Raw genomic sequence first — 215,317 nt, forward strand, 5'->3', positions numbered from 1 at the left:
ACACCCAGACAGGGCTTGCAGATGAACCCGATCTGGCTGCCTGCGCCAGAGACCGTTGTCGCGCGGTTCTTTGAGATTTCCCGCGAGGGCTACCAGAACTTCTCGCTCTGGCAGCATCTGGGCTGGTCGCTACTGCGGGTGATTGTCGGCTTCGTTGCCGGGGCTCTGGTGGGTATTCCGCTGGGCTATGCCATGGGTCTGTCGGGTTGGTTCCGCGGTTGGTTTGATCCGATTGTCGAGTTCATGCGTCCGGTACCGCCATTGGCGCTGATCCCTCTGGTCATCATCTGGTTTGGCATCTGGGAGACCGGCAAGATTGTTCTGCTGTTCCTTGCGGCCTTGTGGATCATGACCATCGCCGCGCGTGCGGGCGTGTCCGGGGTGAATATCTCGAAGATTCATGCGGCCTACTCGCTTGGGGCGTCGAAATGGCAGATCATGCGGCACGTCATCGTTCCGAACTCGCTGCCTGAGATCTTCACCGGAGCGCGGGTTGCGATGGGGGTCTGCTGGGGCACGGTTGTTGCGGCGGAACTGGTCGCGGCGCAAAAAGGCGCCGGGATGATGATCATCGCCGCGTCCAAGTTCCAACTGACGGATATCGTGATCATGGGGATCGTGATGATCGGCGTCATCGGCTATGGCATCGACATCCTCATGCGAAAGGCCGAGAACTGGCTGGTCCCCTGGAAAGGGCGCAGCTGATCCAGAGCAGCAATCCCAGCCCAAAACACACAAAACAATCGGCCCCAAACTCAACCCAGGGGCCGGTTTTTTGGTCACTGGAGGTGTTTACGATGAAATGCGAATGCGTCGATCGGAAGTGCCTGTTCAACCAAAGAGGAACTTCAGCCCATTGGAGCCGCCTTCAGGATATACCTGACGTCAGAGCTCCTGCGACCAAGGCGGATTTGCCCCGGCTCGTGATACGGTAACTGCTGCAACCTTTGCCCCGAATTCCAACGCATCGTGTAGACTGCCTGCCGACAGGGCGCGCAATGCGGATTTGTTCAGATGATCGGCTTGGTGTAGCGCGGCCAGGACGCCCGCATTAAAGGTATCACCGGCCCCGACAGTGTCGACAACCTCAACCTGTTTGACGGGCACGGAAACCTCTGCCCCATCGGAAAGATAGCCTGTCGCGCCGTCGCCACCTTTGGTCACGACAACGACAGATGGTCCGGCCTGCAACATCAGTGGGATTTTCTCAGCATGACTTTCGGGGCCGGGGATGATCCAATCCAGATCCTCGTCAGACACCTTGACTATGTCCGCCTGCGCAATCATGTGGTTCAGGCGCGTGCGATACCGGGTCTGATCCTTGATGAACCCGGGGCGAATATTGGGGTCCAACATCACGGCGCGATCCGCGCTATGACGATCAAGCAAGGCAGCGTAGGCATCGGCGCAGGGTTCGCAAGCCAGGCTGATCCCGCCGAAATACAACGCTGATACGCCTGGTAGCTGATCCGGCATGTCTTCGGGCCGGAGCATTCGTCCTGCCGAGTTCTCATCCATGAAGCTGTATGTGGCGTTCCCGTCTTTCAGTTGCACGAAAGCAAGCGTGGTTGGGCGGTCCGAGCGGATAACGTGGGTGGTCGCCACATGGCTAATCTGCAAAGCAGAGATCAGCTGTTCCCCGAACATATCTGTAGACACACCTGACAACAGCCCTGTCTGTATGCCAAGTCGCCCCAATGCAATCGCGGTGTTGAAGATTGCACCGCCTGAGTGCGGAACAAACCCTTTCCCGCCAGAAACCGTTGGTTCGGCGATCATGTCGATCAAAGCTTCTCCGCAGCACAGGATCATCCTGCTTTCCTTTTGTCTGTCAGAAAACGCATGGTGAGCCTACCGTGCGAGCGCATTCTTGCAGAAATTGTTAGCGCCAACAATGCCAAATTCATCCTGTTCCGAGACATACAGATTAAAGTCTCGCCGCAAATCATCGAACCGCCCGCCAGCATTGAAGGCGCGCAAGAAATCTTGCCCAAATAGCCAGCGGTTCTTCTCTGCTACGCCACCAACGAGAAATACCCCTCCGGTAGGCACAAGTGCGACTGCAAGATCACCCATGATGGCCCCAAGATGTTCGGTAAACATGCGCGCAGCTTTGACAGCGCATGCGTCCGAGCCGTCTTGTGCGGCCTGAAGAATGTCTTTGGCTGAGCGGGTTGAGGTGTTGGTTTGACCCTCGGTCATTCCAATGGCTTGATAGAGGATCGGAAGCCCGGTCCCGCTTACAAACATCTCGGCCTCAATTACAAGAGTATCATCAAAAAAACACTCAGGAGCGATCCGACGCGCTGCATTGAAAACTTCGACCTCATCGAAGTGACGCGGCGACAATCCCATATGGCCACCCTCGCCAGAGACCGTATGAAAGTGGCCTTCGGAATAGAGCAGGGCGCCAACACCCAGTCCAGTCCCCGGTCCCACAACCAGCCGCGTTCCGAGGGGAGGGGATGCCTCGCCTTGCAGCACTTCAACATTGCCCTCGGTGATCTCGGCCACGGACCAAGCGGCAGCTGTAAAATCGTTGATTACAAAGGTATGGTGCGCCCCGGTGGCTCGGGCCAGTTCGGTCTCGGACAGGTCCAGATTGGCGTTAGTCAGGCGAATGGTGCCATTCTGAACTGGACCAGCGCCAGCCGCAACGACTGCGCGCGGCTCGGTACCGATTTCGTCGCACAGGCTATGTAGCGCATCCTGCAGATCAGTCGGGGTGCCTGTAGGGTGTTTGCGAAGATCGGTCAGTTCCCCATCGGTCACGACACCCAACCGGGTATTGGTGCCACCGATATCGGCCACCAGGTTCCAATGCGCATGCAGCCCCTCTTTGGATCGAACCCATGGGGAGGGCTGATTGCCGCGTTTCAAGGTCACCTGGAGCACTTCAACTGCAGCTGTATTCTCTGATTGTATGAATGCCCCTCGGAGAGGAAAGTCGCGAGCGAGAGTTTTTTGAACGGTGTCCAAATAATGGGCTGGGTCTAAATCTGTACCCGTGGCCAAGGTCATGAAAAACGGCAGAGCCTCGGTGTCTTCAAGCGCTATGTGCATCAGCGGGTCAAGATCATCGCTCTTTCCGATGGTTACACCGCACCAATCGATCGGTTCAGCGATTGTGGCAAAATCATCCTGCCAATTCCCGGGTAGATGAATTTCCAATCGATCCAGCAACAGCTCGGGGTATCGCTTGTTAAAGGTCACTTCAGTCATCACAGGGTCTGGCAGCATAATCTCGGCACCCAGATTGGTCATCCCATAGCTCCGCATTGCTTGGCGTGCAGAGCCTTGGGCAAGAGTTTGATGATGCAGGCTGCGCGCTTCGGTACGTGGATCACCGGGTTGCTCGGTGGACAGGCCTGATGTTGAGATGTTGAATATGCGATCCCCGGCTCGGGCGACGATCGCTTCGGCAAATTGCGCAAAATAATCGGCCATCTCCCGATTGCGCCAACCCCCGATGTCGCTCAGCGCCGGGGGAAGCTCGGCGTGATCTAGCAAAACGCACGGTCGTAGATCATGCGCCAGAACTTGATCAATCCGTTTCTCGAAGCGATCCAAGGCATCCGCATCGGTCGCGCGCCCGTCGGGCAGGATATCAATCCAACGGACCGAAAAACGAGACATGTCTAACCCGGTTGCCAAATCGGTGGGGCCTACCGCACCAAAAAGGAACCCCTTGGGAAAGTCTGAACGGGTGTATTTCATTGTAGCAACCTGTTGGAGCTATGACCTGCGTCACGCCATCTATCAGGTTATGTTAGCGGTATCTAGATTTACGATTGCTCAGGGTTGCGCTTTCTAAATTGAACGTCACAGCCTTCAATCTGCAGGTCATCCCAGGCTATTGGATGTGCATTGTAATTTATAAACACCTCATGTGACCTTGTTTCGCGCCGCCGTAGTCCTGTAGGCATCGGGTGGAGTGTCAGGCCAGTTTTCTGAGCGGCCATGGCAATGACTCGATCCCAAAGAACCTCATCCGGGAAACCCGGCAGATACCAAAGTCGTTCTTCGCCTTGCAACGCCGGCGTACCATCGGCGAATGACAGCAAGCTTCGGGCTGTGCCTGACATGCGTTCGACCCAGTGTTCCACACTGCCGCCTCCGTCGACTGTACGGGCCACGCCGGGTGGAAGGGTTTCGATCAGGTCAACATGGCAGCTCAACCCTCCAAGACCGGGGCGCCCCTGTTGAGGGATCTGAAAGTCTTCAGTGATCGCACCACAGCGCGGCCCCAGCAATGCCAGATCACAGCCGTGCAACAGCCGCTGCTCAAGATCACCCAATACAGCCACGCCCGGCGTCAGAATCAGGTTGTAGTGATCCTCGCCGACTCTGGTAGGTGGAACAAAATCCACTGATAACCCGGCACGTCGCAGCGCGCGATAGGCTGAGAATACGAGCTTGAAGTAATCGAACCCTGCGCCCTGAGGCTGCGCTGCCCACGCCCAATCTGACGCATAGTCGAATACTATCGCTACGGGCGCACGCGCGGCTTGAATCTCACCCAACGCCGCCAGGTCATCGGCGGTCTGGCGCGCCTCGGCCAAGCCGGGTGCGTCATGACCATCAGGGGTCAATAGCCCGGCATGCATTTGTTCTTGCCCGAAAGGTGCCTGCCGCCAGCGGAAATAGCTGACCACTTCGGCCCCATGCGCCACGGCTTCAAGCGACCAAAGGCGCACCATTCCGGGCAGGGGGGCTGGATTGTAGGGTGCCCAGTTCACCGGGCCGGGCTGCTGTTCCATCACCCACCAGCGACCGTGGCCGACAGCGCGGTACAGATCATGATGAAAGGCCTGCATGTCAGGATCACCCTGCTGCAGATACGCGGTTTTGTGCGCCTCATCCGCCTCCAGCCGATCTGACAGGAAACCGATCGGGTAGCTGTCCCACGTGGCGATATCCAGATCATCTCCAACATCAAAATGATCGAAATCCAGTACGCGGCCCATGTAGTTGTGCAGCAAAGGGACATCCGTCAGGGGCCGCAACACATCGACCTGAGCTTTGTTGAACGCCACCACCTGATCCGAGCTGAATCGTCGAAACGCCAGGACATGCGCCGGGTTGGGTTCGGTCACGGTCAGGTTCGGAAACTCTATCTGATCGAAGCTGTTGTACTCCATCGACCAGAACACATTACCCCACGCGGCGTTCAGTGCCTCAATCGATCCGTAGCGATCCGAAAGCCAGCGACGAAACGCCTTTAGAGCTGCATCGCTATAGCTGAGCGTCGTGTCATGACATCCATATTCATTGTCGATCTGCCATGCGGCGATATGCGGGTTGTGGCCATAGCGTCGACCCATAAGCTGTGCGATGCGCTTGCATTCGTCGACATAGCCGGGATGGCTAAAACAATAATGTCGGCGCGAGCCAAATTTACGTGGATTACCATAGGCATCAACAGCCAGCATCTCGGGAAGCTTGTCCAACATCCAACGCGGTGGCGTTGCGGTCGGGGTGCCCAACACAATCTTCAAGCCAGCAGAGCCTAAGGCCTCAATCGCGCGATCCAACCAGTCAAATTGCAGATCGCCCGGCGTGGGCTCCATCCAGCTCCAGGCAAACTCTCCGATCCGCACCCATGTCAGGCCGGTCTCGATCATGCGCGCTGCGTCCTTGGCCCAATTCTCTTCGGGCCAGTGTTCGGGGTAATAACAGACGCCAAGTTCTGCCTTCATAGGATAACTCTGTGCTCCGCCTGACCTTGCCCGACATCTGACGCGGCGAAGGTCATACCGTTTGTTGGGGTTTGTATTAACGCGTCCGTCTCCAGCCCCTGTCGGGCGGTGGTGCAGAACAGTGTGGTCAGATCATTACCGCCAAAGCTTGGACAAGAGGTGTGTTCTGCGTCGAAACCGACGGTTTTCAGGAATTGACCGCCCGGGGAATAAGCAGCAACCCGGCTGGCCCCCCATTGGGCGATCCAGATATTACCGCCGCGATCAACAACCGCTCCGTCCGGGTTCAGACCTTCATTCTTTAGATCGAGGAATACAGCAGCGTCCCCAATGGGCCAGCCTGTTTCGGCGTCTAGCTCCCAGCGCATGACCTGTCCGGTGACGGTATCACTGTAGTAGGCACAGGAGCTATCTGGTGCAAAGCAGATCGCGTTTGTGATGGTTACGTCTCGTACCAATGGCCGCAGTTCGCCTTTCCAAAAGCGATAGATTGATCCGGCCCCAGCTTCCGCCTGTTTGCCCATGGTGCCAATCCAGAACCCGCCCCACGGATCGGCGCGGCCATCGTTGGATCGGGTCACAGGATTGTCGGCCTCAAGCGGGACAATCAGGTCTATGGTGTGGCTTGTCAGCCCAAAGCGCCAAAGGCCGGTCTCTGATGCGATCATCAGCGTGTCGTGGTCAACCCATCCGGCGGTGGAGACATGTTCTTTGAATTCCCACACCTGTGGTTTATCTTTTTTTCGGGACATCAGGCGTTTGCCGATGATGTCGAACCAGAAAAGCTGCTTTCGCTCAGGGTGCCACAATGGCCCCTCGCCAAGTTCGCAGGGGCGGTCATCGTAAACGTGACTCATCTGACAGCCTCGTCGAAAGCAGCCACAATCTGTTGGGCGCGATCCGATATTTCAGCAACCGACATTCCCGGCTTAAAAATCGCTGATCCGATCCCGAAGCCATCAGCGCTTGCCCTGATCCATTGATCGAAATTCTCAGGGCCTGCACCACCTACCGCATAGACCTGAGTGCCCGGTGGCAGAATGGCGCGCATCGCAGCCAGCCCTGCGGTTCCGGCCATCGATCCGGGGAACAGTTTCAGCCCTGTGGCCCCGGCCTGTAATGCGCTGAAGGCTTCGGTTGGGGTGAAAACACCGGGCCAGGTTTGCACCTCAAGCGCAACGGATCGCCGGATTACGGACACATCGCAGTTTGGCGAAACGATCAGTTTTCCACCTACATTTGCAACCGCTTCAACCTGATCGGTGGTCAGCACAGTACCAGCTCCGACAAGAGCCCGATCCCCGATCTCTGAGACGAGGATACGGATGCTTTCCAACGGATCAGGAGAGTTCAGTGGTACTTCGATCCGGTCTATGCCCGCTTGCACCAGAGCGTGCCCGACCGGCTTTGCCTCATCGGGTGTCAACCCGCGCAGGATGGCGATAATGGGACGGCTCATGCTGTTTGCCTCGTCAATGTTCTGGCTTGTGCCAGCCCCGCAATAGTTGTGGCGGTGGCGTCTGCAGTCTCAACCAGCGCACCCTGCTGCTGCAGAGCGGTCGCGTATGCGTTGGTTAAACCCTCTGAGCCGATGACAGCCAATTGCTGACCCAACCAATAGGGCCGCGATGCGGAAAGTTCTGCACCGATCAAGAGCCCTGAAAGCCGGGCGCGCGCGATGCTTTTGTTCTGACCATGTAGCAAATCTGCGGCACGCAACCCAAAGAGTCGTGCTGCAAGTTGTTCAGGCTTCGACAGCGTATCGGATACGGCATCGGCAAAACTCGCGTCATCCCATCCGTCGTCGATGGAATGACGCAGAACGGATTGCCCCCGCAGCAGGTCAAACAATTCACCGGTCATAAAGGTGCGGAAACTAACGACCTCACCTGCACTGATCTGCGCCCATTTCGTATGAGTGCCGGGCAGACAAATGACACCATCCCAATTCTGATGCGTACTGAGAAAACCCGCGATCTGCGTTTCTTCACCGCGCATTACATCGGGCGGGTTATTCTGCTTGAGCCCCGGCACCACGAAGGCCCGAATGCGTGGATCAGTATTTGGAACACGGAACGGCACAACTGGGATTGGCTCGGACGGCACTGCGGAATACGGGGCCTCGACCCAACCCTGCCGTGCACCAACCATTCCGCAGGCGATCACGTCTACCGGTTTCCCGGGCAGCCAATCTTCGATTAGAGCCAGCAGCGCGGCCTGGAAATCGCCACCCGCTGTGCGCGACATGCCATCCTGCGACGCGGTCTGGGTCAGAACGCTTTCGCCTTGCATGGCCCAGGCCCGCAAATGAGATGTTCCCCAATCGACAGCGATCCACTCGACATTCATAGCGTCACCCCGTTGTCACCACGCCACCATCGACGACCATACATTGACCCGTCATTGCGCGGCTGGCATCCGAAGCCAAAAATAGGGTTGGTGCGATCATGTCTTCGGGTATCAAATGCTCTTTCAGGCATTGGCGGTCCAGATGCGCGGCCAAATCTTCTGACGTGGCCCACATATCCAGCTGTTTCTGCGTCAGTACCCATCCCGGCGCCAACGCGTTGACGCGGATTCTTTGTGGCCCAAGCTCGCGCGCCAAAGAGCGTGTCATACCGGTGATCGCCGCATTCGAACTGGTGTAGATCGGATAACCGGCATTCCCCATCAAGTAGCTGATCGAACTGAAATTGATGATCGAACCACCTTTGTCCTTCATCTGGCGCGCAGCTTCCTGGCAGGTGAAGTAGTAGGCTTTGAGGTTCACCTCGATCATCCAGTCCCAAAAGTCGGGCGTGGTTTCTTCCAGCGAGTGGCGTTTGTCATTGGCGGCATTGTTGACCAGCACATTCAGCGGGCCGTGGACTTCGGCTGCTTTTGCCATGGTGGCATGCAACAGCTCGGTGTCCGTCATGTCACCCTGCAAAAACAAGGGAGCGCGGCCATGTTTATCGCGCATCTGATCGACAAAAGCGCTGGCATCGGAGCGGCCGATAAAGGCGACATTGGCGCCTTGTCCCATGAAGCCGTCGGTCAGAGCTGCGCCAACTCCTGATCCGCCGCCTGTAATATATACTGACGCGCCGCGCAGGTCGTGAAATGAAGCAAGTTGATCCATCAGTGGCTCTCTCTCGTCACAAGGCGCGTGTCTTTACCGACAAGGAAATCAAGATCAGCACCGCGATCAGCCTGCAACACATGGTCGATATATAGTTTTGCATAACCGCGCGTATAATGCGGATCGTCCGGTTGCCATAGGGCGCGGCGGGCGTCCAGTTCCTTTTCGTCGACAAGCAGTTCCAGTTCGCCATTGCTGGCAGATACACGGATGCGGTCGCCGGTCTTAACCAAGGCCAACGTGCCACCGGCCTGAGCCTCGGGGCTGACATGCAGAACGACCGTTCCGAAGGCGGTTCCAGACATACGCGCGTCTGAGATTCGGATCATATCGCGCACACCCTCCTTCACCAGCTTGGCGGGGATAGGCATGTTGCCAACCTCGGGCATGCCCGGATATCCCTTGGGGCCACAGCCTTTGAGGACCAGTATCGTGTTAGGTGTCACCGGCAGATCGTCGCGGTCGATATTGGCTTTCAGGTCTTCGATGCTTTCGAAAACGTAAGCTTCGGCTTCGGTCTCTAACAACGCGTCGGTAGCGGCCGAGGGCTTAACGATGGCCCCGTTGGGCGCAAGGTTCCCGCGCAAGACACGCAGGCCCGCGGCAGGTTTTACCGGGTCATCAAAGGGTCGGATTACATCCGGATTGTAGCATTCAGCGCCTTCGTAATGGGCTGAGATGTCCTTGTTCAATACCGTTTTTGCTGGACGCAGAAAGGGTTTTAGTTCGGACAGAACCACGGGTACACCGCCTGCATAACAGAAATCCTCCATCAGGTATTTGCCCGAAGGCATGCAGTTCACAAGCAGGGGAATCTCGGACCCGATTTCAAAATCTTTCAACGTCAGATCAATGCCCAAACGACCCGCGAGTGCGAGAAGATGGATGACCGCATTGGTCGACCCACCAACGGCGGCGTTTGCGAGGATGGCATTTTCGAACGCTTGTTTTGTCAGAATGTCCGATGGCTTAAGGTCCTCATCCACCATCTCGACAATTCGTTTGCCGGTCAGATGTGCCAGCGCCATGCGGCGTGCGTCAACGGCGGGCAGGGCGGCGTTGGTGGGCAAGCTCATTCCCATCGCTTCAACCAGCGAGGCCATGGTGCTGGCGGTACCCATCGTCATGCAAACCCCTGCGCTGCGCGACATACCGGATTCCGCATTCATGAAATCCTGCAAGGTCATTTCCCCTGCTCGGACAGCTTCTGAAAATTTCCAGACGTCAGTGCCCGAACCGATATCCTGCCCCCGGTATTTACCATTCAGCATCGGGCCCGAGCTGACGACGATTGATGGAAGATCAACTGAAGCTGCGCCCATCAACTGACCCGGAGTTGTCTTGTCACATCCGCCCAGAAGGACGACGCCGTCAATGCCATAAGCGCGAATGGACTCTTCAACATCCATTGCCAAAAGGTTGCGGAACAGCATGGCGGTGGGCTTCATTTGTGTCTCACCCAGGCTCATCACCGGGAATTCAACCGGGAAGCCGCCAGCCTCCCAAACGCCACGCTTGACGCCTTCGGCCAGATCACGAAGACCCGAATTGCAGGGCGTCAGTTCTGACCATGTATTGCAGATGCCAATGACGGGCCGCCCGTCAAAAGCGTGGTCTGGAAAGCCCTGATTTTTCATCCAGGATCGGTGGATGAACCCGTCTTTATCGAGTTTCCCGTACCAATGTTGTGAACGGCGTTTCTTTGTCATTTTGGCTCTGCGTTTCTGGCTGGTGTTGGAATTGAGTTCTTTTGAACAGATTAAGACTAGGCCGCCCGGGCGGGTTGGCACCAGTCAGGTAGCCAGTCACCATGGGCGGATAGCAAATCGGTCACAAGGTTTCGAATTTGCCGAAGATCAAGCTCGGCTGCGGTATGCGGATCCATCATGGCGGCGTGATAGATGTATTCAGAGTTTTCTTCGGTCAGCGCGCGAACCGTCAGCTCTTGCACATTGATCTGCGTTCGCATCAAGGCAATCAGTTGAGGTGGGATTTCCGTGACCACCGAGGGTTGGACACCGTTTGCATCGATCAAGCAAGGGGTTTCAACCGCAGCGCCCAAAGGTAGCTGGGGAATCTGACCTGTATTTGGCAGATTGCCATAAGCGGTATAAGGCGTATCTGTGACGATTGCGTTCATCAGATCGGCAGCAAATTCGTGGCTGCGGCTTACCTCAATGTTACGGCCATCGGTCAGAGTTTTGGCTTGCTCCTTCCAGTTGGCAACCTGTTCCACACAGCGACTTGGATATTCGTCCAGCGGGATGCTGAACTGTTCGATCAGATCGTGGCGCCCCGCTTTGATAAACCAAGGAACATATTCCGCAAAATGTTCAGAACTTTCAGTGCAGAAGAACCCAAGATGATCCATCACTTCGTACCGAACCTTGTTCGGACACCGCGGCATCAGCAGCGGTGGCTTCGGGAGGTATCCTGCGCGGTAACCTTGACGCAATGCGGGATATAGATCGCGGCCCTCGTATTCGAGCTTAAGGAAAAAGGCGACGTGGTTTATTCCGGCGACTTTATAGCGAATGTTGCCCTTGGACAGGTCAAGATCATGCGCCAGTTCTTCAACCGTGTTCTGGACGGAATGGCATAGACCCACGTGTTTTAACGTGGGAAAGCGCTCGGCCAGGGCCCAGGTGTTGATGGCCATGGGATTTACATATTGCAAAAGCGTCGCATTGTGGCACAGCTGCATCATGTCTTGCGCGACACCCCACAGGACCGGCACGGTGCGCAAGCCCCGCATGATGCCGCCGACACCCAGCGTATCTGCGATTGTCTGGCGCAGGCCGTATTGCTTTGGAATTTCAAAATCCGTCACTGTGCAAGGTTCGTACCCACCAACCTGAAAGGCAGTGATCACGAAATCCGCTCCGTCGAGCGCAGCGCGACGATCAGTGTGGGTTGATACAGTCGCGCCCGTACCTACAGAGCGGATCATGGCTTTGGCCACGGCCTCACTTTCGGCCAAGCGTACCGGATCAATATCCATCAGTGCAAAGTGACTATCCGCCAAGGCGGGGGTGAGCAGGGCATCGCCCACGATATTTTGCATGAAAATCGTGGAACCCGCACCAACAAAGGTGATCTTGGTCATGAGACAAACCTCTGGTTTGACGTTATTTCACGGCACCGAGGGTCAGGCCCGCGATGAAGTGTTTTTGCATCAGGAAGAACATAGCCACGGGTGGTAGTGCTGCCACGATGGAGCCGGCACTCATCAGCTGGTAGGCGGCGCGGAACTGCGCGTTGAAGCTGGTGATACCGGCCGTCACTGGCTGGCTCTCGGCCCCTTGGGTCAGGACAACGGCCCAGAAATAATCGTTCCAGATGAAAGTGAAGATCAATACGCTGAGTGCTGCAATCGCAGGCTTCATCAGCGGTAAGACGACGTACCAGAAGATGCGCCATTCGCTGATGCCCTCCACCCGCGCTGCTTCGATCAACTCGAATGGCAGGGCGCGGATGAAGTTGCGCATGAACAGCGTGCAGAAACCCGTTTGAAACGCAATGTGGAACAAGACCAGCCCGGTTTTGGTATTGTAGAGACCCAATTGCAGCGTCAGGTCGCGTACCGGAACCATCAGGATCTGGAAGGGCACGAAGTTGCCCGCTACAAACATGAAGAAAATCCAAAGGTTCGATTTGAACTTGTAGATTCCCAACGCGAACCCGGTCATGCAGCTGAGCGCCACGGCTCCGATCACGGTTGGAACTGTAATCAGGAACGAATTCAACAGATAGCGCGGCATGTCCGAGTTAAAAAAGACTTGCCCGTAGTTGAACGCGCCCTCAAAGCTGGATGGCATTCCCCAGTAATTCGCATTGGTGAAGTCGGCAGCAGGTTTGACCGAAAACAGCGCAACTGCCAGCAAGGGGCCAAGCCATAAAAGCAAGGCCAGTGGCAGCATCGCCTGATAGGTAATCTGGGCAGCGCGGGGTTGTTTTTCGATGGGTTTGGGAAACATCTTAGTGCCCCTTCTCTTCGCGGTACATCGACCAGAGGAAATAGGCGATGAAGCAGAGCATGATGAGGAACAGGATCACCGCAATGGCTGCTCCGTAACCCATGCGGAAACCGTATTCGGACAAGGCGACCTCGAACATGTAATAGGCCAGCACGCGGGATGATCCAAACGGTCCACCTTGTGTCATGATCGAAATAAGGTCGAAGCTACGTAGCGCGCCAATGATGGTCACGACGAAGGCGATGAACGTTGCAGGGCGCAGTTGCGGCAGAATGATGTGCCACAGCATCCGCCAGCTTTTAGCCCCGTCCAGACGTCCGGCCTCGATCTGTTCGGGGTCCACAGCGTTCAGGCCAGTCAGATACAGGATCATGCAATAAGCGGTTTGTGGCCAGAGGCCAGCGAAGATGATGCCATAGGTTACGAACCGTTCGTCGCCCAGCACGTTCAGCGGGCCGAGGCCAAAGAACCCGAGGAATTCGTTCAGTAGGCCGAAAGTTGGATCGTAAAACCACGTAAAGACAAGGCCAACGACGACCTGAGAGATGACGAATGGAAAGAAGAACAAAGACTTATACAGGCGGATGCCCCAAACCGTCTGGTTCAGGAATAGCGCGATGAACAGTCCCGCAGGGATCGCGGCCAGATATAGGATCAGCCAGATCAGGTTGTTTTTCAGCGAAATATAGAACGCATCCCGGTCGTACAATTCCCAATAGAGGTCCTCGTAGTTGCGAAAGCCAACATATTCTGCCGCTCCCAAGCCGTCCCATTCATAGAGGGACAGGTTGAAGGACTGAAATACGGGGATGATCACATAGACCATGAAAAAGAGCAGGCCGGGGGCCAGGAACAACCACGGCGCGATGCGCTGTTGATTTCTATGGAACCAGCTTTCTTGTTCTGGGGCGTCAACGGCTGCGGTCATGGAACATCTCGGGTCTGGTGGGGGGTAAGGCGGGTTGATGCCCACCCTACAATTGCGGGTGACGTAGGCCGGGCTAAAGCCCGGCCCATGCCAAATCAGTTGTCGTAGATGCGTTGGCGCGCACGCTCCAGCTTGGCCAGAATACGGTCAGCGTTGTCCGGCTTGACCATGAATTCTTGGAAGCCTTCCATTGAAGCCTTGGCCATTTCTGCCGGCGCGTCACGGTCCCAGAACTGAGCAACACCGCCGGGGCTGTTGGACGACAGCATGGCAAAGCCCTGCTGCAGGAACTTGTCCTCATCCACCGCAGACTGCGCATTCACAGGCAATTGGCCGAGGTTGGCACCGTTGTTGATCTCGGTCTGTTCGTCTGCGGATACTGCGAAACGCAGGAACTCACGAGCGGCTTCCTTGTTCGAGGCATTGGCAGGGATGTGGAACGTATCCGTCGGCGCGTCTTCTGCCAATTCGACATCAGGGTTGATGGCAACGAACTGGTAGAAGTCGATTTGGTCATCGCTCAGACCGGCTTCGCGCAGCGGTGCCACGGCGAAGTTGCCCATCAGATAGGCCGCCGCTTCACCGTTGACCATAAAGGGCAGCGCTTCTTGCCAGCTATAGGTCTGGTGGTTGTCGATGAACGCGCCCATGTCGATCAACTGCTTCCAGTTGGCGAACGTCTGCTTAACCCGGTCGTCCTCCCAGCTGATTTCGCCATTGGCGAGCTGGTTGTGGAAATCGAACCCATTTGTGCGCATGTTCAGGTAGTCAAACCAGCCACCTGCAGTCCACAGGAACTTGGTGCCGATGGTATAGCACGCGCGGCCTGAATCGACGATTTTCTGGCAGTTGGCCAGCTCTTCTTCCCAAGTGGTGGGCTCGGTCAGGTCCAGCTCGTCAAAGATGTCTTTGCGGTAGTAAACGCCCCACTGGTAGTAGGTGTAGGGTACACCCCATTGCTTGCCGTCTATGGTCATCGCGCCTTTGGTGGATGCCAGATTATCGGCGATTTCGGGCTCGGCCCATAGGTCCGACACGTCTTCGAACAGACCCGCCTCGACATACGGCTTCATCCGGTTGGCGGCGTACCATGTCGCAACGTCCGGTGTGTCCGCCGTCAGAAAGTTGCGGATCTGGGTCTTATAGGCCTCACGGTCGATCACCGTGGTTTCGATTTCCAACCCGGGGTGCTCGGCCGCGAACCGCTCGATCATCGCTTCCATCGTCGCGCGCGGCGCCGGGTTGGATGTATCGAGGAAGATTCGCAGCTCGCCGGTCAGCTCAGCCGCAACTGGCGCAGCAAGTGCAACACTGGCGGCCAACGCGACCGCGGTGCGCTTGAACATGGAATGCATAGTTTCCTCCCTTAAGCTTCCATATCGGTTCCATTTATTGAAACCTAGTTTTATATATTGAAAACTACACATCGACTCGGCTAGTCTTGTCAAGACCCTCGTGCCCAAGGCCGGGGGAAAGTGGAGGAGAACAGGCACCCGTGGCAGGTGACGGAACAATAGGAAAAGCATGTGACGTGCTGGAACAGGTCGCAGCGTTCGAGCGGCCGGTGCGGTTTGGGGAGTTGTTGGAAAGCAGCGCGTTCCCCAAGGCGACGCTGTACCGATTTCTGCAATCGCTGACCAATCAAGGCATGCTGCATTATGAACCGGAACGGCAAACGTATTCGCCGGGGATGCGATTGGTGCGGCTGGCGCATTCCGCATGGACGCAAAGCTCACTAGCGCCGATCGCGCGCCCGTATCTGGACGCGCTCAGCCAAGAGACCGGCGAAACCGTTCATCTGGCGCAGCTTGATTCCGGACAGGTGCTTTACGTGGACAAACGCAATGCGCAACGACCGATCGAGATGTACTCAGAGGCCGGCAAGGTCGGCCCGGCCTATTGTACCGGTGTCGGCAAGGCGATGATGGCCTATCTGGACGAAGCGCAGCTGGAAAAGACGATCTCACAACAGAGTTTCCATCGGTTCACCGACAAGACGCTGACCTCGGCCAAGGCGTTACGGGCTGATATCGAACTGATCCGCAACCGGGGGTATGCGGTGGATGATGAAGAGCATGAGCCCGGCATCATCTGCATCGCCTGTCCGATTCTGACCACTGGGGGCCGCATGTTGGGTGCACTTTCGGTGACAGGATCGACCGGACGAATGGATTTCGAGCAGTTGGAAACCTGGGTGCCCCGCGTTCGGCGAGTCGCTGAACAAATCGGCACAAAAGCACAGGCATGGCGGTTCCCTGAGGACCAACAAAATAGGATGCAAGCAACATGACAGGTGTAACCCTGAAAGGCGCGATCAAACGGTATGGCCAAACTCAGGTCATTCATGGAATTGATCTGCAGATCGAAGATGGTGAGTTCTGTGTGTTCGTCGGACCATCAGGCTGTGGCAAGTCCACGCTGTTGCGGATGATTGCGGGACTGGAAGAGACCTCGGATGGGGAAATTCATATCGGTTCGCGCGAAGTCACGCATGTGGACCCTGCCAAGCGTGGTGTGGCGATGGTGTTCCAGACCTACGCGCTGTACCCGCACATGACAGTGGCCGAGAATATGGGTTTTGGTCTGCGCATGAACGGGGTTCCCAAAGCCGAGATTGACCGCAAGGTACAAGAGGCGTCGAATATCCTGAAACTCGACCAGTACCTGAAACGCAAACCAAAGGCGCTGTCTGGCGGTCAGCGTCAGCGGGTAGCCATCGGGCGTGCCATCGTGCGCGGCCCCGAGGTATTCCTGTTTGACGAGCCCCTTTCGAACCTTGATGCTGAACTACGTGTTGAAATGCGGGTTGAGATTGCGCGGCTTCATCAGGAAATCGGCGCGACGATGATCTATGTTACCCATGATCAGGTCGAGGCGATGACCATGGCCGACAAGATCGTGGTTTTACGCGACGGTCGGATCGAACAGGTGGGTGCGCCCATGGACCTGTATCGTAACCCTGACAATAAGTTTGTGGCTGGTTTCATCGGCTCCCCTGCCATGAACTTCCTGGACTGCGATATCGTGGATGGCACCGTGCGACATCCCGCGCTGACCGATTCCATTCCTGTGACCGAAAGTGTGCCCAGTGGTGCCACGAAGGTGACGCTGGGCATTCGCCCCGAGCATGTTTATGTGGATCGAAACGGTGATACCTGCACGGTCGATCTGACCGAAGCGCTTGGTGGCGTGTCCTATTCATATCTGCTGACACCCAATGGCGATAAGTTGATTGTGGAAGAGCGGGACGACCAGCGCAGCACAACTGGCGAGCGTATCGGGATATCCGTCCGCCCCGAGCGGGCGATGTTATTCGATCCCGAAACAGGTCTGCGGCTGCGTTAGGTCTTGCCAGTCGCCGTCTGATTTGAATGACTGCGCTTAGACCGTTTCCTAGGAGGCCCAATGCGCAGTTCCAAAACCATTCATGTGATCTCGGCCCATGCAGAGGGCGAGGTGGGAGATGTCATCGTCGGGGGCGTTGCCCCGCCGCCGGGGGAAACCCTATGGGATCAGAGGACCTTTATCGCCGAAGACCAGACATTACGGGATTTTATGTTGAATGAACCTCGCGGGGGTGTCTTTCGTCATGTAAATCTGCTGGTGCCACCCAAAAACCCCGAGGCTGATGCGGCTTTCATCATCATGGAGCCGGAAGATACGCCGCCGATGTCCGGCTCCAACTCAATCTGCGTTTCGACGGTTTTACTGGACAGTGGCATTCTTCCGGTGGTCGAGCCTGAAACTCATCTGACGCTTGAGGCGCCCGGAGGGCTCGTCCGTGTCCGCGCCGAATGCCGCAATGGCAAAGCAGAACGTATCTTTGTGCAAAACGTGCCAAGTTTCGTCGGTAAGCTAGATGCCCGGATCGAAGTTGAGGGGATCGGAACCCTTCGGGTGGATACCGCGTTTGGTGGCGATAGTTTCGTAATCGTTGACGCGGTTGATCTGGGCTTTGGATTGGCCCCAGATGAAGGCGCTGATCTGGCACGGATGGGGGCGCACATCACCGATGCCGCCAATGAACAGCTTGGGTTCAATCACCCCACCAAGGACTGGAATCATATTTCATTCTGCCAGATCGCAGGTCCGCTTGACCGTGATGGCGATATACTGACAGGTCGAAATACCGTCGCCATCAAACCGGGTAAGCTGGACCGTTCCCCCTGCGGCACCGGGGCTTCAGCCCGAATGGCAGTTTTACTGGCGAAGGGGCAGATGGCGATGACCGACCGCTATCATGCGCGCTCGGTCATCGATAGTGAGTTTCGCTGCCGTATCGTGGATCAGCATGATCTGAACGGGCGCGTGGCGATCACACCTGAGATCTCGGGGCGGGGGTGGATCACTGGCATTCACCAGCACATGTTGGACCCTGACGACCCTTGGCCGGGTGGCTATCGGTTGCGCGATACATGGGGTGCATAGGTTGGACCCGAATTGGGCCGATACCCAAAGCACCCAATTTGTATCATCGGGTTTAGCTGTCCTGAGTGAACATCAACCGTGCGGTCACTGGCACCGTACGGGTGATGTTGGGAAGCTGCGCAAGTTCCATCAGCTTGTCGACACCCGTTGAAACGTCCGCGTCCTCGGTGCTGATGAATACCATGTCGTTGGTTGAAACCATGACCGAACTTTCCGACAGGCGCAGGATGAACATGTCGGTGTAGAAGTTCACATCTGTCCCGACCAGCGAAAGCGTGGCATCAACTTCGATAGTGGTGCTTGCACCCACTTCCAGCTTGGACACCTCATCCATATCGATTTCGGCGGTCAGAGTCGCTGTCGCCGCCTTGCGGAACACATATTCGATCATCCGCTCGTTACGAATGTCGATATTCGTCTCGACCGAGGACAGATCGATATCGATCTCGACCTTGCCGTCATCGCTGACATGGCCCGAAAGACTGGTGAAGGAATTGACCTCGCCCACATCGTCGATCTTGACGGTGCCATAGGCCAGATGAGACGTGTCCGGGTTCAAGGTCCAATCTGCGGCCAACACCGGACTTGCAACAAATGCCGACGCAATCGTGAATGCTTTGAATAGAAGTTTCATTTATTTCCTCCAGATTCTATGTCAATTCAGACCAAGCGGGTCCGGCCCCCTGTCAAAGCAAACACACACAGGTCACGATTTATTCGATGAGTGTTGAGATGAGTACTGAACAAGCCGTACGCAGCGCGATCCAGACCCATTCAAAACGGGTCTGGCGGTTTGCGCTGGCTTTGTCAGGCGCGTCGGATGTAGCGGACGATCTGCTGCAGGCAACGGCCTTGCGGGCATTGGAGAAGCACCATCAGGTCACGTCCTTTGAGCGGTTGGACAGTTGGCTGATGACAATCTGCCGTTCGATCTGGCTGAATGAGATACGGGCGCGGTCCGTGCGCAAGGCACAAGCTTTATCGGTCACGCCCGAGGCGGAGCTGATCGCGCACAATACCGATTCAGAAACGAATATTTTCGCGACTCAGGTGTTTACAGAAGTGATGCAACTGCCAGAGGCGCAACGTGAGACCGTGATGCTTGTATTTGTTGAAGGGTATAGCTACCGCGAAGCCGCGGCTATGCTGGATGTTCCTATCGGCACAATCATGAGCCGGTTGTCCAATGCCCGGCAAAAACTGAAAACCGCTATGCAGCACGATGTGGCTGACTGCGTTCGACGGGGTGGCAAATGAATTTCTCCGACGAAACACTTCTGGCCTATCTGGAGGGCAACCTCGATGAGGCCGAAGCCCGCGCCATCGAAGACGCGGTGGCCGATGATCCGGCTGTTGAATCTCGCCTTATGGCGCTAGACCCGTTTGCCCCTGTCGTGCAGCAGGTTTTTGAGGGCATTCCGGTTGAGGCCCCATCGATTGACCTACCCACGCCGACCGCTCCGCAGTCCAATGCCGGAGCATTCCGTTTGCTCGCCGTCGCAGCTTCGGTTGCTGTCATCGCGATTTCTGCCACCTTCTGGGCGACACGACCAAAGGCTTTGGGCTGGGCAGAGCAGGCTGCGATCTATCAGTCGCTTTATTCACCTGATACCATTGCTGATCTGGACAATTCTCCGCAAAAGCTGGACACGCAGTTTGCACAGGCCGAGGCCCAGCTGGGTCGATCTCTGAACCGCGATGTGCTGGAAAACCTGCCTGGACTGGACCTGAAACGCGCTCAGGTGCTTATGTTCAAAGGCAAACCTTTAATACAGATCGTCTTTGCCGACGCGCAGGGCGCGCCCGTTGCGTTTTGTGTGATCCGGCAGGGTTCGGGTGCCCCGGCGAAGGATGTAAATCTTGCGGTTCTAAGCGGCCTTGCAACCGCGACATGGGCGAATGATGGCTATGGTTTCATGCTGTTGGGTAGCGATGCCCAGACAGACTTTGGCAGCGAACTGAGTGTTCTGACCGACGCGTTTACGGGCTGACCTACAGGAAACGGGAAAACCACTTGTGAACTGCGGCAAATGCCCGAAGAATAGCTGACATGAAGCCGAATCCTCTGATACCGGACCAGGATGTTGAGGCCTTGGACGAAGGGCCGCGAAGCATCTATGATACCGATCCACCGGAAGATGATGATTTATGGTTCCTCCCTCCCACGGACGATGAAGATCCAGAAGAATTCCTGCCATCCGTCCCAAGATCTGATCAAAGCCTGCTGTTCGATCCAAGGGACTGGCGTGCAGCCCAATCTGAGTTGTCTGCCGAGCTTGCCGATCTGGCAGTAACTTTCGGTGCATTGGATGAGCGTTTACGCGCCGGTCCCAAGGGCTGGGGCCACCGTTTGGCACTGATGGAAGTATCGGATCTGGGCTGGTGGACCGGCGACCGAATCAGCGTTGACCGCCTTGCGCTCTGGATTGGGTTGCGGATTGGGGCCACTAATGACGATGTGCAGGCGCTGTACCGGGCAGGTTGGGCTGTGCGGCGCCTATCTTCGGGTGCGGGACCATCAGAGGGCGGGTGGAACGCAGGGCTGACCACCTTTCTCGACCGTCAGGCCCAGGGGATCGAGGACGTCCCCGAGGCGGTGATGGATCTGTCCGAGGTGATGCAGAATGTGGCCGGTTTGCACCCCGTGACCCAGGCTGCAATCGGGTTTCATGCGTGGCGTGCGCTTTCTCCGGGCATCGGACAGGATACAGAAGCCGCCATCGTCGCGGCGCGCCATGCGGCGGCTATAGGGCGAGGTGGCGCTTTGTTCATGCCGCTTTCGTTGTCCGGCCCGGGCGCATTACGGGGCGCGGGAACCCAAGATGAAAAACTCTCAGCCTGGATCATGGGGGCAGGGCAAGCCTCACTTGCGGCTCTGCTGCATCTGGATCGGATCAGTGCGTGGGAAGTGCGTGCCCGCGAAGCCGTTTCGGACCTGAGCGGCCGAACCCCGCCTGTGTTGATTGATGCGTTGACGGCTTGGCCGATGGTCTCTGCACCATTGGCAGAAGATCTGACCCAGGCCTCTCGCGCGGCGGTGCAACGGAATCTGGACAAGTTTAGCGATCGGGGGCTTATCCGTGAAGTGACAGGGCAGGGCCGGTATCGCGTTTGGACCGCAGCCTTGTAACTGATCTTACCCTGAACGGGTATAGACCGCGTTGTCTTGCATTCGAACGGGTCTTGCTGTTTCTGGAAGAACAAGCAGGCGAATTCAAACCATCGGGGCGTAATCATGAGCAAATCGGCATTGATAACCGGTATAACAGGCCAAGATGGCTCTTACCTGGCCGAGCTGTTGCTTGCCAAAGGCTATGAGGTCCATGGCATCAAACGCCGCGCATCTTCTTTCAATACGCAGCGGATCGATCACATTTATCAGGACCCGCATGAACCTGATCCCAGGTTGCATCTGCATTATGGTGATCTGAGCGATACGTCGAACCTGACCAGAATCATTCAGGAGGTGCAGCCGGATGAGGTGTATAACCTCGGTGCGCAATCCCACGTCGCTGTAAGCTTTGAATCGCCCGAATACACGGCGGATGTGGATGGTCTTGGCACGCTCCGACTGCTCGAAGCGATCCGGTTTCTGGGGCTTGAGGACAAGACCCGGTTCTATCAGGCCTCCACATCAGAGCTTTACGGTTTGGTGCAGGAAACTCCGCAGCGTGAAACGACGCCGTTTCATCCGCGCTCTCCCTATGGGGTGGCCAAGCTGTATTCCTATTGGATAACCGTCAATTATCGCGAAGCATATGGGATGTACGCCTGCAATGGCATTCTGTTCAATCACGAAAGCCCCCGGCGGGGCGAGACATTTGTGACGCGCAAGATCACTCGGGGCCTTGCCAATATCGCACAGGGATTGGATGACTGCTTGCACATGGGCAATATCGACAGTCTACGTGATTGGGGGCACGCACGGGATTACGTGAAGATGCAGTGGCTGATGCTGCAGCAGGACACACCCGAGGACTATGTGATCGCCACCGGCAAGCAGTATTCCGTGCGCCAGTTCATCGAATGGTCCGCCGGTGAGTTAGGTCTTATGTTGGAATTTTCGGGTGAGGGCGTCGACGAAGTTGCAATTGTCCGAGAAGTGATTGGTGACAAGGCACCAGCGCTTAAAGCCGGTGATATCGTGATGCGTATCAACCCCCGTTATTTTCGCCCGGCAGAGGTGGATTCACTGCTGGGTGATCCTTCCAAGGCCAAGCAAAAACTTGGATGGGAACCCGTGACATCTGTGCAGGACCTGTGTGCTGAAATGATAGCCGAGGATTTGGAGATTGCGCGGCGCAATGCTCTGCTCAGGGAACACGGGCTTGCGGAGCCCGTAGCTCGGGAAAACGGCTGAGATGGTCAACGCACGCAGAATTTATGTGGCGGGCCACGGCGGTATGGTTGGCAGCGCGATCCTGCGGAAGCTGCAACAGCGCCGGCAGGTGGGCGATGAAATTGAGTTGATCACGCGTACGAGCGCCGAGTTGGACCTGACTGATCAGGCGCAGGTTCAGGCTTTTATGCGATCAGAGCGTCCCGATATTGTGGTTCTCGCAGCGGCTCGGGTGGGTGGTATTCATGCGAACAACACCTATCCGGCGGATTTCATCTATGAAAACCTGATGATCGAATGCAACGTGATTCATCAGGCTTTTGCGGCAGGGGTGAAACGCCTCCTGCAACTTGGCAGTTCTTGCATATACCCGCGCGAAACCGGCCAACCGATGCGCGAAGACGCGTTGTTGACAGGGCCGCTGGAACCAACGAATGAACCCTACGCCATCGCCAAGATCGCCGGGATTAAGCTGTGTGAGAGTTATAATCGACAACACGGTGTCGATTATCGTTCTGTGATGCCAACCAACCTCTACGGTCCGGGGGATAACTTTCATCCAGAGAACAGCCATGTTTTGCCAGCCCTAATTCGCCGCATTCACGAAGCACTAAGTGAAGGGCTTGATGAGGTCATGATCTGGGGAACAGGAAAACCCCGGCGCGAGTTTCTGCATGTTGATGACATGGCCGAAGCGTCTTTGTTTGTGCTAGACCTTCCGCGCGATGTTTATGAAGCGAATACGCACCCGATGCAAAGTCACATCAACGTGGGCACGGGTAGGGATGTCTCGATCGCTGAGCTGGCAGCGACTGTTGCACGCGTCATCGGGTTCGATGGCCGGATCGTCTGTGATCCGAGCAAACCGGATGGCACGATGCAAAAGTTGATGGATATATCTCGGCTCACCGATATGGGTTGGCGCGCGCGCATTGGCCTCGAAGATGGAATACGGCAGACCTATGAGTGGTTTCTGGATCAGCCAGAATCCGGATTGCGCGAAAGGTAACCGCCCGAGCAAAGGCCCGGGCGGTCTGGAGTATCAGAACCAACGCCCAATTGCGATGATCGCCGGAGCGATAGTTGTAGCATCGGAGGATGCCGCCATCACCTGATATGTGACTTGAGTATCCGACGGAGAACCAAACCCCATAAACCGCCCGATCCCGCCCCCGTTTCCGCTGAGAACCGGCGTGCTGCCCGCCGCAAAAGCGCTGGGAAAATCCCAATTGGCGGCCCCGCCGGTGAACAACGCGCCGATCGCTGTTGTGCATCCCACCGCAGACAAGGTCGCCGTACAAATCTGGGTGCCATCAGCAAAGCGCGTGTAATCACCATTTGAATTGCTGCTCCGCTCAATCACTGCGCCGGATGGCATGCCGTTGTTTTCCGACACCGTGCCCAGTACATTACCCGGCCCGTACCCATAATCCGCCCGCATAAGGCGACCCGCGGTGGTATCATCGGCGCTGCTTTGAACAGCCGCCCCACTGGTGGTACCGGTGGCTGCGTCAAACCGCAGGGCCTCGACCCAGTTTCCTCCATCGTGCGAGACCTTGATTGAGAAATCGGTATCGCCTGACAGGCCCATCTCGGCGTGGCCGGTCCAGTTTGATTGATACAAAAGCGACGCGGTATCGCCCGCACCGGCCTTGTTGATCTTCAACTGATGACCACTGCCTTCGTGGGTTAGCAGCGTGGCGGCGCTGCGCACCGCCAGACGGTTTGTGCTGTCCGATCCGGTTGCGATGCCAACCCCGGTCAGGTTCTGCATATTGACCGGAGGGGCGATCCATGCCGAGCCATCCCAGACTTTCAACTGACCAGCGCTTTGGTCCCACGCCCGCCATCCCGGTTCGGGTGTAAAAAAATGCCACCCGTTGTCCAGCCATGCTGCCAATTTACCATCATGCCCAGCCCAAGCCCCGGTAGGGGCTGCGCCGAGCGCATGTGTTTCACCCTGATCAGGTGCAGCAGGTGGGATTGTCGCATCTGCAGAGGCGACACTTAATTGCACCACCAGATCCAGTGCCCGCAGCGCCTCGTTATGGGTCACATGTTTTTGGGCTTGCGCAGGTTGCAGGTAGGGGAGATTCAAACGGGGCGAGTTTTGTGGCACGGGCATCCTCCTGTGGTGTCGGTCCGACGATGATTGCGCGCCACCCTGCCGTGATGGGCGTAAATCTCGCCTGACCGAACCGAACGCCCGGGTTTCGAATTGTTAGGATTTGCACGCAACAAATAAAAAACACCTGCCTTGCAGGTGCCTGTATCTTTGATCAATTCGCGAACTCAGATTTGGGTCTGAACGCGGGCCTCAATCCCGGGCATAAACATCTTGGTAGCGAATGATGTCATCTTCACCCAGGTAGGTACCGGTTTGCACTTCGATAAGGACCATCGGCACCTTGCCGGGGTTTACCATACGGTGCTTTGCACCCAACGGAATATAGACCGATTGGTTTTCAGACACGAGCTGTACGTTGTCATCAATTGTCACCTCAGCGGTGCCTTCCACCACTATCCAATGCTCGGACCTGTGATGGTGTGATTGCAGGCTCAGCGACGCGCCGGGATGGACATGGATACGCTTGACCTGAAACCGATCACCGATGATTAGGCTTTCGAACCACCCCCAAGGGCGGTGATCGACAGGCAAGGATTCGGCCTGTTTGGCCCCCTTTGCTTTTAGGGCCGAGACTGCCTGTTTGACGTCCTGCGCCCGATCCATGCTGGCAACAAGAACCGCGTCGGGCATCGCGACCGCGATCACATTCTCCAGCCCCATCGCCACAACCTCTTGCGCGGGCGATTCCGAGCGTACAAGCACATTGTGGCAATCAATGGCTGTAACTTCACCAGACGTGGCAACTCCATCCGCGTCAGGGTTGCTTAGCTCCTGTACTGCAGACCAGCTGCCCACGTCAGACCACCCGGCGGCATATGGCACAACACTGAGGTTATCGGCCTTTTCCATTACTGCGTAGTCGATTGAAATATCCTGGGCCGTTCTCCAAGCGTCCGGATCAAGCCGCAGAAAACCCAGATCAGACTGGGCATTCTCAACCGCTTTTTGAACGGGTTCCACGAGATCCGGCGCGTATTGGTTGAAGGCGGCAAGGATATCGCGGACTGCAAACAGGAAGATACCGGAATTCCAAAGATAACTGCCTTCGGCCACCATCGCTTTGGCGCTGTCCATATCAGGCTTTTCAACAAACCGATCCAATGGAACTGAGACGCCTGACGCGTCGGGCACCTGGCGGAGTTTCAGATAACCATATCCCGTCTCGGGTCGATCAGGTGTAATGCCGAATGTCACCAGATCACCACGATCGGTGATGGTGCGAACACCTTCTGCGACGGCAACGTGAAAGGCGGGGGTGTCTGGAATGACATGATCCGACGCGGCCACCAACATCGTTGCGTCGGGATCGCTGGAAGAAAGATGCAGAGCCGCCGCCAGAACAGCCGGAGCGGTGTTGCGCCCTTCGGGCTCAATCAGGATCGGGCCGGGATTGACTCCGACGGCCATCAATTGCTCGGGCACCACAAAGCGGAAGGCTTCGTTGGTCAGGATCATAGGCTCGGCGTAGGGCGCGCCCGCTGGCCCCCGCAACCGGTCTGCACATTGTTGCAGAAGACTGGTTTCACCGATCAGTGGAACGAACTGTTTAGGATAGCTTTTCCGCGAAAGTGGCCATAGCCGTGTTCCGGACCCGCCACATAGAATTACAGGATAGATCGTGCTCATGATGCCTGCTCCTTCAGTACCTCTGGGCGCGAACTATCGTATTGCATGCTGAATAGGTGAAGCATTTTACCTATTGCGCTGCCCGACCTGACGAAACGATGTCGTGAAGGTAATGGCTCAGATCATCGCGAAGGTCGTCGCGAGCTAGCGCAAAGGAAACTGTGGCCTGCAAGAACCCAGCTTTTGAACCACAATCAAACCGCTGGCCATCGAATTTGTAGCCGAATACCGGGACACCGTTTCCGATATCTTCGGCAATTGCGTCGGTCAGCTGGATCTCTCCGCCACTGCCCTTTTTCTTCTGGTTCAGATTGTACAAGACGGAAGGACCCAGAATATAACGACCAATTACGGCGAGGTTTGACGGTGCCTCTTCGGGCTTTGGCTTTTCAACCATACCCTTGGCCCGAATAACGGTACCTACGTTTTGGCCAGTGTCCAGAATCCCGTAAGAACTTGTCTTTTCGTTAGGAACTTCCATCGTGGCGACCATATTGCCGCCGGTGTCCTCATAGGCCTCGACCATTTGCTGCAGGCAGGGTTTGTCAGCAGCAATCACATCATCTGGCAGCATTACCGCAAAGGGTTCATCCCCGATCAGTCGCCGCGCACACCAAACGGCATGTCCAAGCCCCAGCGCCTTATGTTGGCGGATATATGCAATTGCACCGCTTTCCATATTGGTCGCGTTCAATATCTCAAGCAGGTCGTCCTTGCCTTTGGATTTGAGGTCCTGCTCCAGCACGAGGTTGTGATCAAAGTAATCCTCAAGCGCTGATTTCCCACGCGATGTTACGAAGATGAATTCGGTGATCCCGGCAGCACGGGCTTCATCAATGGCATATTGAACCAGCGGGCGGTCGACGAGTGTCATGATCTCTTTCGGCACAGATTTTGTTGCCGGAAGAAAGCGCGTGCCCATACCTGCGACTGGAAATATGGCCTTGGTGACTTTGCGTACCATGTTACCTCATGAGTTCTAAATATTGCCGACACCAGGGGATGATGCTGGAGCCCTCACATAAGACTTAAATTCGTATCAATCAATCTCACCCGACAGCACAGTGATCGGTTCGTTGGAATCTGCCACCAACCTGAGCACAGAGTCAAAACGAAACATGAGGGATTGCGGCTTTTGAAGTGTCCCCTCACCAATCTGGCGTCTCAAAATGCGAGAATCGCGCCCCCGAATCCACTATGGATCGGGGCGCGAAACTTCAGGCATTGGCCATAATTGCATCTAGCGGATCATGCTCTGCAACGAAGTGGTCTGGCGCGATTTCGCTGAGTTGGGGGACATAGTCCGTTTCGCCCGCAGACAACTTGCTGGGCAAGAAGCGCAACGCTGCCTTTGGGTCCATGGGCGACGGCAATTCCCCCGGCAATTTAAGCCTTTGGCGGCTACGTTCAACATCAGGATCAGGGATCGGAACTGCAGAGATCAGGGATTTGGTGTAGGGATGTATTGGTTCGGAGCAAATTACCTCTCCATCGCCAAGCTCGACGATGCGACCCAAGTATAACACCATGATCCGGTTCGAAACTGCACGCACAACTGACAGGTCGTGGCTGATAAAGATCATCGACAGCCCGAACTCTTGTTGCAATTCTCGCAACAATTCCACGATTTGGGCTTGAATGGACACGTCCAGTGCTGAAACGGCTTCATCGCAAATGATCAGCTTTGGCTTGTTAATCATTGCGCGCGCGATTCCCACACGTTGATTTTGCCCCCCAGACAGTTCGTGCGGATAACGGTTGATCATGTTGGCTGGCAAACCAACACGCTCCATCATCTTAGCGACCATGTCCTTACGCTCCCGTTCCGTCAGATCGGGGCGATAGGTTTTCAGCGGTTCGGCGATTGAGGCCGAGATTGTCATTCGTGGATCAAGGCTCGCCAGCGGGTCCTGGAAAACGATCTGCAAATCCTTGCGATATTTGTTCAACTCAGACCGCCTCAGTCCAACAATGGGATGGCCCAGCCAACTTACGTTTCCGCCGCTGGGTTCGATCAACTGCAGCACCGCACGCGCCAGTGTCGATTTTCCGCAACCGGATTCACCGACAACACCCAGAGTTTCGCCTTTCCGAATGTCGAAACTGACACCATCAACTGCCTTCAATGGCACTTTGTGCCCGAACAGCCCGCCAGACACATGGATCGGGAAGTGAACCTTGACGTCATCGACCTCGAGCAAAGGCTCTTCCGTCTGCGGCAACGCTTTTGGCGCATCGCCAGCATCGATGCGTGGCATCGCCTCAAGAAGAGTGCGGGTATAGTCGTGCTGTGGTGCGCGGAAGATTTCGCGGGTGTCACCAGCCTCGACAAATTCACCCATACGCATGACCTGAATACGGTCGCACATACGCGCGACGACCCCCATGTCGTGGGTGATCAGGGCGATGGCAGTGCCTTCGTCTTTTTGTAATCGCACCATCAGGTCCAGAATATCGGCCTGTACGGTGACATCGAGCGCAGTGGTAGGCTCATCCGCGATCAGCAACTTGGGACTGCACAGCATCGACATGGCGATCATCACACGCTGGCGCATACCACCGGACAACTCGTGCGGATACTGATCGAGACGTCGGGCCGCTTCGGGGATGCGCACACGATTGAGCCACTCAAGGCATCGCTCGCGCGCAGCAGACCCTTGCAAGCCCTCATGTACCTGCAATACCTCACGCATTTGCTGACCAACCCGCAAATGCGGGGTTAGCGCCGTCAACGGGTCCTGAAAGATCATGCCAACATCCGAGCCGCGTATTTTGTTCAGCTTGTTCACAGGCAGGTTCAGGATTTCCGTACCATTCAGCAAGGCGGAACCGGACGCACGACCAGCAGGAGGCAACAATCCCATCGCCGCCATGAAAGTCTGGCTTTTGCCCGATCCACTTTCGCCTACGATGCCCAGACACTCACCAGGATTGATATCAAAGCTGATGCCTTTGACCGCCTCAACAACGCCATCGGGGGTATCGAACTGGACGCTCAGGTCCTTTATGGAAAACAGACTCATATCAGCGATCCTTCGGGTCCAATGCGTCACGCAGGCCATCTCCAATGAAGAACATGGTGATGATAATCGCGACATAGAATGTCAGGGGGTAAATCAGTTGCCACAAGGTACCATAGCTCATGGTGCCTGCACCTTCGGCAATCAGACGGCCCAAAGATGTATAAGGTTCCGAAATTCCGAGCCCCAGGAATGAAATGAAGCTTTCAGTCAGGATCATTTCAGGCACCAACAGCGAAGCATATACGATTACGACACCCAACAGGTTTGGCAGGATATGCCGATACATGATGGTGAATTCGCTGACACCTGCGGCACGCGCCGCTTCGATGAACTCGCGATTCTTAAGGGTCAGGGTCTGCCCCCGAACGATCCGGGCCATGGTCAGCCAACCGACTGCGCCCAAAGCGATGAACAGCATAAAGAAGGACCGCCCCGCCACAACAAGCAGAAGAATGATGATGAGTGTTGCTGGGATTGCCAGAAGGATATCTACGAAACGCATCATGGCATTGTCGGTACGCCCTCCGATGTAACCGGCTGCGATGCCATAACAGGTGCCGACAATCAGTGCTGTTGCGGCCCCGATCAGACCGACCAACAGCGAAGTGGTGGTCGCCTGAATGACGCGGCTGTAAAGGTCACGCCCCAGATCATCGACACCGAAAAAATGCCCGGTTTCGATCGACGGCATTCCCATGCCGCGCACATCACCCATGACATTCCAGTCGATCTCTTCATTACTCCAGACTGCGAAAAATGGACCAATAATCGTGAACAACACGATCAGACCCAATATGAAAATGCTGGCCATCGCGGCCTTGTTTCGGACAAAACGCATCCGTGCGTCCTGCCAGAGCGATCGCCCCTGAATGACCGTGTAATCTGTTATTTCTTCGGCCAGATGGGCGGCTTTTTGTGATTTTCCTAACATTGCCTGCCCCTCAGTAGCGGATTTTGGGATCGAACCAGGCATACGCCAGGTCGGTCAAAAGGTTCACAACTACGGTTAGCGCGCCATAGAGGATGGTGACCCCTAGCAGCACCGCATAGTCGCGGGATAAGGCAGAACCGACATAGGCCTGCCCCAGACCACCGGTCGAGAAGTAGATGTCGACAAAGACCGAACCGGTCAGGACATAAACAAACACCGGCCCCAGATATGAGACAACCGGCAGCAACGTGGGCTTCAGGGCATGACGCCAGATCACGGTTCTTGTGGGCAAACCCTTGGCCCGCGCGGTGCGGATGAAGTTCGAATTCAGAACCTCCAGCATCGACGATCGCGTTATCCGTGCAATTGAGCCCATGTAAGACGTTGCCAATGCGATCACCGGCATAATCAGATATTGCCATTGGCCACCGTTCCAACCGCCGCCCGGCAACCAGCCCAGCCAGAGTGTGAAGGTCAGGATCAGGATCGGGCCCATGATGAAGTTCGGCAGCGCCTGCGCCGCAATACCAAGACCAACTGCGAAGTAGTCGATCCAGCTATTGTGTTTGATCGCAGCGGCGATTCCGAGGCTCACACCTACAGACGTCGCAAGAAGAAATGAGAGCGTGCCATAGGTCAGAGAGATCGGAAAACCTTGTGCGATGATGTCGTTGACGTCCCGGTCCTTGAACTTGAAGGACGGGCCGAAATCGAAATGTACGACGATGTTGTACAGGTAGTCCCAGAGCTGTTTCCACAGCGGTTGGTCCAGCCCGTAACGCGCCTCGATATTGGCCAGAACCTGCGGCGGCAATGGCCGTTCCGAGGTGAAGGGCCCGCCGGGCGCAAAGTGCATCAGGAAGAAACAGGCGACGATCAGCAGCAGGATCGTCGGGATGGCAACAAGCAGTCGCCGCAGGCTATAGGCAAGCATTTCATGCCCCCATAATTATTGGCCCTGCCCCAAACAGAGACATCCGGGACAGGGCGTGGTTCAATGACGATTATTCGGCGATCTTATAAAGATTCTTCGAATACCAGTTCTGCTCGACGTTATTGACGGGCCAATTCCCCACATCGCTGTCCATCATGTAGACGCCAGCATAGTGATAGATCGGGATCACAGGAGTTTCCTGTGCGATGATCCGCTCCACCTCGGTATAGAGCGGTGCTGGATCGTCCGAGGTTTTGGCTTCGGTCAGCAGTTCATCAACGCGCGCGTTGTTGTATTTACCGTCGTTGTACCCGGAATCCGACTGCAGCAGATCAAGGAAGGTTGAGGCTTCGTTGTAGTCGCCACACCATGCACCGCGTGCCAGCTCAAAGTTCTGGTTGCCGCGCTCTTCCAGGAAGACTTTCCACTCCATGTTCGCCAGCTCGGCATTGACGCCCAGCTTCTGCTTCCACATCTGGCTCAGAGCAACCGCGACTTTTTTGTGGTTCTCTGCAGTGTTGTATACCATCTGGAAACTCAGAGGGTTATCAGGACCATAGCCTGCTTCTGCCAGAAGCTCTTTGGCAAGTTCATCGCGTTCGGCCTGAGACATTGATGCCATCTCAACAGCCGGTACGGTGAAGTTTGCGGTTGCTTCGGGCGCGAATGTGTAGGCCTCAGGCTGACCGCCTGCCAGAACCTTCTCGGTAATGATCGCACGATCCACAGCCAGCGACAGAGCTTGGCGAACATTGGGATCTTTGAAGGCTTCAGGGCCGCTGTCAGAGACATTGAAGGTATAATAGTAGTTGCACAGGCGTGGGAAGCTGATGGCTTCTTCTGGGTGCTCTTCCTTCAGGCGAGGATACTGACCAGCGGGAATTTCGGTCCGGTCCAGCTCACCCGCCAGATAACGAGTCAGGGCAACATTCTCGTCGTTGATGACCAAAGCAACGACCTTGTCGATGATTGTATTGTCGTTATCCCAGTACATCTCGTTGCGCTCACGTACGGAGCGTTCTTGCGGAAGGTGTTCTGTCAGAACATAGGCGCCGTTCGAGACGATGTTTTCAGGCTTGGTCCAAGCGTCACCAAACTCTTCGATCACTTTCTGCGGCGCTGGGAAGGTGGTCGAGTGGGTGGTCATCTGCGGGAAATAGGGCAGGGGAGCACTCAGGCGGACTTCCAGCGTTTGGTCGTCAATGGCTTTGACGCCCAGCTCATCCACTGATTTGTCGCCCGCAATGATGTCGGCTGCGTTTTCAATCGACATCAGCTCCATGAACCACGCATAGGGCGATGACAGTTCAGGATCGACAGCGCGTTTCCAGGCAAAAACGAAATCACCTGCAGTTACGGGGTCTCCGTTTGACCATTTCGCATCACCGCGGAGCTTGAAGGTGTAGACATCTTTGGTGTCATTGACGGTGTACTCGGTGGCAGCGCCAGGGACCAGATTACCCTCTTCGTCCTGGTTCATCAGACCTTCGAATAGGTCGCGCACGATTTCGGCGCCGGACACATCTTCGACCACTTGCGGATCGACCGAGCTGTGCTCATCCAAAATGCGATAGATAAATGTTTGATCATCCGCCAGCGCCTCGCCGGTTTGCGGATGTGTGCCAGCTGCGATTGCTGCGCCGGCAATAATGGTCGAGGACAACAGCCCCGCCAGTGAAGTACGGACTAATTTTTGCATAGTGATTACTCCCATTTTTTTGTGGTGCCGGATGCCCCGGTTGCTTTGCAGCGGGCACCCGTCTACCAATGTGTTTCCGGCAATTGCGGTGCGTTCACCTTGATCTAGATCGCGGCAGAGTCCAAATTTTAGACCTTTTGCTCCGGGCAGTGTCGGATGTTTGATTGCGAAAGTTGTCTTTCACTGTCGCAAAAATCTGCTGGTTTTTAGGCAAAGGTAAAGGGTTTTGCACTCAAATGGGATTGCAAAGATCGAATGAAACCGGATCAGGCAGGGGTGTGGAAATATTATTCTGATACGCTTTGTCTGAATGACATTTTCGTGAAGCCCTACATATTGCAAAGGGCGAATAGATTTCCCTCGGCACTCGAATATGGCGAATCAGGTATAGCTTCAGGGCTTCAAAACAGCTTTAAGGCTATCGTTCGGAAAGCACGTTGGTTGATCCCCCGATGCCTCCTGCCAGCGCCCGATCGAGCGACGGGTCTTGTATCCGGGCAAGCCATCGACACCGCCTACATCATGCCCCTGATCAACAAGCGCCTGCTGCATTCTGGCGACGTCTGATCGGTAAAGGGTACCAACATTCCCCCAGCGGCCGCGAAAGTCGCCGACACCATATTGAATGCGGTCGCCGACATGGCCCACAAACAAGGCGTACAGATCGCTGGTGTTGTAGTCTTTGAGAACATAAAAGTTGGGTGTGACGATAAAGGCCGGACCGCTGCGCCCGGCAGGCATCATCAGATACCCTTCTGCAGACAGCTCGTGTGCCGGAAATGGCTTGCCTGAAACGCGACTGACACCCATCGTGGCCCAATCCTGGATCTGACGTCCCTGATCAGGCCCCTCAAGTGCGCAAGAGACTGCAGTGGGCACGTTGACCTCGAACCCCCAATCTCGGCCGCTAACCCAGCCGTGTTTCTCAAGATAGGCGCCGATCGAAGCAATCGTATCTGCGGGTGACCCCCAGATATCAGCCCGATTGTCCCCATCGCCGTCGCGCGCGTAGGTCAGAAAATTTGTGGGCATAAACTGTGGTTGCCCCAATGCACCGGCCCAACTGCTTTTAAGGGTGCGGCCCTGCGCATGGCCGGCTTCAGCGATTTGCAGCGCGGCGATCAACTCGGTGGTGAAATAGTCGGCCCGCGTACTCATGAAACCCTTCGTACCAAGAACTTGAAAGGCATTATGGCGGATCGGGACCTGGCCATAACCGCTTTCGCGTCCCCAAATGGCCAGTATTATACGGGCAGGGACACCGGTTTCAGCCTCAACGCGCGTCAGAGTTTGAGCGTGGCGTCTGGCCATCTTTTGTCCAACCGAAGTAGCCCCCTGTACCGATCCGGCATTGAAATACCGGCCGGGCGAGCCAAACTCGGCCTGACGCTGTGCCTTAGGGGTCTTTTTAGGGCTGCCCGGAGGCACTAGATCCGGCAAGTCCCAGTTTAGCGTCACCCCATCAAAGGCTTGCTGGAACGTGCGTCGCGATACGCCTTTGGCCTTCGCTTGTGGCCAGATGGTCTGTTGCAGCCAATTCTGGAACTGACGTTCAACTGCAGCGCGATCCTGCGCGTTCAAGGGCGCTGTCAACATAACAAGGGTGAGGATAGCAAAAACTATACGCATACAACTGATCTCGCGCGCGAAAGATCGCATGTCAACAGGGGGATGTTGGGGTAAATTTGTAAAAGTCCTTGAGAAAAGTTCTGACTCTGCCAATAGTTGCCGGGAACCCCCAGCCGCAAGAGGATCATCAGGCGTGAGCTTTTTCCGGATGTCCCCTGTCTCCATATCCGCCCTCGTAACGCTTGTTGCGCTGTTGGTGTCGGTCCAGGCCGCGGGGGCAAGCGACAGTTTCATGGACCCTCAGGGCCCGATTGCGGCGGTACAAAAGAGGCACCTTTTGCGTGCGACCGCGCTGATCCTGATCGCGGTGATCCCGGTACTGGTCTTGGTTCCGTTGATTGCGCTGCGATATCGTCGGCGCAGGGGTGGAAACGCGGCCTATAAACCGCATTGGGACTTCTCGGCGAAGCTTGAGTTTCTGATGTGGGGCGTACCGATGGTGATTGTGGCAATCCTGTCCTTCTACCTATGGAAGGCCACCCATCGTCTTGATCCCTACGCAGCCCCGTTCGGAGAGGAACCCGCCTTACGCGTGCAGGTGGTTGGTCTCGATTGGAAATGGTTGTTCATCTATCCTGACCTCGGCATCGCCAGCGTAGGAGAGCTGGGTATCCCGATAAAACAACAGGTGGCGATGACCTTGACGACAGATACGGTGATGCAGTCTTTCATGATCCCGGCGTTGGCAGGCCAGATCTACGCCATGCCCGGCATGACGACGCAGCTGCATGTGGTGGCGGACGCGCCCGAGACGATGCAGGGAGAGAACACGCAGTACAATGGCCGCGGCTTCACCAAGCAGAAATTCATGACGCAGGCAATGAAACCCGAGGATTTCAACGCTTGGGTGACAAGCGTTCGTGCCCACGGAATACCATTGACCGAAGACACTTACAGGACACTGGCCATGCGCACGGATCGTGATGAGGTTCAGGCGGCTTTGGGGACCCCACTTATGCCGCTCAATGCGCTGTACTTTACACTGGAAGAGGGCGATCTGTTCCATTCGATCCTGCATCGGTATCACAGCGGAGAACCTCTGCCGCTAGACAAGCAACCCGGAACCGCCGAATTCGGGCAGGAGGCGAGCCAATGAACTCCTCCGACACCGGTTTTTTTGGTCGCCTGACTTGGGACGCATTCCCCATTGCCGGGCTAATCCAGAACCCCAGCGCGAATGAGATCATCGCGAATGCCGCCGCTGCCATTGTGATCATAGGTGTCGTGGCTGTGGTCGGCCTACTGACATGGTTCCGTCTGTGGGGGCCGCTTTGGCGGGATTGGCTGACCAGTGCAGATCACAAGAAGATCGGCATAATGTATATCGTCTTCGCCATCGTCATGTTGGCACGCGGTGTGCTTGAAGGCGTGGTAATGCGCGCGCAGCAGGCAGCAGGGCCGGGGGACGGGTTCCTCGCGCCAGAACATTTTGCCGAACTGTTCAGCACGCATGGGACCATAATGATTTTCTTTGTGGCCGTGCCTTTTGTTTTCGGCTTGGCAAATTTTCTGGTGCCGCTGATGATCGGCGCAAGGGACGTTGCTTTTCCGGTCATGAACCAGATCGGCCTTGGTCTTACCGTCTCGGCCGGAATGATGCTGATGGTATCGCTGGTGGTTGGAGAGTTCTCGACCGGAGGTTGGACCGCCTATCCGCCCTATACCGGGGCCGCTTTCAATCCTGGTGTGGGGCCGGACTACTGGATATGGGCTATCGTTGTTTCGGGTGTTGGTACCACGCTGACCGGTATCAACTTTGCCGTCACGATCTACAAGCTACGCGCGCCGGGGATGAAATTCATGCGGCTGCCGATGTATTGCTGGACGATCATCTGCAGCTCGATCCTGATTGTCTTTGCCATGCCGCCGCTTGGTGTCGCCGCACTGCTTTTGGCTGCCGACCGATATCTGGATTTTCATTTCTTCACCAATGATCTGGGCGGCAACATGATGAACTATGCCAACCTGTTCTGGTTGTTCGGCCACCCCGAGGTCTATCTGCTGGTCTTGCCCGCCTATGGGATCTATTCCGAAGTTTTTGCCACCTTTTCTGCAAAGCGCCTGTATGGCTATAACTCACTTGTCATCGCGACAATGTCGATTGCAATCATGTCGTTTACGGTTTGGCTGCATCACTTCTTCACCATGGGTCAAAGCGCGCTGATCAACGCGGTGTTTGGCATTGCGACGATGTTGATCGCTATCCCGACCGGCGTGAAGGTCTATGATTGGATGGCAACGCTTTATCGCGGGCGCATTCGGTTTTCTGTCCCGATGCTCTATAGTCTCTCTTTCTTGATGCTGTTCGTTATTGGCGGCCTCAGTGGCGTGGTCCTCGCCAATCCCACAGTTGACTATCAGGTCCACAACACGCTGTTCCTTGTGGCACATTTCCACAACGTGCTGCTTCCGGGCGTGCTGTTTGGCCTGCTCGCTGCATATAACTACTGGTTCCCCAAGGCATTCGGGTTTCGCCTGAATGAGTTTTGGGGCCGTGTCTCAGTCTTCTGTTGGACCGTCGGCTTCCTGCTAACATTCATGCCGCTGTATTTCGTGGGCCTGATGGGAATGCCCCGTCGGTCATTCAGTTGGGAGGATCCCAGTTTTCACCCCTACATGATCACCGCAGTCATTGGTGCGTTGGTAATCACTTGCGGGTTGTTCTCGATCCTGATTCAGCTGTGGGTCAGCATACGTGATCGGGATAAATCCTGTGCACCCATAGGCGACCCGTGGGATGGGCGCACACTGGAATGGTCGATCCCATCGCCCCCGCCGCCCTACAACTTTGCCATTATTCCCATCGTCACCGACCGAGATGACTTTGCCGCCACGAAAGAGCGCGGCGCGGCCTATCCCACGCCGGAGGTCTATGAAGATATTGAGATGCCGCGCAACACGGGCATTGGGTTCGCCTTTTGCGTGCTTAGCGGCGTCTGGATGTTTGCGCTTGTCTGGTGGATTTGGTGGCTGGCGGCTTTGATGACGATCGCAATGATCCTTGCCTTCATCATCTGGAGTTTCGACACCAGCACCGAAATCATCATCCCGGCCGAAGAAGTCCGCAAGGAACACGAAGCCTGGCTGGAGCTGGCCCACAGCACCAAAGCTGTGGATCGTGACCACGAAAGCACCCCTGAAAACCTAGGCCTCGCCCGCCCGGATATGGAGGCGGTGACATGAAGCGCGCACCCAGACACAGTTATCCAGGGATCAACCTCGGCGAGGATCACGCCAGCGCCCATAAGGCGACCGAGGTTGTCACTTTCGGCTTCTGGGTCTTCTTGATGAGCGACCTTGTCTATTTCGGCCTGATGTTCGCGATCTACATCACGATGATCGATGCACAGGCCGGTGGGCCGGGGCCGCATGAATTGTTTGATCTGAAAAGCATCTTTGCCCAGACCCTGATCCTGCTGACCAGCAGTCTGACCGTGGGTTTGGCAATGCTGGCGCTGAAATACAACCTGCCCCGGGCTCGGGTCGTGTTCTGGTTCGGAGTGACCTTGGCCCTTGGGCTCAGCTTTCTGGCACTAGAGATCCGTGATTTCATGAATATGGCAGAGCAGGGCGGTGTCCCACAGCGCAGCGGCTTCCTTTCGGCCTTTTACGGTCTGGTCCCGCTGCATGGTCTACATGTCGCATCTGGCTGTCTGTGGCTGATTGTACTGGGCATCCAGCTAAAGGTGTTCGGCCTGACCGATCTGCTGATGTCGCGCATGGTGCGGCTGGCCCTGTTCTGGCACTTCCTTGACTTGATCTGGATCGGCATCATTACAATCGTGTATTTCGGAGGGCTGGCTTATGGATAGACGCGCCGACATGCATAAGCGCGAGCGCCGCCGCTATGTCATCGGGTATGGTGGATCGCTTCTGCTAACTTTGGTGGTGTTCGCTGTCGCCTATCAGTTCGGGATTGAGACCAGAGGGGTCTATCTAACCATTGGCCTTTTGGGATTGGCCCAACTGGTTCTGCAGTTGGTCTATTTCTTGCATATCGACCGCCGCCGTAGCAGCCGGGAAGATCTGGACCTGATCCTTTTCTCTACACTGGTTTTGCTGATAATCATCGGCGGGACGGTCTGGGTTCTGGGCAATCTGGCCATACGAATGCACATGATGTGATCTGCGTCGAAGTCGCAAGAATGTCCCCCTTTAAGGTTAAAATATCGGTATCGGCACCGGAATGAGCTTTGCCGACAGGTCGAAATGTCAGGCCATCAGGACAAGCCCCAGCCAAAGCGCAAACCAGCACAGAAACAGACTGAGCAGTATGTTCCCAGCCGCCAATGCGATGGTTCTTTCACGATGCAACTGCAGGGACTGATAGGCAAAGCTGGAAAACGTTGTAAACCCGCCGCAAAATCCAAACACCAATCTGTTTTGGTATTCACTCATTTCGGCGGCACCACCCAGGTAGCCGATCCACAGACCTAAAAAAAGGCTGCCCAGAACATTCACGATCAGTGTCGAGAAAGGCAGATCATGCGTCACACGCAGCGCCAGCCAGTGCCGCAATACAGCGCCCGCTCCGCCACCCAATGCAAATATGGCGTGCAATTGCAGCTCGTTCATTCTGAGTGTTCCTGCGGGAAATGCTTACGCCCCAACGTTTCGCCCAAAACTGCCGCAGCAAGACCAACTGCGATTTCAGCCGCGAATGCCACAAGGACGGACCATCCACTGGCTTCGGCCAAGCGTTCCAACTCTGCCACAAATGACGAAAAGGTTGAAAGACCACCACAAAACCCGACGGCCCCAAGATGCAGCACATGGGTGTGAACCTTGTGGCGAATGGCGTAGAGCCAGCCAAGGATGAAACAGGCAACGACATTAATCCCGAATGTCGTCGTCAGGAACGGAGCCCCTGGAACCGTCACCGAAAACAGCTCGCGTAACAACGACCCTGCGGCACCACCGACGAAGACGGCCGTGTACATCAGGGCGCGATGTCTGACTGCAGATGCAGTTTGCGACACTTTGGTTGATCTCGCTCTTACCCGGGTTTTATTCCGCATACAGTTTGCGCCGGGGGTGATCAACTGAACTCGCTTACTCGGACCAAACCATGACCATGATAGCAAGGTCTTGCACATTCAGTTGAATCTGGTTCAGGGTCAGGGTCAACTGCTGGGCTTCACGTCCACGATCCAGCCGAGGCTATGCTCATATAACGCCACCCAGGGAGGTCAGGGATGATTGTTCGCAGGCTATATTATATACTCAGCTATGTGGGTTTACCGCTGACCTTGCTGTGGGGTTACTTTTGGTCCCCAGCCTATTGGTTGTTGGTTATTTTGATCCCATACGCCGTCGTCGGTTTGTACGATATGCTAACGACCAAGCATAACGTGTTGAACAATTACCCCGTGCTGGGCCACTTCCGTTACATGCTGGAATTTGTGAGCCCCGAAATCCGACAATATTTCGTAGAAACCAACGAAAGCGGCCGGCCATTTAACCGAATTATCCGCAGCTTGGTCTATTCCAGGGCGAAGGGGCAGGTCGATACGCAGGCATTTGGCACACAGTACGATATCCTGAGTGTTGGTTATCATCGTGCAAATCACTCACTCTCGCCAAAGGATGTCGCTGAAAGCGAAGAACGGATTATTCTTGGTGGGCCTCAGTGTGACAAACCCTATAGCGCCTCGCGCCTGAACGTGTCGGCGATGAGCTTTGGCGCGCTGAGCGCCAATGCGATCCGCGCATTAAATGGTGGCGCCAAGGATGGTGGATTTGCGCACAATACCGGCGAAGGTGGGTTGTCTCCGCATCATCTGGCCGAGGGTGGCGACATTATCTGGCAGATCGGCACCGGGTATTTTGGTTGCCGAACACCAGAGGGTGGTTTCGACAAGGACATGTTTGCCGAAAAAGCCAAGAATGGTGTCGTCAAAGCAATCGAGATCAAACTTTCGCAAGGCGCAAAGCCGTCTCATGGAGGCGTGCTGCCTGCCGCAAAGGTGGACGAAGAGATCGCGAAAATTCGTGGTGTTCCAGTTCATCAGGATGTTATTTCACCCCCCACACATTCGGCCTTTGATGGCCCAACCGAACTGATGCAATTTGTGCAGCATCTGCGCGACATGTCGGGTGGAAAGCCGGTTGGCTTCAAACTGTGTATCGGTAAGCCCTCAGAATTCATGGCGATCTGCAAAGCCATGCTTGAGACAGAGATTTTGCCCGATTTCATCACTGTGGACGGTGCCGAGGGGGGCACCGGTGCAGCACCTGTCGAATTTACCAATCGTCTGGGTATGCCACTGAACGAGGCATTGATCTTTGTGAACAACTGCCTGCGCGGGATTGGTGTGCGCGATAAGGTGCGCGTCATCTGTTCAGGCAAGGTCGCGACCGGCTTCGATATGGTCGAAAAAATGGCCCTGGGTGCAGATATGTGCAACGCGGCGCGGGCGATGATGTTTGCGGTTGGATGCATTCAGGCGTTGCATTGCAATACCAATCGCTGCCCCTCGGGCGTGGCGACGCAGGATCCGATCCGTGGGCGGGCCGTGAACGTGCCGCAGAAACGCCAGCGCGTACACACGTTCCACGACGCGACCTTGGAAAGCTTCCGCGAGATTTTGGGGGCGATGGGAAAAGCAAAGGTGTCTGACCTGCGGCCTTCCGATATTCACCGCCGCACAGCAGATGAGCGAGAGCGGTCTTATGCTGAGCTTTACAGCATTCTGGAGGACGGTGCATTGCTGGCTGAACCCCTCCCAGAGGAATACGCGGCCGAATGGCAGGTTGCTTCGGCCAACCAGTTCTGACCCTGTTTAGCTTGGGTTCGTCCGCGGATTGTTTTGCGCGTGGCTATTGATTTTGCGGATGCTCCATTCGACGGCGTCTCGCATGGTTCTGCCTAAGGCCACATCGAAGGCTTCGACCAGATCTGGGGTCTGGTCGCTGGCTGCCATCACATTTTCCTGGAATGAGCTGGATGCGATAATCTTGTCCTCGTATTCATCGATAATCTTAATATTGATGCGGACTTCTACGCGAACTGTTTTGGAGTTCTCGGTTTCGCTGATAACGATGCCCTGAAACTCGCGTAAATCCGGCGCAATCACATAATCTGCACGCAAACCAACAGTCGATCGTCCCACCGCAGCAACCTTGCCGGAATTCTCATAGCTTTCGACCATCAGCGCCTGAACGATCAGCGGCGCGCGATCAACCCAGCGCGCCCTTGGCAGATACTGAACCTGCAGCAAGGTGGGCTGCACAGCGATTTGATCCGTGTTTACTGCCGCCGTCGCCGTGGGTTCCTCGACAACAATCTGTGTCTGGATACGTGGCAGCGATGAGGAGAACGTGCTTTTGGGTGTTAGCAGATACAGGTCGTTGGGTTTGGAGGCTTGGCTCAATGTCCCCAAACCAGCACAACCTGTTAACGCGACCAAGGCCAGCGACAGTGTTAAGGGCCGTATCATTGACGAAACTCCGATGCTTGGGTGCCTAACAAAAAGCGGGCAGGGTCGCGTTCGACTTTATCAACCAGCCGGTCAAGACTGATGACCAAACGCTGGGATTCCTCGATAAACCGAATGAACTGAGGTAATCCGACGCGCAAAAAGTCGGAGACCTGTCGACGGTTATCCTGAACAATTCCATCGATGGTACTCAACAAATCAGACGCCGATTGCGAAGCGCTGAGAACATCGTCGGAAATCTGATCAACCTTTTGGGTTATGTTCGTGACGGTTTCAGCAACCTGTTTGGCGGCCTTGCTTACGTCAGCTGCGACCGGCGAGATATCTTCATCCATCACGCGATTGGCCGAGTCAAACGCGCGTTCGGCAGAATCCAACGTACTTTTGGCCGAATCCATGGTCGAAGTAACCGAATCCAGAGTTTTGTTTGCGTTCAATACCGTTTCGCTGATCACGCCAAGTGTCACGCTGCCCTCATCCGATAGTCTTGTCAGTCTTTCAGCCAGGATCGAGCCCCGCTCGATAAAGGGTTGAATATCCTGCTGCAGCACGCGATCGGCATTGGCGATTGTGGTATTCGCAGTTTCAAGAGTCTGCTTGGCGGCATCTGAAGTGTTTTTAATGCTATTAAGCGTTTCAGTTCCCGTGCTGAACGTCGTTTCTGCGGTGTCCGCCAGTGTCTCAAGCCGCTTGGTGAACGCCCCTACATCCTTTGCCGCGCCGCCCAGATCAGAGGATAATGACTGGAAATCCGACAGGGTCTTGTCGAGTTTGCCAGAAGCATCTGCAAGATTGGTCAAAATGTCTGACACGGCTTTGCGGTTTTTATCATCGACGACAGAGTTGAGGTTTTCCAGCAGCGTGACAGCCTGGTCCAAAACTTTTGGAGCGCCTTCCAGAAGTGATTGGATCGAGCTGCGCTTGCTTGTGATTATGCTGTTCTGAGGCAATCTCTGCGCCGTTGGTGACCCGCCTGACAGTTCAACATACGCAACACCGGTCACACCCAGAGACTGCAATTGCGCGATGGTTTCCTTGGTGACCGGAATGTCCGCGTCAACTTCCAGTCGGACCCGCACCTTTGAAGGATCATCCTTATCCAGATTCAAAGATATAACCTGCCCGACGGGCAGGCCGTTATAGTTCACGCCTCCAGCCGCTGACAGACCTGAGACATTGTCAAACAGAACATCATAGTAGGCGTATTGCCGGGTCACTTCGAACTTGGCGAGCCAAAGAAAGAAGCCGAATGCACCCAGTATCCCTGCCAAGGTGAATGCGCCGATCAGGATATAATTCGCTCGGGTTTCCATCGCCTCTACCTGTCCTGCCCCTTCTGTTGTGCCGCGCGGGCGCGGGGGCCTGTGAAATATTCCTGAACCCAAGGGTGATCGACCTTGGTCATGTCTTCTATCGGACCTTCAACCAGCACACGCTTTTCCGCAAGTACCGCAACGCGATCACATATGGCGTAAAGACTGTCCAGATCATGCGTCACCATGAATACAGTCAGTCCCAGCGCGTGCTGAAGCTCTCGGATCAGGTCATCATAGGCGGCGGCTCCGATCGGGTCCAACCCGGCAGTTGGTTCGTCCAGAAACACGATCTGAGGATCCAATGACAAGGCGCGGGCCAGTGCTGCGCGTTTGCGCATCCCGCCCGACAGTTCCGAAGGGAACTTGCTGCAACTCAGCTGAGGCAGCCCAACCAAACTGATCTTGAGCCCACCAAGTGCAGCCATCAGGTTTTCGCTGATACCGGTATGTTCGCGCAGGGGTGCCATCACGTTTTGCAGTACGGTTAGCGAAGAAAACAAGGCTCCATCCTGAAAAGCGACACCCCAGCTTTTCTCGATGCGCTGACGATCTTCCTCGGGGCCGTTCAGAACATCGACGCCCAGCACCTCGATGCTTCCAGATTTTGGTCTATTCAGACCCACGATGGTGCGCAACAGCACAGATTTACCGGTGCCCGAACCACCGACAACACCCAGCACCTCACCACGCCAAACATCGAGATTAAGGTCGTGATGCACGACTTGTTCACCAAACTGGTTGGTCAGATTTCGCACACGGATAACGGCTTCGCGTTTTGTATCGGTTTGGGGTTTGCCCGGCAGCGCTGACGCGTCCATATCAAACCCCCAACTTTGAGAAGAAGATCGAAAACAGGGCGTCAATGGCGATCACCATGAAGATCGACTGCACAACCGAGGCCGTCGTACGTTGACCAACGCTTTCGGATGATCCTTTGACCTGCATGGCCTGCCAACAGGCAATGACCCCGATCACAAGTGCAAAAAACGGCGCTTTGATCATCCCAACAGCAAGTTGCGAAACGCCGGTGTTTTCCTTCAACCGGGTCAGGAACATCCCTGGACTGACGCCCAGATCGATCCAACTCATCAACGCACCGCCGATCAAACCAGCCATGTCAGCCACAAAGCCCAGAATGGGCAGCATGATCAAAAGGGCCAACACACGCGGGATGACCAGAACCTCGATCGGGTCCAGCCCCAGCGTACGCATCGCATCAATTTCTTCCTGTACCTTCATCGAGCCGATCGAGGCCGTAAAGGCCGAGCCGGAGCGGCCGGCGACGATGATCGCGGTCAACAGGATACCCAACTCGCGCAGGATCGAGATTGAAATCAACTCGACCACAAATATTTCGGCACCGAATTGCTTCAATTGGGTCGCGCCTTGAAAAGCCAGAACGACACCAATGAGGAAACCCATCAGCGAAACGATGGGAAGCGCCTTGAAGCCGACCTGTTCCATCTGTGAGAACAAGGCGGCCCGACGAAGCCTCCAGGGCATGATCAATGTCCGAACCAGCCGGTGAAGGGTTAGCCCCAGAAACCCTACGATCGACAGCGTATCCTGCCACGCACTAAAGGTCCGTTCACCAATTCGGGCAACCCAGTTAATAAAGCCGCGGGGTGGCAGCTCTTCTCCGGTTGCTTCGGGGATGTTGTGTGACACCGTTTCGATCAACGAAGAATGTGCGGGGGTCAAACCTACAAACCGGACCTGAACGCCTGCAGACGTCATCCGCTGCGCAAGATTGGCAACAAGCCAGGCCCCACCGGTATCCAGCGCTTGCAACTGCGTCATGTCCAGAACGACGTCTTGTCCATTGGGTCTGAGCGCTGCGAAATCTCTTTCGACACAATCCAGCGCTTGCGTTCGCAAATCCCCTGCAATCCGAATGCAAACTTCGGTTGCGCGGGTCTCGGAAGTAATCGTTGGCCGTGTCATGGCGGTATGTGATGTCAAACACCGGTTGGCTGCAATGGAATTGTTCAAACAAGCCAAGAATTTGCGTCGATACATGGCGATGGTGTGACAGTTAATTCCGCTGCCCCGCGACTTGTAGAAACGGTGCGATAGCTGGCAACCCGCTAGACGTATGGGAGGGTCCGATCTGCTTTGGTTGGAGCCACCCAACAGGGAACCGATGCTCAGAACCGCTAATATTCAGATAATCATAGACAAACGTCCGTCTTGAGGTATCGTAAATCCAGAATTTTTCGAGTTTGGTTGAGTTTTTCGAACAGGCGGCTTGGTCGGTAATTAAATTGGCTTGTTGGGCGCATCTTCGCCTTGTTACCGGCATCTGCCTCGTATGCTTGTCGGGCGAGGATTGAGAGGTGGATAATGGTCGATTGGCTAGTGAATGTTCTTCAAAACTATCCAGAGCTGGCGGTGTTTCTGTCCATTGGTATCGGTTTTCTTGTCGGCCCTTGGAAGGTGATGGGTTTCAGCCTGGGTACGGTCACCGCAACGTTGCTGGCGGCGGTCGTGATTGGACAGGCCCATATCGACATCGACTCGGCGGTTAAATCGACCTTCTTCATCATGTTCATTTTCGCTGTGGGCTACGGTGTTGGACCGCAATTCATGCGCGGCCTGAAAGTAGACGGTGCGCGCGAGGTGTTTTTTGCACTCAGCGTGCTGGCCTTATGCCTCGTGATCCCCATCATCGCCGCAAAGGTGGCGGGGCTAGAGCTTGGCTATGCCGCTGGTCTCTATGCCGGGTCGCAGACGATTTCAGCTGCAATTGGCGTTGCAACCGACCAGATCGGCCATCTGGGGCTGTCGGCGGAACAAGCCAAGACCTATGCCAACCAAATCCCGGTGGCTTACGCGGTGACCTATATCTACGGCACGATTGGTTCGGCAATCATTCTAGCCAAGATCGGGCCGCGATTGATCGGTGTCGATCTGGTCGCGGCTTGCAAGGAATATGAGGCTAAGCTCGGCGGTGGCCTAGCGGTGGAATCCGGTGACGGCATCGTCTCGGCGTATCGGGCGATCGAAGCCCGCGCTTTTGAAATACCTCAGGGAAGCGATTTTCTGGGGCAACCGGTCAAAGACCTGATGCCCGGCGTGCGCATTTATGCTGAACGCCTAAGGCGCGACGGCAAGATCATCGAGGTTGACGACAACACGATATTGCAAGTCGGGGATGTCGTGATGTTTTCGGGTCGTCGCGCCGATCTGGTGGGCTTGCTTGAAACCAGCCTGACTGAGGCCGACGCACCCGACTTGCTGAGTATTCCATCCGAGAAGATGGACGTTCTGATCACCAGCAAGGATGTGCATAACAAAACGCTTGAAGAGCTAAGCAAACTGTCGATTTCACGGGGCATCTATGTCTCAAAACTGATGCGGAACATGCAGGACTTACCGCTGTTGCCGGGTACGGTCGTCCACCGAGGTGACATCATCACCATTCAGGGTAGTAAACGGCATGTTGAGGCCGCGATTGCCAAGATCGGTTATGCAGATCGCCCAGTCGACACCACGGATCTGGCCTTTGTTGGATGGGGGATTTTCATTGGCGGGATCATCGGAACGCTGTCGGTTATGATGGGAGGCTTCCCTATCAGCCTTTCGACGACCGGTGGCGCACTATTGGCAGGGCTACTCCTTGGCTGGTTGCGTACCGTGCATCCGACCTTTGGTCGAATACCCGGGCCGGCCCTTTGGTTGATGAACACGCTGGGCCTGAATGTCTTTATCGCGGTGATCGGGATCACCGCTGGGCCGGGTTTTGTCGCCGGGTTGCAACAGGCAGGTATCGCGTTGCTGCTATGGGGGATTGTCGCCACTTCGCTGCCCATGATCTTTTCCGTTTATGTTGGGCATTACGTGTTCAAATTCCACCCGGCAATTCTGTTTGGTGCCTGCGCGGGTGCACGGACCACCACGGCCGCATTGGGCATGATTCAAGAAGCCGCGCAAAGCCGTATCCCGGCACTTGGCTATGGGATGCCCTATGCAATCGGCAACACCTTACTGACCATCTTCGGGATGGTCGTAGTTTTGATCCTAAGCTGATTTGGAGAGGTTTGAACGATGGATAGAGTAACGCTGCACGACTACGAAGCGCTCAGCCCGTTTCAGATCAAGGATGAGCTGATCAAACTGGCCTCAGCCGAAGCACACAAGGCCAACAGTGCCTTTCTGAACGCAGGTCGCGGAAATCCCAATTGGGTCGCCACCCGCCCGCGTGAAGCATTCTTTGCCCTCGGACAATTTGCCATAACCGAATCCAAGCGTGTGATGAACCACCCTGCCGGGTTGGGTGGTATGCCTGCGCAGAAAGGTTGTCATGAGCGGTTTCAGGACTGGGCGTCTGAGCACGCAAAGACGCCGGGGGTAGACACGCTGCTTGAGGTCGTGACGCATGCCATTGCTGCGTTTGACTTCGAAGCGGATGAGTTTGTGCATGAACTGACGGATTCAATTATCGGCGACAATTATCCGGTTCCCGACCGCATCCTGAAACACAACGCGACGATTGCACATGAATACTTGATGTGGTCCATGTGCCGGGGCCACCGGCCAGATGCCCAGTTTGATCTGTTCGCGGTTGAAGGCGGCACGGCGGCGATGTGCTATATTTTCAAAACACTCAAGGCCAATCGCCTGCTGAACCCTGGCGATACGATCGCGCTGTGTACGCCAATCTTCACACCCTATCTGGAAATGCCCGAGTTGGAGGACTACAGCCTAGAATCCGTCCATGTTGAGACTGACGAGGATGACGGTTTCCAATTGACTGATGCTGCAGTCGACAAACTGAAAGACCCCAAAGTAAAAGCGTTCTTCCTGGTCAACCCTGGCAATCCGTCCTCTGTTGCGCTCAGCACTGCCTCCTTGCGGAAACTGGCGGATTTGGTGGAAAATCACCGGCCCGATCTGATCGTACTGACGGATGATGTCTACGGCACCTTCGTACATGACTTTACGTCGGTCATGGGACATCTGCCCCGCAATACGATCGGGGTGTATTCTTATTCAAAATACTTCGGCTGCACTGGCTGGCGGCTTGGTGTGATCGCTGTGGCGCAGGACAACATCTTCGACCTCAAGCTTGCTGATCACCCGGACGACATTAAACAGGCCTTGGACAAGCGCTATGGAACCCTCAGCCTAACGCCGCGTGATATCCGCTTTGTCGACCGGCTGGTGGCAGATAGCCGAGATGTGGCTTTGAACCACACAGCGGGTCTATCGCTGCCGCAGCAGGTCATGATGACACTGTTTTCACTCTGTGAATTGGTGGACAGTAAGAAAATCTATCAGGCCGCCTGTATGGAATTGGTTCATCGCCGCTTCAAGCTACTGACAGAGGCGATGGGGGTCGAGGTACAGGCAGGTGAACATTATGATGCCTATTACGGCATCATCGATTTCGAATACTGGTTGCGGAAATATGTCGGCGAAGACGTTGTGACATGGATAAAGCAGAATGTTCAGCCATTGGATATCGCGTTCAAACTGGCCGAAGATTACGGCATCGTCTTGTTGAATGGCAGCGGTTTTGATGCACCCGGTTGGTCGGCGCGGGTGTCCTTCGCCAACCTGCCTGATGAGGCTTACTCGCAGATCGGAACGGCCGTTCGATCTGTCGCGCGTGGCTATGTACAAGCATACCGCGCCGCGAACAATTTGCCGCTGCATGGATAGCCAAAACTGCCTACACCTGCGCTTGAACTGGTGATACCTATGGGCGCAGTGGAGGATGGGTTTGGAATTATCCGAAAGACACATCAAGGCGATGACAACCGCTGGCCTGAATCTGATCGGGCAAGCCCTGTCGATCTATGACAGTCAGCTACGCCTTGTGGTCAGCAATCTGAGGTTTCAGGAAATGTTCGGCCTGCCAGACAAGCTTGTCGAACCGGGTGCTTTGTTTCACGACACCATCTATTTTCTTGCCAGCCGGGGCGAGTATGGCTCGGACGGTGACGTTGACGAAATGGTTGAAACCCGCGTTGCGCAAGCTTTGGCTTTCGAACCGCATTACATGGAACGTACCCGGCCCAATGGTCAGGTTATCTCGGTGGAAGGTGCGCCTTTGCCCAATGGGGGGTGGGTCGCCGTCTATACCGATATTACGCGAACCAGACAGGTCGAGGATTTGCTGCGTGCCCGCTCGGAAGAGCTGTCAGATCAACTTTTGGGCCACGCCGAAGAGCTTTCCGCAACGAACCGCAAACTAGCAGCGACGATTACGGCGCTGGAAGAGGCCAAACGACAGCTGACCGAGATCGAGGCGCGCACGCGGATGACGACCGAGATGATGCCCGCCCATATCGCTCATCTGGATGAAGATGGTCGATATGATTATTCAAATCGGCGCCTCAGTTCAGTCATGCCCGGTCGACCCTCGGAAATCCTGGGCCTTCATATTTCTCAGGCACTTGGATCGTCCGCTTATAACCGAGTGAAACCGCAACTGGAGCAAGCATATTGCGGACAACCTTCAGTTTTTGAGTTTACCGAAGATCAGGATTCACGACGCATTCGCGTGTCATTCACGCCGGACAAAGCAGGTGGTGTTTATGTCATGTCGGTGGATATCACTGAGGAAACTCAGGCCCGCGTCGCCCTGCAGCAAACGCGGCGCAGAGCAATGGCAGCCCAGATGACAAGCGGGCTTGCCCACGATTTTTCGAATTTGCTCACTATTATTCTGGGTATGCAGGCCCGGCTGGAAAAGATGGATTTACCCAAAGAAGCCAGCCAACTTGTCACCGCCACACAGCAGACCGCGCGTCGCGGTGGACAATTGCTGAATCGCATCGCCGACATGACTGGTAATCGTACACCACACCCTCAGGCCACGGATATGCGCGGGTTGCTCGAAGATTTACGCGTACTAGCCACGCCTTCGCTGCCGCGCGGTATGGGATTATCTGTGGTGAACACGCTGCCCGACAGGGCGCTGATGCTCGACCCCGGTATGCTTCAGGATGCCTTGCTAAATCTTGTGCTGAATGCACGAGACGCTTGTGGCACGTCAGGCCAGATTACGATCAGCGCCCACGCAATTGGGAACATTTGGGTCGAGATTACTGTATCGGACACGGGTTCTGGGTTCACCCCTGACGCATTGGAACAAGCGCTGAACCCATTTTTCACCACCAAAGGCAGCGATGGATCGGGGCTGGGGCTTCCTATGGTCTACGACACCGTTAAGCTGGCTGGCGGGGATTTGAACTTGCGGAACACACCCTCTGGGGCTTCTGTTGTATTGCGCCTGCCCTTCCGAGCAGCACCACCAGCCCAAGCGGGGCTTGTATTGCTGGTTGAGGATAATGATGAGCTGCGCAGTCAGTTTCGAGAAATTTTAATTGGCTTGGGCTGTTCGGTGATCGAGGCGAGCTCGGTTGGGGAAGCACTGGCTTTGACGTCAGACATAGATGACATCGCGCTGGTGCTGTCAGATATCCGGTTGGAAGGAGAGGGCACCGGTATTGATATCGTCGATCATCTGAAGGGCGCACTGCCCTGTATATTGATGACGTCCCTGCCGATTTCCGATCCTCTGCATACCAAAGCGCTGACTCGTGCACCTGTTCTGAGCAAACCGTTCACTCCCGAACAACTCTCCGCCCTACTTCGAACCGAGGCCGCATAGATGACCCAACCATTGGTGACCATTCTTGATGATGAGCCAGAGATACGTCGGATCCTGACAGACGCCTTGGAGGACGCCGGATTTCGTACTCAGAGCTTTGCCCGCGCGCGCGAGTTCGAAGCCTCGCTGAAACGGGTCACACCGGATGTTTGTCTTGTGGATTTGTCGCTGCCCGATACTGACGGGCTGGCGTTGGTGCATCGATTGGCGCTGGAGCAGGGGGCCGCCGTCATCATCATTTCGGGCCGGGCACAGGTTCAAGATCGGGTAACCGGGCTGGAGCTTGGCGCAGATGATTATATCACCAAGCCATTCGACCCTGCAGAGGTTATTGCGCGTGTCCGCGCACGCCTGCGTTCAACCGGCCCTGCAGTACAAAGTTCTGATGCCGCCGAATTCAACGGATGGATTGCTCATTTTGACCGATATGTTCTGATTGCTGACGATGGTGCCGAGACACCGTTCAGTCACGCCGAGGGCGAAGTCCTACGCCTCTTCCTCGAAAGCCCCAAACGCTTGATAAGCCGGGCACGAATGCAAGAGATGTTGGGTGGGGGTGCCGGTGACAGCTTTGATCGAGCGATGGATGTGCGCATCTCGCGGTTGCGGACAAAACTGGGAGAGGACCCCAAAAATCCACGCCTGATCAAAACAATATACGGGGCAGGGTACATCTTTCTGGGCGATGTAAAGTGGCGGTAAGTATCAGGTTCATAATTTTAACGGCTAGCCAATAACGCTGGCCGATAATCGTTCGAACCCCAGTGCGCTGGCCTCCTCAGTCACGCAAAGCCCGGTTCTTGATTTTTAGAACCGGTTGGAGCAGGTAATCCAGCACCGTTTTTCGGCCTGCAAGGATATCAACTTCGGCAATCATCCCGGGAATTATCTCGACCGCTATCCCAGACCCATCCAGCATGGTATCCGAGGTCTGAATTTCGACTGCAAAGACCTCTTCTTCGCTCCGTTCAGTACGCGTGATCGCATCGGCCCCAATGCGAATAATCTCACCGTCCAAGCTGCCGTATCGGGAGAAATCATAGGCTGTGATCATTATCTTAACCTGTTGACCTGCATGCAGGAATGCGATGTCCTTGGGGCGAACATAGGCCTCAACCAACAACCGGTCATCTAGAGGGACGATTTCAATCAGTTTTTCACCACTACGTGCCAATCCGCCGATTGTTGTTCGGTGAATTCGGTTCACAATACCCCTAACCGGTGCACGAATTTGCGCGCGTGAAACCCGATCCCGCAATGCAGGCAGGGCAGGTTGCAACGCCGACAGCTCAGCCGTGACCAATGCCAGATCCGTAAGGGCGGCACTTCGAAATCTGCTGCGCGTGGCACTAACCCTGTCATCAATTTCATCAAGACCGGCCTTCAGGCGGCTGATCACGGCCTCGGCCCTGGTTTTTCGGCCAGTCCACTCGGCCTCAGTACGACGCAATGCCAGCAATGTAGTTACGGGTTCCATGCGTTGTTCGACCAAGGGCACCATCATCGCACGTTCTTCAGCGAGAACATTTAGTGTCTCAGTTGTTGTCACCTGATCAACCAAACCTTCTTCGTATTCGCGTTGCCTTTGCTCGCGCTGCCGGTTCAGAATGGTAATTTCGGATGCAAGCTCCGCTTGCCGGCCCCGATAAAGCGCGGTTTCCGATTGCACGACGCTGGGGGCCTCACTCAACAAGCTATTGTCAAACTGCAAAGCCGTCTCATCGATTTCCGCTTGCAGCCGCTGTGCGCGAGCCATCAGAGCATAGGCGCGCTGTTGTTCCTGGTTTAATTCGCGTTCGATCTGATTGCTGTCGAGCTCCATCAGCAAAGTTTCGGCTTCGACAACCATCCCTTCGTGTACATACAGCGATTGCAAAACACCCGGTTCGGTGGCTTCAATAATCTGGACATCGCCAGATGGAACAATGCGGCCATCTGCACGGACGACATCGTCCAGCTCAGTGAACTTAGCCCACGCTACTGCAGAAATGATGCACCCCAGGATCAGGAACAATAGAAGAGAACCCCGAAGCGGTGCCCGTCCCTGCATTTCTCGGGCCAGCTGCCTTAGTTCAGGATGCCGCGACATTCAGATGCCTCCCGGGTTTGCGAACATATTGCGCAAGAATGGCTTTGGGTCCGTCCATACCGACTTTCCCGTCTTCAATCACGATGACCCGGTCCACCAGGTCCAATAAGCTGGTGCGATGTGTCACGATCACCATTGTGGTATCCTGCGTTGCCGTTTCCAACCTTTTGATTGTCTCAGCCTCGGATTTGATATCCATCGCGCTGGTTGGCTCATCCAGAACCAGCACCGGAGGGCGACCGATTAGCGCCCGGGCCAGCGCAACCGCTTGTCGTTGACCACCCGATAGACCTTCGCACCGTTCAGAAATGTGCTGATCATAACCCCGAGGGTGCTTGGCTACGAACTCTTCAACCCCGGCGATCCGACCAGCGCGGATCAAATCACTGTCACGCGGACGTATCATGCCACTGCTGATATTTTCCCTCAGAGAGCCTGAGAACAACCAAATATCTTGCAGAACAGAACCGATGTTGCGCCGCAAATCACCCGGATCAATCTGGCGAATATCCAGCCCGTCCAGTGTAACTGAACCCACACGGGGTTGATAAAGGCCTTGCAGTAAACGCGTGATTGTACTTTTTCCCGACCCGATCTGGCCAAGGATTGCGACCCTCTCTCCTGGTTCGATCGTAAAGGAAACACCCTTTAGTGCGTCATCCTGCTGATCTGGGTAGGCGAAATGAACATTGTTGAACGCGATGCGGCCAGAAACCTTGGGTCGGCTAACCCATGAACGGCCTTCGGGTCGTTCGGTATCTGCCCGCATGAGTTTGTCGAGATTGCGAAATGCGCTACGCGCGTGATTGACCCGCGTCAGAGTTTGCGCCAGTTGCCCCAATGGTGCCAACGCTCGGCCAGTCAGCATAACCGATGCGATAAGTGCACCCATACTGGTTTGGCCGTCGGTGATAAGAAACACACCATAAAACACGATCAATACTTGTGCGGCCTGCTGCGTAAACCCGGTCAGATTCAAGGCAAATTGAGTAATGGCACGACTGCGTGTCCCATGTTCTGACTGACGCTCGATTGCGTTTTCCCAGCGGGTTCGCATTTGGCGACCCGCGGTCGTAGTTTTGATCGTTTCAAGCCCCGATACAGCTTCGACAAGTACAGATTGTTTTGATTGACCGTCCGCAAAGCTTTTCTCGGCGAGCCGTGCCAACATAGGTTGGATTGCCAGCCCACTTAGTAACACAATGGGTACGGCAAGTGCCGGAACCAACGCCAAAGGACCACCAACCAAGTAAATTGTGAGAATGAAAATCGCGATGAACGGCAGGTCCACGACTGCAACTAACGTGGCTGAGGTGAAAAACTCACGCAAAGTTTCGAATTCTCGTACCGTGCTGGCCATCGCTCCGGTTGAACCGGTGCGGGCGGTCATGCGGATATTCAGCATCTGATCGAATATCCGGCGCCCCATGAACTTATCAGCCCGTTGCCCTGCGCGATCAATAAAACCGGCGCGTAATAGTTTTAGCGCAAAGTCAAACACCAGGGCCAGACACACACCAAGGGTCAAGGCTATGAGAGACTCAGTCGCTTCGTTCGGCAATACCCGGTCATAGACGATCATTATGAAAACCGAAGTGGAAAGGCCCAATATATTCGCCATCGCCGCAGCCATCGCCACCTGAGCATAAGACCACCGGTTCGCAGAGAGGGCGGACCAGAACCAGTGCCCACTGTACTCGGGTTTAGATGGCTCGGTCTCGTCTTGGTGCAAACGCCGGAACAGAAGGGCATAACCCGTATAGCTTTCACGAAGGTCGCTTTCTAAAACCTCGCCGAGGCCATTACCCAACGCCGGGTCATAGAGTATTAATCCACCCGATTTCGACCGACCGTGATAAACAACGGCACGGTCGTCCTTCATCAGCAGGACCGCCGGGGCCAGCGCCGTGTCAAATGCCTTTAGCTTCTGAGCGCCAAAACCAACCTGCAACCCCGCGCTCTGTGCTACTGCAATTGCATCACGGACCGTTAGTTTATCAGCTTCTCCGGATCGGGACGCGTGCAGAGTTGCAGCGGCCAATGGTCGTTCGAGCGCAGTCGCAACATTTAACAGGCAGCTTTCCAGCGCCGTTAATATGGCATGATCATCCTTCACTATGATCCACCCCAGTTGCTCAACTTGATACCCAGCAGGTCAAGAATATCGCCGGTCAAACTTAACGCCGCGTAGTTGGTCAGGAAAAAGCTCTGTTCCGCCAGGATCAATCTTTCCTGCGCGTTCACATAGTCCCGTTGTGCATCCAAGATTTCGATCAGGCTCCGGCGCCCGATTGTGAATTGCGCCCTTGCCGCCGCCACACTGTCTGCGTTGGCCTGCGTAGCTATTCGCGCCTCGCGAAGACGATCTGCACCGGCTTTCTGGTCCGAACGGATAAATCCGAGTTCTCGACCAATCTCCCTGATCAATGACTCACGATCCGCCTCGACCTGTTCGAGCTGAGCGGCCGCTGCCGTAATTGCAGCGCGCCGCTGGCCCGTGCTGTCCAGCTGATAGTTCACGGACAAGTCGACTCCAAAATCAGCGGTTTCAAAGTCGTCGTGATCGGCAAATGCCGCAATACGAATGTCAGGATGACGTCGGGCCTGGGCGACTGCCAGTTCCGCTCGTGATGCGATCACAGAGGCATTGGCTCTTCGAACCTGAGGGCTGTCCAATACGATTTGACTGTCGCTGCGGCTCAATTCAGGCGCGGGAAGCGGAGGGTGTAAATTTCCTGGCGGCGCGCCAAAAACTTCTCGGAACCGCGCCTCGGCCCGGTCAACACGCGCCCTTGCGTCAGCAAAACGGGTACGTGCATCGGCAACGCGAGACCGCGCTGTAAGCATATCCGCGTTCGAGCCAAGCCCGCCCGATACCCGGTCTGTAATCTGTTTCTCGATGTCTTCGTGAACTTCAACATTGCCACGAGCGATATCCAGGAGCTCCCTTCGGTCCAGCACCATGACATATGTTTCGATCGCGGCCAAAGCCGTGGCTGAGGCAGCCTGGAGTTGATCCCCGCGGCTTTCAAGAACGCGCGCATGAGCCGCCGTTAGGTCATTTGCCGCCGCACCCCCGTCGTAGACAAGTTGCGATATGCGCAGATATGGTGAAACCTCTCCATCCGTTGATAACGCCCGATCCGAGCCAGCGCGTAGCCCCAATGACACCTGCGGTAAAAATGCTCCTCGGGCTGCATCCCGGTTTGCCTTTGCTATATCCAGCCCAGAGTCGCTCCGTGCGACGTTGGGGCTGTTTTGAACTGCTGACCGAACGCGTTGACCAAAGGGGCTATTTGTCAGGTTGGTTGATGGTGCGACAGCACCCGCTCCCGTCGTTTGGCTTGAAAATGATCTTTCGACGCGAGTCACATCCGGCGTGGGTGTGCAGGCCCAGATTGGCAGTAGAATGATCAGCAGACACATTGGTTTAAAAACATGGTCAACCCATCGCATGGATCATCTCCGCTCTTGTTTGGTCATGAGATTCATCATTGGCCATCGCAGTTAAGAACCCGTTTAGCGTATCGCTTGCGGATGCATGTTTGCCGGGCAATTCATTCTGCGCGCGCGCCAGCCAGCTCAAATGGGACAGTGAGATCTGATGCGCGTGGATGAGTTGTAGGGCGCCGCTGGAAATCAATGTCAATTTGTAAGCATCGGGCAGGCGACAGAGCCTTTGCGCATCAATGCCCCAGTAATTTTCAGGTAAAGTAGTGCCTTCATGTTCTTGAAGTGGAACAAATAAATCCATTTCTGCGACTAATGAGCAGAGACGGCGCGCCTCGACCACTGCGGCTTCCCGAAGCTGCAAGAATTGCAGTACATCACATAGATTTCGCGACAGTTTGTTTCTACTGCTAAAGAATGGATTGTCCCGGGGATCACGCGTGACCAATCCAGAGCTTTCGTTTACGTACAAGCACAATCTTGCCCCGGTCAGGCAGTCGCGCATATTGGTGGGCCCAGTTTGAAACGGGTAGCAGCGTAACGCTGACGGAATATATGGCGCGCGCCAACGCCCCTGTTGGTCAACAATGGGTGTGGCCAATGCAGCATCAACCGAGAACATCGCCATCGGCAGGTAAGTTCCCTCCCGCAGCTTGAATGCGATCGGGAAGGACGATGCTATCTGAAATATCTCGGAGCTTACGATCGGACAGGCATCCATGCCCATTGCAAATCTATAGGATGTGAAGCGGCGCCAGTATCGATCGCTGTGGCGCCGTACACTGATCGGAAAAAGGCCGTTCTCTGCCATGTGATCCTCTTGTACAGAAGCGGCGGAGTCACGATTTGTGACTTCGCCAATTGCTCGCCGCGGTTCAGGCAGAAGCGCCGGTCGGGTCCGTCAACAGAATGTTCTCAGAGGTCAGCCCGCTTAGGTCCGAGAGCCCGTCAAACTGCGCAAGTGTTTCAACCGAAGCGGTGTTTGAATTTGAATAGCCCACTTTGACCAAAAGGCTGTCTGAGCCGTCTGTCGCAAGAAGATAAATCTCGTCTCCTGCTTGTGCACCCGACAGGTTTTCGGCAGCACTTGTGACTGTATTGACGTCAAGATCGGCAAGCGCAGTTGCCAGGCCGACAAAACCAGTATTCGCGCCGATTGCCCCCCCGGCCATCAACAACTCAACTCCGGTGCCGTCACCGCGTAGCGTGTTGGTATCGAGGTTTTGAAACATAAACGCATCCGATGCGTCGTCTGCCTGCCCGAGCGTGAAATTGCGGATACTATCGACACCATTGGTTGCCGGATCGGCTTCGAACACAACAACGTCACGGCCCGCACCTGATAGATCAATGATATCGTCACCCTCGCCACCGCGAAGAATGTCGTCGACATTTGACCCCGACAGGAGGTCGGCACCACTAGTGCCAAGATGCAGCTGCGATGGTCCCCCATCCGGGGTGGTCATGGTCAATACGATTGGCTGAGCCGCATCCTGAATGGTCATCGAAAATGTAACAACAGGTTGCGACAAATCCCCGTAGCTTGTGGCTGCTCCCGCAAAACTGATCGCGGAAGCTCCGCTTGGGTTTGCCAAAAACAGATTGAAATCGGCGTTCTCGGATTCCGATCCGGTATCATAGGTCGCAACCAAGGGGTCAAAACCCAACTCGGCGGTAAATGCCAGGCCGCTTGAGATGTCACGATCCGGATCTGCGTAAATCTCGAACGTCACCGTTGACCCACTTCGCCCGGCTTCCACGATTGTATATGCCGCTGGAATATGAGCGAAAGCCTCAGCCGAGACCGGTACCGGGTCGGAACCACCCGGGACAGTTGCTTGTGCAGAAAAACCAAGCGCATCGCCAGCCTCGATCGCGGCGAAGGCAGAAGCAGGCACGGCCAAGCTCCAACTGCCGTCAGCGGCGACGCTTGCGCTCCCGATGGTGATCGAATTCAACATGACATCTACCGACTGCCCCCCCGTCAAACCGGCGGACCCACCTGAGATTGTCAAACCGGTATTTTGTGCATCGGATAGTGAAACGGCACTGTTCGTTCCGGGTGTATTCAGGCTTAGGATCGGTTGGAAATTTGTACCCAACGTAGCCAGAGCATTGCTCGCCGGATTCCCCGCCGCATCCTCAACGGATGCCGTGATCTGGTAATTATCATTATCAGAAAGTCCGAGCAAATCGGCGGTGGGGATAACTACATTCCAACCGCCACCCGAAACCACCGATGTATACGTCGTACCGTTCAGACTGACCGTAACCGTCTGCCCATCATCGGCTGAGGTCGTGCCGGAAACGCTAAGATCATTTCCCTGTTCAATGACATCCAGTACAGGACCAACAGATAGTGGGTTCAGTGCGATCGTAGGCGCATCAAGATCAGTGCTGAAACTTGTCGAGGTACTGTTGGCATTGCCTGCTGCATCAGAAACTGATGCGTTCACGTCATATGACGCTCCATCCTGTAAGCCGCTCAGATCAGCTGCGGCGGCGGTATAGGTCCAGGCCCCACCACTGACCGAGGCGGTGCCACTGCTCAATACCGCGCCACTTGAATCTACAATTTGAACAGTGACTTGCGTTCCGTTGCTGACGTCAGACGTTCCGGAAACGATCAAGTCAGAAGCTTGCTCTGCGATAATCAATATCGGGCCACTGGATAGGGTCGAAATCGTTAGGGCCGGAGGTGTGAAATCGGTATCGAAACTGCCCGTTGCCTGTGCCGAAGGGTTACCCGCCAGATCGGACACATCGGCTGTGGCAACCACCGTGGCCCCATCAGACAGTGCAGCCAAGTCGGCAGCCGGTACAGTTGCGGTCCATGATCCCCCGGTAACGACACCCGAATAAGTTTGTCCGTTCAGATTTACCGTCACTATTTGCCCGCCCTCGGCAGATGTAGTTCCTGATATGGTTAGATCAGCGTCACGCTCCGTCGCATTCATGACCGTGCCGTGTGAAAAACTATCGATGCTCAGACTAGGGGCCGAGACATCTTTGGTCAGGTTGACACTGTGCTGTGGGGCCGGCAGGCCGTCGGCGTCTGTGACATCTGCTGTTAGATCAAAGCTTCCACCATCGACCAGCGCGACAAGGTCCGCTGACGGGATGACTACGCCCCAATTCCCGTTCGACACCAAGTCGGTGTAGGTCTGTCCGTTCAACGAGATCGTAACTTGCTGCCCGTCAGTTACATTCCCTGTCGTGCCGCTTACCATCAGATTTGAACCCACCTCCACTGCGTTTAAAACAGTACCCACGGATAAGGGGGCAATCGCGATCGAGGGGCCGGTCAGATCGACCGGAACAGAGGCGCTGACCGGTGCCGCCGGGTTGCCTGCAGCATCATTGACTACGACCAAAACTGAGGCGGGTGTTCCAGTCACCAACCCCGACAGATCGGCATTTGGAATTGTCACGGACCAGTTGCCGCCCAAGGCGGCCCCGACATAATCTTGACCTTCGAAAGATACAGTAACTGTCTGACCGTTCTCAGCTGTGGTCGTACCGGTCAGGACCAGATCGCCCCCGACATCTGCCAAGTCGATGGAACCTCCACCAATAGGGTTCAGAGTAAGAGCAGGGGCAGAAAAATCAGTATCAAATGCACCGGTTGCCTGATCAGCGGGGTTTCCTGCGCGGTCCGCTATGTCCGCCGTCACCGCAACATTTGCTCCATCTGGCAGCGCCGCAAGGTCTGCAGCTGGAACCGTAATGCTCCAACCACCGCCTGAGACGGCCCCCTGATATGTCTGTCCACCGACTGTAACCGCAACGATTTGGCCATTCTCGGCATCTGTTGTGCCTGAGATTTCCAGGTTTTCACCCTGCTCGGCTGTGTTCAAAACGGTACCAGCGGAAAATGCGGTAATTGCCAATGTGGGTGGAACTGTATCAACATCAAATTGGGCAGTTTCGGTCGAAAGTTCCGTCCCGGACCCATCCAGATGGCGGATTGTAACTGTTGAAATTCCCTGAGGCAGCCCGGCGGCTTCGGCGGAGGTTAGCGAAGCGCTCCACCCCCCATCGGCATCAGGTGAGATGGTTCTGGTTATTGATCCAATAGTGACTTCGACCGAAGTTGTGCCCTCAGGGGTGGTAGACTGGCTGCTGATATTGTTGAGCTCGTTTGTCTGTAACTCCTGCAGATTAAGGCTGGGCGGGCGTGGTGGCGATGGCGTTACTGACGGAACCTCACTATCGTCCTTGTCGTCGTCCCCACCGCCGCCGCCGCCTGCAGCGGCTGCCGCACCGGCAAGACCAAGGCCGCCCAACGCAAGCCCTGCACCGCTAACCCCGCCAGCGGTAGCGGTCGCACCAGCAGCTTCGGAAGCAACACTAAATTCGGCAATTTCTCCGACAACTTCATCTGCCAGCATGATTGTGCCGTTGTCCAGAATCTGGACATTCTCGGCATTAACGATAACCGTTCGGCCATCAACCAGCTTCAATTGCACGTCCCCGTTTGCCAGCAATTTTGCGGCCCGGACACCAGGGATGGCCTCGGCAAATTGATAGGATTCAAGCTGCTCATCCGTCGCCTGAGCAAGCACTGGCAGTGCCATCAGCGTTGATCCCAGGCCTCCGGCAAATCCACGTTTGGCCCAACGACCGAGCTTTTTTTCGATCCATTCATGAATATGGCGCTTGCGTTGCGCATAGGGCTGAATTTCCGTGTTCGAATTTTCGGTCGAGACGGTGTTTTTGGTCATGTTGCCCTCACATTTGATGGACGCAGGCACTTGCATGTCCCGCAGTTCCCGGTTCGAATCCGTTCATGTGTGTTTCGATTTGGTAACCCATGCGGGCGAACCTGAAAATTTGAGTTAATCTGAAACTGAAGCCCTTGTTTTCACCACATTTCTGCTCTGGTTCTCGGCTGGGCATCGTTCCATCCTGTTTCCACTGACAGGGGTGGTTGGGGGTAGGAGCGATGATGCTTCAGTTCAAAGATGTGGTGGCAACGGGGACCGCAGCGCTCGATTCAGGTATCGGCGATACCGCTTTAAAAACATTTAACGGAGCAACGTATCTTTATAGCACGACAGGACCCGGTGGCGGGATCGTGTCCTGGCGCCTTGAAGCCGGAGTGGCGGCGCAAGCAGTGGATCAGCAGTACTTTGAAGCGACAATCGCACATCAGGTCGGGCGAATCGGCATTCCGATCGATCTCGTGGATGACGATCAACTTATTTTGGATGTTGACACCGCGACGGGCCTGATCGGGTATGACCTGAACACGGACGGCACTATCGGCGAGTTACACGAAACCGTCACTTTATCTGGTGGCGGAGATATATCCGCAGCAACCCAGATGACGGTTGGGGCGCATGACATTCTGACGCTTGCGCATGAAGATACCAGTCAGCTCGCAACCTATCGCATCCATGCCGACGGGACGCTGAACCTAATAAATACCGTTGTGGGTCAAGCAAATGAGTTGCAGTCGCTGCAAGCGGGTTCGAAACAATTCGTTGTCGCCATTGAGACGGCAAGTAATTCCATTCTGTCTTATTCTGTCGATCAAAATACCGGCACGCTAACAGCTGTTGATGGCAATGCATCAATTCAAACGCTGGGCATAAACGCACCGACAGCTATCGAAGTTGTACAGGCATACGGAAAATCCTGGGTTGTGGTTGCGGGCTCAGAAAGTAACTCGCTGAGCGTTATGGAACTGAGCGGTAGCGGCCAGCTTAGACCAACCGACCACATCCTGGATACATTGCACACACGATTCGAATCCGTGCAGGACCTTGCGGTGGTCGAGATTGCAGGACGGGTTTTTGTTCTGGCGGGGGGCGGGGATGACGGTGTTAGCCTGTTCACGATGACCCCGGACGGGCAACTCATCCATATGGACAGTTTCGCAGACACGTTGGAAAGCGGGCTACAGAATGTCGAAACCCTCAGTGCCGCGCATGTGGGGGATGAGTTGCAGATATTTGCTACCGCTCAACAGGATGCGGGCCTGACACAACTCAACGTATCAGTTGCTGATCTTGGGGTTGTTGCACAAGGCTATGGTTCGGTGACAGGGACCGCGCAAGACGACCTGCTGAGCGGGGGCATTCTTGACACGACGCTGAATGGCGGAGCAGGAAATGACATACTGATCACTGGCACAAGCTCGACGATCATGACGGGAGGGGCGGGTGCGGATATATTTGTTGTTCGCCAAAACAGCGGCCCATCTGTAATCACAGATTTTGAAATTGGAACAGATCGACTGGACTTGTCAGACTACGCCTTCCTCAGAACGCCTGCGCAGTTGGATTTCACGTCAACTGCAACTGGGGCCCGAATAGCCTATCGTGGCGAGACGATTGAATTGATTTCCGACACCAACGCTCCGTTGACCAGTACACAGGTATTTGGGGCGGGTTTCGGTGGGCCGGATCACATCCCGGTCGATCTGGGATCAGGGCCAGACAACAATGCATCCGAGGGCTTTGCAGGGATGTTCACCCTTGATTCCGCCACTCAAAATCTCGCAGTAAAGGATGCAGAAATTCGGTTCACGCCTGATGGCGGCTCTCCCCTTACGGCCCAAGCCAATGAATACGGTGAGTTTGCTTTGAAGGTACCGGATGGGGTGTTTTCTGGCCAATTGGAAATTATCAAATCTTATTCGACGGCGAGCAACGAGATTACCGCGCTGGACGCGCTGCAAGTATTGCGTATGTCTGTCGGTCTTGATCCGACCTGGGGCCCTGCGGTTGCAGAAAATTTCATCGCCGCCGACATTACCCGGGATGGATCCGTTAATGCGCTCGATGCACTGGCCATTCTTCAGGTCGCTGTTGGCCAATCCACAGAGCATGACGCCGAATGGGTGTTCTTGGACGCAAACGCAGACCTTTCCGGTATCACCAGAAACAACGTAGTTTACGACACCGGGGCAGATGTCACCATAGTTGACGGAGCTTTGTCGATCGACATGACCTCGGTTCTTCTGGGCAATGTCGATGCGGTTTGAATATGGGCTGCGCCGCCCGGATCATTCCCGAAAGGCACGATAAAAGTAATCGGCGAAGGGTTTGATCAGATAGGAAAGCGGCGTGCGCTCATCTGTCTTGATCATAGCCTCGACCGGCATCCCAGGCAGCAATTCCTGACCGTTTAACCGCGCGAGCTGGCCCTCATCAGGCACCACTTCAGCCCTATAGAAGGTAAAGCCGCTGGCCTCGTCAGTGAAGGTATCTGCCGAAACATTGATGACATGACCGTCGATCTCGGGGGTATCGCGTTGGTTGAAGGCCGGAAACCGCAAGGCGACGTCCTGCCCGCGGTGCAGTTGGTCAACATGCAACGCGTCGACACGTGCTGCAACCAACAACGGAGTATCCTGAGGCACGACATACATCATCGGCTCGCCCGGTTGTACCACAGACTGGATAGCGGACACCTGACTGTCATAAACGGTGCCCGCAACAGGTGCGCGAATATCCAGGCGCGACAAACGCTCAGTGAGCGAGAGACGACGCTCGGCCAGCTCAAGCACGCGAGATTGAACGTCTCGAAGCTCGGTGATTGCTTCTTCGCGTCGGGTGGCCTGCAGTTCGACAATCTGAATTTCGGTCGTGGCGATCTGACCGTTCAGACGGGCGATCGTCGATTCCAGCCGACCGATTTGTCCCGTCAGGTCCGCTTCTTCCCTTTGTAAGGCAGATACACGGCTGGCTTGTGTCAAACCCCGTTGCAGCAACCCTTGCTGATCTTTGAGTTCGGTTCTGATGAGATCAACCTGAGTATTCAGCGATGCGAGCTGTGCCTGAATACCTTCAATCTCGTTTTCGATCTGGACCTTCTGCTTGCCCAACTGATCGATCTGCTGAGATAAAGTGTTCAGTCTTGCATCAAATAAACGCCTCTGGCCTGCCAGAAGATCGTCATCGATCATTTCGCGGGCCTTGAGTTCTTGCAGACTTTGGGCAAGCGCATCGGAATTTGCTCCATCCCTTTCTGCCTCTAGCCGAGCCATCCGGGCGAGCAACTCGAACAGCTGCGATTCTACGATGGTTTTTTCCGACGCGAGGAATGTGTCATCGAGCCTCAACATCAAATCCCCGCGTATGACAGAATCACCGTCGCGCACGAAGATTTCCCCGACAACCCCACCGTCAGGGTGCTCGATCACCTGACGCTTGCTTTGTACTTCAATCACGCCCTGAGAGATGATAGCCCCTGCGAGTTCGGTGCGGACACTCCAAACCCCCAATCCCAGAATAAGAATGGCCAAAGCGGAAATGCCTACAATCGCCGGAGCCTTGATGCTCCACGCCGGACGTGAACTGTTGTCTGACATCATTCACCCACCTTATTTAGGTGCCTTTTTATGACATTGGCGTTTTGCACCATCGTATTCAGAACCTCATCGCGTCCGCCGGATTTAACGATCTGGCCTTTTTCAACCACCACAAGATCATCGCACTCTGAAATGGCTTGTGGGCGATGGGTCATGATTATCGTCGATTTTCCAGCTTTCTTAAGCTCACGAACCGCTGTGTTCAGAGCCAGTGTTCCATCCGCATCAAGGGCCGAGTTTGGTTCATCCAAAATCAACACAACAGGATTGCCGTAAAGCGCCCGCGCAAGCGCAATCCGTTGTTTTTGCCCGCCAGACAGTTGACTGTCGTTCCCCTCAAGGAACGTGTCATACCCTTTTTCGAGCCCCAGGATCAAATCATGCGCATTTGCAGTTTTGGCTGCTGCTACAACGGCTTCGGGATCAGGCGTTTGTGACATTCGTGCGATATTCTCAGCCACAGTGCCATTGAACAGCGTCACCTGTTGCGGCAAATAGCCAATGTGCTGACCAAGGTCATCCGGGTCGTATTGATCAAGTGTCGCCCCACCCAATCGAATTTCCCCGGCAGCCGGGGCCCACAATCCAAGCAGCGCTTTTGCAAGCGTTGTCTTGCCTGATCCGCTTTTACCGATCACACCAAGCGCCCGACCGGGCTCAAGCTCAAGTGCAGCATTGCGAAGTGTTGGTGTTTTGGCACCCGGCGGAATTACGGTCAGGCCCTTTGCCACAATATGTGCCTTGGGCGTGGGCAGTTTTGTACGCGATTCCTCGGGCGGTGTAGAATCGAGGAACTGGTTCAGGTTGATCCAAGCCATACGCGCACGTTCAATCATCGACCATTGGCCTACGGCCATTTCTATCGGTGCCAATGCACGACCCAAAAGAATCGTGCCCGCAATCATCGCCCCGGGCGTCATTTCATTTTGAAGAACAAGCCATGCGCCAAGCGCCAGCATCGCCGATTGCAGAAACAGCCGCAGAGATTTGGTTAGCGAAGTGAAACTGCCGGTCCAATCACTGGCTGAAATGGACTGAGAGAGCGCTTCGGTACGTTGTTTAAGCCAACGCTTCGAGACATCTTCTTGCATCCCCTGCGACCTGACCACTTCAGCGGCCTGCCGGGCGTGTTCAGAAAAGGCGTTGGCCTTGGCAGTGGCGGTCTGAGCTTCGGCCACTTTGCGATGGGTAAGCCCTTGGTTAAGCAGGGCAATCACCACCAAGATTGCGCCACCTGCTACCGCCAGCCAGCCAAGCAGCGGGTGGAACAGGAAAATTGCCGCCAGAAATATTGGGGTCCACGGTATGTCCATTACCGCAAGTAATACGGGGGAGGCGCACAATGAACGAATAGACTCCAGATCACGCAAAGCCGTCGCTGGTGCTGACCGAATTTGCGGAAACAATGCACGCCGCATCGTCCCCTCAAACACGCGCTCATCAAGGGCAGACTGAAAGCGCGCCCCGAATCTTGCGACGATCCGACCGCGCGCATAATCCAGCATCGCCATCAGTGCATAAAGCAGCGCGACAAGCAGGAACAGTGCTGACAGGGTCTCGACCGAGCGTGATCCGAGTACGCGATCATACACCTGCAGCATGAACAACGGACCAGTCAGCATCAGCATGTTGACAAACACGCTGAACAGAAAGGCAAGCGCAAGGAAACTGTTGCCCTGATTGCGTACATTTCGCAGCTCGTGACGCTGGGGTGGGGTGTTTCGATTTTTCAAGCTCACGCGGATGGCCCTTGATTGCTCACAAATGGAACTCGTCAAAAGCCAGACTTTCGGAACCCGAAGTCGACCCGACATTTGTGGTGACTATATCGGTGTGGTCGGGCAGGGACAACGCGCGTTATCCTCTCTGCGCTCTCTTTCGGCGGTCTTCGTTCCGTCAACGGTTCGAGAGCGGCAGGAACATGCCGACATTGTCACGCTGGTCCGCATCGCCCGCTCAAAACGTCACTTCAGGCTGCTTTTTTGCAGCCTACATGGAATTGGTCCTACCGGAAAATTGCTCAGGCACGAACGATGTGGCCCTCGGATGTGCGGTACTTACCACGAGTATCGATGAGAAGTTTGGCGTGCTTCCTGATCAGTTCATAATCAAAGGCATCATGGTTGGTTGCAAGAATTACCGCGTCATACTCCGCCAGAACTTCAGGGGTTAAATCGACGGACGAAAGCTCGAAGAAGTGCTCTCTCATCGTTGGGAATGTGGGTACATGCGGATCGGAGTAGCTTAGATCGCCGCCATTATCCCTGATCAACTCCATCAAAGTTACTGCAGGACTTTCTCGCATATCGTCTACATTTTTCTTGTATGCGATGCCCAGAACCATGATCTTGCTATCGCGTACCGCCTTGCGGCGCTCATTGAGCGCGGATGCCAGTTTGCCAAACACGTATTCCGGCATGGCGGTGTTCACCTCGCCAGCCAATTCAATGAACCGTGTATTGATGCCGTATTCGCGTGCTTTCCAGGTCAAGTAAAACGGGTCAATCGGAATGCAATGACCACCAAGACCTGGTCCAGGGTAATAGGGTGTGAAGCCAAACGGTTTGGTCGCCGCCGCATCGATCACTTCGAAAATATCAATCCCCATCCGGTCGGCCACGACCTTCATTTCGTTTACGAGACCTATATTTACCGCCCGGTGAATGTTTTCAAGCAGTTTTGTCATTTCAGCAGTTTCGGTCGAACTTACCGGCACAAGTTTGTCGATTGCTTGTTCATACAGCGCAAGACCGGCCTTCAGGCAAGCGTTACTATGGCCGCCAACCACTTTTGGGATCGTGTTTGTGGTATATTCAGGATTTGCAGGATCTTCTCGCTCGGGCGAATAGACGGCAAACAGGTCTTCGCCTACTTTTAGCCCATGCTTCTCAAGACGCGGTAATACCTCTTCTTTGGTCGTACCGGGATATGTTGTGCTTTCTAATGCCACCACCTGGCCCGTGCGCAAATGATCCGCAATCTGATCACAGGTATCTGTAACGAAGCTCAGATCCGGCTCGCGATATTTATTTAGGGGGGTTGGGACACACAGCATGATGCCGTCTGCCTCAGCAATTCTCGAAAAATCCGTGGTAGCTTCAAAACCGTTACCCAAGGCTTCGGCGATACGTGCATCTTGGATATGTTCAATCGAGCTGTGGCCGGAGTTCAGCTCCTGCACCTTTGATTCATCAAGATCAAAGCCAAGAACCTTATATCCGATTTCCGAGTATCGCAGCGCCAGTGGTTGTCCAACATATCCCAATCCGACAATTCCGATCACTGCCTGTTTGTCAGATAGCTTCTTCAGTAAAGCTTTTAACGTAGAGTTCTTGGGTTTGTGTGTCTTCGTATTCATAATTTGCGTGCCGTATGAAATTCGTTGATTTTCCAGCTGCATGATCGCGCTACATGGTTGACCCTCTAATAGCCACTTGGAGGAAAAGGGCAATGGTAAGCAGTTATGTAAACAAGGCTATCTAGTCCAATCCCAGTACACGTCCGTTCTGCCGCCTCGGGACCGGCAACTAGATGCCTTCATATAGTGTCTTAAGCTTATTGGTTTGTGCTGCCCAACTATACTCGGCCCAAAGGCGCTCGGCCATATCTGTGGCGAGTTTGAAACGCTCAGGTTGCTCAAGCACGTCCCGCAGCGCCATCGCGATAGACTGTGGGTCCGTTTGGTCCATCGATCTTCCTAATCCCAGTTTGTCAACGAAATCGCGCATATCGGGAAGGTCGGAAACACAGATTGGCAGACCGGCAAACGCTGCTTCAAAAAGCTTATTCGGCATAGAAAACCTATAGCTCAACGACGCATCCTGAATTGGGCAAATTGCTACATCGGCAGATTTGATCGCCACTGGTACATCAGCAGCGGAAACGGGTGGCAACAACTTGACTCGATCAGCTACGCCTAGGTCCTGAGCTATATCCAACAGCCATTTATCATCGCGTTTATGTCTTGGCCCCAATGCAACAAGATACACATCGGGCAACATCACGAGTGCTTCAAGTACTTTGTCCAATCCTCGATGAGCTGACTGGACACCACCCGTAAAGACAATAAGCGGTTTATCTTTGGCGATACCCGAATTGACCCTGATGCACAAAGAGTCCACGACTTGCTCATCTAGGTCGCACAGGAATTCAGGATCGATTTCCGGCACATTGAAGATAAGGGTTGGTCTGTTCTTGAAACGTCGGGAATAATACTCGGCAATCGACGGTGAGACCGTAATCATCTGGTCAACAAAGGGAAGACAATCATCTTCTAGTTTTTCTGCAAAACTCGTACCTTTTGTTGGGTTTTTCGTCGCCCGTGCTGGTTCATATTCATGTGCGTCGTAGATAAGTTTCGCTTGAAATTGCTTCGCAAGGACCACACCTGCAGGGAGGCAATAGATATCATGAACATGGATGATGTCGGGCGTGTCATCAAATCCCAATCCGCAAAGGTTTTCAGCGAAAATCAGCGATTCGAGCTGATAAAGGTTATGAAAACCCTCTCTGACCTCTCGGGCTTTGCACATGAAGGACTTTAATTCTTGTCGGCGCTCGCCGAACCCACACTTGATTCTGGTTTTCCAAAGCAATCGCTTGTGCTTGGATTTTCGAGTGCGACGCTCTCGACCACTGCAGTCCTTATAGTACATTGGGTCGAGTATCTGTAATTCTTCGTCAGAGAGGAAGGTTCGAAATTTGGATTTGAGGGCGTTCAGTTGTGTGGCCGCCTCGATATATGGCTTTATGCGCAGCCTTACTTCGCTGGATACGCGATCTATGAAAAAGAACCGCTCAAGCATAGTTTCGGTAATTCGCTCCGATGATTGCCAGTTGAACCGGGTGACCTGCATGCCATCGATATTGTCTTTCTGTGGCAAACCCCCAGGCCAGTCGCAAAAGATGTGAACATTGTGCCCTGCCGAACGAACCGCACGCGCCTCTTTCAGGACGCGCGCATCTGCCGTTATCTCGTGGTAGGTTAAACAAAAAACCGTTTTGGGAGATTTTCCGTGGATGCCTGACATGCGCGCGAAGACCAATCTAGATTAACAATCCGGATCGCTCTAGCAGAGGTTGATTATGGTTTCCAGTGCGATTGAAGTTGCTTTGTAAGTCCTCTCTATTGACTTCCCGCCAAAATTCTTGGATGCGCAGAAGCACTAATTGGGCACTTGGGAAGCATTGAATGAGCAACTTTGCATTAATAGGTACCGCTGGATACATTGCGCCGCGCCACATGAAGGCGATCACGGATACCGGGAACATTTTGCTGGCGGCTTTGGATACCAGCGACTCGGTTGGCATTATCGATAGCCACTTCCCGGATGCGCATTTTTTCACCGAATTCGAACGCTTTGACCGTTATGTCGATGTGCTTCGCCGAAACGTAAACGACAAGATCGATTACGTGTCGATTTGCTCGCCGAACTACCTGCATGACAGCCACATGCGATTTGCCCTTCGTTCTGGCGCGGATGCGATTTGTGAGAAACCTCTGGTTTTGAATCCGGAAGACATCGACGGGCTGGAAACAATCGAGAACGCGACTGGGCAGAAGGTCAATACAATTCTGCAGCTGCGCGTTCACCCCTCTATCATCGCGCTGAGAGAAAAAATCAGAAACAGTGTCAGCGACACCAAGTACGAAGTCGATTTGACCTATATCACATCCCGTGGACGTTGGTATCTGGAAAGCTGGAAGGGCGATGTTCGCAAATCCGGTGGTATCGCCACCAATATCGGGGTGCATTTCTTCGACATGCTACACTTTCTGTTTGGTGATCTTCAGGAAAACCATGTTCACTTGAACACTCCTACCAAGGCTGCGGGCTATCTGGAGTTCGAACATGCGCGGTGCCGCTGGTTTTTGTCACTGGATATCAACGATGTTCCGGATGAGCCCCGGCAAGCCGGGGCCCGTACGTACAGATCCATCACAATAAATGGGGAAGAAATTGAGTTTTCGGGCGGTTTTGCTGATTTGCATACCCGCAGTTATGAAGAAATCTTGGCGGGTAAGGGTTTTGGACTGAATGAGAACCGCCCCGCGATTGAGATGGTGAGCCATATCCGGAATGCTCAGGTGCAAATCGGTAAGGGTGAGCAGCATCCCATGTTAAAGGCCGGCGCTATCGGCTGATTGGGCCAGAATTTGTTGAACGGGTAGGGCGGTTTTGAAGCAATGCAGTTTATTGACTTAGCAGAACAACAAAAACGTATCAAAGATCAGGTGGATGCCGGTATTGCACGGGTGTTGGCCCACGGAAAATATATCCTTGGTCCTGAAGTTGCCGAACTGGAAGGCAAACTGGCGGCATTCACTGGTGCCAAGCACTGCATCTCATGTGCCAACGGGACGGATGCTTTGCAGATTGCCCTTATGGCACTTGAGGTTGGTTCCGGTGATGAAGTCATCACACCCGGATTTTCATATATTGCCACGGCCGAAGCCGTCAGACTGCTGGGCGCAACGCCAGTTTATGTAGATATCGATCCAACCAGCTATAATCTTGATCCCAACAAGTTAGACGCCGCAATTACGCCGCGAACAAAAGCCATTATTCCGGTGTCACTTTATGGCCAACCCGCTGATTTTGAACGTATAAACGAAGTGGCTTCGGCACACGGATTGCCGGTTATAGAAGATGGCGCTCAAAGTTTTGGGGGTTCCCTGCATGGCAAACGGTCAGGGAACCTGTCAACGATTTCCTGCACGAGCTTTTTCCCATCGAAGCCCCTCGGCTGTTATGGAGATGGCGGTGCCATTTTCACCTCGGATGATGAGCTGAGCATCATTCTTCGCCAGATTGCTCGACACGGGCAGGATCGGCGTTATCACCATATCAGGGTGGGGGTAAACAGTCGTCTAGACACGCTGCAAGCCGCGATCTTGCTGTGCAAACTTGATGTTTTTGAAAATGAGTTGGCTTTACGAAACACGGTTGCCGACCGTTATAAATCGCTGTTGAGAAATACCAACATCGCGGCTCCGGCACTGATGGACGGGGCCACCAGTGCATGGGCGCAATATACGATTCGCGTGGACAAACGCGAGGACGTGCAGGCCAGGCTCAAGGACGCAGGCGTTCCAACCGCAGTGCACTATCCGCTGCCATTGAACAAGCAACCTGCTGTATCTGACCCCAATGCTGATCTGCCCCTGGGGGATCAGGCTGCCGCAAGTGTGATCAGCCTGCCGATGCACCCTTATCTGCAGGAAAATACGCAACAGCAAATCATCGAGGCGCTGAAACAAGCAATCTGATTGCTGCCGATTTCCCAGAAAACGATTTATTCTTTCAGAAGGCGTGCAGATTCAGGCTTCGACCACTCTGCGGGCTCTATCTACCGTAATATGCTCGATACCAGTCCACAAAGGCCTGGATGCCATCCTTTATCTCGGTTTTAGGGCGATATCCTGTCAGTCGGTGCAACAATTCTGCATTGGCCCAAGTCGCAGGCACGTCGCCCAGTTGCATTTCCATATAATTTCGGATCGCGGGCTTGCCCAGGCTTTCTTCGATTGCATCAATGAAGTCCAATAAGCGCACTTTGTCCGAATTTCCAATGTTCACAATGCGATATGGCGCAACGGGGCTTAGGCTGTCACCTTCGGCAATGTCTTCTGGCGTCTTGGGGCGAACCGGGACAACATCGATCAGCAGAGAGATAGCCCGCACCAGATCATCTACATAGGTGAAGTCGCGATACATGTCGCCGTGGTTGTATATGTCAATCGGGCGGTCCTCGAGGATCGCATCCGTGAACTTGAAGAACGCAAGGTCCGGGCGCCCCCACGGGCCATAGACCGTGAAGAAGCGGAACATGGTTGTCGGCAGATCCCACAGATGTGCATAGGAATGCCCCATGGCTTCGTTTGCCTTTTTGGTGGCGGCATACATAGTCAGTTGATGATCCGCTTTTTCGCATTCGTCGAAGGGCATATCGGGATTGGCCCCGTAGATCGACGAGGTGGATGCCATCAGCAGATGTTGTACTTTATGACGCCGCGCCGCTTCCATCACGTTGAATGTCCCTATGACATTGCTTTCGACATAGGCACGCGGATTTTCCAGGCTGTACCGAACGCCAGCCTGGGCTGCGAGGTGGATGATCACATCCGGTTCAAACGCATCGGCCATCTTGTCGAACAAGGCTGTGTCTTCCAACATGCCCTCATCGCATGAGAAATTCGGGTTTTCCAGCAACAGCGCATGTCGGCTCTGCTTGAGGCGGACATCATAGTAATCCGTCATCCCGTCGTAGCCGTGAACTCGTTTCCCGTTTTCGAGCAAAAGGTTGGCAAGATGAAAGCCGATAAATCCAGCGGTACCTGTGATCAGAACCTTTTGCATGAGGCTGTTTCCTTGTTGTCCGTGCTTGGGACGTACGTCCTGGGGCACGTATGACGCCTACCGTCTTGCGGCTCAAGCCGTCATTTTCCGGTTTGACTACAAAGAACGAAGAAGGTCATGCGAATTTCCAGCCGGATATGAACTGGTCGGCGGAAGAAGCAGGTTTTGACATTCGCAAAGAACTCATGGCCCCAACAACCCTGCTTTGACACGATTGCCTAAGGTGCCGGAGGCAATTGGCTGCCCTAACTTCCTTGGGCCACGACCCGGATACACGAGAGCCGCGCGAAGTAATCTTCGAATTCAGGCCTTTTACTGTGAGAACACGTCAAAAGCCTTCAGCGCCTTCGCGCTGTATGCGTAAGAGGGACCTCCCCCCATATAGGTGGCCATCGCCAGCGCTTCGCATAGCTCTTCTCGGGTTGTACCAAGTCGGACCAGAGAGCGGACGTGGAAGCCAATGCAGCTGTCGCAGCGCGTAGCGATGGCAATACCGAGCGCCATGAATTCCTTGGTCTTCTCGCTCAGCGCTCCATTCGATTTGGCGGCTTTGCCCATGATACCAAAGCCACGTACTGTTTCGGGCACCTCTTTCGAAAATGCTCCCATGTTGGCCTCGGTCTCGGCCATGAACTCTTTCCAATCCATTGGATTCTCCTTATCCGCGCTCATCTGCACCCATACGGCGTTCCAGCCAGCGTACCCCAGCGCTAATGATCAGAACGAGCACCAGGTATTCGAAGACCAACAAGGTATAGATCTCAAGCGGACGATATTCTGTGACCACTAGCTCGTTTGCACGCCGTGTCAGTTCCTGCATACCGATGACACTGGCAAAAGCACTCATCTTCACGACGTAGATGAACTGATTGGCCAAAGGCGGCAGAATGCGTCGGATGGCCTGTGGCAGGATCACGTAGCGCATTGTCTGAAAGTAATTCAGGCCTATGGTTTGGGCCGCTTCACTTTGGCCCTTGGCAATAGATTGAATGCCTGCTCGGTAGATCTCGGCGGTAAAGGCGCTGTCCGAGATTGCAAGCGTGATGATCGCACCCCAGAATGGATCGATCGGTATGTTCATACCCATCGACTGAAAGACGATGGGCAGGCCGTAAAACACCCAGAACAGCATCGGCAGCAGGGGAATTGAGCGGACGAATTCCACGTAGATACGGTTCACCAATCGCCACCCGCGGCTTTCGGCCAGACCCGGCAACGCCACTAACAGGCCAATAACGATCGACAATACCGCAGCGATTAACGAGATCTGGATCGTGGCGCCCATCCCCGAAATCAGGAACTTGATGTTGGTCCAGCCTGACTCCGTGGTCGGGTTGATCACATACCAACCCCAAGTCTGCGAGGACGAACACCCTGCTGCAAGAAGGAAGAGGGGGAGAAACAGAAATGCTTTTTTCATCTTATCCAACTCAATGCTGCAGTATCTGGCTTAGAAACTTCTGGCACCGCTCAGATCGTGGGTTGGTGAAGAAATGCTCTGGCTTGCCCTGTTCGACGATCTCACCCGCATCCATGAACACCATGTTGTCTGCAACTTTGCGCGCAAAGCCCATCTCGTGGGTGACAACCACCATGGTCATACCTTCCTGCGCCAGCTCCACCATCACGTCGAGAACCTCGGAAATCATCTCGGGGTCCAGTGCAGAAGTGGGTTCGTCAAACAACAAAACGCGCGGCTCCATGCATAGCGAACGCGCGATCGCCACACGCTGCTGTTGCCCACCCGAAAGTTGAAGTGGTCGTTTTTCTGCCTGATCCGGAATGTGAACCCGCTCAAGGTAGTGACGGGCTTTTTCTTCGGCTTCCTTGCGGCTTAGCCCGCGTGCCTTGATCGGACCAAGGGTCAGATTTTCCAACACCGTTAAATGCGGAAACAGGTTGAACTGCTGGAAGACCATACCGACCTCTGATCGGATCGTGGCGACGGAATTGGCGTCGTCCGTTAGCTCAACCCCGTCTATGCGGATCGTGCCTTTCTGGTGTTTTTCAAGCTTGTTGATACATCTTACAACAGTGGATTTCCCGGAACCCGAGGGACCGCAGATTACCACCTTTTCGCCGCTGCTGATCGTCAGATTGATGTCTTTTAGCACATGAAACGTGCCATACCATTTGTTCACATCGACTAGCTCGATTGCGGCGTCTGGCATCAGATGACCTGCCCTTGTTATTCTCAGTCAATTATTTTCTTGAGGTTACCGTGGTCTTTGCGTTTAGATCAAGGAACAATCTAGCTGGTAAATGCCAAACGCCACCAACAGGAGAAATACATGAAACATTTATTCAAAGTCGCAATCGCTGCAGCGCTTGGCCTTGCGCTCGGCAGCGCAGTTCAGGCCCAATCGGCGCTGAACGAAATCCTGGACTCTGGTGTGCTGAAAGTCGGTACAACGGGCGACTGGAATCCAATGTCTCTGCGCGATCCGGCGACCAACAGTTACAAAGGGTACGACATCGATATCATGAACGCGATGGCTGCGGATCTGGGTGTCGAGGTTGAGTATGTCCCAACAGATTGGAAAACTCTGGTCAATGGGGTGGTTGCGGGCAAGTACCACATCACCGGCTCGGCTTCGATCTCGCCGCCGCGCATGAAAGTGGCCGGATTCTCTGACAGCTACATCGCTGTTGAACTATTCCCCTACACAATCAAAGACAAGGCCGACAAATTCGACGGATACGAGTCGATCAACCAACCTGGCGTGAAGGTTGCGACAACACTGGGGACGACCTTTGAGAAACGCGTGCGCGAGTGGTTCCCGAATGCTGATATCAAAGTGGTCGAAGCTCCGGCGCGTGGTTTTCAGGAAGTACTGGCTGGCCGGGCAGACGTGTTCATAACGTCAAATATCGAAGGTTCGACGCTTGAAGCCAAATTCCCGGTTGTTCGCGTCAAGAACGCCGGCCCCCGATCACCGTCACCGATCGCGATGTTGTTGCCCCAGGATGATCAGGTCTGGATCAACTATGTAAACAGCTGGATCGAAGTGAAAAAAGCTCAGGGCTTCTTTGTCGAAAACCAAGAGCGGTGGGGTCTCTGATCCGGGCTGTTGCCGACAACACAGATCAATGCTCGGACTTAGAATATGAAGCTTGATCATATGACCTGGTATGAGGTTGACGCCCGTATCAACGAAGGGGCTGCGGTTTTACTGCCAGTTGGTTCGACCGAACAGCATGGGCCGATGGGCCGGATTGGTACGGACACGATTTGTGCCGAGGCAGTGGCGCTTGCCGCAGCAGAACGATGCGGGGGTATAGTTGCACCCCCGCTGGCCTATACGCCGGCACCTTTCAATACCGGGTTCCCCGGTACGGTTTCGGTTTCGGCCGAAACCTTCCAGGCAATGGCAAATGAAGTCATCACCGGGCTACTGGCACAAGGTTTCAAGGGTGTGTTCGTGGTGAACGGCCACGGCGCCAATCTGGAACCGCTTCGCAAGATCGAGGCAGCCCTTTCCGACAATCAACTGATGATCCGCAGTTGGTGGGAGCCGACCGCTGTGAACACATTACGCCAACAGCTTTATGGCGAATGGGAAGGGATGCATGCGACGCCTTCTGAGATTGCAATCACGCAATCTCTGCTGGGTGCGTTGCCAGCCAATCAAGCTTCTGAACCACCCAAGAAGCTCAGCGCCGAATTCGTGCGTGATCATGCAGGAGACCGACACGGACCGCCTGAGGAACACCGTTCCGAGTTCCCAGATGGGCGCGTCGGATCACATTCAGCCTTGGCCACCCCGGAAGATGGTAAACGACTGCTGTCCGCTGCTGCAACGGCAATCGCAACCGAATTCCGTTCTTTCGAACAAGATCGGTAAACAAGAATAGGCCGCTCAGAAGGGCCTGAGTGGTTTTTATTCTGCTTCCATTCCCAGACCATCGGTCGACAGATCATCAAGCTGAGGCATCAGCCTAAGTAATTCCTGTGTGTATTCGGTCTGAGGATTGGAAAACAGATCGCTGGTTTCCTGAACCTCAACGATCTGGCCCTGCTTCATCACGGCCACCCGGTCACACATCTGGCGTACCACCGGCAGGTCGTGACTGATGAACAGCATCGTCAGGCCCAGATGTTCCTGCAAATCTTTCAAGATGTTCAGAATCTGTGCCTGAATCGAAACATCCAGTGCGCTGGTTGGCTCATCGCAGATCAGAAAACGGGGCTGGGTAGCCAGCGCGCGGGCAATCGAGATCCGCTGTCTTTGACCACCCGAGAACTCATGTGGGTATTTCAACCCGGCTTCGTGGCCCAGCCCCACTTGATCCAGCAGTTCGTCCACCCGGCGTTTGATGTCTGCGCGATCCATAAGGCGGTGATGTCGGATGGGTTCGGCAACGATCTCATCCACCCGCATTCGGGGGTTGAGCGAAGAATACGGATCCTGAAAGATCATCTGGATGTTCTTGCGGTATTCGTCCTGAACGGCGCGGTTTCTCAGATCACTGACCCGCTTGCCCTGAAAATCAATTGTGCCTCCGTCCACGGGATATAGCCCTGCGATCATCCGCGCGACGGTGGATTTGCCCGAGCCGGACTCACCCACAACCCCAAAAACCTCTCCGGCCTGAATATCAAAGCTGACCTCGTCGACGGCTGTGAAATAGGTCCGGTCCCATGGCAGCAACCCGCGCCGCTGCAGGAACTTCTTGGTCAGGTTGCGGATTTCAAGGACCGGTTTGCTGGTGTCGTTGTCTACTTTGGGCCAGTGGCGCGCCATATCCTCGATGGCAAACCGCGTTTCGCGACCGCCATAACTGATCTGCGGGAACCTGTGCAACTTTAGCGTTGGGCGCGGCACGGCGGCGATCAGAGACTTGGTGTATTCGTGCTGTGGCTGGCCCATTACTTGCGCGGTGGTGCCACTTTCGACAACCTTGCCCGCATACATCACGGTCACCCGATCAGTGGTATCTGCGATCACGCCCATATCATGGGTAATCAGGATGACACCGACCTGACGCTCTTGCGCCAACTCTTTGATCAGGCCCAGAATCTGCGCCTGAACTGAAACATCCAATGCCGTGGTGGGCTCATCCGCTATGATCACATCCGGCTCTGTGCACAAGGCTAGGGCGATCACCACGCGCTGCCGCATCCCGCCCGAGAACTGGTGCGGGTATTGATCAAGACGCGTATCCGGATCGGGGATGCCCACGCGGTCAATCAGGTCACGGGCGCGTTTGCCTGCCTCCGCCTCCGAGCCTCCCAAATGGGCCTGGATCGTCTCAACCAGTTGCTCGCGCACTGTAAATAGCGGATTCAGAGAGGTCAGCGGATCCTGGAAGATCATCGAAATCTTCTTGCCGCGCAGTCCACGCATGGCCTCGGCATCGATCCCGCTGATCTGGTCGCCGCCCAGTTTGATCTGGCCGCTTGCGATGCGGCCGGGACGTTCCAGCAAGCCCATCACAGCCGCACCGATGGTGGATTTACCGGCGCCGGATTCCCCCACGAGCCCGTGGATTTCGCCGGGTTCAACGGACAGGCTGGCATGATCCACCGCTGTGAACAGCTGGCGGCGGGTCGGGAATTCTACGGTGAGGTCTTGGATGGTCAGAAGGCTCATGAAATCACCGCAGTTTGGGGTTCAGCGCATCGCGCAACCAGTCGCCCAACAGGTTGACCGACAAGGCAAGGGCCAACAACGTGCAGGCAGGGAAGAATAGAATCCACCACTCGCCCGAGAACAGGAAGCCCTGTCCAATTCGAATGAGCGTACCAAGCGACGGCTGGGTCGGCGGTGCGCCAACACCCAGAAAGCTCAGCGTTGCCTCGGCGATGATGGCCAGCGCCAGAGAGATGGTGGCGATAACCAAGACCGGGCTGAGAACATTCGGCAGAATGTGACGGAACATGATCGGGAACGATCCGCGCCCGATCAGGCGCGCGGCCTGCACATATTCCTTGTTTTTCTCAACCAAGGCTGCACCACGGACCACACGTGCAAACTGTACCCAGTCCGACAGGGCAATCGCGATTATGAGAACGTAGATCGCCATCTCGTTGCGGTATTCCGGCGGGGTGATCCCTTTGGCGATCCCAAAGATCAGCATAGCGACCAAAATGGCAGGGAATGTCAGCTGAACATCCGCGATCCTCATGATCAGAGTCTCGATCCAGCCGCCGAAATAGGCCGCGACTAACCCGAGGATGACGCCAATAATCAGCGCCAGAAGCACAGCAGAGACGCCAACGAACAGCGATATGCGCAGACCATAAAGAATGGTCGAGAATACATCGCGCCCTTGGTCATCTGTACCCAGCAGGAAGGTCTCTTGCGTGAACGCATTGGGGGTGCCGGGCGGCGTGAACCCGTTCATCAGGTTCAGTGTCGCCGGGTCGAAGGGGTTATGCGGCGCGATCAGCGGGGCAAAAACTGCGACCAGCAACAAAACGACCACAACCAGCGACGCGATCACCGCGACCGGAGAATGCCGGAACGACCAGGCGAAATCACTGTCCCAGAATTTGGCCATGCGCGACTTGGGCGCGGCTTTCGGGGTTTCCATTGTTTCGGTCATGTGGCCCTCGCGTCGACACGCAGGCGCGGGTCAATGGCATAGTATAGAAGATCGACAATCAGGTTGATCGTCACAAACATCACCGAGATCAGCATCAGATACGCCGCCATCACGGGGATATCCACGAACTGGATCGCGTTGATGAACAGCAGGCCCACCCCGGGCCACTGGAACACCGTCTCTGTGATAATCGCGAAGGCGATGATCGAACCCAGCTGCAGGCCCGTGATGGTGATCACCGGCACCAGAGTGTTCTTCAGCGCGTGTCGGAAATTGATGACACGGTCCGATAATCCTCGGGCACGGGCAAAGCGAACGTAGTCAGCGCGCAGAACCTCCAGCATCTCGGATCGGACCAAACGCATGATCAGCGTCATTTGATAAAGACCCAACGTAATTGCAGGTAATATCAATGCCTTGAGACCCGATGCAGTCAGGAACCCAGTGGACCAACTGCCAATCATAACCGTCTCGCCCCTCCCGAAGCTGGGCAGCAGGTCAAGCTCGACCGAAAAGACATAGATCAGCAGGATACCTATGAGGAATGTAGGCAGCGATACTCCGATCAGGGATACCGTCATGATCACATTTGCCGCGATCCCTTGTCGTCGGATCGCGGTGAAGACGCCGAGTGCAATGCCCATCGTAATTGCCAAGAAGCCGGACACAAAGGCCAGCTCCAACGTGGCCGGGGCGCGTTCAACCAGGATCGTTGAAACGGGCCGCCCCTGCCGATAGGAGACGCCGAAATTGCCCTGAACAGCACCCCGTAGAAATTTGGCGTATTGCACCACAAAGGGCTGATCCAACCCAAGCTCGGTCCGCAGGCGATCGATATCAGCCTGCGTGCGTTCTTGCCCCAGCATGTTGTCGATCGGATCGCCGACAAAGCGAAACATCGAGAATGCCACAAGCCCCACGACCAATAGCACGATCACGGATTGGAACATCCTGCGGACGATATATGCGAACATTGATTTTCCCCATTGGTGGGTCTGTCTATGCGTTCCCCGACCGGGTGGTCAAGCGATCTCGGTCATGCGGCGTGGTCCAGTCGATATCTGGACCCAACGGCACGATGCCTAACGGATTACGCAGCTCGGAAGGTGAGAAATAACCCCGTTTGTATATTTCGAACTTCACAGTTTCGGCGATGCCAGGCCGCGCGTATATCTCGCGCGCATAGCCCCAAAGATTGGGATAGTCGATCAGACGACGCAGATTACATTTGAAGGCATAGTGATATGCCACATCAAAGCGCGCCAATGTCGGGAACAGGCGCAGGTCGGCCTCGGTCAGAGTGTCACCGCAGAGATATCGGCTGTTGACCAGATGCGTCTCAATCTCGTCCAGTGTTGCAAACACATCGCGAAAACCAGCTTCATAGGCCTCTTGTTTGCGCGCGAAACCAGCACGGTAGACGCCGTTGTTTAGGCGCGCATAGATCTTCTCATTCCAGACATCAATCTGGTCCAGTTTTTCTGGCGGCGCCAGATTGGGACCATGGCCCGGCAGCGTTCCCAGCATCCGCACCAGATCAGCGGATTCGTTTGATACTGCACTGTTCTGGGCCCTGTCCCAGAGCAGCGGCACAGTGATCCGCCCGGTATATGCCGGGCTGACGCGCGCATAGGCGTGATGCAATGCGGTTGCGCCATAAACCTCATCCGCACCATCTGAATAGACCCAACCATCCTCTGTGCGGCGCGGTTCAGCATAGGCGACGGATATCAGATCGTGCAGCCCTTTGACCGCCCGGACCAGTAACACCCGATGCGCCCATGGGCAGTTCCACGCCGCATAGAGGTGAAACCGCCCCGTTTCCAGCGCCCCATTGGGCAAAGCGTTGCGGACGGTCGAGGCTTGGCGGCGGAATTCACCGTCAAGCGTGCTGTCAGGTGCCGGATCCTCGGTGTGATAAACCCCGGCAATCATCAGGCCCATGGCTTAGTTCACCGTCACCCAGCGCAGCAGGAAGAAGTTATCCGGACGTTGCGTCAGCTCGACATTGTTGCGTGTACCCCAGACCAGAGGCTGGACATACATCGGTACATAGACCTGTTCGTCCTGATAAATCTGCGTGACTTCATCCAACATGGCCTGCCGCTTGGTCTGATCCAATTCCGACTGGATCATCGGCAGCAATTCGTCGACTCGCGCATTCGAGAACCCGCCGAAATTCCAGCTACCCAGCTTTTTCTCTTCATTCGGGGTCGCGACAAGGAATCGGATCGGGTGTTCAGCGTCGAATGTGCCGGGGCTCCAACCCAACAGGTACATGTCGTAATTATCCTCACGCAGTTCCGGCCAGTAGTTGCGTACCGGCATCGCTTCCAACTCAGCGGTGATGCCGATCTGTGCCAGCATGCCGACGACCGCCTGACAGACGGCCTCGTCATTCAGATAACGGTCATTGGGGCATTTCAGGCCAAACGAGAACCCGTCGGCATAGCCCGCCTCGGCCAACAAGGCCTTGGCTGCTTCCACGTCAAACGCAGGACGTTCGGAGCTGACTTGTGAATACCCGCTCATGGCCGGACTGACGAGTTGCGAGGCGGGTTCGGCATTTCCGCGCATGATCGTGGCCAGAATGGCATCCACATTAACTGCCTGAGCGACAGCTTTACGCACGCGTGCATCGCGGAACGGGTTCGGATTACCCGCATCGTCTGTATATTTCAGCGCCTCGGCCTCGTGGTCAAAGCCCAGCATGATCACACGAGCTTCGATACCCTGAATGACATCCACTTCCCCATTTTGCTGCAGACGAGCCACATCCTGAATCGGCACCGGGTTGATCATGTCCACATCGCCCGACAGTAGCGCCGCTACGGCGGTGGCCGGGTTCTGGATCGGGTTGAATTCAGCGCGGGTTATGTTGTGTTCAACATCCCCCCACCAGCCATCGAATGGTTCCAGCACGGTCTTCAGGCCCGGTTCGCGCTCGGTTACCTTGAACGCACCGGTGCCATTGGCGTTGATGGTCGCATAGTTGCCTGTCTCTTTGTCGGGAACCACAGCATCGTTGGCCTCGGTCCAGTCCTGATCCATGATCATCCAGTTGGCGATCGACGAAGGGAAAAGCGGGTTGGGCGCGGTGGTCATAATATCAACTGTGTAGTCGTCGACCACGATAACCTCGCTGACAGGCGCGAACCAGCTGCGGGTATCCGAAGCTTCGCCCGAAGCACGCTGATAGCTGAACAGCACATCCTGCGCGTCGAAACTGCTGCCGTCGTGAAACGTCACGCCCTCGCGCAACTTGAACCGCCAGCCCTCACCGTCGCCGATTGGCTCCCAACTCACGGCCAAAGCGGGCTCAACGCTCATGTCCTTACCGCGGCGAACCAGACCTTCGTAGACGTTGTTCAGAAACCCAAGGACGGGAGCTGAGTTAACCGCGTGCGGGTCCATCGTCTGCGGATCGGTGGTCGAGGCCCATTTGAACTCGGCAGCTTGAGCTGTACTGGCAAGCAACATGGCCAGGCCAATGGCACTGTTTCTGAGGATCATGGCGAAATCTCCCTGTTAGCGCTGAAACAATCCCGCTTTTTCTCCACCACGTAAAGGAGTTCTCATTTTGAGATCACGGGTCCGTTACCAAAAGCGTAAATAAGAACAGGGCGCGAAATCGCGCCCTGAACACGTTCATATGGGATGGATCAGTTCATCTCAAAGTATTTGATCTTCGGAGAATCTTCCGGCTCAACGATGGTGCCGACACCCGATTTCATACCCCAGTTCAGCACCTGGTGGTGAATCGGAATGTACAGCTGTTCGTCCTGAACAACCTGCCAGATGTCTCCGATCTGCTGATCGCGCGCGGGCAGATCCGTTTCCGAGGCCAGTGCCACGATCTTGGCGTCCAGATCCGGGTTGGAATACCGCGTGCCATTCCACGAGCCGTACTTCTCACCCTTCGAGTGTACCAGGAAGTTGAAGATGTATTCCGAATCGTAGGTTGGAACACCCCAGCCCAGCATGTAGAAATCCGTCTCCAGATTGTTGATCAGCGGGAAGTGCTGCGCCTTTGGCTTTGCGTCCAGATTCACCGTGACCCCGATCTGGGCCAGCATGCCTACTGCCGCCTGACAGATCGCCTCGTCATTGATGTAGCGGTCATTCGGGCAGTTCAGCGTCAGCGAGAAGCCATCAGGGTAACCCGCTTCGGCCATCAGCGCCTTGGCCCCTTCGATATCGGTAGATGAGGACGCATCCATATCCGCGTCCCAACCATTCACGAATGGGGGTGAGATCATACCCGCAGGGGCCGACTGACCACGCATAACGACCTGTTGGATCGCATCGCGGTTGATCGCCTTGGACATCGCCTGACGTACACGCACATCTGAAAGCGGGTTCTTTCCGTCCACATTGTCCGAGGTCAGATCGGCATCACCCATGTTCATGCCGAAGAAGATTACCCGGTTCTGCGGCGCGGTGCGCACGTCCAGCCCATCGGTTCCGGCCACACGCTCAAGATCCTGCACCGGTACGTCTTGGATGAAATCCACCTCACCCGACAGCAACGCGGCCACGCGGGTCGCGGCATTCTGGATCGGTGTATAGACAATCTCGGTAACCTGAAGCGGGAACTCGTCCTTGCCCCAATAATTCTCGTTAGCGGCTAGAACGGTTTTCACGTCTGGTTCGCGGCTGATCAGCTTGTATGGGCCGGTGCCATTGGCGTTCTTGGCCGCAAAGGTGTCTTCGCCACCTTCATAGTCTTGAACCTTGACGGCGTTGTTCGCCTCGGCCCAGCCCTTGTCCATCATGAACATGTTGGTCAGGTTGTTGGGCATGATCGGGTTCGGGCCGTCGGTTTCGATCTCGACCGTGAACTTGTCCGGCGCACGCACCTCTTTCACCGAAGCAAGCAGCTCCTTGTAGTCGGAATCCGGCGTCATGGCACGGTTCAGCGAGAACACAACGTCTTCGCTGTCAAACTCGGCACCATCATGGAAGGTGACCCCTTCACGCAGTTTGAACACCCAGATATTCGGGTTTTCTTCGGATGGCGCCCATTCGGTCGCCAGCGACGGAACCAGCGCACCCGAGTGATCGCGCATCACGAGCGTTTCCATGATCTGGTGCGCCATGGCCGAGGTCGGGCCTTCGTTCTGCGCATGCGGATCCAGCGTCAGCGCGTCACCGGCACGAGCCCATCGCAGTGTTTCGGCCGAAGCACCCGCCGCGATCATCGCTGTTGCGCTTGCGGCAAGCATCAGAGTTTTGAATGACATAAGTTCTCTCCCCATTTTTTGTTGTGACCGCAATTTCATGCGGTTGGCCGAATTTATCGGCCATCATGGCTGAGCATCATCCAGATCATTTTCCGAGTTGCAACACCTGAATGTCAGCGCCCTATCGTGATTTCACTCTGCGGGGACGTCCATTAACGGAAGGATATATTGGTTTATTGGCTGGCAGATTGCGCCTGAGCATCTTGGAATTTGAACATTATGAAGTTTCCTATTGTTTGTTGAAGGCATCTCTGAGCGCGTCGCCAAACGCACTGTTCTGATCGCTTTGTCCATTGTGATCGCGCCCGTGGTCCTTTGGCTTTGCTGGACGGGATGGCTTTCCATTTCCCCGCGTTGCTTTATCTTCGCGGGCCGAGGCTCCACCGTCCTTGAGCATGGATAACGCGATGCGTTTGCGCGGAACGTCGACCTCAACCACCCTGACTTTGACGACCTGTCCGGTCTTGACCACTTCATGCGGGTCTTTCACGAAACGATCGGCCAGTTGGCTGACGTGAACCAACCCGTCCTGATGCACGCCGACGTCGACAAACGCACCGAAGGCGGCGACGTTGGTCACGGTCCCCTCCAGCACCATGCCGGGTTTCAGGTCTGTGATTTCTTCAACGCCGTCGGTGAATGACGCGGTTTTGAAACTTGGGCGCGGGTCTCGGCCCGGCTTTTCCAGTTCGGCAAAGATGTCCCGGACCGTTGGCAGGCCGAATGTGTCATTCACAAACTGCTCGGCATTCAGCCCCTTTAACGCGCCCTCGTGACCCATGATTTGGCGGATGTCGCGCCCACAAGCCGCTACCACCCGGCGGGCAACCTCATAGGCCTCTGGGTGAACCGAGGATACATCCAGCGGTTCTGCCCCATCGCGAACACGCAGAAAGCCCGCGCATTGTTCGAAAGCGCGCGGACCAAGGCGGGCCACCTTCAACAGATCGTTACGAGATGCAAAGGCACCATTGATATCGCGATGGGTGACAATTGCCTCGGCCAGACCCGGCCCAAGGCCCGAGACATGCGAGAGGAGGGGGGCCGAGGCCGTATTCAGGTCAACCCCCACCGCATTCACCACGTCTTCGATCACGGATTCCAGTGATTGTGACAGGCGGTGCTGGTCCACATCGTGCTGATACTGGCCAACGCCGATGCTTTTGGGCTCGATCTTGACCAGTTCGGCTAGCGGGTCCTGCAGGCGGCGGGCAATCGAAACCGCCCCGCGTAGCGAGACATCAAGATCGGGAAACTCGCGCGCGGCAAGTTCGGATGCGGAATAGACCGAAGCCCCGGCCTCGGACACAACGACCTTGGTGGGTGTTTTGGCGGTCGTGGGCAGCAAGGCCAGCGTGTCAGTCACCAGCCGCTCAGTCTCACGGCTGGCAGTGCCATTCCCGATGGCGATTAGTTCGATCTTGTGGTTCGAGATCAGATTCAGGATCGCTGCTTGAGCACCGCGCAGATCGTTCTTGGGCTGAAAGGGATAGAGCGTTTCCGTCGCAATCACTTTGCCCGTTGCATCTACAACTGCCGCTTTGACACCGGTGCGAATGCCCGGGTCCAGCCCCAGTGTCGCACGCGCACCCGCCGGAGCCGCAAACAGCAGGTCTTTCAGATTGCGCGAGAACACCTTGATCGCGTCGTCCTGCGCGCGACTGCGCAGATCGGCCATCAACTCGACCATCATCGATAGCGACAGCTTTACCCGCCACGTCCAGCCCGCAACCTTGCGCAACCACTTGTCACCAGGCGCATCGCTCCGGGTGTTCAGATGCGCCGCGACCATCGCCTCGGCCCTTGCCGCACCGGCCTCGGGTTCAGGGGCTATGTCGAGTGTCACGACACCTTCCTTCGACGCGCGCAACATGGCCAGTGCCCGATGTGACGGAGTTTTGGACCAAAGCTCTGAATGATCAAAGTAATCGCTGAACTTGGCGCCTTCTTGTTCCATGCCTTCAACAACCTTCGCGCGCAGCAGCGCCTCGCGTTGCATGAAGCTGCGCAACTCCCCCAGCAGGGCAGCATTTTCGGTCAGCCTTTCAGTGATGATGTCGCGCGCGCCATTCAGCGCGTCTTTGACAGTTGGAACGGCTTCTTTCAAATATCCCTCGGCCAGACCCTCTGGTTCCACAGACCGGTTGGACAGAATGGCGTCGGCCAGAGGCTCCAGACCATTTTCGCGGGCAATCATCGCCTTGGTCCGACGCTTGGGTTTATAGGGCAGATAAATGTCTTCCAACTGCGCTTTGGTGCTTACCTGAGCAATCGATTTCACCAGATCTTCCGTCAGCTTTCCCTGATCCTTGATCGAGGCCAGAATCGCCTCGCGCCGGGCCTCAAGCTCGCGCAGATAAGTCAGGCGATCAGATAGGGTGCGTAATTGCGTATCGTCCAGACCACCCGTCACTTCCTTGCGATAACGGGCCACAAAAGGCACCGTCGCGCCTTCGTCCAACAATCTGACGGCTGCACCAACCTGTTCCGGGCGGGCATTAATCTCGGTGGCGATGGTACGAGCGATACGGTCCAAAGGGGCCTCCTGACTTGCGGTTGGAAAATCGTCTTAGCCACCGACACGTGCAAGGGAAAGAGGCCTTTTGGCCATGAACCGCAACTCTGCACAAAAACTGCACGACTGCTACGCAGCGATCTGCACCAGCGCAGCCGAAACAAGACTTGCATAAAGAAGGAGCGGGTTTATGGGACAGTTCATAGTGCGCGGGATTCCCGCGTCGGTTTTGCAGGATAGCTGGTGGCTGGATACCCCAGACAGGCACCAAAACGGAGATGGCGGCATGACAGGGCCAGGCAAGCGCCATGCTGCCGTGGGTTTGGTCGTTCTGATCGCGTTGGCTGATGTGCTATTTTTCGACCATCCGCCCAGTCTTTCCCTGGCGATTTTTACACTGTCCATCGCTTTCGTTGTACGGGTATTGCTGGGTCGCAATGCAGACCTGGCGGGACCCGCGATCCTACTGACGCTCAGCATACTGCCCGTGGTAGAATATGTTCAGGCCTTGTCAGTGGCCTTCCTGATTTGCGGCTCGATCACAGCGCTGTGTTGGGCTGTTTTGGGGCAACGAGACGGTGCCTCAATTCGCCGGTTCATATCGCTGCTTCCCGTATTAGCAATCCGGCACGGGATTGAGGCAGCGCGGCACAGCCATTCTGCTGCCCGTACAGATGGGGTGGCACTTCGTGTTCTGCGCGAATGGAGTTTCCCCGCAGGCGGCGCATTGATTTTGGGTGCCCTCATGATCTCGGCCAATCCCGTCCTTTCTGATTGGATCGATCGGTTCTGGCACATTGATCTTAGGTTTGACCGGCTGTTGTTCTGGCTTGGAACCGCGATAGTAATCTGGCCTTTTCTTGCTGTTCCATTGCAACCAGAATTGCTCGCCCCTCGGTTTGGACCCAAGCTGAAACGCAACTTACCAGCCTTTGGGGTTAATGCCCAATCCGTCGCTAACGCGCTGATCGTGTTTAACTTGCTTCTGGCGGTGCAAACCGGGTTAGACATGGTGTTCCTCTGGGGGAATGCCGAGTTGCCCGACGGGATGAGCTTCGCTGAATACGCCCATCGCGGGGCCTATCCGTTGCTTGCAACCGCGTTGCTGGCAGGCGCGTTCGCGCTGGTTGCACGGCCCTATCTGAACGAACGGCAGGGGCTGAAAAAATGGATGATGCTGTGGTTGGTGCAAAACGTGCTGCTGGTGATCTCATCGCTGATGCGCCTGTCGCTATATGTAGAATCCTATGGCCTGACTTATCTGCGCATCCACGCTGCGATCTGGATGGCGCTAGTCGCGGTTGGGTTGTGCCTGACGGGTTGGCAAATTCTGCGCGGCAAATCGAACCGGTGGCTGCTGCTGCGATCCGCGGTTCTGGGGTTCGGTGTGCTCTATGCCTGTTGCTTTATTAATTTCGCAGCCCTGATCGCCCGCTGGAACATAGAGCACCCGGTGCGGTTGGACATGTATTATGCCTGCCAGCTTAACCAAATGGCTGCGGCCGAATTGATGAAAGACAAACAACTGCGCACTTGCGCAACGCCTCCAGTCATCGAGAATTGGAGGGATTGGGGCTTTCGCGCAGATCGGGTGATCCGTAGTCTGGCTGTCGAACCTATACCGGAGAAGGTTGATGAAAATCCTCGTCGTGGATGATGATCCGCGCTTGCGAGAGCTGGTCTCGATCACGCTGGAACGCGCGGGCTTCCAGACGCTCACCGCCCGCGATGGTCAAATGGCGCTAACCCACGCATTGCGCGAGGCGCCCGATCTTGTCGTACTGGATGTCGGCCTGCCCGAGATCGACGGGCTTGAGGTCTGCCGCCGCCTCCGGGCGCGCTCGGACGTCCCGATCCTGTTCCTGACCGCGCGCGATGATGAGATCGACCGGATTTTAGGCCTTGAGCTGGGGGCAGACGACTACGTCACCAAACCCTTCAGCCCGCGTGAGTTGGTGGCGCGGATCAAGGCCATTCTGAAACGCAGCACGGCCCAAGGTGCGAAAGCGGTTCTGCGGCATGGTCCGGTCGAGCTGGATGTCTCGGGTCATTCGGTCTGGGTTGATGGGGCAACGCTTGCCCTAACCGCAACCGAATTGTCGATTTTGCGCCGATTGATGCAGACACCCGAGGCCATCGTCTCGCGTCCTCAACTCATTGATGCGATTTATGGTTCGGGCAGCGCAGTTGCCGACCGTACGCTGGACAGTCATCTGCGCAACCTGCGTCGCAAACTGGGGGATCAAGGCTGGATCGGTGCCATCGAAACCGTACACGGAATCGGGTTGCGGATGGGTGCATGGCCGGGCTGAGACGCAAATGGCGCCCTTCTTTGGCGTTTGTTCTTGGGGGAGGGCTTGCTGGAACGCTCGTCCTGTCTTTGCTTGGCCTGATTGCGCTGCGGTATCTTGGGCCAGAGATAGGGTTTCGCAATGCGGCGGGCCTTCTGGCGGTCCTGATCGGGTGCGCAACCGGGTTATTGGGATACTTGATGGTTCGGCTTTTGCTCCGCCCTATATCGGCTCTGGCTGCCTATTCAGGTGCCATAGAACAAGGGCAACGCGCTGATCCGCCCGATCACTATGGAACGCAGGAATTGTCACGGCTTGCTGGCTCGGTGCTGGGCATGGCCGAAACCCTGCAGCGACGCGAGGCGTCGATCCGTGTGTTTGCGGATCACGTCACTCATGAGCTGAAAACCCCTGTCACAGCGATCCGCGCAGCAGGAGAGTTGCTGTCAGAGACCGAAACGCTTTCGGATCAGGACCGCGCGTTGTTACATCAAATACTGGGCGCAAGCGATCAGATGCAGACACAGCTGAGCGCACTTAATAGTGTTGCAAAGGCGAGGGTGCCCGAACATCACGGAATAGTAGCGCTCAATGATATTGCCAATGAGATAAGCGTATCGTTCCCCGAACTGAACCTCAGCATCGAAGGAGGCGATCAGACACTACCGCTCGCTGCCTCGGGCCTGAGGATCGTCCTGAAACAACTTCTGGACAACGCGCGCCGACACGGGGCAGGGCGCGTATATCTGTCGGCAGAACCCGGACGGCTGAATGTTCAAGACGATGGACCGGGAATATCTGGCGGAAACCGGGATCAAATTTTCGACCCGTTCTTCACGACAACGCGCGAGCAGGGAGGGACCGGCATGGGACTGACCATTGCTGCAAATCTTCTGGCCGCACATGGTGGGCAGATTTCGCTGGAGCATTCCGAAACTGGAACACGATTTGAGGTTTTGTTTCCAAGGTGTTGAGCGATTTCGTTCACTTGTAAAGCGTCATAAGAAATACTACCTTTAGATGAGTTGATTGAACCCAAGGGAGTGTAGATGAAGGTTCGCATTGCTGCGTTGCTAACAATATGTGCTGCCACTTTTCTTTGATTCGCGGAACCACTCAAATCCAAGGATATTGAGAGCATTTGCATCAACAAATCAGCCAAATTAGCAGACGTAGTTGCCGCATGCACAACCATGCTTGAGGCTGGCGACCAACCAGCAGAGCACATATATCTATTCTATGCCCGACGCGCAGAGGCTCACTATTGCTTGGGTGAGTACAGCAGTGCAATTCACGACGCTAATAAGGCTTTGGACTATGCCCCATCAAGCGCTCGAATGTTAGTCTGGCGGGCATATGCAGAAAACGCGTTAGATGACCGCGCGGCTTCTGATGCGGATTTTGAACGTGCGTTACAGCTCAATAATCAAGATGCGTACGTCCTTTATAACAGGGCAAAGCTGTATCGTAAGCGTGGTGAATTCGGGGCAGCAAAGCTTGATTACGAAGTGGTGCTACAGATTGCACCAAATCATCAGGATGCTATGACGCAATTGATAGACCTGCTTCTCATTGAAGACAATCATGACGAGGTCCAGAGATTACTGGATCATTCGCGTCTGACATGGCCGGAAGAGGAGTGGGTCTACACCAGTCAAATGTTCCATAGTCTTGGGCACTCGGGTGACATGAAACGCGCATTAGCCGCAGCTGAAACCTATGAAGATTTATTTCCTAACTCGCCAGATGGCACGTTTTATCTGGCCCTCGTGAGTTTTCGACTTGGTCGTGATGACAACGGAATTGCGTATGTCGAAAGGTATCTCGATCTTTTGGCCGAAGAAGAAACTACATTCCTCGGTTATTCCAAAGGGATGTACAACAGGGCTCTTAGTTGGATTGGTCTCCGACAAGACGCAAGATGGCTGCAGCGCGTTTTCTTCTATGCAGGTATCGGAAAAACTGACCTCGCCAAAAATGAAATCAAAGAATTTTTGGACGATACAGGGTCCAATGGAAGAAAAATTCTCATAGGTCTGATCGAAAAAGAGGGCATCGCGATCACACACGAAGCGCGCAGAGGAGTGCCGGAGCACTTGGATAGCGCCATAGAAGCCTATGTTCTGCACAAACAGGTACAAATCGGGTTAAGCCACTATGTTTCGCCTATGACACCGTAAGCCTGCTGACCCGTGTCAATTCGCGCCGCTCTATACGATTGATCCCAGCCCAATCCTCATTTAAGGGAGACCCTGTCAAATCAGAGTCACCCGTGGGGCCGTCGCGTCCCCTCACGGCTCGGTGCCAATATCACAGCGGCACATACTCTTGGATCGCACGCCCCTGAAAGGCTTAAAAAAGGTAAGGGAAAATGGCAGAAAAATCGAACTTCGACGTATTGTATACCATTGTAGACGAAGCGCCTGAATTGGCGAGCGCCTCGTTCCTGCCCATCATTCGCAAGTTTGCTTCGGCCGCTGGTATCAGCGTCGGAACCAAGGATATTTCGCTGGCTGGGCGTATTATTGCGACCTTCCCCGAGAACCTGACCGACGAACAGCGCATAACTGATGATCTAGCAGCACTGGGTGAGTTGGTGAAGACCCCGGATGCGAATGTCATCAAGCTGCCCAATATCTCTGCCTCGGTTCCGCAGCTAGTGGCAGCCATCGAAGAGCTGCAGTCGCAGGGTTATGACATTCCGAACTACCCCGAGGAACCTGCGACCGACGAAGAAAAAGCGATCCGGGCGCGGTATGACACGCTCAAGGGTTCGGCAGTGAACCCGGTCCTGCGCGAGGGCAACAGTGACCGTCGCGCAGCCCGTGCCGTGAAGAGCTACGCACAGAAGAACCCGCATTCGATGGGTGAATGGAGCGCGGAAAGCAAGACCAAAGTGTCTTCAATGTCGGGCAATGACTTCTACGCCAATGAGAAATCGGCGACGATCACGGCTGCTCAGGCGGGCGATGCAAAGATTGAATTCGTCGGTAAGGATGGCAGCGTAACAGTTTTGAAAGACAGTTGGCCCCTGGCCGAAGGCACCGTTGCGGATGCAACCTTCATGTCGGTCAAGGCGCTTTCGTCCTTCCTGGCGGATGCCATCGAAGATACCAAAAAAGACGGCACGATGTTCTCGCTGCACCTGAAGGCGACAATGATGAAGGTCAGTGATCCGATCATCTTTGGTTATGCCGTCAAAGCATGGTTGGCCCCTGTGTTTGATAAATTTGACGCGGAACTGGATGCGCTGGGTGTAAACCCGAACTCTGGGCTTGGGGACTTACTTGAACGGGTTCAGAGCAATGCAGACATCGTAGCCGCAATCGACGCGATCAAAGGTGATCGCCCTTCGATGTACATGGTGGACTCGGATCGCGGCATTACCAACCTGCATGTCCCGTCGGATGTGATCATCGACGCCTCAATGCCCGCCGTAATTCGCGCTGGCGGCAAAGGCTGGGATGAAACAGGAACCAAGGGTGATGCAAACTGTGTGATCCCGGATCGTTGCTATGCATCGATTTATGATGAAGCGATAAACTTCTTTAAAGCTAATGGTGCGCTGAACCCAGCGACTGCTGGTGCCGTGGCAAATGTCGGCCTGATGGCACAGAAGGCCGAGGAATACGGATCCCACCCCACCACATTCCAGGCACCTGCCGATGGAACCATTCGCATTGTTCTGGCAAACGGTGACGTGCTGCATTCTCACGACGTCGAAGCGGGGGATATCTGGCGGGCCTGCACCGTCAAGAAAGCGCCGATCGAGAACTGGATTCAGTTGGCGATGGACCGTCAACGTCTGACCGGTTCCGAAGCAATCTTTTGGCTGGATGCAAACCGTGCCCATGACGCCGAACTGATCAAATACGTCAAACCGGCGCTTGAAGCTGCGGGCGTTGCCGGCAATTTTCAGATTATGGCTCCGCGCGAAGCGACCCGCCAATCACTAGAGACCATAACGGCCGGAAAAGATAGCATCGCCATCACGGGCAACGTGCTGCGGGATTACCTGACCGACCTGTTCCCGATCCTAGAACTCGGAACATCGGCCAAGATGTTGTCGATCGTCAAGCTGATGAATGGTGGCGGATTGTTTGAAACCGGCGCGGGTGGTTCGGCGCCCAAGCACGTGCAGCAGCTGGTCGAAGAAAACCATCTGCGTTGGGACTCCATGGGTGAGTTCTGTGCGTTGGGTGAATCCCTGAACTTTGTCGCCGACAGCAAGGGCAATGCCAAAGCGGGTGTGCTGGGTGCTGCTGCCGAAGCCGCGACGCAGGGTATCTTGGACAACAACAAGTCGCCCAGTCGTAAGGTCGGCGAGCCAGACAACCGCGATAGCCACTATTGGTTCGCACGCTATTGGGCCGAGGCACTGGCTGCGCAATCCGATGATGCTGATCTTGCCGCCGAGTTCGCACCGCTTGCGAAAGAACTGGCAAACAAGGAAGACCAGATTTTGGTAGAGTTGGCAGCGGCCCAAGGCGCGCCTGCAGACTTGGGCGGGTACTACCACACCGATCCGGCCAAAGCAGCAGCAGTGATGCGCCCGAGTGCGACGCTGAACGCGCTAATCGGCTAAGCCACGTCTTAGGCAAAACATAAAAAAGAAACCGGTCCCTTCGCGGGCCGGTTTTTTCATTCTCAGAATTAGAAAAGGGCTGACCCCCATAGCCAGCCCCTTTCTGAGTGAGTGGTGGGGCTTACGCCTCACCGGTGCAGTTGAGTTTATCCTACGCCTATTGCTCGCCCTGAATATTGGGGGATTCCCGTAGAGAGGCGGCTTTATTGAACAAAAAGTGTCATATTAAGAATATATGCATGTACAAAAGGGCCAATACACCAAGATGGTGGCCTGCGCGGCCACAATTTTTAGGTTGGACCGCTAGAACGGAAAACCTGCGCATGAATAAAAAAGGGCCAGTCCCAAGACTGGCCCCCAGGAGGTCGTATGAACCGAGGGATCAGTTCGATGCGGCTATTAGTTTATTGTTATGCTCACGTAGGGTGTCCGAAACAATCGCATACCACTCGCCAGATTCACGCATCTCATTCAGGCCTTTATTCAGCATCGCGAGGTATTGCTTGCCAAATGGGTTGCTGCGATGCGCGATAAACCGGAGTGTCTGAGTGGTTGAAACGAACGGGTTTTCAATCAGGTCTTTCTGCGTCAGACCCATTTCACCCATGGTATCTGCCATAAGCTGGACCTCAAATGTGGCCATATCTGCACTTCCTGTCAGAACCGCGTCAACACATTCACGCGCGGTAACCGGATCCAATCGGGTGTAATCGTCCGCACCCAAACCACCCGCTTCAAGGTCGAACAGCCCCCAGCCCGTCATGCGGCAGATCGCGGCGCCCTTAAATTCCTCATAGCTTGTGGCCGACGCGTAGGGGCTCTCAGGCAGAGTGTACACGCCAAATACGGTGTCATAGACAGAAACGGATGAATCGAACTGTGTGCAACGCGTTTCAGTTTCCACCGACCATTCGAATGAGCGGTTGGTACAATCTGGCATGACCCAAGCCATTGAGATGTCAAATGCACCCAGAGGCAGCAGCGTTTCAAGGTGCGAATTCCAGTCATCCACGAAGCTGACCGAGTAATCGCGTGCGTTGCCCCCACGGTTCAGCGCTGTGGTTCCCAAGCGGGCAATGAACCCGCCACCATTCAGTGTTTCATCCGCAAAAGGTGCCCAGCCATTCCCAGTAACTAGTTTGATCGGCGGCTCATAAACGCTTGAACGCTGGACGCTTGCTGCACGCTGTTCTTCCGCAGCGATCAATTCTTGCGCACTCTGACCGTTAGGCAGGCGACCATCCTCACACGGCAGTGCCAGAACCAGACCAGACTCGAGTGAGCCAGGATTGGTAATCGCGTTCCTGTTCGCGTTGAAGATTGGCTGATAGTTCGACGTACCATAGGCAGCGATGGCGATGGTTGCCAGGGTGTCGCCATCCTGCACTGTATAGTTAGAGCACGCCTCTTGCGCGGCTGCAGCGCCTGCGCTCAGGGCGGTGAGAGCTGATGCCGACAGCACTGCTTTCCTCAGTTTCTTGTTAATCATGTCCACTTCCTCCAGACTTTTGTTTTGTCAGGCCAACTGGGGCCTTAGCCATTTTCCATTTGATAACGCAGGGCGGTTGAAACGATGTCGCGCCACTCGCCAGATTGCTGCATAATCGCCAGACCCTGGTTCAGCGTTTCAAGAACTGCTTCCCCATCAGGACTGTCCTTGTGCGTCATGACGTTGAGCGATTTGATCGCCGCCAGGTTGGGGTTTTCGATGATCTGATGCTCGTAACCCAAGCGCCCGATTGCCTCGACGGCGAGATGGGCCTCGATCGCGACGATATCGGCGGTACCATCCATGACCGCGTGAAAGCAGTCATCTGGCGAAACAGGGCGCATCAGTGTGATTGCCGGTGCATACAGGCCAACAGCATCCATATGTGACAGCGACCATCCCTCCGGTCGACAGATCGTGGTGCCGGCGAAGTCCGAGTAGGTCAGCGTCTGTTCGTAGCCTGAACCGTCTTTTGCAAAAAATGTGTCTACGACTTCATAAAAAGGATTCGAGAAGTTGTAGGTGTCACAACGGTTGCGATCGCTTTCAGACAGGCCTTCAGCCTCCTCGCAGTTCGGACGCGACCAAGGGAATGTCGCGTCAAAGGCAAGGGTCGGCATCAGCAGATCAAGATGCGAGGACCAGTCATTGACGAACTGGATCTTATAAGGCTGCTCGGGTGCAGCGCGCAGCATCGCCGTTTCGACGAGGTCGGTATAAAGTCCGCGATTTGGCAAAGCCTCATCGGTGAACGGAGCATAATTACCGCTCGTGATCATCAAGATTTGACGGTCACGAATTTCCAGTCGTTCACCACCAGTGGCATCACGGATCAGTGCCGCACCTTCGGCGCGGGCGGCTTCGATCTCTTTTCGAGCCTCTGCTTTTGCCGCAATCACCGCATCTTCGTTTGCCTTCAGGGCTTCTGCCTCGGCCGCTGCGACGCGGGCCTCAGCCTCGGCAATGGCTCTCTCGGCGCGCGCTTCGGCGGCCTTAACCAGCTCGGATGCCATTTCAGCCGCCATGCGACCAGCCTCGGTATCCGGTATCAGCGCTACGCGGCCGATATCTTCAAGGCAAGGAAATGTTAAGATATCTCCTACACGAATGATATTCGGGTTCGAACCGATGACATCGCGATTTATATCGTAGATCAGCCGGTAGTCCTCAGTCGCGTAGACTGCGATTGCCAGCTCTCGCAGGCTGTCGCCGCGCTGAATCTCGTAGGTTGAACAGGCCTCTTGCGCCGAAGCCGCGCCTGTTGCAGCTGCAAGAGCCAGGCTGGATATGATAAGATGGGTTCTCATTGTGTCCTGTTTCTCTGCCTTGTTCATGTCTTTGCCGGTTTCACGACAGCGATCGAAATGTTGTCCTGATCGGGATCAGCCTTGGCGTGCAGTGCTTGAAGAAGCGCGTCAGCAATATCGCGGGCCGGGGATTGATGATGGGTGCGCAGCAAAGTTTCGATCTCGGAATTGTCGAGATACTGCAGGCCATCGCTACCAAGGATCAGAATATCCGCCAAAACAAGCTCCAGTGGTTGTTCCGGACAATCCACTTTCGGGATCGCGGCACCCATAATGACCGAAGTCAGCTGATTGCGATCTGGATGCCTCTGCGCTTCATCTGCGCTCAGCAAACCCTGCTCCATCTGCGCGTCGATCATCGGGGCCATCGAATGATCCTCGTTGATCTGCGACAATGTATCGTCACGAAACAGGTACAACGGGCTGTCACCGATCGAGATCCAGAAGATCTGCTGATCCAGCATCAGCATGCCCAGAAGGGTAGAGCCCAAGTTGACCTTGTTTTCCTCGCTATGGCTTCCCATCGCGGCGTTGGCCTGCATCGCGGCCATCGGCAGAGCGTCGAGCAGAGCGCTCTGGGCAAGGTCGGGCCCATCCAACTGGGCATCCATTGCGTCGCACCATGCAGAAATGACCAGCTGCGAAGCCACATCACCCGCATCATGGCCTCCCATACCGTCGGCGACGACGACATATCCCGCGTCCGCAGCGTCAGAGACCCGTGCGGCAATCGCATCTTCCTGCGAGTCGCGCCGACCCTGATGCAGGATCAGCGCAATATCATATGCAGGGGTTGCCAGCATTAATCGGCATCCCGCCAGTCAAAACCATCATCGCAGAAGGACATGAAACGGATCGACGTTTCGCTGATGCGGATCAGGTCACCGTTTGACAGGGCGATGGTGCTCAGCACCGGTTTGCCATTCAGACGCACCAAGTTGGCTTTGCCGCCATGACCCAAATAGCATTTCCGGTCCTCCGGATCATAAGCGATGACCGCATGGTTGCTGCGCGAGATTCCGGTATCGCCGAAATCCAGCTGAATCGCTTGATCGTCGTTTCGGCCAATCTGCATCAGCCCTTCGGTCAATGTAACCGCAGCGCCACGGCCCGGACCGGCGGTAACAACCAACCAGCCAACGGGGAAGGTCTGTTGCACAGCCTCTGCTTTTGCGACGGGTTCTGCGGTTTCGATCAATTCCTGAACGTGGGTGTCAGCCCTTTCAAAGCCCAAGAATGTGGTCTTCACGCGCGAGCGCCGGTCTTCCACGGGAGCGGCCGGAGCTGTAGGCTCTGGGATCTCCTCGACTATCGCAGGCTCTGGTTCCTGCGCAGGCTCTGCAACAATTTCTACCTCGGCCGGCGCTTCGGAGACTTCTTCAGGCTCTGTAGTCGCTATTTCAGCCACCGCGGCCAGTGTCTTTTCGTCGTCGTCTTCATCCTCAACATTCAAATGAAGCGTAACAATCTGCTCGTCTTCTTCTTCAGCTTCTTGTGCTTCAGACGCTTCTTCTTCAACGATCTGATCTTCTTCTTCGAACTCCGGCATAGGGCCTTCGGGGATCAATTCGTCGGATTCTTCATAGCTGTCCGAACTCACATTGCCACCCGCCAATGCAGCACGCAGCGCGTTAAAGTCGGCAATCGGTTCAGGCTTTTCGTCCTGTACCGCTTCGGTTTCTACCGCTTCATCTTCTTTCGGTTTGCCGGCACCTTCGAGAAGCCGGCTGAGAGGGCTTTTGTATTTGAACATGGTGACGACACCTTCTTTGATTTCTGGTGCGGGACTTACCGCACGGGTCTGCGACAAACCGCTGCCCAAAGGGCAGGGGCACTTATGAATAGGAAACAAGGAAACTCATACTTCGCGACGGGCCGGTTCCCGACGGGGCAACGATGTTGAGGTCGCCCCCAGTACACACACTGGCGATTTTCACTTAAACCGGTGTAATTACTCCTGCGTTAGCTGCATAACCGCAGCGGCTTCGCCGCCATTGCGCAGTATGTTCAAGCGCGCCTGGGGCTGCTTATCCGAAACAAGTTTTGAGAGCGCGCCATCAAGGCTTTCCGGCTGATTAATCGCGGTACCAGTCTGTTCTTCGCGCAGCAGCACGTCACCGATCTGCAGGTCGCCCGCGCTGTTTTCCGGGATCGTTGCGACCACGGTTTGCCAACCCGCATCTCCAGCATGATGAACATCGAAAGTGTATCCGTTCTGCAGCCCGAACACGCGATGAGCAGGCAGCGCCAGTAACCCGTTTTGCGCGCGTGTCTGCCCCAATTCACGATAGCGGGCTGCCACACGGATATAGCCATCCGGATCGACCGAGAAATCACTCAGAACCTGCGAGACCAAAGTTGCATCCGGGCGGACCGGCTCGCCATTAAGCCTATAAATCGTTGTTCCACGCTTAACCCAATCGCCAATAACTGACATATCGAGATTTGCGTTGACACCATTGATCGCAATGACGCTGCCTGTCGCACTGCGACGCTTGGAGATGTCAAAGGGTACTTCGATATCCCAATGTCCAAAGGCCACCTGATTGTCAGTCAGATTTACTGGTTCTAATGGGGTCGCACCCTCGTCAGCTGTATTTGCGGCCTCGTTCAGCGTGATCTGTGGCTGCAAAGCTTCGGGCTCAACGGAAGCCTCTGGTTGAGTATCAGCTGTTGCTGGCTCTTCTGACGCAACTTGTGCTTGCTCGACAGGTTCTTCCTGCGTCGTTTCTGTTTGTTTTTCCGGGTTCACCGCTGTTTCCGGTTCTGCCGCAACCACCTTGGGTTCTTCTTCCAATGCAATCTCAGCTTGTTGTGTCCCGTTGGCGGTTTCAGCGGTCTGCTCGACCGGTTCCGGTTCTGCATCTTGAGGTGCCTGCGTGATCGGAGCCTGTGCAGTAACCGTGCTTGCCTCAGGCGCTGATTTGTCGCCCGACATAATCAAAAACCCACCCGCTGCGAGCGCCGCTAATACAACCACTGCACCGGCAATTGCCTTGCCGCTGCCACCTGAGCCGCTTTTGACAATGGTATCGACAGCGGCAACGGCTTCGTCCTTGGGGGCGAACTTGGCAAGATCGTTTTCGGGCTTTTCCTCATTTCCAAGGGCCAGATCGGTGTTCCCAGCTAACAGCGCGGTCACGACGGCCTCGGCATTTTCGCTTTCGGCTTTGACCCGTTCTTTTTCTGCCTGCTCGTCCTTGCGGTCCATCCCAACGATCACTGAAACCGGACGGTACGCAAAGCTGTCAAACATCACACCCGAACCACGGAACATGCGCAACCAATCCAACGCAGTTTGCAACCGGTCAGTGGTGTGAACCTCCATCGCCTTGTCAATCGCCTCAAGGAACCCGTCCGGGTACCCTTTGAAACGTCCTGCCAGCGGCGTATATGGATCAGGCTGATCATTGTTGAACGCGTTCAGACGCGTCTGACCATCGATCGGGCGCTCGCCACTTATGGCGTGATACAAAGTCGCGGCAAGTAAATACAGGTCACTACTTGGTCCCTGATCCGCGCCACGCACATAGAACTCGTGCGGGGAATAGCCATCCTTGATCACCCGCAACGTCAACAGCGCAGCCGACTTGTTTGCCGCTTGTTCACGGGCTGCGCCGAAATCAATCAAGATTGGCTCACCATTCTCATCAATCAGAATATTGTCGGGCGAGATGTCGCGGTGCAGCATACCGCTTTGGTGTATGAACGACACGGCTGACAGCATCTTTTCCGTGACCTGAACAATGAAGTTCGGTCCGCTTTGGTTTTCAGGGTGTTCGACATAATCCAGCAGATCGCAACCGCGGATCAGGTCCATCGCGATATAGGCGGTGTTGTTGTCCTCGAACACCTGATGCACGTCGACGATATTTGGGTGAACCAACCGCGCATGATTGCGGGCTTCCTGAATGAACAGATCGATAATCGCGCGCAGATCATCCTTGTGATCGGGATTGGAAGGCTCGACCAGATCGCCGTTCCGCTGACACAGTGCGCCCGGATAGCATTCTTTAATAACCACATCACGGTCCAGGCTATCGCGGGCCAGATAGGTTATTCCAAACCCGCCATTGCTGAGAAACCGGAGGATCTCATACTGACCGCGCAAAAGCTTTGCGCCTGGCTGCAGTCCTTCAATCTGAGGTTCGTCGTGCGTTGCACCGACCGCCTGGTTGTGGCTCATTTCTTCCCGCCCATTCTACTCGTTTTTCTGCGGCACAAATTACCAGGGCTTCAGCCCGCGAACTCACAACCAAACACAACCGCAGGACACTTGAGACGGTTAGACGTTTCAAATTTGACTTTATTTGGGCCGCCTGATGGCTTCAGTATGGATCAGGAGAAGTCAAATCGCCTATATTGTATGACATGGACGCTACAATACCAGATGTTGTAATTTAGCGATGAGTTTATTGGATTCTATATCGCTGAAATAGACGCTTGGTCCACGGATTCGAAACAATAGGGGCGTGATTCCAACCGCTTCGAATCGCTGCATTGCGGCTCAATTGTTGCGGGAAAACCTACGTGCCGGTTCTGGGATGCGCCGAAGCCACTGTACTTCCGGCCCATGCCAAGTTGTCGCTGAGTTGCGCGAGGATGCTTATCGCATCCTTCAGCGGTGCGTCGCCGCTTTCGAATTGAAGCAAAAGCAGCAAATCGGTCGCCTTTTCGAACTCGGCCGGAATCCAGTCGGCTTCAGGATCGATTTCTGAGCCTGATTCCAACCTTTCGGCAAAGTCTTCGACAATTTCCTGACAGCTTTGCAAGAAGGTTGCAGGCTCAATATCTGAGCTTTCGCGCAGGTCGTTGTAGATACTTGCAATTGCAGCAAGCCAATCCTCAAGGATAGGATTGTCTAGAGGGGGCAGGGCGGTTTCCAAGCTTGCTTGGACCGCATTGCCATCCGCCTCAACATCAACGGCCACAGCTGAACCAGTGAGCTGCTCCAGATAAGGCATAAACTCTGCAGCCAGATCTTTTTGTGCGGCTTCCAGATCGTGGCGACGGTAATCAGACGCAAGACGTAACACCTGTTCTGCCAGATTTTGACCGCCGCAGGTCTCCCACAGATCAAAATCAGGTTCGGGCTCCTGTGCCATCGCGCGCACGGCAACCGGAGTTCCAATTGGCACGACGGCCTTGAACAGATCACCTTTTTCCTTGTTCAAACGGGCCACAACCCGATCCAGCGAATCCCGCACTGGGGGCAAATCAGCATGTGTTACGGCCAACAGGCTGTTGTCGCGCAGTTTTTGCGGGACTTGTGACCATAGGTGGCGCTCGGTCTCACGCCAGGCGTTGGTGCCGTTGGTACACCAAATCGCGCAGTCCACATATTCCAGCAAACTCAGGGTCTGCTTGTATGTATCGTCCAGCGCACCGGCACCGGGTAGATCAAACAGCGAAATCTCTTGCAGGGCAGGCGTGTTCAACCCGACCGAGATGAAATCCGGTTCGTCCGCCGCCGCCTTTTCCAGCGCAATTCCGGAATAAACCTTGGGTTCCTTGTTCCACCAGCCAACTGTTGTTTCTGGTGTTTCAGAAAAGGCCACAATGACCAAAGGCAGCTTCAGATGCTGCGGCCCAGTGGGCAGAATGTCAGCCCCTGCCAGCATGTTTGCAAGGCTGGACTTGCCAGCACCAAATTCCCCTGCAAAACCGATTGATACCGCGTTCGAAAGCCGCTCGGCATGGGCCAGCGCGCGGGCGCGCATGTCTTCCAGCTCTGCCGAAGAGGGTACGTTTTCGGTGGCGGTCAGGAAACGCTCCAACTGGCGCACTTCCTTCTCGGTTCCGGGGAAATCAATCATTCTGCGGCCTCTGCCTGTCGCGTGTCCACGGGTGCGGCTCCATGTACCGCACTCAGTTCATCGCCGATGCGCCGGGCTTGGTCAACCGCACGTTGCGCATCGGTGCGCGCATTGGTGCCATCGGGACCCGCACGGTGTTCCAGATGTCCGGCAAGAAGCGCCAGATAGTGATCCAGGACAGTTTTCATCCGTTCGATCAGATCACTTCTGGCGGTATCCACCAGATCGTCGCCGATCATCTCGAACTCTTGAACGATCATCTTTTCTGCACGGTTCAGTACGCTGCGGCGTGAAATCAACCGCGACAGCCATGTCACACGCAGCTCGACCGTAATACCACGGGTTAGCGCGCTGGTGTCCGGACGGAACCAACGCACAGCGCTAGTGTTCATACGGTTATCAGCCGGTTCCTGCCAGCCGGGCAGCGCACGCAGAGAGGCGTTACTTTGCATGTCGATCGCATAAAGCTCGCTGAGCATCCGCTGACGAACTACCTGGGTTGCACCCTGAACCAATTCGCGCATACGTTCACGCAGCGGTGTAAAGTTCAACTCGGTGTCACCATCCTTGGCCAGCAGAGGGGATTGACCATCAGGGCCACGGACAACAATCGAAACAGCCTCGGACACCGTATCATCCATCACGCCCCGTAAGTTGGCCAGTACATCGTCCATATCGTTGGTAATGGCTTCAGATTTCTCGGCAATCAAGGCGCGCAGGTCCGCAAGCGTCTTGTTGTTTTCTTCTATATCGGCTGTGTCTGGCCCATCTTGATCCTCGATCGCGCGCAGCCGTGCTGAGCTACGCTCAAGCTCACCCTGGGCAAAGCTGTTTAGATGCTGCCACGCCATATTGAGCTGTTCTTGGCGTGGACCTTCGGTCAGGGCTTTGGTCACATGGCGGCGCAGATCAGGCAATCCTGATGCGATCATGGCGGCAAAGCGCAATACACCCTCACGACTGATAGGGCCGGGGCCTTGTTTGATCTCTTCAACACCATCTAGATATTGCTTCATCTGCTGAGGATGGGCGCGAAGCCATGCGAGAATCTGATCATGATCAATTCCCGTTTCATCACCGGTCAGGGCGTAATGCGCCCATTGAGCGCTGCCCATAAGGACATTGATGTCCGAATTCCCGAGGGCCTGCTCAAGCCCGTCCATCACGTCGGCACGGACCTTTGTGGCATCGTCAGCGCCGCCGCCCAATTCGTCCACACGGTTAATGAAGACCACGATCTGGCCAAGTTCCAAAGCCTGCATCAAGCGGAACAGTTTCAGGTCGGCGCGCGACAACGCCTGATGCGCCGACAGAACTACAACAAAGAAATCTGACTCTTTTAAGTATTGCCGCGAGATCTCTTCACGTATCAACAGCGGGTCATTGACGCCGGGCGTATCGGTGACTGTTATAGGATAAGGAAAATGGCCGATGTCGAAATAGACCTCGGCTTTGCGTGTGATATCGCTGTAAAGACCCCGATCAGAACCGGGGTCATACTGATCACCATCCGTCGGATCATCCCCCGCACAGACATAGCGTGCAAGATCATCCGAATTCAGTTCATCCAGATCGTGATGCTGACCCAGCAGGTGTTTATAGCTTTCGCCCAGACGCAGCTTGGCGCGGGTTTTCATCGCCTCGACCTGCTCTTCGATCATTTCACGCTTATAGCTGTCCTCCTCATCGGGGAACATATTGCGCAGCTCTTCACCCTCGGCGATCAGCGCTTGCCATTGGCGATTGTCGAAGAAACGAAACTCGGCACCCGACGACCGGCCGGACGGATGACCAAAATGCATATCGGTAATAACTGTGGTCCAGGGATTTACATCCGAAGGCAGAAACTCTGCCTGCCCGGTGAACCCATTGATCAGTCGGGACTTACCGGCCTTAATCTGGCCTACGAACGCAATCGAAGGTTTGAGGTTCGATAGATCGTCAATGATGCGCGAGATGAAGTGACGTGTTTCGTCATTGCTCATCCCGTTCATGTCTTCTGCGATGCGAATAAGCTCGCGGCGGCTCAACTCACTCATAAGATTTACCCTGGTAACTCGTATTATATAGCTAGTTTTGCAAAATGGACACTATTGGGCAGGAACGCGGTCATTCGACGGCGCTTTTTAGGGACTTCCAAAGGTTGACGACGGCACCCAGTTTGCGGGCGTCATGAAAGGCGGCTGCAACCTCGGCATCGTCGTGAACGATCGCAAGGCCAACACGTTGCCCTCCCGATGGACGCATAACGATAAGTTGTGGTTGCGACAAAGTATCAGACCCATCGGCTTGCCAGCTGGACAAATCTTGGGTGAGCCGAGCCAATAGATCTTTGTCAGGATGTGCTTGCTGACCTTCGGCACAAAGCCCGTCAAGTTTGGCTTCTTCGTTCTGCTCTTCAATCAGAAAACGCCCCAGCGCAAAGCGCTCGGCACCGTCATAGAACGCTTCGGCAACACCTGATTGGTCCTGAGACGTTGGTTCTGGTACAGCATCCGGGACCACAGACATCCGTGGTTCTTCCGGCAAATCAATTCTGGCGCAGGCTGCTTCAACCTCGGAAAAGGTTATACCGACATCATCCGCTTCAAGCGCCGTATCGGGCCTGAGCGAAACCAATTCCAACGGACCGGGCGCAACGGCGATATCTGACACTAGACGGGCCAGCTGATCGGTCAGGTGCTCACGTGCCTCGGTTTCGAAATCTGGCAGGGGGCCTTCGACACAGCGGAAAACATCGGTAATCCGTGAGCTGTTCACCTCAACAGCAAGCATGCCGCCATCCGCCGCCATGAATTCCAGCCTCCGAGGCAGGATTGTCCTGCGGATTGCAGTCAATACCTCGTCGCGCCTTGCCTGCGCTGTATCACCAGACAGACAAACCATCGGAGACAATCGCGCAACCGAGGATCGCCCGATATCTTCGAGCAATTCCAGTATTTCGCTATCCATCATGCCGTGAACCCCCTCTGGTCCAGTCTAAACTGCGGCAGCCACCGTGCCGAGGCTGAGATGTGATTTTGTAAGTGCATGCCCAATATTTGCGCTGTCGCGACAGATATAACAGACAACGTGATCCGGGTATTTCTGTGTTCTTAGAAAGATGTGCAGACGATCATTGGAAAACACCGCGATTTCCCCAAATCCAGGGTGTTCCGTTTCGCCTATCTCTGCATTGCGCAACAGCTCCTCAAAGCCTTTTACACCCCGTCCTTGAAACAGATTGGCAACCGAAAGCGCAAGATTCTCAAGTGCATCAGAGCTTTCGCGGTCTGATGCCTCAACTCCCAGCAACATTCCAGTTTCCATATCAACATACCCGGCTGCGATGCAGTCGGGTATGGTCTCGATGGCCGAGGTCAGGGCGGATTCTATCGACATTCAGATACCCGCCTTTAATTGCATGTCAGATTGCATGCCACTCCGCTCCACTCGTTTTGTTGGCATCCGGAACTGCCCGCAGCGCCGCTTTGGAATTGCGGGTGATCTGCTCCTGCGCAATCTGATCATACTCGGACAGAAACGCTGCAAAGGCGCTTTTCAGGCCCTGCGCATCGTCTGGCAGGCTTTCGCGGGCTACGATTTCGCTCCACATTTCTGAGGCGCTGAGGGGCGATTCCGCAGGATTGCCCACTTGGTCTTCAGAGGCCGCTCCATTGATCACGGTTTCTCCGTTCAACTCAACCACCTGACCCGGCGTGAGCGAATTGGACTCTGGTTCCGGCTCGTATTCGTCAGTCGATTCCTCAGGCTGCTCCGCAAGCAAAGACGTAATCGATGAGACTGATACTTCGAGCTCCGATGCTTCACCCTCGTCATCGGTCGAATTTTCATCCGACGCCGATGCTTCAACCGTTGCTTCTTGGCCATCCTCGGGGGCCAGAACGATCAACTCGGCGTCTTCCTGATCCTCCTCCTCATCATCCATGAAGGCGAACTCATCCACATCATGTGCAGGGTTCGCCAGAATGTTCAGATCCAACGGATCTTCGGATTGGTCCGAGAACAGGGCGCGCAGATCTTCCTCAGCCGGTTCCGCCTCAGACACCATTTCGGCGCGCATTCGTTCAGCTTCGTCCACATCAATCCGAGCGCGTTCAACATCTTCCGTACGTCGTTCCACGCGGGCAGGGCGTACCGGGAAGCTGGTGACAACATCAGTGTTCTGATCGGATGAACCCTCAGCCAGAGGATCATGCATCGTCAATGGAACATCTTCGGTGCGACTTTCCGGGCGCAAGGGGCTTACCTTGGGCGCATCAGACAAGGACTTATCAATTTGATATCTGGCCAGCATATCGGCACGGTTGTCCATGATCTGCTCGGTGATCTCCAGAAAACTGTCGACCATCTTGCCACCGCCGCTGCGCGACCAAAGTTCGGCGTCACCCGTTTTGTCACGGGCCATAATGGCATCACGCGCCGAAAACAGGACTGTGCGATTGAACAGATGACCTGCTTCTCGGTTCACGCGACGCAGAACCTTTTGCCGGTCTTTCTGACCCAAAGCATCTGCACGCGTGACCAGCAAAATTGATTTGTTTTGCAGACGTTCAGGAAGCGAGACCCAAGTTGCACGCTCGGTCTCACGCCAGGCTTGGGTCGAGTGCGTGCACCATAATACACCATTGGCTTGACCAACTGCGCGTTGCCAGACATCGGTCGAGATCTTTGGATCCGAGATGCCGGGGGTGTCGATCAGATCAACGGCCTCAAGAATATCGGCTTCCAGGAAGATACGAACAAACTGTGCGTCGTTGACACCAACCTGTTCAAGTTCATCAAGCTCGATATTCTGCGTGCTTCCATCGTGCCGCTTAATATAGGCTGGCCGATTGCCCCAACTGAACCAAACTGGCGGCAGCTGAGTTGCCGTGACCTGTGTGGGCAAGGCCTGTTTTCGCAGCAAGAAGTTCATCAAAGTCGACTTGCCTGCACTGAATTCTCCCATAAGCGCAAACACAGGCTTGCGGCGGGACCACTGCTCGATGCGGTTCCAGGCCTTGGGAGAGACGAAGCGGGTTTGTGATTTATTTACCATAACTCTTCTTATGCTGCTTCGTTACTAAGATCTTTCAGGATGTCACCCAGAATGTCGTCACGCGATTTCTGTGGCTTTTGCTCGGCGATCTGCGCTGCAGCCCTGTCAGGCGAATGCGAGATGCTGAGTAACGTGTCTTTCTGCTCGGCCATGAAATCAGTCAGCGTGGCGCGAACGTTTTCCAAGACGGCGGCAATCTGATTTTCCTCGATGTCCTTGGTGATCGAGTTTGCTTCGGACGCGATCAGACGTGTGTAATCTGCGGCGTAGGCCTCGAAGCCTTTTCGGCGTTGCCACCAACGACGCCACCATGTGCTTTGCAGGTCAAGCGCGATCGTGCGCCCGATCCCCAAAGGCGGTGGCACGCGCGGCACAATTGGGGCTTCGATGTTGAATTCACCCAGATGGTTGCCCAACAGCTTCTGGTACAGCGCTTCTATATCCGCTGCGGCGGACGCATATAGCACCCCGGCATCCTTGCGCATCGAACGCGCAAAGCTGAAGTAAGCGGCCTTTTGTAAGGTCCTTAATCCAGCTGGGTCGTATTGCCACGTGCCCTGTTCACCGTTTTGTTCCAGATGTGAGATCAGCGAATCCGTCGCGCGCTTGACAAAGTTTGCCTCGGCCGAGGCCAGTCTCTCTAACACTTTATCGCGCAGTTTGGTTGTCAGTTCCGAGGTCTTCTTTTCGTACTCGGCTGAAACTTTCGCGATCGCTTCATCGGGCGATGCGCCATCCAAATCCCGGACGATACCGTCCGATTTTGACAGCGTCTTGGCAACGGCCGTCGCTCGAATCTGACTGGCAATGTTGCGCGCACGATGGCGCACGCGATCCAAAAGACGTGTCCCTGCGCCTTCGGCAATACGCTCATTCATTGCAAGCAGCAAATCAGGCAATCCGGAAAGCGCCCAGATCTTGTCCAGCGAAGCGGCTTGATCACCAAAACCAGCAGCCAGATAAAAGGTGTTCAGCGCGTCACGCGATTCTTCGGTCAGAATGTCCGGATTTCCGGTAATCGCTGCCTCAGCCCAAAGCGCGCTGCCAAAGACAACGCTGGTACTTGCGTCAATGTTGTTCTGTTTCAGCGTGTCCTGAATACGATCCCGAATCTCTGGGACCTGATTGACCGGATCCGACAGCTCATCGATGCGGTTCACAAACAGAATGATCTGGCGGTTTTCGAACTGAGCGATAATCCGCATCAGCGCCATGTCCATTGTGGTCAGCGCCTGACTGGCGGCCAGAACGACGATACACACCTCTGATCCGCGCAGGCTGCGCAACGTGATCTGCTCACGCACCATGAAGGTATCGTTTACACCGGGCGTATCGCAAAGTTTGAGCGATATCGGATATTGCGGGATATCCATATAAAGTTCTGCCGATTTGGTCACATCTGCAAAACGGCCGGTCTTGGGATCGATATCCGGATCGTCTTCATCCCCAAGGCAAACATAGCGCTGAATCAATTCGTCATCGAAGTAATCGTACTGGTGGCTTTGTCCCAGAATTAGGTCGAAATGTTTGCCCAGCCGTTCTTCTGACTTGGCCTTCATTTCGCCAATCTGACGACGGATGTCATCCATCTCATCGTCAGCACCAGCGCGGTTGGCCAGCTCGCCCAGGCGCCCGCCCCCAACCATCAGATTGTCCCATTCTTCCTGTTCGAAGAAGGTGAATTTTGACCTGGTGTCCCCTTCCGTCCGGGTGTTGATGTTCAGCGTGGTAACTACTGATGTCCAAGGGTTCACATCTGACGGCAACAGGTTTGGCCGCCCCGCCAGAATGTTCACGATCGAAGATTTCCCGGCCTTCACCTGCCCCACCATTGTGACGCTTGCCGAAAAGTTTTCCATCTTGGTCTTGAGCGCAGCCAGCCGCGCGGATGAACGCGCATCCGCCACCTCTGTCAGTTGATCGATCTGTGTCGTCAGCGAGGTCATTGTCTCTGTCATCTCGGACAGAGCCTCGTTTCCAACAGACAGAAGGTGGTCGTTACGCGCCATGGTCAGCCTCCGGTACCAGTTGCAGCGAATTGGTTCCCTGCCCCGTCGGGTAAGCTCGCAAGCGTGTCAATGCGTGCGATCAGGTCCAATGCGTTACCGAGGATCACAGCCTCGGTTTGCGGTGAAATTGATTCGTATGCGAAAGAATCAGCCAAAACCTCGATGGAACTGAAACCTTCACCATTCTCCAGACAGGCGACACGTCGCCCCGTTGGAAAATCATCTGACTTGTGGGCAGGCAATGGCATGCGGGCATTGGCCAGCAAATAGCGATTGCCTGCATGAGTTCTTAGTGCGACGCCGAAACCTGTGCCAGGGTGCTGGCGGTTCAGGGTTTTCAGCTCGCCGATGAAACTATCACGAGCAAGACTTACAACGTCATGCTCGGAAGCAGCGGATTTGATCTGGTTGGTCACGACAGAGACCCTTATTCTGGAGTTGAGCAGAAACTCGCACGGCGCCCGAAGGCAAAAAGACTCATTAACTCCTGCGCCCAATCAATTACGATTACCGCGGTGTTATTTTGACGCGAATAGGATATTTTGGCGTTTGAAATGTGGCACAATTATGATTGCCACTCAATCTTAAGTAGAAAGCTTCAATTTACCTGCTTGCCGTGCCAGCGATTACCGGTGTCGTGGACAGAGCGAAACAAGAGGTAAATGCCGGGCTTGTTAACTTTAAAATTAGAATATAACATATTGTTTGCAATATTTAATTATTAGATACATGATGTCAGTTCAGGGCTCGATGTATTTGGGCTGAGGTTGCATATACTCTATTCTGAAACTCCTGCGGAATTACCCACACCCCAACGATGTCCGTCTCACTCAACGTATGCGAGATAATTTTTTACCCCTCAAACGGTCGCAATGTCCCCTAATTAGAAACAAAAAATTGTCGAATATTTTCCACCTTGATCGAGTCATCAAGCGAGTGGTTACACCCTGCGCCCCTTGCTTTCATAGGCGGTTTAAGCACCATGCAAGCATCATATTTTGCTGTCATGCATCTGTGTTCCGCTCAAATAGAGCCCGGTGAAAAACAATTTGTCACTTCATTGTTTCCATAGACGCAATAATAATCTTGTGTTTTGCGCGACTTTACCTCTCGCACTCACGCAAAAGCTTTGCTATTCAGCGCCTCGTCGATGCTTCGGCATCAGGTTGCGGGTGTGGCGAAATTGGTAGACGCACCAGATTTAGGTTCTGGCGCCGCAAGGCGTGGGGGTTCAAGTCCCTCCACCCGCACCATAGTGTTTCCACATGACCTAAAGTGTCGATATGACGGCAAAGCTTGTCGCGTTCACTTGCCGTATCGGGCCAGAAACATGTCAACGGCCTGTAAGGCGACCTTGTCAATCTCACTCTGACTAAAACTGTTCTGAATTCCGAATGCAGCGCGTCCCCAAAGCCTGACTTTGCACAATTCCGAGAACTGCTCGGCGGCAATATTGACGTCCTCGACCACCAATTCTCCTTTGGCGACCGCCTTGGTCAGATATTCGGCCATTTGGCGCTGTCCGTTTTGCGGCCCGGCTTCATAAAATGCTTTGCCGAGCTCTGGGAATCTATCGCGCTCGGCAACGCAAATCCGAAAAACCTGCTGTGCAAAGTCCGAAACAAGAAAGGCCGTAAGCTGCGTAGCGGCAATTGTAAGTACCTCACGTGCGGGCTTTGTCTCATCAATCATCGACAAAATTCGCTCGGCCATCAGGCGACACTCTGTCTGGGCGACCTCGGTGAACAAAAGACGTTTGTCGGGGAAATAGCTATAAAGCGTCGCCTTGGACACGCCAGCTGCGCGCGCAATGTCATCGACGCTTGCACCTTCGAACCCATCCGCCATGAACACCTCTCGGGCCCCGCATAAAACCTGATCGAATTTGCGGCCTGTACGCAGGATGGTTGCGGCTTGGGTCATGATGTCTCCTGAAAGCGGTATGCGCCAACACTATAAACCGCTCGGTTCAGTTTCAACGCTTTTCACCTTAGTCGCGGTTTTGTCACCAGGCTGCACCATCAACTATTACATCGTTAAGCGTCGGCCTTGCGGCCCCCGCCAACCGTGCTAACACATTCCCATGGTCGAAATATTTCTGCGTACCTTCCCCTTTTTCGCAATCATCGGCCTGGGATTCTGGGCCGGGCGCAGTCGTTTCTTCCCACCCGATGCGACCTTGTATCTGACTAAATTCGTATTCTTCTTTGCATTATCAGCGATGCTGTTTCGATTTGCAGCCACACTGCCCTTTGCCGAGATATTCGACGGCCGTCTGGTGATCGGGTATTTGATCGGCACCGTCTGCGTCTACGCGATTGCAATGGTTATCGCTTATCTGCGCAGTCTGGATCTACCCACAGCGGCGGTCGAGGCCCAGTGCGCCGCCATTGGCAACGTCGGGTTTCTAGGTTTGCCGATGCTCGCACTTTTGTTCTCAGAAGCGGCCATTGGGCCTGTAATGCTGGTTCTGACTGTCGATCTAGTCGTTTTTTCTTCGCTGATCGTCATTCTGATTCATGTTGGACGCGATGGCCGTCTCAGTTTTGGAACAATACGGTTGATCGGGTTCGGCTTGCTGAAGAACCCGATGATCTTGTCGATTTCTGGAGGTTTGATTTGGTCTGCGCTGGAGATCCCGGTCCCTGCCCCATTGAACGATTTTCTGACCATACTTGGCGGAGCGGCCACCCCCAGTGCGCTGTTTGCCATCGGTGCATCCCTGGCGGATAAGTCGGCCGAGCGTATTCAGATCGCTGGGTGGCTTAGTTTTTGCAAACTGGTTCTTCATCCCCTTTTCGTCGCGCTTATGGTGATTTGGTTGATCCCTGTTGCCACCTTCCCGGCAATGGTTGCAATCGCAGCGGCTTCGCTTCCCGTTGCAGGCAATGTCTACATGCTGGCCGCATATTATGGCGTGGCTCCACAACGCGCATCTGCGGCCATCCTGCTTTCGACCATGGCCAGCATACTGACCGTCCCACTGGTGATTGGCTGGGTCAGCGGCTACTGATCTTCACCTTTTCGAAAAATACGCCCGCCGAAAGCACCCGCACTTTACGTCGACGCTGCAGACCGTTAGCCATGGCACCGATACAACGCAAGGATAGCTTGATGGAAACCCTTTCGGAAAATGCCTGTTTTGGTGGTGTACAAGGCGTCTACCGCCACGCCTCCTCGGCTTGCAAATGTGACATGACATTTGGACTTTTTCTTCCAGCCGAGGCCAAGGATGGCCCCGTTCCGGTTCTATGGTATCTGTCAGGACTGACCTGCACCCATGAAAACGCCATGACAAAGGCAGGTGCTCAGGGGTGGGCCGCGGAGCAGGGAATTGCGCTGGTGTTTCCAGATACCTCGCCGCGCGGCGCGGATGTTGCAGATCATGAAGATTACGATCTCGGCCAAGGTGCCGGTTTCTATGTCAACGCCAACCAAAAACCCTGGGCACCCCATTTCAACATGTGGGATTATGTGGCCGAGGAATTACCCGCCCTGCTAACCGAAAACTTCGCGATTGATGCTGATCGTCAGGCAATCACCGGACACTCCATGGGCGGGCATGGTGCGTTAACTTTGGCGATGAACCTGCCCGGGCGGTACCGGTCGGTTTCGGCTTTCTCTCCGATTTCGAACCCGATGGGGGCGGATTGGGGTCGCAAACAGCTGAGCGCATATCTGGGCGATGATGAGGCTGCATGGGCCAAACATGACGCGTCGCAAATGATGAAAAGCACCGGATTTGACGGCCCCGTGCTGATCGACACTGGTGCTAATGATCAGTTCATGGATCTGTTGCGCCCCGAAGCGTTGGCACAGGCAATAGCCGAGCGTCGCCAGCAGGCAACATATCGCCTGCAACCTGGCTATGACCATTCCTATTATTTCGTGTCCACCTTCATGGAGGATCACATTACCTTCCACGCCGAAGCGCTGTACGGGGACTAAGGCATGAGCAAGTATGATTACGACCTGATTATCATCGGCTCGGGCCCTTCAGGGCGTGCTGCGGCCATTCAGGCGGGCAAATTGCAGCGCCGGGTACTTGTGATCGACCGCAAAGATCGGCTGGGTGGTGTTTCGGTTCATACCGGCACAATCCCTTCGAAAACATTGCGGGAAACGGTGCTGAACTTGTCAGGATGGCGCGAACGCAGTTTTTATGGGCGCTCCTACCGGGTTAAGGATCAGATCAGTGCGGAAGATTTGAAAGCGCGTTTGCACATGACACTCGATCACGAAGTCGACGTGTTGGAGCATCAGTTTAACCGAAACCATGTGGAAACATTGAACGGGCTTGCCACATTCACAGGACCGCATGAGGTAGAAGTGGCAACGGACGCAGGCGAATCCACGCGTCTGACTGCGGCTAAGTTCCTGATTGCCACCGGCACAAAGACTTATCGTCCCGACTATGTTCCGTTCAACGGCAAAACCGTTGTCGACGGGGATGATTTCCTTGAGATGGAAGAGATTCCGCGTTCGCTGTGCGTGATCGGTGCCGGTGTGATCGGCGTTGAATATGCCACCATGTTTTCGGCACTTGATGTCCGCGTGACGCTGATTGAACCGCGCGAGACATTTTTGGATTTCATTGACAAGACACTGATCCACGACTTCACGCATCAGATCCGCGAAAACGGCGTGGATTTGCGGTTGGGCTCAGCCGTCGAAAAGATTGAAGATACCAGAGGCCATGTCGAGGTCACCCTAGATAACGGGCGCCACGTGCGGGCTGAGATGCTTTTGTTTGCGGCAGGCCGCATGGGGGCGACTTCGGCCCTCAATCTTGACGCTGTCGGAATTGAAACCGACCACCGCAACCGTATCAGCGTTGACAGCAAGACCTATCAGACTTCGGTTTCACATATCTATGCAACAGGAGATGTCATTGGGCATCCCTCGCTGGCCTCTACGTCGATGCAGCAAGGGAGGGTCGCGGCCTGCCATGCATTGGAAACACCGACTTTGCCGGAAAGCCCGTGGTATCCGTATGGGATTTACTCGGTGCCCGAAATCTCAACCTGTGGCATGTCCGAGGAAGAATTGCAGGAGCGCGGAATACCCTATGAAGTAGGTGTGGCCCGATTCCGCGAAACCTCGCGCGGGCACATCATGGGGTTGGAACATGGCATGCTGAAAATGCTGTTCTCTCTCAAAACTCGCAGGGTTCTGGGTGTGCAGATCGTGGGTGAAGGTGCAACCGAATTGATCCACATCGCGCAGGCGGTGCTGAACCTGAAAGGCACGGTGGATTACTTCGTTCAGAACACATTCAACTATCCCACTCTGGCTGAGGCTTATAAGATCGCCGGTCTGGATGCGTTTAACCGGATGCCTATTCCCGAGGAATTCAAGGTGCGCAAAACACCCTCGAAGGCGAAGCAATCTGCACAGGCCAAAGAGGCGTGACAACGCTTTATATCGATGGTGACGCCTGCCCGGTGAAGGCCGAAGCTGAACGGGTGGCGACCCGGCACAAGGTGCCGATGGTTTTGGTCTCGAACGGTGGGCTGCGCCCATCAGCCAACCCGCTGGTACAGGTGGTGGTTGTCTCCGCGGGGGCGGATGAGGCGGACAAATGGATCGCCGAGCGTTGCGGCCCGGGTGATATTGTTGTGACGTCAGACATTCCGCTTGCCGCAAAATGCGTTGAAGCCGAGGCCCGTGTACTGCGCCCTAGTGGCGAGGCATTCACCGCGGCCAATATTGGTCAACAACTCGCTATGCGCGACTTGATGGCGGACCTTCGTGCCGCCAATCCATTGGGAGCTGGCGGTGGAGGTAAGCCGTTTGGTAAAGCAGACCGATCGCGGTTTCTGGACGTGCTTGAGCGGGAAGTCCGTGCCGCCTTGCGCGGATAGCACTCCCGCCGGTCAGAGGCGCATCAAAGATGCGCAACTTTCCGTTGGGCGTGGCAGCGCGTGCCGCGCTGCGGTTGGCGCTTGCATATCCGCTGCGCGCTTGGTTCAGTCGGCGATAATTGTATTGGATCGAACTGGACTGCAGCATGGCCATCGAAGCTGTCGTATTTGATATCGGAAACGTACTGATCGAATGGCAGCCCGAGCGCTACTATGATCGCGTCATCGGAGAGGATCGTCGTCAAGCCATGTTTGCCGAGGTCGATCTACATGGAATGAACGATCTGGTCGATCAGGGCCATCACTTCACGGATACGATTTACAGGTGGGCAGACAAGTACCCTGAGTGGCGCGATGAAATTCGGATGTGGCACGACAACTGGATTGAACTGGCTGCGCCTGACATCCCACACTCTGTGCGACTTCTACGCGCGTTGCGCGCCAGGAAGGTTCCGATCTTTGCCCTGACCAATTTTGGGGTGCAGAATTTCGATTATGCCACCACGGTCTATCCGTTCCTGAATGAGTTTGATCGACTGTATGTCTCGGGCCGGATGAAGGCAGTGAAGCCTCATATGCCGATATACGAGATGGTCGAAGCCGATTGTGGTACCCAACCATCTGCGCTTTTGTTCGCTGACGACAGGATTGAAAACATCGATACGGCCAAGGCGCGGGGATGGCAAACACACCATTTCCTCGATCCACAAGGATGGGCGGATCGATTGGTTTCAGAAGGGCTGTTGACCAAGGAAGAGGCTGTTTAAGTCAAGCTGTCACGCCAGCTGACGCGCGATTTTCCCGGATGGGCAGGTGGATAATGGCACTGAAAGCTCCGATTGCGACACCAATCCACCAAACCATGGTGTAGTCACCGTACTGGTCGTACATGCGGCCTCCTAGCCAGATGCCCAGGAAGCTGCCGATTTGGTGGCTCAGGAAAACAATCCCGTACAACGTGCCCATGTAGCGCAAACCGTAAAGATGCGCGACAAGGCCAGATGTCAGCGGAACCGTCGCCAACCAAAGCGATCCCATTACCAGAGAGAATGCGATAACAGAAAAGGGTGTGATCGGGAACACGATGAATGCCCCCGCCACAACTGTCCGTCCGGTGTAAACCGCTGCGAGCAAGTACTTTTTCGGAAAGTGGTTACCTGCCCACCCCGCCAGCAACGTGCCGCCTATGTTGGCTATGCCGATCAGGGAAATGGCAACCGCCCCCAGGGCGGATGTCGTCGTGATGCCAATCGAATGCAGCACGCCTCCGGGCTGGATTGGGCCGCACATCTCGGTAACGAAGGCCGGAAAATGGGCAGTTATAAAGCCCAGTTGGTAACCGCAGCTAAAAAAGCCGATTGCAATCAGTGCGTATGAAGGATCGCGGAACGCCTTGGCCAGGATTTGCCCCATGCTTTCTTCCAGTTCGGTCTTACTGACCGGCTGAGGTGCGCGCATGAACGGTAACGTCAGGATCAACGCGAGGATTGCCACCGCAAAGACGAGGAAAACCTGTTGCCAAGGAAGGAATGTCAGCAGCCATTCAGCGGTGGGTGCCCCGATCACCTGCCCAAAGCTGCCCGCCGCAGTGACAACCGCCAATGACATTGAACGGTTCGCGTCAGTCGAAGCGCGTCCGACGACCGCTAGGACCACGCCAAACCCCGTACCCGCGATCCCGAAACCCACAAGCCAGGCATAAATTTGGTGCTCAAAGGGGGTGACGGACCAAGCCGACAAAACCATTCCTGCCGTATAGGTCAAGGCACCCAGAACAATAGCGCGCCGGTCACCAATCTTTTCGGCTATGGCACCAAAGATCGGCTGCCCGATCCCCCAGGCCAGATTCTGAATCGCGATCGCCATCGAGAAATCGGTGCGCAACCATCCGAATTCATCTGCGATGGGAATCTGAAACACGCCGAATGAGGCGCGCACTGCAAAGCTGACGGTAATGACGATGCAACCGACAATCAGGATCGGATTCAGCAGGTGGACAGGTTGCGGCATCGGGGCTCCGGACTTCAGTTCTGTCAGACGTTAGCGGCGTAGTTCGAAGCGTCAATTCAGGAGTTTTGTGACACCAGTTCAGCAAAATTGATGGGTCAGGAAAAAAGGTTTCTTTTCAACATACGAACCGGACGGTATGGCTCAACTCATGACGGATCTGATTTCGCTTTATGAAGATCATATTGCCGATGGGTCGCTGACCCGGGATGACGCACAAGAGGCAGTGCTACCCCGGTTTGACCGAATTCGCACAGCTTTGGCCGAACCGGTCAAGCGCGGTTTGTTCCGCAAGGCGCCGCCCCCACCCAAAGGCTTGTATCTTTGGGGCGGCGTTGGGCGTGGCAAGTCGATGCTGATGGATATGTTCGTCGAGACGCTGGGCGACATACCGGTTCGCAGGGTCCATTTTCACGCATTCATGCAGGAAATCCATACCGGCCTGCACAAGGCGCGCGAAGATGGAGTTGAAGATGCGCTGGCCCCAGTGGCCGAGGCTGTGATCAAATCCGCACGCGTCCTGGCATTTGATGAGATGCAGATTACCGATATCACCGATGCGATGATCGTGGGGCGGTTGTTTGATATGCTCCACAAGGGCGGGGTGGTTGTCATCACAACCTCGAACCGGCATCCCGATGATCTGTATAAGGATGGGTTGAATCGGCAACTGTTCCTGCCTTTTATCCAGCACATCAAAGAACAGCTGGAAGTGTGGGAGCTGGTTTCACCTACAGATTATCGGCAGAACCGGCTTGAAGGTTCGCCGGTATATTTCACACCTATTGGACCCGAAGCGCGCGATAAGATTCGTGCCGTTTGGAATGATTTGTCTGGCGGACCCGCAGAGCCGTTGACCCTGCAGGTTAAAGGGCGCGAGGTGGTGCTGCCCGCGTTCCGAAACGGAGTGGCGCGGGCCTCATTTTACGACCTATGCGGACGGATGCTGGGACCAGGCGACTATCTGGCCATTGCAGAAGCGCTGAAAGTTCTGGTGCTTGAAGACATACCGCGTTTGTCGCGCAACAATTTCAATGAGGCCAAGCGCTTCGTCACGTTGATCGACGCGTTGTATGAAGCAAAGGTCCGGCTGATCTGTTCTGCCGCTGCTGAGCCCGAGATGCTGTACGTCGAAGGGGAAGGCACGTTCGAATTTGAGCGCACAGCGTCCCGCCTGCGCGAGATGCAGGATAAGGATTGGGGACAATAAGGCCCCCTACCCCCGGCCCGGAGTATTTTCGACCACGTGAAGGATCAGGCGTTTTCTCGGAGGATATTACCGGCGAGATAAAGTGACCCACAGATCAGAACCCGCGCATCGGGGGATTGAGCGGTGATGGCGGCAAGCGCATCCGCGACGCTATCGGCCGTTGTCGCCGTCAGGTTCACTCTGGCAGCCGCAGCAGCGGTCTCTTCTGCGCTCAGCGTATTTTGTTCACCGGGGATGGATACGGCGGTCAGGCTGTCGGCTTTTGCAGCCAATGGTGCGAGATAGCCAGTGACATCCTTCGTATTTAACATGCCGCAAATCATATGCGTGGGCCGTTCCGGCAATGACGACAGAACACCAGCCAATGCGATGCCTGCGGCGGCGTTGTGACCTCCATCCAGCCACAGTTCAGCCTGTGGGGCTTGATCGACAAGGGGGCCGGATTTCAGCCGCTGCATACGCGCGGGCCATTCAGTCTTGGTGACTGCGGCCTCATAAGCGTCATCACCCATTTGCAGGTGACGTAATACGGCCAGAGCTGCCCCTGCGTTGACTATCTGATGAGCCCCCAGCAGGTTTGGCATCGGCAGATCACGCAATCCGGTTTCATCCTGATAAATCAAACGCCCATTTTCGGTATGCACATGCCAATGTTGCCCGTAAACCTGCAGCGGTGCGCCTAGGCGGGCTGCAGTGTACTCGATGACTTCCAGCGCCTCATCTTGCTGTGGGCCAACAATACAGGGCACGCCGGGTTTAATAATTCCGGCTTTCTCTGCGGCGATCTTGCCCAGAGTATCACCAAGGAATTGTTCGTGATCGATCGAAACAGGTGTGATGGCCGTCAACGCAGGTTGTTCGACAACATTGGTGGCGTCCAGACGCCCACCCAAACCAACTTCGAGCAATGTATAATCCGCCCTCGTGCGCGAAAACGCCAGAAGTGCCGCGCAGGTGGTGATCTCGAAATAGGTGATGTTCTCGCCACCATTTGCGGCGTAGCATTCATCCAGAACGGCGGTGAGGTCAGGTTCCAAAATCAGCTTTCCGGCCAATCGGATGCGCTCGTGAAACCGGGCCAGATGGGGTGAGGTATAAGCATGAACCGTATGCCCTGCCCCTTCAAGCCCCGCGCGGATCATGGCCTGGGTCGAGCCCTTGCCATTGGTTCCGGCGATATGAATGACCGGGGGTAGCTTGGTCTGTGGATTGTACAGCGCAGCCAGCAAACGCCACATGCGGTCCAAGGTCAGGTCGATGATCTTGGGGTGCAACGCCATCATCCGATCAAGGATGACATCCGAGCTCTGGGTGGTCATTTCTCGACCGCATCCTCGGTTGGTGCTTCTGCAGTGGCTTCTTCCGGTTCAGGCGCTGGCAGATCGCCTTTGACTGCCGGCGGCTGATTCGTCAGCATTCGGGTGATGGTGATCAGCTCTTCCCGCATTTCGGTGCGCTTGGTCACACGGTCGAGCATGCCGTGATCCAACAGGTATTCCGCGCGCTGGAAACCTTCGGGCAGTTTCTCGCGAATGGTCTGCTCGATCACACGGGGACCCGCGAAACAGATCAGAGCATTGGGTTCGGAAATATGAACGTCACCCAACATGGCATAGGATGCGGTAACACCGCCTGTGGTAGGGTGCGTCAACACAACGATATAAGGCAGCTTCGCCTCTTTGAGCATTTCAACCGCCACCGTAGTACGCGGCATCTGCATCAGGCTCAGTATGCCTTCTTGCATCCGCGCACCGCCAGCTGCCGAGAACAAGATCAGCGGGCGCTTCAGCTTAACGGCCTCTTGTGCCGCAGCAATGATGGCATTGCCAACATACATGCCCATAGACCCGCCCATGAATGAGAAATCCTGCGCGGCAGCAACGATCGGAGTACGCCCGATTTCGCCCAGTGCGACCAGCATCGCCTCTTTCTCGCCAGTCTTTTTCTGCGCTGCTTTCATCCGGTCGGGATATTTCTTCTGATCCCGGAATTGCAGCGGGTCATCCTTGGGGGCCGGAACATCAACCTCAGAGAATATACCGCCATCGAACAGATGCTTGAACCGGTCTCGTGGCGTGATCCCCATATGGTGATCACACTGGGTGCAGACATTCTGGTTATCTGCCAACTCGCGGTGGAACAGCATGGTTCCGCATTCATCACACTTATGCCAAAGGTTTTCGGGCACTTCGCGGCGTGAGAAGATCGAGTTGATCCGGGGGCGGACGTAGTTTGTGATCCAGTTCATGTCGGAACCTTGATAATGCGGCGTTGACGTCAAATAAGGCGCAACGACGGGAAATGCAATCAACGCCTGAGGGCCAGTCGCGCCGTAAGCCACCCGACGATCATCAGCGCAAAGTCGACAAGCAGCCAAGGCCTTAGCGCATCTGCATCTGAAGCCTGATAAGGGAGGTGATACAAGGCCAGACCACTAAGACTGTCAGGCAACGAAATAACCAGAAGGGCCGCAAAATTATTAAAGAAATGCAGCGCTATGGCGGGCCCGAGTGTCCCTGCCCTCGCAGTCAAGTCAGCTGTCAGAATCCCAAATGTAAGTGCCCAAATCGCAATTAGCAGTGCGTTATCGCCCACGGTGGCCGGGTTATAGTGTCCGGCCGCGAACAATATTGATGGCAGACCTATCCAGATCAATGGCGATCGAAACCGTGCGGCGAGGCTTTGTTGCAGGTAGCCCCGAAACAGAACTTCTTCGGCGCTGGTCTGGATCAGGACTGCTACGATCGATAGCGGCAATAGCAGCAACCATCTGGCGAAAGGCAGATTCGCCACCAAAGGTGCACCCAGATTGTAGGGCGGCAGCGCAAATACGGCCACACTCAGCAGCAACAGCGCGCGGAAGACGCGCCAGAACTGTCGTATTGCTAAACTTTGCCCTCCAATTACCGAGGCAAGCGAACGGTGCTGAAACAGCCTCGCACTCAGTGCTACGCCAAGGGTGGCGAAGATAAAGCTAGATAGCACGATGAGAAGTGCCAAGGGGGACGCACCCGTCAGAAAGCCAGCCGCTGACCCTGGCGTAGTCAGATTGGCTATGATGGCGAACAAGATCGCATTAAGCGCCACAACAACCACCGACACCAGTGCGATACCCGCAAACAGGCGCCAAAGATCGGGATATCTGCGGGCGTCGCTTAGCAGGTGTTCATGGCTACGATAGGCGTCGTAGCTCTTTCTAACCTTCATTGTCTTGCCCGGCACCCACAAGGGCCGGGTCTTCCCCAATTGGGGTGCTAGGATCGCGCAACCGTTCGGACACAGTGGTCAGATAGCCTGCCACGGTTTCAAGTAACCTCACCGCAACACCTGCATCACTTTCGATGACTGCACGTAGTTCCTCGGCTCCGATTCTCAGGAAGGCGCAATCTGTGAGGGCCACCAAATCCAATTGACGCGGTTCATTTGTAATGATCGCCAGGTCCCCTATCAGGCGGCCCGGCTCAACCGTCGAGATCGAACGCATATCGCCGTGTTCGTCCAGCCAGTTCAGGGTCGCCTGACCTGAAATACACAGATAGGCCGCATCCGGAGCCTGCCCGCGCGAGAATATGGTCTGACCTGCAGCCGCTTCGTACCATTGCGCCGAGAATGCCAGAAGGCGCTGATTGCGCCCATCCACCCGCGAGAACAACTCGTTCGACGAAATGATTTTGAGCTTTCGGCTCAGGTCATCTGGCCCGTCGACTTCGTCCTCGGTAGACACGCGCGAGACACCGTCAATACGGCCATCTTTGATTTCGACAAACAGATCATAGGCTTCAGGATGGGCAAAATGATCCTCCATGAAAATCATGACTGAATCGGGCAGCAATTCGCGCAGCTTAAGGCGGGTTCGGAGGCGGCTTTCCGAGTCATGACTGGCCAGGGCCTTGTCGAGGATCAGGATATCGGGGCGTTTTATCCCCGCCCGCGAAAACGCGGCGCGTTCCTGGAACACGGTCGGCAAATTGTTGCCCCCTAAACCGGACGGAAGGTCATAAATGATCGCGGCAGCCCTGCGGCGCAGCCCGGCCTCGTTCAACACTTCGGCCACAAGATCTTCGATCTCTTCCGCGTGCGCACCAGCCATGATCGACACCCGACCATAAAGCGCATTCTCCATTGCTGTCAGGCGCGGAACGTAGACATCTGGCGACACTGGCACAAACATCGAACCCATCGCATCCCTTAGCCTTTCTGCCTGGCTGTGACGGATCGAGAGAATCTTGTCCTTGTATTCTTCAGGGAAACTGGGGCCGATTTGCTCGGCGGTCAGCATGAATGGGACGGTCAACAGCAACGCACGCTCTTGATCACCAATAGAATCTTCGCCTTTGGTTCTGCGACGCTCTTCAATATCAAGTAGTCGATGGTACATATCCTTTGACATGCCCAACCGCAGGAACAGCGGGTGATCTGCCCCATCTCGCCCAAAGGTCTGGTTCAAAGTTTCCAATACAGCTTCGGCAATTCCAAGCGCGTCATCATCCAGATCGTTTGCTTTTAACAGCGACAGGAACCGCCCGTCACCCGCAAGAATATCAGGTGCGATGTCGTGCGCCGGAGAGGCAAACAGCAGGTTACCGCCCAACGGAACGGCTGGATTGAACTGATCGGGATCGAACCGGTAAACGAACTTATCCAGCCCACGCTGTTGCAAGCGATCGGCTACGGTATCTCTGAGTTCGACGATTTCTTGCGCCAACGCCGAATGCACCATTGGATCGAATTGTGATCGCAATGTGCGACGGAACATGAACTCGTCAATGCCCATTGCTTCGACAAGCTGGAACCACCAGTCACGGATATCCTCGATGTCATCAAGGCCTGCCAGACTTGGGTCAATCCATTCGTCGGAAAGGGAATCGGGTGGATTCCCCGCGCGCACCGCTTCGATCTGACGGCGCGTGGGGACACGTAACGCATCTTCTTCGTGTTGAGGATGCGTGCGCAAGGGCATCAAAAGGTTGTCGCCCAGCGTTCCATCAAACAAATACGGTCGCGAATAGGCGTAACCGATCCTCGCGGCGATCACCGCCTGATGGAGATCGTTCAGATTGTGGCCTGCCATCAGGACCTCTCCCTGAACTGGCAGCAGTTCACGTGTCAGCAGCTGAGCAAGCGCAGTTCGCTCGGAGGCATGTTTCGACTGAATGGCGATCCGCGCGCCTTGCGGAATTATCAGATCAATATCTTCTAGGATGGTCTTACCGTCGTCGTCACGAACCGTAACATTGCGAAGTTCGATATCCCCCGTCAGATGCGGGATGGATGCGGGGACACCTTCAAACAGCCGCTCAGGTATCATGTTTGAAGGGGCAAACCGCTCGATCACAATCTCCCAGCGCAGCGACATGTCCTGCACTTGGTTGTAGTAGGTCAGAAGGTCTTTCCACGGGCCGCTGAGATCCTTGTAGGCACCCAAAGCTGCTACCAGCGCGCCCACCGTCACCTCACCGGTGATCGCTAGGTAACCACCCACCGAATAGAACAGGAAAGGCGTCATCTGAGTGATCAGGTTGTTGAGGAACTTCATGAAGAATTTCTTGTTGTAGATCTTGAAGCGGATCTCGAACAAGGTTCCCAGACGATGGCTGAACTGAGCCAGACGATAACGCCAACCACCATTGGTGCGCAGGTCACTTATCCCGGCGGCACTTTCACCGATTTCAGAGCTTAATCGCCTGACTTCTTGAATACGATCCTTGTTCAGAAGGTTGATTTGGCGCTGAAGCTTCGGGATCAACCAAGCCTGCACAGGGATCAGCGCAATACTGGCAAGCCCGAACCAGACGCTTTGCATGAACAGAAAGGTAACGATGGTCATCATCTGACCAAACTGAAACACCGGTTGCGCGATGGCATCGCCCATCAGCCCACCCATCGGTTCGGCCTCGGACGTGATCATCGACACCAGTTCACCCTGACTGGTCGTCGCGAAATAGGACTTGGGGAATCGCATGGCACGGCTGATCAGAGTAAAGCGCAGACGCCGCAGCATTCGTTCGGCCAGAATGCCTTTCATAGTGTTTATGCGCATCTTCATCACGCCGCTGGCAATGACCGTCGCCAAAAACGCAAAACACAGAATCATCAGGTACTGCACCTGGCTTACGGTGAAGCCAAGGAATGTCACGGTATCCGTCGGCGCACCAATGGCGTCGTTAATGATCTGTTTTGGAAGCTCCAACGAGGCATAGAGGAAAGGAAACGACAAAACCGTCAAAAAAAGCAGCACCAATTGCTGTTTTTTCGAGTGCTTCCAGATAAATGAAAATAGGGTGGGTTCCATGCCCCTGCCTCGTCGTGAAACTTAATGATCTGGGGATAATTCGGGTTACATCCCGACCAGAACGCCGACGGTAAGCTGCAGCCCTTCCCTTTGCAAGAATAGTGAAGTGTCGTTGCCATAAATTTCAGTTGATCGATGGGCTTTAACCAGATTTCAGAAAATATCGCGCCCTAATCATCAAGACGTGTTTGTCCCTCGCTTTGACTTTGACTAAACAGAAGCAGGTTTGGATGATAGGACGATGGGCGGATTTCTGGATCGCTATATACGACGCAAGGCAATCGCGCAGTGGCGGCTGGCTGAACAGCAGGCTGATCAGATGGCATTGCCCAAATTGCGCCGCCAACGGGACGAGGCGCGCCATTTGCGCGGGCAACTAGAGCGGGTCATCCAAACAGCAGACAGTCGTTTGATCCAGCCGCGGCTTGGTTCGAACCAGTTTCCGAGACCGCTGGGAACCGATTGGTCCTGGCGTCCTGATCTTTGGCGCGAACCGGCCTTGCGCAAAGGACTTGCCTCAGCACCGCGCAAAGCAGGAATAGACAGTCAGGTGACCCTGTTTCATGATTGCCCTCTGGCAGAGATCGCAATGCAACAAACACGAAATCGACGGGGAAAGGACCTGGCTCCCTTCAGTCTGGCGATTGAGGTCTTTGATTTTCAAGGTACATTTCTGTCACTTTCGGTCGAACTTCCAATGGATGCCGCCATTGATTTGACACGCCAGCATCTGATGCGGGTGGACACCGTGATTGAATCCGAGCGCCCGACAACTGTGTATTCCCGGCTTAACATCCAACATGGTCCAAACACTGAGCAGGTTCTGCGAGAACTCAATCTTTCAATGTCAGAAAGTTCGGTGGATTTTGACCTTGCGCATTTGGAACTGCATGAACGACGAATTGAAAAACTCTGGCTGGACCTAATCATTGATGAACCGGCAATGAACCGCATAATCTTGCGCGATCTGACATTCTGCCGCCACCACCGGGCCGATCTGTAGAGGCATATGATGACGCAAACCAGCTTGACCCCGATCCGTTTTGAAAACGCTGTATGGGAAGGCCACCTGACCAGTGAAACCGCTCTACAGGTTGAGGTGCTGTATCTTGGTGAACCATTGCCAGATGTCGAGCTGACGCCCGACGAAGACGGATGGGATTTGCGCATCCCGGTGCCCCTTTCGATCATGACCGAAGGCGTTCACTGCATCTTAATTCGTGACGTGGCGACCAATCAGAAATTGGGCGATTTCACCATCATCGCCGGATCTCCTGCCGCCGACGATCTGAGGGCCGAGGTTGCGTTGCTTCGCGCGGAACTTGACATGCTGAAGCGCGCGTTCCGCCGGTCTCAGTCATCATAGAATCTGTTCCTGGCGCTCCAGCCGACAGCGATCTTCGGAAGTATTCCTTTCTTTTCAGTCATATCCATGCATCATTGAAGCTTCCCATCTTCAATTGATGAGACTATGGACCGCACGAGCATCATAAAAGTCATCGCCTTGATGGTGACGGCCTTCGGGATCGGGATCGATTTCACCGGAGCCCTGATGCTGGTCCCTGCCATTGAAAACAGCTTTGACACAGACATCACCAGCACCCAGTGGGTTCTGAACATCTATGCCCTGTTTTTTGCCATGACGATGGTGGCCGGAGGTCGCTTGGGTGACATGTATGGTCACCGCAAGATGATGATCATCGGCCTTTGTATCTTCCTGTTCGCTTCTGTTTTGTGCTTTGTCTCGCCCGGGTTGGATTACCTGATCGGGGCGCGCGCCTTGCAAGGGATAGGTGCCGGATGCGTCTGGCCCTGCACTCTTGCGTTTGGGGCGACCAAGGTTTCAAAAGAAGAACATCGCGCGTTGGTTATGGGGCTGATCCTGGCCGGGGTTACCACCGGCAATGTCTTCGGTCCGATGATCAGTGGGGCAGTTGTCAATCTGGGTGATTGGCGGCTATTTTTCCTGGCCAACGTGGTGTTTTCCTGTATTTCGATGGCGACGGCCATTCTTCTGATGGAGCGCGAGACCGAGCACAAAACAGGTGAACGTATCGACTTTGCCGGTATGGGCGTCCTATCTTTCGCTGTTTTGCTGCTGCTCTATGGTTTGGATGTCGGGGCCGACTGGGGCTGGACCTCGCTACCGCTCTTGCTGTTGTTCTTTGTCAGCGCAGTGTTGTTCTTCTTGTTTCCGAGGATCGAAAAGCGGGTCAAAGAACCTTTGCTGCTGCCGCAACTGATGCAGAACCGGGAGTTTCTGATCACACTAGGTCTGAATATGTTCAACGTATCGGCCGCTTTTGTCGGATTGCTGTATTTTCCGCAATATATGCAAAAAGTCCTTGGATGGTCCGTCTTTCAATCTGCACTGGGATTGGCACCACTGACGGTATTATTGGCCGTCGGATCCATCGTTTCGGGCACGCTATATAATGATTTCGGACCCAAACGATTGCTCTTTTGGGGTTATATTTGCGCAACGGCTGGCGCAGCCAGCGTCGTCCTGATGCCCGCCGGGTCCGGATATCTTCAGATCCTGCCAGGAATGGCCATGATTGGGTTGGGCGCAACATTGACGGTCGGCCCTTCGGGTACTGCTGCTGTATGCGCGGTCAAGCCAGAACGCGCCGGTCTGGTTGGCGGTCTAAGTTTCATGACACATCTCGTTTACGGTGCCATTTCTGTCGCCTGTGCGACTGCAGTCATGTACGCGTCGAGCCTGTCCAGCCTGAAATCTCGATTAACCGCCGCAGGCATCAATTTGTCCGAGGCCGATCTGAAAGTGATCAATGGTGGAACCTTGACCACAGAATCTGCGAAAGCGGTGCTTCAGAAACTAAATTCGGGTGAAACCGAGAAGGTTAAGGCCGCCATTGCAGCAGCCTTTGATACCGGTATGAACATGGCCTTCGTCTTCGCCACCATCTCGGTCGCCGCTGGTATCGTTCTTGCCCTGATGCTAGACGAGAAAAAGCTGCACAAAGTCGAAGGCTGAACTGAAACAGCGAGGGAGCAGGGCCGCGCGTGGCGGCCCCTATCCTTATTGCGAAGGTCCGGTTGGATTGAAGGCCGATAGACCTTTGAGGATGTCGATGGCATAGGCCATTTGGTAATCCTCTTCCCGCAGTTCTGCGGTGGCTTCGGCCTTGGCGCGATCTTCTTCGATTTGGCGGATTTCATCTTCACTCAGGCTGTCATTATTCAGGCTGCCGCGTAGATCTGCCTCGGACCGTGTGCGGGCGTTTGCGTCGTCCTCTTCTTCCTCAGGCCTATTACGCGGTTGCTCTACAATGATGTCCGGGCTGACGCCAAGCGCCTGAATCGAGCGGCCCGAAGGCGTGTAATAGCGCGATGTCGTCAGACGCATCGCCCCATCACCCCGGATTGGCATAACGGTCTGGACTGATCCTTTACCAAAGCTCTTGGTGCCAACCACGATCGCCCGATGGTGGTCCTGCAAGGCGCCCGCGACGATTTCCGAAGCCGAAGCCGAACCGCCGTTGATCAGAACCACGATGGGCTTGCCACCGGTCAAATCGCCAGCCGTGGCGTTAAACCGTTCACCGTCTTCCGGGTTTCGACCTCGGGTCGAAACGATCTCACCTTCATCCAGAAACGCATCCGAGACCTTGATGGCCTGTGTCAGCAGCCCGCCTGGATTGTTTCGCAAATCCAGAACGATGCCGTTAACATTTTCGATGCCTCCGGCTTCTTCGATTTGCTCTTCCAAGCCATCTTTGAGGTTCGGGTAAGTCTGATCGTTGAAGGTTGTGACGCGAAGCACGACGCTGGTGCCTTCGGTGCGCGCGCGCACTGCGGTCAGCTTGATCGTGTCGCGAACGATGGTAACGTCGAACGGCTCTTGCTCACCTTCGCGGACAACAGTGATCACGATTTCCGATCCCACCGGGCCACGCATCAGATCAACGGCTTTGTCCAATGTCAGACCCAGAATGCTTTCGCCGTCAACATGGGTGATAAAGTCGCCCGCCTCGATCCCTGCAGCATCCGCCGGAGTGTCATCGATGGGCGAGACAACTTTGACAAAACCTTCTTCTTGCGTGACCTCGATACCAAGCCCCCCGAACTCACCGCGTGTCTGCACACGCATCTGTTCCGCATCGTCGGGCGATAGATAGCTGGAATGCGGATCCAAAGAGGTCAGCATCCCATCAATCGCAGCCTCGATCAGCTCATCAGTTTCCACTTCTTCGACATACTGGGCGCGGATACGCTCAAATATATCGCCGAACAGATCAAGCTGTTCGTAGACACCGGCCTTGCTTTCGGCCTCTTGCGCCAGCAAAGGGCCCGCGATCTGTGTTGTTGCAATTAACCCTGCCACGGTGCCGGCCAGTCCGGCCATCACAAATTTCTTCATACTCGTTTATCCATCCTTGTCCGTCCGGAACCATGATTCCGGGTCCACTGGGCTGTTGTCTTCTCTTACCTCTATATAGAGCGTTTCTGACCGGTCAGTTCCAGTGCCATCACCGCTTGTTGACATAATAGCGCCGATTTCCGGTGTTTCGCCTGGCATCAAACCGACCGGAGTGCCCTCGGGAATCACCTCACCGGTCTTGCCATACACCTCTTGCAAGCCCGAAAATACGAAGAGCAGCCCGGGTTGTGGCTCGAGGATCACCAGATTTCCCAGATTCAGCAAGGGCCCACGGTAGCGGATCGTTGCTGCAGTGGGTGACGTTACCAAGGCACGGGGCCGAGTTCCCAGCACGAGACCGGCGCGTGTTACCCCCGCGGCATCCGTTTCTCCTGCCCGATGAAGCAAAATACCCTGAACAGGGAGTGTGATCTGACCTTTAAGGTCCGAGACATCCGCACTGGTGTCTTCAATTTCGCCATCGGATATCTCGGACAGTCCACTGGCAAACCCGTCCAGAGTTTCTGTCGAAGATATCAGGATTGCGGTACGAACTGGGTCTTCGACGAACCGGCGCGGCAGATCGGTGCGATCCGCAATAGCCTCGCTCAGCCGCGTGCGGGCATCCTGCACGCCAGTCAAACCTTCCGTCAGCGTATTGGCCGCGCTCTGCTGAAGCTGCCGCAGCGTCTGCACTTCTTGCAAATCACTGGCAAGAGCCTGAGCTTTGGCGTTCAGACCGGGCGTGACCTCGGACAACATCATACCGGTGCGTGCGGCCCCCAATGGGCCGGAAGGGTGCAGCATCAACACTGGTGGTGCGGTGGTTTCGATGGTCTGCAATACACCCAGCAGCTGCGCCACTTCCTGCTCTCTCACTTGCAATTCCGCAGACAATTGCGCCTCGCGCAGTGCCGCACGGCGCAGGCCGTCCCGCATGGCGGTCAAACCGGCCTCATAGGCCTGTATCGTTCCGGTCAGGGCCTTGACGCGGTCGCGGGCACTGTCGGCCTCGGTCAATGCAATTGATGCTTCCTCCAGCATCCCGGCTGCTTCCAGCGCCGCCGTTGACGGGCTGTTTTGGGCGCCGACAGTCGTCGACCAAATCAATACCGCAGCGAGGATCGAACCCAACCTCATGTCAGCAGGCTTTCCCCAGTCATTTCAACGGGCTTCGGTAGCTCCATCAGTTGCAGCAGCGTCGGCGCGAGATCAGCCAACCGCCCATTGCGCAGGCCTGCGCCCACGGGGCCTCCAACCAGTACAACCGGGACCGGATTCAATGTATGCGCCGTATGCGGACCACCTGTTTCCGGATCGATCATCATTTCACAATTTCCGTGATCTGCAGTCACGATCATCGCGCCCCCGACCTGTTTCAGGGCGGCAACCACCTTTGCCAAACCTTGATCAACGGCTTCGCAGGCATCAATCGCAGCCTGCAGGTCGCCAGTATGGCCGACCATGTCGGGGTTTGCATAGTTGGTGATGATCAGGTCATAGCCTGCATGAATCGCCTCAACAAATTTTTCGGTCACCTCGGACGAAGACATCTCAGGCTGAAGGTCATACGTCGCCACTTTAGGCGATTTGGGCATGAAACGATCTTCACCCCCTTCGGGCTGTTCTTTGCCGCCATTCAGGAAGAAGGTGACGTGCGGGTATTTCTCGGTCTCGGCCAGCCGAAACTGGCGCAGACCCTGTTTTGCGACCCATTCACCCAAGGTGTTCACGATCTCGCGTTTGGGAAACACGGTCGTCATATACCCATCGTGGTCATCGGAATACGCGACCATGCCAAGCAGCGCCGACAGCGGCGGGCGTGGGCCTGTGTCGAACTCTTCAAAACCGGGTTCTCCAACGGCGCGTAGAATTTCGCGGGCACGGTCGGCACGGAAGTTTAGGCAGAACAACCCGTCGCCATCCTGCATGCCTACGTATCCGGCAAGCACCGTGGGCGCGATAAACTCATCGGTCTCGGATTGGTTATAGGCATGATCCACGGCCTCATGCGCTGAGTACACGATACGCCCCTGCCCCTTGACCATGGCGTCATAGGCCTCAGACACCCGTTCCCAGCGATTGTCGCGGTCCATAGCAAAGTACCGACCGCAAACGGTGACGATTTTCGCACCTTCAGGCAAACGGTCTTCCAGCTCTGCGATATAGGTGAAGGCTGACTTCGGGGCCACATCACGTCCATCGGTAATGGCGTGCATTGCCACCGGGACACCCGCGTCGGTGACGGCCTTGGCGGCGGCTACGATATGATCAAGATGCCCGTGTACACCGCCATCCGATACCAGCCCCATCAGGTGGGCTGTCCCGCCTGCCGCCTTCACCTTGGAGATGAACTCCTGCAGCGCTGGATTGGCGAAGAAAGTGCCGTCTTCGATCGCCAGATCGATCTGCCCCAAATCCATCGCAACCACGCGCCCTGCCCCAATATTGGTGTGACCGACCTCGGAATTGCCCATCTGTCCGCTCGGCAGACCCACATCGGGCCCGTGCGTGATCAATTGCGCATGGGGGCCTTCGGCCATGATCGCATCAAATGTGGGCGTGTTGGCCAGATGCGGCGCGTTCGCCTTGGTGTTATCGGACAGGCCCCAACCATCAAGAATACACAGAACAACAGGTTTGGGGGCAGTCATGAAAGCTCTCCGATTGCGGCGGCGTTGTCGTCTTCTACCCCTTGCTCGCACAAGGTTGAACCGTCTTTTGGGGCTACAGGGATAGAATTAATCTGACTTGTAGTCCCCAAATGGCCGCGCCTTGCGGTTGCGATATTTTACGGTCAGCTCAAGCGGCACATCGTTTTCGTCATAGATCCCGACCACCACTCCCTTTCCACCGCTAGAGCCGCGCATATTCAGCAACTGTTCCTCGGACCGAGTGGTGCGTTGCGATTGGCGCCGCGTCCAGGTGAACAGGTGCTCATACATTTCGGCAATGACGTCCCCATGCTCAGCGCTTTCGCCTAGATCGGTCAGTTCGTTCGGATCATTTTCGAGGTCGAATAAAAGCGGGCGATAGCCCCCCTCACAATGGATCAACTTCCATTTCTCATTCGTCACCATGAACATAACTGCATCCCGAACCGAAGCATTCAGCATCTGGGCAATAGGAGAGGCAGAATAATCGTACTCACAAATCGCCACATTGCGCGCTGTACTGTCAGCCCGACCATGCAGGATTGGCAGCAATGAATGTCCTTCAAGGATATGCCCGGCAGGTTCCCCGTCAGCAATCTCCAGAAACGTGGGGGCCAGATCGATGGATTCGACCAGCGCGTCACATGTGGTACCGCGCGTGCTATCTGCTTCGGACGATGGATCGTAGACGATCAATGGCATCTTGGTCGATGCGTCGTGGAAGAAGGTTTTCTCGCCCATCCAATGATCGCCCAGAAAGTCACCGTGATCCGAGGTTAGCACGATCATCGTGTCCTGCATCCGCCCGGTCTGCTCCATCCAGTCAAACAACCGCCCCATCTGGTCATCGGCTTGTTTGATCAGACCCATATAGGCCGGGATGACAGCCTCGCGCACATCCTGGCGCGAAAATGTCTGGCCAATTTTCGTGTCCATGAACGCCTTAAGCACCGGATGTGCATTCTGCCGCTCGGCCTCAGAGCGAACCACAGGCAAAACATGCTCGGGACCATACATCGAGGCATAAGGTTCCGGCACGATATAAGGCCAATGCGGCTTGATATAGCTCAGATGGCAGCACCATGGCCCATCGTGACTTTCCATGAACTCGATACCACGGGTGGTCAGATAGGGCGTTTCGCTGTCTTCCTCGGCGATATTCGCAGCCTCGGTTGAGTTCTTCAGAAACCAACCCGAAAGCACATTGCCGTCTGCGTCCAACCCCGAATTGGCAAAGTCATGCCACGGGTTGTCGCTCTCATAGCCTTTGTCTTTCAGATACTCGTTGTACTTCTTGGCGCCACCGGGATCATAGAAGCCATCCGGTCCCTCGGGGCGCATCCCGTCGTCCCGTTCAAAAACATCAAAGCCACATTCGGCCACCCGTGCTCCGATCAGACTATCGGGTTCCAGGCCCAGCCGGGCCATACCTTCGGCGTCAGCCCTCATATGGGTTTTGCCAACCAGCCAGCAATCCATTCCCGCCTTGCGCAGGTGATCGCCCATGGTCATCTCGCCGACTTTCAGCGGGATACCATTCCACGACGCGCCGTGAGAATGCACATAGCGGCCAGTATAGGTCGACATGCGAGAGCTTCCGCAGATCGGCGACTGGATATAGGCGCGGGTAAAGCGCACCCCCATCGAGGCCAGACGATCGATATTCGGCGTATGAAGATGCGGATGTCCGTAGCAACTGAGGTAATCCCAGCGCAATTGGTCGAACATGATGAAAAGGATGTTCTTGGCTTTGCTCATGCCAAGAGGGTTATCCTAGCCTTCCATCTGTTGCAGCATCTTTTTCGCACGCTTGCACTGCAACTGGTCGCGCAGAGGGCTATCCGGGTCGACATCCTTCTGACAGACCACACATTTGTCGGCCCCCGAAATCGCGTTCAGACCACCGCAGCTGCCCTTGATGGTCTTGCCCATCAGCATCACGCCCAGAGACATCCCAACCATGATGATAAGCAACAGAATGAAGGCCAGAATAAAGGTGCTCATAGCGGTTCCTACCGGTCAGTTGGTCCCCAGCGCATCCTTGAACGCGCTGCTTTGTACGGTGATATAGGCTTCTTCCCCGCTTGTCACATCCCGCGAGATGAAGAACACAGCAAGTTTATGCTCCTCGGCCAGTTCCAGCCCTTTTTCCTGACCCAGTGCCAGCATCGCCGTAGCCCAGGCGTCCGCCATCATCGCGCTGTCCGCCAATACCGTGACAGAGGTTGTGGTGTGGGTGATTGGGCGCCCGGTGGTCGGGTCAATGATATGCGAGTACCGCACGCCGTCCTGTTCGAAGAAATTCTTATAGTCACCCGAAGTTGCCATACCCAGATTGACCAGAGGCACGATCAATTGAATTGCCTGCGCGCTAGCCTCGGGTTTTTCGACACCGATCCGCCAACTTTCACCTTTGTCATTCTCACCCATAGCCACAAGATCGCCACCGATCTCGACCATATAGTTTTCGATCCCAGCTTCGCGCAGCCGCGCAGCCACTGCATCAATACCATATCCTTTGGCAATGGCCGACAAGTTGATCCCGACCGCTGCATCTGACTTGGCCAGAGTGCCCGCCGCGTCATCAAGCGTCAGCAACCGCGCCTGACCCACTTGCCCCAACGCTGCAGCGATTTCAGCGTCGGCTGGAATCGGATCCTCGGGTTTGCGCGGGCCAAAGCCCCATAATTCAATCAGTGGGCCTAGGGTGACATCAAACGTGCCGCCAGATATTGCGTGAACCTCGTTTGCGGCTTTGATCACGAAGGCAAATTCATCTGAAACCGGCATCGGATCTGTGCTGTTTGAGGCTGAAAAGGTCGAAACCTCGGAATTCGGATCCCAATTAGACATCTGCGCATTGACCTGCGCCAGCGTCTCTTGAACCGCTTGGCCAAGCGCAGCCTCATCCAGATCATCGCCAATTGCTGTAATGTTGAAAGTGGTGCCCATTGTCTCGCCAGACAGGCGCAGCACTTCAGGTTCTTTGTCAAACAGGCAGGCCGAGACAATCAGCAGTGAAGCCAGTGCAATCAGTGGGCGCATGGGGCAATCTCCTGAGCGTATTATTGCCCGGCATATGCCAGCGGCCCTGTTCAGAGTCAAACTGGCCTCAGACCTTGAGCGGTAAAAACGCCAGTGCAAAAAGCCCTGCAGCAGCGGGGATACCAAAGAGCCATGCACGTTTTTGCCACCCTTGTGGTTGCTGTTTCCATGCCATGCGAAAATTGTGACCGCAAACGACGACGGCAAAGAAAATGAAGGCGGCAATAGGCGGGGTCAGATACAGGTTGCCCACAAGCATGGAACTCCTTGTAAAGTGGCCAAGTTATGCCGGTTTTCGAAATTGCACCCTATACAGGGCCGGTCCCTGCGGTAAGGTGGAAAATAAGGACAATACCGGTGAAACAGGAGACCGCCCATGGCCCCAAGCTCTTACCAGCCCCCGACCCGCGGCGACAAGGCCGCAACAGCAACCCGCAGCCAATCTGTTGAAACCAACCTGTCACACACCCAGTCAACGGTTGCCAAACTGCTGGAAGGCAAAGGGGATGCCGTTTTTTCGGTGCGGCCCAATGATACGATTCATTCGGTTGTGGATATCCTGCGGGAAAAACGCATTGGTGCCGTGGTTGTGACGGATCAGAATGGAACACTACAAGGCATTCTGTCCGAGCGTGACATCGTGCGCCGTATGGCGGAAACACCGGGTCAGACCTTGCCGCAATCCGTAGCTGACCTGATGACAACCCAGGTTAAGACCTGCAGCCCCGATGACTATTTGAACGACGTGCTGAAAACCATGACCGAAGGTCGGTTCCGCCACATGCCTGTGCTGAGTGATGGCAACTTACAAGGCGTTATCACCATTGGGGATGTCGTACATTTCCGGTTGAAAGAACTGGAATATGAAGCCCTGAGAATGAAGCAGATGATCGTCGGATAGAGGCTTACGCCGAAATCCGCCCGATTCCAGTGCAGGTGGTTGAAATAAATCGAACCGAGCCAGGTGAAATTTCGGCAGCTGTAAGCTGATCGGTAACAAATGCACCTGTATCTACGGAAATTACACTGCGCTCAACGCGCGGCTGGTCGACGATCGTGTGGCCGTGAACCACCCATTGCTCGTCTTTCCGCTGTTTTTTCCGGAATTGCGGGTGACCCCATAGGCAAGTACGTTCGTGCTGCCTGTCAATCGCTTGCGAAGGATCAAGCGCGGCGTGAACAACCGTCACATTGCCACTCGTCCAAGTTAGCGGCAGATCAGACAGCCATTCCAACAGAGGTTCACCCATAGACTTGCGGAGTTCTGTGGCCACGGCTTCTGGTTCGGACAGATCGATATCAGCGAGGCCGAACGACGCCAGCGTCTGAGCTCCGCCATTGTGCAGCCAAACACGCTCAAATTTTTTTGGATCGTCAAGAAACCCAAGCAGCATATCCTCATGATTGCCTTTAAGGCAGGTCGTTCGGCGATCCGTGTTGTTGTCCAGATGACGTAGCTGGCGCAACACCTGTGCGCTGCACTCCCCTCGGTCAATGTAATCGCCCACAAATACCAATGTGCAATCATCTTCCAATTCAGGAAGCAATCTCTGCAACAGGTCCAGCCTACCGTGAATATCCCCAATCGCATAGAATTTTTCCGCTGGCGCAAGTGCAGACAGACCCACCGCCTGATCAGACGGGGCCTTGGGGGCGACAAGCCTTTTGATCCATCCGGTTAACATTTGTCCTGCCGCCTACAGAGGCACAATCGGCGTGGCATTTGTTCGAAAACAGGGGAACCAATACCGGTTGCCAGACCAGCTCTCAGCCGAAAAAGATCGGCTTCAAAGACTGGAGCCGATCAAACTTACTTATCCGCCGAAATCGTCGAGCATGATGTCTTCGCGATCCACACCCATATCCAGCAGCATGTTTATGACCGACTGGTTCATGATTGGCGGGCCACACATGTAGTATTCGCAATCCTCGGGCGCCGGATGGTTCTTGAGGTACTCTTCGAACAGCACGTTATGGATGAAGCCGGTATAACCTTTCCAGTCATCCTCTGGCTGCGCATCCGATAGCGCCACGTGCCAGTCGAAATTGTCGAATTCTTCTGCCAGCGTGTCGAAGTCTTCGACGAAGAACATCTCTTTCTTCGATCGCGCGCCGTACCAGAAGCTGATCTTTCGATTCCGGTTCTCAAGGCGTTTGAGCTGATCGAAGATGTGACTGCGCATCGGGGCCATACCCGCACCACCGCCGATAAAGACCATCTCTTTTTCGGTCTCGCGGGCAAAGAACTCACCAAACGGACCCGAGATCGTGACCTTGTCGCCCGGTTTCAAATTGAAGATGTACGAAGACATCTGACCCGGCGGGATGCCTTCCGATCCCGGAGGCGGCGAGGCCACGCGGACGTTCAGCATGATCATGCCCTTTTCATCCGGGTAGTTGGCCATCGAATAGGCGCGTTCAATCGGTTCCGCGACAGTAGACTTGTACTGCCACAGATTGAAGCGATCCCAATCCTCGCGATATTCGTCTTCCACATCAAAATCGGTATAGGAGAGTTGGTGCACGGGTGCTTCGATCTGGATGTACCCGCCAGCGCGGAAATTCACATCCTCACCTTCTGGCAGGTCCAGCGTCAGCGCTTTAATGAAGGTCGCTACGTTCTCATTTGAACGAACAGTACATTCCCACTTTTTAACACCGAATACCTCTTCGGGGACTTCGATGTTCATGTCCTGCTTGACCGCAACCTGACACGATAGACGGTCACCACAGGCGGCCTCGCGTTTGGTTATGTGGCTTTCTTCGGTCGGCAGGATTGACCCTCCGCCGGAATGCACGCGCACCCGGCATTGCGCGCAGGTGCCACCGCCGCCGCACGCCGAGGGAACAAACAGCTTTTCGGCCGCCAGAGTTTGCAGAAGCTTGCCACCCGCAGGTACGGCAATGGTTTTTTCACCATTAATGGTGATGTTGACGTTGCCGGTCGATACCAACTTGGAACGGGCCGCCATAATGATGGCCACCAACGCCAGAACAATCAGGGTAAAAAGGACAACGCCAAGGCTAAAGGTTTCCATTGCGCCCTCCCTACAGCTTCACGCCCGAGAAGGACATGAAGGCCATAGCCATCAGTCCCGCGGTGATGAAGGTGATACCAAGCCCCTGCAGGCCGTCAGGAATGTCCGAGTATTTCAGCTTTTCGCGCACGCCTGCCATCGCAGTAATTGCCAGCGCCCAACCGAAGCCTGACGAGACGCCATAGGTGGCCGCCTCGGCAAAGTTATAGTCGCGTTCCACCATGAACAGAGACCCACCCAGAATGGCGCAATTCACTGTAATCAGCGGCAGGAAAATACCCAGTGCGTTGTAAAGCGGCGGGAAATACTTATCGAGCACCATTTCGAGGATTTGAACCATCGCCGCAATCACGCCGATATACGAGATCAGGCCAAGGAAGGTCAGGTCCACATCCGGAAAACCTGCCCAAGCCAGCGCACCCGGTTTCAGCAGATAGCTGAGCAGCAGGTTGTTCGTGGGAACGGTGATCGCCTGCACGACCATGACCGATATACCCAGACCCAACGCTGTTGAAATCTTCTTAGACACGGCGATGAAGGTACACATCCCCAGAAAGAAGCTGAGCGCCAGGTTTTCGACAAAGATGGCCTTTACGGCCAGAGAGATAAGCCCTTCCATCAGTGCGCCTCTACCTGCTGGATTTTGTATTCACGTTCTTCGACCTGGTTTGGTTTCCACGTACGGAAGGCCCAGATCAGCAGACCAATCACGAAGAAGGCCGAGGGCGGCAGCAACAGCAAGCCATTTGGCACATACCAGCCGCCATTGTTCACCGTCTGCAGGATGGTCACACCGAACAGGCTGCCCGAGCCAAACAGCTCGCGGATGAAGCCGACCAGCATCAGGATCAGTCCATAGCCCAGACCGTTGCCCACGCCGTCAATGAACGAAGCCATCGGCGGGTTCTTCATCGCGAACGCCTCGGCACGGCCCATGACGATACAGTTGGTGATGATCAGACCAACGAAAACCGACAGTGTTTTCGAAATTTGGAAAGCGTAGGCTTTGAGAATCTGATCCACCAAGATCACCAGCGAGGCGATGATCACCATCTGCACGATGATCCGGATCGAACCCGGGATCTGGTTGCGCAGCATCGAGATGAACATCGATGCGAAACCTGTCACGAAGGTCACCGCCAGCGCCATAACAAAGGCGACCTGAAGTGATGACGTAACGGCCAGAGCGGAACAAATGCCCAGCACCTGCAAAGTGATCGGGTTGTTGTCGACCAGCGGATCGACCAGCAGCTCTTTCATGGTCTGGGACATCAGAACTCTCCTGCTTGCAGTTTGGCCAGGAAGGGGCCAAAGCCCGCATCGCCCATCCAGAATTTCACCAGATTATCTACACCAACCGAGGTCAGCGTGGCACCCGCCAGCGCATCGACATAAAAATCGGCACCGGCAGCTGGTTGAGTTTTGGCAACCGTGATTTGCAGATCGCCCGCATCGTCACGCAGTTTCTTGCCGTTCCACAGCGCTTTCCAGCGTGGGTTGTCCACCTCGGCGCCAAGACCCGGAGTCTCGCCATGCTGATAGAATTGCAGGCCATAAATATCGTTGCCGTTGTTCTCCAAAGCGATAAAGCCATAAAGCGTAGACCATAGGCCATAACCGTGCAGCGGCAGGATCACCTTGTCCAAAGCTCCAGCATCGTCGCGCAGCAAGTAGATCACGCGATACTTAGCCTTGCGCCCGATCCCGGCAGGGTCATCATCCAAAGCAACGCTCAGTTCCGGATCACTTGCCGCTGCGATATCATCAAAACTGGCCGGGTCGAACTGATCGTCGACGAATTCGCCAGTGGCAAGGTCCAGTACATGCGGCTCAAACGCCGCGAAGGCTTCGGTCACATTGATGCCGGGCTCATAAACACCCGCCACCTGAAGAACATTCACCTGCTTGTCTTTTAGCTTGTTCGCTTCCTGCACGGGGCGCAGGCTGACAGCTGCAGCCGAGACGACCATCGATGCAACCAAGCAAACGGCGACCGCGACAAAGATCGTCTTGCCAACTGAATCTGGCGATGCCGCCAAAAACTTGGCAATCGCGCCCTTTGGTTCTGAGGATTGCGGATCAGACATGGCGACGCGCCCTCCGTTTGATGTTTGCCTGAACGACGAAATAGTCGATCAGCGGTGCAAAGACGTTACCGAACAGGATTGCCAGCATCATGCCTTCGGGGAAAGCCGGGTTCACCACACGGATCAACACAACCATGACACCGATCAGCGCACCATAGACATAGCGGCCCAGATTGGTGTGACTGGCCGAAACCGGTTCTGTCACCATGAAGGCAAGACCGAACGCATACCCGCCCAGAACGATGTGCCAGTACCAGGGCATGGCAAACATTGGGTTGGTGTCCGATCCGATCACATTTAGCAGCAGGGTAAAGCCGATGGTTCCCGCCAGACATCCCACAATCAAGCGGTAGTTCGCGATCTTGGTCAATAGTAGGAAGGCTAGACCGATCATACAGGCCAAAGTCGATGTCTCACCGAAACTGCCCTGAATAGTGCCATAAAACGCGCTGGACCAAGTGATACCTTCCGCAGCCAGGGCCTGAACCCCTTCTGCAGCGGACACAGCCAGAGCGGTCGCGCCCGAGAATCCGTCAACCGGTGTCCAAACTGCATCGCCCGACATTTGCGCCGGATAGGCGAAATACAGGAATGCACGACCAACCAGCGCGGGGTTGAGGAAGTTTTTTCCGGTGCCGCCAAAGACTTCCTTACCAATTACAACACCAAAGATGATGCCCAAAGCCACCTGCCATAGCGGTGTAGTCGCCGGCATGATTAGCGTGTAAAGCATTGAGGTAACGAGGAAACCTTCGTTTACCTCATGACCTCTCACTGTCGCGAAGATGACCTCAAAGATCCCGCCTGCAACCAGCGTCACAACATAGATCGGCAGGAAATAGAGCAGTCCGTGCGTGACATTGGCAAATATGCTGGACGGGTCCAGAGAAATGCCGAACATCTGCAGCAAGGCGATCCGCCAGCCTGTAGCAGCATCCGGACCCAGCGATGCAATGGCCGAATTCGCCTGATAGCCGGTGTTCCACATCCCCCATAGGATACAGGGGATTGTGGCGATCACGACATAGGTCATGATCCGCTTCATATCCACGTAAGAACGCGCATGCGGTGCGACGGAGGTTACGGTTTTCGGAGTGTAGATGAAGCTTTCCACCATCTCGTAGATGGGGAAATACTTCTCGTACTTGCCGCCCTTGGTAAAGTTCGGCTCGATCCGGTCAAAGAAGCTGCGCAAACCCATGTGGATCAGCCCTCCTTTTCAATCTTGGTCAGGCAGTCGCGCAGCGCCAGCCCATATTCATATTTCGCCGGGCAGGCAAAACCTACAAGGCCCAGATCCTCTTCGTCCAGCTCCAGCGCACCCAGCGCCTGCGCAGTGTCGGTGTCCATCACCAACAGCGCGCGCAGCAACTGCGTCGGCAGGTAGTCCTGCGGCATCAGCTCCTCAAACGTGCCGGTGGGCACCATTGCGCGGCGGCCACCGTTCAGGTTGCTGGTCAAGGCATAGAGTTTCTTGGCAAAGGCCGATCCCAGCACCGGCTGCACCGCATATTTCGACGGCATTGGACGAATCCAACCCATCGGAATCTGGTCGGGATCTTCGCGGATGATGGTGATCTGACGCGCAAAGCGGCCCAGATACGCAGTCGGGCCTTCGGCATGGCGCCCGGATAGAATCGAGCCCGAAATGATCCGGGCGGCTCCATCCAAATTGACCTCATCACGGGTCAGATCCTCGGTCGAGGCCCCCATGACTGTGCGGATCAAGCGCGGTTGCTTTGCACCAGGACCAGCCAGAGCGATCACGATGTTCGGATCAAGATGTCCGGTTTGCACCAGACGTCCAATGGCGATTACATCCTGATATCCAATGGTCCAGACCTGCTTGCTGCCGGCAAGTGGTTCAAGAAAATGAATATGTGTCCCGGCCAACCCGGACGGGTGCGGACCCGAGAATGCCGCAGCCTCAACCCCCGAAAGATCGGCGCCGGGAACGGCATCACCATCCTTGTGGCACAGATAGGTCTTGCCGTCGGTCAGATGCGAAATGGCGGATAACCCTAAGGCAAAAGCCTCTGGCGCATCGGCAATCACCACGGATGCATCGGCGGCCAGCGGATCGCTATCCATCGCAGTGACAAAAATTGCTTCTGGTTTTGTCCCCGGCTCGGGCATCTTCGAATAGGGCCGTGTCCGGAACGCCGTCCACAGCCCGGCTGCACAAAGCTTGGCAGTGACACCTTCGGCAGTGTCAGCGTCGCCAACACCCGAGAAATCAACACCTGTATCGTTAATATCGGATACTTCGAGCACGACGCTCTGCAAAACACGCCGTGCGCCGCGATTGATGGCGACAACTTTCCCGGTCAGCGGCGCGACCATCATCGCATCAGGCGCGTCCTTATGACAAAATAGCGGCGTGCCGCGCTGAACCTCGTCACCTTCCTGCACCAGCATCCGGGGCTTCAGACCCGGATAATCACCTCCCAAAACACCAACTCTGGAATACTCAGGCCCCGGTTGGATGTTTTGTTCGGGGGCGCCGTCCACCGGCAGATCCAACCCTTTTTTTAGTTTGAAAGTTTGCATGTTGCTACGTTCTTCCAAGCCTCTGTCCTGCGCCTGCTGCTTGCCACTTTACAATGGTGGCAAGAAATAACACGAGTTTTCCGATCGGTCGGGTCGCAAAAGCACCATAAACCGACCAGAATCCGCAAGCGTAATTCCGATCAGGGCTCCTTTACGCGGGGATGAGACCAAACGCAAACCTGTTACCGCTCAACATTGCGCAAGACATTCACATTCTTATGATTCAGTTTCAATTTGAGAGGGTTTTGCCCTCAAATTGCATATCGCACCCACAGAACATCCGGTGTAAGCAGCCTAAATGAACAGCAACGATGATCTCGAGATATTTCTGATCGCCACTCCCGGCCTCGACGCTCCGCTTTTCGCCGAAGCGGTCGAGCGCGGATTCTCAGGTGTGCAAAAAGTAGCAGGCGGCATCGTCTGCCGTGGCGATTGGCCCGAGGTTTGGCGCGCCAATCTTGAGCTGCGTGGTGCCAACAAGGTTCTGGTTCGCCTTGGCAGTTTCCCTGCCGTCCATTTGGCGCAGCTGGACAAACGGGCACGCAAGTTTCCCTGGGCTGACTTCCTAAGAGCCGATATTCCAATAAAGGTCGAAGCAACCAGCCGAAAATCACGTATCTATCATGCAGGCGCGGCACGCCAACGTATTGAACGCGCCATCTCCGAGACGCTTGGCGCACCAATATCATCGGATGGCCCCGTACGGGTGCTGCTTCGAATCGAAAAAGACATGTGTACACTCTCGGTCGACAGCTCCGGCGAGCCACTGCACAAACGCGGCCATAAACCAGCCGTTGCCAAGGCCCCGATGCGTGAAACCATGGCCGCCATGTTTCTACGCGAATGCGGCTTTGATGGTTCCGAGCCGGTATTGGATCCGATGTGTGGCTCTGGCACTTTCGTGATCGAAGCCGCCGAGATCGCCCTTGGCTTGAAACCGGGAAGATCACGCAAGTTCGCATTCGAGGCTTTAGCGAGGTTCGACCCAGACGCCTGGGCAGAATTGCGCAACCAGGCGAGTCCAAGCGAAACCGATTTGAAATTCTATGGTTCAGATCGAAATGAAGGCGCTATTGAAGCTTCGCTGTCGAACGCTAGACATGCCAATGTGGATCACATCACCAAGTTTCAGCACCGTGCTGTCAGTGACATCAAGCCCCCGGAAGGGCCTGCAGGGCTCGTTATTGTAAATCCGCCTTACGGCGCTCGCATCGGAGATGAAAAGCGCCTGCGTTCCCTCTATGGAAGCTTAGGAAAGGTACTGTCCAGCCGCTTCAAAGGATGGCGGGTCGGCATAATTACCACCACCCCCGGGCTTGCACGGGCAACGCGGTTGCCGTTGCTTTCCCCAGGTCCGATCGTAGATCACGGCGGGACAAAAGTTCGGCTGTTTCGGACTGATCCTCTGGGATAACTCGCAATTACGTCCACATCATTGTTACTTGGATCATATGCTTCGCTCACCATGTTAGACCAAATGGAGGGACAGCATGCAAACGATCCAACATAAACTGAAGGTGCTTCGAGCCGCCAATCCAAACCCTTGTGCGGTCCCGGTTCAGACCCATTTGTTCACATTCGGGCTAGCCCAAAATCTCTCTTGCACATCCAAATCACGAGGTATAGATCACCCGCCACGGTCGGAGTGTAGCTCAGCCTGGTAGAGCACTGTCTTCGGGAGGCAGGGGTCGGAGGTTCGAATCCTCTCACTCCGACCAATAAAATCAAAAGCTTAGTCTGACTTTCCGTCTCTCAAAAATCCCGAGTTTCTGTTACACGTAACGAAAACCCGCACGATATGACCAAAATCCTACCCCTACCCATAGCCGATATTCCCAAGGACTTCGGGGTACATGTCTGCTGTGAGGATAAGCTATGTCACCGGGGGCGGGACTTTTGGCCGAGTGAGTTGCTTGAGAAGTTGGGGCCGGATTCGACGTTCCACGACATACTGAACCGTATGCGGTGTTCACACTGTGGCAGGCGTCCTGTGGGGATTAGGCAGTACTACAGGTTGGGGGTGCCTTGATGCTCACCTGTTATACACAAGTGAGCTTGTGCCTCAGATTTCCCGTTTCGTTATAGACAAGCGGCGCTTAATTAACGGACTGGGGTGCCTTGAGGTATAGGGTGGGGTTCTATGGCTCAGGTGGTGGCTTCCACTTCTTCCCGTATCGTGCTTGACGCACCGAATCCCTCTGCCTCTGGCATTGCTGTGAATGCGTCAATCAGCTTGTCTTGAAACTCACGGGCCTGCTCTTCGGTATCGAACGCATATGCCTTGAAATCGACAATCCAATATCTCTCTACGTCCATATCTCACCTACAATACTTGGCCCGTCTGAGCCGTGTCATGCAGCGCGCACTATTCGAACAACTGTGCTTGTTCCGCCGCCGCTACCCTCTTTGCGAACCAGACCTTTACCAACAGAGCACTCAATAATATCATTGGTGTTTAAGTCCAATTCTTCTACAAATGGCTCACCAGCCCGACCACCTGTATTGGAGCTACCAGCTTCACCAGCCCCGCAACCTTCAATGCGATACTTGCCATTTTCTGGGACGGTGAACTCGTGAAAACCTGGGCTTGTAAAAACCGTGAGACAGGTATCGCCTTTGCCAATCGCCACGTATCCGTCTCCGGGCTTAGAAAAGTCAGTCATTGTCAAACCTCACGCCATCGTATCATGCTGATAATATAGTGATTCCGGGGAAGAATTGCACGGTTAAAGGTTGCTTTTTCTGCACCAACCGTATAGTCAAGGTGCATGTTCACGAAACGATCATACAGTCTCTAACTCACAAGGTGAGTAAACCGGTCGGGGACCGGAGGCGACTGCTAATCGTTCTGTTCTTTCTCTTAGAATGTGGATCGAGACCACTGCTCACCGCCAAGGGTAGTTAACCTGTTGGGAACAGGAATCGCTTTGAAAGCGAATTGACGAGCAATCGTTGGGGATCGTGCCCTCAGCTACCCGCCAAGGTAAGTTATCCGGGGAGGTCCCGGCGTTCGTTGGAAACGAGATGGCACCGAAAGGTGTGGGGTTCGATACCTCAGCTTACCGCCATGGAAGGCGAACGCAAGCGGCCTTGCGGCTCCGTTCGAAGCGGATGCGCTCCCAGAGATGGGAGTGGGGATCGACACCTCCGCCTTCTGCCACACCCCTAAAACGCAAAAAAGAACGCCCGACCACTAAGAGCCGGGCTAGTTCGAGGGGGAGGTATTTAGGGGCGGTCGTCTTTGCCGATTCCGCGCGCCTCATAGGTAAGCAGGAATGCCACACAACAAGCGGCATGGTGGAGGTGAGATTTGCCGGTTTCGTCATCTGTGTCTACGCCCGACCACCAAGCGTTTAGGTGTCTCTGAAGCGCGCCATAGACGCGGCCCCATTCCATGCCTTTTTCCCAATTCCGGGCGTCGTACTTCTCTGCGCCGAATGTAAGAATATCGGCTGTAGCGGTTAGAAGTTCGGGGGGCAGCAATTCCATGCGCACCTTTGCACTGTCGTCCTTGCGTCCTGTCATTTCAGTCTGGGCCATAGCGCCACCCTTTCAATCTGTCCGTTGTAGACTTTCAATTGGCCGTCATGGATCTTTATGGTGCCCGTGGTGGTTTCGGTTGTTCTGAGGTTCATGCGGTCACCTTCACTCTGCCAACTTCGCCTTTTTCCCGGTGATACGTCACGGCCTGCAGTTGGGCTCTCGCGCAATATGCGTGACTGGCGGCATAGGCATCACGCGCGGTTAGAGCTCGAAGTTGCTCGTGCTTTACGCCACCTATGTCTTGGCTCTTGTGGTGGTGCAGATGCCCGGTCCACAGGAACCTATGACGTGTCTGGCCCCACATTTCGGGGAATTCGTCAGCCAGGAACAGAACCATTCGTTCGGCTTTCGCCTTATCCCCATGATGTGCGCAAATCATGTTGACGCCAAACTGATGGGCAAAGAACTCGCCCGGTTCCTTCTGCACCTCAACGCGTGGTTCATTGCGGAAATGCTCAGCCAGAGCAAACAGCACCGCCATGTAGGATGTAGGGTTGTGGTTGCCGGGAAGGATGCGGACAATCACACGATTATGTTTCTTCAGGGCCAGTTTTGTTGCAGTAACCAACGCAGCAATTGTCATGTCGATGGTTCGGAAATGGCGCGTGTCCACGTCCAGAACATGCTTAGAACGCGGTGTCTGGTTCGTCTGGTCGTCTGCGTGCGTCAGATCCCCTACGTCCAGTATCACCGCTGTCTCAGAGGGTGGCGAGGCTTCCACAGCCTGCCCAAGCCAATTCACCAGCCGTTTTGTCGCAATGCTGGTGTCGTAATCTTCGCCAGTCTCTGCACCCCAAGCCAGCATGCCTATATGGGCGTCTGCAATTGGATACAGGGTGAGGAGGTCTTTTGCCTTGTGTGGTGGGACTGGGATTGGGTCCGCTGCAGGAAGGTCTGAAAATGCGTCCTTGATGCGATCAATCAGGCTGTCTTGTTCTCCTGGGTCCGCCTTCCAGAACACGCTATCTCGTGAGCCGTCCTCACGCTGGATAACTCGCCAGCCATGCTTTGCTGTGCCGATATCTAGGCCGCTGACCTCAATTGCTGACTTCTGGCCTTCTGGGGCCTCAAGCCACTCCAATGCCCGTCTGTAGCGCGCGTGAAGGCCGCTATATGCTACACCGAGTGCGCGGGCTGCAGGGCGGATACCACCGTGCAGTTCAACGGCCTCTAGGGCCTCTTTCTGTCCGGGGGTCATGGTTTACGCCGGGTCGCCTTCAATAATCGCTTCATTGAGCGACTCATAAGATTGCCCTGAAGCAATGAGGCAAGTTAGCCCGTTTGGAAGCGTTGCCGTAATTGTCCAAGTTCCAGTGTTGTTGGACGCGAAGATTTCCATAACCGCGCCCTGTCGGGCGATACCGATACCTTGACGGGACTCGCCGTAGTTTTCAGCAAGGCGCGTAATTACTTCGTCTCTCGGCGCACAGTTCTGAGCAAATGCAGGCCATGCCAATAGCGCCGCCAAGGCGGTTGAAAGCAATAATCTCATGGTAAGATTCCCCCACGGGTTGGATTGGCGGGTTACCAGTGCCAATCAGAGCTGGTTAGTGATATCGAGCGTGAGACTTTCGGCAGTGTTCCCGCCCAAAAACGCGGACGAAAAGCGCCCAGAATGGCTTGTCTTGGTTGTGATATGCGTAGGAACAGAATGACTCATTCCTGCCCGTCAGAAACCTATGTACCCGGCGAGAAAGGGTGCATATCCACATGGACTACCTCCGAAGGCGGGAAATTCCGATCACGCCGAATATGCTGACAATCATCAGCCCCGCCCACTCATCCAAGGGGGGCGGTAGCGCCGCTATGGACCATGCTTGAGGGTATGCGCAGCTTTGGCACCAGAACACGCTGTAGACGACTACAGAGCCAAACCAGAAAGCCAGAGGGGCAGCAAACAGGAGCATGAGAGTAAAGCCCCCTGCCCTCATCCAATCGCCACGCTGGCGATAGTGTTCCTGGATAATATCGCCCTTGATTTTCTCTTTGTCGGTCTGGGCCTGAACCTTGCGGTCTACTGTGTCCAAAATCCGGTCCAATGGGCCAGAAGTGAGCCAGCCCAGAATGCGACCAATCATGACTTGAATATCGGCGTACTGGTTTTGGCGCGCAGTAGCGCTGTCACAATGGCAACGCCCAGCATGTATTCATCCAAATATTCCGGTGGAACAAGATTAATGGCCTCGGTCATGCTGAGAACCGGAACCAGAGCGGTTGCGACGGCGAAACCGATTGTTTTAAAGCCCGTCATTTTCGGCCTCCTAGTGCTTTGATAAATTCGATGATTGCTTTGAAGAACGGCGCGAATGGGTTGGGCTTTGGACCGGGCAAGACGATGTGACTTGCACCACGCGCCAATTCGAGAGAATGCGCCAGAACCTCATCCACGCGGCGCTGCCAGCCTTTGCCGAATGTTGGCCATGTCTTCAGTCGCTGCATGAACGCGAGACGGCGGGCATTCACCTGCCTGATGACGTCTTTCGGGGCCATCAATCCAACGGCTGCTATTGTCTTCGGCCCTATGTGTCCGTCTGCAGTTACGCCCACAACTCGCTGAAGGTACTGGATCGCGCGGCGTGGACCGCTATTAACTGCGAAGTCGGCAACGGTGTAATCAACTCCATTCGGAAGCATATCGGCCTGTACAGCGTCCCAGTAGAACCGTTTGTAGACTTTCACCGCGTCATCTGTGGTCAAGCGCTTGAGGTCGGTGACATCAACGTCCCCATCTCCGTCCAGATCCATGCCAAGGCTGCGCAGGGTTCCGATAGTCACGCCCTTGTTTGTTGCGCCGCCCGGATCACGCGGGTGATTAACAAACCCGCCCTCATGCTTGAGAATGCGACGGATCGCTTCATTTGCATTGGATTTCATGGGGATCGCCTCTGGAAAAGGTTCTTGACGTCTTCGCGCAGCTCTTTCTGGGAATCTTCAAGCCTTTTGAATGAACTGCGAAACTCATTCATGTCGCGGGCACGCTGATCGTCCCTGTGTTCGAGTGATTTCTGCAAAGACTCGATTTGCTTCTGATTGGTAAACACACGCCGAACCAGCCAGTAAATACCGCCCAGAAGGCCAACAACAATCCAGGTCACGGCGCTCTGCAATCCGTGATCCAAGGCTTCCTTGAATGTCATTCCCGCCACCTCACGTCTTAATGCAGATCATCGCGGCGACGTTGCGCGGGCGGGTTTCGCTTCCACCTGTCGATCCGGATGTTTGGTCCGCGTTTGATGTGGTTGACCCGACTAAACGTGGCCCGGCTGAAACACTGGACCCTGTGGTTTCGTTTGATACAAAGATATCGTGAGTGTGCGCCTCAAGCTCATCTGCCTGAGCGCTGCCAATGGTTCGGCCAGAATCCACGCCTCGACCGTTATCCCAGCCTCGAATGAACTCGCCGCGATAGTCTGGCAGGTTAAAGGTAGTTGAACCGTCACCCGTGCCATAGGTGGTTCCTATCGCCGTAAAGAGCGCTGCATATGTGGTTCTTGAAACGGCAGAACCGTCACACTCCAACCACCCCGTGGGCGCAGTGGACATAGCAAACGGCATAAGCGCGCCGGTTAGACCTAAGGCGGCAAGAATTTCCCCCGCGTTGCCTACTCCAGACAAGTCAGGGCTGCCAGAGAACACCGGATCGCCGGAGAATGTCCAGGTGCCAGAGATAGTCCCGTCGAGCGTTCTGCCTACGACCTCAGAGGCAATGTCAGCCATAACCTGCCGAATAGCGTTGTTGATGTTAGCTGCGGGGCAACTCTCGGCAATGTTGATGCCGTTGACGTCCGTATTATTCCCTGGCGTGGTGTCGTAGTCTCCGATACCCATAGGGTGCCTCCAAATAGATAAAGCCCCGCAAAAAGCGAGGCTTAGTTAGTGTTGTTGATGTTGGTTGTTAGATGGTTGCGGCCTGTCTCTTCCACCAGGCGTCTGCCCACTCGACACCAAGCTCGTCGCAGAGGCATTTTAAAGAATCCTTGTCGACACCACAGTGTGCGTGGGTCAGTGGGACCACCTTTGACATGATTGCCTCAAGCGCTTGCTTCGCTGATATTCCGAGCGGTTCTTCGGCGACAGCGCCGGTTACGATTACACCCGCAGCGACAGGCAGTGAGGTTTTCAGGAATGCGCGGCGTTTCATGCCGCACCTCCGATCCTAAGTTCGTCGGGGATCGTCCTATCAAGCCAAGTTAAGCCCCGAGAGGAAACCACAGTCTGTGGGTAGACTTTGCCATCTCGTGTGTTCTTGACAGGCACTACTTTGAAGTATCCTCGTGAAATCAGTGTTCCTTTTGGGGTGTTCGCATTCACCCCCTCGGAGAACATGTGCCTCTCGCTTCTAAGGTACTCCAATGCTTTATGGGGCTTTGCGCCTATCTCACGCATAGCCATACGCAGGTTTACATACCCATCGCTTGCCAAAAAGCTGTCAAATGATTGCGCCTTGGGCTCCAGATTGACGATCTGACACGCTTGCTTCCTGTTTTCCTCAACAAGCGCCGCTTTTTCCGTCTCAGATTGAATAACCATCTGCGCAAGCTCAGTCATGGTTGGCAGCTTGGGCGCTCCATATGATCCAGTTTTTCTGATCGTCGGCAGGATTTCATCCATAACCAGATTTTCGAACTCTTGAGCTTCTGGGCGGTTGGACCGGATGATTAATCGGTAAACATCACCTTCGGGGATGATCTTGGTTTGTGGGTCCATTTCGGGGGGAGTAACGAATCGTGACCCCCCTACATGTTGGGCCTTCTTGCAGTGATCCAGCAATGCCTTGCGCGGATTACTGTATCCGAGCGCTAAAGCAACGTCCTTGCCAACGAACCAGGGTTCCCCCTCGATTTCGATTACTCGAACGGACTTGTTTTTGAAGTTAAATGGTACTATATTCATCTGGTAAACCTTTCTTACCAAAGTTGGTTTCAAGAAGGCCACGGGGACGCCAATCCATTCCGTGGCCTTTACTTTTGGGTTTCTACGTCTTCCTCCATCTTCTCCTGCAGAGTCAGGCTGACAAATGTGTTGGCCGAGATGCCCTTCTCGCAGGATTTTACCTCCAACCAACGCTTAACTCCTACTGGCAGACGCACGGTCGTGCGGGCGGTTTCAGTTGCATTAGCCATTTTCGTTCTGTATCTCCTATTTCGACGTCTGATAGGCGTCAACTTAATACGGCGTCGGTGCGACGTCAAGAAGAAAGTGACGCCGCATGGACGCCAAGCTAAAACGAACCACGCTTCGACTGCCTCAAGCACTCTACGACCGGATAGAGGCCGCCGCCGTTGGTAAGTTGTCGATGAACGCCTTGATCATTGAGACATTAGAAAAAGCGTTCCCGCCCCCGGTAGACCCAGACGAAGCCGCATTGATTTCCGCTCTTATCGATAGGCTCAACTCGATGGAGCCAGAAAAAGCGAATAAGTTACTAGATGGCTTAGAGGACACCATGAAAGACCCAGACGGCTCGCTTGCCGGGCCTGCGTCTCTTTTGCTGGCAATTCTTCGTGGGGTAGCTAGCTCAAAGAGCGATGACGAAGCCCAGCCCGGCCAGCACAACATTGATGCAGAAGGAGTCAGTCGCCCAGGCGTCCGCAAGGTTGACCTAGACGACTGACTCCTTGACATTTCAGGGGTGAGTGGATTCACTTACCCGCATTCGGAAAGGGATTTAGAATGCGGAAATTACTCCTATTTTTCTCGACAATTTGGATTGTAGCCGGTTGCGACAACGAGGAATATTTCATGTCAGTTGCGAGGGATCGGTGTGATGCTTACGGGATAACCGACCAGCATCCACAAAGACCTCAGTGCCTTCAGCATGAGCGTCAGGCTGCTGAGCAGGCGAATTTGGACAGCGCTGCTGCACTGCTTGCAGGCGGGACCGCCATTCAAAATGCCAGCCAGCCAAATCCGCCGCTAAACTGTACGTCCACAACAACTGGCGTGTTCACCAACACCAACTGCTATTAACGTCTTGATTTTTCCCTCTACAACACCAAGGTTTGATGAATGGACAGCTTGACCATTTGGGACATTATCGTCGGTGTATTTTTCGGAAACTTCTTTTTCTGGATGTTCTCAACCGGGTTTAGGATTGCAAGCTCCGATGAGGAGAAAGGCGTCGAGAGGATCGGAACCTACGCAATGATTGCTGCACCGCTCATCTTTTGTACTCTGTACCTTCTACCACTGTAGCCGCGTTCGCGCCGCCTCTGCCCGCCATTCTCGTCAACAGGGTGTCAATTGCATGACGCCGTGCTGCCTCAAGGATGGGATCACTGATTTGAGCGCCAGATGTGACGAGAGCACGAGCAATCTCCGCATTTCTCTGCGTTGCCTTCTCGCCGAGTTTTTGCATTGCACTACCGATTACAGGGACGGCTAGTCCGAACTCTTTTAGCGCCAGCATTGCCATCAAACCATTACTCTGCGCGCCCTGCCCTATTCCAACCTTACCGGCTTTCTTCAGGGCATTTGATACACCCGTACCGTCTGAAACAGCCTCAAGTGCCTTGATTTCATCCTCACTGAACATCTTTCGTTTCTTGGGGTTTTTCAGGATTGAGCGCACTTCATTCCTGATGCCATTTTCATATCCCGAAGCCGAACGCCCGGCGCGATACATTGCCTCATCAATAACTTCACTACGACGCAACTGACCCCACATCTTACGGGCCATTTCAACTTCGCTGCCAGTATCTGGGGCGGCTGTTTTCAGCACATCATCAATGTCATTCACTAAACGACCGCCAACTGAAGACTCCACCCGATTGCTCACGTTTCCAGCAGGGATTTGGGCCTGACGCCTCAGAACATCCAGGTCCCTGAAACCCATGTTCGGATTCGGATCAGTAGCGGCATCCATAACACGATCCACAGTGCGCGAAGATTGAGGGGTTAGGACTTCATCCATACCCTTACGCAACGCTCTGTCCTGAATTCCCGGTGCGGCTTCTGTCAGAGCCTTCCTATCCATATTGGTAACTCTATCAGCCTTCTTGAACAGTTCGTCAGCCTTGGTGCGCAACTCTTCCAATGAAGGCGCTGACTTCATCATCTGCTTGATTTTACGGCCACGCGCTGCGCGACGGGCGATGTTGCCCATGAGGCTACCAACGATAGGAACTCCAATGCCGAAACCGCCGGAGAACGCTGCACCTTTTAATCCTTGAGATTTCCGATCCTCAAATGAACCTTCTCCCTCATTGAATGCATACGTTCCGCCAGACAGCGCCGCCACACCACCAGCTTTAGCGGTTCTCAGTAAGCCGCTGCCCGTCTTCAGAACTGAAAACGTACCGAGTCCCGGTATAGCCGCTGGAGCTAACTCGGAGGCTATACCGGCAACGGGGTGTTCTTCTTTGAATTGTTCTTGTTGTCCGCGATAATGGTCGCGACGTTCCTCATAGTCCACACCCGGTAAGACACTTTCAACAGCGGCAGACGCTTCATCCCCAACCAACCCTAGGGTCAAGCTTTCGCCTGCCATATTTAACGCAGTGCCGATTTTCTCACCTAGGTTCATCGTCGACGGATCGTTGTCACCAAAAATATTATCCTTGATGGTCTGCATCGTGGATTTTGGCTTTGGCGCAGATTCTTTTGCTAGTTGGAGAAAACGCTTGGCCGCATGGGCGTCACCGGCACTATCGGCCTTCCGGGCCGCACCCATCAACTCTTCATAGGTAGCCATTAGTTCAGTCCGTACTTCTTGAACAGATCCTCATCAGAAATGTTCGTGTGGTTCTCACCTAGCTCTACTTGCCGGTACATTTCACGAGCCTCCTCATCGGGAATGCCTTCGTGAATGATGCGGGTATAGAGCTTCTCTAGGCGGTCGAGGTTGTACTGAATATCTTCAGCGCTCTGGGCCTGCTCTAAGCTACCAAATACCGATTGCAAAAGACGGTTCTCAAACTCAGAAACCTGACCAAGTGCGCCGCCAGTTGGTGATGCATCGCGCATAGATTGCAATTTATCAAAGCCGATGTTTGCCTTGATGGTGGTGAGGCGGTTCTTGAGCGCACCTGCGCGGGTGCTATCTATGTTGGATGCAATGTTTCCGGTGATACCCGTTGCTGGTGAAAGCATAGACTCCCCGGCGATCAGCTCTTTTGCAATGCTGATTTCATCTAGAACCAAATTAGCAGATGTGGCTTTGGCTTCTGCCGCATTAGCGTCCTCGACGCTTGTATCCTCCGGCCCACCGATGATTGGCACAGCCGTAGGTATGCCCTGTTCGTTTATCTCCACCTGACCGTTTGCGTCACGCTTATAGACGAAACCGGCTGGCAGTTTGTTGTATGCAGGAACGGGGGCCTGTCCTGGGTTATTCACGGTGACATTCGTACCGCCCTTTGCAACCTTGAGCGCTTCTCGAAAATCCATGCCGGGGTTTTGCTGCATAATCCATTCTACGTTTTGACGTAGCGATGTGGGCTTATCAGCTTCCTGTGGTTTGAACTGCGCAAGAACCATCTGCTTTACAGCATCCGGGACGTTAGGACTCTGTAACACTTCTGCCGCGCGTTCGGGTGACATATTCGCATACCGGCGTGAACGGCTTTCTTGATGCTCCGGTGCTGGCCTCAGAAAATCTCGAACAATAGTCTGCGCTGCATCGCTAGCATTCCGGGTGCTGAGAATGGACTGACCCGCACTGCTTTCTGTGCCCTGAAGCTCATGCACCAAGAAATCCAACTGTGTATCAATGTCTGATACGTTTGAACCTCTTTGCTGTGCGAATTGCTCCAAGGCGACACGGCGGGGCCCCGTCCATTGAGCCAGGCCAAACCCGCCACGCGAACCGGGCACAGTCGGATTAATCTCGTTTATCCCGGGATCAAGGTTCGACTCATCCTTGAAGTTGGCAATAAAACCATCTGCTACATGTTCGGGAAGTCCACGGCGCACCAATCCACTGCGAATTACATCAGAATTCGATTTCCCCAATGCGGTCATCGTGTCGCCTGCGATGGCCTGCTCTGGCGTCTTGGGGGTCGGGACACTGGCCATACTTGGCGGGTTGAACGGTGTACCCATCATGCCAGTCAGCGCACCTCGCGTAAGCTCCATCCCATGAGCGCGCGCTGCTGCCTCGTCCTTGCGCTTTTTATCAGCCTGATTCATGTCGTAAATGGTGCTCATGGTGCCCGCGCCAGAGCCGCCTTTGAACAAATCGCCAAGCCCATGCAGAAGTAACGCAGTTTTTTCGGAGTTCTCCGGCGCAAACATCTTCGACAACATCACGCGACCTCCTGATAGTTCACGATATCAAAGCCGCCGACTTGGAACGCAACAGCGTGTGGAACCTCGTCAGACATGACACCAAACCTTTGGGTTTTGTCGCCCCTGTATTTGAAGGCGTAGAGGTTGTTTCCGCCCGGTGTTTCGCCAATCTGAACAATGTCGCGCTTCAGGCGTCTGTCTGAGGCAAACATAGCTGGAAACAGCAAATTAGTCATAGCCAGACCCTGCAATCCACCGCCGATAATGTCGCCAGCACCAGCGCCGCCTCCGCTCGTGGTCCCAGTAGAGGTGCCGCCCTGCCCGCCATATCCCAACAACATTTGAGTATAGGCGTTCAAGTCATTCGCTCTTTTATTTCCAGCCTCATAGTGCTGCGCCATGTCAGCATCTATCTCGCGCTGATTTTGGTCTTGCTCAATCGCACCCACGCCCAACATTTGCTGCATGGGCGTATATCGAGCTGCGTCAATTCCCGGGGCCATTCCTGCTGCCTGCATTGCGCGGCCTTCCGCCTGATTGAAGGCGTTGTATTCATAAGGAGCCACAGCCTCAGTTGCCGCGCGTCCGACATAATCCATTGCCTGCCCTGAATTCGCCATGCCCGAACCAGAGAACATACTGACAGCCGCAGGAATTGCTGATCCTAATGCATTGTTCTTTACGCCCTCAAGGCGCTCACCATAAGCCTCCGGGTTCATCATGCGGTTTAGGGCGCCGCCAGCCCCGTCAATCAGGCTTGTATCGTCTGCGGCCCGCATAATGCCTGCCATGCCCTGTTGCGTGGCGTCGGACAGATTGGCCACACGGTCGCCGGCATAGGGTTGAGCGCTCATACCCCCAGATTCATAGAGGCTTTCCGCGTCCCGCATAGCCCCCTTGAGATACGGCTTAGACGGCCCCCAGGGGTCCGACTTTTGCACCGTTGTTTGTTTGTCGCCGCCGCCTGCCATTCTACAACTCCAACATATAGTTGCGCTCGATTTCCCTATAACCAAGCGGTTTTCCAAAGCGCTCCCAGCCGCGCCGTCCTGTTACGAATATTCTTTTCTTTCCGAGGCTTATTGCCCACGTCCTGATTTCCTGCTCAAGATCCGATTGCCATTCTCTTGCACGAACACCAGCGCAGAAATCTATGTTCACGCTACTCAGCCCAATTGAAGTCATGCACACGGCCTGGAAATCACCAGCAACCCAAACCTGACGGTCGCGTTCCATGATATCTTGAAACAGTGTTTTGACCGTGAACCTGCCTCGCGATATGGATGCAAATTTCTCAATGAAGGGCTTCAGACTATCCAGCAAGCTTGGGATTTCTGCGGCTGGAACGCCCCTAATCATGAGTAAACGCCTTGATAATCAAACCCGTAACCCCAGATGTTTACGCGGTCATTCACGCCACAAAGGGCCTGTACAGTCGCGCCTGGTTGCAGTAACCCCTGCTTTTCCCGATCAAAGATGACTGTCATGCCATTCCCAGCAACAACCACCTGATAGGCGATTGTGTTAGCCGTTGAGGCCGACCCGCCGCTTGGAACGAGATGAACCGTCACATAATCAGCCGTACCGCTGGTGTTATTAGCAACGAGGGATTCAATCTGAAAATCCGCATCGGTTCTTGCCGTTGCAACAGTGCTAACGGTTGTCTGTAGTTGGACAATATCAATCGGCCTCGGAGCCTTGAGTGCTGACCTGTTCTCAACATCTGTTGTAAATCGTAGCTGGTCCTTCATTTGCTGCCCGCCACGCTGTAAGAAACCTGAACGCCTTGAGCGTCAGACCAATCTGTTCCGGCTGGTTTGACCATATTCACAGCCACTTGCTGCCCTTCACCCCGAACCGGAGCAAATCCCGACCAGCCCACCTCTTTTTGCGCTGAAACCGTCCGTTGCCCTCTGTTACCCCGCATTTTCAGTTGGATGAGTTCATTCATGTTCTCGGTTTCAATCTTCGGATAGACCTCATCCACAAACACTCTTTTGCCGGGTACGGGCTGGGCTTCACCCGTTTCCCACTCAGCTTGAAGTGGTGACCCGGTGAATGTGTTGAATTCAGACGTTGTTGAGCTGTTGACGAAAGCGCCAAGGCGGCTTAGTCCACTTTTGAACTCCACCGCGTCCAATGACAGCGGAATAGCGTCCAGATTGCCGTAAATTGCATCCAACGCGTCAATACTCACCGCGTCTTTTGCTGTTCCGACAAGCCAGCCAACATCTACGGTGCCAGTTGACCACCTGTTTTGCGCCCAACTGTAGATTATGAACCTGTTGAAATCGCCTGCAGCGTCAGATTTAAACGCCCAGATGATACATTCATTCTGCCAATCAACTGCGCCGTGCGTTTCAACTATTGTTGATTGCTCCACGTTGTCGAAAAACCACTCGTTCACGCGGTTTGTGCCAACGGACTCAATCGCTGAGCCGTTCGTGATATAAAACCCGTCTTGAGCGAGGAAATAGGACAGATACCCAACCGTCACGACTGAAAAGGGCGCTGTTGTTCCCCGGCTTGAAGAAATGACGTCTGCATTCCAGACTTTCGGAGCGCCAACGTTACTTATCCTTTGAATGCCTCGCTCCTGAAACACCATTCCATAGCGCCCACCAACAATACGTTGGACAGAGCCAAGTTCTGCATCCAGGTCCGCGAAGTTCGCTTGAGTCAACCTGTCACTCGCCCAACTTCCGGTTGGATTATTGTAGGATGACCACTGAATTCTGTTCGGCACCCCTGACACGTTGCCCAACATTAGGAATTCACCAACCTTGGCGCATCGCTTTGCCTGGGGTGGCGATCCCGGAAGGGCTGACCATGTGTTGTCCGTATCAATATCCGATAGATACTGAGGTGAGTTGTTTACCGATGTTGCAATGACAAAATCATTGAAGCGGGCAAAGTCCCATGCTTCCCCTGCCCCAATCGACGTCATACCTGATGTTTCGGTGACAGACGCTCTGCGAACAAACAGGCTGTCGTCTGTTCCGCCAACAATGAGGGACGTTTCGCTATTGTCGTAGAACTGCTCCGCACCCTGCACATCGTCAGAGACAGTATCAGACTGCCCCACAAGCCCCAGAAAAGGCCCGTAGCCCATTGTTGTAGGAATGACATTATCCGCTATCACGCATCCCGGATTTTTATATGTCGGCGCGTCTGGCATCCACTCGCCAAACTGGATTTCTGTATCCATCAGTCATGCACCTTGAGCTTGCCGGTAGATGACTTCAGTAAGTGTTCCCGTGCCATTGCGCGGGCTGCCCCGTCCTCAATGATTCCAAAATCAGCGGCGCGCTCTTTGTCTCTTAGATACTTCAGGCAAACACGCTTCAGCGCACCCGCCTCAATCATTTCGTTGGCCTCATCAAACCAAACGCTGGTGTCGCTGTCGTTCGTCGGAACAACTGGCTTCACATGTCCTGAGAAATAAAGTTCATAAACTCCGTCAGGGGTCGGCCAAATACCAATCTGACCGGCATAGTAGGTGTAATAGGTTGGTGTTCCTTGTGGCGTGGAGCCTTCCCGAAGGCGCTCAAACTTCGCATAAGGAATACGGTCTAGAGGTTCATTTAGTCCACTGGAGCCGGGGTTTTCCCGAGAATAGGTGATATTAAGGATCTGGTTCGTATCAACCGCCGTGCGCGACGTATTGCTTTGATCCCCGTCACCGGAGGTCAGGTCAACCGACGAATACCAAACCGTTGACGCAGCCGTGTCCAGCGTAAACCCGCGAAACTCTGTCAGGTGATAGGGCTTGCGATTATAGAAACGGATCGTCTCTTGAATCTGTTCTTTGATTTCAGCCTCAAGGTCGGTGATGTCCGTACCTGCCGCATTCACACGGCCCAACTGCTTAGCGCAGGACAGCGCTACTGTTGTTAGTGTCATCGCTCAACCTCTTGAGAATGGTTTCCAGCTTCATACGATGGTGCGGCTTTTCACCGAACTTGCGCTCGTATTCCTCGGCTGGCGTTAGCTTGGGAGGCGACTTTTTCGCCGCCTCCGCAAATATTTGTCGGCGGCGCATTACTTGCCTTTGCCGCCTTTTTTGCACTCTTTAGGTGCCTTACCATTGCGTTGCATTGGCTTCTCCTTACGAGTTGTCGACCAGATACGTCAGGTAGGCATAACCGGAACCCGCAGTGGGGGCGGTGCCAGTGCTGTTGTAGGTCAAGGTGATTTCCGCGCCTTCAGGCAGATAGGCATCTCCAGCAGTCGCCAACTCATCAGCAACAATTACGCCCGCAGTAGTGATGTCGAGCAAAGTTGCGTATTCGTTGGGGTCAGCCGTAGTGCCGTCACCAGCATTGCGGAATCCAAGGTCCATGGTGTCGGACGTACCGCTATTGAAAGCGGTCGCCACAACCACGCCGCCGCCAATGACGGAAGCGCCTGCGGGAACCCACCCAAGCGAAATGGTTTCATCTTCATTCGCAAAGGTAAAGTTAACGCGCAGGAAATGGACCTGATTGGTGTGATACTGCTGTGCAGCATTAACAGACATGTCAGGTCCTCCTTAGGTTGGGGTTGCTGCGGTGGCGTAAGTCGTAACCACGATGGTTCCGAAATCCTCCGCATTGGTTGCCGAGTCGTCCGCAGGCGTGAACTTGGTTTTCTTCAGGCCATAGATAGAGCCCGCCGAAACACCCAGTTGATTGCCGTAGTCAAACAGCTCTTCTTTCCACGAATAACGAGTTGCCCCGTTCTCCGAACCGAAAGCGATAGTCGCCGACTGCGCACCACACAGAACCGCACGGCGGGTATTGGCCACCGCTGCACCTGTGGACGAATGAACGCCCTGGGTGACATAGTTCGACTTGTGCAGAATAACGCCGTTGTACACGCCGAGAGCACCCGTAAAGATTGGGTTGTCCCGAACATCACCGCCCTGCATTGCAGCTTTCTGGATATCAACCCAGTTGCCAGCAGTTGCAGCATCCGTGCGTAGGGAGGTGACCTGATGGTCATGCAAGAACATGACGTAGTAGTCATCACCCATGTAGCGGATAGGACGGATCAACGGGCCAGTATCGTTTTCGGTCGAGGAAGTTTCCGCGCGCTCACGTGCAACGTCGATGTGCTGCAGCAAGAACGGATCGCCCGAAGTGATTGACTGGTCATCCGACTGGTTGCCACCGCGAAGAATGCGGTTTGAAGTCGGCGCGGTTACAGCGTTGTTGCCGGTGAAGCGTGTATCAGTAGCTGCGGTGTAGCCGCAAATCTGATTGAAGAACGATGTCTCCATGCGACGTGCCCACCAATCCGCAAGCCGGTCTTTGCCAGTGTTACGGATATTGTAGGGAACGCGCTGTTCCGACATTTTGCCTTTAGAGCGGGTCGCGTGACGCAACTGATCCACAATGACCGAGTCATCATAGAACTGCAGCGCCTCTTCGTTGCCCTCAAGGGTGCTATCGCCCTGAACGCCGTCGCCTTGCAACTGAACGTTCAGACCACAGGTGATTTTGTCACCAGCGGATTTTTTCAGGTCAACCTTTTCCTGGATTAGCGAGTCTTCGCCTTTACCAATGAACTTGCCGATATAGGTCTTGCGGTACGCCTCTGCGGCGAGTTGCTTAGACCAAACTTTGACGGCAAGTGGATGATTGACCCCAAACTCTGTCTTAGACATGCTAAGCTCCTGAATTTATAGGGTTTCATTGCCGCCTCGATGTCGCCCGTGGCTGGCGAAGACTGTTTTACGTTCAGACAAACGAAGGTGCGTTGAGGTGCACTAGTCCTTAGCCGCCCATTGCCTTCCGAACTTCTTCATCGGTTAGCTTGGCGAATTCTTCCTCTGACATTTCTGCCAGTTGCGTTGCGGTGATTGCCCCTGTTTGAGCCGGTCCGCTTGAGCCAACGCCCTTTGTGGCCTCCTGGGCCTGAGCCATGGCTGCGATTTTCTCTGCGTCAGTTTGCTGAGGGGCTGTAGCGGGCTGAGCCGTTTCGTATCCCATTGATTTTGCGCGCATATAGGCAAGTTCGGCGGGGTTCATGCCGATTGCTTCACCGGCCTGCACCATAGCCATGACGTCTTGCCGTAGCTGCGCTTGAACCTCAGCGGGGCCGTGGCCCATTTGCGTGAGTTCCTGTGTTCTTGCCTGAGACAGAAACGAGATTGCGTCCGATGCGTCAGGGGTTTTCTGCAGGAATTCCCGTTCGTAATTCTCAATTTTGACCATCAACTGCCGCTCTTCTGTCTGCTGCTGCACAGACTTAGTGACGGTTTCGGCCTTCTGTTCGCTTTGCTTGGCGCTGTATTCGGCCCACTTGCGGAATCCGTCTGGATCTTCAATGGGATCGACGTATTCCGGTGGTTGTTCCTGCGGGGATATCTTCGCTTCGATATCAGCGAGTCGCTTTTCCAGCGCGTCAGCCCGCTCGCGTTCCTGTCGAGCCTTCAGGCGCTCTGCATGCATGGCCTGATGCGGAACAAAACCCTCCGGGGGTTTCTCCTTTTCAGACTCGTCAGCAGGCTTTTCCTCAGTCTTAGGTGCTTCCTGCGTTCCTTCCTCGGTTTTAACCTCGGGTGTTTCCTCAACCGTTGTTTCCTCGGTCTGCATAGCCTCAAGGGCTGTCGACTCTTCAGTCGTCAGTTCTTCCGTGCTCATCATCTTTTCCGTTGATGTTACGTGGCCTGTTTACGCTCAGGCGGGCGAAACCCGGTCATCGGGTATTCATTTATTGATGATCGCTCTAACTCTAGACACAGATAGGCCGTGCCTCTTGGCGATGCGCGCAATCGCTGCGCCGTCATCAAATTCTGCTTTGATATACGCATTTCTGGCTGACCGCCTTGCCGCGTCCAGATGTGCAAGCTCCTTGCGGTGCTTATGGAAAAACCCGTCGATGTCTGCTTGTGCAGCAGCAAAGTCATCCTTTGCCTTATGCAGTCGAGTAATGGACGCGAGGTCGATCTTCTGCCCTGCAATATGCGCCTCAAACGCCGCCGCCTCTTCCGGTGACAGGTCAATGTCGCTCATTTGCTCTTGCCCCTCGATTCATGCAACTAGAAGCATCGCGATTACCGCGTCGTCTTCTTCCATTTGCTTAATTTTGGCCTGCAGAACCTCTATTCTGCGTTCCGCTGAATTAATCCGTTTCTCGGCTGCTTTCAGTTCGCGCGTAGCCTCGATTTTAGCTTGCTGTGCGGCGACAACGCGCTGCCTGCGAGTGTCCTCCCGTAAACGCTTATCTTTAGCTGCCTGAACCGCTTTTTTGGCCTGTTCGGCTTGCTCTCGCGCCTTCTCTTCAGCCTGCTTTTGCGCAGCAATGCGTTCACGGCGTTTTTTGCGTAGAATGGCTTTGAGTTCTTCTGGGCCTACTTCCAGTGAATTGCGCTGCTTTTGGCCCTTTCCGCCACCACCGCGACGTTCTGCGCTGCCTCTTGCTCCCTCGACTTCAGCCCGATTAGTGGTCAAAATCAGTTGAGTTACATTTGCATCAGCGTCCACACCTGAAACAAAGCCAATATTGGCCGCGTTGGTGCTGAGTGAAAGAGCTTCCGTTCCCGCAGAAACTTCTAGGTCGTATGCAATCGCCGCCTGTAAAGCGGTGACACTCAGAGATTCCGTGTTTGCCGGTATCTCAACGTCATAGGTTACGGCTGCTTGGGCTGTGCTAAGTGATAGCTCTTCTACATTCGCGAGAATGCCGGAACCGTATGCAACGCCCGCCGCATGTGTGGTTAGTGTCAGACCTTCCAGATTTGCCGATATGCCGACATCAAGACTAATATTTGCTTGCTGCGCGGATAGGCTTAGAGCCTCTAGATTACCCCCAACCGATACATCAAGCGCTGTCGTAGCCTGATGCGTTGATATGTTGAGTGCTTCTGCACTTCCCAACACATCAATATCAAAACCGACACTCGCCTGTTGGGTCGTTACAGTCAGCGCCTCGGTATTCGCGCCCACATCAACGTCGAATGTCAGGCTTGCTGCGTATTCGGTAAGAGTTAGCGCTTCGGTATTAGCCGCAACATCTGTGTCGGAACCACCAGCATCCTCAACAAAGATGATGACAGTACCGTCACCGCCGTCACCGCCGGGGCCGGGGGAGGCGAACTTTCCACCACCACCGCCGCCGCCTAGTCCGTCTGTGCCGTTTGTAGGATCAACTGTGCTGCTTGCACCGCCATCACCCCCACCTCCAGCACCACCTGAGCCAGATGCAGACGAGGTTTCACCAGCGCCGCCGCCACCGCCGCCATAAGTAACCGATGAGCCAGTGATAGTGGACGCTGTGCCGTCACCGCCGTCACCGCCCTGAGTGGTGGAGCCTGCGCTACCGGCGCCGCCAGCACCACCGCCTCCGCCAGAACCGTAAGCGGGGCCGCCTGAGTTACCAGAACCAGCTCCGCCAGCGTTACCCTGCCCCGATGTTCCTGAGCCGCCCCCGAATCCGTGATAGCCTCGCCCGCCGCCACCAGAGCCACCGTCTTCACCAGCATAGTCACCCGTTTCACTGGCACCGCCGCCACCGCCTACTGCTGCAGCAGGGGCATTTGTGCCTGTGATCGATGAATTACCACCGTTAGAACCATCGGTACTGTCTGACGCAGCGCCCGCACCGCCAAGGCCAACAGCAACATTGTACGTGGATGCTGTAGCCGTAAAGCTGGCGTTTCCAGTCTGTGGGAGTTTACCGCCAGCACCGCCGCCAGCACCATTTCTGGCACCACCGCCGCCACCGCCAGCTTGGACCAAATACCAAACAACTGTGTCGGCCTCAGCGGTGAACGAGCCCGCACCAGACCACTGATAGGTGGTTCCGGTCATTCCGTTGTAGCTGACGCTCGACGTAGTGGTCGGGCTGCCCGTTGTGGCTGTAATAGCCATTTTAGCCGCCTACGGCTTCAAAGGCCTTAATCAGCGCATCCAACTCGGCAGATTCACGAAGGGGGCGTGCTTGTTCTTCCGTGAGGGCCTGAACGTCAACACGGCGCAGACTTCCGGTAGATGTGTCCCATCCCCGAAATGCGCTATTCGGCAGAGCGTCATGCCAAGAAATATAAAAGACGTTGAGCGCCTTGGCCGCTGCGTCCACGACCCCGAATTGCGCCAGCAACGCCATGCCGTCCGCCGGTGCGCCAGGATAGCCCGCAAGCTTGTCCGTAACCACAGCAACATTCGCTGCATTAGGTACACCCTCTGCATCCAGGACTTGTGCCAGTACCGCCTGAGTAGTCAGTTGCGCCTGAACTAGTGCTTGTTCACGCTGGTCATGTGCCAGACGCCAAGACAAATCCCCGCCCGTGTCACGGATATTACGCAACACCTGCGCAGCATGATTTACGGCCTCGGCCAATGCTGGCAGAGTCCGGTCAAAGACTGGAATTGTCATGGGGCTACCCTTTATGCGGCGGTGATGGTCGCGATGCCCGAGGCATTCCACGTAATTGTCAGAGAGCCCGCTGACATATCGACAGGCCCACCCAACTCTACGAAGGCAATCGCTGGATCACCGGACTGGGTGTCGTTGTAAATCAAGCCCCAGTGCGCGTCGGTATCATTCGAGGCGTTCTGCGCCCACGTTGGATTTGTGCCGCTATCAACCGTGCCTGTACCGCCGGATTCCGAGTTCATCGCAGCCCATGTGCCAAGCGATGTTCCGCCAGCCGTATAAGACCCCGCAGCGCCAACCTCGGTGAAGTCGCCTAAAGCCGGTGTTGCTGTTGCTGCTGTCGGAGCCGTGGTGTTGTCCAGTACGGCAACCTTAATGTCGTCCGTCCCGGCCCAGCCCGCAAAGTATCCGAAGGTTCGAGCCTCCTCGAACCAGATAATGTCACCTGTCGCCATTTTGATTTACCTCAGTTTAAGACGGTTTCAACGCCCTTCGGACGCCCGTTCTCATAGACAACCCGCTTCGGTGCTGTGACTGCTGCCACAACCTGCTGATTGCCGGTTTCGATTTGCTGTGAAATCTGAACCAGTGCGTCCCCCAGTTGGGTCAAGCCCTGCATGTTCTGCTCACTCATTTCAGTTAGGCGCTGTTCCATGTACTGAACGATTGGTGAGGCCACAGATTCACTAATTTGAGCCGGGTCTACTTGGGGAGCAGATGCCGCGCCTTCTTGTCGGCCCTGATTAATTGCTTCAAACACCTTAATCTGCGTATCAGCCTCAGTCTTACCTTGCTCCATATCCAGTTTACGGTTTTCAAGTGCGATTTTTGCGCTTTCGGTCTCTGATCTAACCGCCATCTCTGCCGTCTTCAACTCAAGCTCTTTGGCCCTCAGCTGCGGCTCAGCCTTCTTGGCCTCAACCTCGGCAACTTGTGCCTCTACAGCCAGTTGCTCTTGTGGGGATGGGCCGTTGTTCTTGGATTCTTGAGCCTTTTCACGAACCTTATCTGCAAAGCTGGACGGTAGCGGGCTGTATTCCAGAATGTCAGCCCAGTCCTCAAGCGATAGATCCGCCTGCTGCAACATCGGGATCATGCCCTCAATGATTGCCCAGGCTTTCTCTTTCTCGTTCGGAGCAGACGGCGCATCATCGACAATCACGTCAAACTTGCGTGTTCCCTCATCCATCGCGAGGGGAACATACTGAACTAAGTCTTCCTTCTGGATACGCACCAACCGCCCCGTAGGCGCGATGTGGTTTGTCAGGAAGTTCAGAATCGTCTGTCCCTGACGCTTTCTATAATACCGGAGGCTGTCAAAGAACCGTGCCAGTGTGGTCATGGCCGACTGGCGGCGCTGATATTCCAGAACGCCCGGTTGATTAGCGTCGCGAAGCCCTAGAAGCTCCATATTGATGCCGGATACGTCCCGAATGGACGAGATAGCAAACTCTGTCAGGCCCATGAGCGCGGCAGGCATTTCCGCCTTGGGCTTTTCGTGGATTTTGCCCTGCGTGATTGCGCCCTCTTCAAGCCATGTCACACCGTCAGCAGCAGCCCAGCTTTCCTCAAACTGGTTCGGGTCTTGAACTGCTCCGGCCTCCACCATCACACCGCCTTTGGCGTTGCTGTTAATGATGTGCAGCGTTTGAGACAGCCATTTATTAGCAAATTTCTGCGGGTCTTTCATGGACCTCAGGAGTCCGTAGAACCGCTTTTTCTTCCGGTCCCAGTGCCCGGTCATGAATTGCAGCGTCGGGCCGTCTGGGTCTGGCTGGTTAGCCCTCAGGATGCTGTCAGAGCCTAGAAATGCCTGCTTCCACTCTTTCTTGATGAATTCACGAGACGGCATTGCCAGTGGAACTGTTTCAGTGACCTTTTTCCACCGCTCAGCATCCATCTCCATGCGCTTGCCGGTGGCAGGATCTACCGTCTCAACAACCTTCTTGCGCTCACAATATTGGATGCGAACAACCTTGACGGTGTTGTTTTCGTCCTCAGCCTTGTCGTCTGAGTCCTTGTATTCGTCACCCGGTATGTTTTCTTCGATTTCGTCACTTTGGGCCTCAGTCAGCCATGCCGCATGAACCTCCTCAGAGGTCTTGCCGGGGAACTCATATTCCAGGTCCGCAACGCTGATTTCCTCAACCGTGCCAAAGAAGCGCCCAGAGACCAGCCCACGGTTAACTGCGTGTGGGTCCCAGAAGCATGTCAGGGGGTCCAGTCGATTGATATCCGGTTCGCCCTCTGGGTCAGCTTCCCAATCCAGCGTTGTTTCAGTAGCACCAAGCCCGCAAATGAGAAGGTCACGGAATGAATCGCTTTCCTCGTCCTCTGCGTTTGACTGGTCACGGAACCACTCAGCGCCAGCGGATAGAACCTCGTTAGGCTTGGCGTCCCCAATCTCTCGGGGAATGTACCGAACCTCAGTTCTGTTGTTGATTTCACTGCCCTCTACGGCAGCAATCATCACCCCAACCCGGTTAAATACGATTGGAACGCGTGACTGTTCCTCTAGCTGGCTCTTTTCGGTATCGGTCCACTGGTGACCATCAGCAAAGGCGTAATCGTCCTCTGACTCCTCACGCCATTCTCTTTGGGCTTTCCATGCTGTTTGGGCGTAACCCTGAAGTGTTTCAAAATCAGCCATTCACAACCTCATGCTGCCCATGCGCCCCGGCGCTTCTGCGGGCTTCTTCGCGGTGTTGCAGGGCGATACCCAACAGCCAGATACCGAAAGGCATCTGCACCGTGGCTTGTCCAATCGTGGAGAGGCCGTGAACGGAATGTCCGGCCCTTCTCGTCATAGTCCCGGCGGTACTGGCGTAATGCCTCGATACCCCGGAAACACTTTTCTTCATCAAACCAGCACGTCGCTATGAATGACCGTGCGGCTTGAATGCCGTCATCAACTGCCAGCTTCGGTGCAATCGTGATGTCCGTAAGTCCAAGGCCCTTCAGAACCTCTAACCGGCTCTTGCCTGTGCCCAGTTCTCTCACTTCTACGTCATGTGGCAATACATGCTGCCCGTAGAGGTATTTCTTTTCCTGGAGGTGCTGAACGTAGTGGTCCAAGCCTGCACCACTGGCCTCGTAATAATCAATGATCCGCTTTTCAGCCCCGTGGAACTGAGCAAACCAGATTGCCGTTGAATCCCCGATACCCAGATCCCAAGCCGTTACGACTGGCAAGCTAGGCTCGTATGGTACTTTCGCCACGCGCCCATCGTTGGACGCCTCTTTCATTTCGTGACCGTAGTACGCACCTTGTATGGCGGCCTCGAAACTACACTCGAACTCTTGGTCAAACCTGTCCTGGCCCATTATCTTCAGGGCCTCGTCAAGTTCTTCCTGATCTACAATGCTACTGACTGATGCCTTGAGGAGCTTACAGAACCAGTTGTCATCCTTCCGGGCGTGCTCGTATGTCTCCCAAAACTCATTCTTGCCCTTGGGTGTTCCAATGAATGTTGCCCTGCCCTTGCGGTCTGCCAGTGTGGGACGGATAACCATGGGCCACGCGTTTGCTGGGAAATCAGCGGGCTCGTCCATCACTACGGCATCAAAGTACATCCCCCGAATGGCTTCATAGTTGTCAGCTCCGAATAGCTGGAACCTGCCCCCGTGAGGGTAGTCTATCCTCAGCTCACTTTCGTTTGGCTTCGCGCCCTCTACGTCTCGGGCAAACTGCTTTGCATAGTCCCACGCCACGGCTTTGGCCTGCTTGTAGAACGGGGCGATATAGGCAACCCTTGGGTTCGGCCTCTCACATGTAAGGACGTCCCGCTGAAGGTCGTTAACCGCTGCAACCGTCTTTCCGGCGCGGCGATGAAACACCAGACATGCAAAGCGTTCAGTTCGGTTGTGATACGGCAGGAATGCCCTGCGCGGGGCGTACTGGATTACTCCTGCGGGGAAAGCCATCCATACGCCTTGATGATGTGTTCACCCTCGTCACCACTACCCAGTACTGTCTGGGAGGGTTTACCGTGCCCCCTGTCCAGCAGGGCCACTGCGGCTGATACTCGTGCGCTAGCAGGCTGCTCGACATCTCTCATGATTTCACTCAGAGCCGACAGCGCGTCAGCCCCGTATTTTTTTGCGTCTTCTGATATAGCCTTCTTTGCCTGCGATACTGCACCCGATTTCCGGCCAGCGCCGGAACGGGCACCTCCATGACCGTTTGCCATCTTGATTTCCTTGATTGTTTTTCAAGTCGTGATTGATTTTAGCCACTCACCCGCCTGAATCGCGGCCTGGACATTCGCGTCCAGTGCCTTGCAGTTGGTGTGCTTGCCTGCTGCTGAAATACACGCCCACATAATGCGGTGATCGAGTTGGTTTACTGCTGCCTCTGTGAATGTCGCTATTGCGTAGTCACGGGATGTTAGTTTCATTCGTAATCGCGCTTGAGAACGTGGCACACGTCGCAGAAAAGTGTCGCCAGCATGTAGGCCCGGATTTCCGTGTTCTCGACATTGATAGGAACGCCGCACTCATCCATGACCAAATCAACTATGTGGCTGCATTCATGAACGATAAGACCAAGGTTAGCAGACTCTGGAATCAGTAATGCAAATCTGGCCTGACCATCCGCGTCGTATTCACGGGAAGCCAAGCCGTATGCGGGCAGGTTCCAACCACCCTCAATCCCCCACTTCTTCTTGTGGTAGCGGACGATCTTTTTATCGTCTTCGAATATTGGTACCTCGACCCCGAATGGATGGACCCAGACTGTTGCTGTCGGCTTCATCCACGTTCCTCTCAGTCTTGACGCCCTTATACTCGGTGCCCGTTTTGGTCGTGCAGGTCGGGCAACTGCATGCCTTTGAAGCTAGGTGGCTCTGCCATGGTTGGGATGGAACCCCATCTCTTTCTCTGCCGCCCTACGAACCGCTATGGCTTCTAGCTTGTCGTCAAAATAGCCTAGTCGCTTCCTGACCCCCAACGAGCCAATCTGAGCGATCCATTTTCCTCGGGTATTACACCAGCCGACGCCAACAACTCCGCTCGTGTTGTCGTTGGGAATCTTAGTATTTTTACAATTGTCGCTTTGCGAGACCTCACGAAGATTACTGATCCGATTGTCGGCGCGGTCACCGTTGATGTGATCAATGGTCATTGTTGGCCAGTAACTATTGCAGATTGCCCAAACTACCCGATGTGCCCTTACTCTGGCATTCAACAGGGTTCCACTTGGGTAACCATAGTTATCAAGGCACGCTAAGGCGGGCTTACCCGCGAATATCGAATTCCACTTATTTGCCTCACCTTGAGCAGTACACCGGCCATCCTTAAACCACTCGGGCCCGCGATGTTTCCAGCGAAGCTTTCCAGTGCCTGGATTGTAATCCAGCAATTGACGAAGAACCTCCGGGGAGGGTAAAGGGCTGTAAGCCATAGCGATGCTCCAATCATCGTGCGGTTAGAGCCTCGTTGGCGTTGGCGCGCCTTCGGGGCTTGGTTTTTTGTGATTTAATTTTGTGATTTCAAAGCTGGCAACGGTGCGAGGAATCGAACCCCGGACACGTGGTTTTGGAGACCACTGCTCTACCACTGAGCTACACCGAACAAGAAAACCCGCCAACCGGGGCTGACGGGCTATGCTCCTATGCCGGGTCATGAACCCCGGTGCAGTGTCGTTTCACTGCCGCCGTAGCGGGAGGGAGGAAAGCCCGCCAACCGAAGGCAGCGGGTGCACAACATCAGAGATGAAGCGCGACATTACTGCGGGCCAACACATCCATACGGAAGATTAAACCCGCTACAGCACCAAATCTTGCTTGAGCTGTTTATCGTGGTGCCAAGAATGAAAACTGACCCGTTCACTTTCGTGTAGAGGGGCCAGTCGTGTGCCGGTGATCAACTCCGGCTGTGTGCTGTTTGAACGCGGGCCTCGGTGACTGTCAGCGCGTGCTGCCTACCTGCCATTTTCCCGACGCTTCCCGCGCTCAGGTGACAACACCAACCTGCAGGGTTCGACCCGGGTTTGCCCAGACCTAGTGCTGTCACCAAAGAGCGGAATCAAAAAACCGAAACGACTTTCACAACAATCTCGGTGGAACCATAATACGCGTTCCCGAAATTTAGTCAACCCGCTCTGATAGATTTTCTACGGCATTTACAAACGCTTTCCCCTTCTGAGTTATAGAACCGTCTATCAATACCTCACACCAGCCCCGTGAAACCGATTGAATGATCGAACGGTCCGCTAAACTCAACTGATTAAACCAACCCCGCCATTTATCCCAGTTGTTCACGGCGTCACGGTGTTTTTCGTCCTCGTCACGCAAGTCCGGTTGTTGCTCAAGATCAACCTCGAATGACTCCGGCAGAAATTCCACCTTCGCCACCTTTGCGGCCATACTCTTACCGAGGCATACCCTGTGATATCGCGCCTCAGCGTTTGTCAGGCCCGCATAGACGCTCCAGAGCCCTACTGCGTCCTCTACGGTGCACGCGGCGAATAGAACCTGTCCTGCGGGCTCCCCTAGCGCCTGGAACTGCATGAGCTGCCACTTGTCGGGGTTGTGGCCCATTTGCTTTGCCCGAACCTCTAGGGCCGCACGGGCCGGGTGACGATCCACGCGCTCTTTGGGTAGCTCAGCCATTCTCTTGCGCCCCCGCGCCTTCTTCCGGGGTGCTGGGGCTAAGTCTATCCCGATACTCTGCTTGCGGTTTCTCTTGTCGCCCTTACCCATGCAATTCGCCCCACGGATTGATTGGCCTTGATATAGGGGGCGGCTTCTTCGGAAGGCGTCGCTTCAGCTTTTGCCGAACACGCGCGCTTGGCAAGAACCGCGCACCCTCGTCCGCTGGATACTGGTATCCAAAACCATATGGATAGTTCCCAACCCAAACCCGGACATCACCAAGAAAAATGCAGTATTTGTCCTCAACAACAATCTCCGCTCCATTGTCAATCTGGCTTTCAAGGGCATCACTATAGTCGTGGTTTGTCGGGTGGTTTTGGTGCCAGAAATTCGGGCGGATTAGTCTAAAGAAAAAATCCTTCACTGAGCGACTGTCCATCACACAACCTAAAAGCCTGAGAACACCTCGTCTGTTCATGACTTCGCCCTACCCACTATTTTCGCGGATAACCATTTCCCGAAGTCGTCAATCGTATCCATTGCCAGCCAACCGGCCCTGAAGCCAAATCCAGCTATTGCTGCGATTGCTATGATTTCCCACGCTTCCATCACTGCCCCCGAATCCTCGCTAAGCGCATCAGATTATCCATCAGCTTCAAGTTCTGTTCATGAAGCCGCCGTTTCAGTCGTATCGTGAATATGTTGAGGATTATCTGAACCACAAAGCCCGCAATCATCAGCCAAACAAACCACTCCGGAATTGCGATTGTAATCATCTCACTGCCCATCACACATCACCCCTTTATCTGTGCCCGCAGCTCGTCACGCTGAATGCGCAACCGCTGTATGGTGGCGCGCTGGCGTTCAATCTGATCGTTCTTGCCTTGAATAATCTTGAGGTATTTTTCGTTATCCAGAGAGAGAGGGCCTAGTTTGCGCTTGGTCATTTGGTGCCCCCCTCATCAGCCAGCCAGTATATGAAAATGTTTTGAACGCGCTTTCGCTCAAGTAACCCCTTCTTCCAGTATTCGGTTAGGCTGCTTCTGACTGAGTGTTGGGTTACGCCCCTGCCCATCTGTTGAAGCTTCACAAATACATCAGACGCCGTTAGTTCGATGTGCTGTTGAAATATCGCCCGATAAACATCGAACTTTGAAGGACGGCCAACCTTTGGCGGCTGAGATACGTCACCACTGATAATCCAATCCTCTAATGCTCGTGCTTGCTCTGCGGTGTAATGACTTGCTTCGGTGCCGAATGCGGTATCGCCCCGCCCCTTGTCTTCGTTGCGGACACTGAAAATCTTCTGAGAATGTAGGGTCATGCCGCCGCCCTCATTCTTTCTATGAAGCGCTCCAGTAGAGCAATCGCCCCGCCCCATGTGTCCGCGTTATGTAGACTGTTGATGCTTCGACACATGTCTTGCGGCGACATTCCACGAGATCGACACCAATTGGCATGCTCCAAGGCTTCGTCAAAGGCAGGCATGACGTTCAATCCCTCTTCTGGAGGGCTCGGCGTTGCTTCCATCTGTGGCTCAGGCTTGGGGCGCGGGCGGGGCGGTAGCGAGGCGGGGTATCGAACGCTGCCGCCAACTTCCCAACCTCGACGTACAGCGACATTCTCCTTGCGGGCCATTTCCAACATTGCGTTCATTGCGCAGCCTCCGTCACCGGGAGATATGGCAAGACAACAGAACCGAAACGTTCACCCATCATGTATGGCGCATCATCCCGATATGCTGCTTGCCACTGACGGACACTTGCGGCGCGGTACTGATCCAGCGTTTCCCCTGAAATAAGGTTGGCGTTGAGTGCCCGAGTTCCCAAATCGCCCCAAACGACTTTCTCAGAAACGCCTTCACCTGCCTCCATTTTTCGAGCGGCAAGTTCAACCTCGTCGGTTTTATACGTCTGCAACGGAGCGCGACGTGACCCGCCCGCTGAGGGAACGCCGTCAACGAAAACACCCTGCGGAGGCCAAGCGTAGCTGCTGTGAGTGTCCGCGACCTTCTCAAGCACCCTTTCGATATTGGCATTGAATTCATCACGGCCAGTTACCGGCAAGCGCCGCGCCATAGCTTCAGCAATCGACCGTACCGAGGCGTCCTGTGCGTCCTGCGTCATACCCCGAGGCGGGGTGTAGCGCTCAAGGAATTTGCTGATTTCGATAAGGGCGGCGTCTCTACGTTCTTCGAACTTCATGACGTTTCCTCTTCGGCTTTGAGTTGGGCTTGGATGCGGTGCAAGGATTCTTGTGATGCTGAGAATCCAGATTTTCTAAATCTCTTCCCTGCCCCCCTTGGGGGGTTGGGGGGCTTAATAGGTTTAGTATCCTTATTAAGGTTGTTATCCTTAAGGGGCCTGATTTCACCGCCAGCGGGTTTTACCGGCGGCGGGTTTTTCAGGCCCTCGGTAACCGGGGGACGGTTTTTCAGGCCCTCGGTGTCAACATCTTGTGCCTCTGGGTCATCATGGATTTCCCAAATCGTGCCCTCAAACCTACCGTCTTCACCGTGTTTGTTTTTGATTTCCAAGTAGCCAATTTCTTGCAGTTGCTTTACAATCTTGCGATACTTGTCACGACCAAAACCTGTTGTTTCCATGAGGTTTTTCCTACGGAAAACCCACCCCTCTTTCATAGACATAATGAGGCCAAGAAATCCTCGCGCCTCCATGGATAGGCGACTGTCACTGAACACCGCGTTAGGCACGGCGGTGTAACCTGAACGTCTAGATATTGTGTTTCTGCACTCGCTCGGTTCAGTCACTCAATCACTCCGCGATGCTCGATTTCAACAACTGGCGGGATGATTTGGACCACTACACAGCCATCCTCTACGATGCCGCCATGCTTTTTCGCGACGCGGAACCGGCCATCATCAACGCCCATCGCCAGCGCTATGCCATCCTGTCCGGTCTTGAATGCGGCTTCCTTGGCATCGTCATCCCAACGGCACCCTCTGGGCGGGTAGAAGGTGTATGTCAGGCTGATAGGACCATCGAGCCACTTGATGCGGTTCACGCCTTGCTCAAGCGCTAGTGCCCAGCATGCCTTTTTGTAAGCGGTTCCCTTCGGACGCCACTTGGACCAGTGGTTTGACCGAATGAAGTTCGGGCGGCACTCCGTTGGGGGCCATGGCAGCTTGATTGTGATGCGCTCGGTCATCTCACTGCCCCGCTGGCGACTGGTCATCACCAATCAGACCAGCCTCAAGGTCGTCAAAGTGGTGTGCCAGCCGCCGCAACTGTGTCCCCATGCCCTTCTCTATGTGGCCGGTGAACAGTGGTTTCTTTTCGCCGCCCTCTACGTCTGGGTTGAGGGCGAAGGTCTTGCCGTTCTCTCGGTGGTCCGTTGTGCGAACGACTACGTGACCGAGGCGGTAGACTTGCTGAGAGAGTATCTTGGGGCGCTTACCCATTCACACGCCCCCTGATGCCGAAAGGGTTAGCGACCAAGCATTGCTGCATAGAAATTGTCCGGGGCGGCTGGCATAAAGAGGCGCACAAGCTCCAGTGTTGCGGGTAACTCTTTCACCCCGTTTTTGGGATGCTTCAGAACAAGTTTTCCGGGCCTTCCGGGCGCTTGGGAAATCTTCATGTCCAGTAACTTGCAACGGCTGTACGGCAATCCCTTTGTGCGATGTCCGCCCCGCGTCGATGCGGGAACAGGTTCTCCGATTGCGTAGATGGGGCCTGTATGACCTTGCGCGTCTAATTGCCTCTTGGTCTTTGCCATGAGTGAAGTCCTTTGATTGATTTTGGAAAGCAGGGGTCATCACACGCCCTCTGAGGGGGTGGCGGGAGGAATATCGTTTTCTAAGCCTTGAATTTGCCCGACGCCGTTAGCATTTTGCTTAACATGACGTTTATCTTTCCAACGAAAAAGGTGGTCCGGTGTCAGGATGCCCATGTCATTACAAAGCCCTCGGACGTCAATGAACCAGGACGAAGGCATGAGTCCGGTCTTAATGGCGCGACTGACAAGTTGAGTACTAAGCTCAAGGTTTGTCTGGAAGCGCCTCCGACCGACATACGAAATGAACTGCTCTACAGTTTCGAACGATGGTTTATCAAGCATAGGACCTATACTAAGCAATACGCTTAGTATGTAAATACGCAAAATGCTCAGTGCGCAATTTTATGAATCAGATATCATGCCAACCATGCTGGAAGACATGGAAGATAAGCGCGAGGCCGTGGGCGCAAGGCTTTGTAAAGTCCGAGAAATACTCGGTCTCTCAAAGAAAGAATTTGCTGAACGCGCCGGGCTTAGTGAACAGGTATATGGACCATTCGAAAACGCCCGCCGCGAACTTTCTCTGCAAAGCGCGAAGCGTTTAAGGGCTACTTATGGGCTTCCGCTGGAATTTATGTACTTTGGAAAGATAGACGACTTGCCTACTAGAATTTCTAGAGAACTATAATCCAGCCCCTCTGTCAGGTCCGCCCAGAAATCTAATGATAGACCGCTTTCACGGCGCGCCTTCTTTAGCAGTGCTAAAGTTGCGGCGTCTTCTACAGCGTTCACTTTTAATACCCCTCAGTCCAATTCCCCAATATGTACTGTCCGCCTTAAGTATCTAATTAATACTTGTGGCGGATTTTTGGCAATTCAGTAAATACGCAATTTGTTTATTTTTGGTCTTGCACTACGCAAATTGCTTAGTTATATTCTTCCTAACACGAGAGGGAGAACGGACAACATGTACAGCTACGAAAGCAACACCGAATTCCCAACTGACAATGGTTACCTTGAGTACGTTCAGACTGGATTTGACTACGACACCGAGTTCTTTCCTGCTGATCCGACTATTGGTCAGTTTGGCGACGAATATGAAGTTACCGCGCGCGTTGAGTGGGTGAACTTCTCGGGCCTTCGTCTGACTCGCGAACAGCTTCTCATTATCACCAGCAAATCAACCGTTGAAGAGATTGAGGCAAGCGTTGCCGAGCAAATCCGCAACGAGCTTGAGGCTGGCAATCTGGAGGCCGCGTGATGGACGACGCAACCCTACAAGCCCTCAAGGACAGTATTGCGAAGTGGGAGAAGAATGCCCGCGCTGAGTGCCTTGACAACGTGAGAATGGGAATGTTGCATTGCCCGCTGTGCAAGATTTTCAATGGGCGCGGACACAGAGGTAACGACTGTGAGGGGTGTCCAGTAAGGGAGCATACCGGCGTACAATACTGCTACGAAACTCCGTATTGGGATGCCGATAAAGCGAACGATTACTTTCAGTTCGAAAGATTTCTCTCAGCCGCCCGCGCCGAAGTCGACTTTCTCAAATCACTTCTACCGGAGGCCCAGTCATGATCCTCACACCCCTTATCGAAGCAGACTTTGAGTTCAACTTCGACCGCCCTGTGTATCGCCTAGAGCCAGAGCAGCGAGTGTTTGCGCGTCGCGACCCTGAAAACCTCTGTGAGTACGGCCCACAGAACCACCCGTTACCGCCGTTTGAGCCGAAGGAGGCGGGGCGATGACCCGCCACAACCTCGGGATACTCATTCTCTGCACTGCCGTTGGCTTTGGTGCAGTCAGTATCGCCCACGCGAAATTCACACATGACATGGCGAAGAATTGGGAGTGGATCAATGAGTAAACAACCTAAGATCATCGTTGTCCGTGAGTCATGGATCGAAAGCGCCAAGCGTGACCTATTCAGTGTCGCTTGCGCATTCGCAATCATCGGACCGGGCGTCCTCGTGGATAGCTCCGCAATGCAGTGGTTCGGCTTTCTGCTGGCGATGATTGTCATATTCACTAGGGCTGCAGGGCTTCGCAAGAAAATGACCGTCTCGCTAGACGAGGCGATTGAGCAAATCGATCAGCTCAAGGCGGAGGCGTCCAATGACTAACATAACCAACCTCCATCAGTTCGATAGCACCCCTATTCCCTTCACCACATACGTTGCTGGCGGAATCTGGGAAGGGCTCAGCAAAGCCGCACTGGCTGCTGCGTATATCGCATTCGTTTTCGCTTTCTCGCTGCAAGGCGGGAATAGCTCCGGCTGGCAGGTTCCGTTTCCCTCTCAGAGCGTTTCGCTGCCTGCCGGGGCCTCTATGGAGGCAAGCCAATGAGACACGACACCCCACAATTCTACCCCGACCCATACGGGAACGGACAGGCCAACGTCGCCCGCATTCGCATGGATATATCCACGGAAGCAATGGGCAAGGCCGCACCAGACGCCTTTTCAACTGGATACGTTAACCCGCTTTGGAGGGCTGCACAGCGCCGGATTTTCAAGCGAAACCGGGCTGATTACGAGCGCGCCAAGGCGATTTTGGAGGAGATAGGCCAATGAGTGGCCTCCCTCGCATGAAGGACACCACCCGCCCACAGGACGCCTTCACGCTTGTGATGATTGGCGGAGTTGAGCGGATGACAACGGCGCTGCGCCGGGGTGACCCGTTCAGCGAAAAGGGGCTGCAAGAAATGCTGAAGTTTGATCAGCGGTGTCAAGCCTTCTCTGCCGCACTGCATGACCGTTTGCCGATTACGGAGGATGATTGATGGACTTCAAAAAACTATCCGAAGAATTCCCACGCGAGTCAGTTAGCTGGCGCGTTCAGGGAACGCCATATGAGCGCAACGGCAGGTTCTCAGCAATGGCTCTAGCCTACATTGATGCTCGGGACGTCATGGACCGGCTTGACGAGGTGTGCGGCCCCGACAACTGGCAAGACGAGTACACCACCAACGCAAACGGGCTGACGATTTGCCGTATCGGAATCCGAGTTACCGATGAATGGGTTTGGAAGTCTGACGGCGCTGGTGAAACTGCCGTTGAGGGACAAAAGGGCGGTATCTCAGATGCTCTGAAACGCGCTGCCGTTCATTGGGGTATTGGCCGCTACCTGTACCGCTTGGACTCTCCTTGGGTGGCCTGCGCCGTGAAGCAGAAGGGCAACAAGACGTATTGGAGGGAGTGGACCGAAGACCCTTGGTCCAAAGTCAAGAACGCTCCTTACAACGCCGCTGAGGATGCCCGCAACAAACAAGCCGACGATGCGATGATGGAAACCGCTCTAGGCAACATAAACGGCGCGCAATCGCTGGATGACCTTAAGGCGATTTGGTCGGACCTCAACCACAATCAGCACTCATTGGCTGAGGATGCTGACGTTATCGCAGCAAAAGACCAACGCAAATCGGAACTGATGAAGGAGGCCGCATGACGCGCTTTGACCTTATCTCACCCCGCCCGCGCAAGGACGGCAAAACGTATTGGCAAAAAGTAGGGGCTGCATTTCCACGCCAGAACGGCGGGTTTTCACTGGTGCTCGACGCCTTACCCCTTCCTGACAATGAGGGCCGCGTATCGTTGCTTATGACCGAACCCAAGCCGCGTGACGGCCAGCAAGGCGGTCAGTCCGGCGGGGGATACAGCGAGCCTGCATCGAGCGGCGTTGACGACGACGAGATTCCGTTCTGATGCCTGCAACGGTCGTTCTGGATAGCCCCGCACAGCGCGAGAAGGCCAAGGCATGGTGTGGAAAGGCACCTGACGGCACCATTGTGACGCTGAAAAAACCGGGCCGTACAATCCCCCAGAACGACCGTATGTGGGCCCTGCTCACGGATGTATCCGCCCAAGCCGTACATAACGGCAAGCGATACACAACAGATCAGTGGAAGGCCCTGTTTTGCCACGCATGCGGTCATGAAATCCAATTCATCCAAGGGCTGAATGATGAGCCATTTCCAGCGGGGTTCCGTACTTCAAAAATGACGAAGGAGCAGATGAGCGACTTGCTGGAGTTCATCTTCGCATACGGGGCAGAGCACGGCATCAAGTGGAGCAACGACTATGAATGAAGCACCAATCCATGAGTTAAAGCGCTGCCTTCGTTACGACGCTGCAGTTGGCAGAATATTTTGGCTTGGCAGAGATGCTCAGCAATTCTCTTGCGAGCGGTTGTCAAATTCTTGGAACGCTCGATTCAAGGGAAAATATGCAGACGTGTCCATACGGCGGGACGGATATCGCCGCCTTGGTTTTAAGGGTCAAAGACTGTTAGCGCATCGTGTCGCATGGGCGCTTCACACAGGCAGATGGCCAGCGCTCTACATCGACCATATCAACGGCGACAAGGCTGATAATCGAGCCGTAAACCTTCGCGAAGTTGAGCACGTTGAAAACGCGAGGAATCAGAAAAAGCGTCATGACAACAGCAGCGGAAGAACTGGGGTCTATTGGTTCCCTAGGGAGGGCAAGTGGAAGGCACAAATAACCGCTAGTGGTAAGCGGCACTGCCTTGGCACGTTTCAAGATAAGGAAAGCGCTGTTCTGGCGCGCGAACAAGCTGAAAGATCCCTAGGGTTCCACAGCAACCACGGGAGAGCGGAAGTATGAACATGCTTTTCCCCAAGCCAGCTAAGTACAAATCTAAGAAGCTGCGGGACTTCGCTAGAGGGCAAGACTGCCTGCTTAACCTGGGTTGCTGCAACCACGACCCAGAGACAACGGTTCTCTGCCATATCCGTCTATTTGGCGTGGCTGGCATGTCTGTGAAGCCGCCAGACTTCCTAGCTTTTCACGCATGCAGCGAGTGCCACCGGAACGAGAAAGACGCGGGTTTTGACGATATTCTTCGCGCCCTGATGCTCACACTGATTCGTGTTTACGAGCGCTTCGGGACATTGACCCCATGACCCACGTCGCCGCCGCATTCCTCCTCCTACTGGGCCTTCTCTCAGCCTTACTAACAGGCCTAACACTGCACTCCTTCAAGGAACTGCGGATCAACCTGCTTACCCTGCTGTCTCTTGGCTCAACGGGCGCGGCTTATGCGCTGTTGGTGTGGGTATGAGGCAGCCACACATGACCACCCACCCCCAGCACGCGAATGGAAACGAGAGGAACGGATAGATGGCTGACGAGAGTTTTGCTTCTGCATTCAAGGCCTATTGCGCGGCGCAATACGGAGCGGCTGATCCCAGTGATCTCCCAATTCGTCAGAAACTGGAAGCTGAGGACGCGTTCTATGCGGGCGCACAACATGGCTTCTATTCCGGCTTTGGCGCGATCGATGACGAAGCGTTTTTGCTGGATCGAGAGCTGCGCGCATTCGGTGAGAACATTGTCAAACGGTACGCCGATGCAGGTCTGCCACTTGGCCAACGACGCTCTTAGAAGGACCAACCCCATGAAACACACCGCACGCATAGCAGCAATCATCGCCATCATCGTCTTTGCTCTTCCTGCATCGGCAATCAACACCAACCCAGAGCCGCCGAAAGAAGAACCACCTGTAGAGACACCAGAGCCGGAACCGCGCGCGAAGGCAAAACCGGAACCGAAGGCAGAGCCACAGCGGGCCGAGCGCAACGAGGATGACCGCGAGTGCCCCCATGACGAGCTGAACAAGTGGCGGGCATGTTTAGCGCCGACTGTCTCTCTGCGGCCCAAAGCGCGGCCTGTAACGACGCAAGTAATGCGGGGTGAGAAGCATGACTGACAGAACAGGCGGATCAGCATTTCCAACCGAACACGACACGAGCCACATGTTCGAAGGGCGCGGCGGTGGTGGAGTCTCACGAAGGAGTTCGGGCATGACCCTGCGCGACTACTTCGCGGCACAGGCTTTGGCGAACCCGAACATTTGCACTGGCTCCGCTTCAGACTGGCAGCTTCGAAATTGGTTCGGCGAACATGCAAGCGGAATTCGGAGAGAGCAAATCGCTGCCCGTCAAGCTTACGAATACGCCGACGCGATGCTGAAAGCGAGGGAAGAACAATGACTGACACATTGAAGCCATGCCCATTTTGCGGGTCTGATGATGTCTCCGACGCTGGCTATATATTCAGCGGAGATAAGGAGAACCCAACAGATACCGGCTATTTCTGCAACTGCGTGAAATGCGGCGCAAAGAATGGCGGCGTTATGGGTTTCGAAACAAAGGCGGAGGCTGTTAGGCGCTGGAACACCCGCCCCGCCAACACCGACCCAATGACAATCGCCAAGTACGACGATGATCTGCGGAAGGCTGCGGGTGTGTGGCGGGATATGGAGAGCGCGCCGAGGGACCACACGCGCATATTGCTCTATGTGCCGCCTTATGGTGTTTCGTGTGGGCATTTTGATTGTGTTTGGGAGAACGGCATTGAGCGCTGGATTATGCATTCAGTTCTCAACAAGGACGCGCAGCCCACAGCATGGATGCCACTACCAGAAGCACCGAACGGAGGGTCTGGGCGATGAATTGGCAACCAATCGAGACTGCACCGAATGACGGGACATGGATCGCGGTTAAAAGTGTCGAAAACGATATTCACCATCAACCAAGTGTAGCGTGTTTTTGTGACGGGCTTTGGATGGAGTTACATCATTATCTTAAAGGCGAGGTGGATTATGACCAATGGCCCGTCACCCACTGGATGCCCCTGCCCTTGCCCCCCACCGACCAGCCCGCCCCGGTGTTTGAAAGCGTAACATGCGTACACCTGACTGATGAAATGCGGCGCTCTTGCCCTCAGTGCAATCCCGGCGTGGGCACACCGCATGAACTGCAGCCCGCCCCTGAAGACCGGCGACCAGACCGGAAAGAAGTCGAGCGCCTCTGGCAAGAGTATTGCGATGCGTCCCTATCCATTGGCGAACTTCCCGGTGGAGTTGAGGAATTCGACATAGACGAAATGAACAACCGCGCTCATGATTTGTACGAATACGCCAAGAACGCCACCGCCACCGACCAGCCCACCCCTCAACAGGCGAGGACACTAGCCAGAAATCAGCCGTGCGGTTGCATAGTCTGTCACTGTGAAGACGATGAGCAATGCCAGGGCTGCGGTGCAAAAAGCTGTGGCAACCACCCCGTAGGCGAAATTCCAAACCCTGTCTATGAGCAGCCTCAACAGGCGGACGTGCAGGGGGCGAACTTCCTAAAGCGTGTCGCGGCCCATCTAGCACTAAACGCGCATATCAAAGACGCCAAAGGCAACACACAAGTCGCCCATAACGTAGGCGTCGATACCGCAATAGCTGAAATCCTAAAGTTATCGCGTGGCGAAACCGCCCTCCGCGCATTGGCTGGGGAGGGGTGAGCGATGGATACACGGCACATAGACGACGCAATCAGTTTACTTGAGCGCGCAGAATCTTGGATTTCCAATCGCGCGAGAACCAGTGAGGATTACAGGTTCGCTCGGTACTTGAGGGCGGCGGCGAAAGAAGCAAGCAAAGAACTTCGGCAGCTACACAATCAATCTAGCGAAAAGATTGTTTATGTGGGGGATAATCCAATTCACGAACCGCTTGGCTGTTACTGCAATGCTAACAATGCGCCCTGCAACTGGTGTGAAAACCACTGTGTTGAATGCGAAGAGCACCTTGATGATTGCACATGCGAGGTGTCCCCATGACCCAAGCACTAAAGACATTGCACGACAAGGTTGAGGCGCGAACGGCCTCCTACAGCGATTTTAGCAATTACTTCAAGCCTGTTCTGACAGACACGGAACACGTTCACTGGGGCACCATCGCGAAATCTGCAGACAGCGGCTCACTCGACGCCGCTAAGGCGCTTATGGACGCATGTACAGGCTGGGTAATTCAATCCCTTGTTCAGCGGCACGGGGGTGTTTGGGTTGCCCACATTTGGGAGGTGGATAGCGAAGGCTGGCATCAGGAGGGGATGCGGAAGATCGAGGTCTGGAACGAGTGTCTAGCCCGCGCGATTTTGTTGGGCCATTTGCGCGCCCTGCTATCTCAAGCAGAGGGGGAGTGAGGATGAGAGGAAGAATAGCCGCTTGGATATTTGACAACGTGCCGATGCCGTCATTCGCGCAGCCGTATGTGTTTGGATTGATTATAGGGCGCTGGCCCAGAAAAGCGAAAGGCGATCCCGAAGGACCGCCCAGAGGATCGCGCCTCGAATGTGGTGTATTAAAACGCTACAAAATATGGGGCGTTTTGTCAAGGATGGCCGCTAGATTTGGGAGGCAGCCATGACACAAGAGCGGGAACTGATACTCAACCTTGCCGATTGGATCGAGCGCCGGAAAGACCACCTAAGCCCGTCATATGCCGACCATATCATTCACACGGTACGGCATTATGAGGCCGAGATCGAAGCCCTCCAATCCCAGCTTGCAAAGGCGCGGGAGGTGAAGCCGCTGATTTGGGAAAGTGATCCGCACATACAAGAGGAAGGTTCAAGCGAGAGTGCTCTAACCCAGTTTGGCAGGTATTTTGTCAAAGACAGTATGTGGTGGGGGCCGCAGGTCATTGTCTCAACCGGATATGGGTCGAACGAGGTGGCCAAAGCGGCCGCGCAAGCCGACTATCAGCGCCGGTACACCGCCATGTCAGCCCTCACACAACAAGGAGATGGGTAGATGGGAAACAAGCCCGGTAACAACGATTGGAAAAGTTTCGGCGCTGCACCGAATGCGCCCTCTCAACCCATCCCGAAGCCGCGATACTCGAAGAAAACGCATGAACCCTGCAAAAGTGGCCCTCACCATCGGCAAGAGACGATAACCCTTGCAGATGGATTTGAGTTTTTTTCGGACTGCGAACTTGCGCCACTACTGCGAGAACTCAATGCGGCGGGGGTTGCTACCTACTCACATTGCGCGGGCCACACACTAGATGCACCGGCTTGGATCGTCCTGAATCTGGAAAACCTTGATTTGGAAATTCGTCCCGCGAACGCAATGGGCAACGGTGTGCTTAGGCCAGCCCAGGTGATTTTGCGTTGGTCGCCTCCTTGGAGCAGAAAACCATGAGTGTCCTTGAATTCAAGGGGACCGCGCGAGACCACCGGAGATTACTGAACTGCCCTGACTGCGGATCAGCCACGTTTAAGATTGTAAAGCACGGCGCATCCGAGACCCCAAAAATCGAGTGCTCTAATTGTGAAACTACATTCATCGCTCTTGACGTTCAGGAAGTAACCCCATGACCCACTCCAACTATGACCCGGTAAGGGGGGAGGAAGGATGAACGACGATATCGAAATCCCGATTATCGAAATCAACGACGGTTGGACCGTTGACGATGTAATAACTGAGAATGATTGCGATGACGCGTTCGCGCTGCTGACATCCATTGTGGCGGCCATCGAAGAGAGAATGGATATTCTGGACGCTCAAGGCGAAAAGCAGAGCATTCAGTACATCAAGGCCAAGGCAGCGCTACGCTATAAACGCGCAGCATTGAACATCGTCAACATCAAGCGCGGACGCCTCAAACGGCAACAGAAGTTAGACGAGCAAGAACTGATTATCGATTACATCGCAGCCCACCATGAACCAATCATGAAGCAGGCGCGTCTGTATATCAAAATGAATAGCGGGCAGGTTCTGCAGAAAGCGGCGGGATGACCGACACTGACTTCAACATCGCAAAGGTGAAGGGTCATGTACTCTTCTACAATGATGATAATTTTGTAGGCAGCAAACCCTTCACTGTAGACTTAAACAACTCTCTCTGTGGCGAAATCCACGTTGAATTTGGTAATTCGGACGAATGCGGGCGTGTCAATCGGGCACGGCTAAAAATTGGTGACAATTTCTTTGGCGACGAGTGCTTTCCACCCCTCTATGTGAGTAGCTTCATGTCAGTCACTTACTGCCAGGAAATTAGCATTTCTTTCGATGAACGGCATAAGGAGGCGAGATGACAACGATACCCAACATTGCATCGCTTGATGAGGCGACTGAAGAATTGCGCTGTTTCGCCAAAGAAGCAATTCGCAACGCCGCTGCCGAGCATGGTTTGCTAATAAAAATAGGGCGCGGCTACGGAATAGATAGAAATGATTACCGGAGGCTAATTAAGAAATGCCAAGGCCCAGCAAAGGAGCCCGACTCCATAAGTACGACCATAGAGCAAACTGGTATATCCTCGACACGGGAAAGCCCCCAAGATCCACAGGCCATTCAGGCCGTGCAGAAGCTGAGAGAGTCCTTGCGACGTACATCGCAACAAAGGGACGGCAAGGTGCTGCCAATGAACCAGCGAACGTAACGTGCGACCGCGTTCTGACTATCTACGTTGAGGAACATGTTCCAACCGTCGCAGATCCGGCAAGGATAATGTACGCGGTCGAAGCCTTAACCCCATTTTGGGGAAATCTAAAAGTATCCGATGTGCGCGGTGAAGTATGCCGCCGATATGCGAAGTGGCGAAAGAAGGTTGTAAAGCGCGACCCTAAAACCAAGGAACCGATTGAGTTTGAGCCAATTTCACAAGGCACTGCCCGAAAGGAATTAGGAACACTTAGGGCGGCTATCAACTACTGCCACGGCGAAGGCTATCTGACCAACGCCCCAGCAGTGACGATGCCAGACAAAACAGAGCCCAAAGAAAGGTGGTTAACACGGCAGGAGGCGGCACGACTGCTCAATGCAGCCCGTACCGGCGATAAAACCAGACACCTCGCGCAGTTCATCATCATCGCCCTGTACACCGGCACTCGTAAGGACGCTATTCTGCGAATGGGTTTCGAGCGGAACACACTTGGGGGACGGTTCGACCTGGAGAATGGCCTGATGTACCGCAAAGGCGATTCAGAACGCTCGACCAAAAAGGCCAGAAAGCCAGCTAAGATACCCCGCCAACTGGCCGTGCATCTCAAGATTTGGAGAGCCAACGGTCAGAGATGGGCTGTAGAGTATGAGGGCGCGCGCGTCGGCAGTTTAAAGCGTTCATTTAACAACGCTGTGAGACGTGCCGGTTTAAAGGACGTTACACCCCACACACTGAAGCACACGGCTATAACCTGGGCGCTCCAGAATGGCGCAAGCACATGGGACGCAGCCGGGTTCTTTTCGACCTCAGTTGAGACGATTGAAAAGATCTACGGGCATCATTCACCGGAACATCAGGCAACAGCACTTAGAGCAGTGGAGAGAAGGTAATGAAAATCAATATTGATGGTAAAGACATCGAAGTGAAACCCGGAGTACCATTTATGTCAGCCGGGAAAACGTTTGGCCTGTGCGGAAGATGTTACCGGATAATTCGATTGGATGGCTGGAGTAAGGGCGTCCACTTTTGCACAGGCTAATATCAGAGTTTCTGTTACGCGTAACGAAAACCCCCTATCTGAAAGGCTCTGAAACGTGACCAAACGAGGGGAAAATAGGGGTTATAGCGTGAACAAAGGGGCCGGGACTGTCTTCGGGAGGCAGGGGTCGGAGGTTCGAATCCTCTCACTCCGACCAATGATTTCAAATATTTTGACAATGCTTGGCCGGCCGCTTCGGCCGCTGATACTTTTATGATTTGACTTCTAATGTTAAATCACTCTCGGTCGAGCGCAATTGCGCATGTAAGGACTGGCCTCACTGACCTTTTTGCCGACGTGCCTTACCCCGTGTTGACGGATCCATGCTTGAGTACTCTTCAGCCGCGTTAACGGCACTTGAACAATCCACCACAAAAGGCATATTCCGTCACGAAGAACAGCGACCCGTTGAGATTGACCTAGCACAAGTATCAATGCGGCACTCAGGCTCAAAACGGTGGCCCGGTGTAATTCGGCCAACACACGAATGGATATAAACGACGGGCTCTCACGGTTGTTAAGCCATATCTAAATCAGAACCCATGGCGTGCCGTTGGCGAGAACAATAGGAAGGAATTCGATTAATGCGTATTGCAATGATTGGCACGGGATATGTCGGCTTGGTTTCCGGAGTCTGCTTTTCGGATTTTGGTCACGATGTGGTCTGTGTCGATAAATCCGAACGCAAGATCGAAATGCTTCAAGCTGGCGAGGTGCCTATTTATGAGCCCGGCCTTGACACGCTCATGGCCAAGAACGTGGCGGCGGGTCGTCTAACCTTCACCACCGACCTCGGTGCTGCGGTCGATGGGGCGGATGCGGTCTTTATTGCGGTTGGCACGCCGACGCGACGCGGAGATGGGCACGCCGACCTGACCTATGTAATGGCTGCCGCCGAAGAAATCGCGCAGGCAATCACCGACTATACTGTTGTCGTTACCAAATCGACCGTTCCGGTTGGCACCAACCGTAAGGTTCATGCTGTTGTCTCGGCTGCCAATCCCAAGGCAGAATTCGACGTGGCTTCGAACCCTGAGTTCCTGCGCGAAGGGGCTGCGATCGATGATTTTATGCGCCCGGACCGTGTCGTCGTTGGCGTTGAAAACGAGCGTGCGACGGAAGTTATGGCAGAAATCTACCGCCCTCTTTATCTGAGAGACTTCCCGATCCTGACCACCGATCTGGAAAGCGCCGAAATGATCAAATACGCGGCGAATGCTTTCCTTGCGACTAAGATCACTTTCATCAACGAAATCGCCGGGCTGTGTGAACGCGCTGGTGGAGATGTCAAAGAAGTCGCGCGCGGCATTGGTCTGGATGGTCGTATCGGTAACAAATTCCTGCACGCAGGCCCCGGCTATGGCGGCTCGTGTTTTCCGAAAGATACCGCGGCGCTTGCCCGGATCGGGCAAGATCACGCCCACCCAATGCAAATCACAGAAACGGTCATTCGCGTCAATGACGAGGTCAAGAAGCGGATGATCGAGAAAATCCGGGATGTCTGTGATGACAGCTTCAATGGCAAGACGGTGGCGGTGTTAGGTGTCACCTTCAAACCCAATACCGATGATATGCGCGATGCGCCTTCATTGACTATCGTCCCGGCCTTGATCGGTGGCGGTGCTTGTGTGCGCGTGGTTGATCCACAGGGCCGCGCCGAAGGCGAAGCCCTGTTGCCGGGCGTCGACTGGCTGGACGACCCGTATGCGGCCGCCGCCGACGCTGATGCGGTTGTCTTGCTGACCGAGTGGAACGAATTCCGTGCGCTGAACCTTAGTGAATTGGCCGAGACAATGAAATCGGCCCGCATGGTGGACCTGCGTAACATCTACTCGTCAGCCTTGGTTCTGGGGTCGGGATTTGAAACCTATGTCGGCGTCGGTAGCGGCGATCTGGGGCATAACTGACACCGACACTATGTCGTCAGCTTTAATCAACAGATAGCATTTGCCGGATCGGTGACTCTTGCAAAATTCTCATCCGGGTGAACGCTGTGGTCGGGGGACAGTCTATCAAGTACTGTCCGGGATGAGGTCGGGCACCTTTTGTTTTCTTTGACGTTTCGACAGGGATGTCTGTCCTCGCGACCGATAAAGATTGCTAGGCGTGCCAGCTCCAGGTCGAACGCAATCAGCGCGACGGAAAATCAGTGCAAGGGCAAAAGTTTGTTCATCGCCCTACCCTGCCTCGGGCGGTCGTGTACCTTTATCGCTGGTTTCTTGCCGTTCTGAACAACAGCAAGAATACAAAAACTGAACCTATGGAAGTAGTGACAATCCCAACCGGCAGTTCCTGCGGGGCGAGCAGGAGCCTGCTGAGGATATCAGAACCTGTCAGCAAAGCCGCGCCTACGATTGCAGCGGTTGGCAGAAGATGGCTGTGCAAAGGTCCCGCGATACCGCGGGCAATATGCGGTACCATCAGACCGACAAATCCGATCACCCCCGCCACAGAGACAAAAACCGCCGTCGCCAAAGCCGCTGTGAAGAACATGCTGAATCTCAACCCCTGAACGGGAACGCCAAGAGTTGTGGCAGTCAGATCCCCGGTCAACAGCGCGTCCAACCAACGGCTGCGATACAGCGAATAGGTCAGGATCAGGATCAGCCCAGCACAGACAAGTGGAAACGTCTCCCACCGGGCCAAACCCAGACCGCCCAACATCCAGAATATCACCGAATGCGCGGCGCGGTTATCGCCGGCGAATATCAGATAGTTGGTGATGGCCGAAAACAGGAAAGAGACCGCCAAACCAGCAAGGATCAGCTTCTCTGGTGCGCTAGTGCGCAGTCCGTGAACTAGGGCCAGCACGACGCCCGACGCAACAAGCCCTCCGCAAAAAGCGGCCAGCGGCAGGGTCCAGAAACCCAAAATGTCTCCTGTCACGGTGATGACAAATACCGCCCCGGCAGCAGCGCCCGAGGACAGACCAAAGAGAAAAGGGTCCGCCAGATCGTTGCGTGTTGTGGTTTGAAGAACCACGCCCACAATTCCGAGACCGGCGCCTATCACGGCCGCGAACAAGGCGCGGGGCAGCCTGAGGTCGAATACGATCCGATGCACAGGTGACATGTCACCTTCTCCAATGCCTGTACCCCGCAATATTGCTGTGAGTGTCTCAGACACAGGGATGGAGGTGGTTCCATAAATCGTTGAAACCAGCACGAGGGCGGCCAAGACGACCGCCCCCAACAGAAGTGTCAGGCCCAATCGGCCCATATCAGTTGAGACCTGGGTGCATTGCTTGCGCCATCTTCGAGATTGCCTCGATATTTGCCGGTCCAGGTGTCAACTCTTCGTACCGCAAACCTATCCAGCGTTCATTTTTGACCGCATCGGTTTGCGACATCACTGGATGCTCTTGCAGGAACTTGAAGGTATCTGCTGCTCCGTTGCCAGTCTGATAGTCCAGCAACACCAGGAACTCCGGGTTGGATGCGGCAACAGCTTCCCACGAGGTACGGCCCCAGCTTGTTTCCATATCATGGGTGACGTTCTCGCCACCCGCCGCCGAGATCATGGCGTCTGGAATGGCAAATTTCCCTGCAGTGAAAGGTGCATCTGCGGGGCCATCCAACAGGAAAACGCGGGGCTTCGACAGATCAGCAGTCTGTGCCTCGATCGCGGCCAACTCACTTCTCCAATCGCTCACAAGTGCCTGGGCCTTGTCTTCGACGTGCATGACTTTGCCCAACCGCAGCACATCCTCAAACAGTAAGTCCATGCTGGCTTTGGGGCGCTTTTTGTCCAGATGCACACAACTTTCAGTCAGGATCATCGTCTTGATCCCGAAAGGCTCCAACGTGTCCGGGGTCACGTCCCCGCCGGGTTTCATGCCATAATACCAACCTGCGAAAAACAGATCTGGGTCCGCAGCCACAAGGTTCTCAACAGTGGGATATTTTGGCGCAAGTTCCGGAATGTCACCACGCAACGTGTCGAATTCGGGGCTGGTTTTATACCAGCCTGTGATGCCGGTCAGTCCAACGATCTTGTCCTGCAGCCCCAAAGCAAATGCCATGTCAGTCATGTTCATGTCATGTACGACCAACCGCTCGGGCTGAGTCTCAAAAACCAGAGGTTCGCCGCAATTGTCGACGGTGACCTCATGTGCCGCAGCGCTGCTTGCAATGGCAGTGACCAGAGCCACGGACCAGATTTGTTTCATCAACATTCTCCTGATTTTAAGTTGAAACGGTAGTTCTTCGGATATCTAGCGCCGGGATCACGCGGCCTTCATGATGAAAGCGCATGTAGTCGACGCCAAAGGTTTCGCGGACCCGTTCGGGCGTCAGCACATCGGCCACTGTGCCAAAGCCGGTCAGGCGGGTGGATTTCATCAAAGCCACATGGGTCGCAAATTCCGGGATCATGACAAGGTCGTGCACGATCATCACAACCGTGATGCCAAGATCGGCCACAAGCGACAGCATCCGCCCTTTGGCGTCCGGGTCCAGATGATTGGTTGGTTCATCCAGAAACAGCAGCGATGGGTTCTGCGCTAACGCCCGCGCGATATGGGCGCGTTGACGCTCACCCCCGGAAAGTTGCGCCAACCGCTTTTCCGCCAGAGCACCAAGATGAGTGAGGTTCAGTATCCGGTCGAGTTCGCGCGCGTGATCTTCGGTCGAGCGATCTGCACGAATGGGAATCTGCCCCAATGCCACATAGTCGCGCAACGTCAACCGCGCGTCTGGAAACTCTTGCTGACTTACAACAGCGATCATTCGAGCACGTTCTTTTGCAGATAGGTGCTTTAGACTTTGTCCATTGATGCAAACATCACCAAAAGCCAGCGCCTCTGCCCCGCAAAGCAAATTCAAGAGCGTTGTTTTACCAGCACCGTTCGGGCCGGCAATGGCGAGAATGGCCCCCTCGCCCAATTCAAATGAAACGCCTTGCAGCAAGACTTCTCCGCTGGGCGCGTAATATTCGAGATTTTCGGCGATCAGAAAGGTTTGCTTGATCATGCCGCGCCTTCCTGCTGGATCCAAGGCATACGAGAGAGGGTCTTCGTGAACAGTGCCCGCGGTCGATCAGTTGCATTTGTCCAGCCATCTGGACAGCATCGATACTGGTCAGCAAACTCCAATACCGCGTCCAAATCCTCATCTGTGGAGATGCCACCGAACAGATATTGCGTCTTGCCGGGTGCCTGAAAACCGATGGTTGTAGGGTAGTCGCAGCCTGCCATGCACTGGACCGGCCGGATCACAAACCCCTCGGGCAAGCTTTGCGCCAGCGCTCCGGTCAGAGTTCCGGCGGATTTGGCTCCCCGGCAGCTCGTACACACAAGAAGAATATGATCAAGATTGGTCGTCATCACGTATCCATTTACAGCGTCAACAATTTGTATGCAATGTTATTACATAACTTTCTAGATATTCCAGATTCGTCCAAAGGCGGACCACCTCTGCGGATATCGCGATCGAGAATGAAGTGATTAACCGGTATTCGCATTTTCCACTCCACTTGTTTCCAAGCGCAGGCGGAAGCTATCGGTCATGTATACGCGCACTTGACGTGCCATCTATGCCTCCTTCCAGGACGCCCCGCCCCGGGTTGGTTGAACTTTCGATGGCAGGTCTCCTGACTTGCGGGTCCGCGCTCGGCCAACCTTCCCGACCCTTGGGCCAGTGGCTGTTTGGCGTAGCTCATCGCTTACAGTTGCGGGGGCAGTTACGGACTTGGCGCCTTATGGCAATCCTCACCGTATTCCCTTTTCATCCCTCGGGCGAACCGTTGGGAACCATCTTGAGTCTGAGTGCCCGAGATCATGGAATGCGTCAATAGTTATTTGACTGACTTCTCTAACGGCAGATCGGCTTGCTGGTAGCTTATCAATTCGATGCATGACAAACGCCATTTCAACGCTGAGACGCTTGCTCCAGATCAATTCGAAAAATATGGCAAGATTGCTTAGAACCCACTCGTTTGGAGGAAAATGGAAAACGGGTTAATCTAAGCGCATTTAGAAGATGCAGACCGTCATGCATCGTTAAAGTGGTTATCATTGCCCGGAATTTATCCGGGAAGGGGGTTCGTTGACACATGTCTTGCAATACACATCATCCTCAGACGTGGTTGACGATGTTATCGACCAAAATCTCGAAGCCGTCGCGCAGTGGAAAGGCCGAAGGCTAAGGGCGCAGCACGGACGTAGTCATGGATGCGTGACTGCCACCTTCACAATCCGGGACAAGCTACCGGAACGATTGCGCCATGGTCTTTTCGCCCAGCCTGCAACCTACACAGCGGCAGTTCGCTTTTCCAATGGTGCGCATCTGGATGACCGCAAAACCGATGCTCATGGGATGGCGGTCAAGCTTTTTGATGTGCCTGGCCCCAAATTGATCGATGCCGAAGCACTTGCACATCTCAACATTTCGCAACTCAGCGATGAGTTTGATTTTGTTCTTGTCGATCAGGATACATTCCCCACCTACCTCCCCGACGAATATGAGCGTATGAGCAGCCTGATCGCCACGCTGCAGGCCGTGCAACATGCGGCAAACAAACGGCGCAAGTGGTCGTTAAAGCTGATTGCCAGAGGCCTGCGCGCCGGGTTTCGCGCCTTTGCTACACGGAAAGGCAAGCAACGCCTCAGGATTGCGAGTGATTTTGCATCGAACTACATGCAATCGCCATTCGAGGCACATTTCTGGTCAACCACGCCCTATCGGCTGGGGCCGGACCTGACTGTTCGATACCTTGCCCGCAGTGTTCGACATAAGACTGCGACAAAGCCGGTGGATGAAGCTGACGGTATCAGCCAGAAGCTACGAAACGACGTTGCCGAGGGCGACAATCGATTTGAGTTCTGCATAATCGAACCTCCACGCGACGGTGATGGGTTTGATCAGCTCGACAACCGCATCAGATGGGCCTGCGAACCGGGGCCGGACGCACCGCTCGACCCGTTTCACCACACGGTCACGCCCGTTGCAGATGTCACCATTTCCAAAGACGCAAAATTTGATCCCCATGACGGCGACACTATGTCATTTTCCCCTTGGCGAGTGACCGCTGAACACGAACCTCTGGGACCGATCAACGCAATCCGGCTTAAGGCTTATCTGAGCCTGGCGCGCGCCCGGTTTCCAAACCGATGATCAGTTGGAGCTACTTAAATGCTGAATGTTGATGATCTGATCAAACTTGGGTTCAAGATTGCCCCACGCGCGACAAGCTACATCTCGGCCATGCGACTGGCAAATGCGGCGCGGATTCACCGGCCGCGGCCCTACACACTGGGCGCGGACTATACAACGTGGTCAGGAGTCTATTCCCATCGCTGGATCGGTCGCCACACCCCACCTCAGAATCCTTCGCCGATCCTGCCATTTGAAAGCGAAGTGGCCGATCTGTTTCGCCGCCGGACACAAGCTGATGGCGGCCCGCTCACCTTGATGTGCCCGCAAGGGACGACAGTTCTTTTTATCTCGGTCGCGCAATGGTTTACGGACAGTTTCCTGCGCACGTTCGGATCGTCCGGGCCGGTCGATCAGACGGATTCAAACCACGAGGTCGATTTATGTCAGATCTACGGGTTGAACGACTTTCAAACCGACATGCTGCGCGAAAGAGACCCCGAGACCGGCGAAATGACCCACCGCTTGGCGTTTCGAATGGATGACAAAGGCGAGATGTGGCCGCCGAAGCTGTTTCACGAAGATCAATCCGGCGGCGTCAAGCTGGCACCGCCCTTTGACGGCAGCCTTGCCCAGGGTGAGAATGCCGGGCGGAAACTTCACGATCCTTGCAAACTGCGAAATTCGCTGAAACGCGCTCACCCCGAGCTGACCTGCAATGAAATCGATCAGAGATTGCTTGATTTTCACGCAACCGGACTCGACAACGGAAACGGTACGATCGGCTACACCGCCATCAACACTTTGATGATGCGAGCGCACAATACATTTGCCGATCTTCTTTGGCGCGAAAAGCGCGGCACAGAAGGCTGGGACAAAGAGCGTGTGTTCCAGACCACGCGCTGCACATTGATCGCGCTACTGATCAAGCTGGTGATCGAGGACTATATCAGCCACGTGGCAAACATGCCATTTCATCTGCCTGTGGGCGTCAATCGTTGGCAACGCTGGCATCAATCAAATCAGATCGCGATTGAATTCAATCTGTTGTACCGCTGGCATTCAATGATCCCCGAACGGTTCATTATCGACGGGGCCCAGATCGGTCCGGACGGATTCCGGTTCAACCCCCGGCTGGTCGAACAAACGGGGCTTGCGGAAATGATCCGCTCACTCTCTCGTCAGCCTGCAGCGCGGATATCGCTGCGCAACACACCTGAATTCCTGTTTGAACGGCCAGCACCGGGCGCACCCTCGCCCGTTGAAGCTACTGTTGCGCTGACGCGCAAAGCGCGGCTTCCTTCGTTGAATGACTACCGACATCACTTTCGTCGCACAAGACACGCCAGCATTGCAGACCTTGTCGGAGATCAACCCTTTGCCGACGAACTCGTTGCTGACCTGAGCAAGCTGTATTGCAATGTTGATCGGATCGAGCTGTTTCCCGGCCTGTTTGCCGAACAGCACAAGGGAACCGTCATTATGGGTGACCTGATGACGTCAATGGTAGGGTATGATGCAATAACGCAGCTTATGAATAACCCGATGGTTTCCAAAAACCTTTACTCGGCCAAAACTTTTTCCAAGACGGGCCATCGGATGCTGTTAAAAACTTCATCCTTCGCGCAGGTCGCTGATTTTGTCGGACTAAAGATTGCCCCGGAAGACTGCGCTTTGGGCCGGCGACCCTAGGCCGAAACCCCATCGGCATCCAACTCTGCGAGACGCGCTGCAATCTCGGTATCAAAGGGCCGGATTCCGACCAGATCGTTCAGCGCACGTTTCTCATAGAGGATCGCACCCTGACTACGTGCGACCTCTGCCGCCTTTCGATACGCGGCCTCAGCTTCACCGGACCCGCCGCCCTGCTTCATCAGCAACGCTGCCCTGATCCGGTAAAGCTCGGCCTCATAGTTCCGTTCGTCCATGCGCTCCGCACAGTTCAAACCAGCCTCGATCGCTTCGAGACCTTGCGGAGTATCGCCAAGGTCCAAAAAGCCCCGCGCAAGTTCGGTATTGACGAGAACCCCAGCGGCCTCGGCTCCGGTCGCGTGCATGTTATCCCATGCCGATTGCAGTAGCGCGACACCCTTTGCAGCGTCTCCCGTGCGTATCGCGGCACCTGCAAGATGCGCTGTCGCGACCGCTTTATAATAAGGGCCTAAATCGTCCCGAACAATTTTTTCAAGCCTTTCGGCAAGCTGCGGATAATCACGGTGATCGATCTGCATATGAATTTCGGCCTGCCAATGCATCGCGTTCGCTAATGTCAGTGTTTGCCCCAGCGCGCCCGCTGCATCCACTGCACTTTTGGCGCGTGCCAGTGCACGTTCGGTGTTTCCCTGAAAGCTGTCGACTAATGCCCCCATGCTTTCGATCTGCAACATCGCGGCTACATCAGGACTGTTTCCAGCCTCGGCTGCGTGTGCTTCGGCATGAGAGGCTGCCCTGTCAAGCGCTGCCGCCGCTGCCGGGAACTGACCACGCGGCGCAAGTGCGGACCCACATACATAATTCCCGACCATGCGCGTATGATGATCCTCATAGGCATCAATCATCGCCTGACCCCATTGCTCGGCCGTGTGATAATCCCCTTTGACCATCGCTGCGGTAAACAGGCCCCGGCCTGCGCGCACTAAAGTGCGGCGGTCCCCGAGTTTTCTGGCAAGTTCAAAGCTGCGGTCAAAGGCCTTGATTGCGGGCTCTGCTCCGTAACCGATCCGGACGCGTTCGGCGGCCGCAAGCAGGAACTGCAAGGCCAGTTCGGCCTTATCGCGACGTTCAGCGGGCAGTTTGCCCAGCAAGCGCAATCCGTTCTTGGCATGCTGTGTACCCTCTTGGTTGGCATGGCGTCGCAGGTTCAACCGCGCGGCTTCGATCCATGCGGCCACAGCCCGTTCGATCGCGCCCGCCAGTTCCCAGTGTCGCGCGATTTGTTCAGGTTGGCGTGCCGCTTCGGGCTGTGTTTCCAACGCTGTTGCAGCGCGCCGATGCAATAGTGCGCGCCGATCTCGTACTAAGCTTTGATAGGCCGCTTCGCGAACAAGCTCATGCCGAAAGCACCAAACCTCATCAGTGCTGCCGCCCATCCCGGGCAGGTGCTGCAATATGCCAGTAGCGACCAGCTGATTGATTGCATCTTTGGCCTCGGCTTCTGAAATATCGCTGACATGGGCCACAAGTGGTGCGCTGAAGGTATTGCCTATGACCGCCGCCTCAACCGCGGCGCGACGTAAATCACCCACGTCGTCGATCTGTTGCGCCAGCAGGTCATGAAGCGAGGCAGGAATGCTCCCCACCGTCCGTCCCGGTGAAGCCGCCATAACAGCCGCGCATTCTTTGATGAAAAGCGGAATGCCGTTTCCGCGTGACACGATCCGCGCCACCGTCTCATCGTCAAGCTGCGCATCCGAGGCCGCGCCCACCAGGGCCGCAGCAGTCTCATCATCAAGCGGTGGAAGGGTAACAACCTCGAGCGAGGGGATGCTGTTTTCCATCGCCTGTGGCACAGGGCAGCGCGCGGCCACCAAAAACAGAACAGGCAAGTTGGTAAGCTGCTCTGCCACGTCTTGCAAAATCGACAAAGTTGAAGGATCGGCCCATTGCAGATCCTCCACCACAACAAGCACAGCGCCTTCGCGACTTAACTCTTCACAGACGCGGCGAAAAATGATGACGAGGTTCGCGTGCAGCTCTTCTTCGCTTGCCGGTCCACTATCACCGGGTCCTGGCGCAAGGACAAAGAACAAAGTACTTAACTGACCGTCGTCCAGAATATCACTCAGATGTTCCGACAACCTGTCGCGCCGGGTCGCGACATCGTCACGATCTTGAATGCCGCACCAGCGCTCAATCTGGGATGTAAATGGAAAGAACGGAGTGTTCACATGGAACGGGCTACAATGATAAGTTACCCACGCTTGTGGCCCCACCGAGGCGCGCAGGTCCCGGATAAGGTGGGATTTGCCAATTCCTGCCTCGCCCTGAAGGTAGATCACTCTCCCTTTTTCTGCCTCTGCATCAGCCCATGCTGAGCGAAGTTGCGCGCGTTCGACGTCGCGGCCAATCAACGGCGTCGGGTCATTCCCTCGCATTTGATCTTGGGCTTCACCTGCCAATCGATAGACGGGGACAGGCCGATCAAATCCTGCAAGGCTTTGGGCGCCGAGCGCATGGAACGCAAGTTGCTCGGCCCCCAAAGCGCGCGTTGCAGCCGATACCAGCGTACCGCCGGGCTCGGCTAATGACTGTAGCCGCGCAGCAAGATTGAGCGTCGATCCAAAAATCGCATCGGGCTGAACGTTGCTTCCAAGTGCGATATCCCCGACCAGCACAACACCTGATGCGATGCCTATCCGGCATTTCAGTTCGACCGGGCCGGACAATGCAGCCAGATCCGAATGAATCCGTAACGCCGAACGCATGGCCCTTTCGGCGTTGTTCTCAGACGATGAGGGCCAACCGAAAACCACAAGGACGCCGTCTCCGACAATCTGCAGAACGCTGCCCCCAAATGCCTCTGCCGCATGCTCAACCAGTTTCTGATAATACAGCGTCGTCGACAGCAAATCCTCGGGGTCAAGTGTCTGGGCAAGCACCGTGGATCCGACAAGATCCACCATCATGACCGTTAGATGCCGATGTTCCATCGCGCCAAGATCGGTATCGGGGCCGGTCGGGTGCAATACCATTAGCGCACACCACATCCAGCCAGTACTTGGCTATGCAAGTACCTGACGACGCTTGAACCAGAGCTCAAGATTGAGAACATGCCCCCCTTGCAAAGTCTCATGTTAGCAATCACTCCCCCCTCGCTCCGCCCTCCGGCGGCGCGCAAGATGCAAGCGAGACTATATGATGTGGTTCCATCTGGCTATGCCCGGTGACCGTAGGGTACGGATTAGCCATTCAAAGCAGTGCATTAATAGTACAATTCCGCAAGCGTCTGTGACAAAACAGGTGGGGGATTGTAGTACTTTAAGCAAAAAATGACGCCTACCAACTGTGCGGATTTAATGCGAATGCTGTCCCTGATACCCCACCCGCGTCTATGCGGAAACACGCCCCATGCCACCGCTCAACACAGGCAGGATAGATATAATGACAATGGATCGGCCACAACCTGCGGGATCGAATTCTGAAACGGGATTTTGGCTGGACACGCCTAAGCATCAGGCATGGTTGATGGGACAGGCACGTCGCCAGCTTGAGTTCTTCAACGCAAGCTGCCGGAACGGGCCGGGTTTCTTCCTGCTCAATCATGACGGCTCTCCTCAGCCCGGTAAGTTACAGGAATTGCACACCACCACTCGTCTGGTTCATTCCTATGCGCTGGGCCATCTGGTTGGCTTTCAAGGCGCTGAAAAGATCATCGACCACGGCATGACTTATCTTGAAAGCCATCACCAAGATCCGGAGTTCGGTGGATATTTCTGGTCTTTGGACGGCGACAGGGTCAAAGATGACCGAAAGCTTGCTTATGGGCATGTCTTCGTTCTTCTTGCCGCGGCCAGCGCAAAACAGGCAGGCCATCCCAACGCTGATAAGCTTATGGCGAACGCCCGAAAGGTGTTGGATACGCATTTTTGGGACGACGATGCAGGATTGTTTTGCGACGAATGGAACAGGAATTGGACACCATTTTCCAGCTATCGCGGGATGAATGCCAATATGCATGGCGTCGAAGCCCTTCTCGCCGCGTTCGAGGGAACAGGGGATGATACCTATCTATCCCGCGCTGGCCGTATATTGGACTTTTTCATCAGCCAAATAGCCCCGGAAGAAAACTGGCGATTACCCGAGCACTATACGCGCGACTGGCAGATCGATCGCTCTTATGCAGGCGATCCGATGTTCCGCCCTGCCGGAACGACTCCGGGACATTCGTTTGAGCTGGGCCGGTTACAACTGCAACATTGGGACCTGTCGGGTCGACCGGAATCAGGTGCACCGTATTCTGCCAGACAGCTAATCGAACAGGCCTTGCACGATGCTTGGCTTCCCGGTGGCGGTTTAGCCTACACCTTGGATTTTGATGGTCAGGTTGCCAACGCATCTCGGTTTTGGTGGCCTGTCACCGAAGCGATTAGTGCGGTTGCTGCTTTGATCACAATTGACAGAAATCCAGAAGACGAACGTTGGTACAGGATGCTCTGGGGCTACGCGAATGATCACTTCATAGACCACCGGTATGGCGGTTGGTTTCCTGCCGTGGATGAAACCGGCAAGATCGCGACATCCATCTTTGGCGGCAAACCCGACATATATCATTCTTTGCAGGCCTGCCTGTTTCCACAGTCCGGGCGTTTATCCAGAATGTTTCCCCTTTGAGCTGACAATCTTTGTCATCAAAGGCGCATATGTATCGGTTCAATTGAAGGATCGCGCAAGATCTGATAGAATTGCTTCATTCTACATCATCGAACGACCTGCCAATTCGGAAGCGAATGTTAACGAGCGGATAGGAGAGATGAATGGCAAATCAAGCAAATAAGAAGCACAGTACCCGCAAGGGAAATGTCAAAGTTCGACCACAACCGTCCGCCCATTCCGCTTTGGGCGAACGGGCCGGAGCATCAGGTCTGATGCCACCCCAAACCCTCAGCGAACGCGACGAGAAAGTATCCAAAGTCCGCCGCAAGGGTGGTCCGCCACTTGAGGAAGACAATTCGGCCAGCGCCGCCAGCGAAGCGGACCCAACAGATCTGGACTACTGATTAATTATTCACATTTAGACATGAAAATTACGGAGGCTGCCATGCCCTCGACCCATCAGCCAAGGATATTCAATACAGTTAACCTTACAGATTTTGATACTAACGGACAAACGTCGACCGTCGGTGAACCCACGGTATCCAACAACGGAAATCAGATTCTGGCGACCGGAAACTGGTATGCAAGCCGGTCTTTGGATGGGGGACAAAGCTGGTCTCATATGAGCCCGTTCACATTGTTCCCTCCTGCGGATGGCGGTTTCTGCTGCGATCAGACCACTGTCTATGACCCCAGTCGGGATTTGTTGATCTGGCTGCTTCAATATATTGAACAGAATGGTACCAACACGTTGCGTGTCGCCGTCAAGCAAGGCCGCACACTTGGAAACGACAGCTGGAACCTTTGGGATTTCACGCCCTCAGGAATTGATCCGGCATGGAACGGCGAATGGTTTGACTATAACCACGTTTCCCTTTCCGAAAACTATTTGTACGCCGGAACCAATGTCTTCTCGGCTGGCAGCAATCTTTTCACAAGGTCCGTCATCCTGCGAATTTCACTGGACGAGCTTGCTGCAGCAGCCGGACTGTCCTTTGACATATTCGAAACGCAGGATAACTTTTCCCTGCGATGTGTCCAAGGTGCACGCGGATCGATGTACTTCGCCAGTCACAATACGAACTCGCAAATCCGCGTGTTCAGATGGCCAGAGAACTCCCCTGACGTTGATGAGTTCGACATTGACGTGACACCTTGGTTTGCCGGCAGCTACTCTGCCCCAACAGCTGGCGGCGGTGACTGGATGTCCCGAACCGACCCGCGCATAACTGCCGGATGGTTGGGACGGGGTGTTCTGGGGTTCATGTGGGCGGCGAACCAGCAGGCCAACAGGCCGCGCCCGTTTGCCCGGACCGTTCGCATCGACGAGGCGACTATGTCGCTGATTGACGAGCCGGATATCTGGAACGATCAGATTGCGTTCTCCTACCCCTCAACGGCCGTTAACCGATTTGGCGATGTCGGGTTGTCGATTTTCGCAGGTGGAGGGAACCTGCATCCAAGCCATGTCGTCGGAACATATGACGACATAGATGGAACATGGCGACTTGCCCTCGCACGGCGAGGCACCCACACACCGTCTTTGGGTAAATGGGGCGATTACACAAACTGCGCCGAAGTGACTGATGACGGGTTCACCTGGCTTGCGGCCGGTTACACGCTGCAAGGTGGCAATACCCAGAGCGATATCGAGCCGACGATGACCTGGTTTTCGCAACAGCGATATGACGCGCCGCGCCGGAACCCTCCGGCAATAGTCTAACTGCCTATTACAATTATGGATCTAAATCATGCATAGAGCGATGAAATCACAAGGGTTTAAATCATTCTTACGTCAGGAAGGACCATGGCTGCTGATTGCCTTTGTCATTGCTGATCTGTTCTACAAATGGGGATCATTCGCGCTGGAATGTTTCGGCTTTTTGCTGACATGGTACGCCCTGAGTTGGGCATCCAGCCTTGTGCTTCGGGTGGTTGCGGCAAAAAACCCTGCCGTCGAAGACTGAACCGTTCAGATCCATCAACAGCGGATATTCTCGGCAGCCCGGAAGCACCGGTGTTGGTGAAGCCAACCCCTATTGCCTTCAGAAACTGCAAAATTAGTCGCAAATCGCGACGTCGGCCAATGTAATTAGAAGCCCTGCGTCAGCATATCTATGGCAACGGTAATCTGTTCAAACTCGTCCTTCAGGTTTTCGGTTGGTGATTTGAGAACACCTGTTGGAACAGCGGCCATGAACTGAGTCACCATGACAACCGGCTCTCCCATGATCAGGAATATCGGATTGAGGCGGGTCGCCGGTTTCGGCGCTCGTGATTTCGGCATAAGGGGCACAACCACACGCGTGTTCAGATCACTCAGAAGGTCCGTCTGCACATCCAGCAGGTAACCATCACCGGATGGGTTGGGAAACACATCATATTTTGGCATCAGAACTGACGGAAGCTTTCCAGAGGCAACCCGTGCTTTTCTACATATGAATTAGAGCTTTGCAGAGCTTCGGCGTTCTCAGCCCTCCATTGTTCGGCCTTTGCGGCGGCAACAGCGGCACGAACCCCCTCTTCTGCCGCTCGGGAAAGGTTCACTTTCAGTTTCCGAGCTTCGGCAATCAAGGTGTTATCAAGCGACAGATTGGTCGGTTTCCGGGACTGTAGGTTCATGTGGTCAACCACCGTATGAGCAAGAATAAAGATATAATTGATGCGTGTTTTACATGCGCATATTAATACGTACAACTAAGTGACGTCAATCTAAGGAACCAAGCAAAGGTTAATCGGGATATACAGGTCCATAATGCAGGAATTTGGTTGTATTCACCTTCGTATCACCATAATCACTGGCCTACCTCGGGGTGCGCTCGATACTGCGCTGAGATGCCAACAGGCAAACCCGTTGAACCTGAACCGGCTAGAACCGGCGGAGGGAAAGGTACAGGTTTTGTCCATCCTTGCCCTCTCGCCGCATTGGAGGATGACATGAAACATCTGGCAATTGCTGCGGGAATACTGACTGCGACATCGGCTGTGGCAGCCGACAAAACACAGTTGACCGTTTATACCTACGACAGCTTCGTCTCGGACTGGGGGCCCGGCCCAAAGATCGAAGAAGCCTTTGAAGCAATATGTGACTGCGACCTGAACCTCGTCGGCGTCGAAGATGGCGCCGCCTTGCTCTCGCGCATTCGGCTTGAAGGTGAGAACACCGAAGCCGACGTCGTATTGGGGTTGGACACCAATCTGATCGCAACAGCCAAGGAAACAGGTCTGTTTGCCCCTCATTCCGTGACCGCCGACTACGCGTTGCCGATCAAATGGACCGACACAACTTTTGTTCCATATGACTGGGGCTACTTTGCCTTTGTTCACAACGCCGATGCGTCTGCGCCCGCCAACTTTCGTGAACTGGCAGACAGCGACACCAAGATCATCATCCAGGACCCGCGTTCATCAACCCCGGGTCTGGGTCTGCTGTTGTGGGTCAAGGCGGCTTACGGTGACGAAGCCCCGACCATCTGGGCTGACCTTGCCGATAATATCGTGACCGTCACCAAAGGTTGGTCCGAATCTTATGGGCTGTTCCTCGATGGCGAAGCTGACATGGTTCTCAGCTATACGACCTCACCAGCATATCATTTGATTGCCGAGGAAGACCCCAGCAAAGCTGCCGCAGCCTTTGACGAAGGCCACTATATGCAGATTGAAGTTGCGGCAAAGCTGGCTGGTTCGGATCACCCTGAACTGGCCGATCAGTTTCTGGACTTCATGGTATCGGAAACATTCCAGCAGATCATTCCAACAACCAACTGGATGTATCCTGCGGTAACACCATCCTCGGGGCTGCCCGAAGGATTTGACACTCTGGTTATTCCTCAGAAAGCTCTGATTATTGACCCGAGCGAAGCCGCAACCAAACGAGACCAGGCGCTTACGGAATGGTTGAGCGCACTCAGCCAATAAACCCATGGCCCGGCATCAGCGCGGCAACCCTTGTCGCCGCGCTGATATTGGGAACTTTGGTCACGGTTGCCTTGCGTGCTGAAACCAGTGGCGGGTTTGCCCCTTCTGATTGGGCGGCCCTTCGCTTTACGCTTGTTCAGGCAACACTCTCAGCAGTATTCAGCGCTGTTTTGGCCATCCCGGTAGCACGGGCATTGGCCCGTCGGCGGTTTCGCGGACGACGGCTATTGATTACACTTCTGGGTGCGCCATTTATCCTTCCGGTTATCGTTGCGATACTGGGGTTGCTTCAGGTCTTTGGCCGGTCGGGTTGGATCTCGGATGTATTGAGTATTTTTGGGCTTCCGCCCGTTCAAATCTATGGATTGCACGGGGTCGTGCTGGCCCATGTATTTTTCAACCTGCCGTTGGCTACGCGGCTAATATTGCAAGGGTGGCAGGAAATACCCGCCGAACGGTTTCGTCTTGCCGCGCAGTTGGGATGCAACGGGATGGCGATGTTCCGTTTGATTGAGCTGCCCATGCTGCGACGTGTTTTACCCGGCGTTCTGGCCGTGGTCTTCGCCATCTGTCTGACCAGTTTTGCGGTTGCTCTCACACTGGGGGGTGGCCCACGCGCAACCACGATCGAACTCGCTATTTATCAGGCGTTTACTTACGATTTCAATCTCGGCCGTGCGGCGCTGCTATCCGCATTGCAGCTGGCATTAACTGCCGCTGCAGCATTGGCAGCGCTGAAGTTTTCGCGGGGAGACAGCTTTGGTGCAGGTCTCAACCGGGCCATCCGCCGTTGGGATGGTGGAACCCCATTGTTGGACGCAATTTGGATTATCGCCGCTGCCACTTTCCTGCTTTTGCCATTGGCCTCGGTCGCGATTTCAGGCGTAATTGGGCTGTTCGAACTTCCCTCACTGGTGTTTCGCGCAGCAGTCACGTCAATCCTTGTCGCTGCTGCCAGCACTGCAATACTACTGCTGCTTGCGGTGCCCATGGCAGTATCCGTTGCAACAGGCCGACATAATATCGTCGAGCTCTGCGGCATTCTCGGACTAGCAGCTTCGCCTTTGGTCATTGGCACGGGTCTGTTCATTCTGATCCGCCCCGTGGCCAACCCAACAGCAGTTGCTCTTCCCGTAACTGCGCTGGTCAACGCCGTGATGGCCCTGCCCTTCGCATTAAGGATTCTCGTTCCCGCAGCGCGCGACACGGTCGAGCGGCATGGGCGTCTGGCGCTGTCCCTAAATATGAGCTCTCGCACCTTTTTCATCCGCGTCATGGTTCTGCGGCTTCGCCCTCAAATCGGCTTTGCCGCAGGTCTGGCCGCTGCCCTGTCCATGGGTGATCTGGGTGTGATCGCTCTGTTCGCCGATGCGCAGATTGCCACGTTGCCTTTGCAGATTTATCGCCTCATGGGGGCCTACCAGATGCAGGCGGCAGCAGGGGGTGCCTTATTACTACTTCTGCTTTCGATGGGCGTATTCTGGATTCTAGATCGAGGAGGGCGCTGGCATGCTGAAGCTTGACAAATGCACCATCGCAAATGGCGACTTTCTGCTAAATGCCGATTTCGAAATCGAAACTGGGGCTAGGGTTGCCGTAATAGGTCCATCGGGTGCTGGAAAATCAACCCTCCTGGAAACCATCGCCGGTTTTCGGGACTTGAAAGCGGGGCAGATATATTGGAACGGCAAAGATCTGACTACTTTGCCACCGGGAAAACGACCGCTTGCGATGCTGTTTCAGGACGGCAACCTGTTCCCGCATCTGACCGCCGCTCAGAATATCGCTCTGGGTCTGCGGCCAAACGGACGCTTATCCACAGATGAAATGGAGATGGTGCGGTCGGCCCTGCAACGAGTTGACTTGCTGGATATGGGCGCAAGAAAGCCAGCCGAGTTGTCAGGAGGTCAACAAAGCCGGGTCGCACTAGCCAGAATACTGGTTCAGAGGCGAGAGGTCCTGTTGCTTGATGAACCCTTCGCAGCGCTTGGCCCGGCCCTGAAGGCCGAAATGCTGGATCTGGTGGCCGATCTGGTAGCCGAGACCAAGACCACTCTGCTCATGGTCAGCCATGACCCGCAGGACGCGCTTCGGATAACCAGGCAAACGGTTCTGGTTGCGGACCAGATTGCGCAAGCACCTGTCGCCACCGCGCAACTCTTCGAAAATCCCCCACCCAGTTTGCGCGACTATTTGGGTTGAGTAAATTCAGCGAGGCAGCCTTCAAGCACGTCTCGCACTTGCACACCCAAACCGGGCGCCTCGGAGGCACGTGGACCAGCGACATTCAGGACTTTTATTGAACACGCACACAACCAATCCCGTAGTTGCCGAATGCAAGTGTCCAACCCATGCCTGACATCGATCACCAAACAGGGTTTTTCGGCTTCGCTTGCGAAAACAATTGTTTGCTGTGTGCCCGGACTGATTGATCCATCCACGAAAACCAACGTGGCACTGCTCAACTGAACATTCAATCTAGTGCGTTCGTTCACGCTTGTTGATTGGGTTTCAACCAATCCGGAGTATTCTGCGGGAATCCCGCCGGATTCATTGGTTCTGCCTTTTGGGACCCAACCACCATATGAAATCTTGTGCGCTCGCGCGAAATCCAATGCGGCCATATCAACGCCCGTTTGACCACCCGCTACAATTTTTGAAACAGACATCTGCTCCTGCCCCGCAGTTACGATCTGCTGATACCTGTTCGAAACGGATCACTGTCTGCAAAGATCAGCGTGCTTTCTGCCATGATATGCGCATGACCGGTTAGCTGAGGAACAATCGCGCCGCCCTGCCCCGGTTGATAGGACAGTCGGTAGGTGCTTCCAATCACGCTTTCCTGTAGGATCACCTCTCCGGCTGGTAGTTTCCCGCCTGCAGCAAGACAGGCCAGACGCGCCGAACTTCCGGTGCCACAGGGCGACCGGTCATAATCGTTATCCGGGCATAAAACAAAGTTTCGGCTGTGAATGTCTTTGTTCGGCGACTGACCCTGCAGAATGACGTGATCAACAGGTTCTCCATTTTCGCCGCCAATCTGCTGGGCAATACAGGCTTCGCGGATAGCAATCGCAAAATCGGTTAGCGACCGGATGCTTTCTGATTCCACGGGTACAGGGCTAGGGTCGACGATGAAAAACCAGTTGCCGCCATATGCCACATCCCCGGTCACCGGTCCGAAACCTTCGGTATCAACAGCAACCGCGTGACGAACCCGACGGCTTTCGACATTCGTGACTTCGACGGTGTTGGGGTCTTTCAGATCAATCGCAACTTCTCCGGCAGGGGTTTCGATCCGGTGCATACCGATATCGATCCGCCCCAGATGCGCCAGTGTCACGCCAAGACCGATCGTGCCATGCCCGCACATGCCCAACACCGCATCGGCATCAAAATAAATGACACCCGTAGCACAGACCGGGTTCTCGGGCTCTACAAGAAGTGCGCCTACCATACCCGGCTGGCCACGCGGCTCAAGAAGGATGGATTTGTAGAATTCCTCGTGCTCTGCCGCCAGTCGATTGGCGCGTTCGGCTAAAGACCCTGAGCCCAGATCAGGGCCGCCATCCAGAATGACCCGCGTTGGCATTCCTCCGGTATGGCTGTCGATCACATGCATTCAGCGATGACCCCACCCTGTTGCACCCAGTCGCTGAACCAGTTGCGGAACAGGTTATACTGCTGCTCACAATAGTTCCGCTGCGCGTCGGACAGTTCATCTGTTTCGATGAAATGCAATCGGTATTCTTCTTCGCCATTCAAAACCAGAAGATGCTTATAGTAGAGAACCAGATCAGTCCCTTCGTCGAAGCTGGCCAACACACCAAGCGCCTCATCTAACTCGCGCGCGCGAAGGCGGGCTTCGGCGTGGCCTGCTGCGGCTTTTTTCGACAATGCGGCCAGCAACAATGCCTCTTTGGGCAATGCCGTGCCAATCCCGGTGATCGAACCCGTCGCCCCGCAATTGACGAATCCATGATATACCTCGGTGTCGACGCCGACCATCAAGGTAACCTGATCGTCTTTTGAAGTGATGAACTCAGCCGCGTATCTCAGATCGTCTTTACCTCCGAATTCCTTAAAGCCGACCAGATTTGGATGTTCGGATCGAAGTTCGAAAAACAGGTCAGCGCGGGTCGCAAATCCGTAAACAGGGCTGTTGTAGATAATTGCTGGCACATCTGGCGCCGCAGACAGGATCGCCTTGAAATGGTTCTTTTGTGCCGCACCTGATGCGCCGCGCGAAAGAACACGAGGAATAACCATCAGGCCTGATGCGCCGACTTTCTGCGCATGAGCCGCGTGCGCCACCGCGGATTTCGAATTGATGGCCCCCGTGCCTACGACCACAGGCAACCCAGCAGCGACCAGCCGTTCAACACCTTCCATACGTTCCGCATCTGTCAGAAGCGGCCAATCGCCCATGGAACCGCAATACACCACCGCAGACATACCGGCCTCGATCATCTCCTTGCCCTTTTTTACCAGAGCGTCGAAATCCGGCGCACGGTTGGAAGTGCAGGGTGTCATCAAGGCAGGCATCGTGCCGGTAAAAATGTTCTGTGTCATTGGTATCTTCTTCTGTTCGAATTGCGACGATTAGAATCTTCTGCCTGCTTTCACCAAATTTGCCATTGTGCAAACAAGCCAGTTACCGACACAGATCCGCCTGGTGGCCTCACTCGAGTGACACCCACAACACTTGTGCGTTTTCTTCGCCCGTCGAGATGCATCCATGCCCCATGCTGCTGTCGTAGTAGAGCGAATCGCCGGCTTTCATCGGCAAAGGTCTATAGTGCTCGGATATGAACATAAGTTCGCCGCTGATCACATACATAAACTCTTCGCCACTGTGCCTGATCCAGGTATCAAACTCGGAAATATCACGAGCTTTGATCGTAGCGATATAGGGAAGCATCCGCTTGCTTGTGAGCTCCGTGCACAGCAACTCGTGCAGATATGTCGTCGTACTCTTTATTTCACCCTCACCCCTGGGTGTGAAGTCGCGCCGTCCCGAGATATCGGTCTGACCCGACTGCAGAAACAGTTGCGGCGTGCTCATACCCAGTGCCTGGGTCAGCCTTCGCACGATATCAAAGCTGGGACGAGTCTGATTGTTTTCGATCTTTGAAAGCGTTGACCGACCGATTCCCGCAGCACGGCCAGCCTCCTCCAAAGTCCAGCCTTTTTCCCGGCGAGCATCCCGGATTGACCGCCCCAATGCAGCGCCGTCATCCGCTTCTTCTGATCCAGAGGCATCATTTGGACTGTCTTCAGCCATTTAATTTTCCCCGCTTTTCCGTAAGTTAATGAAATCCACCTTCTGACACAACTTTCCCGATTTCATTTACCTGTTGCCTTATAGATGCGAATTCCACTATAGGAAACTTATTTTCCCCTATGGGAGATTGGATCGATGGAGAAGGCTATGTTCACAGAATCGCTCAAAGAGGCAGATCCGGTCATCGCGGCGTCAATCGCACGCGAGGGCAAACGTCAGGCTGAACAGATCGAATTGATCGCGTCTGAAAACATCGTTTCTCAGGCCGTGATTGATGCACAGGGTTCTGTGCTGACGAACAAGTACGCCGAGGGCTATCCAGGTCGCCGCTACTACGGTGGATGCGAATATGTGGACGAGGTCGAAGCCGAAGCCATCGAACGACTGAAGCAGCTGTTCGGTTGTGAATATGCAAATGTTCAGCCGCATTCGGGTGCGCAAGCCAACGGGGCGGTCAAGCTGGCCTTGCTCAGCCCCGGTGACACCATCCTCGGCATGTCGCTGGATGCCGGTGGCCACCTGACCCATGGCGCAAAACCTGCCCAGTCCGGCAAGTGGTTCCGTCCGATTCAATATGGACTGACCGAGGCCGGGCTGATTGACTACGATCAGGTTGAAGAACTGGCCAAGGCCGAAAAGCCCCAGATGATCATCGCCGGGGCGTCAGCTTATTCGCAAAAGATTGATTTTGCGCGCTTCCGTGCAATCGCTGACGAAGTTGGCGCGTGGCTGCTTGCAGACATGGCGCATGTCGCCGGCCTGGTTGCGACGGGCCTGCACCCCTCGCCCATTGGTCACGCCCATGTGGTAACGTCGACCACCCATAAGACCCTTCGTGGTCCGCGCGGCGGTGTCATCCTGACCAATGACGAAGCGCTGGCAAAGAAGGTCAACTCGGCCGTCTTCCCGGGTTTGCAAGGCGGCCCTCTGATGCATGTGATTGCAGGTAAAGCTGTTGCATTTGGTGAAGCGCTGAAGCCCGACTTCAAGGAATATATGCAGCGCGTTGTGGACAGCGCGTCGGCACTGGCGAACGTGATGATGGCCCGCGGATGCGACATCGTTTCGGGCGGCACGCAGAACCACTTGATGCTGGTTGACCTGCGCCCGATTGGCGTAACCGGCAAAGACGCCGAAGCCGCGCTTGAGCGTGCAGGCTTCACTTGTAATAAAAACAGCGTTCCCGGCGACCCCCAGAAGCCCACAGTCACCAGCGGTATCCGCCTGGGCACTGCGGCCGGATGCAGCCGCGGCTTTGGCCCTGAAGAGTTCAAGCAAATCGGTCACCTGATCGGCAATGTCCTGGATTCACTGGCGCAATCGCCCGATGGGGACGAAGCCATCGAAAAAGAAACCCGCGAAAAAGTCCGCGCCCTCTGCGCAAGCCACCCGATCTACTGAAAGAAGACCAAATGACTTACGATCTCATTGTCATCGGGGGTGGCCCGGGCGGCTATGTCGCTGCAATCCGAGCGGCGCAGCTGGGCTTGAAAGTCGCCTGCGCTGAAGGGCGCGGCGCGCTCGGCGGGACCTGTCTGAATGTGGGGTGCATACCCTCCAAAGCGTTGCTGACCTCCTCGGCCAAATATGCCGAACTTGCACATCTCTCCTCCCACGGTATTGCGGTCGAGGGGGCCAGCATTGATGTACCCGCGATGATGGGCCGTAAGGACAAGATCGTTGGTGACCTGACCAAGGGCATCGCGTTTCTGTTCAAGAAAAACGGTGTGGATCTGATCGAAGGGTGGGCCAGCATTCCAGCAGCCGGGCAGGTCAAGGTGGGGGATGACACCTATGAGACCAAGAATATCCTGATTGCCACCGGCTCGGAACCGACGTCGCTGCCTGGGATCGAGATTGACGAGCAGGATATCCTCAGCTCGACCGGCGCAATTGCGCTGGAAACTGTACCGGAACATCTGGTGGTGATTGGTGCGGGTGTAATCGGTCTGGAACTGGGGCAGGTTTGGGCGCGCCTTGGCGCCAAAGTCACCGTGGTCGAGTATCTGGATCGCGTTCTGCCCGGGATCGACGGTGAAATCGCCAAGCTGGCGCAACGCGCACTGTCCAAACGCGGTTTGAAATTCCAATTGGGACGCGCCCTGAAATCAGTCGACAAAACCGATGCAGGCCTGAGCCTGACTGTGGATCGCGTCGGTAAGGACAAGGAAGAAGTGATCGAGGCCGACAAAGTCTTGATTGCGGTGGGTCGCCGACCCGTGACTCGCGGCCTTGGCCTGGACGCGTTGGGCGTGGCGATAAACCAACGTGGCTTTATCGAAGTTGACGGTGCTTTCCAGACGTCGGTTCCCGGCATCTATGCGATTGGCGATTGTGTTCCCGGACCAATGTTGGCTCACAAAGCTGAAGAAGATGGTGTCGCCTGCGTCGAGACACTGGCCGGAGAAGCTGGGCATGTCGACTACAACACCGTCCCTGGCGTGGTGTACACAGACCCCGAGGTCGCGTCGGTCGGGTTGACCGAAGAGGCGTTGAAAGACGCAGGAACCGACTACACGGTCGGCAAGTTTGCATTCATGGCAAACTCGCGCGCACGTTCGACAGGGGAAACCGATGGTGCGGTCAAGGTTCTTGCTGGTGCGGATGGTAAGATACTCGGCGCACATATTTGTGGGGCACATGGTGGTGATTTGATAGCCGAACTGGTTCTGGCTATGACCAAGGGCGCGACCGTGTCCGAAGTCGCAGCAACCTGCCATGCACACCCGGCCATGGGAGAGGCGGTCAAAGAAGCCTGCCTCGACGCCCTGGGCCGCGCGATCCACGCCTGAGGGAGGCCGACAGATGACCATTCAGCTTCGCGCTCGCCACCCGGAGAAGGCCAAGAAGGCCGACAGTGTCATCCCGCGCAAGCCCAAATGGATTCGTAAGAAAAAAGGCGATAGCGCAGAATATTATGAGACCCGTCGCCTGATGCGCGAGCACAACCTGGCAACGGTCTGCGAAGAGGCGGCTTGCCCCAATATCGGCGAGTGTTGGTCCAAGCGCCACGCCACCATGATGATCATGGGCGAGGTCTGTACGCGCGGTTGTTCTTTCTGCAATGTTTCCACGGGTCGCCCTGACGCTTTGGACACGTTCGAGCCCGGCAGGGTCGCCGCCGCTGTCAAAAAACTGGGCCTGCGTCATGTGGTAATAACCTCGGTTGACCGCGATGATCTGGCAGATGGTGGGGCTGAGCATATTGCACAGACCATTCGCGCAGTGCGTCATCAGAACGCGGGCACGACGGTCGAGGTTTTGACGCCCGACTTCCTCGGAAAAGGCAAAGCCTCAGACATCGTATTCGAGGCCGCGCCCGATGTTTTTAACCACAATCTGGAAACCGTTCCGCACCTGTATCCGACGGTTCGTCCGGGTGCGCGTTATTACACGTCATTGCGCCTGTTGGACGATGCCAAACGTGCAAAACCCGAAATTTTCACCAAATCCGGTCTGATGGTTGGTCTGGGCGAAAGCCTGAACGACATACGGCAGGTCATGGATGACCTTCGCGCCGCGAATGTCGATTTTCTGACCGTCGGGCAGTACCTGCAGCCGACCCCGAAACACCATCCAATCGACCGGTTCTGGACGCCGGAAGAATTTGCCCAGATCGAGCAGATCGCTCGTTCCAAGGGCTTTCTACACGTGTCAGCCACTCCGCTGACCCGTTCGTCGTTCCACGCGGACGAAGACTTTGCCGCCCTTAAACAGGCCCGTCAGCGGGCTTTGTCGAACAGGGCATAACTCTAACGCATTTGGGAGGAAATCCATGGAAGCGTTAACATCAATTGTGGGCTGGATAAATGGGGTGGTATGGGGCCCCCCTATGCTGGTCATTATCTTGGGTGTGGGCTTGTTCCTGCAGGTCGGCCTGAAATTCATGCCGATCATGAAACTGGGCATGGGCTTCAGCCTTCTGTTCAAAGGGCGTGAAGGCTCGGGCGAAGGACAAATCAGCCCATTTAACGCGCTCATGACCTCGCTGTCGGCGACCATCGGTACAGGTAACATCGCCGGTGTTGCGACAGCTGTCTTCTTGGGTGGTCCTGGTGCACTGTTCTGGATGTGGATGACCGCCCTGGTAGGCATGGCAACCAAATATGCCGAAGCTGTCCTGGCCGTTAAATACCGCGAAAAAGACGAACTGGGCAACTTTGTTGGTGGCCCGATGTACTACATCAAGAACGGTCTTGGCGCTAAATGGGCTTGGCTGGGCGGTGCATTTGCCCTGTTCGGCGGGATCGCTGCCTTCGGCATCGGTAACGGTGTGCAGGCCAACGGTGTTGCACAGGTTCTGGAATCAAACTTTGGCGTCAATACTTCGGTCACCGGCGTTGTCCTGATGATCCTGACCGCTGCCGTTATCCTGGGTGGCATCACCCGCATCGGTGCGGTTGCTGGTAAACTGGTTCCGATCATGGCGATCAGCTACATCGTAGCTGGCCTGCTGGTTCTGCTGATCAACATCGGCGAAATTGGCAACGCTCTGTCGCTGGTCTTCACCCATGCGTTCACCCCCTCTGCCGCCGAAGGTGGTTTCGCGGGTGCAGCTGTCTGGATGGCGATCCGCTTTGGTGTGGCACGTGGTGTCTTCTCGAACGAAGCCGGTCTGGGTTCCGCTCCGATCGCACACGCCGCAGCAGAAACCAAAGGTCCAGTAAACCAGGGCCTGATCGCGATGCTGGGTACGTTCATCGATACCATCATCGTTTGCTCGATTACCGGTCTGGCAATCATTGCTTCGGGTGCCTGGACTTCGGGTGAATCCGGTGCAGCCCTGACGTCGCTGGCGTTCGAGCTGTCGCTGCCAGGTATCGGTGGTTCGCTGATTGCAGTCGCACTGTCGATCTTTGCCTTCACCACAATCTTGGGTTGGTCGTTCTACGGCGAGAAATGCGTTGGCTTCCTTCTGGGTCACAAGATCCTGATCGTATACCGTATCGCATGGATCGTAATGATCTACTTCGGCGCAACCGCAGATCTGGGCTTCATCTGGCTGCTGGCTGATACGCTAAACGCGATGATGGCACTGCCGAACCTGATTGCTCTGGCATTGCTGAGCCCGATCGTCATCAAACTGACGAAAGAGTTCTTCGCCTCAGGCGGTCAGTCGGAAGAGCCCGGCGGAACACCTGCCGAGTAAGCTTGGACCTGATGAATACGGGGGGCCATCCCGGCCCCCCGCTTTTGAAACAGAATTCCCTATCTCGAGGAGAGATGAGATGGCCACGAAAATCCTGCTGCCCATTGATCATACTGACGAACGCTCGTGGAAAGACGCCCTACCGCTCGCGCTGGAACAGGCGAAGTTCTATGGCGCTGAATTGCACGCCGTTGCCGTTATCCCCGAGATCATCCCGCTGCCGAACCTGCCCGCCAACTATGGCGCCGGTGCCAAAGAGCATGTGCACAACGCAGTTCAGGCCATTCTGGATCACGGCAAGGCCAGCGACGTGAAAATTCACATCGAAGAAGGCAGCGTCTACCGCGAAATCCTGAAGCTTGCCTATAAAGAAGGCTTCGATCTGATCGTCATGGCGTCGACCAAAGGCGATTTCCCGAATTATGAAATTGGCCCGAACCTGTCGCGAGTCGTGCGTAATGCACATTGCACCGTGACCGTCGTTCGCGACCAATCCCGCTGATTGAAAGGCCCTGGTTATGACGACACTTAAGCGGACGCCGTTGTATGATTTGCATGTTGAGTTGGGTGGCAAGTTGGTTGATTTTGCGGGCTGGGAGATGCCTGTTCAGTATCCCTTGGGGATTATGGGCGAGCATAAGCAGTGCCGTGAGAAGGCGGCGGTTTTTGATGTGTCTCATATGGGACAGGTTATTTTGCGGGGTGAGAATGTGGGCGAGAAGCTGGAAGCTTTGTGCCCGCAGGCCTATGCGACCTTGAAAGAGGGCAAGGCGCGGTACGG

General features: G+C 55.0%; 210 protein-coding genes, 3 tRNA genes, 1 pseudogene and 2 riboswitches. Of the genes and pseudogenes, 85 read left to right on the plus strand and 129 right to left on the minus strand.

Annotated features, from left to right (window positions below):
• Window positions 1–705, plus strand: a 705-nt coding sequence (locus Q1B46_RS13870) for an ABC transporter permease subunit (protein ID WP_299948931.1), incomplete at its 5' end; no start/stop codon positions are given.
• 180 nt (window positions 706–885) lie between these two features.
• On the opposite strand, the gene Q1B46_RS13875 is transcribed toward Q1B46_RS13870, so the two are convergent.
• The 12 genes from Q1B46_RS13875 to Q1B46_RS13930 form a co-directional block, all read right to left on the minus strand.
• Window positions 886–1,812 (minus strand): carbohydrate kinase, encoded by a 927-nt coding sequence (locus tag Q1B46_RS13875; RefSeq protein WP_299948933.1) that lies wholly within the window; start codon window positions 1,810–1,812, stop codon window positions 886–888.
• Between the two features lie 39 nt (window positions 1,813–1,851).
• Window positions 1,852–3,717, minus strand: a complete 1,866-nt coding sequence (locus Q1B46_RS13880; RefSeq protein WP_299948935.1) for a family 1 glycosylhydrolase — start codon at window positions 3,715–3,717, stop codon at window positions 1,852–1,854.
• Between the two features lie 68 nt (window positions 3,718–3,785).
• The gene (locus tag Q1B46_RS13885) at window positions 3,786–5,699 is read right to left on the minus strand and encodes a beta-galactosidase (protein ID WP_299948936.1); all 1,914 of its coding nucleotides are present in this window, start codon (window positions 5,697–5,699) and stop codon (window positions 3,786–3,788) included.
• Complete coding sequence (locus Q1B46_RS13890; RefSeq protein ID WP_299948938.1) at window positions 5,696–6,556, minus strand: SMP-30/gluconolactonase/LRE family protein; 861 nt, start codon at window positions 6,554–6,556, stop codon at window positions 5,696–5,698. The genes Q1B46_RS13885 and Q1B46_RS13890 overlap by 4 nt, the downstream gene beginning before the upstream one ends.
• Window positions 6,553–7,158, minus strand: a complete 606-nt coding sequence (locus Q1B46_RS13895; RefSeq protein ID WP_299948940.1) for a 2-dehydro-3-deoxy-6-phosphogalactonate aldolase — start codon at window positions 7,156–7,158, stop codon at window positions 6,553–6,555. The genes Q1B46_RS13890 and Q1B46_RS13895 overlap by 4 nt, the downstream gene beginning before the upstream one ends.
• The gene (locus Q1B46_RS13900; RefSeq protein WP_299948942.1) at window positions 7,155–8,048 is read right to left on the minus strand and encodes a 2-dehydro-3-deoxygalactonokinase; all 894 of its coding nucleotides are present in this window, start codon (window positions 8,046–8,048) and stop codon (window positions 7,155–7,157) included. The genes Q1B46_RS13895 and Q1B46_RS13900 overlap by 4 nt, the downstream gene beginning before the upstream one ends.
• Window positions 8,049–8,052: 4 nt before the next feature.
• Window positions 8,053–8,820, minus strand: a complete 768-nt coding sequence (locus Q1B46_RS13905; RefSeq protein WP_299948944.1) for an SDR family oxidoreductase — start codon at window positions 8,818–8,820, stop codon at window positions 8,053–8,055.
• The gene (locus tag Q1B46_RS13910) at window positions 8,820–10,529 is read right to left on the minus strand and encodes an IlvD/Edd family dehydratase (RefSeq protein ID WP_299948946.1); all 1,710 of its coding nucleotides are present in this window, start codon (window positions 10,527–10,529) and stop codon (window positions 8,820–8,822) included. Before Q1B46_RS13910 ends, Q1B46_RS13905 begins: the two co-directional genes overlap by 1 nt.
• Before the next feature lie 56 nt (window positions 10,530–10,585).
• A complete protein-coding gene (locus Q1B46_RS13915) occupies window positions 10,586–11,926 on the minus strand; it encodes an alpha-glucosidase/alpha-galactosidase (RefSeq protein WP_299948948.1) in 1,341 nt (446 codons plus the stop codon).
• A 22-nt stretch (window positions 11,927–11,948) separates the two neighbouring features.
• Window positions 11,949–12,797 (minus strand): carbohydrate ABC transporter permease, encoded by an 849-nt coding sequence (locus Q1B46_RS13920; protein ID WP_299948950.1) that lies wholly within the window; start codon window positions 12,795–12,797, stop codon window positions 11,949–11,951.
• Between the two features lies 1 nt (window position 12,798).
• Window positions 12,799–13,725 carry a sugar ABC transporter permease gene (locus Q1B46_RS13925; RefSeq protein ID WP_299665033.1) on the minus strand — a complete coding sequence of 309 codons (927 nt, stop codon included), beginning with the start codon at window positions 13,723–13,725 and terminating at the stop codon, window positions 12,799–12,801.
• 95 nt (window positions 13,726–13,820) lie between these two features.
• The gene (locus Q1B46_RS13930; protein ID WP_299948953.1) at window positions 13,821–15,080 is read right to left on the minus strand and encodes an extracellular solute-binding protein; all 1,260 of its coding nucleotides are present in this window, start codon (window positions 15,078–15,080) and stop codon (window positions 13,821–13,823) included.
• A gap of 140 nt (window positions 15,081–15,220) precedes the next feature.
• Here Q1B46_RS13930 and Q1B46_RS13935 point away from each other — a divergent pair, with 140 nt between their 5' ends.
• From Q1B46_RS13935 to Q1B46_RS13945, 3 genes are read left to right on the plus strand one after another with little or no spacing between them, the layout of a single operon-like run.
• Window positions 15,221–16,015 carry an IclR family transcriptional regulator gene (locus Q1B46_RS13935; RefSeq protein WP_299948955.1) on the plus strand — a complete coding sequence of 265 codons (795 nt, stop codon included), beginning with the start codon at window positions 15,221–15,223 and terminating at the stop codon, window positions 16,013–16,015.
• Window positions 16,012–17,070 carry a sn-glycerol-3-phosphate ABC transporter ATP-binding protein UgpC gene (gene ugpC / locus Q1B46_RS13940; RefSeq protein ID WP_299948957.1) on the plus strand — a complete coding sequence of 353 codons (1,059 nt, stop codon included), beginning with the start codon at window positions 16,012–16,014 and terminating at the stop codon, window positions 17,068–17,070. Before Q1B46_RS13935 ends, ugpC begins: the two co-directional genes overlap by 4 nt.
• A 60-nt stretch (window positions 17,071–17,130) precedes the next feature.
• Entirely contained in the window at window positions 17,131–18,153 is a 1,023-nt protein-coding gene (locus Q1B46_RS13945; RefSeq protein WP_299948959.1) for a proline racemase family protein, read from the plus strand.
• 52 nt (window positions 18,154–18,205) lie between these two features.
• Here the strand turns inward: Q1B46_RS13945 and Q1B46_RS13950 are convergent, their stop codons facing one another.
• Window positions 18,206–18,787, minus strand: a complete 582-nt coding sequence (locus tag Q1B46_RS13950) for a YceI family protein (RefSeq protein WP_299948961.1) — start codon at window positions 18,785–18,787, stop codon at window positions 18,206–18,208.
• 98 nt (window positions 18,788–18,885) lie between these two features.
• On the opposite strand from Q1B46_RS13950, the gene Q1B46_RS13955 reads away from it, so the two are divergent.
• The 5 genes from Q1B46_RS13955 (at window position 18,886) to Q1B46_RS13975 (ending at window position 23,501) form a co-directional block, all read left to right on the plus strand.
• The gene (locus Q1B46_RS13955; protein ID WP_299665052.1) at window positions 18,886–19,410 is read left to right on the plus strand and encodes an RNA polymerase sigma factor; all 525 of its coding nucleotides are present in this window, start codon (window positions 18,886–18,888) and stop codon (window positions 19,408–19,410) included.
• Window positions 19,407–20,144 carry a hypothetical protein gene (locus Q1B46_RS13960; protein ID WP_299948963.1) on the plus strand — a complete coding sequence of 246 codons (738 nt, stop codon included), beginning with the start codon at window positions 19,407–19,409 and terminating at the stop codon, window positions 20,142–20,144. Before Q1B46_RS13955 ends, Q1B46_RS13960 begins: the two co-directional genes overlap by 4 nt.
• Before the next feature lie 59 nt (window positions 20,145–20,203).
• The gene (locus Q1B46_RS13965; RefSeq protein WP_299948965.1) at window positions 20,204–21,283 is read left to right on the plus strand and encodes a helix-turn-helix domain-containing protein; all 1,080 of its coding nucleotides are present in this window, start codon (window positions 20,204–20,206) and stop codon (window positions 21,281–21,283) included.
• 105 nt (window positions 21,284–21,388) lie between these two features.
• Window positions 21,389–22,513 (plus strand): GDP-mannose 4,6-dehydratase, encoded by a 1,125-nt coding sequence (gmd, locus tag Q1B46_RS13970; protein ID WP_299948967.1) that lies wholly within the window; start codon window positions 21,389–21,391, stop codon window positions 22,511–22,513.
• 1 nt (window position 22,514) lies between these two features.
• Entirely contained in the window at window positions 22,515–23,501 is a 987-nt protein-coding gene (locus Q1B46_RS13975; protein ID WP_299948969.1) for a GDP-L-fucose synthase, read from the plus strand.
• A 33-nt stretch (window positions 23,502–23,534) separates the two neighbouring features.
• Here Q1B46_RS13975 and Q1B46_RS13980 read toward each other — a convergent pair whose 3' ends face one another.
• The 8 genes from Q1B46_RS13980 to Q1B46_RS14015 form a co-directional block, all read right to left on the minus strand.
• On the minus strand, window positions 23,535–24,611 hold the full coding sequence (locus tag Q1B46_RS13980; protein ID WP_299948971.1) for a DUF2793 domain-containing protein: 1,077 nt from the start codon (window positions 24,609–24,611) through the stop codon (window positions 23,535–23,537).
• Window positions 24,612–24,809: 198 nt separating this feature from the next.
• The gene (locus tag Q1B46_RS13985) at window positions 24,810–26,246 is read right to left on the minus strand and encodes a mannose-1-phosphate guanylyltransferase/mannose-6-phosphate isomerase (RefSeq protein WP_299948972.1); all 1,437 of its coding nucleotides are present in this window, start codon (window positions 26,244–26,246) and stop codon (window positions 24,810–24,812) included.
• A 70-nt stretch (window positions 26,247–26,316) separates the two neighbouring features.
• Entirely contained in the window at window positions 26,317–27,210 is an 894-nt protein-coding gene (gene galU, locus Q1B46_RS13990; RefSeq protein ID WP_299948973.1) for a UTP--glucose-1-phosphate uridylyltransferase GalU, read from the minus strand.
• A gap of 253 nt (window positions 27,211–27,463) precedes the next feature.
• The gene (locus Q1B46_RS13995) at window positions 27,464–29,269 is read right to left on the minus strand and encodes an ABC transporter ATP-binding protein (protein ID WP_299948974.1); all 1,806 of its coding nucleotides are present in this window, start codon (window positions 29,267–29,269) and stop codon (window positions 27,464–27,466) included.
• Window position 29,270: 1 nt separating this feature from the next.
• Window positions 29,271–30,200 (minus strand): ABC transporter permease subunit, encoded by a 930-nt coding sequence (locus tag Q1B46_RS14000; protein ID WP_299948975.1) that lies wholly within the window; start codon window positions 30,198–30,200, stop codon window positions 29,271–29,273.
• A gap of 10 nt (window positions 30,201–30,210) precedes the next feature.
• Complete coding sequence (gene oppB / locus Q1B46_RS14005) at window positions 30,211–31,134, minus strand: oligopeptide ABC transporter permease OppB (protein WP_299665080.1); 924 nt, start codon at window positions 31,132–31,134, stop codon at window positions 30,211–30,213.
• 70 nt (window positions 31,135–31,204) lie between these two features.
• Entirely contained in the window at window positions 31,205–32,833 is a 1,629-nt protein-coding gene (locus tag Q1B46_RS14010) for a peptide ABC transporter substrate-binding protein (RefSeq protein ID WP_299948976.1), read from the minus strand.
• 393 nt (window positions 32,834–33,226) lie between these two features.
• The gene (locus tag Q1B46_RS14015; RefSeq protein WP_299948977.1) at window positions 33,227–34,462 is read right to left on the minus strand and encodes a lytic murein transglycosylase; all 1,236 of its coding nucleotides are present in this window, start codon (window positions 34,460–34,462) and stop codon (window positions 33,227–33,229) included.
• Between the two features lie 133 nt (window positions 34,463–34,595).
• Here Q1B46_RS14015 and Q1B46_RS14020 point away from each other — a divergent pair, with 133 nt between their 5' ends.
• From Q1B46_RS14020 to Q1B46_RS14035, 4 genes are read left to right on the plus strand one after another with little or no spacing between them, the layout of a single operon-like run.
• Complete coding sequence (locus Q1B46_RS14020) at window positions 34,596–35,558, plus strand: ubiquinol oxidase subunit II (protein ID WP_299948978.1); 963 nt, start codon at window positions 34,596–34,598, stop codon at window positions 35,556–35,558.
• Window positions 35,555–37,645: a cbb3-type cytochrome c oxidase subunit I gene (locus tag Q1B46_RS14025; RefSeq protein WP_299948979.1), complete on the plus strand. Its 2,091-nt coding sequence runs from the start codon at window positions 35,555–35,557 to the stop codon at window positions 37,643–37,645. Before Q1B46_RS14020 ends, Q1B46_RS14025 begins: the two co-directional genes overlap by 4 nt.
• Window positions 37,642–38,274 (plus strand): cytochrome c oxidase subunit 3, encoded by a 633-nt coding sequence (locus Q1B46_RS14030; protein WP_299948980.1) that lies wholly within the window; start codon window positions 37,642–37,644, stop codon window positions 38,272–38,274. The genes Q1B46_RS14025 and Q1B46_RS14030 overlap by 4 nt, the downstream gene beginning before the upstream one ends.
• Complete coding sequence (locus tag Q1B46_RS14035) at window positions 38,267–38,587, plus strand: cytochrome C oxidase subunit IV family protein (RefSeq protein WP_299948981.1); 321 nt, start codon at window positions 38,267–38,269, stop codon at window positions 38,585–38,587. The genes Q1B46_RS14030 and Q1B46_RS14035 overlap by 8 nt, the downstream gene beginning before the upstream one ends.
• Before the next feature lie 87 nt (window positions 38,588–38,674).
• On the opposite strand, the gene Q1B46_RS14040 is transcribed toward Q1B46_RS14035, so the two are convergent.
• A complete protein-coding gene (locus Q1B46_RS14040) occupies window positions 38,675–39,037 on the minus strand; it encodes a CrcB family protein (RefSeq protein WP_299948982.1) in 363 nt (120 codons plus the stop codon).
• Window positions 39,034–39,402 carry a CrcB family protein gene (locus Q1B46_RS14045; protein ID WP_299948983.1) on the minus strand — a complete coding sequence of 123 codons (369 nt, stop codon included), beginning with the start codon at window positions 39,400–39,402 and terminating at the stop codon, window positions 39,034–39,036. The genes Q1B46_RS14040 and Q1B46_RS14045 overlap by 4 nt, the downstream gene beginning before the upstream one ends.
• 255 nt (window positions 39,403–39,657) lie before the next feature.
• Between Q1B46_RS14045 and Q1B46_RS14050 the strand changes: the two genes are divergently transcribed.
• The gene (locus Q1B46_RS14050) at window positions 39,658–41,238 is read left to right on the plus strand and encodes an FMN-binding glutamate synthase family protein (RefSeq protein ID WP_299948984.1); all 1,581 of its coding nucleotides are present in this window, start codon (window positions 39,658–39,660) and stop codon (window positions 41,236–41,238) included.
• 6 nt (window positions 41,239–41,244) lie between these two features.
• Here Q1B46_RS14050 and Q1B46_RS14055 read toward each other — a convergent pair whose 3' ends face one another.
• Genes Q1B46_RS14055 through Q1B46_RS14070 form a run of 4 tightly spaced genes read right to left on the minus strand, consistent with a single transcriptional unit; the run spans window position 41,245 to window position 45,161 of the window.
• Window positions 41,245–41,901, minus strand: coding sequence for an ABC-type transport auxiliary lipoprotein family protein (locus Q1B46_RS14055; RefSeq protein WP_299665106.1), 657 nt, complete (start codon window positions 41,899–41,901; stop codon window positions 41,245–41,247).
• Window positions 41,898–43,214: an MlaD family protein gene (locus Q1B46_RS14060; protein WP_299948985.1), complete on the minus strand. Its 1,317-nt coding sequence runs from the start codon at window positions 43,212–43,214 to the stop codon at window positions 41,898–41,900. The genes Q1B46_RS14055 and Q1B46_RS14060 overlap by 4 nt, the downstream gene beginning before the upstream one ends.
• A 5-nt stretch (window positions 43,215–43,219) precedes the next feature.
• On the minus strand, window positions 43,220–44,035 hold the full coding sequence (locus Q1B46_RS14065) for an ABC transporter ATP-binding protein (protein WP_299948986.1): 816 nt from the start codon (window positions 44,033–44,035) through the stop codon (window positions 43,220–43,222).
• 1 nt (window position 44,036) lies between these two features.
• A complete protein-coding gene (locus Q1B46_RS14070) occupies window positions 44,037–45,161 on the minus strand; it encodes an MlaE family lipid ABC transporter permease subunit (RefSeq protein ID WP_299948987.1) in 1,125 nt (374 codons plus the stop codon).
• Between the two features lie 399 nt (window positions 45,162–45,560).
• Between Q1B46_RS14070 and aspT the strand changes: the two genes are divergently transcribed.
• Genes aspT through Q1B46_RS14090 form a run of 4 tightly spaced genes read left to right on the plus strand, consistent with a single transcriptional unit; the run spans window position 45,561 to window position 51,540 of the window.
• The gene (gene aspT / locus Q1B46_RS14075) at window positions 45,561–47,246 is read left to right on the plus strand and encodes an aspartate-alanine antiporter (protein WP_299665118.1); all 1,686 of its coding nucleotides are present in this window, start codon (window positions 45,561–45,563) and stop codon (window positions 47,244–47,246) included.
• An 18-nt stretch (window positions 47,247–47,264) separates the two neighbouring features.
• Complete coding sequence (locus Q1B46_RS14080) at window positions 47,265–48,881, plus strand: bifunctional aspartate transaminase/aspartate 4-decarboxylase (protein ID WP_299948988.1); 1,617 nt, start codon at window positions 47,265–47,267, stop codon at window positions 48,879–48,881.
• Between the two features lie 55 nt (window positions 48,882–48,936).
• Window positions 48,937–50,838 carry a PAS-domain containing protein gene (locus Q1B46_RS14085; RefSeq protein ID WP_299948989.1) on the plus strand — a complete coding sequence of 634 codons (1,902 nt, stop codon included), beginning with the start codon at window positions 48,937–48,939 and terminating at the stop codon, window positions 50,836–50,838.
• Entirely contained in the window at window positions 50,839–51,540 is a 702-nt protein-coding gene (locus Q1B46_RS14090; RefSeq protein ID WP_299948990.1) for a response regulator transcription factor, read from the plus strand.
• A 76-nt stretch (window positions 51,541–51,616) separates the two neighbouring features.
• Here the strand turns inward: Q1B46_RS14090 and Q1B46_RS14095 are convergent, their stop codons facing one another.
• The 5 genes from Q1B46_RS14095 to Q1B46_RS14115 form a co-directional block, all read right to left on the minus strand.
• Window positions 51,617–52,927, minus strand: coding sequence for an HlyD family type I secretion periplasmic adaptor subunit (locus tag Q1B46_RS14095; protein ID WP_299948991.1), 1,311 nt, complete (start codon window positions 52,925–52,927; stop codon window positions 51,617–51,619).
• Window positions 52,911–55,043 (minus strand): type I secretion system permease/ATPase, encoded by a 2,133-nt coding sequence (locus Q1B46_RS14100; RefSeq protein ID WP_299948992.1) that lies wholly within the window; start codon window positions 55,041–55,043, stop codon window positions 52,911–52,913. The genes Q1B46_RS14095 and Q1B46_RS14100 overlap by 17 nt, the downstream gene beginning before the upstream one ends.
• Window positions 55,043–56,383 carry a TolC family protein gene (locus Q1B46_RS14105; protein ID WP_299948993.1) on the minus strand — a complete coding sequence of 447 codons (1,341 nt, stop codon included), beginning with the start codon at window positions 56,381–56,383 and terminating at the stop codon, window positions 55,043–55,045. Before Q1B46_RS14105 ends, Q1B46_RS14100 begins: the two co-directional genes overlap by 1 nt.
• The gene (locus tag Q1B46_RS14110; RefSeq protein ID WP_299948994.1) at window positions 56,370–57,188 is read right to left on the minus strand and encodes a SapC family protein; all 819 of its coding nucleotides are present in this window, start codon (window positions 57,186–57,188) and stop codon (window positions 56,370–56,372) included. Before Q1B46_RS14110 ends, Q1B46_RS14105 begins: the two co-directional genes overlap by 14 nt.
• Window positions 57,189–57,252: 64 nt before the next feature.
• The gene (locus tag Q1B46_RS14115; RefSeq protein WP_299948995.1) at window positions 57,253–61,101 is read right to left on the minus strand and encodes an adhesin; all 3,849 of its coding nucleotides are present in this window, start codon (window positions 61,099–61,101) and stop codon (window positions 57,253–57,255) included.
• Between the two features lie 224 nt (window positions 61,102–61,325).
• Here Q1B46_RS14115 and Q1B46_RS14120 point away from each other — a divergent pair, with 224 nt between their 5' ends.
• Entirely contained in the window at window positions 61,326–63,368 is a 2,043-nt protein-coding gene (locus tag Q1B46_RS14120) for a hcalcium-binding protein (RefSeq protein WP_299948996.1), read from the plus strand.
• A 21-nt stretch (window positions 63,369–63,389) separates the two neighbouring features.
• Here the strand turns inward: Q1B46_RS14120 and Q1B46_RS14125 are convergent, their stop codons facing one another.
• The 4 genes from Q1B46_RS14125 to Q1B46_RS14140 form a co-directional block, all read right to left on the minus strand.
• Window positions 63,390–64,697 carry an HlyD family type I secretion periplasmic adaptor subunit gene (locus Q1B46_RS14125; protein WP_299948997.1) on the minus strand — a complete coding sequence of 436 codons (1,308 nt, stop codon included), beginning with the start codon at window positions 64,695–64,697 and terminating at the stop codon, window positions 63,390–63,392.
• Window positions 64,697–66,436, minus strand: coding sequence for a type I secretion system permease/ATPase (locus Q1B46_RS14130; RefSeq protein WP_299948998.1), 1,740 nt, complete (start codon window positions 66,434–66,436; stop codon window positions 64,697–64,699). Before Q1B46_RS14130 ends, Q1B46_RS14125 begins: the two co-directional genes overlap by 1 nt.
• A gap of 281 nt (window positions 66,437–66,717) precedes the next feature.
• Window positions 66,718–68,097, minus strand: a complete 1,380-nt coding sequence (locus Q1B46_RS14135) for a nucleotide sugar dehydrogenase (RefSeq protein WP_299948999.1) — start codon at window positions 68,095–68,097, stop codon at window positions 66,718–66,720.
• A gap of 127 nt (window positions 68,098–68,224) precedes the next feature.
• Entirely contained in the window at window positions 68,225–69,727 is a 1,503-nt protein-coding gene (locus Q1B46_RS14140; protein ID WP_299949000.1) for a glycosyltransferase family 4 protein, read from the minus strand.
• A gap of 161 nt (window positions 69,728–69,888) precedes the next feature.
• Between Q1B46_RS14140 and Q1B46_RS14145 the strand changes: the two genes are divergently transcribed.
• Both Q1B46_RS14145 and Q1B46_RS14150 read left to right on the plus strand, forming a co-directional pair.
• A complete protein-coding gene (locus Q1B46_RS14145; protein WP_299949001.1) occupies window positions 69,889–70,842 on the plus strand; it encodes a Gfo/Idh/MocA family oxidoreductase in 954 nt (317 codons plus the stop codon).
• A gap of 42 nt (window positions 70,843–70,884) precedes the next feature.
• Window positions 70,885–71,967 (plus strand): DegT/DnrJ/EryC1/StrS family aminotransferase, encoded by a 1,083-nt coding sequence (locus Q1B46_RS14150; RefSeq protein WP_299949002.1) that lies wholly within the window; start codon window positions 70,885–70,887, stop codon window positions 71,965–71,967.
• Between the two features lie 76 nt (window positions 71,968–72,043).
• Here Q1B46_RS14150 and Q1B46_RS14155 read toward each other — a convergent pair whose 3' ends face one another.
• Window positions 72,044–73,057 (minus strand): NAD-dependent epimerase/dehydratase family protein, encoded by a 1,014-nt coding sequence (locus Q1B46_RS14155; protein WP_299949003.1) that lies wholly within the window; start codon window positions 73,055–73,057, stop codon window positions 72,044–72,046.
• A 50-nt stretch (window positions 73,058–73,107) separates the two neighbouring features.
• Between Q1B46_RS14155 and Q1B46_RS14160 the strand changes: the two genes are divergently transcribed.
• Window positions 73,108–73,266 (plus strand): hypothetical protein, encoded by a 159-nt coding sequence (locus Q1B46_RS14160; protein WP_299949004.1) that lies wholly within the window; start codon window positions 73,108–73,110, stop codon window positions 73,264–73,266.
• Window positions 73,267–73,369: 103 nt separating this feature from the next.
• Here Q1B46_RS14160 and Q1B46_RS14165 read toward each other — a convergent pair whose 3' ends face one another.
• From Q1B46_RS14165 to Q1B46_RS14175, 3 genes are read right to left on the minus strand one after another with little or no spacing between them, the layout of a single operon-like run.
• On the minus strand, window positions 73,370–73,705 hold the full coding sequence (locus Q1B46_RS14165; protein WP_299665163.1) for a carboxymuconolactone decarboxylase family protein: 336 nt from the start codon (window positions 73,703–73,705) through the stop codon (window positions 73,370–73,372).
• A gap of 10 nt (window positions 73,706–73,715) precedes the next feature.
• Window positions 73,716–74,477, minus strand: coding sequence for an amino acid ABC transporter permease (locus Q1B46_RS14170; protein WP_299949005.1), 762 nt, complete (start codon window positions 74,475–74,477; stop codon window positions 73,716–73,718).
• 10 nt (window positions 74,478–74,487) lie between these two features.
• On the minus strand, window positions 74,488–75,228 hold the full coding sequence (locus Q1B46_RS14175) for an amino acid ABC transporter ATP-binding protein (protein ID WP_299665169.1): 741 nt from the start codon (window positions 75,226–75,228) through the stop codon (window positions 74,488–74,490).
• Window positions 75,229–75,348: 120 nt separating this feature from the next.
• Here Q1B46_RS14175 and Q1B46_RS14180 point away from each other — a divergent pair, with 120 nt between their 5' ends.
• Both Q1B46_RS14180 and Q1B46_RS14185 read left to right on the plus strand, forming a co-directional pair.
• Complete coding sequence (locus Q1B46_RS14180; protein ID WP_299665171.1) at window positions 75,349–76,119, plus strand: transporter substrate-binding domain-containing protein; 771 nt, start codon at window positions 75,349–75,351, stop codon at window positions 76,117–76,119.
• 45 nt (window positions 76,120–76,164) lie between these two features.
• Window positions 76,165–76,902: a creatininase family protein gene (locus tag Q1B46_RS14185; RefSeq protein WP_299949006.1), complete on the plus strand. Its 738-nt coding sequence runs from the start codon at window positions 76,165–76,167 to the stop codon at window positions 76,900–76,902.
• Window positions 76,903–76,938: 36 nt separating this feature from the next.
• Here the strand turns inward: Q1B46_RS14185 and Q1B46_RS14190 are convergent, their stop codons facing one another.
• The 7 genes from Q1B46_RS14190 to Q1B46_RS14220 all read right to left on the minus strand — a co-directional run bounded on the left by Q1B46_RS14190 (window position 76,939) and on the right by Q1B46_RS14220 (window position 87,385).
• Complete coding sequence (locus Q1B46_RS14190; protein WP_299949007.1) at window positions 76,939–78,651, minus strand: ABC transporter ATP-binding protein; 1,713 nt, start codon at window positions 78,649–78,651, stop codon at window positions 76,939–76,941.
• 4 nt (window positions 78,652–78,655) lie between these two features.
• Window positions 78,656–79,606 (minus strand): ABC transporter permease, encoded by a 951-nt coding sequence (locus Q1B46_RS14195; RefSeq protein WP_299949008.1) that lies wholly within the window; start codon window positions 79,604–79,606, stop codon window positions 78,656–78,658.
• On the minus strand, window positions 79,603–80,580 hold the full coding sequence (locus tag Q1B46_RS14200) for an ABC transporter permease (protein ID WP_299665180.1): 978 nt from the start codon (window positions 80,578–80,580) through the stop codon (window positions 79,603–79,605). Before Q1B46_RS14200 ends, Q1B46_RS14195 begins: the two co-directional genes overlap by 4 nt.
• Before the next feature lie 25 nt (window positions 80,581–80,605).
• Window positions 80,606–81,550: a glutathione S-transferase C-terminal domain-containing protein gene (locus Q1B46_RS14205; RefSeq protein WP_299949009.1), complete on the minus strand. Its 945-nt coding sequence runs from the start codon at window positions 81,548–81,550 to the stop codon at window positions 80,606–80,608.
• A 3-nt stretch (window positions 81,551–81,553) separates the two neighbouring features.
• Window positions 81,554–83,119: an ABC transporter substrate-binding protein gene (locus tag Q1B46_RS14210; RefSeq protein ID WP_299949010.1), complete on the minus strand. Its 1,566-nt coding sequence runs from the start codon at window positions 83,117–83,119 to the stop codon at window positions 81,554–81,556.
• Window positions 83,120–83,268: 149 nt separating this feature from the next.
• A complete protein-coding gene (locus Q1B46_RS14215; protein WP_299665187.1) occupies window positions 83,269–84,849 on the minus strand; it encodes an ABC transporter substrate-binding protein in 1,581 nt (526 codons plus the stop codon).
• A 229-nt stretch (window positions 84,850–85,078) separates the two neighbouring features.
• Entirely contained in the window at window positions 85,079–87,385 is a 2,307-nt protein-coding gene (locus Q1B46_RS14220) for a Tex family protein (protein ID WP_299949011.1), read from the minus strand.
• Between the two features lie 169 nt (window positions 87,386–87,554).
• Here Q1B46_RS14220 and Q1B46_RS14225 point away from each other — a divergent pair, with 169 nt between their 5' ends.
• From Q1B46_RS14225 to Q1B46_RS14245, 5 genes are all read left to right on the plus strand, one after another.
• On the plus strand, window positions 87,555–89,021 hold the full coding sequence (locus Q1B46_RS14225) for a DUF4153 domain-containing protein (RefSeq protein WP_299949012.1): 1,467 nt from the start codon (window positions 87,555–87,557) through the stop codon (window positions 89,019–89,021).
• Entirely contained in the window at window positions 88,999–89,676 is a 678-nt protein-coding gene (locus tag Q1B46_RS14230) for a response regulator transcription factor (protein WP_299949013.1), read from the plus strand. Before Q1B46_RS14225 ends, Q1B46_RS14230 begins: the two co-directional genes overlap by 23 nt.
• Complete coding sequence (locus Q1B46_RS14235; RefSeq protein ID WP_299949014.1) at window positions 89,664–90,629, plus strand: HAMP domain-containing sensor histidine kinase; 966 nt, start codon at window positions 89,664–89,666, stop codon at window positions 90,627–90,629. The genes Q1B46_RS14230 and Q1B46_RS14235 overlap by 13 nt, the downstream gene beginning before the upstream one ends.
• Window positions 90,630–90,848: 219 nt before the next feature.
• Window positions 90,849–91,835: a tetratricopeptide repeat protein gene (locus Q1B46_RS14240; RefSeq protein ID WP_299949015.1), complete on the plus strand. Its 987-nt coding sequence runs from the start codon at window positions 90,849–90,851 to the stop codon at window positions 91,833–91,835.
• Between the two features lie 191 nt (window positions 91,836–92,026).
• Entirely contained in the window at window positions 92,027–94,240 is a 2,214-nt protein-coding gene (locus tag Q1B46_RS14245) for an NADP-dependent isocitrate dehydrogenase (RefSeq protein ID WP_299949016.1), read from the plus strand.
• Between the two features lie 382 nt (window positions 94,241–94,622).
• Here Q1B46_RS14245 and Q1B46_RS14250 read toward each other — a convergent pair whose 3' ends face one another.
• The 12 genes from Q1B46_RS14250 to Q1B46_RS14305 form a co-directional block, all read right to left on the minus strand.
• A complete protein-coding gene (locus Q1B46_RS14250) occupies window positions 94,623–95,729 on the minus strand; it encodes a peptidoglycan-binding protein LysM (RefSeq protein ID WP_299949017.1) in 1,107 nt (368 codons plus the stop codon).
• Window positions 95,730–95,773: 44 nt separating this feature from the next.
• Window positions 95,774–97,036 carry a transporter substrate-binding domain-containing protein gene (locus Q1B46_RS14255; RefSeq protein WP_299949018.1) on the minus strand — a complete coding sequence of 421 codons (1,263 nt, stop codon included), beginning with the start codon at window positions 97,034–97,036 and terminating at the stop codon, window positions 95,774–95,776.
• A 23-nt stretch (window positions 97,037–97,059) separates the two neighbouring features.
• Window positions 97,060–97,839 (minus strand): protein phosphatase 2C domain-containing protein, encoded by a 780-nt coding sequence (locus Q1B46_RS14260; RefSeq protein ID WP_299949019.1) that lies wholly within the window; start codon window positions 97,837–97,839, stop codon window positions 97,060–97,062.
• On the minus strand, window positions 97,839–98,789 hold the full coding sequence (locus Q1B46_RS14265) for an FHA domain-containing protein (RefSeq protein ID WP_299949020.1): 951 nt from the start codon (window positions 98,787–98,789) through the stop codon (window positions 97,839–97,841). Before Q1B46_RS14265 ends, Q1B46_RS14260 begins: the two co-directional genes overlap by 1 nt.
• Before the next feature lie 198 nt (window positions 98,790–98,987).
• A complete protein-coding gene (locus Q1B46_RS14270; RefSeq protein WP_299949021.1) occupies window positions 98,988–101,222 on the minus strand; it encodes a serine/threonine protein kinase in 2,235 nt (744 codons plus the stop codon).
• Between the two features lie 340 nt (window positions 101,223–101,562).
• A complete protein-coding gene (locus Q1B46_RS14275; RefSeq protein ID WP_299949022.1) occupies window positions 101,563–102,852 on the minus strand; it encodes a dynamin family protein in 1,290 nt (429 codons plus the stop codon).
• A complete protein-coding gene (locus Q1B46_RS14280; RefSeq protein WP_299949023.1) occupies window positions 102,849–104,891 on the minus strand; it encodes a dynamin family protein in 2,043 nt (680 codons plus the stop codon). Before Q1B46_RS14280 ends, Q1B46_RS14275 begins: the two co-directional genes overlap by 4 nt.
• A gap of 70 nt (window positions 104,892–104,961) precedes the next feature.
• Window positions 104,962–105,807 carry a hypothetical protein gene (locus Q1B46_RS14285; RefSeq protein WP_299949024.1) on the minus strand — a complete coding sequence of 282 codons (846 nt, stop codon included), beginning with the start codon at window positions 105,805–105,807 and terminating at the stop codon, window positions 104,962–104,964.
• Window positions 105,808–105,831: 24 nt separating this feature from the next.
• The gene (locus Q1B46_RS14290; RefSeq protein WP_299949025.1) at window positions 105,832–106,233 is read right to left on the minus strand and encodes a hypothetical protein; all 402 of its coding nucleotides are present in this window, start codon (window positions 106,231–106,233) and stop codon (window positions 105,832–105,834) included.
• A 25-nt stretch (window positions 106,234–106,258) separates the two neighbouring features.
• Window positions 106,259–107,893, minus strand: coding sequence for a dynamin family protein (locus Q1B46_RS14295; RefSeq protein ID WP_299949026.1), 1,635 nt, complete (start codon window positions 107,891–107,893; stop codon window positions 106,259–106,261).
• A gap of 8 nt (window positions 107,894–107,901) precedes the next feature.
• Window positions 107,902–109,902 (minus strand): dynamin family protein, encoded by a 2,001-nt coding sequence (locus Q1B46_RS14300; protein ID WP_299949027.1) that lies wholly within the window; start codon window positions 109,900–109,902, stop codon window positions 107,902–107,904.
• A gap of 2 nt (window positions 109,903–109,904) precedes the next feature.
• A complete protein-coding gene (locus Q1B46_RS14305; protein WP_299949028.1) occupies window positions 109,905–110,318 on the minus strand; it encodes a hypothetical protein in 414 nt (137 codons plus the stop codon).
• A 752-nt stretch (window positions 110,319–111,070) separates the two neighbouring features.
• On the opposite strand from Q1B46_RS14305, the gene Q1B46_RS14310 reads away from it, so the two are divergent.
• Window positions 111,071–111,155, plus strand: a tRNA-Leu gene (locus tag Q1B46_RS14310).
• 52 nt (window positions 111,156–111,207) lie between these two features.
• Here Q1B46_RS14310 and Q1B46_RS14315 read toward each other — a convergent pair.
• Entirely contained in the window at window positions 111,208–111,825 is a 618-nt protein-coding gene (locus Q1B46_RS14315) for a TetR/AcrR family transcriptional regulator (protein WP_299949029.1), read from the minus strand.
• A 160-nt stretch (window positions 111,826–111,985) separates the two neighbouring features.
• On the opposite strand from Q1B46_RS14315, the gene Q1B46_RS14320 reads away from it, so the two are divergent.
• From Q1B46_RS14320 to Q1B46_RS14340, 5 genes are all read left to right on the plus strand, one after another.
• Window positions 111,986–112,915: an AEC family transporter gene (locus Q1B46_RS14320; RefSeq protein ID WP_299949030.1), complete on the plus strand. Its 930-nt coding sequence runs from the start codon at window positions 111,986–111,988 to the stop codon at window positions 112,913–112,915.
• A 101-nt stretch (window positions 112,916–113,016) separates the two neighbouring features.
• A complete protein-coding gene (gene fghA / locus Q1B46_RS14325) occupies window positions 113,017–113,850 on the plus strand; it encodes an S-formylglutathione hydrolase (RefSeq protein ID WP_299949031.1) in 834 nt (277 codons plus the stop codon).
• A gap of 3 nt (window positions 113,851–113,853) precedes the next feature.
• Window positions 113,854–115,314: a Si-specific NAD(P)(+) transhydrogenase gene (gene sthA, locus Q1B46_RS14330; RefSeq protein ID WP_299949032.1), complete on the plus strand. Its 1,461-nt coding sequence runs from the start codon at window positions 113,854–113,856 to the stop codon at window positions 115,312–115,314.
• Window positions 115,311–115,766: a YaiI/YqxD family protein gene (locus Q1B46_RS14335; protein WP_299949033.1), complete on the plus strand. Its 456-nt coding sequence runs from the start codon at window positions 115,311–115,313 to the stop codon at window positions 115,764–115,766. The genes sthA and Q1B46_RS14335 overlap by 4 nt, the downstream gene beginning before the upstream one ends.
• Before the next feature lie 146 nt (window positions 115,767–115,912).
• Window positions 115,913–116,533, plus strand: a complete 621-nt coding sequence (locus Q1B46_RS14340; RefSeq protein WP_299949034.1) for an HAD-IA family hydrolase — start codon at window positions 115,913–115,915, stop codon at window positions 116,531–116,533.
• Between the two features lies 1 nt (window position 116,534).
• Here Q1B46_RS14340 and Q1B46_RS14345 read toward each other — a convergent pair whose 3' ends face one another.
• Complete coding sequence (locus Q1B46_RS14345) at window positions 116,535–117,776, minus strand: MFS transporter (protein ID WP_299949035.1); 1,242 nt, start codon at window positions 117,774–117,776, stop codon at window positions 116,535–116,537.
• A gap of 148 nt (window positions 117,777–117,924) precedes the next feature.
• On the opposite strand from Q1B46_RS14345, the gene zapE reads away from it, so the two are divergent.
• Complete coding sequence (zapE, locus tag Q1B46_RS14350) at window positions 117,925–118,983, plus strand: cell division protein ZapE (protein WP_299949036.1); 1,059 nt, start codon at window positions 117,925–117,927, stop codon at window positions 118,981–118,983.
• Window positions 118,984–119,027: 44 nt separating this feature from the next.
• Here the strand turns inward: zapE and Q1B46_RS14355 are convergent, their stop codons facing one another.
• Genes Q1B46_RS14355 through Q1B46_RS14370 form a run of 4 tightly spaced genes read right to left on the minus strand, consistent with a single transcriptional unit; the run spans window position 119,028 to window position 125,275 of the window.
• Complete coding sequence (locus Q1B46_RS14355; protein WP_299949037.1) at window positions 119,028–120,302, minus strand: folylpolyglutamate synthase/dihydrofolate synthase family protein; 1,275 nt, start codon at window positions 120,300–120,302, stop codon at window positions 119,028–119,030.
• The gene (gene accD / locus Q1B46_RS14360; protein ID WP_299665255.1) at window positions 120,299–121,231 is read right to left on the minus strand and encodes an acetyl-CoA carboxylase, carboxyltransferase subunit beta; all 933 of its coding nucleotides are present in this window, start codon (window positions 121,229–121,231) and stop codon (window positions 120,299–120,301) included. The genes Q1B46_RS14355 and accD overlap by 4 nt, the downstream gene beginning before the upstream one ends.
• Window positions 121,232–121,290: 59 nt before the next feature.
• Window positions 121,291–122,190, minus strand: coding sequence for a type II CAAX endopeptidase family protein (locus Q1B46_RS14365; protein WP_299949038.1), 900 nt, complete (start codon window positions 122,188–122,190; stop codon window positions 121,291–121,293).
• On the minus strand, window positions 122,180–125,275 hold the full coding sequence (locus Q1B46_RS14370) for an ABC transporter transmembrane domain-containing protein (protein WP_299949039.1): 3,096 nt from the start codon (window positions 125,273–125,275) through the stop codon (window positions 122,180–122,182). Before Q1B46_RS14370 ends, Q1B46_RS14365 begins: the two co-directional genes overlap by 11 nt.
• 241 nt (window positions 125,276–125,516) lie before the next feature.
• Here Q1B46_RS14370 and Q1B46_RS14375 point away from each other — a divergent pair, with 241 nt between their 5' ends.
• The 3 genes from Q1B46_RS14375 to Q1B46_RS14385 all read left to right on the plus strand — a co-directional run bounded on the left by Q1B46_RS14375 (window position 125,517) and on the right by Q1B46_RS14385 (window position 128,273).
• Entirely contained in the window at window positions 125,517–126,278 is a 762-nt protein-coding gene (locus Q1B46_RS14375; protein WP_299949040.1) for a DUF6478 family protein, read from the plus strand.
• Window positions 126,279–126,287: 9 nt separating this feature from the next.
• Window positions 126,288–126,641 carry a hypothetical protein gene (locus Q1B46_RS14380; protein ID WP_299949041.1) on the plus strand — a complete coding sequence of 118 codons (354 nt, stop codon included), beginning with the start codon at window positions 126,288–126,290 and terminating at the stop codon, window positions 126,639–126,641.
• Window positions 126,642–126,746: 105 nt separating this feature from the next.
• A complete protein-coding gene (locus tag Q1B46_RS14385) occupies window positions 126,747–128,273 on the plus strand; it encodes an MFS transporter (protein ID WP_299949042.1) in 1,527 nt (508 codons plus the stop codon).
• Between the two features lie 45 nt (window positions 128,274–128,318).
• Here Q1B46_RS14385 and Q1B46_RS14390 read toward each other — a convergent pair whose 3' ends face one another.
• From Q1B46_RS14390 to Q1B46_RS14420, 7 genes are all read right to left on the minus strand, one after another.
• A complete protein-coding gene (locus Q1B46_RS14390) occupies window positions 128,319–129,659 on the minus strand; it encodes a S41 family peptidase (protein ID WP_299949043.1) in 1,341 nt (446 codons plus the stop codon).
• Between the two features lie 6 nt (window positions 129,660–129,665).
• Window positions 129,666–130,799: a peptidase M23 gene (locus Q1B46_RS14395; RefSeq protein ID WP_299949044.1), complete on the minus strand. Its 1,134-nt coding sequence runs from the start codon at window positions 130,797–130,799 to the stop codon at window positions 129,666–129,668.
• Entirely contained in the window at window positions 130,796–132,313 is a 1,518-nt protein-coding gene (gene gpmI / locus Q1B46_RS14400) for a 2,3-bisphosphoglycerate-independent phosphoglycerate mutase (protein WP_299949045.1), read from the minus strand. The genes Q1B46_RS14395 and gpmI overlap by 4 nt, the downstream gene beginning before the upstream one ends.
• 87 nt (window positions 132,314–132,400) lie before the next feature.
• A complete protein-coding gene (locus tag Q1B46_RS14405; protein ID WP_299949046.1) occupies window positions 132,401–134,071 on the minus strand; it encodes a sulfatase-like hydrolase/transferase in 1,671 nt (556 codons plus the stop codon).
• Between the two features lie 15 nt (window positions 134,072–134,086).
• Window positions 134,087–134,317, minus strand: a complete 231-nt coding sequence (gene nqrM, locus Q1B46_RS14410) for a (Na+)-NQR maturation NqrM (RefSeq protein WP_299665282.1) — start codon at window positions 134,315–134,317, stop codon at window positions 134,087–134,089.
• 15 nt (window positions 134,318–134,332) lie between these two features.
• The gene (locus tag Q1B46_RS14415) at window positions 134,333–135,358 is read right to left on the minus strand and encodes an FAD:protein FMN transferase (protein WP_299949047.1); all 1,026 of its coding nucleotides are present in this window, start codon (window positions 135,356–135,358) and stop codon (window positions 134,333–134,335) included.
• A 67-nt stretch (window positions 135,359–135,425) separates the two neighbouring features.
• Window positions 135,426–135,617: a hypothetical protein gene (locus Q1B46_RS14420; RefSeq protein WP_299949048.1), complete on the minus strand. Its 192-nt coding sequence runs from the start codon at window positions 135,615–135,617 to the stop codon at window positions 135,426–135,428.
• Between the two features lie 117 nt (window positions 135,618–135,734).
• Between Q1B46_RS14420 and Q1B46_RS14425 the strand changes: the two genes are divergently transcribed.
• Window positions 135,735–136,259, plus strand: coding sequence for a CBS domain-containing protein (locus Q1B46_RS14425; protein ID WP_299949049.1), 525 nt, complete (start codon window positions 135,735–135,737; stop codon window positions 136,257–136,259).
• Between the two features lie 4 nt (window positions 136,260–136,263).
• On the opposite strand, the gene Q1B46_RS14430 is transcribed toward Q1B46_RS14425, so the two are convergent.
• The 7 genes from Q1B46_RS14430 to Q1B46_RS14460 form a co-directional block, all read right to left on the minus strand.
• Complete coding sequence (locus Q1B46_RS14430) at window positions 136,264–137,043, minus strand: metallophosphoesterase (RefSeq protein WP_299949050.1); 780 nt, start codon at window positions 137,041–137,043, stop codon at window positions 136,264–136,266.
• 129 nt (window positions 137,044–137,172) lie between these two features.
• Window positions 137,173–138,396 (minus strand): NADH:ubiquinone reductase (Na(+)-transporting) subunit F, encoded by a 1,224-nt coding sequence (nqrF, locus tag Q1B46_RS14435; RefSeq protein ID WP_299665296.1) that lies wholly within the window; start codon window positions 138,394–138,396, stop codon window positions 137,173–137,175.
• 10 nt (window positions 138,397–138,406) lie between these two features.
• Window positions 138,407–139,015, minus strand: coding sequence for an NADH:ubiquinone reductase (Na(+)-transporting) subunit E (gene nqrE, locus Q1B46_RS14440; protein ID WP_058272100.1), 609 nt, complete (start codon window positions 139,013–139,015; stop codon window positions 138,407–138,409).
• Window positions 139,015–139,668, minus strand: a complete 654-nt coding sequence (locus tag Q1B46_RS14445) for an NADH:ubiquinone reductase (Na(+)-transporting) subunit D (RefSeq protein ID WP_299949051.1) — start codon at window positions 139,666–139,668, stop codon at window positions 139,015–139,017. Before Q1B46_RS14445 ends, nqrE begins: the two co-directional genes overlap by 1 nt.
• A complete protein-coding gene (locus Q1B46_RS14450; RefSeq protein WP_299949052.1) occupies window positions 139,668–140,483 on the minus strand; it encodes a Na(+)-translocating NADH-quinone reductase subunit C in 816 nt (271 codons plus the stop codon). Before Q1B46_RS14450 ends, Q1B46_RS14445 begins: the two co-directional genes overlap by 1 nt.
• Window positions 140,476–141,684, minus strand: coding sequence for an NADH:ubiquinone reductase (Na(+)-transporting) subunit B (locus Q1B46_RS14455; protein ID WP_299949053.1), 1,209 nt, complete (start codon window positions 141,682–141,684; stop codon window positions 140,476–140,478). Before Q1B46_RS14455 ends, Q1B46_RS14450 begins: the two co-directional genes overlap by 8 nt.
• A 5-nt stretch (window positions 141,685–141,689) precedes the next feature.
• Window positions 141,690–143,033: a Na(+)-translocating NADH-quinone reductase subunit A gene (locus tag Q1B46_RS14460; RefSeq protein WP_299949054.1), complete on the minus strand. Its 1,344-nt coding sequence runs from the start codon at window positions 143,031–143,033 to the stop codon at window positions 141,690–141,692.
• Between the two features lie 298 nt (window positions 143,034–143,331).
• On the opposite strand from Q1B46_RS14460, the gene Q1B46_RS14465 reads away from it, so the two are divergent.
• Window positions 143,332–144,447, plus strand: coding sequence for a class I SAM-dependent RNA methyltransferase (locus tag Q1B46_RS14465; RefSeq protein WP_299949055.1), 1,116 nt, complete (start codon window positions 143,332–143,334; stop codon window positions 144,445–144,447).
• A 227-nt stretch (window positions 144,448–144,674) separates the two neighbouring features.
• Window positions 144,675–144,751, plus strand: a tRNA-Pro gene (locus tag Q1B46_RS14470).
• A gap of 427 nt (window positions 144,752–145,178) precedes the next feature.
• On the opposite strand, the gene Q1B46_RS14475 is transcribed toward Q1B46_RS14470, so the two are convergent.
• The 13 genes from Q1B46_RS14475 to Q1B46_RS14535 all read right to left on the minus strand — a co-directional run bounded on the left by Q1B46_RS14475 (window position 145,179) and on the right by Q1B46_RS14535 (window position 151,699).
• Window positions 145,179–145,349 carry a hypothetical protein gene (locus Q1B46_RS14475; protein WP_299949056.1) on the minus strand — a complete coding sequence of 57 codons (171 nt, stop codon included), beginning with the start codon at window positions 145,347–145,349 and terminating at the stop codon, window positions 145,179–145,181.
• Between the two features lie 35 nt (window positions 145,350–145,384).
• Window positions 145,385–145,696 carry a hypothetical protein gene (locus tag Q1B46_RS14480; protein WP_299949057.1) on the minus strand — a complete coding sequence of 104 codons (312 nt, stop codon included), beginning with the start codon at window positions 145,694–145,696 and terminating at the stop codon, window positions 145,385–145,387.
• A 562-nt stretch (window positions 145,697–146,258) separates the two neighbouring features.
• The gene (locus Q1B46_RS14485) at window positions 146,259–146,573 is read right to left on the minus strand and encodes a dATP/dGTP diphosphohydrolase domain-containing protein (RefSeq protein ID WP_299949058.1); all 315 of its coding nucleotides are present in this window, start codon (window positions 146,571–146,573) and stop codon (window positions 146,259–146,261) included.
• A 91-nt stretch (window positions 146,574–146,664) separates the two neighbouring features.
• A complete protein-coding gene (locus Q1B46_RS14490) occupies window positions 146,665–147,774 on the minus strand; it encodes a hypothetical protein (protein ID WP_299949059.1) in 1,110 nt (369 codons plus the stop codon).
• Between the two features lie 3 nt (window positions 147,775–147,777).
• On the minus strand, window positions 147,778–148,068 hold the full coding sequence (locus Q1B46_RS14495) for a hypothetical protein (RefSeq protein ID WP_299949060.1): 291 nt from the start codon (window positions 148,066–148,068) through the stop codon (window positions 147,778–147,780).
• A gap of 223 nt (window positions 148,069–148,291) precedes the next feature.
• Entirely contained in the window at window positions 148,292–148,654 is a 363-nt protein-coding gene (locus tag Q1B46_RS14500; protein ID WP_299949061.1) for a hypothetical protein, read from the minus strand.
• Window positions 148,651–148,827: a hypothetical protein gene (locus Q1B46_RS14505; protein ID WP_299949062.1), complete on the minus strand. Its 177-nt coding sequence runs from the start codon at window positions 148,825–148,827 to the stop codon at window positions 148,651–148,653. The genes Q1B46_RS14500 and Q1B46_RS14505 overlap by 4 nt, the downstream gene beginning before the upstream one ends.
• On the minus strand, window positions 148,824–149,450 hold the full coding sequence (locus tag Q1B46_RS14510; RefSeq protein WP_299949063.1) for a glycosyl hydrolase 108 family protein: 627 nt from the start codon (window positions 149,448–149,450) through the stop codon (window positions 148,824–148,826). The genes Q1B46_RS14505 and Q1B46_RS14510 overlap by 4 nt, the downstream gene beginning before the upstream one ends.
• Window positions 149,447–149,713, minus strand: coding sequence for a hypothetical protein (locus Q1B46_RS14515; protein WP_299949064.1), 267 nt, complete (start codon window positions 149,711–149,713; stop codon window positions 149,447–149,449). Before Q1B46_RS14515 ends, Q1B46_RS14510 begins: the two co-directional genes overlap by 4 nt.
• A gap of 10 nt (window positions 149,714–149,723) precedes the next feature.
• Window positions 149,724–150,404: a phage tail protein gene (locus tag Q1B46_RS14520; protein WP_299949065.1), complete on the minus strand. Its 681-nt coding sequence runs from the start codon at window positions 150,402–150,404 to the stop codon at window positions 149,724–149,726.
• Window positions 150,405–150,471: 67 nt separating this feature from the next.
• On the minus strand, window positions 150,472–150,717 hold the full coding sequence (locus tag Q1B46_RS14525) for a hypothetical protein (RefSeq protein ID WP_299949066.1): 246 nt from the start codon (window positions 150,715–150,717) through the stop codon (window positions 150,472–150,474).
• Window positions 150,714–151,469 carry a BRO family protein gene (locus Q1B46_RS14530; protein ID WP_299949067.1) on the minus strand — a complete coding sequence of 252 codons (756 nt, stop codon included), beginning with the start codon at window positions 151,467–151,469 and terminating at the stop codon, window positions 150,714–150,716. The genes Q1B46_RS14525 and Q1B46_RS14530 overlap by 4 nt, the downstream gene beginning before the upstream one ends.
• 68 nt (window positions 151,470–151,537) lie before the next feature.
• Window positions 151,538–151,699 carry a hypothetical protein gene (locus Q1B46_RS14535; RefSeq protein WP_299949068.1) on the minus strand — a complete coding sequence of 54 codons (162 nt, stop codon included), beginning with the start codon at window positions 151,697–151,699 and terminating at the stop codon, window positions 151,538–151,540.
• A gap of 86 nt (window positions 151,700–151,785) precedes the next feature.
• Here Q1B46_RS14535 and Q1B46_RS14540 point away from each other — a divergent pair, with 86 nt between their 5' ends.
• Window positions 151,786–152,190: a hypothetical protein gene (locus tag Q1B46_RS14540; RefSeq protein WP_299949069.1), complete on the plus strand. Its 405-nt coding sequence runs from the start codon at window positions 151,786–151,788 to the stop codon at window positions 152,188–152,190.
• A gap of 546 nt (window positions 152,191–152,736) precedes the next feature.
• Here the strand turns inward: Q1B46_RS14540 and Q1B46_RS14545 are convergent.
• From Q1B46_RS14545 to Q1B46_RS14665, 26 genes are all read right to left on the minus strand, one after another.
• A complete protein-coding gene (locus Q1B46_RS14545) occupies window positions 152,737–154,269 on the minus strand; it encodes a hypothetical protein (RefSeq protein WP_299949070.1) in 1,533 nt (510 codons plus the stop codon).
• Window positions 154,269–155,822, minus strand: a complete 1,554-nt coding sequence (locus Q1B46_RS14550; protein WP_299949071.1) for a phage tail tip lysozyme — start codon at window positions 155,820–155,822, stop codon at window positions 154,269–154,271. Before Q1B46_RS14550 ends, Q1B46_RS14545 begins: the two co-directional genes overlap by 1 nt.
• Window positions 155,822–156,775, minus strand: a complete 954-nt coding sequence (locus tag Q1B46_RS14555; RefSeq protein WP_299949072.1) for a hypothetical protein — start codon at window positions 156,773–156,775, stop codon at window positions 155,822–155,824. Before Q1B46_RS14555 ends, Q1B46_RS14550 begins: the two co-directional genes overlap by 1 nt.
• Window position 156,776: 1 nt before the next feature.
• Window positions 156,777–157,163 (minus strand): hypothetical protein, encoded by a 387-nt coding sequence (locus Q1B46_RS14560; protein WP_299949073.1) that lies wholly within the window; start codon window positions 157,161–157,163, stop codon window positions 156,777–156,779.
• Window positions 157,160–157,555 (minus strand): hypothetical protein, encoded by a 396-nt coding sequence (locus Q1B46_RS14565; RefSeq protein ID WP_299949074.1) that lies wholly within the window; start codon window positions 157,553–157,555, stop codon window positions 157,160–157,162. Before Q1B46_RS14565 ends, Q1B46_RS14560 begins: the two co-directional genes overlap by 4 nt.
• A complete protein-coding gene (locus Q1B46_RS14570; protein WP_299949075.1) occupies window positions 157,552–159,012 on the minus strand; it encodes a hypothetical protein in 1,461 nt (486 codons plus the stop codon). Before Q1B46_RS14570 ends, Q1B46_RS14565 begins: the two co-directional genes overlap by 4 nt.
• Entirely contained in the window at window positions 159,012–159,707 is a 696-nt protein-coding gene (locus Q1B46_RS14575; protein ID WP_299949076.1) for a hypothetical protein, read from the minus strand. Before Q1B46_RS14575 ends, Q1B46_RS14570 begins: the two co-directional genes overlap by 1 nt.
• A gap of 205 nt (window positions 159,708–159,912) precedes the next feature.
• A complete protein-coding gene (locus Q1B46_RS14580) occupies window positions 159,913–160,323 on the minus strand; it encodes a hypothetical protein (protein ID WP_299949077.1) in 411 nt (136 codons plus the stop codon).
• Window positions 160,324–160,335: 12 nt separating this feature from the next.
• Window positions 160,336–161,451 (minus strand): N4-gp56 family major capsid protein, encoded by a 1,116-nt coding sequence (locus Q1B46_RS14585; RefSeq protein ID WP_299949078.1) that lies wholly within the window; start codon window positions 161,449–161,451, stop codon window positions 160,336–160,338.
• A gap of 109 nt (window positions 161,452–161,560) precedes the next feature.
• The gene (locus tag Q1B46_RS14590; RefSeq protein WP_299949079.1) at window positions 161,561–162,430 is read right to left on the minus strand and encodes a hypothetical protein; all 870 of its coding nucleotides are present in this window, start codon (window positions 162,428–162,430) and stop codon (window positions 161,561–161,563) included.
• A 66-nt stretch (window positions 162,431–162,496) separates the two neighbouring features.
• Complete coding sequence (locus tag Q1B46_RS14595; RefSeq protein WP_299949080.1) at window positions 162,497–162,802, minus strand: hypothetical protein; 306 nt, start codon at window positions 162,800–162,802, stop codon at window positions 162,497–162,499.
• Between the two features lie 18 nt (window positions 162,803–162,820).
• Window positions 162,821–164,659 (minus strand): glycine-rich domain-containing protein, encoded by a 1,839-nt coding sequence (locus tag Q1B46_RS14600; protein WP_299949081.1) that lies wholly within the window; start codon window positions 164,657–164,659, stop codon window positions 162,821–162,823.
• 1 nt (window position 164,660) lies between these two features.
• Window positions 164,661–165,164: a hypothetical protein gene (locus tag Q1B46_RS14605; protein WP_299949082.1), complete on the minus strand. Its 504-nt coding sequence runs from the start codon at window positions 165,162–165,164 to the stop codon at window positions 164,661–164,663.
• Window positions 165,165–165,175: 11 nt separating this feature from the next.
• Complete coding sequence (locus tag Q1B46_RS14610) at window positions 165,176–165,619, minus strand: hypothetical protein (protein WP_299949083.1); 444 nt, start codon at window positions 165,617–165,619, stop codon at window positions 165,176–165,178.
• Between the two features lie 11 nt (window positions 165,620–165,630).
• Window positions 165,631–167,814: a hypothetical protein gene (locus Q1B46_RS14615; protein ID WP_299949084.1), complete on the minus strand. Its 2,184-nt coding sequence runs from the start codon at window positions 167,812–167,814 to the stop codon at window positions 165,631–165,633.
• A gap of 8 nt (window positions 167,815–167,822) precedes the next feature.
• A complete protein-coding gene (locus tag Q1B46_RS14620) occupies window positions 167,823–169,088 on the minus strand; it encodes a terminase family protein (protein ID WP_299949085.1) in 1,266 nt (421 codons plus the stop codon).
• Window positions 169,067–169,354, minus strand: coding sequence for a hypothetical protein (locus Q1B46_RS14625; RefSeq protein WP_299949086.1), 288 nt, complete (start codon window positions 169,352–169,354; stop codon window positions 169,067–169,069). Before Q1B46_RS14625 ends, Q1B46_RS14620 begins: the two co-directional genes overlap by 22 nt.
• 203 nt (window positions 169,355–169,557) lie before the next feature.
• Complete coding sequence (locus Q1B46_RS14630) at window positions 169,558–169,917, minus strand: hypothetical protein (protein ID WP_299949087.1); 360 nt, start codon at window positions 169,915–169,917, stop codon at window positions 169,558–169,560.
• A gap of 81 nt (window positions 169,918–169,998) precedes the next feature.
• A complete protein-coding gene (locus Q1B46_RS22200; RefSeq protein WP_366871557.1) occupies window positions 169,999–170,565 on the minus strand; it encodes an HNH endonuclease signature motif containing protein in 567 nt (188 codons plus the stop codon).
• A 685-nt stretch (window positions 170,566–171,250) separates the two neighbouring features.
• The gene (locus Q1B46_RS14635) at window positions 171,251–171,775 is read right to left on the minus strand and encodes a hypothetical protein (protein ID WP_299949088.1); all 525 of its coding nucleotides are present in this window, start codon (window positions 171,773–171,775) and stop codon (window positions 171,251–171,253) included.
• A 776-nt stretch (window positions 171,776–172,551) separates the two neighbouring features.
• Window positions 172,552–172,704 (minus strand): hypothetical protein, encoded by a 153-nt coding sequence (locus Q1B46_RS14640; protein WP_299949089.1) that lies wholly within the window; start codon window positions 172,702–172,704, stop codon window positions 172,552–172,554.
• Entirely contained in the window at window positions 172,701–173,081 is a 381-nt protein-coding gene (locus Q1B46_RS14645; RefSeq protein WP_299949090.1) for a hypothetical protein, read from the minus strand. Before Q1B46_RS14645 ends, Q1B46_RS14640 begins: the two co-directional genes overlap by 4 nt.
• A 328-nt stretch (window positions 173,082–173,409) precedes the next feature.
• The gene (locus tag Q1B46_RS14650; RefSeq protein ID WP_299949091.1) at window positions 173,410–173,961 is read right to left on the minus strand and encodes a hypothetical protein; all 552 of its coding nucleotides are present in this window, start codon (window positions 173,959–173,961) and stop codon (window positions 173,410–173,412) included.
• Window positions 173,958–174,362: a hypothetical protein gene (locus tag Q1B46_RS14655; protein WP_299949092.1), complete on the minus strand. Its 405-nt coding sequence runs from the start codon at window positions 174,360–174,362 to the stop codon at window positions 173,958–173,960. The genes Q1B46_RS14650 and Q1B46_RS14655 overlap by 4 nt, the downstream gene beginning before the upstream one ends.
• A gap of 161 nt (window positions 174,363–174,523) precedes the next feature.
• A complete protein-coding gene (locus Q1B46_RS14660) occupies window positions 174,524–174,925 on the minus strand; it encodes a hypothetical protein (RefSeq protein WP_299949093.1) in 402 nt (133 codons plus the stop codon).
• 1 nt (window position 174,926) lies between these two features.
• Window positions 174,927–175,178 carry a hypothetical protein gene (locus Q1B46_RS14665; RefSeq protein WP_299949094.1) on the minus strand — a complete coding sequence of 84 codons (252 nt, stop codon included), beginning with the start codon at window positions 175,176–175,178 and terminating at the stop codon, window positions 174,927–174,929.
• A gap of 735 nt (window positions 175,179–175,913) precedes the next feature.
• Between Q1B46_RS14665 and Q1B46_RS14670 the strand changes: the two genes are divergently transcribed.
• The 27 genes from Q1B46_RS14670 to Q1B46_RS14795 all read left to right on the plus strand — a co-directional run bounded on the left by Q1B46_RS14670 (window position 175,914) and on the right by Q1B46_RS14795 (window position 188,689).
• Window positions 175,914–176,183, plus strand: coding sequence for a helix-turn-helix domain-containing protein (locus Q1B46_RS14670; protein ID WP_299949095.1), 270 nt, complete (start codon window positions 175,914–175,916; stop codon window positions 176,181–176,183).
• A 279-nt stretch (window positions 176,184–176,462) separates the two neighbouring features.
• Window positions 176,463–176,756 carry a hypothetical protein gene (locus tag Q1B46_RS14675; protein ID WP_299949096.1) on the plus strand — a complete coding sequence of 98 codons (294 nt, stop codon included), beginning with the start codon at window positions 176,463–176,465 and terminating at the stop codon, window positions 176,754–176,756.
• A gap of 313 nt (window positions 176,757–177,069) precedes the next feature.
• A complete protein-coding gene (locus Q1B46_RS14680) occupies window positions 177,070–177,243 on the plus strand; it encodes a hypothetical protein (RefSeq protein ID WP_299949097.1) in 174 nt (57 codons plus the stop codon).
• The gene (locus tag Q1B46_RS14685; protein ID WP_299949098.1) at window positions 177,240–177,362 is read left to right on the plus strand and encodes a hypothetical protein; all 123 of its coding nucleotides are present in this window, start codon (window positions 177,240–177,242) and stop codon (window positions 177,360–177,362) included. Before Q1B46_RS14680 ends, Q1B46_RS14685 begins: the two co-directional genes overlap by 4 nt.
• Window positions 177,355–177,618, plus strand: a complete 264-nt coding sequence (locus Q1B46_RS14690) for a hypothetical protein (protein WP_299949099.1) — start codon at window positions 177,355–177,357, stop codon at window positions 177,616–177,618. The genes Q1B46_RS14685 and Q1B46_RS14690 overlap by 8 nt, the downstream gene beginning before the upstream one ends.
• Window positions 177,611–177,841 carry a hypothetical protein gene (locus Q1B46_RS14695; protein ID WP_299949100.1) on the plus strand — a complete coding sequence of 77 codons (231 nt, stop codon included), beginning with the start codon at window positions 177,611–177,613 and terminating at the stop codon, window positions 177,839–177,841. Before Q1B46_RS14690 ends, Q1B46_RS14695 begins: the two co-directional genes overlap by 8 nt.
• A complete protein-coding gene (locus Q1B46_RS14700; protein WP_299949101.1) occupies window positions 177,838–178,068 on the plus strand; it encodes a hypothetical protein in 231 nt (76 codons plus the stop codon). The genes Q1B46_RS14695 and Q1B46_RS14700 overlap by 4 nt, the downstream gene beginning before the upstream one ends.
• Window positions 178,065–178,277, plus strand: a complete 213-nt coding sequence (locus Q1B46_RS14705) for a hypothetical protein (protein WP_299949102.1) — start codon at window positions 178,065–178,067, stop codon at window positions 178,275–178,277. Before Q1B46_RS14700 ends, Q1B46_RS14705 begins: the two co-directional genes overlap by 4 nt.
• On the plus strand, window positions 178,277–178,942 hold the full coding sequence (locus tag Q1B46_RS14710) for a Rad52/Rad22 family DNA repair protein (protein WP_299949103.1): 666 nt from the start codon (window positions 178,277–178,279) through the stop codon (window positions 178,940–178,942). The genes Q1B46_RS14705 and Q1B46_RS14710 overlap by 1 nt, the downstream gene beginning before the upstream one ends.
• Window positions 178,939–179,199 (plus strand): hypothetical protein, encoded by a 261-nt coding sequence (locus Q1B46_RS14715; protein ID WP_299949104.1) that lies wholly within the window; start codon window positions 178,939–178,941, stop codon window positions 179,197–179,199. Before Q1B46_RS14710 ends, Q1B46_RS14715 begins: the two co-directional genes overlap by 4 nt.
• Window positions 179,199–179,582 carry a recombination protein NinB gene (locus Q1B46_RS14720; RefSeq protein ID WP_299949105.1) on the plus strand — a complete coding sequence of 128 codons (384 nt, stop codon included), beginning with the start codon at window positions 179,199–179,201 and terminating at the stop codon, window positions 179,580–179,582. Before Q1B46_RS14715 ends, Q1B46_RS14720 begins: the two co-directional genes overlap by 1 nt.
• A complete protein-coding gene (locus Q1B46_RS22205; protein ID WP_366871561.1) occupies window positions 179,575–180,120 on the plus strand; it encodes an HNH endonuclease signature motif containing protein in 546 nt (181 codons plus the stop codon). Before Q1B46_RS14720 ends, Q1B46_RS22205 begins: the two co-directional genes overlap by 8 nt.
• A 2-nt stretch (window positions 180,121–180,122) precedes the next feature.
• On the plus strand, window positions 180,123–180,419 hold the full coding sequence (locus Q1B46_RS14725; RefSeq protein WP_299949141.1) for a nuclease domain-containing protein: 297 nt from the start codon (window positions 180,123–180,125) through the stop codon (window positions 180,417–180,419).
• Window positions 180,420–180,636: 217 nt separating this feature from the next.
• Entirely contained in the window at window positions 180,637–180,900 is a 264-nt protein-coding gene (locus Q1B46_RS14730) for a hypothetical protein (RefSeq protein ID WP_299949106.1), read from the plus strand.
• Window positions 180,901–180,913: 13 nt separating this feature from the next.
• Entirely contained in the window at window positions 180,914–181,225 is a 312-nt protein-coding gene (locus Q1B46_RS14735; RefSeq protein ID WP_299949107.1) for a hypothetical protein, read from the plus strand.
• Window positions 181,218–181,508, plus strand: coding sequence for a hypothetical protein (locus Q1B46_RS14740; RefSeq protein ID WP_299949108.1), 291 nt, complete (start codon window positions 181,218–181,220; stop codon window positions 181,506–181,508). Before Q1B46_RS14735 ends, Q1B46_RS14740 begins: the two co-directional genes overlap by 8 nt.
• Entirely contained in the window at window positions 181,505–181,969 is a 465-nt protein-coding gene (locus Q1B46_RS14745) for a Lar family restriction alleviation protein (protein WP_299949109.1), read from the plus strand. The genes Q1B46_RS14740 and Q1B46_RS14745 overlap by 4 nt, the downstream gene beginning before the upstream one ends.
• A complete protein-coding gene (locus Q1B46_RS14750) occupies window positions 181,966–182,811 on the plus strand; it encodes a hypothetical protein (protein ID WP_299949110.1) in 846 nt (281 codons plus the stop codon). The genes Q1B46_RS14745 and Q1B46_RS14750 overlap by 4 nt, the downstream gene beginning before the upstream one ends.
• Window positions 182,812–183,125: 314 nt before the next feature.
• A complete protein-coding gene (locus Q1B46_RS14755; RefSeq protein WP_299949111.1) occupies window positions 183,126–183,494 on the plus strand; it encodes a hypothetical protein in 369 nt (122 codons plus the stop codon).
• 220 nt (window positions 183,495–183,714) lie between these two features.
• Window positions 183,715–184,104: a hypothetical protein gene (locus Q1B46_RS14760; RefSeq protein WP_299949112.1), complete on the plus strand. Its 390-nt coding sequence runs from the start codon at window positions 183,715–183,717 to the stop codon at window positions 184,102–184,104.
• Window positions 184,105–184,497: a hypothetical protein gene (locus tag Q1B46_RS14765; protein ID WP_299949113.1), complete on the plus strand. Its 393-nt coding sequence runs from the start codon at window positions 184,105–184,107 to the stop codon at window positions 184,495–184,497.
• Between the two features lie 213 nt (window positions 184,498–184,710).
• The gene (locus tag Q1B46_RS14770) at window positions 184,711–185,094 is read left to right on the plus strand and encodes a hypothetical protein (protein WP_299949114.1); all 384 of its coding nucleotides are present in this window, start codon (window positions 184,711–184,713) and stop codon (window positions 185,092–185,094) included.
• Entirely contained in the window at window positions 185,091–185,393 is a 303-nt protein-coding gene (locus tag Q1B46_RS14775) for a hypothetical protein (RefSeq protein ID WP_299949115.1), read from the plus strand. Before Q1B46_RS14770 ends, Q1B46_RS14775 begins: the two co-directional genes overlap by 4 nt.
• Complete coding sequence (locus tag Q1B46_RS14780) at window positions 185,390–185,740, plus strand: hypothetical protein (RefSeq protein WP_299949116.1); 351 nt, start codon at window positions 185,390–185,392, stop codon at window positions 185,738–185,740. The genes Q1B46_RS14775 and Q1B46_RS14780 overlap by 4 nt, the downstream gene beginning before the upstream one ends.
• Before the next feature lie 68 nt (window positions 185,741–185,808).
• Window positions 185,809–186,633 (plus strand): tyrosine-type recombinase/integrase, encoded by an 825-nt coding sequence (locus tag Q1B46_RS14785; protein ID WP_299949117.1) that lies wholly within the window; start codon window positions 185,809–185,811, stop codon window positions 186,631–186,633.
• A gap of 226 nt (window positions 186,634–186,859) precedes the next feature.
• Window positions 186,860–186,935 (plus strand) — tRNA-Ser (locus Q1B46_RS14790).
• Window positions 186,936–187,366: 431 nt separating this feature from the next.
• Entirely contained in the window at window positions 187,367–188,689 is a 1,323-nt protein-coding gene (locus Q1B46_RS14795; protein WP_299949118.1) for a UDP-glucose/GDP-mannose dehydrogenase family protein, read from the plus strand.
• 298 nt (window positions 188,690–188,987) lie between these two features.
• On the opposite strand, the gene Q1B46_RS14800 is transcribed toward Q1B46_RS14795, so the two are convergent.
• Genes Q1B46_RS14800 through Q1B46_RS14815 form a run of 4 tightly spaced genes read right to left on the minus strand, consistent with a single transcriptional unit; the run spans window position 188,988 to window position 192,105 of the window.
• Window positions 188,988–190,001, minus strand: a complete 1,014-nt coding sequence (locus tag Q1B46_RS14800; protein WP_299949119.1) for an iron ABC transporter permease — start codon at window positions 189,999–190,001, stop codon at window positions 188,988–188,990.
• A 1-nt stretch (window position 190,002) separates the two neighbouring features.
• Complete coding sequence (locus tag Q1B46_RS14805) at window positions 190,003–190,950, minus strand: ABC transporter substrate-binding protein (RefSeq protein WP_299949120.1); 948 nt, start codon at window positions 190,948–190,950, stop codon at window positions 190,003–190,005.
• 16 nt (window positions 190,951–190,966) lie between these two features.
• On the minus strand, window positions 190,967–191,752 hold the full coding sequence (locus Q1B46_RS14810) for an ABC transporter ATP-binding protein (RefSeq protein WP_299949121.1): 786 nt from the start codon (window positions 191,750–191,752) through the stop codon (window positions 190,967–190,969).
• Window positions 191,749–192,105, minus strand: coding sequence for a DUF1636 domain-containing protein (locus Q1B46_RS14815; RefSeq protein WP_299949122.1), 357 nt, complete (start codon window positions 192,103–192,105; stop codon window positions 191,749–191,751). The genes Q1B46_RS14810 and Q1B46_RS14815 overlap by 4 nt, the downstream gene beginning before the upstream one ends.
• Before the next feature lie 238 nt (window positions 192,106–192,343).
• Window positions 192,344–192,551: riboswitch (cobalamin riboswitch) on the minus strand.
• Between the two features lie 275 nt (window positions 192,552–192,826).
• Between Q1B46_RS14815 and Q1B46_RS14820 the strand changes: the two genes are divergently transcribed.
• Both Q1B46_RS14820 and Q1B46_RS14825 read left to right on the plus strand, forming a co-directional pair.
• Window positions 192,827–193,894, plus strand: coding sequence for a hypothetical protein (locus Q1B46_RS14820; RefSeq protein ID WP_299949123.1), 1,068 nt, complete (start codon window positions 192,827–192,829; stop codon window positions 193,892–193,894).
• Window positions 193,895–193,912: 18 nt separating this feature from the next.
• Complete coding sequence (locus Q1B46_RS14825; protein ID WP_299949124.1) at window positions 193,913–195,565, plus strand: peroxidase family protein; 1,653 nt, start codon at window positions 193,913–193,915, stop codon at window positions 195,563–195,565.
• On the opposite strand, the gene Q1B46_RS14830 is transcribed toward Q1B46_RS14825, so the two are convergent.
• Window positions 195,562–198,564 (minus strand): adenylate/guanylate cyclase domain-containing protein, encoded by a 3,003-nt coding sequence (locus Q1B46_RS14830; RefSeq protein WP_299949125.1) that lies wholly within the window; start codon window positions 198,562–198,564, stop codon window positions 195,562–195,564. The genes Q1B46_RS14825 and Q1B46_RS14830 overlap by 4 nt on opposite strands.
• Before the next feature lie 409 nt (window positions 198,565–198,973).
• Here Q1B46_RS14830 and Q1B46_RS14835 point away from each other — a divergent pair, with 409 nt between their 5' ends.
• The 4 genes from Q1B46_RS14835 to Q1B46_RS14850 all read left to right on the plus strand — a co-directional run bounded on the left by Q1B46_RS14835 (window position 198,974) and on the right by Q1B46_RS14850 (window position 202,152).
• Entirely contained in the window at window positions 198,974–200,203 is a 1,230-nt protein-coding gene (locus tag Q1B46_RS14835) for an AGE family epimerase/isomerase (RefSeq protein ID WP_299949126.1), read from the plus strand.
• A gap of 143 nt (window positions 200,204–200,346) precedes the next feature.
• On the plus strand, window positions 200,347–200,589 hold the full coding sequence (locus tag Q1B46_RS14840) for a hypothetical protein (RefSeq protein ID WP_299949127.1): 243 nt from the start codon (window positions 200,347–200,349) through the stop codon (window positions 200,587–200,589).
• 41 nt (window positions 200,590–200,630) lie between these two features.
• Entirely contained in the window at window positions 200,631–201,908 is a 1,278-nt protein-coding gene (locus Q1B46_RS14845) for a hypothetical protein (RefSeq protein WP_299949128.1), read from the plus strand.
• Window positions 201,909–201,936: 28 nt separating this feature from the next.
• Window positions 201,937–202,152, plus strand: coding sequence for a hypothetical protein (locus Q1B46_RS14850; RefSeq protein WP_299949129.1), 216 nt, complete (start codon window positions 201,937–201,939; stop codon window positions 202,150–202,152).
• A gap of 125 nt (window positions 202,153–202,277) precedes the next feature.
• Here the strand turns inward: Q1B46_RS14850 and Q1B46_RS14855 are convergent, their stop codons facing one another.
• Together Q1B46_RS14855 and Q1B46_RS14860 are read right to left on the minus strand one after the other, a co-directional pair.
• Entirely contained in the window at window positions 202,278–202,577 is a 300-nt protein-coding gene (locus Q1B46_RS14855; RefSeq protein WP_299949130.1) for a CcdB family protein, read from the minus strand.
• Window positions 202,577–202,807, minus strand: coding sequence for a type II toxin-antitoxin system CcdA family antitoxin (locus Q1B46_RS14860; protein ID WP_299949131.1), 231 nt, complete (start codon window positions 202,805–202,807; stop codon window positions 202,577–202,579). Before Q1B46_RS14860 ends, Q1B46_RS14855 begins: the two co-directional genes overlap by 1 nt.
• A gap of 177 nt (window positions 202,808–202,984) precedes the next feature.
• A riboswitch (TPP riboswitch) is annotated at window positions 202,985–203,090 on the plus strand.
• Between the two features lie 32 nt (window positions 203,091–203,122).
• Between Q1B46_RS14860 and thiB the strand changes: the two genes are divergently transcribed.
• Genes thiB through Q1B46_RS14875 form a run of 3 tightly spaced genes read left to right on the plus strand, consistent with a single transcriptional unit; the run spans window position 203,123 to window position 206,305 of the window.
• Window positions 203,123–204,103 carry a thiamine ABC transporter substrate binding subunit gene (gene thiB, locus Q1B46_RS14865; protein WP_299949132.1) on the plus strand — a complete coding sequence of 327 codons (981 nt, stop codon included), beginning with the start codon at window positions 203,123–203,125 and terminating at the stop codon, window positions 204,101–204,103.
• A complete protein-coding gene (locus tag Q1B46_RS14870) occupies window positions 204,079–205,626 on the plus strand; it encodes a thiamine/thiamine pyrophosphate ABC transporter permease ThiP (protein WP_299949133.1) in 1,548 nt (515 codons plus the stop codon). Before thiB ends, Q1B46_RS14870 begins: the two co-directional genes overlap by 25 nt.
• Window positions 205,613–206,305: an ATP-binding cassette domain-containing protein gene (locus Q1B46_RS14875; protein ID WP_299949134.1), complete on the plus strand. Its 693-nt coding sequence runs from the start codon at window positions 205,613–205,615 to the stop codon at window positions 206,303–206,305. Before Q1B46_RS14870 ends, Q1B46_RS14875 begins: the two co-directional genes overlap by 14 nt.
• Here the strand turns inward: Q1B46_RS14875 and Q1B46_RS22210 are convergent.
• The 4 genes from Q1B46_RS22210 to Q1B46_RS14890 all read right to left on the minus strand — a co-directional run bounded on the left by Q1B46_RS22210 (window position 206,293) and on the right by Q1B46_RS14890 (window position 209,387).
• Window positions 206,293–206,772 carry a putative molybdenum carrier protein gene (locus Q1B46_RS22210; protein ID WP_366871566.1) on the minus strand — a complete coding sequence of 160 codons (480 nt, stop codon included), beginning with the start codon at window positions 206,770–206,772 and terminating at the stop codon, window positions 206,293–206,295. The two genes, Q1B46_RS14875 and Q1B46_RS22210, sit on opposite strands and share 13 nt — an antisense overlap.
• Before the next feature lie 17 nt (window positions 206,773–206,789).
• Entirely contained in the window at window positions 206,790–207,725 is a 936-nt protein-coding gene (locus tag Q1B46_RS14880; RefSeq protein ID WP_299949135.1) for a proline racemase family protein, read from the minus strand.
• On the minus strand, window positions 207,716–208,675 hold the full coding sequence (locus Q1B46_RS14885; protein WP_299949136.1) for a dihydrodipicolinate synthase family protein: 960 nt from the start codon (window positions 208,673–208,675) through the stop codon (window positions 207,716–207,718). Before Q1B46_RS14885 ends, Q1B46_RS14880 begins: the two co-directional genes overlap by 10 nt.
• A gap of 109 nt (window positions 208,676–208,784) precedes the next feature.
• On the minus strand, window positions 208,785–209,387 hold the full coding sequence (locus tag Q1B46_RS14890) for a helix-turn-helix domain-containing protein (protein ID WP_299949137.1): 603 nt from the start codon (window positions 209,385–209,387) through the stop codon (window positions 208,785–208,787).
• Window positions 209,388–209,534: 147 nt separating this feature from the next.
• On the opposite strand from Q1B46_RS14890, the gene glyA reads away from it, so the two are divergent.
• The 6 genes and pseudogenes from glyA to gcvT form a co-directional block, all read left to right on the plus strand.
• Window positions 209,535–210,788, plus strand: coding sequence for a serine hydroxymethyltransferase (gene glyA / locus Q1B46_RS14895; RefSeq protein ID WP_299949138.1), 1,254 nt, complete (start codon window positions 209,535–209,537; stop codon window positions 210,786–210,788).
• An 11-nt stretch (window positions 210,789–210,799) separates the two neighbouring features.
• Entirely contained in the window at window positions 210,800–212,179 is a 1,380-nt protein-coding gene (gene lpdA, locus Q1B46_RS14900; RefSeq protein WP_299949139.1) for a dihydrolipoyl dehydrogenase, read from the plus strand.
• 13 nt (window positions 212,180–212,192) lie between these two features.
• On the plus strand, window positions 212,193–213,137 hold the full coding sequence (gene lipA / locus Q1B46_RS14905) for a lipoyl synthase (RefSeq protein ID WP_299949140.1): 945 nt from the start codon (window positions 212,193–212,195) through the stop codon (window positions 213,135–213,137).
• Window positions 213,138–213,162: 25 nt separating this feature from the next.
• Entirely contained in the window at window positions 213,163–214,536 is a 1,374-nt protein-coding gene (locus tag Q1B46_RS14910) for a sodium:alanine symporter family protein (RefSeq protein WP_299665409.1), read from the plus strand.
• Window positions 214,537–214,615: 79 nt separating this feature from the next.
• Window positions 214,616–215,038, plus strand: a complete 423-nt coding sequence (locus Q1B46_RS14915; RefSeq protein ID WP_299665410.1) for a universal stress protein — start codon at window positions 214,616–214,618, stop codon at window positions 215,036–215,038.
• 16 nt (window positions 215,039–215,054) lie between these two features.
• Window positions 215,055–215,317: pseudogene (gene gcvT, locus Q1B46_RS14920) on the plus strand (glycine cleavage system aminomethyltransferase GcvT); the annotation flags it as partial.

Source organism: uncultured Ruegeria sp., assembly GCF_947500045.1.
Classification (GTDB): Bacteria; Pseudomonadota; Alphaproteobacteria; order Rhodobacterales; family Rhodobacteraceae; genus Ruegeria.

Coding starts and splice junctions, on each gene's coding strand:
- Q1B46_RS13875 (WP_299948933.1), bottom strand. CDS start 1,812: ATGATCCTGTGCTGCGGAGAAGCTTTGATCGACATGATCGCCGAACCA.
- Q1B46_RS13880 (WP_299948935.1), bottom strand. CDS start 3,717: ATGAAATACACCCGTTCAGACTTTCCCAAGGGGTTCCTTTTTGGTGCG.
- Q1B46_RS13885 (WP_299948936.1), bottom strand. CDS start 5,699: ATGAAGGCAGAACTTGGCGTCTGTTATTACCCCGAACACTGGCCCGAA.
- Q1B46_RS13890 (WP_299948938.1), bottom strand. CDS start 6,556: ATGAGTCACGTTTACGATGACCGCCCCTGCGAACTTGGCGAGGGGCCA.
- Q1B46_RS13895 (WP_299948940.1), bottom strand. CDS start 7,158: ATGAGCCGTCCCATTATCGCCATCCTGCGCGGGTTGACACCCGATGAG.
- Q1B46_RS13900 (WP_299948942.1), bottom strand. CDS start 8,048: ATGAATGTCGAGTGGATCGCTGTCGATTGGGGAACATCTCATTTGCGG.
- Q1B46_RS13905 (WP_299948944.1), bottom strand. CDS start 8,820: ATGGATCAACTTGCTTCATTTCACGACCTGCGCGGCGCGTCAGTATAT.
- Q1B46_RS13910 (WP_299948946.1), bottom strand. CDS start 10,529: ATGACAAAGAAACGCCGTTCACAACATTGGTACGGGAAACTCGATAAA.
- Q1B46_RS13915 (WP_299948948.1), bottom strand. CDS start 11,926: ATGACCAAGATCACCTTTGTTGGTGCGGGTTCCACGATTTTCATGCAA.
- Q1B46_RS13920 (WP_299948950.1), bottom strand. CDS start 12,797: ATGTTTCCCAAACCCATCGAAAAACAACCCCGCGCTGCCCAGATTACC.
- Q1B46_RS13925 (WP_299665033.1), bottom strand. CDS start 13,725: ATGACCGCAGCCGTTGACGCCCCAGAACAAGAAAGCTGGTTCCATAGA.
- Q1B46_RS13930 (WP_299948953.1), bottom strand. CDS start 15,080: ATGCATTCCATGTTCAAGCGCACCGCGGTCGCGTTGGCCGCCAGTGTT.
- ugpC (WP_299948957.1), top strand. CDS start 16,012: ATGACAGGTGTAACCCTGAAAGGCGCGATCAAACGGTATGGCCAAACT.
- Q1B46_RS13945 (WP_299948959.1), top strand. CDS start 17,131: ATGCGCAGTTCCAAAACCATTCATGTGATCTCGGCCCATGCAGAGGGC.
- Q1B46_RS13950 (WP_299948961.1), bottom strand. CDS start 18,787: ATGAAACTTCTATTCAAAGCATTCACGATTGCGTCGGCATTTGTTGCA.
- Q1B46_RS13955 (WP_299665052.1), top strand. CDS start 18,886: ATGAGTACTGAACAAGCCGTACGCAGCGCGATCCAGACCCATTCAAAA.
- Q1B46_RS13960 (WP_299948963.1), top strand. CDS start 19,407: ATGAATTTCTCCGACGAAACACTTCTGGCCTATCTGGAGGGCAACCTC.
- Q1B46_RS13965 (WP_299948965.1), top strand. CDS start 20,204: ATGAAGCCGAATCCTCTGATACCGGACCAGGATGTTGAGGCCTTGGAC.
- gmd (WP_299948967.1), top strand. CDS start 21,389: ATGAGCAAATCGGCATTGATAACCGGTATAACAGGCCAAGATGGCTCT.
- Q1B46_RS13975 (WP_299948969.1), top strand. CDS start 22,515: ATGGTCAACGCACGCAGAATTTATGTGGCGGGCCACGGCGGTATGGTT.
- Q1B46_RS13985 (WP_299948972.1), bottom strand. CDS start 26,246: ATGAGCACGATCTATCCTGTAATTCTATGTGGCGGGTCCGGAACACGG.
- galU (WP_299948973.1), bottom strand. CDS start 27,210: ATGGTACGCAAAGTCACCAAGGCCATATTTCCAGTCGCAGGTATGGGC.
- Q1B46_RS13995 (WP_299948974.1), bottom strand. CDS start 29,269: ATGAGTCTGTTTTCCATAAAGGACCTGAGCGTCCAGTTCGATACCCCC.
- Q1B46_RS14000 (WP_299948975.1), bottom strand. CDS start 30,200: ATGTTAGGAAAATCACAAAAAGCCGCCCATCTGGCCGAAGAAATAACA.
- oppB (WP_299665080.1), bottom strand. CDS start 31,134: ATGCTTGCCTATAGCCTGCGGCGACTGCTTGTTGCCATCCCGACGATC.
- Q1B46_RS14010 (WP_299948976.1), bottom strand. CDS start 32,833: ATGCAAAAATTAGTCCGTACTTCACTGGCGGGGCTGTTGTCCTCGACC.
- Q1B46_RS14015 (WP_299948977.1), bottom strand. CDS start 34,462: ATGCGTATAGTTTTTGCTATCCTCACCCTTGTTATGTTGACAGCGCCC.
- Q1B46_RS14025 (WP_299948979.1), top strand. CDS start 35,555: ATGAACTCCTCCGACACCGGTTTTTTTGGTCGCCTGACTTGGGACGCA.
- Q1B46_RS14030 (WP_299948980.1), top strand. CDS start 37,642: ATGAAGCGCGCACCCAGACACAGTTATCCAGGGATCAACCTCGGCGAG.
- Q1B46_RS14035 (WP_299948981.1), top strand. CDS start 38,267: ATGGATAGACGCGCCGACATGCATAAGCGCGAGCGCCGCCGCTATGTC.
- Q1B46_RS14040 (WP_299948982.1), bottom strand. CDS start 39,037: ATGAACGAGCTGCAATTGCACGCCATATTTGCATTGGGTGGCGGAGCG.
- Q1B46_RS14045 (WP_299948983.1), bottom strand. CDS start 39,402: ATGTACACGGCCGTCTTCGTCGGTGGTGCCGCAGGGTCGTTGTTACGC.
- Q1B46_RS14050 (WP_299948984.1), top strand. CDS start 39,658: ATGATTGTTCGCAGGCTATATTATATACTCAGCTATGTGGGTTTACCG.
- Q1B46_RS14055 (WP_299665106.1), bottom strand. CDS start 41,901: ATGATACGGCCCTTAACACTGTCGCTGGCCTTGGTCGCGTTAACAGGT.
- Q1B46_RS14060 (WP_299948985.1), bottom strand. CDS start 43,214: ATGGAAACCCGAGCGAATTATATCCTGATCGGCGCATTCACCTTGGCA.
- Q1B46_RS14065 (WP_299948986.1), bottom strand. CDS start 44,035: ATGGACGCGTCAGCGCTGCCGGGCAAACCCCAAACCGATACAAAACGC.
- Q1B46_RS14070 (WP_299948987.1), bottom strand. CDS start 45,161: ATGACACGGCCAACGATTACTTCCGAGACCCGCGCAACCGAAGTTTGC.
- aspT (WP_299665118.1), top strand. CDS start 45,561: ATGGTCGATTGGCTAGTGAATGTTCTTCAAAACTATCCAGAGCTGGCG.
- Q1B46_RS14080 (WP_299948988.1), top strand. CDS start 47,265: ATGGATAGAGTAACGCTGCACGACTACGAAGCGCTCAGCCCGTTTCAG.
- Q1B46_RS14085 (WP_299948989.1), top strand. CDS start 48,937: ATGGGTTTGGAATTATCCGAAAGACACATCAAGGCGATGACAACCGCT.
- Q1B46_RS14090 (WP_299948990.1), top strand. CDS start 50,839: ATGACCCAACCATTGGTGACCATTCTTGATGATGAGCCAGAGATACGT.
- Q1B46_RS14095 (WP_299948991.1), bottom strand. CDS start 52,927: ATGTCGCGGCATCCTGAACTAAGGCAGCTGGCCCGAGAAATGCAGGGA.
- Q1B46_RS14105 (WP_299948993.1), bottom strand. CDS start 56,383: ATGCGATGGGTTGACCATGTTTTTAAACCAATGTGTCTGCTGATCATT.
- Q1B46_RS14110 (WP_299948994.1), bottom strand. CDS start 57,188: ATGGCAGAGAACGGCCTTTTTCCGATCAGTGTACGGCGCCACAGCGAT.
- Q1B46_RS14115 (WP_299948995.1), bottom strand. CDS start 61,101: ATGACCAAAAACACCGTCTCGACCGAAAATTCGAACACGGAAATTCAG.
- Q1B46_RS14120 (WP_299948996.1), top strand. CDS start 61,326: ATGCTTCAGTTCAAAGATGTGGTGGCAACGGGGACCGCAGCGCTCGAT.
- Q1B46_RS14125 (WP_299948997.1), bottom strand. CDS start 64,697: ATGTCAGACAACAGTTCACGTCCGGCGTGGAGCATCAAGGCTCCGGCG.
- Q1B46_RS14135 (WP_299948999.1), bottom strand. CDS start 68,097: ATGCAGCTGGAAAATCAACGAATTTCATACGGCACGCAAATTATGAAT.
- Q1B46_RS14140 (WP_299949000.1), bottom strand. CDS start 69,727: ATGTCAGGCATCCACGGAAAATCTCCCAAAACGGTTTTTTGTTTAACC.
- Q1B46_RS14145 (WP_299949001.1), top strand. CDS start 69,889: ATGAGCAACTTTGCATTAATAGGTACCGCTGGATACATTGCGCCGCGC.
- Q1B46_RS14150 (WP_299949002.1), top strand. CDS start 70,885: ATGCAGTTTATTGACTTAGCAGAACAACAAAAACGTATCAAAGATCAG.
- Q1B46_RS14155 (WP_299949003.1), bottom strand. CDS start 73,057: ATGCAAAAGGTTCTGATCACAGGTACCGCTGGATTTATCGGCTTTCAT.
- Q1B46_RS14160 (WP_299949004.1), top strand. CDS start 73,108: ATGACGCCTACCGTCTTGCGGCTCAAGCCGTCATTTTCCGGTTTGACT.
- Q1B46_RS14165 (WP_299665163.1), bottom strand. CDS start 73,705: ATGGATTGGAAAGAGTTCATGGCCGAGACCGAGGCCAACATGGGAGCA.
- Q1B46_RS14170 (WP_299949005.1), bottom strand. CDS start 74,477: ATGAAAAAAGCATTTCTGTTTCTCCCCCTCTTCCTTCTTGCAGCAGGG.
- Q1B46_RS14175 (WP_299665169.1), bottom strand. CDS start 75,228: ATGCCAGACGCCGCAATCGAGCTAGTCGATGTGAACAAATGGTATGGC.
- Q1B46_RS14180 (WP_299665171.1), top strand. CDS start 75,349: ATGAAACATTTATTCAAAGTCGCAATCGCTGCAGCGCTTGGCCTTGCG.
- Q1B46_RS14185 (WP_299949006.1), top strand. CDS start 76,165: ATGAAGCTTGATCATATGACCTGGTATGAGGTTGACGCCCGTATCAAC.
- Q1B46_RS14190 (WP_299949007.1), bottom strand. CDS start 78,651: ATGAGCCTTCTGACCATCCAAGACCTCACCGTAGAATTCCCGACCCGC.
- Q1B46_RS14195 (WP_299949008.1), bottom strand. CDS start 79,606: ATGACCGAAACAATGGAAACCCCGAAAGCCGCGCCCAAGTCGCGCATG.
- Q1B46_RS14200 (WP_299665180.1), bottom strand. CDS start 80,580: ATGTTCGCATATATCGTCCGCAGGATGTTCCAATCCGTGATCGTGCTA.
- Q1B46_RS14205 (WP_299949009.1), bottom strand. CDS start 81,550: ATGGGCCTGATGATTGCCGGGGTTTATCACACCGAGGATCCGGCACCT.
- Q1B46_RS14210 (WP_299949010.1), bottom strand. CDS start 83,119: ATGATCCTCAGAAACAGTGCCATTGGCCTGGCCATGTTGCTTGCCAGT.
- Q1B46_RS14215 (WP_299665187.1), bottom strand. CDS start 84,849: ATGTCATTCAAAACTCTGATGCTTGCCGCAAGCGCAACAGCGATGATC.
- Q1B46_RS14225 (WP_299949012.1), top strand. CDS start 87,555: ATGGGACAGTTCATAGTGCGCGGGATTCCCGCGTCGGTTTTGCAGGAT.
- Q1B46_RS14230 (WP_299949013.1), top strand. CDS start 88,999: ATGAAAATCCTCGTCGTGGATGATGATCCGCGCTTGCGAGAGCTGGTC.
- Q1B46_RS14235 (WP_299949014.1), top strand. CDS start 89,664: ATGGCCGGGCTGAGACGCAAATGGCGCCCTTCTTTGGCGTTTGTTCTT.
- Q1B46_RS14240 (WP_299949015.1), top strand. CDS start 90,849: ATGCTTGAGGCTGGCGACCAACCAGCAGAGCACATATATCTATTCTAT.
- Q1B46_RS14245 (WP_299949016.1), top strand. CDS start 92,027: ATGGCAGAAAAATCGAACTTCGACGTATTGTATACCATTGTAGACGAA.
- Q1B46_RS14250 (WP_299949017.1), bottom strand. CDS start 95,729: ATGATTAACAAGAAACTGAGGAAAGCAGTGCTGTCGGCATCAGCTCTC.
- Q1B46_RS14255 (WP_299949018.1), bottom strand. CDS start 97,036: ATGAGAACCCATCTTATCATATCCAGCCTGGCTCTTGCAGCTGCAACA.
- Q1B46_RS14260 (WP_299949019.1), bottom strand. CDS start 97,839: ATGCTGGCAACCCCTGCATATGATATTGCGCTGATCCTGCATCAGGGT.
- Q1B46_RS14265 (WP_299949020.1), bottom strand. CDS start 98,789: ATGTTCAAATACAAAAGCCCTCTCAGCCGGCTTCTCGAAGGTGCCGGC.
- Q1B46_RS14270 (WP_299949021.1), bottom strand. CDS start 101,222: ATGAGCCACAACCAGGCGGTCGGTGCAACGCACGACGAACCTCAGATT.
- Q1B46_RS14275 (WP_299949022.1), bottom strand. CDS start 102,852: ATGATTGATTTCCCCGGAACCGAGAAGGAAGTGCGCCAGTTGGAGCGT.
- Q1B46_RS14280 (WP_299949023.1), bottom strand. CDS start 104,891: ATGAGTGAGTTGAGCCGCCGCGAGCTTATTCGCATCGCAGAAGACATG.
- Q1B46_RS14285 (WP_299949024.1), bottom strand. CDS start 105,807: ATGATGGATAGCGAAATACTGGAATTGCTCGAAGATATCGGGCGATCC.
- Q1B46_RS14290 (WP_299949025.1), bottom strand. CDS start 106,233: ATGTCGATAGAATCCGCCCTGACCTCGGCCATCGAGACCATACCCGAC.
- Q1B46_RS14295 (WP_299949026.1), bottom strand. CDS start 107,893: ATGGTAAATAAATCACAAACCCGCTTCGTCTCTCCCAAGGCCTGGAAC.
- Q1B46_RS14300 (WP_299949027.1), bottom strand. CDS start 109,902: ATGGCGCGTAACGACCACCTTCTGTCTGTTGGAAACGAGGCTCTGTCC.
- Q1B46_RS14315 (WP_299949029.1), bottom strand. CDS start 111,825: ATGACCCAAGCCGCAACCATCCTGCGTACAGGCCGCAAATTCGATCAG.
- Q1B46_RS14320 (WP_299949030.1), top strand. CDS start 111,986: ATGGTCGAAATATTTCTGCGTACCTTCCCCTTTTTCGCAATCATCGGC.
- fghA (WP_299949031.1), top strand. CDS start 113,017: ATGGAAACCCTTTCGGAAAATGCCTGTTTTGGTGGTGTACAAGGCGTC.
- sthA (WP_299949032.1), top strand. CDS start 113,854: ATGAGCAAGTATGATTACGACCTGATTATCATCGGCTCGGGCCCTTCA.
- Q1B46_RS14340 (WP_299949034.1), top strand. CDS start 115,913: ATGGCCATCGAAGCTGTCGTATTTGATATCGGAAACGTACTGATCGAA.
- Q1B46_RS14345 (WP_299949035.1), bottom strand. CDS start 117,776: ATGCCGCAACCTGTCCACCTGCTGAATCCGATCCTGATTGTCGGTTGC.
- zapE (WP_299949036.1), top strand. CDS start 117,925: ATGACGGATCTGATTTCGCTTTATGAAGATCATATTGCCGATGGGTCG.
- Q1B46_RS14355 (WP_299949037.1), bottom strand. CDS start 120,302: ATGACCACCCAGAGCTCGGATGTCATCCTTGATCGGATGATGGCGTTG.
- accD (WP_299665255.1), bottom strand. CDS start 121,231: ATGAACTGGATCACAAACTACGTCCGCCCCCGGATCAACTCGATCTTC.
- Q1B46_RS14365 (WP_299949038.1), bottom strand. CDS start 122,190: ATGAAGGTTAGAAAGAGCTACGACGCCTATCGTAGCCATGAACACCTG.
- Q1B46_RS14370 (WP_299949039.1), bottom strand. CDS start 125,275: ATGGAACCCACCCTATTTTCATTTATCTGGAAGCACTCGAAAAAACAG.
- Q1B46_RS14375 (WP_299949040.1), top strand. CDS start 125,517: ATGGGCGGATTTCTGGATCGCTATATACGACGCAAGGCAATCGCGCAG.
- Q1B46_RS14380 (WP_299949041.1), top strand. CDS start 126,288: ATGACGCAAACCAGCTTGACCCCGATCCGTTTTGAAAACGCTGTATGG.
- Q1B46_RS14385 (WP_299949042.1), top strand. CDS start 126,747: ATGGACCGCACGAGCATCATAAAAGTCATCGCCTTGATGGTGACGGCC.
- Q1B46_RS14390 (WP_299949043.1), bottom strand. CDS start 129,659: ATGAAGAAATTTGTGATGGCCGGACTGGCCGGCACCGTGGCAGGGTTA.
- Q1B46_RS14395 (WP_299949044.1), bottom strand. CDS start 130,799: ATGAGGTTGGGTTCGATCCTCGCTGCGGTATTGATTTGGTCGACGACT.
- gpmI (WP_299949045.1), bottom strand. CDS start 132,313: ATGACTGCCCCCAAACCTGTTGTTCTGTGTATTCTTGATGGTTGGGGC.
- Q1B46_RS14405 (WP_299949046.1), bottom strand. CDS start 134,071: ATGAGCAAAGCCAAGAACATCCTTTTCATCATGTTCGACCAATTGCGC.
- nqrM (WP_299665282.1), bottom strand. CDS start 134,317: ATGAGCACCTTTATTCTGGCCTTCATTCTGTTGCTTATCATCATGGTT.
- Q1B46_RS14415 (WP_299949047.1), bottom strand. CDS start 135,358: ATGCGCCCACTGATTGCACTGGCTTCACTGCTGATTGTCTCGGCCTGC.
- Q1B46_RS14420 (WP_299949048.1), bottom strand. CDS start 135,617: ATGCTTGTGGGCAACCTGTATCTGACCCCGCCTATTGCCGCCTTCATT.
- Q1B46_RS14425 (WP_299949049.1), top strand. CDS start 135,735: ATGGCCCCAAGCTCTTACCAGCCCCCGACCCGCGGCGACAAGGCCGCA.
- Q1B46_RS14430 (WP_299949050.1), bottom strand. CDS start 137,043: ATGTTAACCGGATGGATCAAAAGGCTTGTCGCCCCCAAGGCCCCGTCT.
- nqrF (WP_299665296.1), bottom strand. CDS start 138,396: ATGGAAACCTTTAGCCTTGGCGTTGTCCTTTTTACCCTGATTGTTCTG.
- nqrE (WP_058272100.1), bottom strand. CDS start 139,015: ATGGAAGGGCTTATCTCTCTGGCCGTAAAGGCCATCTTTGTCGAAAAC.
- Q1B46_RS14445 (WP_299949051.1), bottom strand. CDS start 139,668: ATGTCCCAGACCATGAAAGAGCTGCTGGTCGATCCGCTGGTCGACAAC.
- Q1B46_RS14450 (WP_299949052.1), bottom strand. CDS start 140,483: ATGTCTGATCCGCAATCCTCAGAACCAAAGGGCGCGATTGCCAAGTTT.
- Q1B46_RS14455 (WP_299949053.1), bottom strand. CDS start 141,684: ATGGGTTTGCGCAGCTTCTTTGACCGGATCGAGCCGAACTTTACCAAG.
- Q1B46_RS14460 (WP_299949054.1), bottom strand. CDS start 143,033: ATGCAAACTTTCAAACTAAAAAAAGGGTTGGATCTGCCGGTGGACGGC.
- Q1B46_RS14465 (WP_299949055.1), top strand. CDS start 143,332: ATGAACAGCAACGATGATCTCGAGATATTTCTGATCGCCACTCCCGGC.
- Q1B46_RS14475 (WP_299949056.1), bottom strand. CDS start 145,349: ATGGACGTAGAGAGATATTGGATTGTCGATTTCAAGGCATATGCGTTC.
- Q1B46_RS14480 (WP_299949057.1), bottom strand. CDS start 145,696: ATGACTGACTTTTCTAAGCCCGGAGACGGATACGTGGCGATTGGCAAA.
- Q1B46_RS14485 (WP_299949058.1), bottom strand. CDS start 146,573: ATGGCCCAGACTGAAATGACAGGACGCAAGGACGACAGTGCAAAGGTG.
- Q1B46_RS14490 (WP_299949059.1), bottom strand. CDS start 147,774: ATGACCCCCGGACAGAAAGAGGCCCTAGAGGCCGTTGAACTGCACGGT.
- Q1B46_RS14495 (WP_299949060.1), bottom strand. CDS start 148,068: ATGAGATTATTGCTTTCAACCGCCTTGGCGGCGCTATTGGCATGGCCT.
- Q1B46_RS14500 (WP_299949061.1), bottom strand. CDS start 148,654: ATGATTGGTCGCATTCTGGGCTGGCTCACTTCTGGCCCATTGGACCGG.
- Q1B46_RS14505 (WP_299949062.1), bottom strand. CDS start 148,827: ATGACGGGCTTTAAAACAATCGGTTTCGCCGTCGCAACCGCTCTGGTT.
- Q1B46_RS14510 (WP_299949063.1), bottom strand. CDS start 149,450: ATGAAATCCAATGCAAATGAAGCGATCCGTCGCATTCTCAAGCATGAG.
- Q1B46_RS14515 (WP_299949064.1), bottom strand. CDS start 149,713: ATGACATTCAAGGAAGCCTTGGATCACGGATTGCAGAGCGCCGTGACC.
- Q1B46_RS14520 (WP_299949065.1), bottom strand. CDS start 150,404: ATGGGTATCGGAGACTACGACACCACGCCAGGGAATAATACGGACGTC.
- Q1B46_RS14525 (WP_299949066.1), bottom strand. CDS start 150,717: ATGAAACGCCGCGCATTCCTGAAAACCTCACTGCCTGTCGCTGCGGGT.
- Q1B46_RS14530 (WP_299949067.1), bottom strand. CDS start 151,469: ATGAATATAGTACCATTTAACTTCAAAAACAAGTCCGTTCGAGTAATC.
- Q1B46_RS14535 (WP_299949068.1), bottom strand. CDS start 151,699: ATGGCTAATGCAACTGAAACCGCCCGCACGACCGTGCGTCTGCCAGTA.
- Q1B46_RS14540 (WP_299949069.1), top strand. CDS start 151,786: ATGGACGCCAAGCTAAAACGAACCACGCTTCGACTGCCTCAAGCACTC.
- Q1B46_RS14545 (WP_299949070.1), bottom strand. CDS start 154,269: ATGGCTACCTATGAAGAGTTGATGGGTGCGGCCCGGAAGGCCGATAGT.
- Q1B46_RS14550 (WP_299949071.1), bottom strand. CDS start 155,822: ATGTTGTCGAAGATGTTTGCGCCGGAGAACTCCGAAAAAACTGCGTTA.
- Q1B46_RS14555 (WP_299949072.1), bottom strand. CDS start 156,775: ATGGCAGGCGGCGGCGACAAACAAACAACGGTGCAAAAGTCGGACCCC.
- Q1B46_RS14560 (WP_299949073.1), bottom strand. CDS start 157,163: ATGATTAGGGGCGTTCCAGCCGCAGAAATCCCAAGCTTGCTGGATAGT.
- Q1B46_RS14565 (WP_299949074.1), bottom strand. CDS start 157,555: ATGAAGGACCAGCTACGATTTACAACAGATGTTGAGAACAGGTCAGCA.
- Q1B46_RS14570 (WP_299949075.1), bottom strand. CDS start 159,012: ATGGATACAGAAATCCAGTTTGGCGAGTGGATGCCAGACGCGCCGACA.
- Q1B46_RS14575 (WP_299949076.1), bottom strand. CDS start 159,707: ATGACACTAACAACAGTAGCGCTGTCCTGCGCTAAGCAGTTGGGCCGT.
- Q1B46_RS14580 (WP_299949077.1), bottom strand. CDS start 160,323: ATGTCTGTTAATGCTGCACAGCAGTATCACACCAATCAGGTCCATTTC.
- Q1B46_RS14585 (WP_299949078.1), bottom strand. CDS start 161,451: ATGTCTAAGACAGAGTTTGGGGTCAATCATCCACTTGCCGTCAAAGTT.
- Q1B46_RS14590 (WP_299949079.1), bottom strand. CDS start 162,430: ATGAGCACGGAAGAACTGACGACTGAAGAGTCGACAGCCCTTGAGGCT.
- Q1B46_RS14595 (WP_299949080.1), bottom strand. CDS start 162,802: ATGAGCGACATTGACCTGTCACCGGAAGAGGCGGCGGCGTTTGAGGCG.
- Q1B46_RS14600 (WP_299949081.1), bottom strand. CDS start 164,659: ATGGCTATTACAGCCACAACGGGCAGCCCGACCACTACGTCGAGCGTC.
- Q1B46_RS14605 (WP_299949082.1), bottom strand. CDS start 165,164: ATGACAATTCCAGTCTTTGACCGGACTCTGCCAGCATTGGCCGAGGCC.
- Q1B46_RS14610 (WP_299949083.1), bottom strand. CDS start 165,619: ATGGCGACAGGTGACATTATCTGGTTCGAGGAGGCTCGAACCTTCGGA.
- Q1B46_RS14615 (WP_299949084.1), bottom strand. CDS start 167,814: ATGGCTGATTTTGAAACACTTCAGGGTTACGCCCAAACAGCATGGAAA.
- Q1B46_RS14620 (WP_299949085.1), bottom strand. CDS start 169,088: ATGGCTTTCCCCGCAGGAGTAATCCAGTACGCCCCGCGCAGGGCATTC.
- Q1B46_RS14625 (WP_299949086.1), bottom strand. CDS start 169,354: ATGGCAAACGGTCATGGAGGTGCCCGTTCCGGCGCTGGCCGGAAATCG.
- Q1B46_RS14630 (WP_299949087.1), bottom strand. CDS start 169,917: ATGAAGCCGACAGCAACAGTCTGGGTCCATCCATTCGGGGTCGAGGTA.
- Q1B46_RS22200 (WP_366871557.1), bottom strand. CDS start 170,565: ATGGCTTACAGCCCTTTACCCTCCCCGGAGGTTCTTCGTCAATTGCTG.
- Q1B46_RS14635 (WP_299949088.1), bottom strand. CDS start 171,775: ATGGCTGAGCTACCCAAAGAGCGCGTGGATCGTCACCCGGCCCGTGCG.
- Q1B46_RS14640 (WP_299949089.1), bottom strand. CDS start 172,704: ATGACCAAGCGCAAACTAGGCCCTCTCTCTCTGGATAACGAAAAATAC.
- Q1B46_RS14645 (WP_299949090.1), bottom strand. CDS start 173,081: ATGACCCTACATTCTCAGAAGATTTTCAGTGTCCGCAACGAAGACAAG.
- Q1B46_RS14650 (WP_299949091.1), bottom strand. CDS start 173,961: ATGAAGTTCGAAGAACGTAGAGACGCCGCCCTTATCGAAATCAGCAAA.
- Q1B46_RS14655 (WP_299949092.1), bottom strand. CDS start 174,362: ATGGAAACAACAGGTTTTGGTCGTGACAAGTATCGCAAGATTGTAAAG.
- Q1B46_RS14660 (WP_299949093.1), bottom strand. CDS start 174,925: ATGACCGAGCGCATCACAATCAAGCTGCCATGGCCCCCAACGGAGTGC.
- Q1B46_RS14665 (WP_299949094.1), bottom strand. CDS start 175,178: ATGGGTAAGCGCCCCAAGATACTCTCTCAGCAAGTCTACCGCCTCGGT.
- Q1B46_RS14670 (WP_299949095.1), top strand. CDS start 175,914: ATGCCAACCATGCTGGAAGACATGGAAGATAAGCGCGAGGCCGTGGGC.
- Q1B46_RS14675 (WP_299949096.1), top strand. CDS start 176,463: ATGTACAGCTACGAAAGCAACACCGAATTCCCAACTGACAATGGTTAC.
- Q1B46_RS14680 (WP_299949097.1), top strand. CDS start 177,070: ATGATCCTCACACCCCTTATCGAAGCAGACTTTGAGTTCAACTTCGAC.
- Q1B46_RS14685 (WP_299949098.1), top strand. CDS start 177,240: ATGACCCGCCACAACCTCGGGATACTCATTCTCTGCACTGCCGTTGGC.
- Q1B46_RS14690 (WP_299949099.1), top strand. CDS start 177,355: ATGAGTAAACAACCTAAGATCATCGTTGTCCGTGAGTCATGGATCGAA.
- Q1B46_RS14695 (WP_299949100.1), top strand. CDS start 177,611: ATGACTAACATAACCAACCTCCATCAGTTCGATAGCACCCCTATTCCC.
- Q1B46_RS14700 (WP_299949101.1), top strand. CDS start 177,838: ATGAGACACGACACCCCACAATTCTACCCCGACCCATACGGGAACGGA.
- Q1B46_RS14705 (WP_299949102.1), top strand. CDS start 178,065: ATGAGTGGCCTCCCTCGCATGAAGGACACCACCCGCCCACAGGACGCC.
- Q1B46_RS14710 (WP_299949103.1), top strand. CDS start 178,277: ATGGACTTCAAAAAACTATCCGAAGAATTCCCACGCGAGTCAGTTAGC.
- Q1B46_RS14715 (WP_299949104.1), top strand. CDS start 178,939: ATGACGCGCTTTGACCTTATCTCACCCCGCCCGCGCAAGGACGGCAAA.
- Q1B46_RS14720 (WP_299949105.1), top strand. CDS start 179,199: ATGCCTGCAACGGTCGTTCTGGATAGCCCCGCACAGCGCGAGAAGGCC.
- Q1B46_RS22205 (WP_366871561.1), top strand. CDS start 179,575: ATGAATGAAGCACCAATCCATGAGTTAAAGCGCTGCCTTCGTTACGAC.
- Q1B46_RS14725 (WP_299949141.1), top strand. CDS start 180,123: ATGCTTTTCCCCAAGCCAGCTAAGTACAAATCTAAGAAGCTGCGGGAC.
- Q1B46_RS14730 (WP_299949106.1), top strand. CDS start 180,637: ATGGCTGACGAGAGTTTTGCTTCTGCATTCAAGGCCTATTGCGCGGCG.
- Q1B46_RS14735 (WP_299949107.1), top strand. CDS start 180,914: ATGAAACACACCGCACGCATAGCAGCAATCATCGCCATCATCGTCTTT.
- Q1B46_RS14740 (WP_299949108.1), top strand. CDS start 181,218: ATGACTGACAGAACAGGCGGATCAGCATTTCCAACCGAACACGACACG.
- Q1B46_RS14745 (WP_299949109.1), top strand. CDS start 181,505: ATGACTGACACATTGAAGCCATGCCCATTTTGCGGGTCTGATGATGTC.
- Q1B46_RS14750 (WP_299949110.1), top strand. CDS start 181,966: ATGAATTGGCAACCAATCGAGACTGCACCGAATGACGGGACATGGATC.
- Q1B46_RS14755 (WP_299949111.1), top strand. CDS start 183,126: ATGACCCAAGCACTAAAGACATTGCACGACAAGGTTGAGGCGCGAACG.
- Q1B46_RS14760 (WP_299949112.1), top strand. CDS start 183,715: ATGACACAAGAGCGGGAACTGATACTCAACCTTGCCGATTGGATCGAG.
- Q1B46_RS14765 (WP_299949113.1), top strand. CDS start 184,105: ATGGGAAACAAGCCCGGTAACAACGATTGGAAAAGTTTCGGCGCTGCA.
- Q1B46_RS14770 (WP_299949114.1), top strand. CDS start 184,711: ATGAACGACGATATCGAAATCCCGATTATCGAAATCAACGACGGTTGG.
- Q1B46_RS14775 (WP_299949115.1), top strand. CDS start 185,091: ATGACCGACACTGACTTCAACATCGCAAAGGTGAAGGGTCATGTACTC.
- Q1B46_RS14780 (WP_299949116.1), top strand. CDS start 185,390: ATGACAACGATACCCAACATTGCATCGCTTGATGAGGCGACTGAAGAA.
- Q1B46_RS14785 (WP_299949117.1), top strand. CDS start 185,809: ATGTACGCGGTCGAAGCCTTAACCCCATTTTGGGGAAATCTAAAAGTA.
- Q1B46_RS14795 (WP_299949118.1), top strand. CDS start 187,367: ATGCGTATTGCAATGATTGGCACGGGATATGTCGGCTTGGTTTCCGGA.
- Q1B46_RS14800 (WP_299949119.1), bottom strand. CDS start 190,001: ATGGGCCGATTGGGCCTGACACTTCTGTTGGGGGCGGTCGTCTTGGCC.
- Q1B46_RS14805 (WP_299949120.1), bottom strand. CDS start 190,950: ATGAAACAAATCTGGTCCGTGGCTCTGGTCACTGCCATTGCAAGCAGC.
- Q1B46_RS14810 (WP_299949121.1), bottom strand. CDS start 191,752: ATGATCAAGCAAACCTTTCTGATCGCCGAAAATCTCGAATATTACGCG.
- Q1B46_RS14815 (WP_299949122.1), bottom strand. CDS start 192,105: ATGACGACCAATCTTGATCATATTCTTCTTGTGTGTACGAGCTGCCGG.
- Q1B46_RS14825 (WP_299949124.1), top strand. CDS start 193,913: ATGCTGAATGTTGATGATCTGATCAAACTTGGGTTCAAGATTGCCCCA.
- Q1B46_RS14830 (WP_299949125.1), bottom strand. CDS start 198,564: ATGGTATTGCACCCGACCGGCCCCGATACCGATCTTGGCGCGATGGAA.
- Q1B46_RS14835 (WP_299949126.1), top strand. CDS start 198,974: ATGACAATGGATCGGCCACAACCTGCGGGATCGAATTCTGAAACGGGA.
- Q1B46_RS14840 (WP_299949127.1), top strand. CDS start 200,347: ATGGCAAATCAAGCAAATAAGAAGCACAGTACCCGCAAGGGAAATGTC.
- Q1B46_RS14845 (WP_299949128.1), top strand. CDS start 200,631: ATGCCCTCGACCCATCAGCCAAGGATATTCAATACAGTTAACCTTACA.
- Q1B46_RS14850 (WP_299949129.1), top strand. CDS start 201,937: ATGCATAGAGCGATGAAATCACAAGGGTTTAAATCATTCTTACGTCAG.
- Q1B46_RS14855 (WP_299949130.1), bottom strand. CDS start 202,577: ATGCCAAAATATGATGTGTTTCCCAACCCATCCGGTGATGGTTACCTG.
- Q1B46_RS14860 (WP_299949131.1), bottom strand. CDS start 202,807: ATGAACCTACAGTCCCGGAAACCGACCAATCTGTCGCTTGATAACACC.
- thiB (WP_299949132.1), top strand. CDS start 203,123: ATGAAACATCTGGCAATTGCTGCGGGAATACTGACTGCGACATCGGCT.
- Q1B46_RS14870 (WP_299949133.1), top strand. CDS start 204,079: ATGGTTGAGCGCACTCAGCCAATAAACCCATGGCCCGGCATCAGCGCG.
- Q1B46_RS14875 (WP_299949134.1), top strand. CDS start 205,613: ATGCTGAAGCTTGACAAATGCACCATCGCAAATGGCGACTTTCTGCTA.
- Q1B46_RS22210 (WP_366871566.1), bottom strand. CDS start 206,772: ATGTCTGTTTCAAAAATTGTAGCGGGTGGTCAAACGGGCGTTGATATG.
- Q1B46_RS14880 (WP_299949135.1), bottom strand. CDS start 207,725: ATGCATGTGATCGACAGCCATACCGGAGGAATGCCAACGCGGGTCATT.
- Q1B46_RS14885 (WP_299949136.1), bottom strand. CDS start 208,675: ATGACACAGAACATTTTTACCGGCACGATGCCTGCCTTGATGACACCC.
- Q1B46_RS14890 (WP_299949137.1), bottom strand. CDS start 209,387: ATGGCTGAAGACAGTCCAAATGATGCCTCTGGATCAGAAGAAGCGGAT.
- glyA (WP_299949138.1), top strand. CDS start 209,535: ATGTTCACAGAATCGCTCAAAGAGGCAGATCCGGTCATCGCGGCGTCA.
- lpdA (WP_299949139.1), top strand. CDS start 210,800: ATGACTTACGATCTCATTGTCATCGGGGGTGGCCCGGGCGGCTATGTC.
- lipA (WP_299949140.1), top strand. CDS start 212,193: ATGACCATTCAGCTTCGCGCTCGCCACCCGGAGAAGGCCAAGAAGGCC.
- Q1B46_RS14910 (WP_299665409.1), top strand. CDS start 213,163: ATGGAAGCGTTAACATCAATTGTGGGCTGGATAAATGGGGTGGTATGG.
- Q1B46_RS14915 (WP_299665410.1), top strand. CDS start 214,616: ATGGCCACGAAAATCCTGCTGCCCATTGATCATACTGACGAACGCTCG.